A 227,855-nucleotide genomic window follows, 5' to 3' on the forward strand; every position below is an offset into this window, starting at 1 on the left:
CAAATAGTTGCAATCGCAGCAGTTAAAGTTGTTTTACCATGGTCAACGTGACCAATTGTACCCACGTTTACGTGTGGTTTATTACGTTCAAACTTGGCTTTAGCCATGATGATCTTCCTTTATAAACTGCTCATGAGGGTCGCCCATGAGCACTTGGTTTTTTAACTAAATTTAGTTGGGTAATATAGTAATCGAAAGATTACTCGTCGTCACCTTTTTTACCGCCAGTCTGGAACTTAGCGATGATGCCTTCAGCCACGTTACGTGGTGTTTCAGCGTATTTAGCGAATTCCATAGAATAAGTCGCACGACCTTGAGACATAGAACGCATTTGAGTCGCGTAACCAAACATCTCAGCCAATGGAACTTCTGCTTTAATTGCTTTAGTTCCACCAGGAAGATCATCCATACCTTGAACCATACCACGACGACGGTTTAAGTCACCCATGATATCGCCCATGTAGTCTTCTGGAGTTTCTACTTCAACTTTCATGATTGGTTCAAGAAGGATAGGATCCGCTTTCATGAAACCGTCACGGAAAGCGTATGAACCTGCCATTTTGAACGACAATTCATCAGAGTCGACATCGTGGTAAGAACCATCGAATAATGTCGCTTTGATACCCACAACAGGGTAACCAGCCAATACACCATTCTTCATACGTTCTTGAATACCTTTGTCAACCGCACCAAAGAATTCTTTAGGTACAGTACCGCCGACAACTTCTTCAGCGAATAGGTATTCTTTACCAGCTTCTTCAACATCCATAGGTTCTAAACGAACATATACATGACCGAATTTACCTTTACCACCTGTTTGACGAACAAACTTACCTTCTTGTTCAACAGACTTTTTGATCGTTTCACGGTAAGCAACCATTGGTTTACCAATGTTCGCTTCAACACCGAATTCACGCTTCATACGGTCAACGATGATGTCAAGGTGAAGCTCACCCATACCAGCAATAATTGTTTGACCAGATTCTTCATCTGTACGAACGCGGAACGATGGATCTTCTTTCGCCAAACGGCCTAAAGCAATTGACATTTTTTCTTGGTCAGCTTTAGTTTTTGGTTCAACAGCCAATGAAATTACTGGCTCTGGGAATTCCATACGCTCAAGTGTAATGATGTTTTTCTCATCACATAATGTATCACCCGTAGTAACGTCTTTAAGACCTACACACGCTGCGATATCACCTGCACGGATTTCATCAAGATCTTGACGTTCGTTCGCATGCATTTGCACGATACGACCAATACGTTCACGCTTAGATTTAACTGGGTTATAAACCGGATCACCTTGTTTAAGAACACCAGAGTAAACACGTACGAATGTTAAGTTACCTACGAACTTATCGTTCATGATTTTGAACGCAAGTGCAGAGAACGGAGCTTCGTCAGATGCTTCACGAGATGCTTTAGTTTCATCTTTGTCGTCAAGAATACCTTCAATTGCTTTAACTTCTGTTGGAGAAGGCAAGAATTGAATTACAGCATCCAACATACGTTGAACACCTTTGTTCTTGAACGCTGAACCACAAAGCATAACTTGGATTTCAGACGCCAAAGTACGAGTACGTAAACCAGCGATGATTTCTTCTTTAGAAAGATCGCCTTCTTCTAGGTACTTGTCCATTAACTCTTCAGATGCTTCAGCCGCAGCTTCAACCATCTTAGTACGCCATTCGTTAGCTGTATCAACGAGGTCAGCAGGAATATCACCGTATTCGAACTTCATACCTTGAGATGCTTCATCCCAGATAATCGCTTTCATTTCGATGAGGTCAACAACACCTGCAAACGTATCTTCTGCACCAATTGGCACAACGATAGGAACAGGATTACCGCCTAGACGAGTTTTAACTTGCTCAACAGCACGGAAGAAGTTTGCACCAGTACGGTCCATCTTGTTCACGAATGCTAAACGAGGCACTTTATATTTGTTCGCTTGACGCCATACAGTTTCAGACTGAGGTTGTACGCCACCAACTGCACAGTAAACCATGCACGCACCATCAAGAACACGCATAGAACGTTCAACTTCGATTGTGAAGTCTACGTGTCCCGGTGTATCGATTACGTTGATACGGTGTTGTGGGAATTGGCTACTCATACCTGACCAGAAACAAGTTGTTGCAGCAGAGGTAATTGTAATACCACGCTCTTGCTCTTGTTCCATCCAGTCCATTGTTGCTGCACCATCGTGTACTTCACCAATTTTGTGAGATACACCTGTGTAGAACAAAATACGTTCTGTTGTAGTTGTTTTACCTGCGTCGATGTGCGCAGAAATACCGATGTTACGGTAATTACTAATCGGGGTTTGGCGAGCCATGATGTCTACATTCCTAAATGTTATTTTTAAAACAGGACGCATCAATTAAATTGATGCGCACGAATATCCAAGCAGGCAACTTAAATACCCGCAAAGCCCCCACTTTGATAGAGAGCGATGTTGAATCGAGCTGCGGTACGCATGAATATTCTCCTGATTAGGGACTGTTTTATCCGCTTAGAAACGGTAGTGAGAGAAGGCTTTGTTGGCTTCAGCCATACGATGCACGTCTTCACGTTTTTTGATCGCAGAACCTTTACCTTCAGCTGCATCAAGCAACTCACCAGCAAGACGTAAAGCCATCGTTTTTTCAGAACGCTTAGCAGCAGCATCTACTAACCAACGCATAGCTAAAGCAGTACGACGGGATGGGCGTACTTCCATAGGTACTTGATAAGTAGCACCACCAACACGGCGTGCTTTTACTTCAACCATAGGACGAACTTTTTCAAGAGTAGTCTCGAAAAATTCAACTGGGTCTACTTTATTTTTTTCTTGAACACGTTCTAAAGCACCGTAAACGATACCTTCAGCAACAGATTTTTTACCATCTTGCATTACGTGGTTCATGAATTTAGCGATTGTTTGGCTGCTAAATTTTGGATCTGGAAGGATCTCACGAGCAGCGACTACGCGACGTCTTGGCATTTTAATACACCTAATAATATGACACTTCAGGATAATCCAGCAGTTTGTACGAGTGTCATGTACTTTCGCTGGCCTTACTATACGTCGCTTGAATTACAAAACTATGAAGAATTCAAACAAGCGAAACGCTAAAGGGTTTTTTGGACTAGTTTCCTAGAATTACTTCTTAGGACGCTTAGTACCATATTTAGAACGTGACTGGTTACGATCTTTAACGCCAGCACAGTCTAAAGAACCACGAACGGTATGGTAACGTACACCTGGTAAGTCTTTAACACGACCACCACGGATAAGAACAACACTGTGCTCTTGTAGGTTATGACCTTCACCACCGATATAGCTAGAAACTTCAAAACCTGAAGTTAAGCGAACACGGCAAACCTTACGCATTGCTGAGTTAGGTTTTTTAGGTGTAGTAGTATAAACACGTGTACATACACCACGACGTTGTGGACAAGCCTTCAACGCAGGAACTTTAGATTTTTCAATCAAAGTTGTACGACCCTTACGGATCAACTGATTTGTTGTTGCCATTTGGCAATTCTCCCGTTATTAAACAACCTTAAAAAAAGAAAAGAACCTCTTTTTAAGGGCACATAATTGTAAGCTAAGAAGTAAAAATGGTCAACATTTCAAGTGTCGACCATTTCTGAAGTTTGTTGTGTTTTTAATACCTAAAACACCACACCCACATTTAGCTATGTTTTGTTGAGGCTGGCTCTATATCAATTGATTTTTGCTCAGCAGTGATTTCTGTTTCAGCATCCTCAAAATTTTCATCTTGCTGCACCTTTAATGCAGGCTGTTGCTCTGCATAAGGATGCTCAACCACATGCTGTTCAGCAAGTTGTTGAATTCCAGCTTCAACCTTGTCATCTACAGCGACTGTTGGTGTTGTGTTGTCTTTGGTTTTAACGGTTACATTGGTAATCACATCATTGGGTTCATCTAATGAGGTCTTATTATTTTCAACTGCTGTAGAACTTAATAACCGTGGACTCGCCTTCTTCAATAATGCTTCTGCTTTAAAATATGCTTCTAGCGGCGAAATCTCTTCATTCGGATATTCATTCATATAAAAGCGTGCTGCACCAAAAATCGATTGCGATTTATGTCCAACATCTTCTAACAGTCTCCAACTATAGAAACCACCCAGTGCTGCACCTGCAATTGGCGTCAATTTACCAATCACTGAAGCTTGAGGAATACGATTGAGCCAGTTCCATTTAAACTGACCACTTTCATCCACCAGCCATTTTTTTACCAACTCAATATCATTATTCGAACCTAACAATTGCTGAAACTGTTGCAAATCATGCGTTTCCAACATAGCTTTCAAAGCTTTTAACGCGACCAACAAAGTTTGTTTTTCAGCAACCAGACTCAAATCAATTTCTTTAAAGATAAATGCAACGATTTCTTGGTCAGCATTTTCAGATAAATCAAACCCATGTGAACGGCCCGTTTGATAAATTGTTCTCAAGGTCAAAACAATAGATGCTGGGATATCGATTGCAGCACCCCAAACACCCGTTGCACCTGTAATTGCACCTTGCGCAGCAGCTAATAATTTGTTTTGTTCGATCAAAGCCTGACTCAAGCGCTGTGAACGCCCTGTATCTGTGGTCAGTTCCATAATATCTTTCACCCCTGCTTCCTCAAGGATTTTTTCAGTCAGGGAACTATTCGAACTAAATTCATTTAACCACTGAAATAAATAGTCTGAGACCTTATCACCTAAATCTGGCGATACAAAAGAGGCCACACTATTCACTCGATTATAATGACGACCTAATAATTGATGCGATAGTTTTGGAAATTGTTGACGCAGCATTTGTTGAGGATTTTCATATTTTTCCACCTCAAATGGACTTTTGAAACGTGCTTTTCCTTCAACCATATTGGATGAATTTGCAAGTTCTGCACCCGATGTAGTTGGGGCAACTTGAAATTTCTGTAATTCTGAACTGAGCTTTTTAGCCACTCCAAAGGCTTGTGCAAATAAACCTGAAGATTGCTTGTTTTTAGATTTTGTCATCAAGTACCTCTGTTGTGTAATCTGTGCATTTCTAGGTAAATACTAGGTTGAATGCAGATTTATCTCAACTTTTATCTGTGTTCTTTCTTTACGTTTCGTCACAACATCGCGAATATTTACGAATATTTACACAACTGGAAATAGGCATAAGATTTGCCATAAGAAATAAAAAACCTTTCTGCTATCATGGTGTCATTCACTCATAAGCCATTTTAATCGTTATTTTTCTCCTGATTTGTATTCATAGCGAGATGCACAGGGCTTAAGTATTACCATAAAAGGGATCTGTAAATGAAACGTGTTGTAATCACTGGTATGGGCATTAACTCATGTATCGGTAACTCTTTAGAAGAGGTCACTCATTCTTTAAAAAATGGAATCTCAGGAACACGTTTTAATCCGACTTATGCCGAACTGAATTTTAAAAGCCATGTCAGCGCAGCAGCTGCACAAGATTTTGACGGGATTGACCGCAAAGTTAAACGCTTTATGGGCGTATGTGCCATGTATGCCTACAACACCGCAATTGCAGCCGTAGAACATGCAGGGCTGAAACAAGAAGATTTAGCAAATAATCCTCGTTATGGGATTGCGGGTGGTTCAGGTGGTAACTCAACTGCATCAGTTGTCGAAATGGTTAAACTTTTAGAAGAAAAAGGCGCACGTAAAGTCGGTCCATTTTTTGTTCCTCGTAATATGAGTAACACGATTACAGCCAATGTCGGGGTTGCGTTAAAACTTCAAGGCGTTGCACACTCGATTACCAGCGCATGTGCAACTTCTGCCGATGCCATTGGTTATGCCTATAACCTGATTCAATTGGGTAAACAAGATTTAATGCTTGCTGGCGGTGGCGAAGAAGATCACTGGTCTCAAAGCTTGTTGTTTGATGCCATGGGTGCATTGTGTTCAAAATATAATGACAGCCCAGAAACTGCATCACGTCCATATTCAAAAGACCGTGACGGTTTCGTTATTGCAGGCGGTGGTGGTTTCGTGGTGCTTGAGTCACTTGAACATGCGCAAGCACGTGGTGCGAATATTTTAGCTGAAGTGATTGGCTATGCTGCAAACAGTGATGGTGCAGACATGGTTGCCCCAAGTGGTGAAGGCGCGACACGCTGTATCATCATGGCACTGGATGAGGCAAAACAGCACGGCGTAGAAAGTATTGACTATGTCAACACACATGGTACATCAACACCAGCAGGTGACGTGACCGAACTTAAAGCAATGGAACGTGCATTTGGTGAAGGACAAGTTCCGCCACTCAGTTCAACCAAATCAATGACGGGTCACAGCTTAGGTGCTGCGGGTGTTCAGGAAGCGATTTATTCTGTGTTAATGATGCAAAATGACTTTATTGCACCAAACATCAACGTGACTGAGCTGGATGAAGGCGCGCAAGGTTTCGATATTGTACTTGAAAAACGTGATGCAAAACTGAATACTGTCATGAGTAACAGTTTTGGCTTTGGCGGTGTAAACGCCTGCCTTATTTTCAAGAAGTGGGATGCATAATCCTGCGTAGGATTATCGATGGATGCACCTTCTGATGCTTTCTTGTGGGTAAAAGCATTACATATTATTGCCGTGGTTTGTTGGTTCGCTGCATTGTTCTACTTGCCACGCCTTTATGTCTACCATGCCATGAGTGATGATGCGGTAAGTCATCAACGCTTTGAAGTCATGGAACGTAAGTTGTATCGAGGTATCATGTGGCCGTCTATGATTGCCACACTCATTACGGCTCACTTTCTCGTTGATTGGGGTGATGCAACCCGACATTATCATGAAGCCTTATGGTTCTACCTTAAAGTCGGTTTGGTTGGCCTATTGGTGATTTACCATTTTGTTTGCGGTTATTACCGTAAAAAGCTGATTGGCAATGCCCACTATAAATCACATAAGTTCTGGCGTTTTTTTAATGAAATGCCGACCCTGATCTTATTTGCCGTAGTCATCTTAGTGGTGGTAAAACCTCAGTTTTAACTGAGGTTTTTTTATTCTAAAATAAAAATAACTTATGTTTTTTTCACGCTTGAATTTCAGATGATCAAATCATTTATATACCAATTAAAAGCGCGATTGATTTCTAGCTTAATTTTTTATCTCAAAATGAATCAATTTCAATATCGGGGATTGACGTCTGGCGAAATCAAAATTGCTCGCTCGGTCTTTGGCGAACTCATCGATTATGCACAAATAAAGATTTTTAATATCCCCTATCTACCTTGGCAACCTGCCAATATTTTTATGGCACCGAACGGCAACTTATTTGTACATCAGAAATATTTCCGTCCTGACTATTCAATATGCTCAATGTCCCTACAAGGAATCTTTATTCATGAGTTGGCGCATATTCTACAGTATCAGCAAGGAACCAATGTCATTGTTAAAGGCGCAATACTTCAAGCGGGCTATTACCTCAGCTTTAAGCAATACAATCCATATCGATATCAATTTATCAAAAACAAAGCCTTTTCGAGTTATAACATCGAACAACAAGGTGATATTGCACGAGATGTGTTTTTCCACAAAATCCCCAACATTATTCTAGAAAAATAAAAAGCCCTGTAAGTTTCAACTACAGGGCTTTTTAAGTAAGCATTTTGCAAGAAAAATTATGCAGTCGTGCCTTTTTGAGTTTCAGTTTTAAGCTCATGACTATCATCCATATCAGTCGTAAAATCTACACGCATCGCATCCTTAACAATGGTACCAATACGCCCGACACCAATAGCTAAAGCTAAGGCGATTACAGGCAATAAAATCGTTGAAGTCATAATTTCGCACCTCTTTATTTAAAATGACTATTTAATAAATCAGCTTAAGCTTGTTGATCTTGTTCACGGAACATTACTGTTCCAATACGACCAACAACGACAGCTAAACCAAAAGCAATAACTGGAAATAATAAAACTGACATCATTCGTTACCTCATCAAAAATGAATCAAAATTTAATGATCAATTACACTTATTGATCTTTTTCTTGGAACATCACTGTACCCACACGACCAACCACTACAGCTAAACCAAATGCAATTACAGGAAATAATAAAACTGACATTGTTGTTACCTCTTCATTTTACGTGCTTGGGTACACTTGATGAGTATCAAAGTGCACATCCGTTCACATTAATTGGGATAATAGCAGTGCACAAATGTACACTCAAGTGTCGCAAAGATATTCCCGATGAACGGTATAAAAAACACACAACAACCGATCAAGCTATTGAAAATAATTGCTTTATAAAAAAGCACAACTGTTCTATTTTTTCAGATAGTATGCGCAACAAACCAAAAGTGATTCTTTTTACTCAAATTTTTTATTGTTTTTGCATGCTGTAATTGATGTGTCACAGCAAGATGCGAAAATGACATGAAAAAAACTTTATGTGACTCTATTCAATTTATTCACAATCATGCACCATAATCACGCAAACATTGAGAAATGTTGCTGTTTTATACAGAAAAACTTGTTATTTTTACGCAGAAAAATGTGCATTTAGTATATATTAGTAAACTTGTAATTTTTGTTTAAGATATAAAATGTTTGGCGCCATGATATACACTTGTTTTTAATAACTATACTTATATAAATCAAAAACTTGTATATCATAACTTGTTAAGACTTAGGATTAGGTTTGAATGAAAAATTTTAAAATTGCCCTTGCTCAATTCTCTCCGCATATTGGCAATATTGATGCAAATACTCAAAAGATGGTTGAGCAAGCAAATTTAGCGAAACAACAACAGGCTGATTTGATCATCTTCCCTGAACTTTCTACATTAGGTTACCCTGCTGAAGACTTAATACTTCGCCCAAACCTACAAAAACGTACTCAAAAAGCGTTTGCTCAGTTAAGTGAAGTAAAAGATATCCTCATGGTGTTTGGTTTTGTGCACCAAACTGAAGACGGCCATCGTTATAATTCCGCTGCTGTGATGAAAGATGGACAAGTTTTAGGTGTTTATAACAAACACAACTTGCCAAATTATGGTGTATTTGATGAAAAACGCTACTTCCAAGAAGGCCATCAACATCTGGTTTTTGAATATTTAGGGCACAAGTTTGGTGTCTTGATTTGCGAAGATGTGTGGTCACTGAATACTGTGAAGCAACTCAGCCAACTGAATGTTGAAACGGTTCTGGTCTTAAATGCTTCTCCTTATGAAGTAGGTAAACCACAGCACCGTATTCAAACCTTAAATGAGCTTGCTAAACAATTAAGTCTAAATATCGTTTATGTGAACCAAGTCGGTGGGCAAGACGATCTTATTTTTGATGGTTCAAGTTTTGTCAGCAGCAATAATGGACAACTGGTATTACAAGTGCCAAGTTTCCAAGAGTCGATTGCGATTGCTGAATTTGATGCTGAACAAAAACAATTTAAAACCGCAGATGCAACACCTGCTTTAGAAACCTTTGCTGAAATTTATCAAGCTTTGGTAATGGCAACACGTGACTATGTACAGCGTTCAGGCTTCCCAGGAGTAATTTTAGGATTATCAGGCGGGATCGATTCTGCGTTAACAATGGCGATTGCAGTTGATGCCATTGGGGCCGATAAAGTCCAAGCCGTGATGATGCCATACACCTACACCTCACAAATGAGTGTAGAAGATGCAACTGAACAAGCACGTCGTATGGGTGTTACCTTCGGTATTGCCGAGATTCACCCAATTGTAAATAGCTTCATGCAGACCTTGTTCCCATTCTTTGGCAACACACCAGCGGATGCAACGGAAGAAAACTTACAAGCGCGTACTCGTGGTACCCTGCTCATGGGCTTATCCAATAAGTTTGGTAACCTCGTACTCTCTACTGGTAACAAGTCTGAGATTTCAGTTGGTTATTGTACCCTTTATGGCGACATGGTTGGTGGCTTCTCAGTTCTCAAAGATGTCTATAAAACCATTGTGTTTGAGTTAGCGAAATACCGTAACACGCTAGATGAAACACCTGTGATTCCTGAGCGTGTCATTACTCGTCCACCATCAGCAGAACTCCGTCCTGATCAAAAAGATCAAGACTCACTCCCTGCTTATGATGTACTTGATGCTATCTTATATGCTTATATTGAAGAAGATCTCAGCCAAGCAGACATCATCGGCAAAGGCTATGAAGCCGCTGTCGTAGAAAAAGTGATTCGTTTGGTTGATCGCAATGAATACAAGCGTCGTCAGGGCGCGATTGGACCACGTATTAGTTCACGTGCCTTCAGTCGTGAGCGACGCTACCCGATCGTCAACGGATGGACCGCGAATGACTGAAAAAATTGTTTCTGAAAAGTCACAATTACTTGCTCAAGCACTTATGCTTGAGCAAGTTGCATTTTATAAACACCAACTCACCACTCAACTTTCTGCTGATTTTTTCCAGCAATTTATTCAGCTTTTCCTCCAACATGCACCCAATATCCAACTCAAAGAAGTGGTGGAATTAGAGCAAATCCAAGCTGTGGTAAAGCGCTATGCTTTTGAAATGCAGCTTGGTGCAGGTTTATTAGAGTTTATTGGGGAAATTGCACAAAGACTGCATGTATTCTCGCTGCAATCATCAGCTCAGTTACAAGATATATTTTCAGACCACCAATTTGAAATGTGGTTATCCAAATTTTTGGAACTTGAAAATATTCGCCATTATTTGAATCAATTTTTAAAAGAAAGCCCTTCTATTCAACAGTTGTGCCAATACATTGCGACCACAACTTTGCAAAACAAACTGCCAAAACTATTTACTCAGTCCGATGAAGAGCGAATTTCTGAGAGTAAATATGAGTGGCAACACAAATTAAAAAGCTTTTCTCATCGCCAGCAGCAACGCATTGAGCAGAAAATTGAAGAGAGTATCGCCCGCTTCATACAAGAACAATTGGTCGATCTCAGTTTGCTTTCAAATGACGATTTAGAGAGCCTTGCACGCAATGTTTGGGACGATAACAAAGCCAAACCGTTATCTGAATATACCAAACAAGTCACACCACTGGATGTGGAAGAATTCTTTGTGATGATTTATGAGTATTGGAAAGAATTGCGTCAATCCTCTTTCATACAAGATTTGATCTTATACGGTGTAAAAGTCTTTTATGACTTCTATAAAGATGAAAGTCTGGAAGATGTTTTTGCTGCAATCGGTATAGAAGAAACAGATTTACTCAATGAAGCGGTGCGTTTTTATCCAAAAGCCGTCGTTGCATTAGATGAGCATGATGTACTGGAACCGATCATCACTTTAATTTTAAAACCTTTCTATGAAAGCGCCCAGACGCTCGCCACAATCGAAAAACATCTATAAACAATAAAGCCTGTAAATAAATGACTTATTTACAGGCTTTTGCACATCTGATCTATTATTTTTACATATCACGCAGATAAAAAGAAACCACGCAGGAGCGTGGTTTTTAAAATGGTGGCTATGACGAGACTTGAACTTGTGACCCCCGCATTATGAGTGCGGTGCTCTAACCAACTGAGCTACATAGCCGTAAACTGTGCGCGCATTATCTAGTGTTCAGCATTACGGGTCAAGTCTATGATCTTGAAAATATAGAACATATGAACAGTTTTTATGCTATTAACCATCAATTGATCACTTTTCAGCAAATCTACTCACAAAATTAAAAATTGAATCAAGATAAACGCTGTCATTGTTCAGAACTGAATGATGTAAAGAGGCACAAAGCTTTTTTGAAGATGATAAAAACTGCAGATAAAAAGAGACCACGCAGGAGCGTGGTCTATAAAATGGTGGCTATGACGAGACTTGAACTTGTGACCCCCGCATTATGAGTGCGGTGCTCTAACCAACTGAGCTACATAGCCGAAAACTGTGGGCGCATTATCTTAACTTTCGCTACACACGTCAAGCACAATTTTCAAAAAATCTTTGAAGTGGGCCTGTAAGCCGGGTTCTGTCGAGGACGATCATTCCTCTAGGCGTACAATCACTCATACGCTCAAGCGACCTACCCGAATCCAGCACGGGCCGTGCCTCAGGATTCCTATTTGGTCTTGCTTCTGGTGGGGTTTACCTTGCCGTGAACTGTTACCAGACACGCGGTGCGCTCTTACCGCACCCTTTCACCCTTACCTCACGAATGAGGCGGTCTACTCTCTGCTGCACTTGCCGTCGGCTTTCGCCGCCCAGGCGTTACCTGGCACCTTGCCCTATGAAGCCCGGACTTTCCTCCCCTGTTTCAGTCACGGAGACCTCCACAGCAGCGACCGTCCGGCCCACTTCGTGGCGCATCTTATCAAACTTAAGCGTTAATTGCTCGCATTTTTTTGCCCAGTTAATTTTTTGTATTTCGCCATCAGGTCATCATGCGATTCGACATGTTGAGGATCGAGCGGAATACAATCAACCGGACAAAACAACTGACACTGTGGCTGATCATGATGACCAATGCATTCTGTACAGAGTGCAGGATCAATCTCATAAATCAGCTCACCCATATAAATGGCTTCATTCGGACATACAGGTTCACAGACATCACAGTTAATGCATTCATCTGTAATATATAAAGACACGCTACCAACCTTGTTGATGTTTACGTTCAAAGGCCTCAACCACAACGGCAGGCACAAATTTAGTCACATCACCTTGTAAACGAGCAATTTCTCTTACCAATGTCGATGAGATAAATGAATATTGCTCAGAGGGAGTTAAAAATACCGATTCAAAATGTGGGTCAAGTTGACGGTTCATATTCGCCAATTGAAACTCATATTCAAAATCTGAAATTGCTCTTAAACCACGTAGTACTGCTGTTGCACGCTGTTCACGGAAGAAATTGACCAACAAACCATCAAAGCCAACAAATTCAACATTGGTCAAATGACTGAGTGATGCTTTAGCTAATTCAACACGCTCTTCTAAACTAAACACAGGATTTTTATGATGACCAATCGCAATTGCAACCACAACTTCATCAAACATTTTTGATGCTCTTGCAACCAAATCAACATGTCCATTGGTAATTGGATCGAAAGTCCCCGGATAAATCACACGTGTTTTAGACATGCGTTGTACTCTAGTTAATGAGATAAGACGCGTATTTTAACAAATCTTCGGCCTAAACGCGAAATTCCTAAACATTGGAAAAAGGTTGCGTTTTACGGCACAATAGCTGTAATTGTGGAAGTTTAGATTATGGCGCAAGCAACAGTTGTAAAAAAACATAATGGTGGCACGATTGCTCAAAACAAAAGAGCGCGTCACGATTACTTTATCGAAGAAAAATTTGAAGCAGGCATGTCCTTACAAGGTTGGGAAGTAAAGTCTCTACGTGCGGGACGTATGACGCTCACAGAAAGCTATGTAATTTTTAAAAATGGCGAAGCTTTTTTATTGGGCTCACAAATTCAGCCTTTGTTGTCTGCATCAACCCATGTGGTTCCAGAAGCAACACGTACGCGTAAGTTACTGCTCTCTCGTCGTGAGTTAGAAAAGCTTTTGGGTGCAGTCAATCAAAAAGGTTATTCATGTGTGCCGTTGGCTTGTTACTGGAAAGGCCGTTTGGTTAAGTTGGAAATTGCACTGGTGAAAGGTAAGCAATTACATGACAAGCGTGCTACAGAAAAAGACCGTGACTGGCAACGTGATAAATCTCGCCTGCTGCACAAATAAAAAAAACCTCCAATGATTGGAGGTTTTTTTTATTCAAGATTAAACAGAGACATGCGTTAATCTTAATTCTGCTAAATATTTCCCGAACTTACGTGCTGTTTCCAAATCACCTTCTGGTGGGGTAATTTCAACGCTGGCATTATCTGACTGAGTCATTAAGCCTAGAAAGCTCGACATACGGTTAATATCTAACGAACTTCTTCCCGTCGGCATAAATGGTAAACCAGCCCACAACATGCCATGTTGCATCGCAAATAAGTTAATTTGCTGCAATACCGCCAATTTGTCTCCACTGAGACCGCCGCCATTGGTAAAACCTGCCGCCAATTTGCCTTGCCATGTCCGCGCTAACCAACGTTTAGACGAGTCTTCCATGAACTGTTTCAATGCGGCTGTCAGACTGCCCATATAGGTTGGGCAACCGATAACAATCACATCTGCTTGGTCCAATAGATCCCATTGTGGCGCAGCCACAGAAATGAGATGCACTTCTGCGCCTGCCTGCTCGGCACCTTGAGTAATATATTGTGCAACTTTGGCGGTATGCCCATAAGGACTATGATAAACCACACAAACTTTAACTTGAGGAGTAATTTGCTCAATAACAGACATGGAGAATTTTAAAACCAATGAATTAGATCAAGTTTAACATTTTCACTACGACATGGCGAATCAACAACGCAACGAATGCAATTTATTGCATAAATACAAAAGTTGCCATTCGCCCTGTTTTTGCATCACGGCGATAAGAGAAATAGTCTTCGGCTTGTTGATATGAGCATTGATCTCCACCTAAAACAGTTTCGACACCCAAATGTTTTAAAATAAAGCGAGCAATCGCATAAAGATCAGCTTGATATTTACCCTCAACCTGACCAGCAATAAAAGCAGTGTCGAGCTCAGGATATTTTTCACAAAATGCTGTTTTGACTTCTGCTCCAACCTCAAAACACGGCTGACTAATCGCAGCACCCAACCATGCCCAAGTTGGTTTAGATTTCATTTCAGCAACTGTATTTTCAATGATTCCATTGGCCAAGCCACGCCAACCTGCATGTAGATTAGCGACCTCAGTTCCCTCATGATTACCCAATACCACGGGCAGACAGTCTGCTGTCATCATCATTAAGGCATGGCCAGCACGTTGCGTCACTAAACCATCGCCTTCAAGGGCAATAAATGGAATCTGTTCATTCACAGTATGACAAATCGTGCTATGGGTTTGTGTCATCCAGGTCATTTTATCTACACCAAATGCAGCAAACTGATTCAACAAGACCATCCGATGCTGCTGAACACGCTGCGCATCATCATTCACATGCAAAGCCAAATTAAACCCAGACAGGTTTTGATTCAGTGTTGCAATGCTTTGAGGATGTTCAATCCGTGTTTGACCGACATAAATACCCTGAGGTAGACCTTGTACAAATTGCATAAAATTCCTTCCAACCTCCCGTTTCAAAGGGAGGAGCTGAGTATGTCACCCTTTATTAAAAAAGGAACTTTACTTAATAGGCTTCATTTTCGCTGCGTAACACCTCAAGCAACTGAGTAAAATCTTCAGGCCAAGGTGCTTCAAACATCATCTCTTCACCCGTACGTGGATGCACCAACCCAAGTTTGGCGGCATGTAATGCTTGACGTTTAAAGCTGCGCAGCATATCAGTTAATGTTTCTGATGCACCTGCTGGGAAACGAACACGATTGACATAGACTGGATCACCAACCAAGCCATGCCCAAGATAGCTAAAATGCACACGGATTTGATGCGTACGGCCAGTTTCTAGCTGAGCCTGAATACGGGTAAAGTCACGGAAGCGTTCTTTCACATTATAGTGCGTTACTGCATCACGCCCGCCCGGTAAGATCGCCATTTTGATACGATCTACAGGATGACGCTTAATCGGTTCGTCAATAGTGCCGCCTGCAATGACATTGCCATAAACAACCAGATCATAAACACGATAAACAGTTTTCTTGGCCAATTGCTTGCTCAGAGAAAATTGTGCTTCCAAGTTTTTTGCAACCACCAATAAACCACTGGTGTCTTTATCAATACGATGCACCAAACCTGCACGAGACAGCTCTGCCAATTTTGGGGCGTGATAAAGTAAGGCATTAACCAAGGTTCCAGTTGGATTTCCCGCGCCTGGATGAACCACCATCCCCACTTCTTTATTGATCACAATAATATCGTCATCTTCATAGACAATATTTAAAGGAATATTTTCTGGCTGGCTCGAGGTTTGTGCTTCAAGTTCAACTTCAAGCGTGAGCAGCTCATTACCTTCACAACGGTACTTGGGTTTAACAATGTTACCATTTACCAACAGATGCCCGTCTTTCATCCATTGCTTGAGTTTCTCGCGTGAAAAGTCGCTCCAGACCAATGCGGCAACCTGATCTATGCGTTGGCCTAAATAGTCTTCATCAAGTTGAATTTGCAACGATAAACGTGTTGCAGTTGAGTCAGAATTATGATTATCTGCATCGACAGAATCTTCGAGTAAGAAATCTGTTTCAGAGATGTTTGAATTGGAAGATTGTGCTGAAGTCATTTGATGATCGGTACAAAAATGGTTTAATAGCACCATTGTAGCTCATTGCCCAGAATAACAGAGGAGTTTTTATGTCGCTACCACGTTATAAAATTACGGTGCTTGCACTTTCTTTAGGTGTAGCATCTGCATTTGTGGGCTGTAGCAGCAATCCAAGTAAGAAAGAAGTGGTGGATAAAGGACCACAATCAAGTGAACAAGTTTATTTCGAAAAAGCACAAAAATCGCTTGATCGTAATCAATATACTGATGCAGTAAAGTCACTTGAAGCTTTAGATACCTACTATCCGACTGGGCAATATACACAACAAGCTCAACTTGAGCTTCTCTACGCGAAATTCAAACAAAAAGATTATGAAGGCACAATTGCACTTGCAGATCGTTTCATTCGTTTAAATCCGCAGCATCCAAATGTCGATTACGCTTACTATGTTCGTGGCGTAGCCAACATGGAACAAAATTACGACAGCTTGATTCGTTATACCTCTTTACAGCAATCACACCGTGATGTCAGCTATGTGAAAGTGGCATATCAAAATTTTGTTGAGCTGATTCGTCGTTTCCCAAGTAGCCAATATTCAGTAGATGCGGCACAACGCATGAAGTTTATTGGTCAAGAACTTGCAGAAAGTGAGATGAATGCAGCACGTTTCAACATTCAGCGTAAAGCATGGCTTGCTGCTGCAGAACGTGCACAATGGGTGATTGAACATTATCCACAGACGCCGCAAACACCTGAGGCATTAGCGACTTTGGCCTATAGCTATCAACAGCTTGGTGACAAAGCGACCTCGCAACAATATATTGATATTTTAAAACTGAACTATCCGAACTTGGTCAAATCGAATGGCGAAGTGAATTTACGTGCAGCACGTAAAGAAGGAAGTTGGGTTAACCGTGCAACACTAGGCTTACTTGGTCGTGAATCAAAAACCAATCAAGTTAAAGATGAAGCGAAAAGCGATACCGAACAACGTAGCTTAACCAATCGTTTAAGTCTTGGTTTGTTGGATAAACCTGTAACTGAACAAGCAGCACCTGCGCCTGTCGCAGCGCCCGAAGCACCTGCAGCGACAACGGAAAATAAACCAAGTTGGAAAAACCGTTTAAGCTTTGGTCTGTTAGATAAGCCTGAAGCTGAAAAAACAGCTGAGGATGATGCTGCAAAATAATCTGCAATCTTCTGATACACCAAACAGGCAAGTATTCCCTTGCCTGTTTTTCATTTTATGCAACAATGATTTCTGACATTTTTGCCGAGCAAGGATGTTCTCCCCCTGTTTGAGATGGTTAAACGCGCATGGCAATTCCACAACATACGATTGATCAAATTTTAGATCGAACCGACATTGTCGATTTGATCGGTCAACGTGTGAAGTTAAAAAAGACTGGGCGAACCTATTCTGGCTGCTGCCCTTTCCATCAGGAAAAGTCACCCTCATTCCATGTTTATCGAGATAAACAGTACTATCATTGTTTCGGCTGCCAAGCCAACGGTAATGCCATTCGTTTTTTGATGGACATTGATAGTCGTAACTTTGTCGACGTGATGAAAGATTTGTCTAATCAGACAGGCGTCGAATTACCAAAAGATAATCACGACAATAAAAAACTTTCTTATAAGCGCAGCCCACAACAAGCCGCAGCTCCACAAACAACACCGCCAAAACAAGAACAACCAACCGCACCTGCCCAATCGATCCATGAAGCACTGGACGATCATTTTGTCGATATGGATCGCTTTATGGATGATCCTTTTGCACAATTTGATCCTTCATTTAACATTGAAGAACAAGTACAAGAAGGCAACCTTTATGACCTGTTGGAAAATGTTGCCCAGTTTTATGAACGTCAATTGCCCAATAGCCAGAAAGCACAACACTATTTCAAACAGCGTGGTTTATCTGCACAAACCATTCAATTTTGGCGTTTAGGTTACGCGCCTGAAGATTGGCAACATTTAGAAAAAGCCTTTCCACAAGATATTGAAGGTTTAAAACAAATCGGTCTTATTCGTTCCAGTGATAGCGGTCGAGATTTTGACTTATTGCGCGAGCGCGTGATCTTTCCAATCCGTGATCATAAAGGTCGTGTCGTTGGCTTTGGCGGTCGTGCCTTAAACGATGAAATCAAACCCAAATACATCAACTCCCCTGATTCCGAAGTCTTCCATAAAAATCAATTGCTCTATGGCCTATATGAAGGCCGTAAACTTAAGGCCAATGACTGGTTCATGGTTGAAGGTTATATGGACGTGATTGCCTTACAGCAATATGGCATCAATGGTGCAGTCGCGACACTCGGAACAGCCAGTAACGCAGATCATTTAACCACGCTATTTAAACAAAATTCTCGGATCACAATTGCATTTGATGGTGATGCCGCGGGGCAAAAAGCAGCACGACGTACTTTAGAAATTGCGCTGCCGCTGCTCAATGATGGTCGTGAATTAAAATTCTTTGTGCTACCCAATGAACACGATCCTGACTCGCTGATCCGTCGTGAAGGCTTAGAAAATTTCCAAAAACTATTACAGCAAGCGCCACTATTATCAGACTTTGTGTTCGCACATTTGACAGGACAGCATGATATTAGCTCTCCTGAAGGCAAAAGCTTGGTGATGGGTGAACTACGTGAATTGACGGAATTGTTACCGAAGCATGGTTCATTTCGTTATTTGCTCACGCAATCTTTCCGCGAAAAACTCGGTCTCGGCAAACGCTTTACCCCTCAGATCAGTCATGATGCGTCTTTATCTTTTAACATTCATACCAAAGATGAAGATTTTGCGGTGGCAATTTTGATGCATCACCCGTTCCTGTATATTCATTTTGAAGAATTACGTGCAGTGATTGATCAAAATGAATTATTGGCGAAAATTTTAGCTGCACTGAATATTGTGTTTGATGATTTACCTGATGATCAGGAACTAGCGACCTATTATGTACTTGGTGCATGTAGCAGTTTTAGCCATGAGTTGGCTGATATTATGCAACGTACCAACATCCAATCTTTAACACAAGCACCTGAAATTGCAGACAAACTTGCCAAGGAATATGCTTTAGGATTACAAGAAAAATATTTACGCTTAAAGCTGAAATCGCCCATTTCTTTAATCGAGTCGCGCAATTTACGCCAACAGCTGAATGAACTCACTAAGCAGATTAGCTTGCGCTTATTGTCTTAAAAATTACTGTCTCGGCTTACGCTCATGCTCAAACACATCTTGAAGATGTTGTTGCAGCCATTCAAAGTAATCTGGATTTTCAGCTTTTGCCGCTTCTCTTAATAAAATAGAAGTTGGATGCATCAGCTTTTGCGTCAAACGATGTGCAAACTCTTGCAGTACTTGTTCAGCAGAATTTCCGTGCTGCAAAGACTCAAGCGCATGCGACAACTCTTTTTGGCTCACTTCTTCACTATGCTGGCGATAAGCCTGAATCGTACCGCTCGCCTCTTTTACTTTTTGTTGCGTCATCAATTGGGTTGCCAATTGATTGACCATGATTTCAGCTTCAACCGCAGCCTGACGACGTTGTGCTAAATTTTCATCAATCACGCTTTGCAAATCGTCAACGCCATACAAATAGACGTTATCCAACGATTCAACTTTTGGGTCAATATCACGTGGAACCGCTAAATCGACCAATAACATTTGTTGGTAACGGCGTTTCTTTAAAGCGACTTTAACGTCAGCATATCCGATCACTTGATGCAAACTACCTGTACAACTGGAAACAACATCAGCTCTATGCAAATTTTGTGCAAGCTCTGCAAATGGAATAATTTCTACATCGACTTGATGTGCAATTTCATGTGCAAGAAGATCTGCCCGCTCACGACTACGGTTACAAATCATGATTTTGGCAACACCCATTTCTGCTAAATGCTTGGCAACAAGACTATTCATCTCACCTGCTGCAACCACCATGACGGTTAACTTTTCAGGGCGACTAAAAACTTGCAATGCCAACTGTGCAACGGCATAACCCATTGAAACGGCATGACTTCCAACAGACGTCTCAGAGCGAACCCGTTTTGCCGCATAAAATGCATATTCAAAAACACTATTCAATTCGGGCGAAACAGTTTCTGCATCTTTAGAGAGCGCTAATGCACTTTTAACTTGCCCTAAAATCTGTGGCTCACCCAACATCAATGAGTCTAAACCACTGGCAACACGCATTAAATGTGTAACAGCTTGGGCGTTCTCGTAACGATAAACATGATGAATTAACTGTTTTACATCAATATTATTCACTTGGGCCAGCCAATTCAGAACGCTATCTGCATCCTCTGTCATGGCATACACTTCGGTGCGATTGCAGGTCGACACAACCACCATATCATTCAATGATGAACGTTGGTTTTGTTCAAGCAATAGCGCAGCTAATCGCTCTGCATTGAAAGCGATTTGTTCACGAAGTTCAACAGAAGCTGTTTGATGGTTGACGCCCAATGCAAAGAAAGACATATCAGATCATCATTTCGCTAAATTTATGTTATTGTGCAACATCGGTGTCATAAAAAGCATTACTTTGGATCAATAAAAATTGCGTCAGCTATATCGCCGTACCCTTTTTAGCGGCAAGACGATTCGACGGTATTCTACCACAATCTTGTTGTTAGGTAGCATGAGCTCTTATGTCTCTGCACAAGCAATACACGACATGTATGCAGATAACAGCTTTGAACATGCGCTTCAACAAAGCATGATTGCCGAATTTTCTCTTGCTTATGATGATATTGCAACCGCGCTACACAACTATACTGTACTTGCGATTCGAAGCAACTCGACCACCATTAAGCAACGTGCTTTAGATATCGCTTTAGAATATAACGACTTACAGTCCGCTTTGGACATTGCAACCCATTGGGTTGAACAAGAACCTAAAGATGTTCCCGCTTTATTTTATTTGTCGCATATTGCACTAAAAACACATGAGTATGAACTCGCAGCCAAGACGCTAGATAAGATTTTAAATATTGATCCGACTGCCGATCTTGAAGAAATTTTAGCAGGGATTGCACCTGAACAAGCACAAGATCGTGAGATTCTACTCAATGCACTTCGAGCAAGTGCAGAAAGGAACAATCCTTCCATTTTAGCCCTGATTGCTGGTTTAGAAGCACAAGATGGCTTGTACGAACAAGCACTGAATAATATTAATCGTGCATTACGAAAACGCTCAAAATCGACCAGCTTTATTTTAATGAAAGCCAATCTGCTAATGGCTTTACGTGATGATGAAGAAACTAAAAAGTGGTTTGAAAAAGCCAGTCTGAAAAATAAAAATAATATTGATATTCGTATGGCTGAAGCGCGTTATTACATTCAAATCAATCAGCAACAAGAAGCTTTGGATAAACTTGAAGATATCATTAAAGATCACCCAAAAGCCGAAGAAGCCCTGTTTATTGCAGGTCTGACCAGTATCGATTTAAAGCAGTATGAAAAAGCTGAACAATATCTGGTTGAATTACGTTCATCTGCAAAATACCAAAATGAGGCTTACTATTACCTTGCGATCAATGCACAACGTAAACAGCATTATGAAACCGCAAAAGCCTATTATCGTTTGGTTGATGGCAGCTTATATATTGTTTCCCGCCGTAATATGATTGCGATTTTTGAGAAACAGGGGCAGTTGAATGATGGCTTACGTTTTTTAACGCAAGAACGGGTCAACTATCCGCAACATGCAAGTTTTTTATATCAAGCGCAGGCTGACATTTTAAAGAAAATGGACAACAAAAAGGCAGCTTTGGCCTTGCTGGATGAAGCCATTAAGAGTTTACCTGATGACCCTGAACTGATTTATGCAGAAGTATTATTGCTTGATCCGTATACAGATAGAGATAAATTAGACAAAACCTTAAAACAACTTTTAACGATTGAGCCAAATAGTCCGACCTATCTGAATGCTTATGCCTACACTTTGGCACTGCAAAATCGCCGTCTCAAAGAAGCGCGTAAATACGCAGAATTGGCACTGGATTTCGCACCTGAACAAGCATCGATTTTAGATACATTGGGCTATATCGCCTTTTTACAAAATGACTTTGATACTGCGTCTAAAGTTTTAGGTCAAGCTTATTCCATTAGTGGCAATGTCAATATCGGTATCCGTTATGCCAAAGCATTGTATATGCAAGGGGCACTCACGCAATTTAGCGAGGTGTTACAGCAATTGAAACAAAAACATGCCAATGCCCCACAATTACAACAACTTGATAGCTTAATCTTACCCATCACTGTAAAAAAGAGTTAAAAGAACATGCGCTTGTTTTCAAAATTATGCGTCGCGGTATGTAGCAGTAGCGTTCTATTGTTAACTGGCTGCCAACATTTAAGCCAGCCCAATAAAGTGATTGCTTCACCCCAAATCCAAGATGAAAATAATTTTAGCTTACAGGGCAAAATTGGTGTCCGTACTCCGCAGCAATCTGGTAGTGCTTTTTTTACATGGGTACAGCAACAAGAGCAGTTTGATATTGAACTAACTGGAATTTTGGGTGTCGGAAAAACCCAGATTGAAGGTAAACCTGGTCAAGTCACCTTAAACAGTGCGAAAACAGGTCTGATTACGGCAGCTACGCCTGAAGAATTACTGGAAAAAGCGACAGGTTGGCAGGCACCGATTATGCACCTTGCCTACTGGGTACAAGCCAAGCCTGCGACTCAAAATGCACAAGCGAGCAAAGACGAACAAAATCGCTTGAAACAACTGATTGAAGATGGCTGGACTGTTGATTTCAGCTATAACGATGGCCAAACCTTGCCCAATAAACTTTTGTTGAAGCAAGCACTTGCTGATGACAAAGAAAACCGTATTACAATGGTAATTCAAAACCGATAATTTAGATTGTTTTTATGATTAGAGTGCCTTCCCCTGCCAAATTGAACTTGTTTCTGCATATCACAGGTCGTCGTGAAAATGGTTATCATGAACTACAGACCATATTTCAACTCATTGATTTATATGACTGGATGACTTTTGAGCCGCATACAGAAGAAACCATTCAAATTGTGGGCTTAAGCGAAGTCAAACTCGAACAGAATTTAATCTATCGTGCGGCACAATTATTGCGCCCACATGCAAAAAAACCATGTGGGCTCAGCATAAATATCGAAAAAAATATTCCAATGGGTGCGGGTCTTGGTGGTGGTTCATCCAATGCAGCAACCACGCTGATTGTACTCAATCAACTCTGGCAATGTGACTTAAATGAACAGCAATTGGCCGATTATGGCGTACAGCTTGGTGCAGACGTTCCGATCTTTGTTTTAGGTCGTAATGCATGGGCCGAAGGCATCGGTGAACATTTATCATTCATAGACTTAGCTCAAAAAGAATTCATAATTTTAAAACCTGACTGTTTTATCAGCACTCAACAGCTTTTTTCGCAAAAAACATTGACAAGAGATTCTAAGATCACTACATTTTGCGCCTATCAGTTAGAACCTTCTAATTTTGGAAATAACTTTGAACCTCTGGCTCGACAGTTATACCCTGAAGTAGAAGAAGCGATGCAATATTTAGATCAGTTTGGTCTAGCAAAGCTTACAGGTACAGGTGCTTGTGTTTTTATTGAAGTAACCGATGAAATGAATATAGAGCAAATTTTGCAAAACTCGCCTTGTAAATCTTACTTGGTTAATAGTCTAGCAGAATCACCTTTACGACATTTTTCAGTTACATGTTAGGGGCGTCGCCAAGTGGTAAGGCACCGGGTTTTGATCTCGGCATCCGTTGGTTCGAATCCAGCCGCCCCTGCCATATATTAAGACAGACTTGTTTTATATTGATATTTGATCAAATATATTGACATTATCATCTAAAACCTTTAAAGTTCTGCCGCATTAGGGGCGTCGCCAAGTGGTAAGGCACCGGGTTTTGATCTCGGCATCCGTTGGTTCGAATCCAGCCGCCCCTGCCATCCAAATTCATTATAAGCCAACCGCCAAGGGTGCTTCATGCCCAATCTTGTCGTTTTTAGTGGAAGTGCTCATCCACATTTCGCTCAAAAAGTCGTAAGCCATTTACATATTCCATTAGGTGCTGCTTCTGTTAGCAAGTTCTCTGATGGTGAAATTTCAGTTGAAATTACTGAGAATGTTCGTGGTAAAGACGTTTTTATCGTCCAGTCTACCTGTGCGCCTACCAATGATAACCTGATGGAAATCTTGGTTATGGCTGATGCTTTGCGTCGTGCAAGTGCTGGTCGTATCACTGCTGTCATTCCTTATTTCGGTTATGCACGCCAAGATCGTCGTCCACGTTCTGCTCGTGTACCAATTACAGCGAAAGTTGTTGCAGACATGCTCACAACCGTTGGAATTGACCGTGTGGTAATGATTGACTTACACGCAGACCAAATTCAAGGTTTCTTCGATATCCCTGTTGACAATATTTACGGTACGCCAGCGTTACTCGCTGACTTACGTCAACAACAACATCACAACCTCGTGGTGGTTTCACCTGACGTAGGTGGTGTTGTTCGTGCCCGTGCTGTTGCGAAACAAATGGGTGATATCGACTTAGCTATCATCGATAAACGTCGCCAAAAAGCAAATGAATCACAAGTGATGCATTTGATTGGTGATGTAAATGATCGTGACTGTGTCATCGTTGATGACATGGTAGATACAGCAGGTACGCTTTGCAAAGCTGCGGATGCACTGAAACAGTTTGGTGCACGCCGTGTTGTTGCTTATGCAACTCACCCTGTTCTATCTGGCAAAGCCATTGATAACCTTCGTAATTCTGTGATTGATGAATTGGTTGTTACAGATACCATTCCTCTTTCAGATGAAGCATTAAGCTTAGGCAAAATTCGCCAAGTTTCTGTTGCTAGCATGGTTGCTGAAACAATTCGTCGTATCAATAACGAAGAATCTATTAGCGCAATGTTCGATAGTTATCTATAATAGCCCAGCTTTTTTTCTTAAACCCTAGCTCGCTAGGGTTTTTCTATCACTAAACTGGTCGCAAGTTTAGTTACTCAAACTCAATGAGGATATGCCCATGGCAAACTTCGTATTAAACGCTCAAGCACGTGAAGTAGCACAACAAGGGAAAGGTTCGAGCCGCCGCCTTCGTCACGCTGCTCAAATTCCAGCAATCATCTATGGTGGTAGCGCTGAGCCTGTAACAATTACTTTAGAGCTTCGTGAAATCGTTAAAGCTTTAGAAAACAACGCTTTCTTCGAAGAAGTTATCGAAATCAAAATCGGTGACAAAGTTGAAAACGTTAAAATCCAAGCGTTACAACGTCACCCTGCTAAAAACACACCTATGCACGCTGACTTCAAACGCGCGTAAGTGTTAAAGGCGTAAATTAGTGTCAAATATTTCGCTAATTGTTGGTTTGGGCAACCCTGGAAAGGAATATGCCCAAACCCGCCATAATGCAGGTTTCTGGTTCGTAGAACAGCTTGCAGATCTTTATGGCATTTCTCTAAAAGCTGATCCAAAATTTCATGGATACAGTGGTCGTGGCCAAGTTGAAGGTCATGATGTACGCTTATTACTCCCTACCACTTTCATGAACCGTTCTGGTCAAAGTGTTGTTCCTTTCTCTAAATTCTATCAAGTTGCACCTGAAGCAATCCTGATTGCACATGATGAACTGGATATGGATCCTGGTGTTATTCGTTTGAAAACAGGTGGCGGACACGGTGGACATAATGGTCTTCGTGATATCGTTCCTCATATCGGCGCTAACTTTCACCGTTTAAGAATTGGAATTGGGCACCCTGGTGCTAAAGAGCGCGTTTCTGGTCATGTGCTCGGCAAAGCGCCTAGCAGTGAACAAGCTTTAATGGACGCAGCAATTGATCATGCCCTCTCTAAAGTGAAAATGCTTGTTGATGGACAAGTCTCACAGGCTATGAATCAAATTAACGCTTACAAGCCCGCTTAACTTAAACTGAATTGTTGATCAATCCCGCTTGCCATATTGCATTTTTAAGCGCAAAATGCGCATCAAACCGCCTATAGCCCGCGGAAATCGTGACAAGTCACCCATAAGATATTCATCTTAGGTCTTACTCAGGAGACGCTAGCCATGCTATCTCGTTTATTAAAATGTAAAATTCACCGTGCAGTTGTGACTCATGCAGAACTTCATTATGAAGGCTCTTGTGCAATTGATGGCGTATTAATGGACTTAGCAGGGATTCGTGAATACGAAGAAATCCACGTATGGAACGTAACTAACGGCAAACGCTTCACAACTTATGCAATTCGTGGTGAAGACGATTCAGGTATTATTTCAGTCAATGGTGGCGCTGCGCATCAAGCTGATGTAGGCGATTTAGTGATTATTGCGACTTTCGGTGACTTTACTGAAGTAGAAGCAAATCTTCACAAACCACGCCTTGTGTATGCAAATCCAGACAATACAGTCAATCACACCGCAAACTGTATTCCTGTGCAAATTGCATAAGCAATAAAATAGATTCTGAAAAAAGCCACTCAATATGAACTGGCTTTTTTTTATTGTGAAAAACTCCCAAATCTGCCATTTCTTAAAAATACAAAAACACTGAAAAATAAGGTCGAGTTTTACCGAACCCAACTTGTAAAACAGTGCTAGGCCTTATTCAATAAATAGACAATAACGATAATTTGAAAAATATGGATATTCTGAATATTCTCAGCAAAGTCAGCCTCTTTGCAGAATTAGATCACGCGACGCTGGAAAGCTTGGTTCCCTATTGTCATATTCGCCATCTGCAAACAGGACAACAGCTGTATTGTGCGCATGATATTGCTGATCATGTCTATATTGTTGCCTATGGCCGAGTAAAACTCACCAGCTCAGCAGGCTTACTCAGCTATTACGGTCGAAACGAAATTGTCGGTGAAATAGGTGTCATTTCCAACCAACCGCATCACTGTACAGTCAATGCCATTCGAGATACTGCTTTATTGGGTATTCCACAGCAACAGTTTTTAGATTTCATCCACGAATATCCCAAAGTTTTGTTTGCACTGTCTCGTTTAATTATTCATCGCTCTCAACCTGAGCAGCAACTTACCCATGCTATGGGACATAGTCGTACCCTTTCGGTCATTCCTGTCTCGACACATATTCCAGCCACCCATCTGGCAGAGAAACTGACAGAACATTTACAACGCTGGCCTCATGCTCGTTTAGTCACCGCAGCCCATGTAGATGCGCTGTTTGGTTCTGGGTTTAGCCAAACCCCTTTGGATTACAGTAGCGAGGATTTACAACTGCGCCAATGGCTGGCCAGCCTAGAAGAAAAGCATTGCTATGTGCTTTATGCCGCCAATAGTAGTGACGATGAATGGTCAAAACGCTGTCTCCATCAAGCAGATCGAATCCTCATATTGGCTGAAGCAAATCAAACACCGACACAGACCCCTTTATCGCATGTGCTTAATCAACATGAATGGCAAAGTCCGATTGAATTGGTCCTGTTACGCTCCGAAGGTGACCCTTCCCCACATACGCTGATTTGGAAGCAGTTGTACCATGCCCGCGCGCATTACTTTATTCATCCTTGGGCCCAAGCTGATATCTGTGCGGTTGCTCGCCAAATTTCCAGTCAGGGTGTTGGTTTGGTGCTGGGCGGTGGTGGTGCACGTGGTTTTGCCCATATCGGTTTGATTCGGGCGCTAGAACAATTACATATCCCGATTGATATTGTCGGTGGTACCAGTATGGGGGCTTTTGTCGCTGCCTTGGTTGCCTGCGGTTTTGATAGTGTTGAAATGACCCATATCGCCTATGAAACTTTTGTGGCGCGAAACTATCTCAATGACTACACCATGCCTCGCGTTTCCCTGATTCGGGGACAACGTTTCCATACCCGCCTGCATGCCATTTTTGGACATCGTCGAATTGAGGAACTCCGGCAAACCTATTACTGTATTTCAACCAACCTTACTACAGGTCAGGCAGTAATTCATGATCAAGGTGAACTGGCCACTTGGGTCGGAACCAGTATGAGCGTGCCTGGTGTTGCGCCTCCCGTGGCTTGGCATGAAAACCTGCTCTGTGATGGCGGCGTAATTAACAACCTCCCTACCGACGTAATGCAGAATCTGGAAAGAGGGACCATTATTGCCAGTAATGTCAGTCTGCATGACGATATCCGAGTCCCTGGCATCGGTTTGGACGAACCTGATCAAAGCGCCTTACTGAATTGGAATAAAATCATTAAGGATAAATTGCTACACGCACCACGACTGGCAGAAATCTTAATGCGGACAGCAACTCTAGCCAGCGACACCATGATTCAAACCGCTGCAATTGAACGTGCCAATTTACATATTCGCATGCCCATCGAAGGCATTGGCATGTTTGACTGGCATAAATTAGATACATTGGTAGAGCGAGGTTATGAGCATGCTTTAGAAACACTGCTCCCGATTCGTGAGACTTTACCAAACGCTTAATCTAGCCATGTGATGGCGTCAACGAGGATTGAATGTGATAGCGATCTAATAAACCATCCAAATATTGATAAGTTTCAGGGTCTAATTGCTGCATATAACCATCAAGAATACGATGGCATTGTTGCTGCTTTTCAACAGGCATGCGCCGCATAATGTCAAAGGTGACTTCCCATTGTGAACGTAGCAATGAGGCATAGGCAATATGATGCAATACCTCCTCATCGATCTGCGCAATTGCGGTTGCCACCGTTTGCCGTGCTTCGTCTTGCATATAATTGACAATCACCAGCATATCTGCCCATAAATCACAGCGATCTGCTGCCTCCACAATACTTTGAATAATTTCGACTTGTCTCAATGCAGGCAGATTTGCGACAAAATTTTGTGCTTGTGGTGATAAACACGCCACTACAGGCAACATATCCTCCCAAAGCTGGTCTTCCTGTGTCGCTTGAATAATCGCATTCACCACAGATTCCCCCTGCTGAACTGCCAGATCACCCAACTCCTGTTTCAAGCCATAACTGATATAACTCATTAAAGCCAAAACTTTGGGCCATACCAACCGTTGTGTCGGATCACCTACAATCAATAACGCTTGCTCGATACGCTCTTTTGGCAATACATGCACCAAATGATCAATCTGCTCACGAGATTCAATATAAAAGGCAATTTCCAGTAAATCACTTTCACTTTCGACAATCTGTGCAACATCTAATAAAACCGTGTCAGATAGCATACTGACAAAGCGCCCGATGGTCACAAAATCACGCTGCGCTAACAGAACTTGGGTAATATCGGTAATTTGATGTGTGGTCAGATAACCCAATAACTCTCTTGCTAATCTTGGATCTAAATACACCGAGATTGCAGCCACAGTTTTAGCAGGCAAATGCTTGGCGATTCGATAAGAACTTTCAGTAGGCAAATACACTGCTATTTGCGCCACGATAAACGGGTCCAAAAAGTGCTTGACCATAAAAACACTGATCCAATGCGGTAGCCAATTGACCCATGTCGCCAAATAACGGAAACGCTTTTTTTGCTGCTTTTGTAAACGCTCCAAGATCGCAAAACGAAATTGTCTTAAGCTCTCAGGTGCCAAAGGCTGCATAAAGGCCAATTGCTGCTCTGTGACCTTTAAGATGCGAGAGAGCTTGATAATTTCTGCCTGTACTGCAAGTCGAGTCATGGTGTCCCATCCTTTTATTTATCTCGAAATAGCCAACGCAGGAAAAAAGGCGTTTGATACAAACTTTGATTCAGTTTCTTGTCTTCATTTTCTATCGTTTGTTGTAATTGTTGATTAAGCCAAATCAAATCTTGATTGGATAACTGTGAAAATGTTTGAAGACTCATCACCGGCCGATGTAACTGTTGTGCCAATTGCTCTAGCTCTGTTTTATCTGCTTTCTCCATTGGAGTGATCCTTCCGCTTTATTGTTGTTTTATCTTTTGAGTCTATGCTTAATTTAAATGGATTACCAGTTTCACGGAGTAGTTAAAAAAGTTGATCCAATTCTCAGCAATTTTTTGAATTTTTATAGAACGATTCATTCTATAAAAAGTTCCCTTTTCACTTAAAAATCTGGCTATAATCAAAGCACATCGCTTCAGGGCGGGGTGAAATTCCCCACCGGTGGTAAGTTAGGCATTGTACTCAAATGACCTAATCAGCCCACGAGCCTGTATATATTTTATATACTCGCAGATTTGGTGAGATTCCAAAGCCGACGGTATAGTCCGGATGAAAGAAGACGAAACCTCCAAAACAACTTTTGGTTTGTTTTGGTGTCCGCTTATTTTTACATCAGTCCTGAAATGTTCAACCGTATCCAATTTACGAGAGCGTTTCATTATGTCTAGTTTAATCCAACCCGAACTTTTCTTTTCAGCCCTTTCCCCTGCTGAACAACGTATTCAACAAGCTTTAGAAGATATCCGCCAAGGCAAACCTGTATTGGTGATGGATGATTTTGATCGTGAAAATGAAGCTGACCTGATTATTGCTGCTGAAACCTTAACTGTCGAAACCATGGCACAAATGATTCGTGATGGTTCAGGTATTGTGTGCTTATGCTTAACTGAAACATTAGCTGATCACTTAGAGCTGCCGCCAATGGTAGTCGATAACTCTAGCCAGTTTAAAACTGCATTTACCGTGACCATTGAAGCTGCGCAAGGTGTAACGACTGGCGTATCAGCAAAAGATCGTGTGACCACTGTTCTTGCTGCAACCCAAGATGGCGCCGTTGCCAGTGATCTTAGTCGACCTGGTCATGTATTTCCATTACGCGCACGTGAAGGCGGTGTCTTAAGCCGTCGCGGTCATACCGAAGGTACGATTGATTTAGCGCGTCTGGCGGGTTTAAAGCCATCTGGGGTCCTATGCGAATTAACCAATCCAGATGGTTCTATGGCTTCAGGCATTCAAGTTTTGGCGTATGCGCAAACACATGGCTTGACCGTGATTAGTATTGAAGAACTGGTGCAATACCGTTTAAAGCACAATGTCTGATTAGACATAAAAAAGCCTCGAATCATCGAGGCTTTTTTAACAATTCATTTTATGAAACTTTACGTTCTGCATTGAGTTCATTAATACATGCAATTAATGCGCTAAATTGCGAAATTTGAGTCACTGGTTGTGCTTGAGCCAACTCTTCTGCCGTGCCATAACCATAATTCACCGCAATAGTTTCAATCGCATTGGCGCGCGCACCAATAATGTCATATTGACGATCGCCTACCATAATACACTGCTGTGCATCTAACTGTTCTTGCTCAAGAATATAGGCGATTAAATCTGCTTTGTTGGTTCGCTCGCCTGTCAGTTCACTGCCGTACATTTCGGTAAAATACTGGTCTAGATTAAAATGAACCAAGATTTGTTTCGCATAAATTGTTGGCTTTGCTGTTGCCAAAAACAAAGCATAGCCTTGTGATTGTAAGTGTTGCAAAGTCTCTGCGACCGATGGATACACTTCATTTTCAAATAAGCCGGTCACCGAGAAACGCTCACGATAAGCAAGCAAGGCCAGCTCAGCCAGATCATCATCTTGGGTATTCAGTAATTTTGCCAGAGAAGCTTTCAATGGCGGACCAATGGTCCAGTCCAGATTAACCTCACCAGCCAAAGGCTGGCCTAACTTTTCTAAAGCAAAACGAATTGAACCATGAATCCCTGTTTTAGGATCGGTTAAAGTCCCATCTAAATCGATTAGAATATTTTTGATCGTCATTCGCTCAATCTCTTACAGCCTTACACAACGCAGTCGAGAGTTTCTCGAAACTTCCTTATACTACCGTAGATTGCAGAATAAAAGGAAATTGCAGTGCGTCCTACCGTACTTTGTTTTTCAGGGCTAGATCCATCTGGGGGTGCTGGCTTACAAGCAGATATTGAAGCGATTGGGCAAAGTGGTGCACATGCTGCAATTGCATGTACCGCTTTGACGATTCAAAACTCACAACAAGTATTTGGTTTTGAAGCAACTTCAAAAGCGTTACTACTCGCGCAAGCAAATGCGGTGGTGGATGATTTACCAATTAAATGTGTAAAGTCAGGCATGTTAGGCACGACAGACAATATTGCTGCGCTGGCTGAATTTTTACGTGAACATCCCGATTATCTCTATGTGCTCGATCCAGTTTTAGTGGCAAATAGCGGTGGTTCACTGGGTGATCAAGCCACATTAGTCAAAGCCTTTGTCGAACTAATTCCCTTGGCAACGGTGATCACACCGAATACAGTTGAGTTAAGAGCCCTAACAGGTGTGGATGATATTGAACAAGCCACACAAAAACTTTTTGAAATGGGCGCTAAAGCGGTATTGGTCAAAGGTGGTCATGAAGATACCCCTGATCATATCCGTAATGTACTCTATGCCGATGGTAAAATGATTGCAGAAAGCCGTTGCACTCGTTTAGAAGGTCAATACCATGGTTCAGGCTGCTCTTTGGCAAGCTTTATCGCGGGTCGTTTGGCGCTTGGTGATTCATTAAAAATTGCAGTTCAACATGCGGAAACGTGGCTATTTGGCGTGTTAAAACATGCCGAAACACCTGTACCGAATGGGCAAAAGATTCCAAAACGTTTTTAGGCTACGTTGAAAGTGATCGATTTTCTGGAAATGATCAAATAAAAAAAGGCGCATTCAGCGCCTTTTTTAGTGTCCACACATTATTGTGGAATACGCAACACTTGACCTGGGAAAATATCATCTGCATTTTTGAGTAATGGACGATTCGCCTCAAAAATTTTATTGTACTGGTTTGGATCACCATAATATTCTTTTGAAATCTTAGACAAATTGTCACCTGATTTCACGGTATAGAATTTACTTTCTGGCTCAGGGGTCTCCACACTAAGCTGATCATCAACTTGTGCTACATGATCAATATTTCCGACAGCAAGCACAATCTTTTCTTTATCTGCTTGAGTTTTAACCTGCCCTTTAATCGTTGCTGTATCGGTATTACCATTATATGTGACCGATAAGCCATCAACTGGAAGACCTAAACTTTTAATCAAACCTAATAATTTATTCGCAATCTCTTGAGCTGATGGTTCAGCTGGCGTTGCTGGTGCAGCTTGTGGCTCTGCAGGCGCTGTATTCTTCTTACCAATACCTTTAACAAAATCAAAAAGACCCATTGTTATTTCCTCTGTAATTATTAATTGCATATAGTCAAAATAGACCTACATCTAGTTATACAGAAAAAATAAATGGCTCAAGTTTCAATTTAACGCGGTCTTGTAAATATATGTATATTAAATTAGAACTCGATGAAAAACATTCTGTTGCAAAACATATTGGGACAAAAAAGCCACCTTTCGGTGGCTTTTGATCATGCAAGATGATTAACCAAGTTTCTTAGTTACGTAATCGATTGCAGATTGAACAGTTGTGATTTCATTTGAATCTTCATCTGGAATCGTGATGTCAAAATCATTTTCAAAAGACATTACAAGTTCAACCAAATCTAAAGAGTCAGCACCTAAGTCATCCATGAAAGATGCTTCGTTTTTAATCTCTTCAGCACGCATACCTAATTGTTCAGCTACTGCTTGTTTGATGCGTTGTTCGATATCGCTCACAGGAATTCTCCTCATTGCTTGTGGCGTTTTAATTTGCCACTAGTTTAATTGAATATAAGATTTTTTTAAAGTTTATACATCGCCACTTAGGCCATGTATAGACCACCATTTACGTGTAAAACTGTACCAGTAATGTAACTAGCCTTATCGCTCGCCAAGAAACTCACTGCATTTGCAATATCTTGAGGTTCACCTAGACGATTTAAAGCTACTTGATCAGTCATTTTTTTACGAATATCTTCGCTTAACTGATCAGTCATTTCAGTGGCAATGAAACCAGGTGCAACACTGTTCACTGTAATCTGACGGCTACCCATCTCTTTGGCTAAGCTACGACTGAATGCTTCAATCCCTGCTTTTGCTGCTGAGTAGTTCGCTTGCCCAGGGTTCGCAAAATGTGCAACCACTGAACTAATATTAATAATGCGGCCAAAACGTGCTTTGGTCATGCCTTTCAATACACGCTTAGACAAACGGTAAACCGCTTTCAGATGAATATTGAGAATGTCATCCCAATCATCTTCAGACATACGCAGCAGCAAATTGTCTTTGGTAATACCTGCATTGTTGACCAATACCAGCACCGAACCATATGTTTGCTCGATGTCTGAAACCAGTGCATCAATCGCTTCGCCATTGCGGACATCAAGTACAGCACCTGTCCCATGTTCAGCAAAGCTTTCTGTCAGCTTTTGCGCGCCTGCTTCAGAAGTTGCGGTACCAACCACAAAAAAACCGTCTTGAATGAGTTGCTGTGCAATCGCTGCGCCAATGCCTCGGCTTGCTCCTGTCACTAACGCAACTTTTCGTTGTTGTGTCATGCAATTTTTCCTTCTGCCACTAACACTGCGTTTAGGGCATCTTCCATACGTGCTTTGCTATCTAGGGCAAATGCTTTTTCTATGTTCGGTAATCGCTTAGCAAGATTACTCAGCACCGTACCTGGTCCACATTCAACCATGTACTGGATACCTTGATCTTGCAGATATTGCATCGTACGCGTCCATTGTACTGATTGGTACAATTGAGCCGTTAACGCCTGACGTAATTGAGCAACATCTGTCGCGATTTCCGCGTTGACATTTTGTATTACAGGAAGGCATGGTAGCTCAATGGCAGTTTGTTCCAAAGCTTCAGCAAACTTTTCTGCCGCTGGTTTCATTAAAGTGCAATGAGATGGTACAGAAACAGGCAATGCAATTGCTTTACCTGATTGTTCTTTTGCTTCCGCCATCACCTGGTGAACCAATGCAGCACTACCAGCAATTACGACTTGGCCTTGTGCATTATAATTTGCAGCTTCAACTGAACCTTGACCCGCAGCAGATGCATTTTGACAAAGCTCAACCACTTTCTCATCAGCCAAACCCAGAATTGCAGCCATTGCACCCTCACCAGAAGGAACAGCACTCTGCATCAGCTTGCCACGCAAATGAACCAGTTTAACGGCATCAGCCAAGCTCATTGCTTCCGCAGCAACAAGCGCACTGTATTCTCCCAAAGAGTGACCCGCCAAGTATTTCGGCACAATACCACCCAGCTCTAACCATACACGCCATAGCGCAATACTTGCGGTCAGTAACACAGGTTGTGTATTTTCAGTTTGGTCCAAGCCTTCACCCGTTTGGGCAATCTGCCAAAGGTCAAAACCTAGCGCAGCCGATGCCTCAGCAAATGTATCTTGAACGACACCAAACTGCTCTGCAAGTTCAGCCAGCATACCTGCTTTTTGAGAACCCTGACCCGGAAAAACAAATGCTGTTTTTGTTGCTTGAGCAGCCTGCTCAAGTCGTTTAGTCGACATATAAAAATCCTTAAATTAGTCTACCGCCAATTTTATCAACACTCATAATTCTACATGAGAATGACAATAGACTCTTTAGCGATGCGGCAATTTAACATTGATTAATTCTTTTTATAATTGCGAAAAACAACAAAAAAGGGAGCTTTCGCTCCCATTTTTTCTATACTTTAAGCTAACGCTTAATGCATATAGTTCAATTATTCAGCATCAGCTGCTTTAGCGAATAATTGACGACCACGGTAAATACCGTCTTTAGTCACGTGGTGACGACGATGAGTTTCACCAGTAGTTTGGTCTACAGATAATGCATTCTCGGTTAAAGCGTCATGTGAACGGCGCATGTCACGGCGAGAGCGACTTTTACGGTTTTGCTGAACGGCCATGATGGCTCCTTACAAAGATCGAAAAAATGGATCAGAACAAATTCAGTTGTCTTAACTCAACATTATAACATAAATTATGAGTTAAGTTTACCCTTCAGACCTGCCAAAACATCAAACGGGTTATCCCGTTTCTCTTCGACAACATCTGGAGTGGCAGGTTGATGCTTATGCTCACAAGCATCATGCTTAGGAGATAAAGGCACCAACAATAACAGCTCATCTTCTAGTAGTGCGAGCAAATCTATCACTGCAGGTGCATCATAATCACCTTTTTTTGAAGATTCACTTTCACCTAGAACGATGAAATCAGCATCCTCATCCAATCGCTCTATCAGTGACTCATCATCAATCAAAGCTAAATGAAAGTCTGAAACCAATTCAATTTCAACGGCTTCCAAACAACGTTGGCAGACCATTGGAACTTTGGCTTCAGTGTGTCCATCTAACCATACAATACGATGATAGATATCCATTGATAGCTTACAGTCTATGTTGATCAATTGATCATCAATTGAACCAACAGCTTCTCGAGCAATACGAGCAAAGCGAGACAATGGCAGTGTTCCTGACCATGTAAAGCCCTGTTCAGCCCATTTAAATGGCTCGATTTGGCTTGGAAAAGTATTTGCTGACATAATTAAGGCGGCAATTCTACAAATTCATCGGTACTCTGTCAAAGATTAAGATACAATTTTGTACTTCTTTAGACAGAACTCGGGGTAAATTAAGCAATGTACCTGTTGCAGCCGCAACTTGAAGTAACATCTTCATTACTTGTAAGCACCCATTCAACCTCTGTTCCTGTGTTAGCGCTAGATCAAGTGCAACGTTCATCTTGGCAAAAGGTAACAACAGAACCAGAACAGGTCGATTGGCTTATTTTACACTTTAATCACTGGTTTTCCCACCATAATGTCACACTAGTTAAAGGTGATTTTGAACCAGAGTATTTCCCAGCTACTTCTGAGCACCCTGCAAAGATCCAATTTGCCCATGGTTTCTTCAATAGTGCCCTACATGAAATCAGCCATTGGAGCATTGCTGGCGAGCAACGCCGCCTACTTTCCGACCTGGGTTATTGGTATGCGCCTGATGGACGAAGTTCAGAACAACAGACACTGTTCGAACAAGTTGAAATAAAACCTCAGGCTATAGAATGGCTATTTGCGACTGCTTTTGGTCGAAAATTCCGCGTGTCACTGGATAACTTAACCGGCGATGGCGGTAATGGCGATCAATTTAAAGATCATGTTTTTGCGCAAGTACAACGTTATTTTTCTGGCGAAGCAAAATTACCGCGTGATGCAGCACATTTCATTCATTACATCTGCGTGTCTACCCGCTATGGAACACCATTACAACTCGATGAATTTAAACGTGAACACCTTGATTAAATGACAAAATTATCACATCTAAGACTTGCAACATGCCCCTAACAAGTTTCATACTGAATTTAGCCGTATAAATCAGGGAGTTAAAATAATGTTGCATTTACATATTCATCCTGAAAATCCACAGGCGCGCTTAATCACACAAGCAGTAGACCGTATCCGTGCAGGTGATGTTGTGGTCTATCCAACAGATGCTGCATACGCAATCGGCTGCCAAATCGGAAATAAAAATGCGATGGAACGCATTGCACAAATTCGTGGTTTGGGACCCAAGCACCAGTATGCCATCATGTGTTGTGATTTATCCGATATTGCCACGTATGCCAAAGTCGATAACGCGATGTATCGGTTGTTAAAAAATAATACGCCAGCAGTCACTACTTTTATTTTGCCCGCGACCAGTGAAGTACCTAAACGTTTAATGCACCCAAAGAAAAAAACCATTGGTTTACGTATTCCAAGTAATCCCGTGGCTCAGGCGCTATTAAAAGAACTCGGTGAACCACTCTTAACCAGTACCCTCATTTTACCTGATCAAAAAGATCCGCTGGATGATCCCTTTGATATTGAAAATCAGCTTGGTAAACGTATTGATGTGTTTATTGATAGTGGCTTCGGTACGTTATCCACCACTAGTATCGTGGATTTATCTGGAGAAAACCCTGAAGTTATCCGTCGTGGTGTCGGTGATGTCAGTGCTTTTGAGTAATTCAATTGCTATTGCTTACTGAACAGATGCAGCCTGTTCGCTAGGAGCACTTTGTGCTGCTGGGGCAGCACTTGGGATAAAGGTGACTTCTTTCGCTTCTTCAATCACTTCACCTTGTTTAGCATCCCGTATTTTATGGAAGTTTGGGCATTCTGAAACTCTTTGTTGAAAGGAAAATAATTCTTTCCCAAACTTATCTTTAATCGTCAAATAAAAAGTTACTCTGTCCTGTTCAAAAATATTCAACATAGCCAAACGTGGTGTAGCTTCCATCGCAGTCAACCCATTTAATTGACTACACCAAGCCTTTTGAAATGCTTGTTTATCTAACAGTTCAGGAATCGGAACAGCATCAACCAAAAAGTTTTGATAAATACGAATGTTGGGATATTGATTTAAAAAATCAATTTGTAAACCTTGTGGTTGTCTAGATGAAATTTCCTTTTTTGTCTCATCTGCCCAAGTCGTTTTTAAATATTCTCTCGCTTCTTTTTCATATTTATATGATTGATATTTGGGATAAATCACTTGCCAAAATATCGCCAATATCCCAAATACAATAAGGATGTTTTTCATTCAAAGTTAGCCCTAATAACAATGGATTTAAAAAAGTTCTAATCTAAAAACCTACAAACTGGAGATTAAATTAAATCTAGGCAATACTCAGTTTTAACACTTGAAATTCAGGACATTGTGAAAGTACTTGCTTGTGTTCCATCAAAACATTCCCTAAACGATTTTTAACAATATAGGTCATCACGACATTATCCTGCTCGATCACACTTACAACAGCTTTCGCCTTGTCTTTATATTTATTATCTTGCTGAGGTAATTGAGAAAAATATCCACAGGCTAGCTTCTGACTATTTTCTAGTAATTTGGGTTTAATAAAAGCTTCAGCCTCTTGAGGAAGATCCTGTGTAAAATTCATATAAAAGAAAATATTAGGATACTGATTTAAAATATCACTTTTGATCGGTAAACCTTTAGAAGCAGTTTGCATCTCAGGAGTAATGGCAAGATTTTTTAAACTATTTCTTTCTTGTTCCTCAAATTCATATTGCCAATATTTTTCAGTACCAAAATATAATGCCGCAATAATTGCTACCCCACCAACAACGAACTTAAAATTCATTTTGTATTTCTCTCTTAATATTTAATTTTATAATTCATGAGTTCACACTCACTTAATGATCGAGTTATTATTTATAAATATTTATTAAATTCAAGAAAATAAGCTAAAAATAAATCAAAAAAACTTACTTTTCCGATGACTAGATAATCAACCTCAATTTTATGATGAATGCTTTAAAAATAGGATAAGTGAATTTTAACAATCGCACATTATTCTTCAAAAAAATCTGACAATCGCTGTTTCTGAAAACCTTGCGCATCAAAATTATCAGGGCTTAACCACTGCTGATAGATTTTTTCCAATGCGAGCCATTCTTCATCAATAATCGAAAACCATGCCGTATTGCGGTTATACCCTTTTGTAATTCGATCTTGACGAAATAATCCTTCATACTGAAAACCAAAACGTAAAGCAGCCGCTTTAGACGGTGCATTACAATCATCACATTTCCATTCCACTCGTCGAAAACCATGGGCAAAACATTGTTGTAACAGTAAGAAGATCACTTCGGTTGAAGCCTTGGACTTTTTCATTTTATGGGAAAAATAGACATTGCCAATTTCGATCACACCTTGTTCAAGTCTTGGATTTAACAAGGCAATCCAACCTTGTATCTCACCATCTACATCAATCAAAAAATGAGTTGAACCTTTAAAACCAAATAGATTTTGTAATTTGTCTTTTAATGTTTCTCTGTTCTGTGGTGCGGAATAAGGTAAATAGGTCCAACATGCTGCATTCGGCTCTGTGGATACTGCTTCCCAAATCTGACTTGCTGCTTGATCAGAAATTTCATCGGCAATATGAATCAGTTTGACGTATTGACCCACCAAATTTTCATTGATTGCTTGGCTAGGCATATCGCTTTCGACGGAGAAACCAATACTTTGTCCAAACTGGTTCTGTTGTGTTTTTAAATATTTTTTCATCGCAATTTATAATTTAATAAAAATAATGATTTCGTTGCTAATTTAAGCATAAGTTTTTTATATGCCCTAGCTCATCGTATATAAATAAAGAAAATACCCTGAGAAGTTTAAGGTTTTTGTAAGCTAGTAATTTATTAAATTGGGGATTTCGATTAGAATAGGCGTGCTCTCGGTAGCATGTGCCCTTTTTGCACACAAAATTATATCTTTCATGCTTTTGAAAATTCGCGTGGCTCATAACGGTAATGAATCAAATTCTCCCTTCAACAGCTTTGGAGTTAACACCTTCCATTCGTGTCCTTGACGAGTGGCAAGAAGTCATACCCGAAGATTTGTATATACCGCCCGCTGCGTTTGAAATTTTACTCGAACAATTTGAAGGTCCTTTAGACTTTCTGATCTATCTGATTCAAAAAAACGGCTTTAACTTATTACAGCTCGATATTTCACCGATTGCCACGCAATACTTATCCTATATGGATAGTATGAAATCGCTCAATATCGAACTAACGGCTGATTATATGGTGATGGCAGCATTACTCGCAGATTTGAAATCGCGTTTACTGCTCCCAAAACCTGCGGCTGTTGATCAATTTGAAAAAGATCCAAAGCAAGAACTGATTGATCGTTTAGAAACCTATTTACGTATTAAGCAAGCAGCTGAAAGATTAGGACAAATGCCAATCTTTGAGCGCGATACCTTTAGCACCAACGTGAGTATTGGACACATTGCCCCCATTTATGAAGGTTATGATGTCGATGCATTACGTGATGCTTTATTCTGCGTATTCAATCGCCCTGAACCGATCACCCATGTCGTGGCTCAGGAACCCGTATTGTTAGAAGAACGGATTGCTTTTATTGAAAGCCAACTGGCATCAGGCGAGGCTTTAAGTTTTATTGAATTATTAAATCCCCAACAAGGTCGTATGGGTATGGTGGTGACCTTTATGGCGGTACTTGAGTTAACACGTCAGCAAAAGATTCAGATTATTCATAGTGGAATTGAAGCTCCTTTGACCATTCAAGGAGTTGCAGCATGAGTTTAGAGCAACTTGATCAAAATGAAGGCATGTCACTCGAAGACATTCATCATGATGTTTTATTGCAAATTGAAGCAATCTTGTTTGCCAGTGACTCACCAGTTTCACTTGCCCGACTAAAAGAAGCCTTTCAAAACCAATATAATAAACAGCAATTACGCTTTTTTTTACAGCAGTTGGCGATGTTACAACATGGTCGCTCAATTGAACTAATTGAAACTGCACAAGGTTTTCGTTTTCAGGTGCGTGCAAAGTATAGAAATATCATTGCACAAGTTTGGCCAGAGCGTCCGACTAAATTGTCACCTTCATTACTCGAAACAGTCGCAGTAATTGCATATCATCAGCCCGTAACTCGTGCTGATATCGAACAAATCCGTGGTGTATCCAACAATAGCCAAATCTTGAGAAATCTTTTTGACTGGAACTGGATTAAAGAAGCTGGTTTCAGAGATTTGCCTGGAAGACCTGCGTTGTTAGTTACAACGCCCCAATTTTTAAATGCATTTGGTTTAGCATCGCTAGGTCAATTGCCTCCCCTGCAGAACGCCAAGGAAGCATTCATGACACTCGACGCACATGCGCCGAAGTCCTGAGAAAGGTGAACTGTTGATCATTATGTCTAAGGTTGTGCTGTCATGAGTGAAAAATTACAAAAGGTTTTAGCGAGAGTCGGGTTAGGCTCGCGTCGCTATATGGAAGAAGTCATTGCTGCTGGTCGTGTCAGCATCAATGGTCGTATTGCCCAAGTCGGTGAGCGTATCGAACCCACTGATGAACTCCGTATCGATGGTCGTAAAGTACAATTCCAAATTGAAGACGAAATTCGTCGTCGCGTTTTAATTTACTATAAGCCAGAAGGTGAAATTTGCTCGCGCAATGACCCTGAAAAACGTCCAACTGTATTTGATCATTTACCACAAATTGCCAATGACCGTTGGGTAATGGTAGGTCGTCTAGATATTAACAGTACCGGTTTATTGTTATTCACAAATGATGGTGAACTTGCCAACCGCTTGATGCATCCATCGAATGAAGTTGAACGTGAGTATGCTGTACGTGTCATGGGTGAAGTAACACCACAAATTCGCAACACCATGCTCAAAGGTGTTGAACTTGAAGATGGTCCAGCCAAGTTTGAATCATTCTCTGAAATTGGTGGTGATGGTATCAACCGTTGGTATCAAGTTGTGGTTAAAGAAGGTCGTAATCGCGAAGTACGTCGTATCTTTGAATCACAAAGTTTGAAAGTGAGCCGCTTATTACGTACCCGTTATGGCACGGTGATTCTTCCACGTGAGCTACGTACAGGCCGTTGGATGGAATTAGATAAAACAGATATCGACAATTTAGCGAAATCAGTTGAGTTAAAACCACGTCAAGGTACTGGCTTGTTTGGTATGGCAAAACGTCGTACTGAAAAAATGGCAGAAAAACCATTGGCTGCACGTCGTGGTGGTTATTTACGTCAACAACGTCGTGATGATGAACAAGATCAATCACAACAACAACGTCCAAGCGGTAATGGCAACAATAACAATGGTCGTAAAACCATTGGTTTTAATAAAGGCTTTAAGAAGTTCTAATTCTTGGCTTTAAAATAAAAAAACGCTCTGATTAGAGCGTTTTTTTATGCTTGAATTTTAATGATGATGGCTTACACCCTGAGGAATGGCATTCAGCAGTTTCTTGGTATATTCATGTTGTGGATGTAAATACAACTCATCCGAATTGGCAATTTCAACCAATTCACCATGATTCATCACCATCACTTGGTCAGAAATATATTTCACTACGGATAAATCATGCGAAATAAAGATATAACTCAAACCAAATTCATCCTGTAGATCCTGCAATAAATTCAATACTTGTGCCTGCACCGAAACATCCAAGGCAGAAACAGATTCATCACAGATTAGAATCTCAGGTTTTAAAGTCAGACAGCGTGCGATGGCAATCCGTTGTCGCTGACCACCTGAAAATTCATGCGGATAACGATCATAAGCTTGTATTGGTAAGCTCACCCTTTCCAATAGCTCAAGTGCAATTTTCTTGCGTTCAGCATCACTCTGTCCAATGCCATGAATTCGCATCGGCTCCAATAAAATCTGCCCGATGGTAAAGCGTGGATTGAGTGAAGCGTATGGATTCTGGAAAATAATTTGAATTTTACGCTGATACTGTGAAAATTCTTTCTCAGTCATGGCAAGAATATCTTTGCCACCAATCAAAGCCTGCCCACCTGTCGCCTCATGCAAACGCATTAACAATAGGCCAATGGTGGTTTTCCCAGAACCAGACTCTCCAACTAAACCTAAAGTCTTGCCTTTAGCCAGTTGGAAGGACACGCCTTTTACGGCCTGAAATTCATCACGGCCCCATAGTCCTTTACGGCTATAAAACGATTTTTTCAAATCTTTGACTTCTAAAACAATGGCTTCTTCACCAGTGAGTCCTCGCGACCGTTGTTTCAGATTCAATTCGGACAAATTGGTTGCTTCAATCAGTTGTCCATTTTCGTCCTGCTTCATAAAATCACTGGTCACAGGTAAACGGTATGGACGTGTTGAAAGCTGCGGACGACAATGCAGCAAGGCACGGGTGTACACATCTTTCGGTTGTTCCAACACTTGCTCAACAGCGCCAGATTCACGGATTTCACCATGGCGCATTACGATCACTTCATCAGCAATTTCGCCAACCAGTGCTAAATCATGGGTAATGAACAGCATCGACATTTCATGGCGTTGTCGTAGTGATTCCAACAAATCAATGATTTGCTTTTGAATGGTGACATCTAAAGCCGTGGTTGGTTCATCCGCAATCAATAATTTTGGTTCACAGGCGATTGCCATCGCAATCATGACCCGTTGTTGCTGACCACCAGAAAGCTGACTTGGATACGCATCTATTTTTGTTTCAGGTGCAGGGATACCGACTTCTCGAAGTAACTCAAGCACTCGTACTTTAGCCTGCTTGCGTCCCATGCCTAAATGAATGCACAGCACTTCGGCAATCTGATCACCCACGGTAAATACAGGATTCAATGAAGACATCGGCTCTTGGAAAATCATGGCAATTTCCTTACCACAGATTTTCCGAATCTCTTTTGCAGATAAATTCAGTAAATCCTTACCCTCAAAAGTAATACGACTTTGCGTTGCAATTTGACTTTGCCCTTTCGGCAATAAACCCATCACCGCCAAAGAAGTGACAGATTTACCACTGCCTGACTCACCGACCAAAGCCACAGTTTTATTTTTAGGAATTGAAAATGAAATTCCTTTAACCGTTTCGATCCATTGTTTATTTTCGCCTTTAAAGCTGACCCGAAGATCGTCTACCTGTAATAGCGGTGTTTCATTTTGAGGTTGCATAATTTTTCTCCGCTATTTCAACTTAGGATCTAAAGCATCACGCAATGCATCGGTAAACATGGAGAATGCTGTGACCAGAATAGCCATTGCAATCGATGCCGCTGCCAATTGCCACCATTTGCCCAAAATCAATTCACTTTGTGCCTCATTCAGCATACTGCCCCATGACACCACCCCCACAGGAACACCAAAACCAAGGAAACTCAGAATCACCTCCGATTTGATAAATGACACCACCAGAATCGAAATTTGAACTAACGCGATATGACTGACATTCGGAAAAATATGCACAAACATACGGCGTAAATGGCTGACACCAATGGCTTTTGCGGCAAGCACATATTCACGCGATTTATGCTTCATATATTCGGCACGAATCAGACGGAATACTCCGGTCCAACCCGTTAGACCTAAAATCAGCACAATCGATAGAATGCCCTTTTGTTGGAGTACCGCAGCAATGGCCAACACCAATAATAAATAAGGAATCGAAGTAAAAATGTTGTAGAACCAGTTCAGAACATCATCGACCCAACCACCGAAATAACCTGCAATCGCACCCAAGAAAGTACCGATGACCACAGCCAATAAAGCGGATAACAAACCGACCAGAATTGAGGTTTCAGCACCTTTAATGGTTTTGAGCAGGACATCTTGCCCCCACTTATCTGCCCCAAAAGGCAACGTGGTTTTTAACTCTTGTTTTTGATCAAGTAGATGCCCACCAAGCTGTTGATCAATTTGCTGCATATCCTCTGCTAAAGGATCAACCACACCATAATTATCAATGACTGAGCTACCTTGTTGTTCAGCCTGAATTTCGGCATTGAGCTGTTGAATCACATCTTTTAATGGATCAACTGGATTTTCAGGTAATGCCTCTATCTTCTGACTACTGTCTTTAATTTGATCGGACTCAGTATCCGCCCCTAAAAATGTCGGTGGCGCGTAGCTGACTGCGACTTCTTTATTCCAGTTGGAAGCAATCACGCCTGTCATTGATAACGCGAGCAGGATGAAATAAAACAGCACCACCAAGAAAGAAACCACGGCGATTCGATCTGATTTCAATCGATTCAAAGCCAGTTGCCATAATCCTGTTGAAGCAGATGATTCATTTGAGGAGGTTTTATCTTTAAAAATTGTACTTAGCATCGTCATCCCCCCCTACTTCAACTGTACGCGAGGATCGAGGAGCTTATAAATCAGATCGGCGATCAAGTTAAAAATCATGGTCACAGCAGCGATATATACCGTGATGGCCTTAATTACAGGGAAATCACTACGCTCAACCGCAATAATAATTTCACGCCCGATGCCTGGGATACCAAAGAATCGCTCAATCAAAAATGCCCCAATCAATAAAGCAGGTAAGCTGGCCATCACTTCGGTCACAATTGGAATCGAGGCATTACGCAACACATGCACCCCGAGTACCCGAGACTCACCTACACCTTTGGCGCGGGCAGTTCTGATATAATCCTGATTAATTTCATCCAGTACAAAACTACGATACAAACGTAAAGTTGGGGCAATACTCACCACCAACATGATTAAGATCGGCAGCAATGCATAATGGAATAAATTTTGGCTAAAACTATCACTCCAGCCCTGTACGGGGAACCAACTGAGTTGGTATGCCAACACATACTGGAACACGATGATATAAACTAAAATACTGATCGACATGCCAATGGTACATAACATCATCACCATACGATCTGTCAGTGATCCACGAACTGAAGCAACCGCTAAAGCGAGGATAATTGAAATCACCGTTTGTAAAATCGTGAGCGGAATCAATAAAGTCAGTGAAGGCCCTAAACGGGTCAGGATAATCTGTGATACAGGCTCTCCCGTACTCCAACTTGCGCCATAATCAAAAGTCAGAATCTGCTTGATAAAAATCCACAACTGCACATAGTAGGGCTGATCAACACCCAACTGCTTGCGGATGTTATCAATTTGCTCTGGGTTCGACATTTTGCCTGCCAAAATATATGCAGGATCTCCCCCCACCCAGTTAAAAAGAAAGAAAATGAGCAAAATGACACCCAACATGGTCGGGATCATTTGCCATAGTCTGCGTACGACATAAGCGAGCATAATGGCAAATCCTTATTTGACCCGTTGACCTGTGATTTCATTGAAGAATGCTTTGTTATCAGGCTCTCGACCTAAAAAGTCTTTCACCAGTTGAGCTGCATCTTTTTGACTGCCTTGTGAAAGAATGGCCTGACGATAACGCTGCCCTACAGCTGGATTATTCAAGTTATCGCCAAAAGCAGACAACATATCAAGCGCCAAAACTTCAGACCACATATAGCCATAATAGCCTGCTTGATAACCCATCAAATGCCCAAACTGACCAGGGAATTCGGTATTCGGTACATAGCCAAGAGCGGTTGCCGATTCCATTTTTTTCCAAACATCCAGCGGCTGTACTTTGAGTGCGTCTGCTCCATGTAATGCCATGTCGTATTGTGCATAAAGGGTTTGACGTGCATAACGCATACCACGTCCATAATTGTGTACCGATTTCAAACGAGCAATCAGCGCATCATCTACCCGAGGACAAGCTGGATCACAATAATCAGCAACTTTAGATAATGTTTCTTTACGGCGTGCCCATTCTTCATACATTTGTGATGGTGCTTCAACAAAGTCACGTTCTACAGATGTACCCGACTGACCTGAATAACGGGTTTTCGATAAAATGCCATGTAGCGCATGACCAAACTCATGCACAAATGTTTCTAACTCATCGCTATTTAAACCTTTACGGTTAAAGTTGGTGACCAAGACTGAAATTGGCTTACGCTTGCTTAAAGTGCTGCCGCCATAGACGCCCCACACGGCTGCATGGCCATATTTACCTTCACGTGGAAATTTATCCATATACAGGCCACCTAGTACTTCACCTGTTTTCTTGTCGGTTACATCGTAATATTCAACTTCGTCTTGCCATGTATCCACTTTGGCAGGCTTGAATTCAATGCCATATAAGTCTGAGGAAATTGCAAATAACCACTTTTGTGCAGCAAGGGTCGGGAAATAATCACGTAGTTTTTCTTGGTCAATCTGATATTTGTCTTTCCGTAGTTTTTCGCTCCAATACCCCACATTCCAGCGATTAATTTCAGCTTTATCCAAAGAGGTATTTAAAGTTTTTGCTTTAAATGCACGTAACTCATCCACTTCTTTTTGCTCTAACGGTGCCACGACTTTATGCACATCAGCCAAAAAGTTATTGACTGTTTTTGGCGTTTTCGCCATACGTTTCTTTAATGCCCAATCGGCATAACTTGGCTGACCAAATAACTGTGCCAGTTCATAACGTAAATCGATGATTTGCTTGAGTAAGACAAGATTCTTTTCAGTACCCCGACGTGTAAATGCGGTCTGATAACGTTTTCGAGCATCATCACTGTCCGCCAACTCCATGAATGGTTGGTATTCAGGGTACTCAAACCCTAATAAATAATTGCCTTTGTCATTTTTCTTTAAACCTGAAATATAACTGTCAGGTAAGCCCTTCAGCTCAGCAGGTGTAAACTCTAACTTTTCTGGATTATCACGAATGTTGCGAGAGAACTCTTGCGAGAGTTTGGTCAACTCATCAAAAATATTTTTAACACGTGCTCTTTTTTCCGGTGGAAGTTGTACCCCTGTATCTTCAAAGGCATCGAGAATATCCTTACGATATTTACGATCAATCGGATCAGTTGCTTTGGTATTTTTAAATCGTTGGTACAGCTTCGGATTTTGATAAATTTCAGTTTGTAATTGATTCAATTTTACTTCGCAGTCTTCAGCTGCCTTACGTAAGCTGGCATCAGGATCAACATTGCTATATAAGCTGATCGGGCCAGCAAAGTCCTCAACTGTTGCCATCAACCGATCCCACTCAGCCAATACAGGTGCAGCATCGGACTGCGGTTTAATACTTTGCTTTTCCAGCTGAGCAATACTTTGTTTTAATGTCTGTATATTGGCATCACACCACTGGGCACTGGCGCTGGTTTTTAAAATGGGTAAGGTGGTTCGTGTATTTTCTTCAGCCCATATACCTTGACTGATCCCTGTTACAGCCATCGATAACAAGCCAAGGGTTGATAATTTCAACATTTTTTTCGCCATGCTTTTTCTCCAATTTAATGTGTTTGTTATTTCTTATCTTGAATATCAATGTACATCCACTCTGCAGGCAGCACAGGATGCTTTTTATAGCCAATAACACGTGGTTGTACGACGACAGTACGGTAACGGGTCGACATGAATTGTACTGGCGAATAGAACTCTAACAGACGTGACATTTTGCGATACAGCACATCGCGTTCAGGTCCATCATCAAGTTTTTGTGATTGCTCATATAAGCGATCATATTCAGGCAATTTAAAACAGGTATGGTTGGTTGCATGAATATTATTGCCATAGAACAACTGTACAAAGTTATCTGCATCTGGATAGTCTGCAATCCAAGCTGAGGCCTTAAACATGGTCTTACATTGCTTTTCTGCCTTTAAGCCTTCAGCAAATGGAACCGGTTTCGACACCATATTGATCTTGATATTGGTGAGATCTTTTTTCAGCAATTCTGCCATTTGCATACTGCGGGCACTGCTGGTTGAAGGCATAAACTCAATCACCAACGGCTTGCCATCGGGTAAAGTCCGCCAACCATCCTTGCCGACTTTATAATTGTAACGATCCAATAAAAGATTGGCTGCCTTGACCGAATAAGGAATGCTGCTCTTATAATTTGGATCATGTCCAGCTACACCAAACGGGATTGGCGATTCTAATTTTTGGGCATTGCCTTTGGCCAAGATGGTAATAAATTTTTCTTTGGAAATCGCCATAGACATGGCACGACGTAGTGCAATTTTGTCTTTACTGAGACCACCGACCACTGGGTTCTGAATATTCCAATACAGATAATCAATCGATGGATCTAGAATTCGAGACAGTTGGATGCCCTTCTTGGCGAGTTCAGGTTTTAATGACCCATCCGCTTGCAATGCCTGTACCGGCAATTCGCCATCCAAGGTAAATAAATCTAAGCCATCTTTTTGAAAAGATAGCCAACCCGATTGAGATTCCTCGATTACCTGAATATCGACTACACCCACCTGTGGCATTTTTTTGCCTTGCATCTGCTGCACGATTTTTTGGTCTTCTGGATTGTTGGCCTTAAAGTCCCATGTGAAGCCACGATAGTCTGGATTGGCTTTTAGAATAATCCGTGAACCTGGTGTCCAATGCGCAAGGACATAAGGTCCCGTTCCGACTGGACGTCCCATCACATAACCCGCTTTATCTCGATAATGCTCAATCACCTCTCTTGCCACTGCACCTGTGGGTTGATGTGCCAAGAGCATCGGAAAATTATGATTCGGTTCTTTTAAGCGGATCACCAAGGTATAGCGGTCAGGTGTTTGTATCCCTGCCATCGGCTGATCGTAGCTAAATTTTCCAGTTTTACTGGCCTGCTGAATAAAAGGTTCAATCCCTGCAATTTTATCTTCAAATAACCAGCTATTCGGCGAGTGTAAATTGGGATCGATGAGACGCTTAAATGAATAAGCATAATCCGCTGCGGTGAGTTCTCTTGGCTTGCCCTTAAATACGGGATCAGGGGTGAAATAAATCCCTTTCTTGATCCGAATGGTATACGTTAAACCGTCTGCACTTACTTCCGGTAAAGCAACGGCTGTTTTCGGAACCAGTTTTGCAGGTGAGGCCAAATAGTCATAGGTGTAGAGGGTTTCAAAAATAGAATACAGCACATGTGCTGAATATAGATCTTGTGTGGCAACAGGGTCAAAACCCGTTTCTGCCACAGGAAAAGCATAACGCAGCACTTTTTTCGGATCTGCTGGGCTTTTCGCCTCTGCAACAGAGATTCCAAAACTTGTGGCTGCCCCCAGTAACAATGCCAAACCGTAAGGTGATATCGAAAATTTAAAATTTTGTTTCATCATACATGTATCACTTATTTTTCACTTGGTGAAACAATATCTAAATATTGCCAATTGGTATTCATAATCGGATGTGCTTTAAAGCCCTGAACTTCAGGTTGGATCAACCAGTTACGAATCCGTGTATCTTGTAAAATCCAAGTCCCATCTGCTTCAATTTGGCGGCTCATTTTTTCATAGAAAGGCATACGTTTTTCAGGCGGTTGCTGCATCGCTTGTTTATATAAATTGTCATAGGCTGCTGACTTATAGCAAGATTGATTACCACGTCCAATATTCGGGCCATAGAGTAATTGCGTGAAGTTCTCACCCTCTGGATAATCCGCATGCCACGCGCCACTCCACATCATGTATTTACATTGCGTCGCTGCTTTTAAGTTATCAGCAAAATTACTGATTTTAAAATCAGCCCGAACGCCTATCGCATCCAAGCTTTTTTTCCAAAGCTCCGAAGATATCACCTTCGCAGAGCCTGTTTCTGTATTGATTTTTAAAGTTAGAGGCTTGCCATTTGGTAGATTGCGATAGCCATCCGCTCCTTTTTTATAACCAAAATGATCGAGTAATTTGTTGGCTAAAACTGGATTGTAACCAACACTGCTACGATAATTCGGATTATGTCCACTGATCCCTTCTGGTACCAGCATTTCAGCTTTAACAGCCTGTCCTTTTCTTAAAATACGGATATATTCATTCACATTAAAAGACATTGCGATTGCGCGTCTTAACGCAATTTTATCCAGACTATTACCACCAACGACAGGATCACGCATATTCAACATGGAATAGGTAATTTCAGCTTCTTTATTTGCATAAAGACGTATGCCCTGCTTTTGCATTGCTGCTTTTAGCTGGTTATTTGGGTCGAGCACTTTAGGAATTGCATTATCTGTGACTTTATCAAAATCAAGTTGTTTAGACTGAAAAGCGAGCCAACGTGATTGTTCTTCTTCAATAATGCTGATGTTGACCTTGCCAATTTGTGGCATTTGCTTGCCACTCATTTCTTTGACAAGTTGATTATCCCAGGCAGTGCCTGTCGATTTAAAATTCCAGACAAAACCACGATAATCTGGATTGGCAACCAGTTCGATCTTACTGCGGGGTACATATTTACTCAGCATGTATGGCCCTGTACCAACAGGATGCATCGCTAAACGGTCTTTATAGTACTCAACCACTTCTCGCGCTGTCGCGCCAAAGGTGCTATAAGCCAAAATATAGGAAAAATTGTAATCAGGTTGTGTCAACGTAAATTGAATTGTATATTTATCCAGTGCCTTGATTCCTGCAATCTGGGCATCGTAGTTAAAGGTGCCTGTTTTTTTGGCCTGATCAACCAGCGCATTTGCACCGACAATTTTATTATCAATAAAAGAAAATGATGGCGCATGATTTTTAGGGTCTAATATTCGCTTAATGGCATAAACATAATCCTCTGCAACCAGTTCTCTGCGCTTGCCTTTAAAAGCAGGATCATCGGTAAAATAAATACCTGGCTTTATTTTAAATATATAAACCTGCCCATTTTTCTCGATCACAGGAAGGCTTTCTGCTGTTGATGGAACTAACTTTACTGGGTTAGCTAGATAATCGTATTGAAGCAATCTTTCAAAAATTACATCGGCGACATTCCCACTGTAAAAATTAAAAGTTTTAACCATATCAAAACCATCATCTGGTGCTTCAAAAGCCACGCGAAGGACTTTATCCGCCTGTGCTGGTGTTTTGGCATACCCCATTGGCATAAATGCAATAACGGTTGATAACAAAGTGACCGTAAAAAAAGTTGACTTCAAATCAGTGCTCACATCATCGTTTTTTAATAAATACTAGACTTTCGCATAGCATTCAACATTACTACAGTTTCTCTCCTCACGATTTTCATTCCATTTTTTTATTAAAAAATCATTCAGTTAATGATTTTTACCAGCTGGAAAAATTAAACCAAAAGAGAAACGCCTTAAAGCTTGGAAATTATCTAGCGAATTTCATGCCACTTTTCAATTAAAAAAAACATGCACAAAATTTCACCAGCAAGAATTTAAATTGAAGTTAATTTTCAGGCATCTTAAATAAAAGTAACTTTATGCCAAATCATATTTTTATATATTATTTCCTGTTTCAATGAAATAAAAATTATAAAATACAGGTTTTATTGAAATAAAAAAGCATTTGCACCACAAAAATGCACAAATAAAACTTTATGATTCATTTTAATGCATTGCTTAATCTCACGTTATTTGAAACTTTATGACAATAAAATCACAGCTACAATTTATCTTTGGTTTTTAATATTTAGTAAAAATATGAAAAGCTTATATATAAAAACTAAAACACTTTTACATAATTTATTCTACATTAAGCGAAATCTAAAAATAGGGTTTGGCACAGGTCTTGCTAAAACGGATTTATTGAATTTTTAGAGTGGCAAACCATTTAGGGGTTAAATAATCAATGAAAAAAGCCAACTTCGCTCCACCTAGCACTTCGCCAAAAGCGAGCAAAACCATACTTAAACTCAGTACACTCAGTTTAAGTATGTTGTGTTTAACCATGGCTCACGCTGCCGAGGCTGAGTCACCATCCGAGGAAAAAGCAGCCAAAGTCGTAAAAGTTGCGGTCACAGGTTCGTCAATTAAAGGTGTTGCAGCACAGAGTGCCTCACCCATTACCATTGTCAAAGTTGATGAGATTCTGAAACAAGGGGTCACGACAACAGAAGAAGCTCTCACTAAAATTACGGCCAACCAAGCAGGTTTTGTTACGTCACAAAACGTCGGACGCTCTGGCACTGCGGGAGCAACAGCCAATTTACGAGGAGTTGGCGAAAATAAAACATTGATTTTACTCAATGGCCGCCGTTTGGCTGCAAGTGCGTTTGATAGTGGTGTAACCAATTTAAATGTGATTCCACTTGCTATGCTTGAGCGTATCGAGATCGTCCGTGATGGTGCTTCTGCAATTTATGGTACCGATGCGATTGGTGGAGTCATCAACTTTATCACCAAGAAACAATTTACTGGATTAAATATCAGCGGTGGTCTTACCCAACCTGAACACAAAGGTGGTGATACTCAAGACTTCAGTATTTTTGGTGGTTATGGCGACCTTGAAGACAATGGTTTTAATGTCTTTGGTGTGGTTGATTATCGCCATGGCAATGACATCATGGCTAAAGACAGAAAGGTTAGCGCCAAAGGCAGCCTGATTCCCGAGCTTGGTCTTGATGCAAGAAGTTCAGCCTCTTTTCCTGCCAATTTCGTTGATTCTAAAAATGGAATCAGCGGAAATCCTTATGCAGCAACGGGCTGTGGCGGTTATGCAGGTAGTGAAGCGCTTGATAATATTTGCCTACTAAACACCCAAAACTTGATTGGAATCGTGCCGAAAACAGAAGATATTTCCGCAATGGGTCGTTTAACTCTGAAGCTAAATGATAGCTTCAACGCTATTGGTGAATATGTTTATGCCAATAACAAGGTCTCCACCTCAGTCGCACCTGATGTCTATAACGGCAATAATAAAGTGAGCCTTGGCAAAAATAGTAAGTATTATCCAGGCAATGGTTTCGTACCAGCTGTTGCGGGCCTCAGTGGTGAACCACTTCTACTCTCACTACGTTCGCAAGCTGGTAACCGTATTAGCGATACAGAGAATGAATCTCACCGAGTTTTTGCAGGTCTTGAAGGTGAAGCATATGGTTGGGATATCAATACAGGTGTCAGCTATGCACGTAGTGCCGTCACTGAGACAGCAAGCAGTGGATATTTAGATAAAGCTGCAGTGCAATCCGCTTTAGATGCCGGCCAACTTAATCCATTTGGACCACAGGCGGCTGGAGATGACCCGAATCTTTGGAACAAACTCTCACTTTCAGGAGACTATAACAAAGCAAAATTAGAATCTAGTACAGTCGATTTTACTGCTAGCCGACCAATTTATACCTTACCTGCTGGTGAGGTTGGTTTCGCATTTGGTGGTAGTTTCCGCCATGACAAGTGGGATTCGACTGTAAACTCAGATCTCGCTGCTCGTTTACCAAGCCTTGGAACTGATCCAAACAATCCACATCAAGAAGGCAAACGTGATATCTCATCAGTATTTACCGAATTCCAAATCCCACTACATAAAACATTAGAAGCACAAATTGCAGCGCGCTACGACAACTATAGTGATGTCGGTGATACCTTTAATCCAAAAATTGCTTTACGTTGGGAACCACTTAAACAATTAATGTTCCGTACATCGTATAGCACAGGCTTCCGTGCACCAACCTTATATGAAATCAATAAAACCAACAGTCGAACGTTATCACCAAGTAACAGTGACCCAATTTTATGTCCAGGTGGTGAGGTTGCTGCTGGAGGGAGTAAAGCACGCGATTGTAATCAGCAGTTTGATCGTATGCAGGGCGGTAACAAAGAGTTAGAGCCTGAAAAATCGACGTCAATCACAGCGGGTTTTGTACTTGAACCCATCAAAAACCTTGTGTTTTCTCTAGATTACTACAATGTCGAAGTTAAGAACCAAATCTCGGCACTTGAAGCATCGACCATCTTTGAAAGCCCAGATAAATATAAAGACAAATTTGTTCGTAAAGCAGATGGTTCAATCGACTATATCATTACCACGATGCAAAACATGGGTAATTTAAAAACCCAAGGTTTTGATGTCAGCCTGAACTATTTAACTCCTGTCACATCAACTGGTCGTTTTGGCTTTGGTATTGATGGAACCTATGTCACCAAATACGAATATCAAAATGAAAAAGATGGTGAGTGGATCAGCAGTCTAGGTGTTTACAAGGACGATGGACCAACCATCCGCTGGAAACATGTCGCGAATCTTAACTGGAGCTATGAAGACTGGTCACTCAACTTCCAACAGCAATTTACACGCGGCTATAAAGATCAAAACTCAGAAAATCTTGATGATGGTTATAAAAATCATCGTGTCAGTGATTACACCCTTTATAACGTTTCGGGCACATACCGTGGTTTCAAAAATCTGGATTTAACACTTGGTATTAAAAATATCTTTGATGAAGAACCAGCAGCATCCAACACCTTGGAGAATTTCCAGTATGGCTATGACCCACGTTTTGGTGATGTAACAGGTCGAACTTACTTCGCCCGCGGTACTTATAAATTTTAATGTGCTTCACCACTACGACATGATGTTCCTTCTGTCGTAGTGGTTCACCGTAATCCTCTGATTCATCAAAAATTAACGCGGTCCGTATCAATTTTTTAATTGATCCCCTCCTCCAAACGACGATGAATCCATGATTACAATTTCAGGAGTAATTATGGGCATACCCTTTTCTGAGAATGAAAATCAACCTGCCAAACGCCTTGTCGGTATTGGTCTGGTATTATTTCTACATCTCATTATCGCCTATATTCTGATGACAAGTTTAGCGACCGACTTTACCAAGCCTGTCGATAAGCCTGTAGAACTACAGATTATTCAGGACATCAAACCACCACCACCTCCAAAACCAGAGGAACCCAAAGAAAAGCCACCTGAACCTCCGAAGATGGTAGAGAAAGTGGCAAAAATGCCAGACCCACCAAAACAGGTGGAGAAAGCCGTGCCTGTGCAAAAACCAGCACCAGCACAGCCAACCAAAACAGCAGTTGCGACCCCAACACCTGCAACACCAAGCCCGAGTCCAGTTGCCGCACCCGTAGCCTCGACTGCACCTGCAGCTCCTGCCAAACCAGCAGGGATTTCACGCGGTGTTTCTGAAGGCGAAGCGGGATGTCAAAAACCTGAATATCCACGCGAAGCCTTGATGAATGAAGAAGAAGGCACTGTGCGTATTCGTGTATTGGTGGATGGTTCAGGCAAAGTCATTGACTCAAAAGTTAAAAAATCGAGTGGCAGTAAAAGCTTGGATAAAGCAGCGATTAAAGCTTATAGCCTGTGTACTTTTAAAGCAGCGATGAAAGACGGTGTACCACAACAAGAATGGTACGAAATCGAATATCCATTCACGATTTCCTAAATAAATGCATTGAACAAACAAATTTTTGGAGAATTTAAAGATGAAAAACACAGCAAAACGTATTTCACGAATCGCGGCAATTGGCCTCATTGCAGGTACGACCTTACTTCCTGTTGCAACAGTGTGGGCCGATGAAACCGCGCAAACTACAGCCGTCACAAGTGTGAGTAAAGATGCCACCACATCAGCGACTCCAACACCACCACCATTACCAGCAACAGCTGAAAAAGTACACAACCCTTATGGTTTAGAAGCACTCTGGCGTGAAGGTGATTTAGTTGCAAAATCGACTTTATTTATCTTAGTACTGATGTCGATTGGCACATGGTACATCATTCTGTCTAAAGTCTTTCAGCAAAGTAAAATCAAACGTCATGCCACTGAAGCTGAACGTAACTTCTGGGAAGCGGAATCTTTAGATAGTGCAGCCGATAGCTTAAATGCAAACAGTAGCTATCGTTATATTGCAGAAAAAGGCATTCGCTCGACCAAACACCATGATGGCACTTTATTAGAACGTATTGATTTCAATACATGGGTGACCATTTCAATTCAGCGTGCCATTGAAAAGGTGCAAAGTCATCTCAGTAATGGCCTAGCCTTCCTTGCAACGGTTGGTTCAACCGCACCATTTGTCGGCTTATTCGGAACGGTTTGGGGAATTTATCATGCCCTTACTGCAATTGGTATTTCAGGCCAAGCATCCATTGATAAAGTGGCTGGCCCTGTGGGCGAAGCATTGATTATGACTGCGATTGGTCTTGCGGTCGCAGTGCCTGCTGTACTGGGCTATAACTGGTTAACCCGCCGTAATAAAGCCGTGATGGACAATGTCCGTTCATTTGGTTCAGATCTACACGCTGTCTTACTCAGTGGTGACTTAAACGGCAATCACCCAAACCGTGATTCTAAATAAGGAATAACACTATGGGCATGATGATTAATTCAGATCAAAGTGATGATGATGTGATCGGAACGATTAACACGACGCCGCTGGTCGACATCATGCTGGTGCTGCTGATTATCTTTTTAATCACAGTTCCAGTGGTCACACACACGGTTCCCGTAAAACTACCAGAAGAAAAAAATACACCTTATGCCACGACACCACAAAATATTCAGCTCTCAGTGAATAAAACAGGCGATATTTTCTGGAATGAACAACATGTGGCGAATAAAGAAACTTTACTTGCTCGTTTGCAGGCTGAAGCGCAAAAACGTCCGCAGCCTGAAGTTCATATTCGTGGCGATCAACTAACCCATTACGAAGCGATTGATCAGGTGATTAGTACAACTCAGCAAGCGGGTATTGGCAAAATTGCATTTGTCACCACTCCACCTGCGACTTCGCCATAACAGGAGCAATCACACATGGGTATGAATGTGGGTTCAAAAAATGATGAAGAAGATGTGATGCTCGACGTCAACATGACACCATTGATTGACGTCATGTTGGTGTTGTTGATTATGTTCATTATCACCATCCCAATTCCGAATAATGCCATTAACATCAACTTACCGAATGGTGCGCCACCGCCATCCACTGATCAAAAGCCACCAGAAACGATCAACCTGCGTGTCGATGCACAAGGGCATATTTTCTGGAATGATCAGGTCGTTGCAGACCGTCAGGCACTCAAGGTTTTATTCGAATCTGTGGCTCAAAAAGCTGAGCAGGATCAAATTAAATTTAAGCCTGATGCACAAGCGGAGTATAAGAATATCGCGATGGTCATGGCGCTGGCTCAACAAACCAATGTCACTAAAATCGGCATCGTCAGCAATAACTAAATAATAAAAACAAGAAATTATTCCAATAATGAGAAGTTTACTCCTGCGCTAACAAGTTCACTTGTTAGCTTTTTTTATTTTATTTCACTGATCACAATAGGAATCAACTTACTGCTGACTTTATAGCCTTGCGGTTTGTTATTACAGGCATTGCCTGTGACTGTAGTCTGAATCACATAAGGTGAATAAGGCATCACATTTAAATAGCCTGAATTATCTCGACCAGTTCGGCAATCCTCTGCACCCAATTTGTCATCAAAGCGTCCTTCATAAGAAGATTCTTCGACCTCTGCAATCAGCTTACTCGTCCATTGATTTAAATAAACTAGACTTTTACTCGATTCAACTGTCCCCTGACCTGAACCTGCACTTTCAATTTCCACCAACTGAATCTGTTTACCTTTATAAACGGTGGAATGTACTGTGAAGCTATTCGATTGACCGCCAAACTCTTTTAGGATTCTCGGCTGCTTTAATTTTGGACGGGTGAGCACATAGCCTGCCCAAAAATTACGTCCCGCATTTTCGAAACTCACACCTGATAGATAAGCTTCTTCTCCCGAGATCAATTTCACTGCTTCGGTGGAAGCGATCTGAATGGCTTGAGGCGGGTTGGCATTTGAATCCTGAAAATTAGTAATCCAACTAATAATGGTTTTATCTGTTGGTACGGCAGCATGAGTTGTCGAGATTAGGCCTGATAGGCATAGAGCCATACAGATAAAATTATTTTTATTCATTATGATTTTCCTTTAGAAATTAAACCTGAAAGTAATCTTAGCGGAGTCTTCTCGAGCTCTCATCTAATCACAGGAATATCATCTTACTTTTCAAAGATGAAAAGTAACAAAAATCTTTTGTTAGACTGACGGTACATCCATGATACCGCAGTCTAACTTGGCGGCATCCTTGCCGCCCATCACGATTACAGAGATTTACTCGACCAGCAATACCTAGAATGAGTTAAAACTTTTCCAATTCAATCCATTGAGCATCAGGAAAATGCTTTGCTAAATAAGTCTTTAAATAATCTGCGGTATCTTTTGAAATAATCGGATCTTTCGACTCATCCTTTAAGTTATACACCAAAGCATGCAAACTCAAACCACTCTGCTTTAAAGCCTCTAAACTCAACAAAGTATGATTAATACTGCCTAAACGCCCAGAAGTCACCAAAATCACAGGAAATTGATGCTGCACAATATAATCAATGGTCAGTAATTCTGTGGTTAAAGGTACCATTAAACCACCGGCCCCTTCCAAAAGTACCACATCAAAACGCTGGGCAAGTTGTTTAGTCGCAGCTTCAATCTTGGCAAAATCTAAATCTCGCCCATCCAAACGCGTCGCTAAATGGGGTGAGGCTGGATAGGTAAAAATTTCAGGCATGGTCAGTTTGTCATGGTCTTCCTGAAACCAGCCACTGCCCATAATTTCACGATGTTTTTCGATATCTTCCGAGATATCGACATTACCTGTTTGTACCAACTTTTGGGTAATGACACGTTGCCCCTGTTCTGTCCAGAGCTTAGCGAGATAGCCTGTGGCATAAGTTTTACCAATCTCAGTATCAATACCACTGACAAAATAAATTGCTGGACTCATGCTGTTCTCCGCGCGATCACATAAATCGGATGATAAGTCAGACTAAAACCCTGCTCATCATGAAACTGTTCATAATCTAAATAAAATTTCTGCAAGGATTGCTTGGTCCAGCGATGTGACCTTGCTGTTGCGGTCACGCCTGTTGCTTTTAAATGCTGCAATATCGATTTCGGATGATCAAAATAACGCTGCTTATGCTGTTCTTTTATTAACAGGATTTCAAAATCTTGTTGCTTAAGTTGCTGTTGCAAAGTATCCAAATCGACATAATTTAAACCTTGTCCTGTTAACTGCTTAATTTCGGTCAGATTGTCAGGGCCAAAGGTAGAAAAACAAAAATAGGTATTCGGTTTTAACGCAGAATGAATCCGCTGCAATAAAGCAGGTAAATCAATCATCCACTGTAATGCTGAACTGGAAATTACAGCATCCAAGGACTGAGGTAAAACCAATTGCTCAATATCACCAATCAACCAATTAATATTTTCGACGCTTAAAAAATGCTGCTCTACATCGTCATACAAGTCATTTAAAAACAGTTGTTCAACTTGAAAATGAGACTGAAACAAATGGGTTAAATTGCCTGAACCGCAGCCAATCTCAAGTACAGAGGCTAAGGATTGTGGACAATAGGCTTTGAGATATTCAAATAGCTGTGCACTAATCTGCTTTTGTATAACCGCATGCTCAACATAGCTTTGTCCTGCTTTGGCAAAACGCTGTGCAACCAGTGCTTTATTGATACTCACAAACACTCCACCAATTGTTCCAATTCATTTTTTTGTAGCATAGACGTTAACGAGATACGTAAACGAGAACTATTCTGCGGTACGGTCGGTGGTCGTACAGGCATAGCATAAAAACCCTGTTGCTGGACAAAGCGAGCTTTTTCAATTGCAGCTTGGCTTTCTCCAAGAATAATCGGAATGATATGACTGCTGGATGGACTTGAGAAACCTTTTGCAATCACTGCCTGCTGTAAATACTGACTGATTTCAGCCAAGTGCTGACGCTGTTGTTGCATGTTCAAAACTTTGTTAAAGATAAAATCAGACCATGCCATCGAAATTGGAGGCAATGCGGTACTAAAAATCAATGGACGCATTTTATTGATGAGATAGTCACGGATGATTGGATCACAAATGATATAGCCACCCACCGACGCAATCGCCTTACCAAAGGTTCCAACCAAGAAATCAATCTGATCCAGCACCCCATATTGCTCGGCACACCCCAGACCTTGCTCGCCTCTTACGCCAATGGCATGAGCCTCGTCAACATATAACATGGTTTTGTTAAAACGCTGCTTTAACTGAGCCAACGCAGCTAAATCAGTTTCATCACCATCCATACTAAATATGCTTTCTGTCACCACAATAATCCGTTCAACTTGCTCATCTTGATGATACTTTTGCAATAATTGTTCCAGATGTTGCAAATCATTATGTCGATAACGCACATATTGAGCGGTCGATAATCGAATCCCATCAATCATACTGGCATGCACCAATTTATCAGCCAGAATCACAGTTTTACTATCCGCCAAAGCAGGTAAGATGCCGATATTCATGTGATAGCCACTATTAAAGAGTAAAGCAGCGCGACCAAATGCTTTGCTTAGGCTATTTTCAAATTGTTCATATTCGGCAAAATTACCAGTCAGTAAGCGCGAGGACGATGAACTAAACAATGCACGTTCGATTTTCACTGTATCGAGAAATTCTTCTCTTAAACTTAAATCAGCGGCTAAGCCCAAATAATCATTGGATGCCAAATTCAACATGGTCCGATCTTGGATCGTAATCCATTTTCCCTGCTGTTGATTTGAAGTAAATTGACGGAAATTCCCTTGTTGTTTGAGCTGGTCAAGGTGCTCGGCATAATAATCAAGCAAGGACATTGGCATTGACTCCCTGCATGCTTTTCACTACTTCAATCAGCTGTGCTAATAAATAGTGTAGTTCATCATCGCTAATCACATACGGCGGCATCACATAGACCAATTTTCCAAATGGTCGTACCCAAATGCCACGCTCTACAAACTGTTGCTGTAAGGTTTTCATATCAACATTGGCGGTTAACTCCACCACCCCAATCGCACCTAAAACCCGTACATCTGCAACATGGTCAAGCTGAGCTAAATCCGTTAATTGTTCAGCCAGAATCTTTTCAATCCGTTGAATATTCGCTTGCCAATCTTGCTCAACCAATAATTGGGTACTTCTCAAGGCAACAGCACAAGCCAATGGATTTGCCATAAAGGTGGGGCCGTGCATAAATACACCCGCTTCACCACGACTGATGGTTTCAGCTACCTGCTTGGTGGTTAAGGTTGCGGATAATGTCATATAGCCACCAGTCAAACCTTTACCGATACACATAATATCGGGTTCAACTTGTGCATGTTCCCAAGCAAACATTTTGCCTGTACGCCCAAAACCTGTTGCGATCTCATCAAAGATCAACAATAAATTATATTGCTCACATAAAGCTTTGGCTTGACGTAAATATTCAGGATGATAAAAACGCATGCCGCCTGCACCTTGTACAATCGGCTCAATAATCAGTGCAGCAATACTGTGATGATGCTGTTCAATCTGTTGCTTCAGTTCCTGAATATCTTGAGGATTCCACTTTCCATCAAATCGACTTTGTGGCGCAGGGACAAAAATTCGATTCGGTAAACTGCTACCAAATATCTGATGCATCCCCGTGACCGGATCACACACGGACATCGCATTCCAGGTATCGCCATGATAACCAGAACGGGTGGTAATAAAGTTGGTTTTGGCTGGTTGATTTAGTGCAGCCCAATACTGCACTGCCATTTTCAAGGCCACTTCTACTGCAACCGAGCCTGAATCTGCGTAAAAAATCTTATCTAAACTTGGTGGCGTAATCTTTAATAATAATTTGCCTAACTCAATCGCTGGTTCATGAGTCAGACCACCGAACATGATATGCGCCATTTTCTGTAATTGATCTGAAACCGCTTGGTTAAGTTCAGGATGGTTATAGCCATGAATCGCACACCACCATGACGACATGCCATCAACTAAAGTTCGCCCATCTTCTAGTTCGATAGTCGCACCATAGGCACGTTTGACTTTAAAGGTTGGTAGTGGATTTAACATCGAAGTATAAGGATGCCATATATGTTCTAAATCAAATAAATCGGTCACCCTTTACTTACTCCTCATCCTAAGCCAACTAAATTCATGGCAATGTCTACGATTATGGAGGCGGCATGGATGCCGCCCGTTAAGCTGTGGTACAAGGATGTACCATCAGCTTAACAAATGCCTTTGCTTACTTTGGGCGAAACCAAAGTAAGTCTAGCTGAAAGCTTATCCAGAAATTAAATTAAAACTCAGCACGACTTCACCCTAACAACTATAAAGTCTGTATGTGCAATCTTAAACTTGTCAAAATCTAAAATAAATTGCGAGAACTTTCAATTCAAGCAAGATTAAACCCTCTCATTCAGAAAATCCTCAATTATTTGCACAGTCTGCTCAACCATAAAGCATGGAAAACCGTGTGAAGCACCTTCAACAGAAATAGTAGATAAATTCTTTGCAGATAAATCCTGAATATTCTGCATAACTTGGTAAGGAACTAAAGCATCATGCTCTGAAAAGACATGCAACTGTCTACCTTGATAATTTTCATACAACTCAACCAGATTTAATTGCTCTAGCAACTGCAACCCTTGCCTAAGCAATGCAATCGGTTGTGGACGAATCAATTTCTGCATGACTACGAAGTCTTTTTTTGCCGAACTTGCACCTTGACAGACCAATAAGCCAAATCGTTTTAGCGTGGTAATCGCATCCTGTTCAAATGACTGCTTGAACTGCATAAAGGTTTCTACAGGCATGGCTGCTGACCAATCTGATTGACCAACAAAACAGGGATTTGAAGCTAAAGTGATTAAAACTTTCTGTTGAGCATATTGTTGTTGTATTTGATTGACCAAGATGGTTGCCAATTGTCCACCAAGCGACCATCCGATAATCACATCAAACTTCACGGCAAGTTCGACATGCTGGTGTAAAACGTCATCATTCAAGGCATTAAAAATATCAATCCGCTCAACGACATGCCCTTGTTGTTCTAAAGCCTCATGTAACGGTTTTAATAATTCAGCACCACCGCCCCATCCCGTAATCAGTAAAATCTTATGTTCCACGCTTTTACCTAATTATTCACACTTGCTCCGAAGTATAACCTGTTTCTTTCTCATCATTATTTTCCAAATCGATCAATAATTTTGCAGGAATTACTTGCTCCCAATGCTGCTTAAACTGTTGATGAACTTTATCAATTTGAAAGGAACTATTTCTTGCCACCTGTTGTGCCTGGGCAATATCTTTAGCACGCATATAAGCAAGCAAATAATTTTCACCATTTAATTCAAGTTGAAACCACGATTCCACTTTCACACCTTCAGCTTGAAGCGTTTCAATTGCTTCTGCTTTACGTCGCTCAATTTCTTGCTGCCAAGCCTCGACCTCAGCCTGCCTATTTGTTTTTAATTTAATGAGAACCGCGCCAACATCCATTGATTTACCTTTTCTTTTTTTAAATCACTATTCAATTTAAATATATAAAGCAGATCAAAATTCTGTAAAGAATTTTCTAACACATTCAATTTCTAAATTTGCTAAAGTATGTACTATTACACTTTGAGAATAGAATGATGAATACGATAAAGTCCAAAGTTCTAGTGCTATGCAGTTCACTTTTTTTACTCAGCGCACCCAGCCTAAGTACAGCACAAAGCACCTTATTTTCTAAGCAAGATAACGCACAAAAAGAATGGGTTGGACAATCAGCGCCAGATTTTAAACTGCAAGATCAAAGTGGCAAATGGCATACCTTAAATCAATATAAAGGTAAATGGGTCGTCTTGTATTTTTATCCTAAAGATAACACCGCAGGCTGTACCCAAGAAGCCAATCAGTTTAAATCGCTGTATCCACAGTTCTTAAAATCGAATGCGGTTGTACTCGGTGTGAGTCTGGATGATGTCGCATCACATCAAAAATTCTCAGAAAAACTTGGTTTACCGTTCCCAATTCTTGCAGATGATAAAGGCGAACTTGCAACTAAATTTGGCATTGTCCGAAACTTGGGCATTGCTAAAATTGCCAAGCGGGAAAGCTTTTTAATCAATCCTCAAGGCGCAGTGATGTATCACTATACCAGTGTGAATACACAGACTCATGCGGATCAAGTGTTGAAAGATTTAAAAACATTGCAAACCAAATAATCTTTTCAAATACGGTTAAATCAACCTCTTGATCAATAGCCTAGTTCACATTTCTGACACTAGGCTTTTTTATGGACATATTTTAAAAATCAATCCCAACCGAATCATCAATCGGGTTTTGATCCAGTGTAAATACAGTCCGTTGATATGGAATACCTTCCAGATCATAGACCTGATAAACACAATCAAATAACAGCTGTAAGTCTTCGCTACGATCCATTGCCCGTGCAGTCAGAAAAATTGGGCTAACCGCGCCATTATCCAAAATAGGAATATAATTCAAATGGGGAAAGCGAATGGTATCGGCGCTAGCAGGAATCACACACAAGCCTTCACCTGCTGCAACCAAACCTAAGGCCAATTGGATTTCTCGCACTTCATGCATATTTTTCGGCACTAAACTATGCTCAGCAAAGATATTCAGAAGCTGAGTCGAAAAATTAGGCTTTGGAGAGGTAGGATACATAAACATCTTTTCATCAATCAAATCAGCCAAATATACCCCTTCCGTCCGCTGCGCAATCGGATGGCTGGTATGTGCCGCCACAACCAATCGCTCTTTACGCAACAGAATCCGTCTAACCGCAGGATCACTAATCCGCAAACGTCCAAAGCCCACATCAATTCGACCTTCTTTTAAAGCTTGCAACTGCTCCGTGGTGCTCATTTCCACCAGTTGAATATTTAAATGAGGTTGCTGCTGCCGAAACAAATAGATGATCCGAGGTAACAATCCATACAGTAACGATCCCACAAAACCAATCGTCACACTGCGTTCAATCAATCCAATGCGTTTGGCCATACTCTTAATTTCTTCCGCATTAGACAAAAGTTTAATCGCATGCTGATAAAAGAAATGCCCAGCAGGTGTCGTCTGTAAGGGGCGGCTTCCTCGCTCAAACAGTTGAATTCCAAGCTCTCCTTCCAAGTTTTGAATCTGCCGACTCAAAGGTGGTTGAGCAATAAATAGTTTTTCTGCAGCCTTGGTAAAGCTTTGTTCTTCAACAACCGCTACAAAATACCGCAAATGACGTAGTTCCATGAGGTTTCCATACCTTTAAGATATATAAAAATATAAATTCAGTCTTAGACACAGTTTACTCATTCTTTTAAGGTATAGACAAGGGATAAACCGATGAAATATGAATCGCCCCGCTGAGATTGCTGCCTGTATTCATCATTATCGGTTCGAGCCAAAAGCCCCACACAGAATTTAACCCATTAGGATATCGAGATACTTTCGAGAGCATCTCGGTGACTTCCACAGATTTGGAAAGTCGGAGAACGGACATGCCACGTATTCCTGTAATCAATACCAGCCACCTTGACCGTATTGATGAGTTACTTGTAGACAATATCGACACGGGTGAATTCAAACTTCATCGCTCAGTGTTTACCGATCAAGCCTTATTTGATCTCGAAATGAAATACATTTTCGAAGGCAATTGGGTTTATCTTGCACACGAAAGCCAAATTCCCAATAACAACGATTTCTACACCACACATATTGGTCGTCAACCGATCATTATTGCCCGTAATCGTAATGGCGAACTGAATGCCATGATCAATGCCTGTTCCCATCGCGGTGCACAACTCTGTCGTCATAAGCGTGGTAACAAGGCAACCTATACCTGCCCTTTCCACGGCTGGACCTTCAATAACTCAGGTAAATTGCTCAAAGTCAAAGACCCAAGCGAGGCAGGTTATTCGGATTGCTTCAACCAAGATGGTTCACATGACCTGAAAAAAGTTGCGCGTTTCGAGAATTACAAAGGCTTTTTATTTGGCAGCCTCAATCCAGATGTGCCATCACTTGAAGAGTTCTTAGGTGAAACCAGCAAAATTATCGACATGATTGTTGATCAATCTGAACATGGTCTAGAAGTTCTGCGTGGTACATCCTCTTATACCTATGAAGGTAACTGGAAACTGACCGCTGAAAATGGTGCTGACGGTTACCACGTTTCAGCAGTGCACTGGAACTATGCCGCAACCACACAACACCGCAAAGAGACTCAAGCTGCCGATAATATTCGTGCCATGAGTGCTGGGTCTTGGGGTAAGCAAGGCGGCGGTTCTTATGGTTTTGAAAATGGTCATATGCTGCTTTGGACACAATGGGCCAATCCTGAAGATCGTCCAAACTTTCCAAAGGCAGAAGAATATACCGAGAAATACGGCGCTTCCATGTCGAAATGGATGATCGAACGCTCGCGCAACTTATGCCTCTATCCAAACGTGTATTTGATGGATCAGTTCGGTTCGCAAATTCGTGTATTGCGTCCTATTTCAGTCGATCGCACTGAAGTCACGATTTACTGTATCGCACCGAAAGATGAAGCCCCAGAAGCACGTGCACGTCGTATTCGCCAATACGAAGATTTCTTTAATGCTTCTGGCATGGCCACGCCTGATGATCTGGAAGAATTCCGTGCCTGTCAGGCAGGTTATGCAGGCATCGCGCTGGAATGGAATGACATGTGCCGCGGTTCAAAACACTGGATTTATGGTCCAGATGATGCGGCCAATGAAATTGGTCTCAAACCGATGTTAAGCGGGATTAAAACCGAAGATGAAGGTTTATATCTGGCGCAACATCAATACTGGTTACATACCATGAAACACGCCATTGTCGCAGAGAAGGAAATCGCAACTCAAGGAGAAAACGCATGAGCAATCAAGACAAAACCAGCTTGGAAAATATTGCCCAGTTTCTCTACCGCGAAGCACGTTTTTTAGATGATGAACAATGGGATGACTGGCTCAGTTGCTATGCGCCAGAAGCGAGTTTCTGGATGCCAGCGTGGGATGACAATGATCAACTCACTGAGGATCCACAATCAGAAATTTCACTGATTTATTACCCAGATCGTCAAGGTTTGGAAGACCGCGTATTCCGTATCAAAACTGAACGCTCCTCTGCCACCATGCCTGATACCCGTACTTGCCACAATATTGCCAACGTTGAAATCGTAGCGCGCGACGGAGATAAACTCACGGTTCGCTTCAATTGGAACACCTTGAGCTTCCGCTATAAAACCACCTATAGCTACTTTGGCATGTCACGTTATGTGATTGATTGTTCGGGTGAGGAAGCAAAAATCCTGAGCAAATATGTGGTGCTTAAAAATGACTATATCAATCAAGTGATTGATATCTATCACCTCTAAAAGAATAGGTCTCCTCAGTCAAACGGACTCTTGGCTGAGGTGCCAAATTTAAATTATTTTTGTAGGATCTCTCATGTCAAACCACAATGTAGCACTTCAATTTGAAGATGGTGTGACACGTTTTATTAGTGTCGCGCAAGGTGAAACCCTATCCGATGCAGCTTATCGCCAAAAAATTAATATTCCTCTGGACTGTCGTGACGGTGCCTGTGGTACCTGTCGTGCCTTCTGCGAATCTGGCAGTTATGACATGCCAGAAGAAACGTATATTGAAGATGCCTTGACGCCTGAAGAAGCTGAACAAGGTTATATTCTGGCGTGCCAATGTCGCCCAAGCTCAGATGCAGTATTCCAGATTCAAGCATCATCTGATGTTTGTAAAACTGAAATTCATAGTTTTCAAGGGACTTTAGCCCGCGTTGAAAATCTATCTGATTCCACCATTACTTTCGATATTCAACTGGATGAAGGCCAGCCCGATATCCATTTCCTTGCAGGACAATATGTCAATGTTGGTATTCCAGCAACAGGTGAAACCCGTTCATATTCATTTAGCTCCAAGCCAGGTAACCGTTTAACAGGCTTTGTGGTTCGTAATGTCCCAAATGGCAAAATGAGTGACTTCTTGAGTAAAACCGCTCAAGCGGGCGACAAGATGACCTTTACCGGACCATTCGGTAGCTTTTATCTGCGTAATGTGACGCGTCCTGTACTGATGCTCGCAGGCGGTACGGGTATTGCTCCCTTTATGTCGATGTTGCAGGTACTGGAAGAAAAAGGCTCGACCCAACCGATCCGTTTAGTGTTTGGCGTGACCAACGATTGTGATCTGGTGGCTTTGGAAAAACTAGCAGAATTACAAGCGAAATTCCCTTGGTTTGAATATCGAACTGTCGTTGCACATCCTGATAGTCAACATGCGCGTAAAGGCTATGTCACAGGACATATTGAGACTGAATGGCTGAACAAGGGCGATGTCGATATTTATCTGTGTGGTCCTGTGCCAATGGTCGAAGCAGTCCGTGGCTGGTTAGATGCGGAACACATCAAACCTGCCAATTTCCTGTTCGAAAAGTTCTCTGCGAATTGATGATTACTGGAGAATTAACTTATGTCTCAAGCACAAAGATTTAAGCATAAAGTGGTGATTGTGACTGGCAGTGCTCAAGGCATTGGCCGTGGAGTTGCACTACAACTGGCTGCCGAAGGTGCGCAACTGATTCTGGCAGATCGTTCTGATTATGTCGAAGAAGTATTGGCTGAAGTAAAAGCATTGGGTGCTGATGCCATGACCATCCAAGCTGATCTTGAAAGCTTTACGGGTGCACAAAACGTCGTTGCAAAAGCGCTTCAACATTTTGGTCGAGTCGATGTATTGATCAACAATGTCGGTGGCGCGATCTGGATGAAACCTTTTCAGGAATTTTCTGAAGAAGAAATTATCAAAGAGGTCAATCGTTCGCTATTTCCAACGCTTTGGTGTTGTCGAGCAGTGTTGCCCGAAATGATCAAGCAACAAGCCGGTGTGATTGTGAATGTTTCCTCGATTGCCACTCGCGGGATTAATCGTATTCCCTACTCCGCTGCCAAAGGTGGCGTCAATGCACTAACGGCATCGCTGGCCTTTGAACATGCCAAAGATGGAATTCGCGTCAATGCCATTGCCACAGGTGGAACTGAAGCTCCACCTCGCAAAGTGCCTCGCAATAGCAATCCACTGAGCCAAAATGAAAAAGACTGGATGCAACAGGTCGTCGATCAAACCATAGACCGTACATTTATGGGCCGTTATGGCAGTATTGAAGAACAGGTCAAAGCCATTGTCTTTCTTGCATCCGATGATGCATCTTATATCACAGGCAGCGTCATCCCCGTCGGAGGTGGAGATCAGGGTTAGTCCTGATCTTTTTCGTTTCGGATGAGCAAGGAGGCCATCATCCCATGACAACTTTACTCAAAACATTAAAACAGGATTGGTCTATTTCAGCCACGGTTGCAGGCTTTCTTGCTGTGCTGATTTCCTATTCTGGCCCACTAATCATTTTCTTTCAGGCAGCGCAACGTGCCAATGTCTCCACCGAAATGATGGTGTCATGGATTTGGGGCATTTCTATCGGTGCAGCGGTTGCGGGGATTTATCTCTCAATAAAATATAAAACACCCGTTATTACCGCATGGTCTGCACCAGGTACTGCGTTATTGGTGACACTATTTCCTGACATTTCGCTGAATGAAGCAGTCGCGGCCTATATCACTTCTGCGATTGTGATTTTCCTCATTGGGATAACAGGCTATTTCGACAAACTCCTAAAGTGGATCCCTCAAGATGTTGCTGCGGGGATGATGGCTGGAATTCTGTTTCAGTTTGGAATCAATCTATTTACGGCATCAGATAGCATGCCTTTGATTGTATTCAGCATGCTGATTGTATTTCTGATTGCAAAACGGCTGATGCCTCGCTATACCATGATCTGGGTATTGGCAGCAGGCATATCACTTAGTTTATTCTTGGGAAAAATGAATCCTGTAGAAGTCAGTTTTCATCTGGCAATTCCACAATGGATCAGCCCCGAATGGACGTGGAACTCCACCTTAAATCTGGCGCTGCCTTTGATTCTAGTCAGTCTGTCAGGTCAGTTTTTGCCGGGTATGGCAATCATGAAACTGAGTGGTTATGACACGCCAGCCAAACCCATTATCAGTGCAACCAGTATTGCCTCTTTAGCGGTTGCCTGTGTTGGCGGTATTACCATCGTCCTCGCCTCGATTACCGCGGCATTATGCATGGGTAAAGATGCACATGAACTGAAAGAAAAGCGTTATATCGCTGGGATCGCCAATGGGATTTTTTATATTCTCGGCGGACTGTTTGCTGGCAGTATTGTTATGCTGTTTAGTTTATTGCCCAAAGAACTGGTTGCGGCTTTGGCAGGCTTAGCCTTACTTGGAGCGATTGCAACCAATATCACTGCTGCCATGCAAAATCCTCAACACCGCGATGCTGCACTGATTACCTTTCTTGCTACCGCTTCTGGTATGCATTTTCTAGGCTTAAGTTCGGTGTTTTGGGGGATCTGTATTGGCGTTATTGCTCATCTTATTCTCTCTCAATCCTCTCCAGTACAATCAACCAAAAGCAACTCATAAATACACGATCTTGCTGCTTGCTGGCGAATAAAAGAGACTTTGATCATGAAGTTAAACTTTTAAGCGTCAGCAAATCATCTCAAAAATTCCCCTCCAAATATAAAATCTTTTCCCTAAATAAAATTTTCTGTATTTTTATCTCAACAACTCAAATAAAAATATGTTCTTATTTAAAAACAGAGGGTTTATTTACCTCATGATTTCCCAATTTAAAAATCAGCTAAAAAGCCATAAAAAAATCATCAAAATTCTCACTATTTAATATTTAACTCAATTTTAACAACCAATCAAAAAATTAAATTTAAATAATAACTATCAATACCTTAGATTGATAAAATCACAATACTTTAATGACATAAAGATATATCAATTAGGTTTTTGACTCCGATCCAATAACAAAATAGCTTAATAAAAAATAACCTGTACTTCACAAATCGGAGGTGAAGCAATGGATACAAACAAGGTCAATATTAATGACATTATTGATAAAGCTCGTTTTGCAGCTTTTCATTGGAAAGTCTTAATTTGGTGTTTAATCATTATTATTTTTGATGGATACGATCTGGTGATTTATGGTGTGGCGCTGCCATTACTGATGCAGCAATGGTCACTGACTGCCGTGCAAGCTGGATTGCTTGCCAGTGCAGCACTCTTTGGCATGATGTTTGGCGCCATGATTTTTGGCACGCTCTCAGACAAACTGGGCCGTAAGAAAACCATTCTGATCTGTGTCACTTTATTCAGCGGATTTACCTTTCTCGGTGCTTTTGCCAATAATCCAATTGAATTTGCAATTTTACGTTTTATTGCAGGCTTAGGCATTGGTGGTGTAATGCCCAATGTCGTGGCCCTGATGACTGAATATGCGCCTAAAAAAATTCGTAGTACCTTAGTTGCATTAATGTTTAGCGGTTATGCGATTGGCGGTATGAGCTCTGCCTTACTGGGTGCATGGCTGGTCAAAGACATGGGTTGGCAAATCATGTTTTTAATTGCAGGCATTCCCCTGTTACTGTTGCCTGTGATCTGGAAATTCCTGCCTGAATCTCTGGCATTTTTAGTGAAATCCAATCATCACGATCAAGCCAAAATGATCGTCACTAAAATTGCACCTAAAACTGAATTAACCAGCAATACACAACTGATTCTCAATGAAAGTACCACCACCGAGGCACCTGTCCGTGCACTGTTCCAACAAGGTCGTACCTTTAGTACTTTCATGTTTTGGATTGCCTTCTTTATGTGTTTATTGATGGTTTATGCATTGGGAAGCTGGTTACCTAAACTAATGTTACAGGCAGGCTATTCTTTAGGTGCCAGCATGTTATTCCTATTCGCACTGAATATTGGAGGCATGGTGGGCGCAATTGGCGGCGGTGCACTGGCAGATAAATTCCATTTAAAACCTGTGATTACCAGTATGTTCGTGATTGGCGCGGCAGCCCTGATCCTGCTTGGTTTTAATAGTCCACAATTTATTTTATATAGCTTGATTGCGGTCGCAGGTGCAGCAACCATTGGCTCACAAATTCTACTCTATACTTTTGTCGCTCAATTCTACCCGACTGCATTACGCTCAACAGGCATGGGCTGGGCTTCAGGCATTGGACGAATTGGCGCGATCATTGGTCCTGTCTTAACGGGTGCTTTGCTCACCTTTGAACTGCCTCACCAAATGAACTTTCTCGCGATTGCCATCCCGGGCATTATCGCAGCCTTTGCCATCTTTATGGTCAATTTAAAAGCCTCAGTGGCAGCACAATCTGCACCTAACTTTAACACACAAGCTTCACTTACTCAGCAATAACACGAGGTGCACCGAGGACTGGCGCATCACATTTGGATATGGATTATGACATCATTACAACGCCTTAGCCCACATGGCTTAACGCTCTCTACATTGCTTTTAATGGGGAGCTTTTACAGCCCGCTACTCGCTGCCGCAGAATCGACTCAAACTGTTCAAGATGAATGGAAATTTACCCTGAAGAATGCCTATATCAACCGAGACTTTGACAATCCAAATCTCAAAGATACTGGCAGTTGGTCCCAAGCGGCATCCTTATTTTATAAATCCAAAATGCAGGAGACGCCACTGCAGATCGCAGATAAGCCGATCACCATTGGTGCAGATGCTTCGGTGCAATATGCAGTGCGTTTGAGCCAAGATAAACATGTCGCTGATACGGTCCTGCCCTTTGACACCCAAACACAGTCACAAGCATCTGACTATTTAAAATATGGTGCCACTTTAAAATTAGGCTATGACAAAACGTTATTGAGTGTGGGTGAACTCTGGTTGGATTTACCTGTGACAGCGGTGGATAGCAGCCGTCAGTTACTCACCTCTTATTGGGGGACAAATTTAAAGTCACAAATTTCTGATCAGCTATATGCCGAAATAGGAAGAATCGACAAAGTCTCTCCACGCAATGAAGAAGATTTTAAAAAGTTTTCCTTTACCGCAAATGGAAAAACCATTTACTCAGATGGCTTAAATTATCTGGATCTGCGCTATCAGCTCACGCCATCATTGAAGGCAGAATACTATTTTGGCAATTTAGAAGACTTATACAACAAGCATTATCTGGGAGTAGACCATCAGTGGAAACAGCCTAATTTTAGTCTTAATTCCAGATTTAAATATTTTAATGCCAAGAATGATGGTGCTAACTTCGATATCGATGCTCAAAATATTGGTTTGCTTGAAATGCTGAAAGTGAACAATCAGTCATTTGGTTTGGGTTATCAGCAAATTATCGGTGAATCGGCTTATCCCTTGCCTGATGGCTTCTTGCCTGAGACCTATTTTATTAACTGGAATGCGACGGGCTTCTTCAAAAAGAACGAAAAGTCTTATCACATGATGTATGGCTATGATTTCAAGAACTATGTTCCTGGTTTCAATGCTATGGTGAAATATGTCTATGGTCATGATTTTAAAGCCGCCAATGGTAAAAAAAATCATGAATCTGAATCCAATGTTATTCTCAACTACGCATTCCAACAGCCTTCTCTCAAAGGTTTTTCGCTACAGTACATCCGGATTGACTATAACGTGAAACATGGCAATGACTTTGGTGAAGATCGCCTATTTGTGAACTACAGTAAAAAATTCTAAACCGTCCTTTCAACTTTCTATTCTTTCATCATTTTCAATACAAAATAAAAAGGAACTTCATTTGAAGTTCCTTTTTATTCATCACGCTAATCGCTTAGATTTGTGATTGAATATAATTTTGCAGACCAATTAATTCAATTAAACGTAATTGTTTTTCTAACCAATACGTATGATCTTCTTCTGTATCAGAAAGCTGCTGACGCAACATGTCACGACTAATAAAATCGCCTTTTTCTTCACACAGTTTAATACCAACTGCAAGTTTTTCACGGACATGATATTCAAGTGCTAAATCTGCTTTTAAGCAGCTCACAACATCCGAACCCACATTGATATCTTCGCGGTTCATATTTGGTTGAGCACCGAGGAACAACACACGGCGAATGATTGAATCGGCATGAGACGCTTCTTCCTGCATTTCATGATCAATACGCTCATAAATTTTGCTCAAGCCCCAATCTTCGTACATTCTTGAATGAATTAAATATTGATCACGAGCAGCCAATTCACCGCCAATGAGCATATTTAAATAGTCGATGACTTCTGGATTGCCACGCATAATACTTACTCCTATCGAATGACAACATTATGGTCAACTTAAACCGAAATTGCAAAAACAAAAGTGTGTAAGTTTATGATTTTTATAAAATTAAAATGAGAAACATACGCATTTACAATTCGAATTGGCTAAATTTATCTAAATAAAATAAGCCTTTGCATATCATTTATGGCTTTAAAAAGTGATAATCCCATTGAAAATCATTTGTTTGATTTTTTGTAACCATTAGCAATGCTTCTTATTCCGCTGATGTTTTGATCAAAAAATCGTAAAAAATGACTGCTCAGCTGTTGTTTGTTTGAGCGAAATTCGGTAAATAACAGCAATCACAAAAACATAATGTGGAAACCACAATGGATAAAAGCAAACCAATTTTGGTCACTGGCGCGACGGGTTATATTGCAGGCTGGATTATTGAACGTCTGTTGAATCAAGGCTATACGGTTCATGCGACGGTGCGTGACCCATCCAAGAAAAATAAAATCCAGCATTTGTATGATCTTGCCGATCAATCATCAGGACAGATCCAGTTCTTCAAAGCAGATTTGCTTGAAGCAGGTTCATTCGATGAAGCCATGAAAGGTTGCGAAATCGTGATTCATACCGCATCGCCTTTCGTTGTCACCAATTATAAAGATGCTGTGAAGGACATCATTGAGCCTGCAGTGAAAGGCACAGAAAATGTTTTGAACAGTGTTAATCGTACTGAATCGGTAAAACGTGTCGTACTGACCTCAAGTATTGCATCGACCTATGGTGATGCGGTTGAGATTCAAAATACCGCCAATAATGAATTTGATGAAAGTCACTGGAACAATACCAGTAGCGAAACACATCAGCCTTATCCTTATTCAAAAGTCGCGGCAGAACGTAAAGCATGGGAAATGGCCGAGCAACAAAATCGTTGGGATCTGGTATGCATTAACCCAGCTTTAGTGATGGGGCCATCTCTGACCGATGCGAGTCAGTCAGGGAGTATTGAAGTATTACAACAATTTGGTAATGGCACGACCTTGTTCGGTGTTCCGCCAATGTGGAATGGAATTGTCGATGTTCGCGACGTTGCGGATGCACATGTCGCTGCGGCATTAAATCCACAAGCACAGGGCCGCTATATCATTTGTGGTGGCACACTCAGCTTATTGGACATGGGCAAGGCACTTACGCAGAAGTTTGGCTATAAGTTTCCATTCCCGCACTTTACTGTGCCAAAAACAGCCTTTTCTTTTGTTGCACCGATTCTCGGCCATTCACGTGAATTTGTAAAATTGAATATGGGTTATCCAATCTATTTTAATGCGCAGCGTAGTGAGAAAGATTTAGGGATTCAATATCGCGATATTCGTGAAAGTGTCTGTGAACATTTCCAGCAATTGCTGGATGACGGTATTGTGAAAAAATATATTTGATACAACATCATATAGGTATTCGACTCAAGTTATAAAATTGGATACTCGGAAACGTCATCCACAACCTGCGTGATACAAAAAAGAGACTTTTTCTGCGATAGATTAATCAATTGTAGGAAATGAACAGGTTTTGTGGATGACAATGCCTTTGCTTACTTTGGGCAAAACCAAAGTAAGTCCAGCTGAAAGCTTATCCTGAAATTGAGTGTAAACTCGGCAAGACTCTGTCAAGATAATTATTTCCCAGTCTCAGGATTTAATTAAATAGTCCCATTCAACTCACATTCATTGAATGGGCTTTTCTTGGTAGATTAAGCCTCGTATTGCGCCAAAAATTCCAAGAACTCTTGCTCATTCAAGACGCGAATATCTAACTTCTGCGCTTTATCCAGTTTACTGCCTGCTTTCTCACCTGCAACCACACATTTGGTTTTACTGGACACACTGCCACTGACACGTGCACCTAAAGCTTGAAGCTTCTGCGTCGCTTCATCACGCCCCATAGTTTCCAGTGTTCCTGTCACCACCCAACTCTCACCATTCAACGGTTGTCGTGTTGGTGCGGTTGGTGCATCCCAATGAATGCCTGCCGCCAATAAACGATCGAGTACCTCAAGGTTATGTGGTGCTTGGAAGAAATCAGCAATCCATTCAGCAGTTATATCACCGACATCAGGGGTTTTTTTCAGTGCTTCAATATCCGCAGCTTTCAGTGCCTCCAGCGTCTGGAAAGTATTGGCCAACATACGTGCTGTCGTCTCCCCTACGCCACGAATTCCCAGAGCATAAATAAAACGTGCCAAAGTGGTTTTCTTGCTCGCTTCAATCGCATCAATCAGATTTTGGACTGATTTCTCGCCCATTTTTTCGATGGTCAATAAAGTGTCACGATGCTCATGCAAATGATAAATATCAGCCACATCTTTGAGTAAGTTGAGATGCAGAAGTGATTCCACCCAACGATCACCTAAGCCTTCAATATCCAAGGCTTTACGCGAAACAAAATGACGAATTGCCTCAATACGCTGTGCCGCACAATATAAACCACCTGAGCAACGTGCCAATGCCTCACCTTCTGGCATGACCACAGGCGAATCACAGATTGGACAATTTTCAGGAAGATGCACCATTTCGGCATCCACAGGACGAAACTCCGCCCAGACTTTCTCAACTTTTGGAATCACATCACCCGTGCGGTAGACACTAACGGTATCCCCGACACGCACATCTAAACGATGAATTTCACCGATGTTATGCAAGGTCACATTGGACACTGTCACCCCACCAACAAAAACTGGTGCCAAACGCGCAACAGGCGTCAGTGTTCCAGTACGCCCCACTTGCCAGTCAATATTTTCCACTTTGGTGAGTGCAGCCTGTGCTGGGAATTTATAGGCCGTTGCCCAACGCGGTTCGCGACTCAAGAAACCCAATTGTTGTTGCTGTTTAAGGCTGTCGACCTTAATCACCATGCCATCAATTTCAACCTTGAGGTCTGGGCGTTCTTGTTGAATCTGTTCATAACGTTGTTGGACTTCTTCAATCGAAGCACAGAGGAACTGACGCTCTGCAATTTCAAAACCGAACTTGGTCAGCCAATGCAAACTATCGTGCATGGTCTCAAGTCCATGATTCGGTACACACTGCGCAATTCCATAGGCATAGAACGCCAATGGACGTGAGGCTGCAATGTTTGGGTCAAGCTGTCTTAAACTACCTGCTGCCGCATTCCGTGGATTGGCAAAGGTCTTATCGCCTTTAGCTTCCTGATCCGCATTGAGTTTTTCAAAGCCTTGCTTCGGCATCAACACTTCGCCACGCACTTCCAAGAAATCTGGAATCGCTTGATGCTGACTCGATAAAACTTTTGGCAAGTTGCGTATGGTTTTGACATTCTGGGTAATATCTTCGCCTGTCTCACCATCTCCACGGGTGACACCACGCACCAATACACCATGTTCATACCACAATGAAATCGCTAAACCATCCAGTTTCAGTTCAACATCATATTGGACCTTCTGGTTCGGTAAACGCTCGTCAATACGACGCGCAAAGGCAAACAAGTCTTCCTGATTAAAAACATTGCCCAATGACAACATGGGTACCGCATGGGTGACACTTTCAAATTTGGATAAGGCTTGCCCGCCTACTTTATTGGTCGGCGTATCTGCCTGAATACAGTCTGGATATTGTTGTTCTAAGGCTTTCAGTTGATGAAATAAATGGTCATATTCACTATCAGAAATGGAGGGTTGATCCATCACATAGTAAGCATGATTATGTTTTGCAATCAGTTGAATCAACTGACGCATTTGCTCAATAACTGAGTTGTGTTCCATTTAAATTTCACCATATAAAAGGGCGGAAAAACCGCCCTATAACTTTTTACTAAATTTAGTATATCGAACCTGAGGTAGACATGAAATATGATACTCAGAAATGTCATCTGCAACCTGCGTAATTTAAACAAGATAATGTTTTTGCAATAAAATCACTTTGATAAAAGTAGTGAACAGGTTTTGCAGATGACAATGGTTTTGCTTACTTTTGACGAAACAAAAGTAAGTCGAACCGAAGGTTTAATCCAAAATAGGATGAGAGCCTAACACGACTCCATTAAGCTCTTTATTTTTAAAAATTTAAAAACGGGTTAATCATACTAGAAAAAAGCTAATTAAACCGTTGCTTGATTTGGACGATAATCAATCACATGATGACGCCAATGTTCTTTCAACTGTGGGGTAAATTCCAGATTATTTTCATCATAAACCTTACCATCGACTTCACGCGCAATTAAGCCAGCAATACTGGTCATCATGTCATAACCCGTAACGGCCTTGCTGTTTGGTAATGCCAAGAAGAATGCAAGACCTTGTACTTGTTCGCCCGATAAAGTTTCTAAATCAAAACCTGCAGGACCATTATCAGTCATACGCAATACCGAGAACATCAAGGCACTTGGTTCATCGGTATTTTCATAACGATGGAAACACGACATTTCACCGAAACGTAAACCGTATTTCAATAATACTTTGAGTGCCTTATCACCAGACAAGGCACGACGTGGATTCGGATAAACATTCAGGGCAATAATTTGTTCTGCGGTTGCTAAGGCACTTTCGTCGTCGTAGCGCTGCTGTTCATGTAAATGTACATCCAGAATATTGCTTTCACCGTCGAATTCCTCAATTGCAACCGTTTCAATATTTGGATTCAAGCTCAGCTCTGCTTCAGCTTTACTTTCCTCAGCCTTGTCTGCTGCTACATCTTCAGAAACAACTTCAGTTTCAGACTCAGCGATTATTACTTGCTCTTTCTGTACAGCGTCAACCTCTACCACAGGTTCAGCTGTTGGTATTGTTGTTTGTTCTGTTTCTGCTGCAATGCTTGACGTATCAGCAGCTTTTTCAGCTTGAGGCACTGCTGGAATCGATTCAGTATTTAAACTTGGCTCAACACGCTCAGTTGTGGTCAGCACTTCATTTTGTAAAAGTTGATCGCGCACATGACGAGGAATGACAGGTTGCTGACTATCAGGATTAATATGTAAATCTGCTTCTAAAGACGGCTCAACTGGTTTTGGTTTTCTTAAAATCATGATTAAACCAACGAGCATAATCGCAACGGCGGCAACAATGCCTATTATTGTATTCATTTCCATACTAAGACTCCGCAACTAACCCGTATTCTTTTGCCTGTTCTAAATCGACAGTCACTAATTTTGATGTACCTGGTTCTGGCATGGTTACTCCAAGTAAATCAGTTGCCATGGTCATCGCCAGTTTATTATGTGTAATGTAAATGAATTGCACTTGTTCAGAAAGCTCTTTTACCAAATTACAATACCGTTGTACATTGGCATCATCAAGTGGCGCATCAACTTCGTCCAATACGCAAAATGGCGCAGGGTTCAATCTAAAGATGGCAAAGACCAGTGCCAAGGCCGTTAAGGTCTTTTCCCCCCCTGAAAGCAAGGCTAAAGAGCTATTGCGCTTTCCTGGTGGTCGTGCCATCAATTTCACACCTGACTGCCAATCATCTTCAAGGCTTAACGTCGCCTCACCGCCGCTAAACACCTTTGGAAACAGCACTTGTAGCTCTTGATTGACCTGATCAAAAGTCGTCATAAACAGTTTACGCGTTTCCTGATCAATGCTTTTCATCGCATCTTTGAGCTGATCGACGGTATTTTGCAGATCCTGCATCTGATGGCTGAGTTCATCAAAACGTTGCGACACTTCTTCATATTCTTGTGAGGCTGCCAGATTGACCGCACCAATTTTTTCAAATTGCTGCTGTGCCTTTTCCAGTTTTTGTTGATGGTCTTTAATTCCAATCGACAGATCAGCTAAAACTTCTGCATTCAACTCCTTGAGTTGTTCCAGATAATGCTCACGATCTGATTTTGCAGCCTGCCACGCTAAACGCTTTTGTTCCAACTGCTCACGCACCTGCTCGTCTTTCTGCTGAGCCTGATGACGCTGTTCAGTGAGTTGCTGTTGCTTCTCTTGGACTTGATTGAGTTCAAGCTGCCATTCATTCCACGTTTTTTGCAGCTTTTCTGTTTGCTGAAATTGCTCGTGGAATTGCGACTCTAAATTTGGCAGTTCAAGCTGAATCGGGTCAACAAATTTCTTGGCCTGCTCAATTTGTTCAATGATTTGACGATATTGTGTTTTCAGGAACGAGATATCTTTCTCTAACAATTCAATTTGCTGATTGGCCTGAGATGTTTGACGACGCAAACTTTCACGTTGTTGTAATTGTTGACTAAGCTGTTGCTGTTGTTCATCTAACTGTTCATTGAGATGTTCAACCTGAAACTGCAAGGTCTTGTAATTGGGTAATACCGTTTCCAGCTTGATTGCCAATGCATGTAGATCAATTTCCAGATCATCCCGTTGCATCGCATCTTCTTCAAGTTGCACATCCAACTGCTTGAGTTGGTCAGCAAGTTGCTGTTGCTGTATGACAAATGCCTGCGCTGTACTTTGTAATTTGGCAATCTGTACATCCAACTGTTGCAGCTCTTTTTGCTTTAGTTTCAGGCTTTGCTGCTGTTGCTGCAAGCTGTGCTGATGCTGTTGTAAAGTTTGCTGCTGTTGGGAGAATTGAGTTTCCAGTTCATGTAACTGTGGTTGTTTCTGCGCAAGTTGCTGTTCAATTTCCTCTAAACGCACTTGATGACTGAGCATGCCCTGCGCAGTTTGACTGTCTTCATCATAATGCAACGCAATAACCCAATCGGCACCGACATGATAACCATCCAGTGTTAGAATCGACTGTGCTTGATTGAGATCCGCTTGATGTTCCAATGCAGCCGCTAAGGTGTCAGTTACAGCAACATTTGCCCATAATGATGATTGGGGTGCTTCAATCCAGTCTGATAGATATTTTAAATCTCCCCTAACCCCTCTTTGAAAAAGAGGAGAACTCCCCCCTTTATCAAAGGGATGAGGAACGGTTGTAGTTCCGCAAGAGGGATTTCTTAACTGTCTCGCCACACCTTCTTGAAATGGTTGTTCGCCTTCCAATAAATGCGCTTGCAACCACTTGGCTAGGAATTTTTCAATAATCGTCGCATGGCTTTTACCTTGAACTGTCAAACGCAAACCCTGCATCAGACGAGTCACATTTTGATTCTGTTTCGGACTTTGCTTTGCAACGAGTTGATTCAAATTCTTTTGTTCAGCCAGTAAAACTTGAATCTCTGTTTTCAAGCTCTGTACATCAGTCTTTTGCAACTGTTGCTGATCTTGCTGGATCTGTAGATTTTGCTGTAACTGTTCAATCTCAGTTTCTAATACAGCAATCTCTTGTTGAAGATGTTGCTGTAATTGTTCGAGTTGAGCTTGTTCATCATCTTGAACTTGTGCACGAATTTGGCTGCTTTGTGCTTGCAATGTCTGCTTTTGCTGTTCAATTCGCAGCACATTTTTACCTAGCTGTTCAATTTGCGCAGCCATCTGCAACTTTTGCTGTTGTTGCTGATCGACCTGTGTTTTAAGTTGCTCAAATTGCTGCTGTGCTTGCTTTTGTTGTGTCTGAATATCAGTAAAATTCTGTTCTGCTGTTTGTGTGTGCTGTTCTAACGCCAGCAATGTTTCATTCTGCTCATCAAATTGGGTCGTTAAAGTTTCGACTTGTAACTCTGATAGTTGCAAACGCTCTTTGGTTTGGACTTTCTGCTGTTCAAGCTGAACCAGACTCGTGCTATTTTGTTGAAACAGACTCTGTTTCTGCTCCAACGTCATTTTCAACTCAGCTAGCTTTTTTTCTGCCTTTTGCCATTCTTGCTGCAAAGGTGAAGATTGCTGAATCAGGCGTTGAAATAAAGCACTGGTCGCTTCCAGATCATGTTCAATGGTCTGTGACTCAGAACGAACCAGTTTAAAGTTTTCACCCAGTGCCGTCATTTCAACGGTATATTCTTGCTGTAATTTCTGACTTTGATTGGCTTGGAAGGACAAAATCTCGATTTTTAAAGTACGGATCTGACCTTCTAAAGTTTTATATTGAATCGCAGCTTCAGATTGACGTTTCAAACTTCTCAGCTGTGATTTCAGCTCCGCGGCGATGTCATCCAATCGCGCCAGATTTTGTTCAGTGTGTTCTAAGTGCTGTAAAGTCTCTCGACGGCGTGCTTGATAACGCGATACCCCTGCTGCTTCTTCGATAAACACGCGCATTTCTTCTGGCTTGGCATCAACCAGACGGTTAATCATACCCTGCTCAATGACAGCGTAGGAACGTGGCCCCAAACCGGTTCCCAAGAAAATATCGGTAATATCACGACGACGGCAACGGGTGCCATTCAAGAAATATTCAGACTTACCTTCACGCGTAACTTGGCGACGCACGGCCAGCTCATTATAGGCATTATAGGCCCCACCTAATTTGCCATAGGTATTGTCAAAACGAAGTTCTACACTGGCAACACCAACAGGTTTACGCTTGGCCGTGCCGGTAAAAATGACATCCTGCATACTGCCGCCACGCAATTGACGTGCGTTGGACTCGCCCATAACCCAGCGAATCGCATCAATGACATTCGATTTACCGCAACCGTTCGGCCCAACCACCGCAGTACGGTTTGCCTTAAAATGTAATGTTGTACTATCGGCAAAAGATTTAAAGCCTGAAAGTTTTAAACTGCTTAAACGCATACTGCCCTAACTAGCGGCGTGAGCGTCTAGCCCAAGCCAATTCAATCTGTTTCATACGTGTCAGAGATTCCAACACAAGGTTGCGCAAGTGTCGACAAAAATCTTCCATAAATAAAGCAGCTTGTTGTGATTTTCGGATCAAAATAGCATCAATCACAAGTTTAAATAGGGTAAATGACTCTTGTAGCTCACGACGTGAGGTATTCAAGGTTAAAAAATAACTACGACGTAATGAAGGCAATAGTTCTTTATAGAACTGCATCAAGTAGGGATTTGCCACCATATCGTGTTGTTCAGCCAGATATTTAAAAATCGCATCGTAAAATTTTTCAATATCCCCCGCACGAACAAACTCGACCAGTTGATCCAATAACGCTTGTAGTTGCTCCGCTTCATTCACACGCCAAGTTTCGCTAATGCGTTGCACAATATGTCCCAACACCATCACATTGGTGTCAAATAATGCTTTGACTTGTTGTGCTGACATCTCAGAGACAATCGCCCCACGACGCGGAAAAATTTCAATTAAATAGGTACGTTCTAGTAACAACAATGCCTCACGAACTGAGCCACGACTGACATCCAATTCTTTCGCAATGCGCAGCTCTTGAATACGTTCGCCTTCAACCAGCTCACCGCTAATAATTTGTTCACTAATATATTTTGCAATCTGTTCAGAAAGACTATCAGCCTCTTCGAGATTCATGAGCCCCTCGCTATCATTGTTATACGCATTGTCCAATGCTCTTTGCGCTTTTTTGTTTTAACTGATCTGGCCCCATAAATTCTATATCATTGTCTGACAATTTTATTGCTTTTTAAGCCAATCGTTATAAAAATTTAGGAAAAATTCTCAATCCTTGTAAAAGAATAAAGATTTTATCTTTAAAATATCAATACATTATCTAATTGAGTCTCCCTTCAACCATATATCTGAAACATCTTCTTTTATCGCTTTTTAATTGATGTAAATCACAAAAAATAATATTTTCATAAAAAATATCACAGTTTAAATTCGCTGCTGAATGACTCAGTGGGCATATAGATGAGTAAAAGCATGGGTGTTCATCAAGCCATTAATATTGCAATTTTTGGGCTCAGTCTCAGAACATTAAATGAGTTAAAACAGCAAGTTCAAACGGCTGTTCCTCATCATGTGCAAATTAATTGGAGTAATATTGCCGAACCGCAACTTGATATCTTAATGATCAATCATGTGTTTTTTGACTCTCCTAATATCAAAAGCCTGCTGCAAAATAACAGGATCAATGTCCTCAAAATCGCCAATGATGCAGATAAAAATAGTGCTATAGAAAATGACACCTTGTTTCTGCCGCTGAATCACCTTCACTCCTTACACCACTGGCTTAGCCTTCGGCTGAATACGGGTTTAGACCAAGATCAGGTCATGCTTGAAGAAGATGCATCTCCTCTATTCCACCGCAAACAAATTAAACAGGTACTGCAAGAAATCCAAAACCCTAAAAATGGCAAGATACAGCTTTTTGATAGTCAGGGTTTACTTGCGATTGCAGATCCACGCAATGAATGGCTTTGGCAAAATCCTGAATATCAGTCTTTTCAAACTGATCCAAGTTTAAATTACACCTACGCCACTCAAAATGATCAGCATTGGATTGCCGATGCACCACAACAAGATTTAAAACAATGGCTATGGCATCTCTTGTGGACATCTATGGACTTTGAAGAATTGTGTCCCCCTTCTGCTTCCAGTTTTTATCTGGATGTCTGGCCACAACCAAAGCATAAAATGGATCGTCAAGATATCCTGCGCATGTCAGCGTGCTTTGCCCAAGGTGCACAAATCAGCATCGTTGCCAGTCAATTGAATCTACCTGAACAAAAAGTACGGCATTTCGTTGCTGCTTGTTTAGGTGCAAACTGTGGAAAACTGATTAAAGACCCAGAAGCGAAATATCGTCCCCAAAATCAGCAGAACGAGACAGAACAGCATTTTATGAAAAAACTGTTTGGTCGACTCCGTCATCGCTTAGGCTTTTAATCAAGGTTACAGATATGATCTTACACCAATATAAAATTGTCTTCGGTGGCACGATGGGCTCGGGTAAGTCCACAGCAATCAAAGCTTTATCTGAAATTGAGGTGCTGAGTACGGAGGCACTGAATACAGATACCGAATCACATGAAAAACGGCTCACCACTGTTGGCATTGATTATGGTGAGCTGACCTTGGATGATGGGGTCAAAGTCGGTTTATATGGCACACCAGGTCAAGACCGCTTTGATTTTATCTGGTCGGTGATTTGCAAAGGCGCAATGGGTACGATTGTAATGATAGATCATGCTGCTGAAAATCCGCTGCTTGATTTAGCGCAATATATTCAAGCATTCCAACCCTTTGGCAATAATATCGTAGTTGCAGTGACTCATATTGATCGTATGCCTGAACGCACACGATCAATTTATCGAGAATGGCAAGCAGCACAAGGATTAAATTATCCCTTGTTTTTTATCGATGCACGCCAGCAAGATGATGTACTTCTTCTGGTCGAAACCTTGATCGCAACTATTGAAGTAAATTATGGACTAACCCACTAAACGAACTTAGACCAAGCCTTTATAGATAAAATAACTACCGACCACTACCAACAGGCCTGCAAAACATTTTTTCAGCATGGCTGGCGATAAACGATGTGCAACTTTGGCACCGAATTTTGCAGTGATAAAGCTCATTACACTAATGCCCAAGAACGCATAGATATGGATATAGCCAATGGTATTCGGTACGTCAATCTGCTCTTTCGCGCCAAACCACATAAAACCGAGTGCACCCGCAACCGCGATCGGTAAACCACACGCTGCTGAGGTTGCGACTGCCTTTTGCATCACCACACCATGACGATTGAGATAAGGCACGGTTAAGCTGCCACCACCAATCCCAAAAATCGCTGATGCCACGCCAATGCCCCCACCCGCAGCAAGCTGTAAAGGCGCTGACGGTAAATGACGATTTGGGTTAACAATAGCATTCGCGCCCCTAAACATCTTATACGCCATCCAGACTGCGAAGACACCAATCACCAACTGTAAATGCTGTCCCGACATCAAATCAGCGATCCCTGCGCCAAGGAATGAACCGAGTACCAAACCTGGTGCTAAATTACGGAATACCGACCAAAGTACCGCTCCTTTTTTATGATGCGCCATCACCGAACTGATCGACGTCACTATAATGGTTGCTAATGATGTTCCAACTGCAATATGCATAATGACATTGGGGTCATAATTCATTTGAGTAAAGACAATATATAAAATTGGCACAATAATTAGGCCACCACCCACACCAAATAGCCCCGCAGTAAATCCAGCAATTGCGCCAATCAGCAAATATATGATTAACTCCATAAACACATGACCACTCTACTTGTAAAAATGATGGATGATTTCGCAACCCGCCAGCTTCAACAATTATTGAACGCAAAAAATCAGTTTCCAGAAGTGGTGCTACTCAAAACAACCACAACCTCGACCAATGATGATATACGTGAAATTGCACAAAAAGGCATTACAACAGGATTGGTATGCAGTGCACAACAAACACAAGGTCGCGGTCAACACCAACGACAATGGGCCTCTCCTGAGGGCAATATTTATTTAAGCACACTGATTCAAACCAAGACAGCACTGGATGGTCGTCTTGCGCTTGAAGTTGCGTTGAATATTCTACAGATGCCGAGCTTGCGTGGTTTGACCTTACAAGTCAAATGGCCAAATGATTTATACAGCCTCCAAGGTAAATGGGGCGGGATTTTGGTTGAACCTATTTCCCCTCATCAAGCCATTGTTGGAGTTGGGATTAATTTAAATACCCCACCCGTTGAAAATGCAGATCAACCGATTACTTCATTAGCGATGCTAGGTTTAGCTCAAATTGATCGTTTAACGCTAATTGCTGAACTCTACACAGCAATTCAACAAGCAGCACAATGGTTTGAACATGGCAGCTATAATTTAGCGGAACGCTTTAACCATCACGCGATTTGGCTCAATCAACAAGTTGAATTTGAATATACGCAAGGCAAAATTCAGGGACTGTTTCAAGGGATCAATAATGACGGTGCGGTACTGATCAAAACTGATCAGACTCAACAATTCTATCAAGGCCGTTTGCGTCTCGCTTCGATTTGAGGAAATGATGATTCTATGAAAAGTTTATGGCTGGACATTGGTAATACCCGCTTAAAATACTGGATCACGGCACACGATCAAGTGATCGAACATGCTGCCGAGCTCCATCTACAATCGCCTGCTGACCTATTGCTGGGATTGATTCAACACTTTCGCCATCAAAATTTAAGTCGTGTCGGAATCTCTTCCGTTCTAGATTCGGAGAATAATCAACGTATTCAGATGATTCTCGACATTCTGGATATTCCGATTATTTTTGCCAAAGTCCATGCGGAGTATGCTGGGCTGCACTGTGGCTATGATGTCCCAAGCCAGCTCGGGATTGACCGTTGGTTGCAAGTTTTGGCGATGGCGAAGCCTGACGAAAACTTTTGTGTAATTGGTTGTGGTACGGCACTGACCATTGATCTGGTCGAAGGATTACAGCATTTAGGTGGTTATATTCTGCCAAATTTATATTTGCAGCGAGATTCACTGATCCAGAATACCAAAGGCATCAAGATTCCTGATTCAGCTTTTGATAATTTAAAACCTGGGCATAATACTGTCGATGCAGTCCATCACGGTATTTTGCTTGGCCTAATCAGTAGCATCGATCAAATTATGCAACAATCGCCTAAAAAGTTGATCTTAACAGGTGGCGATGCGAGCTTATTTTCTAAATTCCTCAGTCATTATCAGCCTCAAGTTGAATCCGACTTGTTGCTTAAAGGCTTAAGATATTATGTTCAACTCAATTCTGCTTTCACTAAAGTTTGAATCGCCTGCAATAACTGTGGAAACTCATTAACACCATCTTCACGACGGAAATGCCCAGCTTGAGCCACCTCAATCAACTGGGCATTCAGTAAGTTGGAAAATTTAAACGTTAAAGGAACAGGTACAATTGGATTATTGCTGGAAAAGAAAACCAGTCGTCGTTTGATATTGGCACGCAAGATCCCGCTCTCAAAAGGTGAATGCTCAATTAAAGCATTGAATTCTGGATGGTTGGATATTGCATCATTAAACCCTGCAATAAAAATCCCTGCTTTCAATGTCGTTTGCTGTAATTTTTTTGCTAAAAATCGGGCGACAGCCACACAAGATGAACCATGTGCGACCACGATACTGTGCTCATTCAAGCCTTTTAACTGCGCTTCCAAACACGTTTGCCAAATCTCAGCTTCAGGATGGCTTGCATCAGCAAGAAAAATACGTTCAACCCCAACCGTTTCACTTTTCAATTGCTGTTCTAACCAGAGATACCAGTGCTGTTCTGGATCGGCATTCTCACAATGCAGAATAAATACATTATTTTTTGAATTATGTGACATATTTAACACTACTTTTCAATATAAAACATAGGCTTACTTTTAATTTTCTTATTTTTAAATTCAATTTAATGTTGATATTTTGTATTAAATTTATACAGCAGACCTCATTTCAATAGATTAAAAAAGGCGCATTAAGCGCCTTTTTAGGAAATCAACAGAACTTACTTTTTCTGGTCATTGCTGCCAAATAAAGGGCCCATATTACCGCCGCCGCCGCCGAATTGTTTTTGCATATTGCCTAATGATTTCAGCATTTTGCTCATCCCTGATGGATTGGCAAATTTCTTCATCATCTTCGCCATTTGCGCTTGTTGCTTGATCAGCTTATTGACTTCAGCCACATCCATACCACAACCTGCAGCAATACGCTTTTTACGGCTTGGATTCATCAGATCAGGATTACGACGTTCTTTGATCGTCATCGACTGAATAATGGCTTCCATACGCTTGACTTGCTTTTCAGGATTAGCTTTTTCAATCGCGTCTTGAATACCTGCATTACTCATACCAGGTAACTTATCCAAGAAACCCATCATGCCGCCCATTTTGCTCATTTGCTCAAACTGCATCAGCATATCTTCAAAGTTGAAGGTTCCGCCTTTCTGCAATTTTTTCGCCATTTTTTCGGCTTTTTCTTTGTCGATCTTGCGTTCAACTTCTTCGACCAAAGAAAGGACGTCACCCATGCCCAAGATACGTTGTGCAACACGATCTGGATGGAATGGCTCAAGTGCATCTAGTTTTTCACCAATACCCAAGAACTTGATTGGCTTGCCTGTGATGGCACGAACAGAAAGTGCTGCACCACCGCGTGCATCACCATCCGTCTTAGTCAGAATTACACCTGTCAAAGCCAAAGCATCATTAAACGCTTTTGCTGTATTGGCAGCATCCTGACCTGTCATCGCATCAACGACGAATAAAGTCTCGGTTGGTTTCACCGCAGCATGTAATTCTTTAATCTCATCCATCATGTCTTCATCGACATGTAGACGACCCGCAGTATCGACAATCAAGACATCCGCAAACTGGATTTTCGCTTGCTCGATAGCACGATTAACAATATCAATTGGCTTTTCAGATGCTTCTGATGGAATGAAACCAACGCCAACTTCATTCGATACTGTTTCTAACTGCTTGATTGCTGCTGGACGATACACGTCAGCAGAAACGGTCATGACTTTTTTCTTTTGGCGTTCTTTCAAGAAACGCGCTAATTTTGCTGCAGTTGTGGTTTTACCCGCCCCTTGTAAACCAGCGAGTAATACCACTACAGGCGGTTTTGCGCTTAGATCTAAACTCTCATTTGCCTCACCCATCATCTTGGTGAGTTCATCATAGACAATCTTTACAAATGCCTGACCTGGAGAAAGCTGAGTCATCACTTCCTGCCCAAGCGCTTCGTCCTTCACCTTCGCGATAAATTCACGAGTTACAGGTAACGCCACATCGGCTTCAAGAAGTGCCATACGTACTTCACGTAGGGTATCTTTAATATTGTCTTCGGTCAGCTGCCCTGAGCCAGTAACATTTCTTAAACTCTGTGTGAGTCGTTCTGTTAAGGTATCAAACATTGCGAAATCCGCTTAAAATGGCTAGTTGCAAAAAAATCTTTCTTAAAATAGAAAATTTATGCGTAAGATGCTATAGGATACTGTAGTTCGAAGTGAATTTATATCTTATATGGTGAATATTATTCATCCTCCTACAAAAGGTTTGACATGATCAGTCTCCCCTTGGTTTACACAATTTTGGCACTTATCGCCTATACCAGTTCTTTTTGGTATTTGTTTATACGATTGATGTCAAAACGTAGTCCAAATCTTTGGTGTTATGGTCTTATGGTTGGATTAGGGCTGGTACTGCATAGTAGCGTGCTCTATCAAGACATGATGACACCGATTGGGGTGAACTATGATGTCTTTAACCTGATGTCATTTACTTCAGGGCTTATGTTGGCACTCAGTTTAATATTGAGTCTGATTCGCCCCATTCTTCCATTGAACCTCATCGGAACCCCTGTTGCCGCCTTTGGTCTAATTCTAGGCTTTGCCTTTAGCCAACCCAATCAAATTATTGAGCAACATAGCTTAGGCTTAGATTTACATATTATTCTGTCATTATCTGCTTATGCAGTTTTGCTCATGGCAACCATTCATGCTGTGTTGCTCTGGTTTCAAGATCGAGAACTGAAAAAAAAGCAAAAACGACGGATCTGGGTCAATTTATTACCTCCCTTTCAAGTAATGGAATCACTATTATTTGACCTGATTATCACAGGCTTTGGTTTATTGACCGCAGCATTGTTATTTGGTTTCTTTACCATTGATAACTTCTTTGCACAGCATCTGGCACATAAAACCGCGTTTAGTATCATTTCGTGGTTCTTATACGGCGCATTATTGATTGGACATTACAAATTTGGCTGGCGTGGTCGTAAAGCAATTCATTTTACCATTACCGGTTTTGTCCTACTTGCCATTGGTTTTATGGGCAGTAAATTTGTTTTAGAAATGATTTTAGGCCGTTAGATTTTTAGCATCCTAATAAAAACTAGACAGCCTTTCTGAAAATGCGTATAACGCTGTTTTCGCTTAGCTAGGTAAAAATCGTGAAACTTGTACTCGCTCCGATGGAAGGTCTAACTGATCCAATCATGCGTGATGTGCTCACTCATGTTGGCAGTTTTGATTGGTGCGTGACCGAGTTTATCCGTATTACCGATAGCATTCTGCCAGATCATATCTACTATAGTTTCTGTCCTGAACTTAAAAATGAAGGTAAAACAGCGGCAGGCACGCCTGTACATGTTCAATTTCTTGGCAATAATCCAGAGATGTTAGCCGCCAATGCCGCCAAAGTGGTTGGGCTAGGTGCACCTGCGATTGATCTTAATTTTGGTTGTCCAGCGAAAACTGTTAACCGTCATCGTGGTGGCTCGGTTCTGCTGGATGAGCCTGAAACCGTACATCAATTGGTCAAGGCCGTTCGTGATGCAGTCCCTGCACACATCCCTGTTTCAGCAAAAATGCGTCTTGGTTATCTTGATGAAAATCATACCTTAGATAATGCCCATGCCATTGAAGATGCAGGTGCAAGCTGGCTTACAGTGCATGCACGTACTAAAGCAGATGGTTATACTCCACCTGCTTATTGGGAAAAGATCCAACCGATTACCGAAGCCCTAAACATCAATGTGATTGCCAATGGCGAAATCTGGAATAATGCAGATGCAAAAGCCTGCTTAGAACAATCGCATTGCCAAGATTTGATGATTGGCCGTGGTGCAGTGACGACACCAGATTTAACCCTATGTATCCGTCAAGATATGGATCATGCGCTACTGTCTTGGCAAGATTTGGTTGTACTCCAACAACGTTTTTTAAGCGGTCAATACAAGACAGAAATTGGAATGATTGGACGTTATAAACAATGGTTAGGCATGATGACCAAAGCTTATCCAGAAGCACAAGCATTGTGGGGTCATGTGAAAAAGATCAAACAATTAGATGAAATCATTCAATATTTAGAGAAAAGTTAAATTTACAACTATCTCTCTTCAAATAAAAAGCGGCCTTTAAGCCGCTTTTTATAACCAAGACCAATGATGTCGTTGCTACATTCCACTGATTTTCATTTTTAGATTCGTCACAGAGGCACCAGTCATACCAATATTACCAATTGAAGCATTTGGCAAGTTATTAAATGTCCCAGTCTGCTGATAACCATTTGTACCAAGTAATACATTATTTAGCTGTAAATCAAATTTATCCGTTGTTCCTGAATTTCCAAAAATAACCCCGCCTTTATCCGTCGCCCCTGCTGGACCATAAATCCCTGCATAAAAACCTTTTAAACCAAAGGGATTACCGTTATTTCCTTTCAACTTAAAGTCAAAACTCGCACCGACAGGTGCCGTGGTTGAGTTTCCAGACGCGACATAATCCGAAACCAACATAATATTACAACCAGTGCCTGTACCACAGATCGACTCAATTGCGCCATCAAACATCACCATATGCCCCTGTGGAGCCGCGCCCATCTGGATATTCATACTCGGTTTATTCGATGCAAAAACAATATCAATCCCACCAACACGAAGTAGTTCTTTTACATCACTTTTTAGCAAGGTACCCGAACTGAAAATAGAATTACGTGTATAGGTACTTCCACTTAAATTAGAAAGTGAACCTGCCGCAGCAGTATAAATAGAAAATGGAGAAATCCGAATGCCCGTTACATTGCTATTAAAAGCCAATGCGATATTGGCAAAAGCTCCACCTGTAGCAGCGGTTCCTTTATCAGTATCTACAACGGCTTTAAAACCTAATGTCGTTTCAGCAGTACCATTTAAAGCAGTTACCTTGACAGGTACTGCCGTTGCTTGTCCTGCCACGCCAGCAATGACTAAACCAGCTCGATTGGTATATGATGGAGCTGTATAGCCACCATAAGACAAGCCATCATTGTCAATGATCGCCATTTGGTTGAATTGTACGTTTGCTTGGACACCAATTGTTAAACCATCCTGTCCTGTCATGGCAGAAAGGCTTTGGTCATCCATCGGTTGCATTGCCATTGAGACCGGGCTCAACAACAATAGTGACAACCATCCTAATTTCTTGTTTTTATTCATTGTCCTCATCCGTAGACAAATGTTTAAAATATGTACTATAGCTTAGCATACTCTGGATAAACCACAACATAAAATCCCTAAAGCATAGACATTTCTCTTTCTTTAAAAGAGATCTTATGTTGAAGCTATTTAAAAATCAAAGAACTGCTCCACATATGTCTTTTGTGCCCACAGGATATTTAAACTGTAACTGGCTTTTATCCAAAATTAACTCTTGTGAAATTTCTTGCCCAATCACAGAATTCCCTACAGGAATTGCGTACTGTCCTAAATTCATTGCAAAGTAATAATTCACAGGTTTGGTTGAGGCTATTCCGATATAACCTGCATTTACTCCATTAAAAATAACACCAACTTGTTTGGTGTCCTGATTAATATAAACACCTAAACGTTGATAACCAGTTGGAGTTACTGTTACATCAAAAGCTTGCCCCATCATTCCACCTGATACATTACTATTATAAACGCCTACTCCAATTTGATTTTGGCCCTTTGTAGTGTCAAAATTATTTGCATAAGTCACCATAACTACAAAAGGAGCCTGATTTTCACCATCGCCAGCACCTGTTGTTGGCAAAAATACTATATTACCATTTCCAGAAATGACTGAGGTTGGTACTTTAAATTGATATTCATAGGCAATAATGCCAGTCTGGGGCAGAGTGAATTTATATCCATCCCCATTCATAGCATAATAATTAATTTTGGTTCCCATATCTGGATTTGCTGCAACGGTATAAGAAGCTTTCATCCCATTGACACTTGGAAATTTCAAAATTGTAGAAGTCGTATCTTCTTGATTAGCCTGCTTTATCTGTGCTTGCGTTGCATTAAAACTAAAACTACATTGCGCAAAAACAGGATGATAAATCACTGCTGTAAATAACACCGTTCCTAATAATATTTTTCTCCAACAGCAACATAAAAGACAACACTTAAATATTTATTATAAAGCCCTCTTTATTTTGCTAGAGGGCTGACTTTCATTCTTATATAAAATTCTGTTTAGATTAACAGAACTTTAAACCACCAAAACAGTTAGACACTGGTTTTTGGTTACTATCAAGTAAAAGGTTTTGTAAAACCATTACGGCACGAGCATCTGCGGCTAAACGAATATCACCTAAACCTTTATAGACTGGTGCACCAAAAGCAGCAGCCAAAGCTTCTCCTTCTGTTACTGTAATAGTTTGCTTTGATAAATAATCAGTAATAAAAGTTGCTATTTGTGGCAATACATCCTGCATTGGAATACCAGTCGTTGGGTTTAAGGCACCAAAGTCCAGTGGATCTTTAAAAGACAACCACCAACCAGGTTGGGCTACATCTGCTGTATCACTTCCAGGCCATTGTAGCGCAGTATTTTGTAAAGCAAGATAACCACCGCTGGTAATCGGTAGGTTATGAATTAAATTAAAATTCTGCTTAACTTGAACATTAGCTTTAAGATCAGTTATGTAAGAACATGTACCTGGACTATAATTAGCTGCACAATAAGCATAAGTCCCCTGGTTATTATTAGCCCCCATAAAAAAAGTTGCTCTTTCTACCCACAAAACATCATCATCAAGTGTCAAACTAATTCCTCCACTATCCCTGCCTATAGGAATACGCGGGATAGGGACATCTTTCACCACTAGATTTAATTGTTTCATTCGACTTCCTGTTACAATTGTTTCAGGAAATTTAAAGGCAACTTCTTGACGTGGAACGTTAATTCCCCAAACACTCTGTCCATTGTATTTAAAAATATTTGCGTTATCATCTGGCGCTGTATAACCTGGACGCCCCTGCGTCATTCTATTAATATTACTTGTAGCTGTACGATTAATACAAAATAATAGGCGCAAACACACACTAGCCGAAATTGCTTGATCATCACTTGTACCAAATATCGCAGGATCAGTAAAGGCATTTACAGGAGTTTCACCTACCTTAATAAAACCACTAAATGAATTAATCCCCCCCCCTGTAGATATCCCACTACTATTGATATCATTAGCAGTACCCGCTGATAAATAACCTAAGATCTCTTCAGCACTAAGACGAAAACCAGCTACTTCTCTTGTGGAAGCACTGGTCGGGTTCTTAATTGCAAATTCAATAAAAGGGTTGGTCAATGAGGCACTGGTATTGGCACGACCTTTAGACCAAGTTGGTGTACCATCAGCCAATTTTCCATCTGGTGGGCCACTGAGCGATACATTATCCATATCGATATCACACCCATCCGCTCCATTACGACCACCACATCCAAGTTGTAAAGCACGAATATTGGCATTTAACTCTAACTTCGCTTCCAAGCCTAATTTATAATAACCAAAATTTTTCAGTGGGTTCGTTGTCTCAGGTGCCGTATAACCCAATGAGAGTAAGGCTTGCCCTCTTGCTGCCGATAACTCATTATCAGTCATTTCAACAAGCCCATCACCGCTTGCCCATGTATGAGTTGCAAACAAGGACATGAGCAGACAAGAGGTCAATATTGATTTTTGTATTCCTTTTTTCATCATTTTCTTCCTGTTACCCAAATTAATTACGTGGTCTAATCGCAAATTCTGAACGAAGCTGCCCACCTGTCATCACCATCTCACCAAGGCGTTGTGCCCTGTTATTGGTCGCATCTACTCGTGGATAAAAATTAATGTCTTGTACTCGGAAGACATCGTTCGGTGTACGGTCTGGGTTAAAGTTAAAACCTAAATTAAAACCAACATTGTCTTTGTTTACCACAATCGCATTATTAAACTGAACCAAGCCTGTCATATTGTCAAAACCAATACTAGCATCATCAATTGGATCGCTAATTTGTAATGAACCATCTCTAAGACGATAACGCCCAATAAAGGACAATCTGTTTCCACTGGTGGCTGTGATTTCATTATTTGGTACGAGACTCAAGTTCATGTCGCCTAAGAATTTAAGTTTAAGACCGAATAACACATCATCTTTGGTGTTAAATGGATTTACCATTACAGGGGTTGCACTGTTTGGATTACTATATGTTGGTAAATATCCCGCAGCAATTTCAGCAGCCATCACCATGAGTAAGTCTTTCAACTCAACATTAACATTACCGCCTTCAAAGCCCATACTGCCATAACCACGTAGCAACATATCAATATTACGTAGACCCATATAATAGTTTTTATCACCATCTACAATTAAAATTGACGTGGTTTTACTACCATCGGCATTACGTCCTTCTGTGCTCAATCCTAAAGCTAGACCCAAACGTTGTGAGTTAGTTACAGTCGAACGAGTGATACTATTATTCACATTATTTAAGCCAAAAACTTCACCCGTATAATTGGTTGCATAGGTTGCCAGATTGGCATTGACATTATAAAAAGGCAGACCCAAACCCCATTTATTATTTAAGCCATCATTCGCTGCGATCGCATTGGCCGCAGAGACGCCACTACTTGATGTAAAACGCCCCCGTCTTGAAAGCGCTTGGAAGTCTGCACCACGTACAGCGACTACTAAACTATATGGGTTAACCGTATTGTTGTGAATTTGCTGGGTATAATCTGCAGCATTGGTTAGCGTTCCGCCATTCCCACCTAACCGTGCATTACGGAGTACCGAGTTTTCGGGCATTCTTAAATTACGTGTATTGGCAAGGTTGATATAGACATTACCACTGTCAAAATATGCACGTTGATTTGAATTGATCACGAGAGGGCTAAGATCACCAAACTCGAAACCAAAGGTATTTGAACCTGCTCCGCCAATTTCTAAAGTGGTTGCTTTACTATCATCTCCACCCAACATTGCATCGCCTTTTTGAGTAAACTCACCTCGGAGACGCATTGCCAAACCACTAGAACCAATCACAGTACCATTGGCACCACTTGCTGTTGTATTGGTATCACTGGCGAAACCCAATACATTATTGAGTGTATGGGTATTGGTTGTATTATTATCCACAGGCGCAGCAATGCCATTTGCACTGGTACCTCTCACCTGAAGCATTCCATTAACTATACGACCACTCATTCCAACACGGATTAGCCCTTTACTATTATCCAAATTATAAATTGGATTGGTTGGATTAATGGTTACATTATTTTTAGTCATTAATTCGATATTTAAACCCGAACTGGTACCTGCATAAGTCCCTGTTGCAGCACCGAGCTGATTAGGATCCGTGACACGTGTAAAATCAACATAGCCATAAGTTCCATCAGGAGCAGTTGTTTTCGTTGCAGAAGCCAAACCAAGATTGGTTTGTAAAATCAACCCCTTTGTTGCGTCTACATACATTGCACCTTTACCTAAAAAATTAAAGTTAAAATTCTTTAAAATTAACTGGTTATATTGATTTATTGTTCCAGTTCCCAAACCCGCATATAAATTAATATTCTGTAAACCTAGCTGCAATGAGGATTGTGAATTTGCACTAAATAAACCATCTTTGGTATTAAAAGCAATAATTTGTGGGGAACCCGTCTGAATGGCAAAATTCCCAATACTGGCATTACAACTCACGGTTGGGGTTTGAGCACAGATCTGAAAACTTCCAACTGAAATAGTCGATGGCATACTTTTGATTTGTAGGTCCAAACCTGTTTTAGAGCCATTAGAACCTGTATTGATTTTATAATCTGTACCTAAGTTATAATTGCCTGCTCCCGCTCCTGCATCATAAGTTAGGTTTTTACGAACTCTGACATCATTGGCAACTGCACGCAGGGTTTGTTCGGCATTGTTCGCCATACCAGCACGGTCTTCCCAATACAGTTGATCAACCTTAATTTCATCATAAGTGGTTTGTAAAGAAACCCCATCCTGACCATTGATCTGTCTAAGGTCAGTATCTTGAAGCTCTTGCAGTGCATAAGCAGTTTGGGTCAGACATAACATGCTGCTTGCCAATGTTGTTAGAACAAAATGGCTGGTTTTATTTTTATTGACTGTCCTTTTCATAACCATTTCCTTTTTATTTTAACAACGCGGATGTGATGTGCCACAAGAAAATATTTTAACTTGCCCTGTCATCGACAGATTTCCATTCATATTCACACCAATAAAGCCTTTTTCCTTGTTTGCATCAAAACCCGTACCACCATAAGTCGTAGCAGGAGTTAAATAACCAGGCAAATTAGTAGAACCTGATGAACAGTTTTGATTACTTTCAGTACAGGTATCAGTTTCAATTGATAAAGACTGAAATCCGACATTACGAAATTGAATCGGTTTGGTCGGATCGAAACCTAATTTGATTGCCGCATGATTTAGACCGCCATAAATCACATCTTCACCATCTAACTTAATTTGCTGAATATTAACAGTGCCTTGAATTCCCTTCATTACTAACCATTGCTTACGTCCTGTTGCTGATGGCACACGATTACCTTGAGCATCATAAGTGTCTTGCGTACCATCGTGATAACGGTTGTTTAAAGACAAAGCCAAACGGCAGTAAAGTAAATCTGCGCATAAAAAGTTTGCGTTGTCATCCTGATTTAAAATCATTTTTAAGGAAAGATCTGCACCAGCCTGTCCAGTCACATTTTCTAGGCTGGAATCATCCAAACTTTCCATCGCGTACAGCGAACTTGAAAGTAGCAATAATCCACAGCCCTTAAGTAAACTCACCATCAAACCACAATAACCATACTTTTTATGATTCATAAACTTCATCGCCCTATATCCTTATAAGCCTGTTGTAGTTAGCTTTAGATGCTGAATCAGTAAACCATCAATCGCCGCTGAACCAAAGTTATTGCTGACCGTTGCACCTGGTGGCTGCATATTATTTATACGCCCAGCAATATCAGTTGGCATGGTGGTTTGAATCCCTAATATCTGGTTATTATAGTTTTGACGCCATGTGGTCTCATACGGGTCAGGGCGATTTAAAGAAGGATGTAATTGACCGCTAATCGGTGTCTTAGGTGCAACAGCTCCCCATGATCCCCACGCTCCCCAATTACTCCCACTAGCAGTTCGTGAACGCTGCCATACTTGAGTGAAATCCTCTTGGGCTGAACTTACTAATCCTGTTCCAGATTTCAACTCACCAAACGAGATACCGTATGCACCAACACCTTTGTGTGCTGTTAACTGATTTGTTACAGGATTATAGTCAGTCGCACCAATGGTAATACTGCTATGCGTCGCACTACTACCCTGATAGCCAGCCACAGTCGAAGTGCCACACTGGTAAATATTACAAGTTGAACCCAAGTAGGTAACACTTGGATCAACTGTTGCTACTGGATCAATATTTGTATAACGGGTATAAATACGTCGATACACTTCCTGTACATTTGGGATACGTGCCAACTCCATCGAGAAGTTATTACCATCGGTACTGAGCATTAGCGGTTGGTATAAATTACCCAATACCAGATTCACATTCATATCATAGAGAAAAATACCATCTGCACTAGCATTGGGCTGAAAGTTTGGAACGGCTCCACCCAATGCTGGGGTACTGTTATCATAAGTACCACCTGCGATTTCCTGGGTACTAATCCTAAACACACTGGTTGCGGTTGGTGCTGTCCAATCATTGGTGCCCTTCGCCCTTAAACGGCGGGTGGTAAAACCATTTTGGTTTAAACATTGTCCAAACTGTCCATTACCACTGCTAGTATTCCCAGCAGGCGTTGTACACACTCCTGCATTCAGGAAGCTTCCCGAATAAAATTTATTATACGGATCAAGACCACCATTGGTCATTGGTGTATAAGATATTTGAATTCCATTGGTATTATTAGTTGCACTCGCTGCAGTATTCGTCATTGTTCCATTTGTCGTCGCTAACACAGCACCTTCAGAAAAAGCTTTCGTTGCTGGATCATAATTCATCTGTACAATTTCTCGAGTCACAGTTTGGTTACTGACTATGCCGCGTTTGGTATCGGTTGCACCACTATTAAGGCGAATTAGCCCTGCTACGCCAAACGTATTGTTATAATTAGTATTCATCCCATAATTAAAGGTTTTTAGGGTGGGTACATTATTAATTTTCAATGTTGCATTATAAGTTCCACCCATAGATGGTGTTACACCACCAAGCGTCTGGAATACTTTTAAGTTTGAACCATTAATACTAAAACCATCCCACACTGCGGCAAGACGTAAACGATTACTTAATCCATTTAGACCACTTTCAGGGATAGCAGCATCTCTTTGAAAGATGTCTGTCCACAAACCTAGTTTTAAGTTATATGCAGAAGATTCTGCTGTACCAGCAGCAGGAAGCACCATTTTACGTAACGGCGCTTCTAAAGCCAGATAAGTGACATTGCTAATTGTTCCTGCGAAATTAGGAACGTTTTGATCGTTTAATGTGGTAACGACCCAAGGGTTATCGGCAGTACCCCACGAATCAATTGGACGACCATATTGTGTTCCCCAATCACTCCCATTGATTGCAGCACCTAAATTCTTATTAGATTGAGATAAAGATAAACCATATAGCCATGCATCTGCTTTTTTATAACCTTTAGCGGTCGCAGTTGCACTTAAAGGACCTACAGGAATCAAGCGAATCGAGCCTGCACCATAGGTTCCTGCACCACTATTGGCCGTATCTGCGCCGTTAAAACGGAAAGAAAAGTTTTCAGGCAAAAGTGCAATCCCTTCACCTGTCGCTTCACTTAAAGCATCATCGGAAATTTCTTGTAGTGCAAAAACAGATTGACTTATGCATAAGCTAATAAAACTTGCTAAAACAGTTCTTTTAAACAAAACCGTAGAAGTTAATCTAGTCATCTTGACCTTCCTATTACCTGATGCTCCGCATCATCATTCTTTTTCTAACATCCATCTTTTGAGTGATGCCCTACAAACTGTAGGAAAACCGTATTTATGCATCACTCAAATGTAGACAATCTGCCTACATAATCTCATTCTTCATTATGCTGATAATTTACACAAAAGCAAAATAATTTAGGTAAATGGTCTATTTTCCGATGAGTGAAATAAAATATGGGATATTTAAAATTTAGCTAGGTAAATGATTTTTATCTTGTTCTTATTTTCTATAAAATAAACCTGCAACAATCACTTTAAATAAACGATTGTTGCAAAATGTAAGTTAATAATTAAGTCTTCGACAATGCCATGCCTGTTTGATCTGGGTATTTACCACCACGGTCTTTATCGTCTGTAAGAGATTTAACAGATTTCATAAGTCTACATTTACAACAGGTTCTCTATTTCGTTCCCAAGATTCAACCATCGTCCAATCATAATAGCTATTTAATTCAATAGCTTGAGATAAAAAATTAAAATCTCCACCCCATACTAAACTCCAACCGTGGTTGCTGATCCTTATCGCTTTTTGCAGCCGATGTATTTCGCCAGGCGAGTGTCGCATTATAATCAAAATCTTGATATCCACCACCAAAACCAATCCCTGTACTTGCTAAAGAGCGACTGTTTTTATCGAGAAGATATGAATTTTTATTTTGCTGTATTTCACCAACATCTTGGAATAAATACGTATTTAAAAATGGTGTCAACTGGTAATACACATTGATTGACGCACCCCAACCTTGGTCACCAAGTCCTTCTGCAGCTGGATAAGCACGCATCGAGTTTAAAGAAAACTTTTCAGCTGAATCAAGATTCTTAGATGCAAGTTGTCCATATAACTCACTGATCAACCATGAATATGCTGTTAATCTTTGCTGCCTAGAAAGCTTAAGTTCATATTTATCGAAATTGCCTTGGGTCTTTGCAGATAAGCGATCTATATTCAAGGCCGATGGACTTTGTATATCCAGATTCCCAATAGTAGTGATCAATTCGAGCTGATTGAAGCCACCTCTTGAGTCTCCAATGCCCCAATCATCCATTCGACTATAATTCAATGCAATTCGACTCGCCTCTATTTGTTTGGATGTCTCTGTATTCGTAACTGAAATTTCATCAAATAATTTTCTTTTCTCGGCCAGCAATTTCAAATTCAGATTAGTTTTTTGGCTCCGAATCAATGGATAGGTCAGATTTAAATTATAGTTTTCAGAAGTTCCTGTTGCATCTAATTGCTTAAATTGTTCACCAAGCTCATATTCAGTTCTGCTATAACCACCTCCTAACCATAAACCTGTTCCAGTTACAGGAAATCGAGCATTTAAACTTCCAGAAACCAAATCTTGATTACTTCCTAACAGTTGTGCAGATAATTTCTCCCCATATCCCAACAAGCTATTACTTTCGAGATAGCTTGAAAGTCGATATTTTCCTGTATAGCTACTTCCAGAGTTATCAACACCAATTCGTCCGAGCCAAGTTGGTTGTCCTAGAATATCCAAAACAAGATCCGTTTGCCCAGTCTGTTCGCCAGCTTGTAGGTTTGCTTGGATTTGCCCAACGCCCGATAAATCTGAAATAAGTAACAAAGTCTTATTACTTTGCTGCTGTTGTAACGCTTGATGTCGATGAATTTGATCTGTATAGCGTTGAATCACAGTATCTTTAATTTTAGATTGGTTATTTAAAATAACCTGACCTAGTTGACCTTCAAGTATTCGGATAATTAATGTTCCATTCTCTATTTTTTGCTTGGGCAAATATGCTTTCGCTAAAAAATATCCCTGCTTCTTATAATATCGAGTGATTTGTTCTGCCCCAAGCTGTAAATCAGCGAGTACATTATTTTTATTTTCCAGTGCTTTGACTAAATCATGCAAAATCTCAGTGGCAATTTGCTGATTTCCTTCTACTTGGATTTTTGTGACCCAAATGGGGGTTTGATCCTGACTATAATTTGGCTGAGAAGAATCCATACCAAAGTATTGTTGATCCACTTTGGGTATTTCTTTGAATTGTTCAGGGTTCAGTTGTTGGGTAATGGTACCACTGTCAGGAATCACAACGTCTGCATGAACAATAGAAGAACCAGCAACAAAAATGCTAATCCCCCTCATTACTTGAAGGAGTGTTCTATTATACATCCCTGCTTGTTTATATAAATAAAATTTCATTATTTCTCTAAATTTAATCAATATCTTATTATTTAAGACCAGAGGCTTAAACCTCTGGTCTTATATCTTAATAATCTCTTTTAATCTTAATGATTATAACGGAGCCATGGGGCCTTATTATCTTCATCAATCACCCATGTCGAGCTTGAATTTGGGTCAGAAGCATCTGCAATATCCCAACCTGAAAATGTCAGAATTTTTTGCAGTTCTGCGGTGGTTTTTCCAATACCACCCGCACTGCTAGATTGACCAGAGGTTTCAGTATTCCAGTAGCTATTCGCAACTACACCTACAGAAGGACTATTTTCCCCAATAAGTCCTCCGACATTATTTACGCCTGTTACCGCACCATTCGAATAACTATTTTCAACTGTTCCAACATTATAACCAATCAGCCCTCCAATAGATGCCCCTCCCTCCACCGCACTGGTTGAATATGAATTTGTAACAGTACCATCATTTCGACCAACAAGCCCACCAACATAGGTATCACCTTTAACTCGCCCTGTCGCATAACTACCATTAATAATATCTTTAGTAGCATTCACACCAACAAGACCACCAATATTCTCACTTTTAATACCACCTGTCGCTGTTACATCACCTGTGGCGTAACTATTGTTGATATATAAACGAGGAGCTAAATCATAACCTCTAAAAGCAGTACCACCTACCAATCCCCCAAGACCAGTTAGACCACTCACATTACCCGTAGCATAACTTTGATCAATATAATGAGTATTATTTTCTTGAGACCCAAAGAACCCGACTAAACCACCTGCTCCAGCAAAACCAAGCTCTGAATACCAGTTTCCATTTACATATGTGCCAGATAAGATATTTCCCGTAGCATGACTATTATAGATGCCTTGTCCACTTCCCACTAAACCACCTGCAATTAACCCCCCTGTATAATTAGGATCCAGATTTTGCTCTTGCTCAACAGTCATTGTAAAATCAGGCAAAGAAATATTACCTGTAGCATAACTATCATAAATCGGCATCGTACTTCCTGCTGCTAATCCACCTACACCAAGAACACCTTTAACATTCGCGCTAGAATAACTGCCACTAATTCGTTGCGAACTAGACTCAGTACCTACACTATGGCCTGCGAGTCCAATTAAACCACCTACATATAACAAACCATTAACGTGGCCAGTGCTGTAAGCATTTTTAATATTACCACTAAGGTGTAAGCCTGAGAGTGCCCCCATATAAGCGTACCCATAAAGAGATACATTAGTAAGACCCACATCTCTTAATTCACTACCATAGGTAATACTAAACAGACCTTGCGGGGCTGTCTCTGGAACAGATACTAAATTTCCCCATTCAGGTCGAGCTTGATTAATCGTTAGCGCATCAATCTGATGTCCTAGGCCATGAAAATTTCCTTGAAAGAATGGTAGTTCTAATTCGGGTGGAATCCCCCCTTCAGGTAACTGTATACCACCATCAATCTTAACTTGAAGCTGTCCAATCGCATCAAAGCCTTTCCCATTATTCCAGTTGGCCGTATCAGAGGCATCAATATTGCTGCCCAAGGCATAATTCCCAGTCAGGTTATTATTCATTCCTTGCAAAGTATTGATATTGGCATCACCTTCTTCGCCTAAATCATTGATCACAATGTAGGAGGTCCCATTGACCAATAAGGTCGGGGATGCACCACCGATATTAATCTTGGCACCATTGTTTAAGTTGTAATCCGAGCCTGCACCATAGTTCATGGCGAGTTTGGCCTTATCTCCACTTAAATCCAAATCACTATTAAAATTAATATCTTTGTTTGCAGTCAATGTCAGGGCAGTATTGGCATTCCAACTAGTGGCATCATTAACATTAATATTGCCTTGGCCTTCTGCTGTACCGATTGCATTCAAACTGACATTGCCTTTGTTTAAGGCATCCCCTAATGTACTGCTGCTCACACTGCCGCCAAAGAAATCGACATCGATATTTTTGGCTTTCAGCTCCCAGCCACTGGTGGTCGGTGGTAAACTGGTCGTGCTATTACGCTGTGTTGTGATATTGCTACCCGAACTAACATGTACCTCTGCCGCAGAAGTTTTAATCTGCCCACCATTGCCGCCATTTGGGGCTGATGCATCTAAGGTGCCACTAACATTTACCGTACCACTGCTTAAATCGCTGCCGAGCTCAATCACACCGCGAACATTATTCACCGTTTGCGCTTGGATCACTCCAACACTATTCACCACAGCATTGCTTAAATCATCAATCCCTTTGGCTGTAAGTACCACCTTACCACCATCAGCTTGAATCATTCCGCCTGAGTTAATCAAGGCTTGTGCCTTACCCTGATTAATGGTGTATCCCAGCAAGCTACCATTATTTAAATTCAGGGTAATATCACCACCTGCTGCCAATAATACATTTCCTTGTGGTGCTTTAATGGTGCCTGTATGTTTGACTGTTGGTGCAATTAAAGCCACTGTACCTCCAGTGGGTACAGTAATTTTGCCTCGATTCTCAACCGTTTTATTATTACCAGTATTGTTAAAATTGAATAAATTATTATTAAAATCATTATTGCTCAGGTTGAGGGTTGATGCGACTAAACCCGCAGTATTCACCTGTGATGTGCTGCCAAATAACACCCCATTCGGGTTAATAATAAACACCTGCCCATTGGCATTTAACTGGCCATTTAAGTTTGATGCACTGGTACCTGTAACTCGGTTTAAAGTAATCGAACTGCTGCTTGGCTGAACGAAATTCACAATTTCATTGCTATTGGTTGAAAAACTACTCCAATCAATCGCGGCTTTTGCCGTTGATTGATTAATGGTTATTGTGGTTCCTGCGGTTGAAATACTTGCTGTGCCTGAACTCACCACGCCACCTGTTGGCCCTGCAAATGCAATACTTGCACTCAATACATTCACAGCAAAGAATGCTGCTCGTTTTGCTGTGTCACCCACTGCTATTTTAGATTTGATTTTTGTTGTTGATTTCGATACAACAATGCCACCTTTCGCCATTTCACTCACGACTTGCCAGCAAAGATGCGTCGCATTCCATACCACTTGATAGATCTTATTCACAATTATTCCCACCCTTTCTTAATATTTTTTTAAATTGCGGTTTATTTTTAGCATATCTTTTTTATTATTTGATTAATTTATATATTTTCCTGACCAATGGTTAAAAGATCATCAAGTAATAGAATAAATCACATATCAGTACTTATTTTCATTTTCTTTTATTAAATTAAAAATAAGCAAAAAAATCGAGCAATAAAAAGTCTTATTTAGAATGATAAAAATCTATTCCATTCAAAACGAGAAAATATTAGAAATAATAAAGTAAGAGAGGAATTCGTATTCATCAAAACCGATAAGCTTTGTGATCGTATAAAAGTTCTTATTTGAGTGATTTTTAACCATCAACCCTATAGTTAATGGTTAAAAGAATTGAAACAATGAGCAATTAAGTCTTCGGCAATGTCACACCTGTTTGACCTTGGTATTTACCACCACGATCTTTGTATGAAGTTTCACACACTTCATCACTTTCAAAGAACAACATTTGTGCAACACCCTCACCTGCATAAATACGCGCAGGCAAATTGGTTGTATTTGAGAATTCGAGGGTAACATGACCTTCCCATTCAGGTTCTAACGGCGTGACGTTAACAATGATTCCACAACGTGCATAAGTCGATTTACCTAAGCAAACTGTCAAAACATTGCGCGGGATACGGAAATATTCAATGGTACGCGCTAAAGCAAATGAGTTTGGTGGAATGATACAAACATCAGATTCGATATCGATAAAGCTTTTATCATCGAAATTCTTTGGATCAACAATCGCTGAATGAACATTGGTAAAAACTTTAAACTCACGTGCACAACGGACATCGTAGCCATAGCTCGATACCCCATAAGAAATCAACTTTTCTCCGTTCTCATCGAAACGAACTTGATTCTCTGCATAAGGTTCAATCATGCCGTGTTTTTCGCTCATTTCACGAATCCAACGATCAGATTTTATTGCCATGACTTTTTATCCATAGACGAAGTTAATAATTGGCGAGTACTTTAACGTAAAATGATATCAATGAAAACAACAGCTCTATCCTGTTATGTGGATAACGCTATCAAAGTTATAAATTGATTAATGCTGAATAGCTAATCGGAATGGCGAACGCCATCAGAACGACAGATGCAGTACGCTGTAATTTTGATTGAGACAACCATGCAACTTTATTGGTTGCAAGCATTGCACCAACAGAAATCCAAAATAATGCGATTGGAAGAATTAATCCCACAAAGCTGCTCATATGAGCAATATAAATCTCTTGGTTCGTCCAGGCAGCCGCAGGAAAAATCGCTGAAGCGAATAACAGCGCTTTAGGATTTAATAACGTTGCACATAACAACTCTCTAGGCCGAATGGTCGGCTGATTTAAGGCTACTTCTTGGTTCGCAGTGCGCCATAATTTAATCGCAAGAAATACGATATAAGCAGCACTCAATAATTTAAGAAAAATCGGCAGTGCAGGTACAGTGGCAGACACTTTTCCAATCAGCATGCCCCAAGCGCTAATGGCAAGAATATAGCCAACCGCTTCTGCTGGAATCAGAAGTAAAGACTTGCGTAATCCAACCTGAATACCAGAAGATGCCAATAAGGTATTGGTCGGACCAGGCGTCAATAAAATGGTGATGACTAAACCAATAAAGAACCATGAAATCATTGAATGACCTCATTAGAAGATAGTTTCAGATTAATCCAATTCACAAGCCATAGCAAAAAATTAACTGTAAACAGTTATGACCAAATGCAACTTAAACAACTGTTTTATATTTATTTTATTAAATTCAAGCCTACTCTACTCCACAGTCACTGCATAAAGAGCGTCTATTTTAAATACAATAAATGTAAACTATTCATCTTGGGCTTATTTTTAGAGCAATAATGTCTGACGCGATTTTAAGTTTTCACTAAGTAAATCGTGTTATTTTATATACAATCACAAACTTCTTTGTCCTATCGAGTCTATTTTCGCATTTATGCCTAAGCAATTCTTTCACAAGTGGCTGCCTTCATCAGAAAAAGTCGCTGGCTTAAAGCTGATGAAAATTTTTGGCGATCGTGCCTTAAATCCATTGCTTTGGTATGTGAATCGTCGGTCAATTGCAAAAGCCATGTTTATAGGCACGTTCTGGGGGATTTTACCTGTCCCTTTTCATAGTCTGTTTATTATTCTGACTGTGTTATTTTTTGAAGTAAATTTACCTATTGGCTTATGTATGGCTTGGCTGACCAATCCTTTTACCGTGGTGCCGATTCTTTATTTGGGCTTTTGGTTTGGTACAAAGATATATCACGTCAATATGATCAGCAAAGAGATGCTGCTTGGTGTATTACATCAAGTCCTAAACTGGATTAAAAATTTTGGTCATGGTCATATTGATTTTAGTTTAGCCAAGATCTTGGTTTCGGGTCTGGTCATTGAAGCTATTTTATTTGCTGTTTTATTTTATCTGACCACGCACCTACTTTGGCGTTGGATCGTCATTAGAAGCTGGAAAAATCGTTATAAACACAGAAAAGAAGAAACCACCTAAACGGTTTCTTCTTGATAAAACAGATTATTTTACTTCTGCTTTGGCCTTCATATATTGCTCAGCAACATCAAGTGCATAGTCCTGACAAGCTTCGCCAGTTGCAGGGTTATATGCCCCATTATTGGTAATATTATTTGATAATATACGAACTCCGAGAAATGGCACTTCAAATTGATGTGCAATTTGAGCAACCGATGCTGCTTCCATTTCCTCTACCGAGGTGCCATAAGTTGTATGAAACTGTTTGATACGATCAAGCTCATTATTCCAAGTATCAGCTGAACCAATTGTCCCCTCTACCACTTGCCCTTTGGTATAATTCACTTTGGCTTTGTAAGCCGCGACTAAAAGTTCCTTATCCCCCTCAAATTTACGAATTGCAATCGGTTCAGGATTAGACTCATCATCGGGTAATACATCAAATGCTTCATTCCACTCAAGCGCATTTGAACCACCGCCAATCGGTTTGTTTGGTGTTTTAAATGCACCAATATTGGTGGTGTATTTTCCTAAAACGATATCAAATACATGCAAGTCTGGATCATGACCACCCGATGTGCCCTGATTGATAATCGCAATCGGTTTATAATGCTGAATGGCAATGGCTGTCGCTGCGGCTGAATTACTCATGCCCATACGGGTTTTAGAGATCACCATTGGATAACCTTTATAGGTGCCTTTCCAAAATTCCCAGCCACCAATAGTTTCTTCACTGACATTGTCTAATTTTGAGGCCATTCTTTTTGATTCAACAGGCAATGCGCCTTGGATCACAATCGGTTGTAACTTGGGTTTTTCTTGTACCTGATTATTACTATTTGAAGAACTATCTCCATTACAAGCACTCAAAACTAAAGCCGCACAAACACTGACAATACCCATCAGGCTTTTAAATTGCATCATTGATCTATACTCAAAAATCAAAACAAGTGATAAGCAAGCAACATACCATTTTTTATTTTTTTAATTTATTTTTAAAGCGTAAAAATAAAAGTTTATTTTAATCAAACAGTAAAAACCCAGCAGGATGTGCTGGGTTTTTAAGCATTTTAGAAGATACGCTTATCGTCTTTCTGACGTTTTGGTAACTTCTCCATTTGTTGCAACACAGCTTGTGCAATATTGAGATAACTGTCTGCGGCTGCATCTTTTGCGATCACACTTGGTGTACCTTTATCTGCATGTTCACGGATTTTAGCATCCAAAGGTAAATGACCCAGCAGTGGAATATGATATTGCTCAGACAATTGATCACCACCGCCTGTACCAAAGATTTGCTCTTCATGACCGCAATTGGAGCAAATATGCGTCGACATATTTTCAATGACACCGAGTACTGGAATATTCACTTTATTAAATAGCTCAATCCCTTTGGTCGCATCCATCAACGCAACATTCTGTGGTGTCGTTACAATCACTGCACCAGTTACTGGAATACGTTGCGCCAAGGTTAGCTGAATATCACCTGTACCTGGTGGCATATCAATCACCAATACATCTAAATCAGGCCATAAGGTTTGATTAAACAGTTGCATAAGTGCACCAGTTGCCTTTGGACCACGCCATGCCACAGGCGTATTGTGCGCACCAATTAAATGCCCAATCGACAGCACTGCCATACCATAAGCATCTAAAGGTACGAAATGTTCATTTTCAATCTGCGGCGTTCTACCCGCATTACCCAACATGGTTGGGATACTTGGGCCATAAATATCGGCATCTAACACACCCACTTTTAAACCCAATTGCTGTAGCGCGAGTGCAAGGTTGACGGTTGTGGTTGATTTACCCACTCCCCCTTTACCTGACGATACCAAAATCACATTTTGAATCCGTGGATGTGCGGCCACATCACGTTGTTGTGGTGCCGCCTTTTGAATCGGTGGATTATTCGGATCAGCTTCTGCTTTAGGAGAGGCATCCATCACAGGGGGTAAATTGCTATTTTCTGCTTTTGGCTTGGATGAGCAGCTATGACCTGCTTCACCATGCGCTGCATGTTTCTGTTGAATAATATGTAAGTTTAATTCTTGAATACCACACTTTTCCAAAGCTTCTGCCAACTCATCGTGGATCTGCTGTAAATGATCTTTTTCTTCAGGAAAAGTATTCACCGTAAGTTGCAGAATTCGACCTTGTACATTCACTTGGCTGATTCGATCTTTCAGACTGTTTTCAGAATGCGGCAATACATAATTTTGTAGAACTGTTTGAATCTCGTCTTCCTTCACTTCTTGCGATGGTGAAAAAACAGATTTTAAGGAAGAAAGCCACGACATTTTGTTTACTCCAAAAACAGTTCAACATATCACTGAGTTTGGCTAGTTTAGCAGTATTGAAGAATAGACGCTCATATCAAAGAAGATAATTGCTCATTTTTATAGCCGATTTTCTTCTCTCGATATAAGCGTCAATTATTTAGAGGCAACTCAATGATTAACCTTTAAATTTATTAATGGTATCGGTTGCTGCTTTCTTTAAATCATCCAGTTTATGGCTAGCTTGAGCTTTCAGATCATCAAACTTTGCCGCAGCTTCATCTTTTAACTCAGAAGCTTTTGCCTTTGCATCATCCAGTTTATGACCAGCCTCTTCTTTAAAGTGGTCAAATTTGTCTTGAACCGCATGTTGGGTATCTTCAAGCTTGGCTTTGATATCATCGACTTTACTCGAAACCGCTTCTTTACCTTCAGCATTTTGCTCAGAGACATCTTTCTTTAGATCATCCAGCGCTTTCTCGCCTTTTAACTTCAATTCCTCTGCGGAATGTTTTAAGTCATCGACTGCTTTTTCACCTTGTAGCTGAGCTTCTTTTGCTTTGTATTTTAAGTCATTACCCAGTTCTGCCGCTTGGTTTTTTAAGTCATCAATTTTTTCATTTGTCATGGTATTTCCTCACTATATAGGTAAAAAACATATTGTTTGGAGCAATCTTAGTTATACCGTGTTTAGCGTAATTTTTTGTGCAACGCTGCAAATTGAAACAAATGGGATACAGGAAGATTCAAATATTTTAACTTTTAAATCACATAAGAATATTAGCCTCATAATTGCTAATAATAATCATTTACAATTAAGCTTTGAAAAGTATTTCCTTGGATCAAAAAATAAATATGATTTCATCAATTATTTAAATAAATATTTATGGTGATCTAAGTTGTTAAGAAAAAATAAACAATTCATTTTAAAAAAAACTGCTCTCAGTACTCATTTTTCACTGTTCATGCAGAGCAGCATCATCGTCTCATCCGCATGTGTTAGTCACCATGTTTTTGCCGAAGAGCAATCCAGTGTTAATGTCTTGGCCCCTATAAAGGTCACAGCATCAAAAGATAGCCAAGGTACTGCTGAACAAGGCTATAAAGAAGATACGGTATCTCAAGTGGGTCTTTGGCAAGGCCGTTCCTTACAGCAGCTACCCTATTCCATACAGGTCTTTTCGAATGATTTGCTCAAAAATATTCAGGCAACCTCCAATCCAGATGAAATTTATCGTCTGAATCCAACCAGCCAATTAAGTCGTTCCCAATATGAGAATGATCAACCTGTTACCTATACACGTGGCTTTAGGGTCGCAAATGCCTATCGAGATGGCATGGAAGGAGATCAATATGGACACGGCACCACCACTGAAGATGCACAAAAAATAGAGGTATTCAATGGATTATCTGGGTTCTTATATGGCCCTGGTAATGTTGGCGGATTGATTAACTATGTCACCAAACGCTCAACAGATACTAGATTAAATGAAATTAATCTGGCGAATTTGGGAGGTAAAAGCTGGTATACCCATGCTGACTTTGGTGGAAAGTTTGATGACGCTGGAAAATTTGGCTATCGACTCAATCTGGCAAAACAAGGAGGTGATACAGCCATTAAACAACAAGAAATTAAAAAAGATTTTGTAAGTCTTGCGCTGGATTGGCAAGCTTTGGATAATTTGCTCATTCAAGTTGATGCCATGCAACGAGATTATGATATTAATGGTGGAGTTGCCAACTGGAACTTTGCAAAAGGAATCGACCGACTTTCAGCAGATCGACTCAAAAACAACATTTCTTGGAGCGTTCCTTGGACCAATAATTTTTATCATTCCGAGCGTTATGGTGCTCATTTAAAGTGGACCCCAAATCAGAATATTACAATAAGAAGTTCATACCTAGATAGTTATAGCCGTAGAGGCACGCAATTAACCACCAATACTGTTACATCAGACCATACTTATGATCAAACTGTTTCACGTGTTTATGCTGCGGGTGTAGACCGAATGAGTAGTCAACAGTACGATAAGCGCTGGGCCACTTATGTTGATTTTGCTTTTGATACTGGTCAGATCAGCCATAAACTTACCACTGGTTTGCAGATGAGTGACACTCAACAAAAGCGTTATCAAAAAGAAGCAAAGGAGGTGGTATTTAAAGATTTAAGCCTCGACTTCCCTGTATCTATGCCGAAGCCTGCGGGACAACAGCTTGATCGAGGTGATATTCAAACCCGATCTCATACACAAAGTAAAAGCTGGTTAATTGGCGATGACATCACTCTAAATGATCAATGGTCGTTACTCTTGGGTGCAGCCTATGTCAACATTATCAATAAAATGGGAGCAGGTTATGACGAATCAAAAATATCACCCAACCTCTCTATCTCATATCGTCCACATCCCGCCCTCACTACTTATCTGACGTATATCGAGTCTTTAGAGGCTGGAGGAATAGCTGCTGAGGAATATCGTGGCGCTCGAGTAAGCAACGCAGGTGATATTTTCGCTCCATTGAAAAGTCAGCAAATAGAATTAGGTGCAAAACTCAGTTTAGGTGATCTGTTGCTCACCACAGCCCTATTTAAAATTGATAAAGGCTTACAATATTATGATGTGAGCATGCCGACTGCACCTAAATTTGTTCAGGATGGCAGACAAGAGCATCAAGGCATTGAATTTACAGCAATAGGAAAAGCAACTGATCATTTAAGCATTCTTGGAGGGTTTACTTGGCTAGATCCTGAAATAAAAAAACAGAAACAAAATCCACTGCTTGAAGGTAAACGGCCACCTCTAGTTGCACAAAAAATGTTTAAACTCTATACAGAATATACAGTTCCGAACTACGAAGCTCTTAGTCTTTCCGCAGGTTTTAACCATACTGCCAAAAGTTATGCCGATGCTGAAAATACAGATAAACTTCCGGCCTACACTCTTTTTAATGTAGGTGCTCGTTATCAGTTTGATTTAAAAGACCACCCTATGACGCTTCGATTAAATATTAATAATCTATTCAACAAACATTACTGGGCCAATGAGTCTATTTTAGGCGAACCTAGAACTCTGGTTTTCTCTAGCAGCATTAAATTCTAGATAAAATACGCTGCCTTTAATTTAGATTTTAGCGTCAGCCTTTAGAATTTCATACAGCACATGCCAGCTTAAAGGATGATCTACGTTCAAAGCTGGATGCTGAAATTCAGAAACTTTCTTCATCTGTAATTTTTGCATCACGGCTTGAGACTTCATATTGTCCAAGGTGGTAAATGCCACCACTTTTTCTAGCTTTAATTGATCAAAAGCAAATGTTAGAGCAGCTTGAGCAGCCTCGGGTGCATAGCCCTGCCCCCAATACGCTTGATCGAGCCGCCAACCGATTTCTACACATGGCGAAAAGGAAAACTGTGTCGGTTGATCATGCAATCCAACAAAACCAATAAACTGTTGATTGTGCTTTAGCTCAACCGCCCATAAGCCCCAACCTTGTGCGTCGATAATCGATTTCATTTTATCGATCATGGCATCGCTTTCTGCTCTAGTCAGGAGTTTAGGGAAATATTCCATCACTTGAGGATGACTCCCCATCGCAGCAAAAGGTGCATAATCCTCTGTTCGCCACTGTCTTAAGCGTAGCCGTGCGGTTTCGATCATTTTTAGAACCAATAAATATGTATTAAAAACTATTAACAATATAAGGAGATAGTTCGGATATACTTCCGAGATATCTCAATCATAGACCTTGTCGTCGCAATTACCTAATATGAATGAAAATGAACTTTTAGAAATTCAGCATGAACTTCAAGCCCAAGAAAAACGTTTGAAGTACATTCTTTCAAGTAAAAGAAGAATCCAAAATATGATTCTTTCTTTTGAAAAAGATCTGGCTGAACAATTAATTCCTGTGATTCATCAACAAAGTGATGATAAAGCACCTGTTGAAAGTAGTCTGGCCCTCACCATTTGCTGGAAATTTTCTAAAGCTGAATTTCCTAAAACCGAACATTGGTGCAGCGAACTCAATATCACTGAGCTTGAATTCAAAGATGAATTTACTGTGGCATTAAAAGCACAGGCATGGTTAGGTACTTTGGGCAGCGATGAACTTTGGCAAACACCAATGTTTGCTGAAATTACGCTTGATCCCAAAACGGACGGCTTAAAGAGCTATCACATCCATTTCCTGTCTAAAGGAAAAGTTATTTCGTTAAGAAAGAACTCTAAGCACAGTGTAACTGTCAAACAAATGCAGAGTATGTAATCCTTCGGGATGCATACTCTTCCCTCTAAATTTGTCTAAGTTTACCTAAGCCTCTGTCATTCTTTTTACACATCAAAAAATAACAAATATTGGCACTGACACAACCCAGTGCAAGCACAGGCAAAACGGCAAGAAAAATGAAAAAACTCATGACTAATGTTTCAAAATCAAAGATATTGACCTGATCTTCAAACAAAATCATCAGCACTAAGCACATCCACCCCACAAAAAATACCAGACTGATTTTTAGAAACTGTCGCACATCAAAAATTTTTCTGGGTAATTTCAGTACCGATAAAACAATGGCATAGAAAAGAAAAGCAAGCACAATCAAAAATGGAATCAAATACAGCATCACTTGCATCGCATTGCTGACCACATGAAATAAATGGTTCTGCTGAAAATTTAAAAACAAACAATATGGAATAATAAAACTAAAAACCGACCCTAAACTTGCGCTCAGAGATGCGCCCAGTAAATACCAAGACCTCATTGTTATTTCCTTTATCTATCTAGCATGCGGCCATTATCAGTAAAGGAAATGGGTTTTGATTGAAGTGTAAGTGAAGCTTTGATGAAGTCCGAGATTTGATAAAAATATGGGTTGAAAAGATTTCACTGAATCCCTTGTGCAAGTCAGGGCCAAGTCATGTAAAATCATCTGCCTTGCAAATACGAATGAGAGAACAATATCCGTGCGTAAAATTTTAGTCACCAATGCCCTACCTTATGCCAATGGTCCTATCCATATGGGTCACTTACTCGGTTATATCCAAGCAGATATTTGGGTTCGTGCGATGCGTGCAATGGGCCATGACGTGACTTATGTATGTGCGGATGATGCTCACGGTACAGCGATCATGCTACGTGCTGAAGCAAATGGCATCAGTCCAGAACAGCAAATTGCCAATGTTCAGAAAGAACATATTCGTGACTTTGATGGTTTTGGCGTGCATTTCGATCACTATGATTCAACTAATAGTGATGAAAATAAAGCACGTTCAGAAGAAATCTATATCAAAAACCGTGAAGCAGGTAATATTGCGATTCGCCCTGTTACCCAGTTATTTGATCCTGAAAAAGGCATGTTCTTATCTGACCGCTTCATTAAAGGTACATGCCCAAAATGTAAGTCAGAAGATCAATACGGCGACGCCTGCGAAGTCTGCGGTACGACCTATAATGCAACCGAATTAGAAAATCCTCGCTCAACCTTGAGCGGCGCAACGCCTATCGAAAAATCATCGGATCATTATTTCTTTAAACTTCCGAATTTCTCTGAATACTTACAGAAATGGACGCGTGACCAAGGTCGTCTGCCAGTTTCGATTGCCAACAAGCTAGATGAATGGTTTGAAGCAGGTTTATCGGATTGGGATATTTCCCGTGATGCGCCTTATTTTGGTTTTGAAATTCCAGATGCGCCAAACAAATATTTCTATGTTTGGGTCGATGCACCAATTGGTTATATGTCGAGTTTTGAAAACTACATCAAAGCCAAACGTCCAGATTTAAGTTTTGATGATTTCTGGAAAAAAGACAGTGATAAAGAAGTTTATCACTTCATCGGTAAAGACATTGTTTACTTCCACGCACTGTTCTGGCCTGCAATGCTTGAAGGTGCCAACTACCGTACCCCATCAGGCTTATTCGTGAATGGTTTCTTGACCGTGAATGGTCAGAAGATGTCGAAATCTCGCGGTACATTCATCAAAGCTGAAACCTATTTAGAACATTTAAATCCTGAATATTTACGTTATTACTTTGCATCTAAACTTTCCGACAAAGTTGAAGATTCAGATTTGAATCTAGATGACTTCGTTCAGAAAGTGAATTCTGACCTTGTCGGTAAAGTGGTGAATATTGCCAGCCGCTGTGCAAAATTCATTAACACCAACTTCAACAATACTTTGTCGGATACATGTGCAGAGTCAGAACTGGTTCAAAGCTTTATTGATGCAGGTGATTCAATCGCACAAGCTTATGAAGCACGTGAATTCTCAGCAGCAATTCGTGAAATCATGGCTTTGGCTGACCGTGCAAATCAATACATCGATGAGAAAAAACCATGGGCACTTGCGAAGCAAGAAGGTCAAGAACAACAAGTTCATGATGTGTGTTCGGTGGGTATTAACTTATTCCGTCAACTTGCAATTTACTTGGCTCCAGTCTTACCAACGCTTGCGGCACAGGTTCAAGCCTTCTTACAACTTGAAAGCTTTGACTTTGCATCACGTCAGCAAATTTTAGTTGGACATGCAATTGCGCAATTCCAGCCTTTAATGCAACGTGTTGATGCCAAGGCTGTAGCTGCAATGGTGGATGCATCTAAAGATTCTTTAGCTGCAACGGCAGAAGCACCAAAAGCAGAGAAGAAAAAAGAAAAGAAAGCCGAGAAAAAGCCTGAGCCAAAAGTAGGTGAAGCTGAAATTATTGGTATTGAAGATTTCATGAAAATTGATCTTCGTGTAGCAAAAGTATTAGAAGCTGCAACTGTTGAAGGTTCTGATAAATTGTTGCAATTGACTTTAGATGTAGGCGAAGCTGAACCACGTAATGTGTTTAGTGGTATTCGTGAGTTCTATCAACCAGAAGATTTAAAAGACAAATTGGTGGTGATGGTGGCTAACCTTGCGCCTCGTAAAATGCGTTTTGGTATTTCTAACGGTATGGTACTTGCCGCAGGTAATGGCGAAGGTGTTTGGGTGATTTCTCCTGAATCTGGTGCGAAACCAGGTGATAAAGTGTCTTAAGCTTTAGACACTTATAAAAAGCCCTGCTATATTCTAGTAGGGCTTTTTTATTTTTATAACTTATGAAATTAAAGAAAAAACATCATTATGTAAGTCAGTTTTACTTAAAAGCATGGAGTATACATAAAGATCAAATTTTTGCTTATGATGAGAAATCCCCACCGTTTTTAGTAAAAACAAATGCAACAGCATATAGTAAGTTCTTTTATCGAGTGAACCCATTGAGCATTAATGGAATATCTGCTTTAGATAATATTGCAAAGGTACTAAATGCTCATAATACTGTAATCTATGAAAAAATTATTCAATCTATAAATCGAGTAATTTTAAAATCAAAAAAACATCAGGATTCACGTCCTACTGAACAATCAAATTCATATCAAGAATTAGATGAAATGATTAAAGAGCTTCAAACAAATTGTCTTGAAGATTATTTTGCTTTTTTTGAAGATAAAGCATCAACAGTTCTAAAAAAAATTCTAAAAGATAAAGAGATTTATATAGATTGGAAGGATTATCAGAATTTAATATTCTTCATAACCTTACAATTCCTTAGGACTAGAAAAGTTCTGGATCAAGCTAATACAGAATTTCATAAGTATTATCCAACTTTAACAAAAGAAGAAATGTATACGATATCAATTTATACATCTTTAATAATGAATACTAAATTAAGTCAATCCCTTACCTCTGACTTATACACAGTTCATATCGTAAAAAATAGTACTAATGTAAATCTTATTACCTCTGATAATCCTTGTATAAATTATAAATTCAACGAAACAAATAATACTGAGTTTGAATGTGTTTTTCCTATTTCTCCACATATATACCTAATACTTAAAGAAAACTCTTACTGTAAAAACTCTAAAAAAATTATTCTTGCGGATATCGAAAGTCAACCTAATAAAAATTTAATAAATACTTTAATTTTTTTAGAGGATACATCTGATCTTAATAAAATTATTTGGGTAAATTCATTAATAAAAAAGCATAAAAATCGTTATATTTACGCTCAAAACAATAAAGATCTAATGTAATTCAACCTCAAAACATGCTAAAAAGTAGACAATTCAACTAAACTTGAGAATATCTATAAATGAAAAAAACAGCCTTACTCCTTTCTATCTCAATCTTGAGCAGCATCCCTTTACTGAGCCATGCAGAAACAAGCAAGACCCTGCCGATCATTGAACAACAAAAACAAGTCGCTGGTTACTACCAGCACCAAGTGGGTGATGTGCAAATCACTGCATTATTGGATGGCACCAACTTTATGTCGCCAAGCCTGTTTAAAGATATTTCACCGCAACAAGTTCAACATATCCTGAAAAAGTACTACGCTGATCAAGAGAAAGGCGTGCAGACATCCATCAATGCTTTCCTCGTCAATACAGGAAAATCACTGGTACTCGTCGATAGCGGTGCAGCCAGTTGTTTTGGTGCCCATTTAGGTTCAATCCTAAAAAATCTGGTCGCTTCTGGCTACAAACCTGAACAGGTCGATACCATTTTACTTACGCATTTACATCCCGATCATGTCTGTGGCATCAGCAAAGATGGCGTTGCCAATTTCCCCAACGCAACCGTGTATGTCTCTAGTGATGAAGCCAATTACTGGCTAGATCCCAAACAAGCAGCCAAGCTACCAAAAGACAAACAAGCGGGTTATGAAGGAACGGTGAAGCACATTAAACAAGCGATTGCGCCTTACCAAGCCAAACAACGCTTTAAAACTTATAAACTGGGTGATGAAATTAAAGGGTTTAAAGTCATTAACACGGCGGGACATACGCCTGGTCACTTTAGCTATGAATTAAAAACCAAAGGTGAAAGTGTGGTCTTTATTGGGGATATTGTACATTCACATACCGTACAGTTTGATCAGCCCAAAACTGCGATTGAATATGATATTGATCCGAAAAAAGCAGTGGCAACGCGTTTAAAACAGTTCGCTGATTTCGCGAAGAATGGACAAACCATTGCCGCACCACATTTACCATTCCCGGGGATTGGACATATTTATTCAGCAGACGGTAAGAGCTATCAATGGATACCTGTACATTTTAAAGATTAAGACCAAAGAGCTGATTCTAGGCAATAAAAAAGCGACCAATACGGTCGCTTTTTTCTACTGCATCATTTCATACCAAAGATCAGCTTTAATCCGAGTAGTGTCATCACGCCACCCGCGATACGATCAAACAGTGATTTGGATTTTAAATAAACTTTGCGTGGCCCTTCTGCTGATAATGCAACAGCCACAAGCGAATACCAACCTGCATCAATAAAGAAGCACAGCATTGGCAACACCACATAGTAATAACTTGGGATTTCTTTCGGTAATAATGCAGTAAAAATACTGGCAAGAATAATGGCAATTTTCGGGTTACTGAGCTGAGTAATGAGCCCTAGGCGAAAAGCCTGTGCATAACTCATCGCCTGAACAGTACCGTCCCCTGCTTCCATTGGCTCTTTGGCATGCTTGATAATTTTATACGCCAGCCAAAGTAAGTACAAACCACCAAATATTTTTAAAGCGATATATGCAGAAGGCACGGCCAATAAAATTGCCTGTAAGCCCATGACAGCAAGCAAACCAAATAAGGCTGCGCCCGTACCTGTACCTAAGGCTGTAAATAAACCATGTTTACGTGAAATCGCAATTGAGTTTTTAGCCACATAAATAAATGTAGGACCTGGGCTAATTGCACCCAACATCAGTGCCAAAGCAATGGAGCCTAAAATCAATAACGATTCCAAGATAGACCTCTAGATTAGAATAATTTTCAAATATTAATTTTACTTAAATAGGGATTGAGGAGATACATAAATTTTGAGTTACCACCGCATTTTTTTGTATCTCTATCCCATCATGTACTTTTGTCACACTTGGTTTGAACGATAATTTAAGGTCGCGTGAACACCAAATAAGCGACTTCACTTCGAAATGAACCATCTGTTTGGATTTGATAATATTGGCGTGTCTGATCAGAGGCTTTGCGCTGTAAATCACGTATGGTCTGAACTGCATATTCAGGTGTTTGCATTCGTTCAGTCCAACTTTGAAACTCTAAATCCAAATGCTGTTTTTCAATAGTCTCAACAGTAAAACCTGCATATTCAGCAAAACCTGCCCATTCCCTCAAACTATAATTACGCACATGGCTCGGATCACGAATCGTCTCAATGGTTTGGAAAAAAGTATCCATCACAGGATTTGAATTTCCTAAAATATCAACAATAATCACTTTGCCCTGCTGCGCCACAACTCGATATATCTCATCCATGGCTTGTGCAACATTATGCCAATGATGCGCTGAATAGCGGCTAATAATGCAATCAAAACTTTGATCTGCAAAAGGCAAAAGCTCGGCTGCGCCTTGCTGAGCAGTGATATTACCCAAACCTTTTTGTTTGGTTTGTTCAGCAACCAGTTCTACCATAGACGGTGTTAAGTCGTAGGCCGTTACCTGATCTACAAACGGCGCAACTTGGTAGCTGACATGCCCGCCGCCACAGCCTAAATCCAACACTGTTTTAATTTGATGTGACTGAATTAATTGCTGCATTTTCTGAAACTCAATGCCCTGCGCATGTACGGTACTGGTTAAATAAGCCTGAGATTTATCTTGGTATTGCTGCTGATTGACCTGATGCTGGGTGCTCATATTCTTATCCTTGCTGTGCCTGTCTCTATTTAAAATAGCCAAGCTTAACCAAAAATAAAAATGATCAATTTTAATTAAATTAATAAAAAATATTTATCAGTTAAATCCAATCAAACTGGCCGCGACATTGATTGCAACCGCCAAAATGACGGTATTAAAGATAAATGCCAGTACGCAATGAAAGATATTCAAATGTCGGAGCGAAGAACTGGTAATCGAAACATCTGCTGTTTGGGCAGAGGTGCCAATGATATAGCTGAAATAAATAAAATCGAGATAATCGGGTTGATCAGTTTTTGGAAATTCTAAACCCGCTTCTTGGTGCCGACTTTTGGCGAGATAAAAATCGTGGGCATAATGAATGGCAAATAAGGTGTGCAATAACAGCCACGTTGAAAAAATCGTACCCATGGTCAGCAGGATCAGCGCACCTTTTAAGATCGGTAGATCTTTCGGCACATGACTCAACTGCACCACAATCGAAATAAAACACACCACGATTGCAATCAACACCACAGTCAGGATCATCCACTTCCCTTCATCCTGTTGCTGGGCACGTTTTAAAATATGCGTTGCATCCAAATGCCACATCATTTTCAAGGTCAGAAATAAATACAACCAGATGGCAATATTCCAGCCAAGCTGTAAGCACGTCGCCCATTGCCATTGGGTAAATATATGCAATAACCCATAGATCACTAGCCCTAAGGCAAAAGTTGCAGATAAATATGGACGGTGTTTTATCCCTCTGGCCAACCGTTGTAAAAATCCCTGCATTGTTCACCTGTTTATATTTTTATTCATGACTAATTTACGCTTATTTTTTAGCATTGTATTGTCTTTGCCACATCGCTGATTGCAGCTATTTTACTTAAATTAAACAAAATAAAGATTCGGAGGATATTTACTTCGGACAAAAATGTCCGTTTAATTCACCTTAGCACTTCTTCGAACTTTTCGCCATGATCAAACGCCAACAATTAGCAGCCCATAATCGGGATGAACTTCTCAATGCTGCGGAGGAAATCTTTCGTAAGCAAGGCGTTCATGTGCCTTTGCAAGCGATAATTGATCATGCGGGTGTTGGTCGCGCCACCTTCTATCGTAATTTTGCGGATCGCAAAGCGCTGATTGCTGCCCTATTAGAACGGGCAATCAGCCGTTTGGAACAACGTGCTCTCGCACTACAAAGCTTCAACGATGGCTTTATTCGTCTGATAGAAGGTCATATTGAACAACTTCCACATCTGGTTGTATTGATTGATTACTGGCGCATTATTGATCGGCAAGACCCAATCATGCTAAACATTTATGAAAGACGCGATAAAGCATTGCAACCGCTGATTGATCAAGCCATACAACACAAATTATGCCGTGCAGATTTAACACCACAAGATTTCGGCATGATTACTGCGATCTTGGGCTCTTCGTTTCAAGGGCATCAGGCTTCAGATCAGGTTCGGTTAGCTCAACGTGCAATAGAATTATTATTAAACGGCATTAAAGTTTAGTTCGAGGAATAACATGGATAAAAGCCCTCGCTATCTTGAGACTCCTCCAGATTGGTCTGCTGATGAGCGCCCAACACTCCCCGGCTCGCCCGCCGCAATTGCACATGCCAGACCAAAACGCTTTGCCTACTTTTTTATTGGATTGTTCATTTGTATTGCAGCCAGCTTAAGTAATGGCTTTATCGTTGCCAATTTACCGATTTTCCAAGGGGAATATGGCTTAACCCCCTCTCAAGCGGCATGGCTTCCCGCTGCTTATGTAATGGCGAATGTCAGCTCAAACCTGATCTTGTTCAAAGCACGTCAACAGTATGGCTTACGCCTGTTTTCAGAAATAGGCCTGCTGGTCTTTATTGGTGTCTTGATCCTACATACCTTTGTCAAAACCTATGAAATGGCGCTATTTGTCCGTTTCATTGCAGGTCTGGCCGCCGCCCCACTCAGTTCGTTGGGAATGTATTACACCATGCAGGCGTTTGGCAAAGCAGACATGGCCAAAGGGATTTATCTGGCTTTTGGATTTCAGCAACTGGGATTGCCATTGGCTTGGATTATTTCGCCTTTTCTGCTCAGTGCCAATCAATGGGATGTGATTTATACCTTTGAATTGGGTCTGGCCATTTGTTGTTTCGCGATGGTGGTGTCATTAAAACTACCACGCAGCTTACGTATGGAAGTATTTGAGAAGCAAGATTTCTTTACCTTTGCCTTACTGGCTCCCGGCTTTGCCTGCCTGTGTATTGTGCTGACCCAAGGGCCTATTCTGTGGTGGTTTGATAGCCCGTGGCTGGCTTATACCTTGATCGTAGGCTTCTGTTTGATTGTGTTGGGTTTAACCTACGAACACTATCGAACCAATCCGTTGATTATGACCCGTTGGCTGGCAGCTGGTGATTTACTCAGTTTCGTGGTCAGTGCTTTTGCACTACGTCTGCTCATGTCGGAACAAAGTTATGCTGCGGTGAATTTTCTGAAAACCATGGGTATGGGACCCGATCAATTTGTTCCGCTGTATGTGGTGATTTTCTGTGGAACGATTGCAGGTTCGGTATTTAGTGCATTGACCTTCCATCGTGAACGTTTAATTTTAAATTTATTTCTGGCTGAGATCTTAATTTTAATTGCCTGTGCATTGGACTATCACCTCACCAGTGATGTTCGCCCTGCCAACTTCTATCGCAGTCAATTCTTAGTGAGTTTTGCAGGTGGTGTCTTTATAGGACCGTTGCTGTTGATGGGCTTTATGCGAACCTTGCAACGTGGGCCACAATACGTCGTGACCTTTATTGTATTGTTTTCTGCTACTCAGAATTTTGGTGGTCTGGTCGGTTCATCATTTTTTAATACCTATCAACAACGCCATACCTATGACTACAAAGTTGAGATCAACAGTAATCTTGATCCAACCGATCCCTTGGTCGCACAGCGTCTGCAAACCTATCAACATAGTGCCGTACTCAGCAGTAATGATCCTGTTTTACAAAATAATCAGGCCTTGCAGAATCTGAATAAAGTGGTGACCCGTGAAGCTCAGGTACGTGCCTATAACGATGTCATCGTATTGAACGGCATTTTTGCAGTGGTGTTGCTGCTATGGGGACTATTTAAATATATACGGGATAAATACAAGACCCGAAAAAATCTGCAAGCAGCCAGTTAGCCTTTAATGTATGTGATTGAGAAAACATTATGTCTGAACAAGATAAACCCGAAAATACAGCTCCTGATACCGAGCAAAAACAAACACCTGAAGCAGTAAAGGCACCAGAGACTGTCGTGCAAATGCCACCACCGCCTCCACCGCCAACCACTAAGTTGATCAAGACCAAGCGCTCAACTTTGTGGTGGATGCTGCTGGTTTTAATTGTCGGGATCACCATTATTTTATGGGCATGGCGTATTGGCCCCTTTCATACTGCCGTTGAGCAGACGGACAATAGTTATGTGAAAGGTAAAACCACGATCCTGTCATCACAGATCAATGGCTATATCAAAGATGTATTGGTCAAAGACTTTGATCAGGTCAAACAAGGTCAAGTACTGATGCATATCGATGCAACCACTTATGATCAAAAAGTGACGCAAGCCGTTTCTGGTGTCGAGCAGGCCGAAAATAGCCTTGCCAATCAAACCCAAGCGATTGCGCAACGTCAGGCAGATGTCACAGCAGCCCAAGCCAAACTGGATCAAGTCAAAGCACAATATGATTTATCTGTGGCACAGTTAAAACGCTATCAGCAACTTGGCGACAGTGGTGCAGCTTCAAAATCCGAACAGGACAAAGCTGCAGCTGATGCGCATAATAATCACGCGTTACTGAAACAAGCTGAAGCCAATATTTTGGTCGCACAAGAAGCTTTAAAAACTGCTCAGGTGGCGCAATCAGGTTTAAAAGCGCAAGTGAATAGTGCACAGGCACAACTTGATCAGGCCAATACCACCAAGGATTACAGTACCATTGTTGCTCCGCTGGATGGCCAGTTGGGTGAAGTCAATCCACGGGTGGGTCAATACGTTGCTGCGGGTACGCAGTTGCTTTACTTGATCCCGAAACAAACGTGGGTCATTGCCAACTTTAAAGAAACCCAGATCGCCAATATGAAAATTGGGCAAAAAGCCTATTTCACGGTTGATGCCATGAATCATCAAAAATTTACAGGGCATGTTGAGCAGATTTCCCCAGCCGCAGGTTCAGAGTTTAGTGTACTCAAACCTGACAATGCGACAGGCAACTTCACCAAAGTGGTACAGCGTATTTCAGTCCGTATTGCGATAGATCCAAACCAAAAAGGCATCGAGAACTTACGCCCAGGCATGTCTGTGGTCACATCTGTAAACACGGACTCTTAAGGCAATACTGACATTCTCAATCAAATACATTTACAATGTGATCAAATTCATTTCTCGTTTTCTAAAATGTTTGATCACATTGCTTTTTCTCCCCCTTATCAAACATTGGAACTGTCCACTTCGGTTCAATTGACGATCAAACGACTTGACCTGATTCATCCACAAATTTCAGGCAATAAATTTTTTAAGCTGAAATACAACCTGCTTGCCGCTCAACAGCAAGGCTTTACGCAAGTTCTGACCTTTGGTGGAGCTTTCTCAAATCATATTGCCGCGACGGCATATGCAGCTCAGCGATTTGGTTTTCAAAGCCTTGGCATTATTCGTGGCGAAGAACTTCATTCGCAACCGCTAAATCCCACCCTACAAACTGCACAAGATTTTGGCATGCAACTGCATTTTGTCAGCCGAGCCGAATATCGACTACGCCATGAAACTGCGTATTTGCAGCAATTACAACAGCGATATCCACAAGCCTTTATTATTCCTGAAGGTGGCAGCAATGCGCTTGCACTACAAGGCACTCAGGAAATTTTGAGCGAACATGATCGAGAAAATTATGATGTAATTTGCTGTGCCGTCGGTACAGGCGGAACCATTGCAGGGCTGATTGAAAGCAGCACAGATCAGCAACATATACTCGGCTTTTCAGCACTAAAAGGCGACTTCCTACAAAAAGATATTCAGCAGTGGACTGATAAAAAAAATTGGTCTTTAACCGATACATATTGCTGTGGTGGCTACGCTAAAACCCATCCAGAATTGCTGCAATTTATGCAGCAATTTGAACAGCAATACGCAATTCCGTTAGAACAGGTCTATACCGCCAAAATGATGCTGGGCCTATTCGATTTAATTCAAGAGAATCACTTTCCTGCAAATACACGTATTTTGGCGATCCATACGGGTGGGCTACAAGGTCGCTTGAAATAGAAAAAGCCACCTTAAAGTGACTTTTTTCATTAAACAGGATGATTAAAACCATCCATCACTAATTGGTTTATTGTCCATAAACACCACCAATCCTTTTACGATGCGGTAAATAAACCAAATTGACACCGCAAACAGAATAGGAATACCAATCAGCACAAACGACAGCACCAAACCAATTACAGCAATGATTAAAGTGACCCAAAAGGTTTTGATTTGCCATTCAAAATGACTGGCTAGCCATGTACCCTGTACTTCTTCACGCTTCATATAATTCATAATAATTGCGGCAATACTGGTTAGTCCCACAATAATACTCAGCGCATACAGTCCATAGATGATCAAGGTATATTGTCGCAATTGATCTTGCTTTTCTGACGGCGTATTTTCTAAAAATATCTTATCGTTCATTATTCTAATCCCCTCTATCGAGATCAATTTTATAACATGCTTTGATTTTGGAAGTATATTTTTTAATCAAACAATCTACATACTCAAAATGCTTTAAATCTTTTATAATTGCCCGCTTTTCCTCTTTCGAGTATTTCTCCCATGGTTCATCAAGTTGATGTTGTTGTTTTAGGTGCTGGTGCATCAGGCTTGATGTTGGCTGCGGAAGCAGCTAAACGTGGGCGCTCAGTCGTGGTATTAGAAAAGGCCAATAAAGTTGGTAAAAAGATTTTGATGTCAGGTGGTGGTAAATGTAACTTTACCAATCTCGATGTTGAACCTTCTAATTATCTTTCTGAAAATCCACATTTTGTGATTTCTGCCCTCACCCGCTACACCAACTGGGACTTTATCAGCTTAGTCTGTGAATACGGAATCGAATATGAAGAACGTAAGCATGGGCAATTGTTTACCTTAAAGGGTTCCAAAGAAATTCTTGAACTGTTGCTCTCCGAATGCAGCAAGGCCAAACGGGTTGAGATTCAAACGAGTTGCGAAGTACAGCAAGTCAACGCCCAAGCTGATTCAAGTTTTATCGTCGAAACTAGCCAAGGAACTTATCACTGTGAATCGCTCGTCGTGGCAACAGGTGGCTTGTCTATTCCGACATTAGGAGGTTCAGGCTTTGGTTATGAACTTGCACAGCAATTCGGGCATCATGTCTATCCAACACGCGCAGGTCTGGTTCCATTTACTTTCTCAGATCATTTTAAAGAAGTCACGACACGTCTAAGTGGCAATGCTTTAGATGCAACCCTAGTCAATGAACGCCATCAATTTACTGAGGCATTGTTGTTTACCCATCGTGGTTTGAGTGGTCCAAGTTCATTACAGCTTTCCAACTACTGGCATGTCGGAGAAAGCTTTAAAATTGATTTCTTTCCAGCTCAGGAGCTGAATCAATTTTTTAAAGAAAAGAAAAAATCACAGCCTAAAGTGCTGCTTCGCACGCTACTGAGTGAATTTACGGCGAAAAGTATTGTACTGGAGCTACAACAATTAATTTGGGCTGAACAAAGCGAAATAGCAATTGGTAATCTCAGTGACATACAGCTTGAGCATATTGCAACACAACTGCACGCATTCACGGTTAAACCTTCAGGAACCGAAGGTTATCGCACCGCAGAAGTCACCCTTGGCGGTGTCGATACCAGTGAAGTATCTTCCAAGACCATGGAAAGCAAAAAGCAGAAAGGCTTATATTTTATTGGTGAAGTGCTCGATGTCACAGGACATTTAGGCGGCTATAACTTCCAATGGGCATGGTCTTCTGCGCAAGCCGCAGCTCAATTTGTTTAATGCGATCTGATCCATCACAACATTCACACTTCAGACGATATACGATGATGTCTGCTTTAGTTGTGTTCATCGGAAGAATTGGCTGCTTCTGAGGTCGAGATTTGCTGACTACTTTCAAGCGGTTTCTCTTTAGAAGAGTTTGATTTCGTAATCACAAACTTATAAGCACTCGCTAAAAATCCGACAGTAATGCCTGCAATAATAATAGGTGCGAATACTCGATTTGGCCTCTTCATTTCATTCTCCTATAGACTTTTTATTTAGAGACTAGTGATACTTTATCGATAAATGAATTGCTTTTTAGGTCAAATTTTTGATTTCAGCCGTATAAGCCTGCTCAAAATGCCGATTACAATCCCAGATAAAGCTCAATAGCGCTTATACAAACAAAACGACCACCCTGCTTAGAGTGGTCGAATTGATTAAAAAAATCAAAGATTATTTTTACTATTCATCCGAATACGGTGGTGTTGGTGGAACTGGATTCACCGGATCAGTTGAAGTTGGTGCAGTTGGGCTGACAGGGTTTGTCGGCGCCACCTCCTCCTTGTGCAAAGGATTCGGCTGTTTTGCTTCAGTTTTTGCTTTATCTAAAAGATCGGTCAGCAAACGTTCCGCAGGTTGACGTCCTCCCAAACCAAAGGCCAATGCAAATGCCACAGCAACTGAGCCCAAGGTCAGACCAAATGCCAAATTCACAATCGAATCAGCAATACCCATGGCTTTTAAGCCCATCGCAATCACCAAGCCCATAATTAAAACACGGACCAGATTACCTAACCAACGTGAACTGTTATATTCACCACGCTGTACGATATTCGCAACGATATTGGCCAACCAGAAGCCAATAACGAGAATCACCGCACCAAGCAAGATGCTTGCACCAAACTGGATAAACATCGCAATCAATACACTGACTTGCTCCAATCCAAGTCGATTGGCTGCTTCTGAAACTGCAAACAGCATGGTAAAGAAAACGATTAAATAACCAATAACATCCGAAACACGGGTTTGTCCAAGGAAGCGCTGTAAATCAAGCTTCATTGGAATTTCATCAACGCCGGCTCCTGAGATCAGCTCAGCCACTAACCGCCCCACAAAACGAGAGACGATATAAGCCACAATTAAAATCAAACCTGCTGCAATAATTTGTGGAATTGCATACATGATTTCATTCAGCATTGCGGTTGCTGGTTGAGAAATCGCTTGGATCCCGAGCGCTTCAAAGGCCACAATTAAGGTGGTGATAATAATGATGGCAAACACAAATGAGCCTAGGAATTTAGACACATTGGAGTTTTTAAATAGACCAACTTTCTCCGCTTGTGCTTGTAAACCCAGGCTATTACTCAAGCCTTCTACGATGCCACGCACAATTTTCGCAAGAATATAGCCCACGAAAATGATCACGCCTGTAATAAACAGATTCGGTAGATAAGCAATCGCTTCATTCACCATATTCTGTACAGGAATTAACAGACCTGTTAAGCCTAAAATTGATAGCACAATCGGTAGGAACAGTAGTAGAACCAGCCAGTAAAAAATCTCGCCGATATTGGTACTGAGGGAACTCACCCCCACTTCGCCACTTAATTTTTCATCTAGCTCAGTTCTGGAAAGTACATTGGTCAGGCCTGCACGAACCAAACGTGCAACAATCCAGCCAATAAAACCCACGGCAACAGCAGCCAGCAAGTTCGGTATATACGCCAACACGCGACCTACCATATTGCTAAATGGATCGCTCACACCACTAATATTTAAAACATTTAATGCGCCGACCACCGCAAGAATCAACACAAACCAAAACACCAGTTTGGACACCAGATTCTCAATATTTGGCGTACGACCCGTTGCTGTAGACAACTTTTGATTGGTATCAAGCTTTTGCAATAATTTCTTTACACCTGCTGCAATGACTAAAGCAACAATCCAACCAACAAGCAGGATGACAACAGCAGCAAAGATAGGATGAAACTGATCCCAATAATACATTGCATCAAATCCTCCACGATTGGCGGGGTCACTAAAAAATTCATTCATGTTGTTATCCTTATATTGTGTTTGTAAATCTTGCTATAAATCCATTGATAAACGCTCTACCATTAAGAACATGATTTATGGATGCTTCCACCATAGTTTTTGTCTATTTTCCAATCAATCAATGGCAGCACTAATACAACAAAAAAGTCTCATAATTTTGCAAAAAAGCTCATTGATTCACACCAATGAGCTTTATGAGGAATTAGTTTGGTCTAAAGATATGCCTGCTTAAGCATTCAGAATGGCCGACTGCATATGTGACATGATCACTTGAGCAGTTGGATTGGCTGAATGGTCAGCAACCATATATACAAGTAATGCAATCAGGAAGATTCCCACTAAAATCAAAATATAAACAGGTAATCTTCTCTTTTTGGTAATTTCTTCTTTGCTCGCCACATGAGGTTGTGGCTTACTAAAATCATGCATGATAGCAGCCCTCATCCTTATTACTTTTCAAGTTTTATATTAGCAATACCCTATGTAGCGTTGTGTGAAGAAGCTTCGGACTATCGTTGCGCTAGTTGCAGAACTCTACTTTTTTTTATTTTATTTTTTGTTTAAAATATAGTCGGTTTAAGAATACGTTAAAATAAGCTATAATACGCGCCTCATTTCTCAGCCGTTCTGCTTTATGTCCTATAGCCAACAAAGTGTTTCTCTTGATTTAGACACTGATGTCACACATCAATGTTTTTTACATCACACACGCGATGAACATTTGATTGGAATTATTGAGTTTAATAAGCCAAGCTATATCTTGAAATGGGGTGATTTAGAATACTTCCGTCGTCGTACAGAAGAGTTTTCTGTGATGCCATTACCCGATTGCATCAATGCGATGATTGTAGACATTCGAAATGTACAACCATTTTTAGACAATGAAGTTCCGATCCTACCTTGGCGTTTACTTGAAGAAGATTGCCCAGTGCGTCTGGTGGTGCCTCAAGATCGGTTGGAACATTATATCGGGCTGTTTGAACCAACGTGGTTAACCACAGATGTGGATACTGCGATTCAAGAAATTCGTGAATTTATGGATATGTTTGTTCATTAAAACATATCCTTCCACCCTCTACTTTAAGCTATCCTCGCAAAGGCAAAGCTGCTCATTACCAATAATTTTCTACCGCAATATTGCCTTCACCACGACGATTCATAATTAAACCACGTCGCTTCAACGCTTCTTTGGTATCTTCCACCATTTGCGGATTTCCACATAACATCACATGACTGCTGTCTCGGTTAAAAGAAAGTCCAACTGCTTTTTCTAATTCACCATTGGCAATTAAAACAGGTAAACGGTCATGTAAAGCCGCATTTGGATCGCGTGTGATAATGGGTACAAATTTAAAGCCTGAATGGCCTTCGCCAAACAGCGCCGCAATTTCCTGAATCCGATCCACATAGGCCAGTTCAGATTCGGTACGTACGCTATAGACCAGATTGATCTGCTGATATTTGTTCCATGTTTCAAAGTCTTGCAACATCGACAAAAATGGCGCTAATCCTGTGCCTGTACCCAATAACCATAAATCCTGCGGCAAAGGCTGCTGATAACGTGCTAAGGTCAGATAACCGTAAGAGATTTTTTCAAGATAAAGCTCATCGCCTACTTTCAGATGTTGCAGATTAGAGGTAAATGCCCCATCTGGAACGACAATTGAAAAGAATTCTAAAGTTTCATCGAAAGGTGAAGAGACAACTGAATAAGCACGAACAACCAACTCCCCTTCAACCATTAGACCAATACGCGCGAACTGACCTGCGGTAAATTTAAAATGAGCTGGTCGGGTCATCGTAAAACTAAACAAATTGTGAGTCCAACGGTGTACAGACAAAACCTTTTCTAAGCTAAATTTTTCAATTGACATGATTTGAACGTGGCACGAAACAGTAGGCTCATGTTAGCATGATCGAATAATTGATGGATACTCAAAACATTAAGGCTATTTAACATGCGCATGACATTACGCCAGTTGGCTGTTTTCGTGGCGGTCGCTCAAGAAGGAACTGTTACCAAAGCGAGCGATGCTGTCCGACTTACACAAAGTGCGGCAAGTATGGCTTTAGCAGATTTAGAAGATGGTCTGGGTGCACCACTTTTTGATCGTTTGGGTAAACGATTACAACTCAATGATTTGGGACGTTTTTTACTCCCACAAGCTTTAGAAATTTTAGGTCGTTGTGATTCTTTTGAACAAGCGGCTAAGGGCGAATTACAAAGTATTGATCTACGTTTAGGCGCAACCCTCACCATCAGTGATTATTTAATGCCTGATCTGATGGCTGACTTCTTACAACGTCATCCCAAGGCCCATTTACAATTACAAGTCGGTAATACCCGTCAAATGATTGAAGCCGTCAATCAATTTCAACTTGATTTGGCTTTGATTGAAGGTTCTTGCCACTTACCCCAATTACAATGCATCCATTGGCGTGATGATGAGTTAGCTGTTTGTTGCGCACCTGATCATCCCTTAGCGCAGTTAAACCGTCCAATCAGCGCGACTGATTTCAATGATGTCGAGTGGATTTTACGTGAAGAAGGCTCTGGTACACGTGAAGTGTTTGACAATGCAATTTTGCAAGACCTTCCCGATGCCAATATCCGTTTGACCCTAGGTCATAATGAAGCAATTTTAAAAATTGTCGCTGGTGGTTTAGGCATGTCTTGTGTTTCCAGACTGGCGATTGAACCATTACAAGAAAAAGGTCAATTGGTGATTATCGATACCCCTTTCTGGGAATTAACTCGCCCACTGTATATGCTCGTTCATCGTCAGAAGTATCAAGGACCAGGGCTGAAAGCCTTTTTACAATTCTGCGAAGATCAGGTTTAATCTGTTTGAAAATAAAAAAACGCTTCCGATTGGAAGCGTTTTTTTATTTATTAAAATTTAGAAATCGAAACTCACCCCAAGCTTATAAGTACGACCTGCACCGACAGTAGTAAAGCCACTGGTGAAAACACCATCCCAATACTTTTTGTCAGCAACGTTATCGACATTGGCACGGAAAGTTGTATTTACACCGCCAAGTTTGGTCGCATATTTTGCACCTAAATCAACCAAAGTATAATCAGGTAACTTAAGCGTATTGTCCGCAGTTAAATATTGTTCATCGACATAGGTAGCAAACGCATTTACGCTTAACCCTTCAACAAATGGGATTTGATAATCCACACCCACACCTGCGGTAAATTCAGGTGTACCTTCAATGGTTTTACCTGAAAGATTCACACCACTTGAAATCGCTTTTGTATATTCGGTATCAATGTATGCCAAATTACCGTAAACAATCAGGTCTTCAGTGACTTTACCAGAAAAACCGTATTCAACCCCTTTTGATTCAGTCTTCGCACCATCGGTTGTGATTTGGGTAATCTTTGCATCATTTGGATCACGATAGGTTAGATCCGTCAGCGTACTTGGCTTTTTAATTTGATATAGCGCTAAAGTGTGTAACCAACGATCGCCTTGATATTTAGCACCAATTTCATATTGCTTACTTTCAAACGGTGCAAATGTTTTATTGTAATTCGCATCAGTCGCCACGCTGACAGTTGCGCCTCTCACTAGGCCTTCAACATAGCTGACATAGAATGAGGTTTCTTCACCAAAAGGTTTCACAACAATCGCAGCACTTGGAGATACTTTATCAGCATTCAATGGTGGCGCATTTGTCGCGAGTGCCTTTAAATTCATGTCTTGATAACGTACACCTAAAATAAACTGTAGCTTATCGTCCAACATGGAAATTTGATCGCTCAAGCTATAGCTGACATACACATCATCCGCAGTTGGAATAATCTCTGGCCATGTATTTGGCATATGTCCTTCACTGCTTGGATCATAAATATTGGTTGGGAAGTAAACTTCTGCTGCACCTCGCCCTTTATGCTGACTGTATTTGCGTTTTAGATAATCAGCACGGAATGCCAAAGTATGGGAAATATCACCCGTGAAAATTTGACCTTCTAGGCCCGCATTAAACGTGGTGTTATGTTCTTTTGAACCGACTCGATAATATTGCGCCAAGGCATCTCCATTCGCACCAACCAAAGCAGAATTATTCATACCCATCGAGTTGGCTGGCATATCCCGTACAATCATACGTGTCCCAAATAAATGTCCACGGTATTCACGTTCATTGAACCCAGCACCAGCAAATGCTTTTAAATTAGGTAGAAGCTTATATTCACCCGATAAACCCACATAGTTGGCACTTTGCATGCCTTCTAAATGTGGGAAATAATTTAGCTTACCATCTGGCGCGGGTAAAACACGCTTCAAGGTTGAAAAAGAGATCATCGCAGGTGAGCCACCATCACGACTGTCGCGTGTAGTGTAGGCATCGAAGTTGATTTTGGCTTGATCGGTCGTATAGTCCAGTGCCAATACAGCCGCGGTATTTTTATCTTCTAAACCATCAACAATATGTTCGCCTTGTCCATAGGTCGCACTGACACGTGCACCAAACTCCTGATTTTCACCAAAACGACGAGCTACATCAAAACCTGATTTGTAATAACCACCATCCTCATACATGGCTGAGACTTGGGTCAAATCTCGATCGGCCCGTTTGGTAGTTGCCATCACTACACCACCAATACTACCACCTGGGGCCATACCAGCAATCAATGCATTCGGTCCTTTTAGTACACTGGCAGAGCTCAAAATATCAGTTGGAGTCCGACCACTTGGTGACATCCCATAAGAACCATTGATGTTGGCATCTTCCCACGTCACAGCAAAACCACGGATCATAAAGTTTTCGTTTAAATGACCACTGTTGGTGGTGGTACGAATACTTGGATCATTTTTAAGAATGCCTGCGATCGAATCTGCCTGCTTATCTTTAATTGCTTGTTCTGTATAAGACTGAATACTAAAAGGGGTATCCAATACTGCTTTCTCGCCAAGGATACCTAAGCTCGCATCTTTTTTAAGTTTGCCCGTCGCATCTGTTGCTTGAGAGTCTGCTTTTACCGTAATCGTTGGTAAAACGGTATTGTCTTCAGCAACAGCAAACATTGGCAAAGCAATAAGAGATAAAAATAATATATTCTTTTTCAAGTGATCAAACCCCGATAAAAATTTGACCACAGTATATAAGATAAACTAACAAATGATAATAAAAATCATTAATAAAACAATAATTACTCAAATAAATTCAATTATGTCACATCACGATAATGCGAATAAGTTATTTTAAATCTGTTAGTTATATAAGTATATTTATCTAAAGCTAGCATTTAACCCTCTTCGCGCTGTATTAAACATAAGGTCTTTACCAACGAGAATCATTTTCACAAGGGATACCATCTTGGTCCCCATCCATTTTAGTATTTGGACAATTTCGACTAAAGAACTCTGCTTCCGCACGAGAATTCATTTGAGAACAATGTTCACGCCCATCACAACTAAACTGAGTACTTGCAGCAGCTGGTGACGACACCGTTTGAACAGGCTGAGCCGGATCAGATTTTAATGCTTGTTCTGTTCTTTCTGATAATGTGACTTTGGGCAGTTCACCAATTGCTTTACGCTGTTGTTCAACAATGTGTTTTTGTTCTTTAATCAGTTGTGCCGTTTTTAACTCTTTCGACTGTTGATAGGACTGATATTTTTGAAAAACCAGACCAACTAAGATCACGATAATAATTAACCCAACAACCGTAAAGATCTTTCCAGATTTAGCACTTGATTGAGTAGGATTCAACTCAACTGATTTTTCTAATATGTCATTGGATGAGGATGCATAGATTGCCTTTGATTGCTTTAAATCCAAACGAACAATATTTGCTGCCTTAAATTTTCCTTTATCCTCAACGAGAAGAAATTTGAGTCTTTCTCCAAGTTTTGGTTCTCCTGCAGATTTTGGAAAGTCACTAATATGGAAAAAATATCTGCTTGATTATGTCCTACCTCAATAAAACCAAAGCCCCGTTCAGAATTATATTTTTTAATTTTCCCTCAAGAAACATAACAAATACTCTATTTTTATCTAGTTACTATTCTAATAAAAAAAGAGGCTAAAAGCCTCTTTTCTCTAAAAATTTCAACCCAGTTCAGGTCAAACCATCGCAAAGAAATCAGCGTCTGAAATTTGATAACAACTCTGATGTGATCGAATTATTGTGCGTTGCTATTTTAGTTTTTCTGGTTTTCGCTGGATTAGGATCAACAAGCTCAATTTTTGTGGCTTTGTACTTCCCGTCATTTTCAACGACCACAAATTTCACTTTTTCATTTCTTTTCGGCTCACCACCAGCTGGATACTCTGAAATATGAAAAAACACATCCCCTTCAGAGGTCCCAATAAAGCCAAAGCCTTTGTCTGGATTATATTGTTTAATTTTTCCCTGATAGAACTCTTGCTTCATGACATTTATCCTACTTCGTAAATCTGATCATCACAGTATATAAAAATAAAAAAGAGACTTTCAATCTATCCTCAAAACTGCTTCAGGATGAGATCAAGTCTCTTTTTATGAATGTTTCAAAAATCAGTCTTTTTGAACACTACCAAAAATCTTGTCGCCAGCATCACCCAGACCAGGAACGATGTAACCTTCCTCATTCAGACCTTGGTCAATCGATGCGGTATAGATCAAAACGTCAGGATGTGCCGCTTCTACTTTCGCAACACCTTCTGGTGCAGCAACCAATACCATAACACGAATATCTTTACAGCCACTTGCTTTCAATACATCAATTGCAGCAATTAAAGAATTACCTGTCGCAAGCATCGGATCAATAATCATGGCCAAGCGGTTTGCAACATCAGGGACTAACTTTTTATAGTAAGTCCGCACTTCTAAAGTTGCTTCATCACGCTCTAAACCTAAGACACTCACTTTCGCGCTTGGGATCAGACTGAGAACACCCTCAAGCATCCCAATACCAGCACGCAAGATCGGAACAATGGTGATTTTCTTCCCTGCGATACGCTGAGTTGAGACTTTCCCTGCCCACCCATCAATTTCATGATCAACAACAGGAAGATCCTTTGTTGCTTCATAAGTCAGTAACATCGTGACTTCTTGCGCTAATTCACGAAAGTTCTTGGTACTAATATCTGAACGACGTAATAAACCAAGTTTATGGCGAATAAGCGGATGACGGATTTCTTGAATCGACACGAATGAGTACCTAGGTAATATTAATCTCGTTCTATTATAAAGTGTTTTTTTACTCATCAATAAAAAAGCCTCCAACTTTGGAGGCTTTTTTGTACAAATCCGACGATTACTGTTGTTGAGACAACATAAAGTGCAATGGAGAAAGGATCTCTGCCTTCAATGCCAAGTTAATCATTGGATCTGGATAAACACCCATCACCAACACTAATAACGCAGCAGCAAGCACCATAAGACCACCGACTTTACTGCCCCAATGCGCATCTGCATCAATACGTGGTACATCTGGTGGAGTCATGTACATCACCACCATCACACGTAAATAGTAGTACAAACCGATACCACTACCCACAACGATCATTGCCGCCAAGAACCAGTGTTGCGTTGTCACCGCAGCCATAACCACAAGGAACTTACCAATGAAGCCTGCGGTTAATGGAATACCTGCTAAAGACAACATCATCACGGTCAATGTTGCAGTCAAGATCGGACGACGCCAGAACAAACCACGGTAGTCTGCAAGACTTTGTGCTTCATCGACGTTGTTATAAGGACTCGACATTAATGCAACTGCACCGAAGGCACCGATTGTTGTCAATACATAAGTAATCACATAAACAGTGACGCTACCAAGACTTGCATAAGTCATGCTGATTAAAGCAATCAACAAATAACCGAAGTGTGCAATCGATGAGTAACCCAAGATACGCTTCAAGTTAACTTGTCGAACTGCAAGTAAGTTACCCACCACGATCGACAATACCGCAATGATGGTAATCACTGTCACTAATGATTCAACCAAGATTGCACCAGAAGTCAGTAAGTAACGTACAAATAAACCAATCGTTGCAACTTTTGCAGCCGTTGCCAAGAAGGTCGCCATAGGTGCTGGTGCACCTGCATACACATCTGGCGTCCATTTATGGAACGGCGCAAGTGAAAGCTTGAATGCAACAGCAAAGGTAATTAAACCTAAGCCCAATAACACCATTGGTTGCTTGATCGCAGCGAACAATGCCTGAACAGAGTCATAGAATGACAATGAACCTGTGTATGCATAGATATAAGCCATACCCATGAGCAACATTGCAGAAGCAGTCGCTGAAAGTACAAGGTATTTAATCCCCGCTTCCAAAGACTGACTACGTTGATAGGTATAAGCCAACATGCCGTATACAGGAATCGACATCAACTCTAAGCTGATGAAGAATGCTGCATAGTGTGAGCTTGAAACCAATAACATTGCGCCAGTGACTGAGCACAGTAGCAAGATATATAGCTCTTCGCGGTTGTCTTTATAGGTCTCAATATAGGCATGAGATAAAGTACAGCACGCTAAGGCAGCAATCAAAATCAAGAATTGATAGAGCATGGTAAATGGATCAACCATAAACATGCCCATCACATTTACTGGTGCAAAGTGCCCAGTAAACATGGTGTATCCAATATAAATTGCAGCAAGGTTTAAACCGATAACTGACGTTGTCGCAATCAGATTGTGATTACGTTTAATCGCAGTCAGTAACATCACGACGATTGCGGTCAAAGCCACAATCATCACGGGAGCAAGTGGCATTAGCTCAGAAAAAGAAATTGTGAAGTTCATGATTTATTGCATCTCCACATGTTCAAGTTGAGTTGCTGCCTGTTGAACAGTTTCGACAACTTCTTGTACTGGCATATAACTATTTACTAACCATTGCATGCTTGAATGAGACATATCCAAGAATGTTTGCGGGTAAATACCTAACCAAACCAAACCGATCGCACAGATCATCAAAATGCTAACTTCACGTGCAGATAGATCTTTAAGCGGACTGGTATAGTGCTGCTTTTGCTCTGGATTTGGTTCACCAAACAATGCTTTGTGAATCAAGATCAGACCATATAGACCAGCAAATACCAAACTCACTGCTGCGATGATGGTGAACGCTGGATAAGATTTGAATGAACCCATCAAGATCAGGAATTCACCAATAAAGTTACCTAGACCTGGTACACCAACCAATGCTGCAACGAAGAACATTAAGAAGAATGGCAAGTATTGCAGCTGACCACGAAGACCGCCCATCAAACGTAAATCACGTGTATGTAAACGCTCATACACTTGACCAGACATAATGAACAATGCAGCAGATGACAAGCCATGCGCCAACATCATGATCATGAGGCCTTGGAAAGTCAGGATGTTACCTGCATAAATTGCAAGTAAGATGAAACCCATGTGCGAAATAGAGGTATACGCAAGCAGGCGTTTCATATCTGTTTGTTGATACGCTAAGAATGCACCGTAGAAAATACCAATCAGACCCAAAATAATCGCGATATCAGCAAATTGTGCTGACGCTGCTGGGAAGAATGGAATTACGAAACGAAGCAAACCGTATGCCGCTGTTTTAATCAAAATACCAGCCAAGTCCACAGAACCCGCTGTTGGTGCCTGAGCATGTGCATCAGGTAACCAACCGTGTAATGGGAATACAGGTAATTTCACCGCAAAACCAATGAAGAAACACAGCATAAATGCATAAGCAACTTCAGGTGGTAAGTGGTTCGCAACAGCCAATAAATAGTTGTAATCAAAACCGATCATACCTGTCATCATGTATCCATAGACTACAAGGCCCAAGATACCGATCAACATGATCAAACCAGCGATTTGAGTATATAAGAAGAATTTGGTTGCAGCATAAACACGCGAACGACCATTCGACCCTGAGTGACCCCATAACGCAATCAAGAAGTAGATTGGTACGAGCATCATCTCCCAGAAGAAGAAGAACAAAAATAAGTCAATCGCCAAGAATACACCGATAACCCCACCTAAACTCCAAAGTAAGTTTAAATGGAAGAAACCAACGTTCTTTTGAATCTCGCCCCATGAACAGCCCACTGCAAGTACACCGAGTAATGCAGTCAACAACACCATGAGTAAAGACAAACCATCCACTGCTAAGTGAATGCTAATGCCTAAAGTCTGAATCCAAGGAAGATGGAATTCAGCAGCCCAAGTCGGAACTTTGCCCCCCAACTCATAGCTAAATGTACCGCTTTGCCACAGTGCAATGCCCAAACCAAAGGTAATGAGCATACCAATCAAGGCAATCCAGCGTGGCAAATGTTGGTCGTATTTATCAACTAACCAACAAATAAAACCAGCAATGAAAGGAACTAAAATCAGTGCGGGTAAAATTAAATTGTTTTCCATTTTATTTCCCCACAACCTGAATCACGATCAAGATCATCAATAACACCACTACACCGAGTGACATGCTTGAAGCGTATTCACGTAATGAACCTGTTTGACGCGAACTGGTAAAGCTATTACCACCTTTCACAATCGCAGGAAGAACCAGCCATAAACTATCCACTGGATCACGACCTAAGATTTTCGCAATCAATAAATAAGGTTTTACAAATACGATGTCATACAAAGCATCGAAACCAAATGCTGTACGGCAAATGTGCGCTAAACCAGAACCCAAAGACGTTTGAGCAAAAGCTTTTACTGCACCATATGCAAAAGCAAACAAGAAGATACCCACAGCTAAACCAGCGAGGGCAACGCCACTTGCTAAATGTTCAGCATGCGAAACTGCAGCTTCTAATGTTTCTGGAATCACAAAACTTGGAATATTTGCAGTCGTCAATAACTTGGCAACTGGTGCCTGCAAGAAGTAACCAATACCTGTTGATAACGTAGCAAGAATCGCAAGTGGGCCCCAATACGTCACGCCATGAATGGCATGTGCATGGGTTTTCTCTTCGCCGAAGAATACTACCCAGATTAAACGGAAGGTATAAATAGACGTTAAGAATGCGCCCGCAACACCGACCCAGTACAAGGTATGATAAAGCGGAAGGTTGGCAATGGTCGATTGAGCATATACCGCGCCCAAGATCGCATCTTTAGAGAAGAAGCCGACTGTCACGATTGGAAGTGCTGCCAATGCGCCACCACCAATCACGAAACACCAGAATACAAATGGAATCTTGTGACGTAAGCCACCCATTTTGAAGATGTTTTGTTCGTGATGACACGCAAGAATCACTGCACCTGAAGAAAGGAACAATAACGCTTTGAAGAATGCGTGAGCAAGCATGTGGAATAAACCAGCTTGATACGCCTCAGCACCCACCGCCATAAACATATAACCGAGCTGACTCATGGTTGAGTAAGCCAAAATACGTTTGATATCGGTTTGCACCAATGCGGCAAAACCAGCGACAAGTAAGGTTACTGCACCTGTAATCGAGATGAACTGCATCACTTCTGGTGCCATTTCCATCACAGAGAACATACGGCAGCATAAGTACACACCCGCTGTCACCATCGTTGCGGCATGGATCAATGCAGATACTGGTGTAGGACCAGCCATCGCATCTGCTAACCATGTTTGTAATGGAATTTGCGCAGATTTACCTGCTGCACCCAAGAACAACATCAATGCTGTCCAAATTGACAATGATGAGCTTTGCGTCATTACAGTTGCTGCATTTTCAACAATGTACTGAATATTCAAAGTACCAAACTGTTGATAAAGCAGGAACAATGCGATGAGTAAGAATACGTCACCCACACGTGTTACTGTGAATGCCTTGATTGCCGCCCAACCATTTGCAGGGTTTGAGTAGTAGAAACCAATCAGTAAGTATGAGCACAGACCTACGCCTTCCCAACCCAAGAACAATAACGCTAAGTTATCGCCCAATACCAACAACAACATGCTGGCAACGAATAGGTTGAAATAAGAGAAGAAACGCGCATAACCTTCTTCACCACGCATATACCATGATGCAAAGATGTGAATCAGGAAACCAACACCTGTCACCATACCTGTCATCAATAATGACAAGCCATCTAACTGTAAGCTGATACCTGGCTCAAAACCACCAACACTGAACCACGTCCATAAGTGTTGAACAAAAACGGTTTGACCACTGCTAGTAAATGCAAGACCAGCAATTAAAGCAAATAACGCAGATAAACCAACTGAACCGACACCAATAATGGCAGCGACATTTTCAGAAAGTTTGTCACGCCCTGCCGCTAACAGGATAAAACCAATGAGCGGGAATAAAACGGTTAAATATAATGTACTCATCCGCGCATCTCACTAGCAGCATCCACATCCAAGTGATGGAAGCGATGATAAAACTGAAGGACGATCGCAAGACCAATACATGCCTCTGCTGCAGCAAGCGTCAGAATCAAAATGAACATGATTTGTCCATCTGGCTGAGCCCAAACACTACCTGCCAAGACGAATGCCAACGCAGCAGCATTCATCATCACCTCAAGGCTCATTAGCATAAATAAAAGGTTGCGTCGCACCATTACACCGTAAAAACCCAGTGCAAAAAGGATGGTTGCAACGATCAAACCATGTTCTAAAGGGATGTGTCCCATTATTCTTTATCCTCTTCTGCACCTGGTTCACGTTTGCCTAAGTGGAATGCTGCAACAAGTGCTGCAAGCAATAACATCGCGGCAACTTCTACCAATAATAGATAGTGAGTAAATAGTGCTTGACCGACTGCTTTAGGGCCAACAACTTCTGTGCCCATTGGCGCAGAAATCGTGGTGTATTCACCACCCAGCATCCACACCAAGATTAAGCCCAATAAAAAGCTCATCAGTGCAGGAAAAGCCCAAGCGTCAGAGGTCAACCATTTGCTTTCCTGTTCAATCGTATCTTGTCCAAGATTCAACATCATGACAACGAAGACGAACAAAACCATGATCGCCCCTGCATAAACGATGATCTCAAGGGCAGCCGCAAACGGCGCGCCCACGATCATGAAAATACCAGCAACCGCAAGAAGAGAAATGATCAAGCTAAGTAATGCATGCACAGGATTGGTGTTGGTCACCACACGTACTGTCGAAACAATGGCCACAAGTGCCATCAAATAAAATGGCCACATCATGGTAATAAGCTCCGTACATCTACTGGTGCACTTTCTTTTTGTGCTTGACCTTTTTCTTTACCGCTCACAGCCATACCTGTTACACGATAGAAGTTGTAGTCAGGATATTTACCTGGTCCAGAGATGAGTAAGTTTTCTTTCTCATACACCAAGTCTTGACGTACATATTCGCCCAGTTCGAAATCTGGTGTCATCTGAATCGCTGTAGTTGGGCATGCTTCTTCACACATACCGCAGAAAATGCAGCGTGAGAAGTTGATGCGGAAAAATTCTGGATACCAACGCCCATCTTCTTTTTCCGCTTTTTGCAATGAAATACAGCCCACAGGACATGCTACCGCACACAGGTTACATGCCACACAACGCTCTTCACCATCTGGGTCACGCGTTAACACAATACGACCACGATAACGTGGAGGTGCAATTTGTTCACCTGGTACTTCTGGATACAAGATTGTGTCGCGTTTACGCGTTACGTGGCTGAACACCATCCATAACGAACGTACAATCGATCCAAATCCAGCTAGAATTTTATACATTTTGTACTCCTTGCTGTCCTAGGCCTGATTCATCAGAATCACAGCACCAGTCACTAACAAGTTGACCAACGCCAATGGCAAACAAACTTTCCAACCAAAATTCATAACTTGGTCATAACGAGGACGCATTAACGAACCACGTGCCAAGACAAACATCATCACAAAGAATGCTGTTTTGATAATGAACCAGAATACTGGTGGAACAAATGGAATTTCTAAGTTAAATGGTGCAAGCCATCCGCCGAAGAATAAAGTCACGATCAATGCAGAGATTAAAACCACGTTGACGTATTCCGCAACGAAGAACATCCCCCACTTCATACCACCATATTCAACATGGTAGCCTTCCGCCAATTCTTGTTCAGCTTCTGGTTGGTCAAATGGATGACGATGCGTTACTGCAACACCTGCAACCACAAAGATCAAGAAACCTAAGAACTGCGGAATGATGAACCACATATCACGTTGTGCTTCAACGATTTCGCGCATGTTGAATGAACCTGCAATCGCAACTACACCCATCAACGAGATACCCAAGAACACTTCATAAGAAATGGTTTGAGCAGCAGAACGCAGACCACCGAGTAATGAGTATTTGTTGTTAGACGCCCAACCACCAAATAACACGGCATAAACTGCAATACCCGCCATTGCCATAAAGAACAATAGACCGATACTCATATCCGCAACGCCCAGTGTAGGGCTTATTGGGATCACCATAAACGAAAGTACCGCAGTTGCCATCGCAACTGCTGGTGCTAAACGGAAAGTCAGCTTGTCGGCAAACTTTGGTGTCCAGTCTTCTTTGAACATGATCTTGAGCATGTCGGCAACGATCTGGAACATACCACCCGGACCAACACGGTTTGGACCGTAACGGTCTTGCCATAATGCCAAGAGACGACGCTCAATAAATGACATTAATGCGGCAACCAAAACCACCACCAGCAAGATCACAACAGCCTGAATCACTGAATAAGCGATTGGCCAGTTCTCAGCCCAAAGTGGCGTTTGACGTATAATTTCTTGATTCATGAATTACACTCCTACCGCCACAGAAACAGGCTCTGCCAACGAAACTGTTGGTGCTAAACCAATTGGGTAACCAATATAACCTGTTGGTAAATATTCGATCACTTGTACTGGCAAGCTAATGCTAGTCTCACCCGCTTTCACTGTAATACGTTGACCATCTTGAACATTCAAGCGAGTCGCATCTTGCTCACCCACAGCAAACATGGCTTCAGGAATACGAGATTCCATTGCAGGTGTTTTAATGGTGAATTCGCCAGAACCAAAGATATGGTGCATTGGCACAAGACGGAAGCTTTCAGGGTTCACAGCAACAGCTGACGGTGCCACATAGCTACGTGCAGGACGTTTTGCTAAACGATCGAATAAACGAACACCTGAATCACCACCTTTTAAGTGACCACCCACTTCATCTTGGTATTTGTTCCAAGCTTGTGGTGAGTTCCAACCCGCAGACCATGCGAAAGGTACCAATGACGATGCTGTCTGGTTACCCACATAACCTTCCATCGAGAAGGTTAATGCTGAATCGATGTCAGTCGGTTGCTTAGGTTCGTGAATCGATAACGGTGCACGCATTGCAGTACGACCTGAATAACGACGTGGTTCACGTGCAATTTTCAAACCGTGGATACGATAACCCGCATCAGGTGCAACATCTTCAATTGCTGCAAGCACAGGAACATTCTTCACAATGTCATCAATTACATCATCAAGAAGTGTCCAATCCACTGCTTTGCCTTTAAGACCAGTCTCAATGGCATGTAACCAGCGCCAAGATTCTTTAATCGCATATTCAGGTTTGTAGTAGCTTGGGTCATACACTTGATAGAAACGTTGTGCACGGCCTTCTTGGCTTACGACAGTACCATCACCTTCAGCGAAACTTGCTGCTGAAAGTACGATATCCGCAAGTTTCAAGGTTTCAGTTTCACTATGATCGAGTACGATCACAGTCTCAGCCTTGTCAAATGCAGCTTTCACTTGTGCAACTGGTAAACGACGAGTTAAGTCATTTTCAATCACAACCACTGCATCATAATCTTGTGCAAATGCTTGTTCTAAGCTTAAGCCACCAAACAATGCCAAGCCCATTGAGTTCACTTCTGGAACAGTCAATGACAAGCCTGCATGTTCACCTAGATTTTGCGCTACTTGAGCTGCAGCTTCCATGATGGCAGGATCTTGTAAGCTGGTACCCGAGATAATCAATGGCTTTTTCGCAGCTTTCAAGGTATCTGCAATGGTTTGAGCAAATGCTTTTGCATCATCAGCTAAACCAGAGAGCGCTTCGCCTTTAACAGCAGCAGCAACCGCAAAACCTAAACGTGCGATATCATTTGGCGATGCCACCACTTCACCTGTCGCAACATCCGCTAAACGTGTTTGAGTTGCAGCAAAGATATAGATTGGTGATTTTGCATCTTGACCGATACGTTGTACAGGTTCTGCCAACCAGTCTGGTGTACGAGTTGCAGCAGCCATTTCTTTGGCTTTATTTTTCGCAGCTTGGCGAACAGATAAAGCCATACGTGGCGCAGTTTGAGTTAAGTCTTCACCCAAGATCAGCACCGCATCATAGCTTTCAATTTCACGCATGTTCGGGTTATAAATACCCTGTGTTTGCATGATTGATGCAGCTAACTCAACCAAGTTTTGATCTTTTTGAGACATACCTGTTGAGTAGTTGTCTTGTCCAACCAATTCACGCAGTGCGTAGTTTGATTCCAAGCTTGCGCGTGGTGAACCAATACCTAACACTTTCTTGCCGTGAAGTTGAGTAATCACTTGATCAAGTGCCTGATCAACACTCACGGTCGCAACAGTTTCACCATTACGGAACTGCGGTTGACGTGGACGATCTTCACGATTCACATAACCTGTACCGAAACGACCTTTGTCGCAAAGGAAGTACTGGTTGACTGAACCATTAAAACGGTTTTCAACACGACGGATTTCGCCATAGCGCTCACCCGGAGAAATGTTACAACCTGAAGAGCAGCCATGACATACGCTTGGCGCATACTGCATGTCCCATTTACGGTTATAACGTGCCGAATGTGTCTTGTCGGTGAATACACCTGTTGGACAGACTTCAGTCAAGTTACCAGAGAATTCAGATTCTAAAGTCCCTGATTCTGGACGACCGAAATACACACGTGATGCATTGGCATACACACCAAAGTCGGTACCGCCAGCATAATCTTTGTAGTAACGCACACAACGATAACATGCGATACAACGGTTCATCTCATGCGCAATAAACGAACCCAACTCTTGGTTATGATGAGTACGTTTCGTAAAGCGATAGCGACGACGATCATGTTGCGTCATGACTGTCATATCTTGTAAATGACAGTGACCACCCTCTTCACAGACTGGACAGTCGTGTGGGTGGTTGGTCATCAAGAATTCAACAATCGATGCACGGAAATCCGTTGCTTCTTTGTCTTCAATCGAAATATAGGTATTGTCGGTCGCAGGTGTCATACATGACATCACCAGACGCCCACGTGTGTCCTCAGGATTTGCGTACTGAGTCACCGCACATTGACGACAAGAACCAACAGAACCTAAGGATGGGTGCCAACAAAAATACGGGATGTCGATGCCAAGGCTTAAACATGCTTGTAGCAAGTTTTCTGTGCCGTTGACTTCATACGATTTTCCATCGACATGAATTGTAGCCATAGTCGAATTCCTTAAGCTTGTTCTACGTCTAGAGCAGGAGCATGGGTTTTAACCTTTGCTTCAAACTCGCCACGGAAATATTTAAGTGCGCCCATAAGCGGCTCCATCGCACCTGGTGCGTGAGCACAGAAAGTTTTACCAATCCATAATTTACGAGTAAGTTCTTGTAAATGATCGATATCTTCTTTCTTACCTTCGCCCGCTTCGAGTGCTTTCAGCGCTTTAACTGCCCAAGGTAAACCATCACGGCATGGTGTACAGAAACCACATGATTCACGTGCAAAGAATTCTTCTAAATTACGTGTCGCAGAAACCATACATTGGGTTTCATCCACCACCATCAACAAACAGGTTCCTAAACGTGAACCCGCTTTCATGATTGTTTCAGAATCCATTGGAAGATCAATGTGCTCAGCTGCTAAAAAGTCAGTCGATGCACCACCTGGTAACCATGCTTTCAAGGTTAAGCCATCACGCATACCGCCAGCATGTTCTTCAATCACTTCACGCGCGGTTGTACCGAATGGAAGTTCCCAAAGACCTGGGAATTTAACCTTACCTGATGCGCCATAGATCTTGGTGCCTGGGTCTTTCGACTTACCAGCAGAAAGATTGATGTACCACTCAGGACCACGAAGCATAATCGCAGGCAAGTTATTATAGGTTTCAACGTTATTGACAATCGTTGGACGACCCCATGCCCCTGCAACTTGCGGGAACGGTGGCTTAGTACGCGGATTGGCACGACGACCTTCAAGCGAGTTAATCAATGCGGTTTCTTCACCACAGATATAACGCCCTGCACCTGTATGCACATACAACTCGAAGTTCCAACCTGTACCCAAGATATTTTCACCGAGGTAACCTTTGGCACGAACTTGCTCTAACGCTTCATTTAAGTATTGAGCAGCTTCGATATATTCACCACGAATAAAGATATAACCATGAGTTGCTTCAAGGGTATAACCAGCGATCAGCATGCCTTCGATCAATTGATGAGGAAGTTTTTCCATCAACAAACGGTCTTTAAAGGTACCTGGTTCCATTTCATCGGCATTACAGATCAAATAACGTGGACCACCATCATTTGGTGCCATCAATGACCATTTGATCCCTGCTGGGAAGCCTGCACCACCACGACCTTTAACCGTCGCAGCTTTAATCACTTCAAGCACATCTTTTGGCGGCATGCCAAGCGCTTTTTTGAAGCCAGCATAACCTTCAAGTGCTTCGTAATCGTCAGCCACACGTACGTGTTCTTGCTTACTCAAACGCCAAGTGAGTGGATGCGTTTCTGGGTTACCGTCGCCATAAATTGGTTTTGGTTCAGTATTCATACATACTTCTCCAATAACTGTTTGACTGATGACACTTCCACTAAACCGTGAGTATCTTCATCAATCATTAAAGTTGGACCTTTATCACAGTTGCCTAAACAGCAAATTGGGAGCAAGGTAAAACGACCATCTGCTGTGGTTTGTCCGTACTGGATACCCAACTCGCGCTGAAATGCTTCGGCTAAAGTTTCTGAACCCATCAAGAAGCACGCAATTGAGTCACATAATAAAATCACGTGACGACCCACAGGTTGGCGATAGATTCGGTTATAGAACGTCGCTACGCCTTCTAAATCCGCCACACTAATCGTCAGCAATTGTGCAATTGCATTCATTTGCGCATCATCTACCCAGCCATTACGGCCTTGTACACACTTCAATGCATCCAACGATGCTGCACGTGGGTACGGATAGTGACCAATGTGATGTTCAATGTCATGGATTTCTTCAGCAGTCAAAATCCCTTCAACATTCACACGAGGTTTTTTATCAGTCAAAATCATCATAATCGTTTACCCCTAGCGATCCACGTCAGCCATAACCACGTCAATGGTCGCCAAATAAATGATCAAGTCAGAAACCAAACTGCCGTTAATCACTGATGGCATTTGCTGTAAGTGAGTGAATGTCGGAGTACGGATACGCGTACGATAACTCATGGTTGACTTATCAGAAGTCAAATAATAAGTACTCGCACCTTTCACCACTTCCGTCATAAATGATGACTCACCCGCAGGCATTACTGGACCCCAAGAAACGCTCAAGAAGTGCGTAATCAAGGTTTCAATATCTTGTAATGTCTTATCTTTCGGTGGTGGAACAGCCAATGGATGATCCGCTTTATATGGACCAGATGGCATGTTGTCCAAGCACTGTTGAATGATTTTCAACGACTCAGTAATTTCACGGAAGTGAACCAAGACACGTGCATATGCATCGCCTTCATATTCCACTGGAATATCAAAGTCGAAGTTTTCATAACCACTGTATGGACGATATTTACGAACATCAAAATCAATACCTGTCGCACGTAGACCCGTACCAGTCACACCCCAAGCCAACGCAGATTTAGCATCGTATTGCGCAACATTGCGGGTACGACCAATAAATACTGAGTTTTTAAGCGCCGCTGTGTAGTACTCGTTCAAACGTTTCGGCATCCATTCCAGCAACTCTTTCACCAGCTTTTGCCAGTTATTTGGAAGGTCATGTGCCGTACCGCCGATACGGAACCATGCTGGGTGCATACGGTAACCAGTAATCGCCTCAACGATGTCATAGACTTTTTGACGGTCTGCGAACATATAGAATACTGGGGTCATACCGCCCGCATCCTGAATCGCTGTACCACAAAACAACAAATGGTTATTAATACGGAATAATTCGTTCAGCATCACACGAATGACTTGTGCACGCTCAGGCACTTTAATACCAGCAAGCTGCTCAACTGCCATCACGTATGGCATGTTTTGCGCACAACCACCGAGGTAGTCAACACGATCCGTATAAGGAATGAAAGAATGCCATGTTTGACGTTCAGCCATCTTTTCCACACCACGGTGGTGATAACCAATATCAGGTACACAGTCTTTCACTTCTTCACCGTCCAACTGTAGCACCACACGGAAAGCACCGTGCGCAGATGGATGGTTAGGACCCAAGTTCAGGAACATGAAGTCTTCGTCGTCATTGCCGCGTTTTAGACCCCAGTCTTCTGGCACAAAGCGTAAGTGTTCTTGTTCGAAATCTTGCTTCGCTTGGTCTTGCATGTACGGCGTATATTCTGTCGCACGCGCTGAATATTCTTTACGTAACGGATGACCTTCCCAATAGGTTGGCAACAAGATACGACGGAGCATTGGATGCCCTGCGAAATCGATACCAAACATATCGTAAGCTTCACGCTCGTACCAGTTGGCATTTGGCCAAATATTGGTTGCGGTTGGAAGGCTTAAGTCATTTTCATTCAAGGCAACTTTAATACGAATATCACTATTACGCTCAAGCGATAACAAGTGATAGAACACAGTAAAGTCTGATGCTGGTAAACCATCACGGTGAACACGTAAACGCTCATCTACCGCTGATAAGTCAAACAACATCACATAAGGACGTTCCACTTTACGGAGGAACATGAGGACTTCTTGCACGCGTGCGCGCTCAACCCAGACTGTTGGAAACTCTTCAAAAGTCGTCTGCACGTAGAAGTTCTCACCAAATTTGGTTTTGAGCTCTTCTACGATTGCAAATGCAGGGCGGGAATCAACTGGTGTTGATTCTGGCATAGCAATGTCAGTTTCAGCCATTGGCTTGGCTTCCTATTTAATACAAATTCTGGCAATTTTTCCGATGACCATATCCATCACGGGATACGTCAAAAACTCATCGTCAAAATTATTTAATATCATCCATAGAGCGTAAGTTTTTCACCGCAATACGTTCAGCATTTTTACGGTCACGTTCTGGCATCATCTTTGGCTTATACACAGGCTGAAGATCATCACCAATAACCGCTGAAAGTGGACGGCGCTCTAGTTGAATTTGGTCTTGAAGTAACATCAATGCTTGAATCAATGCTTCTGGACGAGGTGGGCAACCTGGGATGTACACATCAACAGGAATAATTTTATCGACACCTTGAACGACAGAATAAATGTCGTACATACCGCCAGAGTTCGCACAGGCACCCATTGAGATCACCCATTTAGGCTCAAGCATTTGTTCATACAAACGTTGAATTACAGGTGCCATTTTGACAAAGCAGGTCCCTGCAACAATCATCAAGTCTGCTTGACGTGGTGAAGCACGAATAACTTCAGCACCAAAACGCGACAAGTCATGTACGCCAGTTAAGGTCGTTGCATATTCAACGTAGCAGCATGACGTACCAAAGTTAAATGGCCACAAAGAGTTTTTACGCCCCCAGTTCACCGCTGTATGCAATACATCTTCAAGACGCGTCATCATTACGCTTTTATTCACTTCTTCTTCAAGTGGATCAGTAACGATTTGACGATCTTGTAATGGATATTGATCTGCATCCGGATTCGCACGGGTTAAAGTATATTTCATCCCGACTTACTCCTGTTCAAATGATGATGTAGTCGGTGTTTTTGATTTAACACGACCAGAAGACTGTGCTGGAATATGACCAGTAGGATCGACAACTAATTCTTCAATGTTATTGAAGCGAGTAATGTCAGCAATGTTCATATTTGGCGAACCGATTTTGGTTTTAATCCCAGCCGCTTTACGACGATCCGAAGGTGCCCAGTTCAGCGCGCCTGTAGAAAGTTCATAAATTAAACCGATCAATAAAACTAAAATAAAGACTGCAGCCGTTGCAAAGCCAACCCAACCAACTTCACGGACTGAAGTTGCCCAAGCGTAGAGATAGAGGGCTTCTAAATCGAAAACCACAAAGAAGATTGCAACTAAATAGAACTTGGCTGACAAGCGGATACGAGCACCGCCCGCACCAACTACACCTGATTCAAACTGCTCTTGCTTTGCACGTCCCCATGCTTTACCCCCTAGGAGTAAGGGAACAGTGAGCATAAAAACGCAAAGAAATGTAACGCCGATCACGAAGGCGATAATCGCCCATTCGTATGGAGTAATGGCACTCATGCGGGGATAACTCCTGGCAGGCCTATTTTTAACAAAGAATGTATGTATTGGCCTTCAAATACACCAAACACAAAATTAATCCCGCCAATTGTACCTGATTTCTAATTTCTCATGCTAGTTGAAGCGCTTTAGTCTTTCGGATGATTTTGTCCTTAAATTTACAGATATATCCAAGATCATGGTTAATTCACCCCTAAAAATCGAATTATCTAATCAAGAAAACAATATTGATCATTTTTTTCTTTATTTATGCATTAAAAACATTCGCATTTTAAGCACCCTGCGCCAAAAGATTGCAGCACGAACTAAATCATTGCATTGATACAAATTTATGATGAAAATTTAAACAGAATTTATATAATAGCGCGACCTTACCCCCCATAGAACCGCGTCAGAATGCCCCAAGCCAATGCAGCATTAAAACCACGCTCACTTTTGCAATTATTTTTACTCTTTACTGGGGTGATTTTACTGTGCTGTCTACTCGGTATTGCGACGAGACATTTAACTTTTCTCGCCTCATTTTGGCCAGCCAATTCGGTTCTGCTTGGTTTACTGATTCGCTTTCCACAAACCCGCCATCCCATCAGTTTTATTGGCGCAATTGTCGGGTATTTGCTTGCAGATACCTTACAAGAGACACCTTTTCTGTTAAATATTTGCCTGACCTCGGCAAACCTGTTGTATGTCATCACTACATTGGCCCTATATATAAAATTTAATGCATATATTCGTTCATTGCATCATGGTTACTTCTACTTATTTTTATTCAGTTTTTGCTGTGTAGGTGGACTGGCTAGTTCTTCCTTTGCCGCAGTAACCCTCCCTTTATTTAATACTAAATTTGCTTTAGGTTCGTTTTGGATCGACTTTGGGTACTGGTTCACCGCAGAAATTCAAAATGCACTCCTGCTGTTACCTGCCATCATTAGTGCGCACTATTGGAGTGAATTTAAACAACAACTTAAAGCATTTAAAACTCAGACTGTTCAACAAAGCCTCCCTTTATTTGCCGTTATTTTTTCCATTGCCATTGGCTACTACGATGCTGGTCCTGGCTCACTGCTCTATCCGATTGCAGCACTCATCTGGTGTGCACTGAGCTACCGCCATTTTTCCGTGGCAATTATTACTTCGATTAGCTGTGCCTTTGTCATCTATCACGTCTCACAGAACTATCTACTGCTCTATCCTGACCAATTCTTAAATAACGCGATTTCCATCCGTCTTGGGCTGATTATGATGACCATTGCCCCCCTCACGGTTTCCAGCATCAACATGGTGAGATCAAAACTGATTCAGGAGCTACAGCACACCATTGCTCATGATGAACTGACGTCAAGCTTAACCCGACGCCAGTTTCTACAGTCGGTGCAACTGCTACAGCAGCAAGCAACCCACACAGGACAAACCACGGCTTTCCTGATGCTCGACATTGATCATTTTAAACAAGTGAATGATAACTATGGACATCAAATGGGAGATCGAGCCTTACAAAGTTGCGTACAAACCATTCAAAGCATACTTCGTCCACAAGATCTACTCGGGCGTTTAGGTGGAGAAGAATTCGCAATTTTTATGACAGATACCCATGCGGATGCAGCTTATCTTTGTGCGGAAAAAATCCGCCTACAGATCAGCCAAATGCCAATTGAGTATGAACCCTACCGCAGTTTCTTTATTCAAATCAGCATCGGAATTTGCATTTGCGTACCTGAAAATCAACACAGCATTGAGCAATTATTTAAACAAGCCGATGACGCCCTGTACCAAGCCAAAAGACAAGGTCGAAACCAAGTTATCATTTCGACATAATATGTTGCAATTCAGCTAAATACTTTAATTATCTTTATACACAGCCGACCCAATAGATGAGTATTCTAGAATAAGCACAAAAGGAGAAAAATATGCATCTAGAATACACACACGCTTCGGATTATTTCTTTTTTTCACAACTACTTATGCGTCACATAGAAAGTTATGTTCGAAAACATCCAGATGCTGATAATGCGATTTTTGATTTAAGAGACATTTACCAAGTATTTAGAGAGGATTTTGCAGCAACCACAACCAATCTAGAAAGTATTCTCAATATTGCTGACGCTTATAAAGTTGAAACATTGAATGGAGATCAAGCACTGATCAAAGGCTATAAAATCGATATTAAAAATAATGCGCTATTGGTTGACTTCAATGCAGATGCATTGCAAAGCCTGCGCTCGGGCAAACCGTTAATTGAGCCCGACCCATCGATTCATGAATAAAGCACGGTCCATCAAGATCACTAAAGATCTGACTTAGCCAAAGCGACTTGCTTTGGCTTTTTTATTGCTACAAATAAAAAAGGAATGATTCATATCATTCCTTTTTCTGTATTCACTTTTTAATCACTTGTTTATAACGCTTTGCTGGCCAAGTCATAATAAAGCGTGCACCACCCAAGTTTGGACTCTGATCCACCTGAATCGTGCCGCCAAACCAATAGGCAATACGACTCACAATCGACAAACCAAGACCATAACCACCCGAAGCTCGGGTACGACTATCATCTAGCCGGGCAAAAGCCTCAAAGATGCGTGCACGTTCTTGCTCTGGAATCCCGGGACCGTCATCTTCCACACAGACATAGGCATTACCATCTGCACGAATACCACCACTGATACGGACTTTGTTATCACAATAACGCACAGCATTACCAACAAGGTTCTGTACCACACGGTGTAGATAGCGACGCTCAGCATCCACTTTTAACGCCAAAGGTGGTGCGATCAGTTCGATTTCTTTTTGCGTCTTCAGCGCCTCAGTTTCCATTGCCACCTGATCTAATACTTCAACCAGTACAATGTCTTCAAAATCTAAAGATGGCGTACCCTGCTCCAGCTTGGCATAGGTCATGATCTCATCAATCAAGGTATTAAGTGCCTCAATATCCTTATCAATCATGTCGACTTGCTGAATACGATAATTATAATCATCTTCTTCAGCCAGCATCTCCATCCCAAAACGAATCCGCGCTACGGGAGTTCTTAACTCATGCGACACCGCACGCATTAACTCACGCTGTGCTTCAATCAAACGCTGAATATGATCTGACATGTTGTTATAACTTGACGCCAAGTTTGCCATTTCATCCGTCCCTTCAATCGGTACACGTAATGACAAATCACCCGACTTCATCTTGTTCAACGCATAACGAACCTGACGGATTTTACGTTCAAGCGGCAAAATCAAGCCATAAACACCCAAGCTCAACAAGAACAAGCTGAATAAGGTAATCCCTGCTGAAAGCTGGAATGGCATCCAATTAAACATTGGCACAGGCCCAAGGATCAGTACTTGTGCAGGATGATTTGGCATTGGTGAAACAATCGAAATCGTCGTGCCGCGCATGGTTGCGCTGTCTTTATACAGCAACACGCTTTGGTCTTGGCGCAAGCGACCGATCTGCTCAGAATCCAGATTGATGTCTTTAATATCTTTAATTTCAATTGAATAATAGAAATGTTTTTTAATTTTATCTAAATACTCACGCTCCTGCCCTGGATAGAAAATCAAATAATCCAGTACAAATATCGGAAGCGCTTTCATTTGGCGTTCGCCAATTTTATCGACTTTGATATAAAGGAAATGCTTAGGATCATCTTTCAGGCCAATAATAATATAGCCGATCCCATTATTTGCATCATAACGAACTACTGACTTTTGCTCAGCGACTCTTTTCTTCTCGGTACGGGATAATTCTACCCGTTCAGCATCGACATAATAGATTGGCAGTTCCAGCAAATCAGATGCATCGGAAATCCAATCTAACTTCTGTTGTTTTTCTGGCTGACGAGATACCCCTTCACTAATGACATAAGAGATGCCATCTGTAAGAGACTCGCGATATTCTTGCGCGCGTTGATAGTTAATAATTTGGACCAGCAAATAACAAAATGCGGCAACCACAACAACTAAAACCACCAACCCAGCATAAATACGCAAGAATATGCTGTTTTTCAGTACTCGACTCACCATAAGGTAAATAATTCCAAGCTATTAAAATCCCGCTTATGCAGCCACGCTACATAAATCCTTTGCAGAAAGGAAAGAATCCCCCTTTTTCAAGGAGGATTCGAGGGATTTAGATCCCGTTGGTTTCTTTAACGAATAGATAACCTTTACTACGCACAGTTTTGATGCGTTTCGGGTTTTCTGGGTCATCACCGATTTTTGGACGGATACGCGAAATACGCACATCGATCGAACGATCCTGACCGTCGTATTCAATACCGCGTAGACGCTCAAAGATATCTTCACGAGACAAGATGCGACCAGCGTTTGAAGCCAACAACCATAACAAGTCATATTCAGCACTAGTGAAATCAACCAACTCACCATTTAACGTTACTGAACGGCCACCGTTATCAATCACAAGGTCATCAAACTCAATACGTTGTGCCACTTCATCTTCAACTGTCTTATCCGTACGGCGTAATAAGGCACGGATACGAGCCAGCAATACGCGCGGCTGAACAGGTTTTGCAACGTAATCGTCTGCGCCCATTTCCAAGCCAAGTACCTGATCCATATCTTCTGTACGTGCAGTCAGCATCAGAATCGGTTGGTGGTAATGTGGACGTACTTCGCGACAAACGGTTAAACCATCTGCACCTGGTAACATCACATCGAGAACCACTAAATCTGGCTGCTCGCTGATAATGCGACGGATTGCACGATTACCATCAGTTTCGACTCCAACTTCTAAACCGTTACGAATCAAATACTCTTGTGTTAAACGTGCTAAGCGTTCGTCATCTTCTACGATCAAAATCTTCGGTAACTTTTCTTCTTGGCTCATTTGTTTGCCCCTAAAATCTGAGTGAATCTGTCTATGAAATCTGACAGATACATTGGTTTATGTTTTGCAATATACACACGTTTACATTGTAAACAAGTAGCCGTTCACCAAACTGATACACGCCTACCCAGTTTTGTTATCTTTTTATTAAAATTATGAATTTTAATATCTTTTTCAGAAATATATGCATTTTCCGACAGGATGAATATTTAGTATAGATTTTGTGCCAATGTTAAACAATTTGTTTCTTTCTTGGCCCAAAATAATTTAAGTGTTTGTTTTTTGAGTTATCCACAGAGTTATCTATAAGCCTTTTTCAATGGCTTTGATATGCTATGTGACTGTGATTTCAGCAGTTAAGACATGAAAAAAAAATTAGTAAAATGTCAAGGATTGATCTACTCCAAAAAATCCCGTATCTTGTGTTGAAAATAAACTTTAACCACTAAGTATTGTGTTTATCCCTCAAACATCGTGGCATACTTTTTGCTCGATTCAAACGGTCCATGAACATAAAAATAGATGATAATGGAGCTATGCTGACATGAGCATCATCACTTCTACTCCTGGCCAACTTCAGGTCATTAAGCGCACCGGTGAGATTGCGACATTTAATGCCGAGAAAATTTCTGTTGCGATTGGGAAAGCATTTTTAGCTGTTGAAGGTCAACAAGGTACTGACTCAAGTCGTATCCATGACCGTATCACTCAACTGACTGAAATGGTAATGAACACATTTAATCGTCGTTTACCTTCTGGCGGTACGATTCATATCGAAGAAATTCAAGACCAAGTTGAATTGGCATTGATGCGTACAGGCGAGCAAAAAGTTGCACGTGCCTATGTCATTTATCGTGACCAACGTGCGAGTGCTCGTCAGCAAACTGGTGCAAACCATCACCCTACCCTTCAAATTACAGATGCTAATGGTCAGCTCCAACCATTAGATTTGGATGCGCTTACCGCAACCATTCAAACTGCAAGCGAAGGCTTAGAAGGGATTGATGTTCAAGCTATTCTTGATGAAACGGTTAAGAACTTATATAACGGCGTAAAAGAAAGCGATATCGCGACCACCATGACAATGGCAACGCGTACCCGTATCGAACAAGAGCCAAACTATACTTATGTCACTGCGCGTTTACTCAGTAGCGAATTGGTCAGCACAGGTTTAGAGTTCTTAGGTCTACCGACAGATACCCCTGAAGGTGATGCTTTAGAAACCTTCTTGAAGAAAGGTATCGAGCTTGATCTTCTTTCTAAAGACTTGCTTGAATTTGACCTTGCAAAATTGGCTGCTGCGATCAAACCAGAACGCTCAAACCAATTCACGTATTTAGGTCTACAAACTTTATTTGACCGTTACTTCATCCATTCAAATGGCGTGCGTTTTGAATTACCACAATTATTCTTTATGCGTGTATCGATGGGTCTTTCGCTCAATGAAGAAAACAGAGAAGACCGTGCTATCGAGTTCTATGACTTATTGTCTAGCTTCGATTATATGGCTTCTACACCAACGCTATTTAACTCAGGTACATTGCGTCCACAATTATCGAGCTGTTACTTAACTACGATTGGTGATGATCTGTACGACATTTATGGTGCAATGCGTGACAACGCAATGCTGTCAAAATGGGCGGGTGGTTTAGGTAATGACTGGACACCTGTACGTGCATTGAACTCTTATATCAAAGGCACTAACGGTAAATCTCAAGGTGTTGTACCGTTCCTTAAAGTGGCGAATGATACAGCGGTTGCGGTAAACCAAGGTGGTAAGCGTAAAGGTGCAGTTTGTGCATACCTCGAAACTTGGCATTTGGATGTTGAAGAATTCCTAGAGCTACGTAAGAACACAGGTGATGACCGTCGTCGTACCCACGACATGAACACAGCAAACTGGGTTCCTGACTTGTTCATGCAACGTGTATTTGAAGATGCTGAATGGACATTATTCACACCTTCTGAAACACCAGACCTGCATGATTTAACTGGTGCTGAATTTGCTGAGCGTTATGCACACTATGAAGCGGTAGCAAAAGAACAAAACATGCTACACAAAAAAGTACGTGCAAAAGATTTATGGCGCAAAATGCTTTCAATGTTGTTCGAAACAGGTCATCCATGGATCACATTCAAAGACGTATGTAACTTACGTTCACCACAACAACATGTGGGCGTGGTTCACTCATCGAACTTGTGTACAGAAATCACCTTAAACACAAACCAAGATGAAATCGCGGTCTGTAACTTAGGTTCGATCAACCTTGTACAACACGTTCAAGGTGGCGTATTAGATCGTGAAAAGCTTGCGCGTACAGTGAAAACTGCCGTGCGTATGCTCGATAACGTGATCGACATTAACTACTATGCGGTTCCACAAGCGAAAACGTCGAACTTGAGACACCGCCCTGTGGGTATGGGTATCATGGGCTTCCAAGATGCATTGTATGAAATGAATCTTGCCTATGGTTCTGATGAAGCGGTTGATTTTGCTGATGAATCAATGGAAGTGATCAGCTACTACGCAATCGAAACATCAAGTGATCTTGCGCTTGAACGTGGTGCTTATTCAACATTCAAAGGTTCATTGTGGGATCAAGGTATCTTGCCAATCGACTCTTTAGAAATCGTTGCAAAATCTCGTCCAGAGCGTATGTTCGAAGTGGATCGTACACAACGTTTAGACTGGGATACATTACGTACTAAAGTTCAAAAAGACGGTATGCGTAACTCAAATGTGATGGCGATTGCACCGACTGCAACCATCTCTAACATTTGTGGCGTGTCTCAATCGATTGAGCCAACTTTCCAGAACTTGTATGTGAAATCGAATCTTTCTGGTGAGTTCACAGTCATCAACCCTTACCTTGTTCGTGCATTAAAAGAACGTGGTCTTTGGGATACTGTGATGGTGAATGACCTGAAACACTTCGAAGGTTCGGTTCAAAAAATTGCGCGTATTCCTGAAGAATTAAAAGCAATCTTCGCGACTGCATTTGAAGTGGATACTCGCTGGATCGTTGATGCTGCATCACGTCGTCAAAAGTGGATCGACCAAGCACAGTCATTGAACCTTTACATCGCTGGCGCGAATGGTAAGAAACTTGACATCACGTATAAGATGGCATGGTTACGTGGTCTTAAAACTACGTATTACCTCCGAGCTTTAGGTGCAACATCGGCTGAAAAATCAACCATCAATACTGGTGCATTGAATGCAGTGAAACCAGCATCGGTTGAAGCGCCTGTTGTTGCAGCACAAGCAGCGGTTGTTGCAGAAAAAGCTGAAGTGCAAACTGAAGATGATGGTTTCTCAACCGCAGCTCCAGTGCCATTGGCGTGTTCAATCGATAACCCAGACTGCGAAGCTTGTCAGTAATTTCACACCTCTCTCCATAAATTCCCTCTCCTTTGGAGGGGGGGCGAGAAAGGTTTCTATAGAGGCATAGCGCATGTTCCATCTCAGTCATAATTATCAATTTGGTGTGATAGTCCTGATCTGTGCCTTTTTAGTGTTTTATATTCCAATGGTTTACGCGTTTTTTAAAATACGTAAGCAACAGCGTAAGCAAAATAAGTTTTAGGGATTGTCAGTGTCCATTGGTCACTTTTTAAAATTTCAGTCAATAAAACTTAATTTTGCTTACACAAATTGAGCGTATAGTAGGACATCTCCTTGCTTGAGGTGTCTAAATAAAAGATATAAAGCAACGAAGAGAGAATGAATATGTCTATCCTTAGTTGGGACGATTTTGAAGATGATTCGCAAAAACCGACTGCACCTGAACACAAGTCTGCGCCCATCGACACGCAAAAAACGGTTAATACGCAAGTGGTATCTGATTCAGAGCAATCATCGCCGCGCGTGGCAGCTGCACAACCCGCTGGAACCAATTCCGTGCGATCAACAAATCCCACCGATTCGTTGGCACGAGCATCTGCTGCCTTAGAGCACTTAGATGCTGCACCTGGCTTGGAAGAGCTTGAGATGGGTGCACAGCGTGTACAGGTTGATGATAAAGCGATGATCAACTGTCGCGCAGATTTAAACCAGCTTGTTCCATTCAAATACGAATGGGCTTGGCAAAAGTATCTTGACGGGTGTGCAAACCACTGGATGCCGCAAGAAGTGAACATGAACCATGATATCGCGCTTTGGAAGTCTGAAAATGGCTTAACTGAAGATGAGCGTACCATCATCATGCGTTCTTTAGGTTTCTTCTCGACTGCAGACTCATTGGTTGCAAACAACTTGGTATTGGCGATCTACCGTCACATTACCAACCCTGAATGCCGTCAATACATCTTGCGTCAAGCGTTTGAAGAAGCGATTCACACCCATGCTTATCAATACTGTATCGAATCTTTGGGTATGGACGAAGGCGAAGTCTTCAACATGTACCGTGAGATTCCAAGTGTTGCGCGTAAAGCATCGTGGGGCTTGAAGTACACTCAATCTTTGAGTGATCCGACGTTCAATACAGGTACACCTGAAAACGACCAACGTTTATTGCGTAACTTGATCGCATTCTATTGCGTACTTGAAGGGATCTTCTTCTACTGTGGCTTTACTCAAATCTTGAGTATGGGTCGTCGTAACAAGATGAACGGTGTTGCTGAGCAGTTCCAGTACATCTTGCGTGATGAGTCGATGCATTTGAACTTCGGTATCGATATGATCAACCAGATCAAGATCGAAAACCCGCACTTGTGGACGGCTGAGTTCCAAGAAGAAGTGATTCAAATGATTCTTGAAGGCACCATGCTTGAGATCGAATATGCGCGTGACACGATGCCTCGTGGTGTATTGGGTATGAATGCAAGCATGATGGAAGAATACTTGAAGTTCATCTGTAACCGTCGTTTAGCGCAACTTGGTTTACCTGAGCAGTTTGCTGGTGTAACCAACCCGTTTGCGTGGATGTCTGAGATGATGGACTTGCGTAAAGAGAAGAACTTCTTTGAAACGCGTGTAACTGACTACCAAACTGGTGGTGCGTTAAGCTGGTAAGTTGAATTATCTGCTATAAAAAACCGCCGCGATGGCGGTTTTTTTATTTACTGATGTCTAATTAACAAATCTTTAAACGACGCAAAATCTGATATGGAATCAAATAATAGAGTTAATTTTATCAAAGATATTAAAAAACCATTATCTGAATGATCAAATCATGGCTATTAAAGATTCAGGTTAATGTTGAACAGGAACAACTGAATTTTGCTTCATCCACTTATAACCATTAAGAACCTCATCCTTACTAAACCTCTTCTTCTCTTCCGACCAAGCATAAAAGTCCTTCAACAGCTGCTCTTCGGAAACAGATCGATTTTTCTCTAACAAACGCAACCAACAAGCAAAGAGCGTTGCAACAATTTCTATATGGTCAGACTTACTTGTTCTAAAAAGTCCTATTAAGTCATAAATCTCAGATACATCTTTAGCAAAATACCTATTAAATGCTGATCTATGATCATTACATCTACTGAGAGGTTTGTACTTTAAGTCTCGCTTAGGATCGTAATTAAACCACTCACGATCTTTAAACTCTTTATCTAAATAACGTGCCATAACTGGATCGTACGGACCAGCGGCATGTTGTTTAAAATCAGCAGCTAAATCCATATGTTTTAATTGTTGGCATAGGTAGATCAATTTTTGTAGCTTTAAATGACCAAATGTTGATTCTGTATGCAACTGAAATGTGATTTCAGCAGCTAGAGACAAAAGTTTCACATCATCAACACTTTCATCTGTAAATAAATCAATTTGGTCAGCAACTTTTTGATTCGATTGCTTAATAGCCTCAATTGGCTTTTCAAACTGAATAATATTATCTGTGCCTTCAGACTCACTTTTATCAGTCGAATCATTCAAGGCACTAGCAATCAGACTATCCGCTAAATGAAGTTTAGTTCTTTGTAACTTACTTCGTAGCTCCTGAAGTTTTTCAATTAAAGAAAATAGTTGAACAACCTTTTCAACAATACGTTTCTGTTCACTGATTGAGCACAAAGGAACCAAAAGATTTCCTAGTGCAAGCATTCCAACATTAGCTTGATTAGCTGTACCAGTTGCACTATCGAATAAGGGTTCTAAAATTTGGTCCACTTTAAAAACGATATTTAAGTACCGTGCATCAATCAACTGCTGATTAACTCTTATTGTAGTCAATCGCTGATTCAAAAATAATTTTTTATCCCGTAAATGGTCCGCTTTAACTAACGTGGTATAGAGGTAATCTTTTTTTCCACGAGTCCCAGTCATGGTAATAATTATATCATTTTCAATTAGTTCACTATCAACAGTTTCTGCCGCTAAACTGTCCGTTATAAAGACCGCTTTTTCATCCAAACGTAATAGATCTGGCCTTACATTTCCCATCCGAACAACTTGGTTTTTACTATTTTCAATGAATAGCTCACTTTTATAAGCAAACCCACCTTTAAGATCAACAAATCCTAATAATCTAGAATACTCCCATCCACTTGGCAATTCAAAAGGCTTTTCATCGTCAGTTATTTCAGGCAAAGGCTTAGACTTCTTAATCTTACCTTCTTTTACTAATTTCGATTTCTCTTTAGTAATTTGTTTTAGCAATTGACTTGCTGGTTCATCTTTAGGGTCTTGTTTTACCAACCTACCCATCACAGCCAACTGCAAAATCGTTTGTTTTAGCTGTCCAATACTATATTCAGTAGTAAATAACAGATCAAAGTTTTCTGAGATATATTGCCAATTCTGTTGGAACTCATCGACATCAGATGAGTTAATCAAAACATTTAATAATGTATCAACTAATTGATCATGTGCTTCTGAGCTTAGATTTTGCTGTTGTTCAAGTTGATCACATAGTTGCATCAATTCATCAACTTTAGCTACGATGCGTTGTTGTTCTTCTAAAGGTGGTATGTTTATGACTAATTTTTCCATCTTTTCTTTAGTAAGATGTACCAACATCACACCATGACCTGCATTTTTTATACTTTTAGTTTGTTGTAATAAATAAAGATACAAATATTGTTTATGAATTGCAGTTTCACTAAAAAAATTCAATTTCCAAATATGGTAATGATATATGACTTTTGGACCTTGCCAGATAACTGGTCCAAAAGATGCAGACCATGCAAATAATAGATCACCATTATCACAATATTTATCATCTTCTAACTGAAGATCAGAGTAATACCAATGATCTGAAGTGAATAAGTTGCCTACACGTAATACGGGTGTACCCGCTTCTAGCAATTCATTTTTTTTATATGCTCTTCCATTTAAAACTTCTACTAAATTTTCTAAATAAGTCTGTCTCCAGTTTAATGGAATATTATTATTTGAAAGATCTAGATTAATATTTTTTTTATTCTTTGTTTTTTTTGAACTTAGTTTAAGTGATTTAATGTTTAATGTATCTTTTAAGGCACTTTCTACATTAGAATCATTAAAATTTTGCTTGGTTAGTTTTCCAACAACAGCTAAATCAAGAATTAATTCACGAAGTTTTTGAATCCCATAAATTGAATCATTAGAACCTGAACTACGTCCACGCCCCGACTTCTTCTCATTTTTTGCTGTTAACCAAATATCTAAATGCTCAGTAATGAGTTTTTTTACATCTGTCATTTTACTCATCCTGACTTATTGACCCAAAGCTTCATCTAAAATAGCTTTTAATTGCTGACGAATTTTAGCCACCTCAGCTTCAAGGCTCTCATATTTAGCCAAAAGCTGTTCAGGGTCTTTTACATCCTCTTCAACTTGATGCGGATTTTTTATATCAATGTTATAGCCGCGACCAATAATATCTTGAAGTGATACTGTCCATGCCTGTTTATTTTCTATACGACTTGCAAAACCATCACTTTCTTTACCCCACCATGCTTTTAAAATATCAAATTCTTTAAGTTGTAAAGGTTTGGTTTTGTTATACGCTTTCACACCTTGTGGCAATTGATGCTCATAAAACCATATATGTTCTGTTTTCTTACCTTTAGTAAAGAACAATATATTGGTACTAATAGATGTATAAGGTGCGAATACAGACTTAGGTAAACGAATAATCGTATGAAGATTACAGTCTGCCATTAATTTTTCTTTAATCGCAGTTTTGATGCCCTCTCCAAACATAAAGCCATCTGGTAATACTACTGCTGCACGACCATGAGCTTTTAAAAGCTGAATGATCAACACCATAAATAAATCGGCAGTTTCACGAGTCTGGAATTTTGAAGGAAAATTCTTCTCAATACCTTGTTCTTCAGTACCACCAAATGGAGGATTAGTCAGAACTACATCTACACGTTTATCTGTTCCCCATGAAATCAAAGGATACGATAAAGTGTTGTCTCTACGGATTTGTACAGGTACATCAATACCATGCAGAATCATATTGGTTGTACATAGCAAATGCGGCAAAGGCTTCTTTTCTATTCCGTAAATACTATTTTGTAATATCTTCTCATCATCAGCAGTTCGAACATAATTTTCACGTTTATGTTCGATTGCAGAAGTCAAGAATCCACCTGTACCACATGCAGGATCAAGCACAGATTCACCTAATTGAGGATCAATCATCTGCGCCATAAAAGTTGTGACTGCACGTGGAGTATAAAACTCACCAGAATTCTTCGCTGCTTGTAAATCACGTAATAATTGTTCGTAAATATCACCAAAAGCATGACGTTCTTTAGATTTATTAAAATCAAAGCCCTTTTGAATCTGGTTAATAATTTTCCGAATCAAACCGCCAGATTTCATATAGTTATATGCGTCAGCAAATACATTTTGTACTACACGAGCACGTGGATCATCATTTTCAACAGCTAAATTTTGTAATGCAGGAAACAATTCATTGTCGATGAAATCTTTAAGCTCATCTCCTGTCATACCTTCATCATCCGCAGCCCAATTGCGCCAACGAAATTCTTCAGGAATTGGAGATTTAAAAGTTTTCCCTTCCAATAAGGCTAAAGTTGCAAGTTCATTCTCTCGATCATCAACAACCTTAAGGAACAACATCCAAACCAACTGCCCAAGACGCTGTACATCACCATCAACACCTACATCTTCACGCATAGTGTCTTGGATGGATTTAATTGTTCCTGAGATGCTCATATGACAACTGCATTAAATTTAAAAAATTTGGCGGCAATTGTACCAATCAGGCTGTTAAGATGCATCATCATATAAGTGATCTCCCAATTCTTTTAAAGCATTTGTATATGCTTCAACCGAACCAAATGACTGAATAATTTCAATGATTGATCCCATTTGATTAAATGGAGGAATTTGTAAAATCTTTACATCTTCAATTGGCTCAATCCCTTGATCAGCATATTTATCGAGTAATGCATCTAAAACTTGACGAGCTTGCTCATTATATTTTGTGAAATAGTTACGTTTGCGAACATTGTTAGCACGTTCTTTTTTAGTTAATGCAGGCTGATCAAAAGCAATGTGGCAAATCATATCGAAAGGATCAAAGTCTTTACCCACCTCATCCTCTAAGGCTTCAAAAATTACGCCCTGCTTTTTGAACTCATCAATAATGAGTGACTTCTTATCAGCACCTTTCCATTTTCTTAAAAATGAATCTAAAGATTCATAGTCTTTTAAAATATGCTGACGAGTATAATCTTTCAGAGATTCAGTCACTAATTTTCCATCGTTATCATAAAACTGAACTCGCTCTCCAATCACATTAACAGCAACATCATTTACATAGAATTTTCTTGGTGGTTCGCCATCACCCCCACCAGTATCGTCACCACCAGAAGTACCACCTATTGTTGAATCATCATCAGGATAATCTGTCTCATCACCTTCATCTTCAATATCTAGCTCATCGGGTGGTACTACAGGTTCATCAGGTTTAGGTTCATAAATGACAACAGGTTCACCATCAAAAGCTGGATCACTAAAAAGCTCTGTCGCCTTTTTGAAATCCATAATTGTAAACCAAGTTTTTCCAAACTCTTCATTAATACGCGTACCACGACCAATCATCTGTTTAAACTCAGTCATGGATTTAATATGCTGATCAAGCACAATCAATTTACATGTTTGTGAATCCACGCCTGTAGTCATCAGTTTAGACGTTGTTGCTATGACAGGATAACGTTCCTCAGGATTAATAAAGTTATCTAGTTCAGCCTTACCCTCTTTATCATCTCCAGTGATACGCATGACAAATTTACGATTTTCTTTGATTCGTTCAGGGTTCAAATTAGCTAAAGCTTGTCGCATACGCTCTGCATGATCAATATCATCACAGAACACAATTGTCTTGGCATAAGGATCAGTATTCACCAAAAACTCGGTAATTTTTTGAGCAACAAGTTCTGTACGCTTCTTTAAAACAAGCCCTTTATCCATATCTTTAAGGTTATAGATGCGATCAGTAATTTCATTGCCATGCTGATCCTTTTTGCCTTTTTCTGGTCGCCATCCTTGTAGGTCTTTATCTATATCGATACGCACAACTTTATAAGGTGCAAGGAAACCATCTTGAATCCCTTGTTTCAACGTATAGGTATAAACTGGATCACCAAAATAAGTAATGTTTGAAGTATCTTTGGTTTCTTTTGGAGTCGCTGTTAAACCAACATGGGTAGCTGAACTAAAGTATTCTAAAATTTCACGCCATGATGAATCTTCTTTAGCACTTCCACGATGACATTCATCAATCACAATTAAGTCAAAGAATTCAGGACTAAACTGCTTGTAGATGTTCTTTTCTTCTTGTGAACCAGTTACTGCTTGATAAAGCGATAAATAAATTTCAGGACTTTTATCAATCTTACGATTTGAAATTTTAGCCATCTTATCCCCAAAAGGTTTAAAGTCCTTATTCATCGCCTGATTAACTAAAATATTCCGATCCGCTAAAAATAAAATCCTCTTTTTGGCTTTAACTTTCCATAGACGCCAGATAATTTGAAAAGCTGTATAAGTTTTTCCTGTGCCTGTTGCCATAACAAGTAAAATACGATTTTGTCCCCGAGCAATCGCTTCTATCGTTTTATTGATTGCATTAACTTGGTAATAACGAGGAAGTTTCCCTGAGCCATCATCATAATATGGATATTCAACGATTTTCTTAGATTCAGGTGTAGTCAAACCCTTATACTGTTCATACAGTTTCCATAACCGTTCAGGAGACGGAAACTCATCCAATCCTAGTTCTTGCTCAACTTTTCCAAATAATCCAGTTTGGTCATGGAATAAGAAGCCATCACCATTACTTGAAAAAACAAAAGGCACTTGTAAGCAATCAGCATAGGCTAAAGCCTGCTGCATACCAGCTCCCAGACTATGATTATTATCTTTCGCTTCAATAATCGCCAAAGGAATATTTTTTTTATAGTAAAGAATATAATCGGCACGTTTCCGCTCACCACGAGTGTGTAGCTTCCCACGCACCATGATTTGACCATTGGTAAAAGTCACCTCTTCACGGATTTGATGTGCAGTCCATCCTGCTTGTTCTAATGCAGGATTAATAAATTTACTGCATATATCTCGTTCTGATAGTTTCTTCTTATCCATTTCAAAGCCATGTATCTGATCTTTATAGCAAGAATAATAGAATGAGATCTCTATTTATACAAATCATTCCATCAAATAATCGAGTATTTTTTAAATCAATATGTTGGAATTAAGCCAATAATTTAAAAAAAATTAGAAAAATCCAAACACATGAAAAATATAATTTATTTTTAACTTCATTATATTTTAGCTCATTTAAAGTTTATAAATATTTTTCCTTATAAAATATTACGAGATCTAAAAAAGTCCCAAAGAAAAGAGTTTCCTACTACAGATATCCTTATTCATTTAGTTTCTTTCTAATCAACTCACCCCCACCAAAAACCCTTCAATCAACAGCTCTGGGTCATCCACACCACTTCCACCCAATAGCAGAACCATTGCCCCATCCATCACAAATAAGAACATATGCGCATCCTTTTTAGAGGCGTTTGCAGAGTTGGTTAAAAGCAATTTATAAATTTGATTCAGCAACCATTTTCGATAGTTCACAACAATCTTATACGCTTTGGGATAACGCTTTTCAATTTCAAAAATCGCTTTAAATGGCAAATGGTACAAACCTTCTAAATTGACATGAAGAACATAAATACGCTTAAGCTTTTCATGCACGGTGAGACCCTTGTTTCGATGAATAATCGAAAATACTTCTTCTTTAAGCGCGTCTGTTTGAAATCCCAGACTCATTTCAATCAATTGTTCTTTAGACTGAAAGTATTTATAAAAACTGGCTTTGGCGATTTGAGAAGACTCAATAATGCGATCTACCCCGACACTATGAAAACCATGGCTGTTAAATAAACTTCGGGCAGTGTCGAGCACCCTTAAAGCACGAAATGAAACCTCTAAATTCGACATATATTTTCCCTATAAATAATTTTCCATCTCAATGAGATAAAACGATGCTCGGCTTCGTTCTAAAAAAAAGGCATGCAAAAGCCTCTAAAGACGGCTTTAGCGCATCTCAAGTTTTATTGTTGATTTGATTTTTTAGTCGTGACAAAGCACTGTCTGAATTGCGAAATACATTCAAACCCTATCAAAGACTAATAAAGAAGTATGAAAATACAGTGCATGGCCAACTCCTACAAAATTCGGAAAGCTGCCAAGACATAAAGATTTATGGTGGCAGAACGAAAGAGGGTTAGCAGACTGAACCTAAGAATCAGCACACCCGAAGGTGTCCCCCTTTCGTCCTACCGCAACAAAAAAGGGGGACGAACGAGTCTACATTAAAAAAACAAGGTTTTTCAATGCACTTAGGAAACGGTCTGCTAAAACCGACTGGCGATGTAGGCCAGCGTTTAAAGAATAATCGGGGCAAGGGTGAGTGTCAATTTACACTTTAGGCCAAATAAATTTTATTATTATTTTTCAATATCTTATATTTTTATTATTTTTAAACTAATTTATAAGAATATTTTCACAATGAGCAGAGTGCTTAAAGCTCAGTACTTTAAACAAGCTCAGTCTGCCCCACTTGGTGATAAGCACGGTTAAAATATACCAAGCTTTGATCATGTCCACTTTGTTGAACTGCAACAATACGACAAATAAAAATTGTATGCGTTCCAACTTCTTGAATTTGATCAATCTCACAATCGAAATTTACCAAAGCATCATCCAAAACAGGCGCACCCGTTTCCAGCTCTGACCAAGCACCGTGTTTAAAACGCTCTTCGGGACTCAATTTAGACGAAAAGGCTTTAGAAATATGTTGATGATCTGCGCTTAGCACATTCACGCTTAAGATTTTATTGTCGACAAAATGCACATGCGAACTCGATGCCCGATTCATGCAGACCAATAAAGTCGGAGGCGTATCTGTGACGCTACATACAGCAGATGCAGTAAAGCCATAACGACCAGACATGCCTGTGGTGGTAATCACACTGACTGCACTGGTGAGTAAAGACATTGCATCTCTAAAATCTGTTGCTTCAACCATCACTTTATTCCTAAATTAAACTCGATCTATTTTAAATATGCTCAGGGCTACTCTGTGTAACCCTGAAGCCATCAAGAGATCGGTAAATTAAGCCAGTTCTTTACGAACAATTTCTGCACCTGCACTTAATGCATTCAACTTGCCACGTGCAACATCACGCGCCAAAGGTGCCATACCACAGTTGGTTGATGGATAGAGCTTATCGGCATCGACAAACTGAAGTGCTTTGCGTAGCGTGTTTGCAACTTCTTCTGGCGTTTCAACTGTGTTGCTTGCCACGTCAATCGCACCTACCATCACCTTCTTACCGCGAATCAATTCAATCAGATCCATCGGCACACGTGAGTTGTGACATTCGAGTGAGATAATATCAATTTTTGATTGCTGTAACTTTGGAAAAGCCTCTTCATATTGACGCCATTCTGATCCGAGGGTCTTTTTCCAGTCCGTATTGGCTTTGATGCCGTAACCATAGCAAATATGCACCGCGGTTTCACACTTCAACCCTTCAAGCGCACGCTCTAAGGTCGCAACACCCCAATCATTCACTTCATCAAAGAACACATTAAAGGCAGGCTCATCGAACTGGATAATATCCACACCCGCAGCTTCTAATTCTCTCGCTTCTTCATTCAGGATTTTGGCAAATTCCCACGCCAATTTTTCACGGCTTTTATAATGCGCATCATATAGCGTATCAATCATGGTCATTGGACCAGGCAAAGCCCATTTGATTGGTTGATTGGTTTGCTGGCGTAAAAACTTGGCATCTTCAACAAAAACAGGCTTTTGACGCGATACAGCCCCCACAACTGTTGGAACACTGGCATCATAACGATTACGGATACGAACCGTCTCACGTTTCTCAAAATCCACACCCGTAAGGTGTTCAATAAAGGTTGTGACAAAATGCTGACGGGTTTGTTCACCATCGCTGACAATATCAATGCCTGCTACTTGCTGTTCATGCAAAGACAAACGCAAAGCATCCTGTTTACCTTCAATCAAACCCTGCTCTTGCAGTTTCCACGGCGACCAAAGTGTTTCAGGCTCTGCCAGCCAAGATGGTTTTGGTAAGCTACCCGCAGTCGACGTTGGTAATAATCTTTTCATCATCAATAACCTTATATTTTCAATAAATTAGTGCGCGTAACTTTTTTGCGAGTTGCTTTGTGCTGCATAACTGGCAGACCACTGTTCAAGTGTCTCGCGGTATGGTTTGATGAATTGTTCTTCAACAAATTTCCCTTGTTCAATCGCCAAACGACTACGTTCTTCTCGGTCATATACAATGCGAGTCAGTGAATAATCTTGGTTATTCAAACTTGGTTGATAAGACTTTCCTGCTGAAGAGTTCGCATTGTAAATTTCAGGTCGGTAAATCTTTTGGAACGTTTCCATGGTGCTGATGGTACTGATCAACTCAAGATTGGTGTAATCCGCCAGCAAATCACCAGAGAAATAGAAAGCCAACGGCGCAACACTGTTTGGCGGCATGAAATAACGCACCTTTAAACCCATTTTTTGGAAATACTCATCTGTTAATGAATATTCATCTTGCAGGTATTCGACACCCAACACAGGATGCTGATTTTCAGTACGTTGATACACCTTGCTGCTTGAAACACTGAGACAGATTACAGGTGGCTTTTTAAAGTTTGCCTTGTAGGTCTCTGACTCAATAAAGCTTTTAAACAAGTTGCCATGTAAATCGCCAAAGTTCTCTGGCGTGCTAAATCCAGACTGATTTTTATTATGGTCAAGCAATAGCACACTGAAATCATAGTCACGGACATAAGAAGAGAAATTGTTCCCCACAATACCTTCAATACGCTCATTGGTTTTTTGATCAACAATATTGGTTTTCAAGATTTCAATTAAAGGAAGTGCATTGGCATTGCTTGCAGCATCAACCTTCATTTCAACCGAAATGATTTCCAGCTCAACTTTATAACGATCAGCCAAAGGATTATCCCAATGCGCCAAAGCATTAAAGCGATTGTCGATCATCTTTAAGGTGTTGTGCAGATTCTGTTGACGACTTTCGCCTCTTGCCAAATTCGCAAAGTTGGTTGTGATACGTGTATTTTCTGATGGAGTGTAGTTCTCATCAAAACCAATACGCTTAATCGTAAATGCAAACTCTTTACTCATTTTAATCTGCCACCCTAATTTCCGAGATAAATCTAAACTTCTTTATAGAGTGATTTATACCGCAATCATTAGCTGAATAAAAATGATTTAATCTAACCTCAAAATGAATGAAATTCATGTTAACAAATTTGCTTAGATGAAAATGGCTCAACAAGGTCTGTGCAATCAGGCGAACATTAGAGCTCAGCGCGATCACATTAGGGAAAATCTGGCGCTTTTCGTTCAAGTGAAATCATCAAATGAAGTCGCAAAAAGTTTTATGATCAGTTTATTGGTCACAACATAACCGATGAACTATAAAAAAACCGCATTTTCTAGCGGTTTAAAAACAGAACGCAATCTACACACTTGGCTAACAGAGCGAAATTAATGAAAATTTTTTCGATATTGGATAAATCCAGCATTCACCGCCATGCTGTCATAAAGCATTCGGGCCTGGTAATTGGTTTCATGGGTTAACCAATAAACACGTGAGCATTCTCTTTCAGCCGCCTTTTGGTAAACAGCTTCAATTAATTTACGCCCCAAGCCTTTTATCCGTGAATGTTGATCAACAAATAAATCCTGTAAATAACAGTAATCGCCTGTAGTCCACGTACTTCGATGAAAAATAAAATGCACAAAAGCAATGAGTCGATCTTGATCAACAACGACCAAACATTGCATCTGTTCGTCTGGGTCAAGCAACCGTGTAAATGTTTTTTCCGTCACCTGATGATCAATTTCAACCTTATAGAAAGCCTGATAGCCTTGCCATAACCACAACCAGTTTTGATAATCTTGCTGCTCGAGTGCTCTAAGCTGCATGCCAGCGCCTCCATGTTAGAATGATGCCCAAACATCATAGTTTTATCTTTTTATAGAGCCGAGTGCCAATTTATTGCTTTTATCTAAACCAATTTTTTGATGAATCAATCTGTTCATCTGGTTAAAATGTGACTCATCTCTCTAAACTATAAGCTATGGATTTACTAGAACTTTCTACAACTTTCACACAATAAATCATCAAAGTTGGCTTGATTTGTACATTTTGAAACATTAGTTCAACCAAAATACCGTCTAATTTAAAGTAAAATTCATGAACTAACTTCTTCAACATCAGTGTTAAGGCAATCCCTTACTGTACTGATGTGCCTTTATTGCGCCTGTATCATCATTTAAATTCTTTCTCTCTATATCGCTTGTCATATAGAGCGTCATTTAATTTTTAAGGTAAATTGAATGAAAAAATTTTGGAAATATTTATTAGTACTACTCGTCGTACTCATTATTATTGCAATTGCCTTTCTTTTTAGACCAGTTGCGTCTAAGGCAATTAAAACCACCAATAACGAACCAACTGTCGATGTTGTACTCATCGGCGGCGGGATCATGAGTGCCACTTTAGGTACTTATCTCAACGAATTACAGCCTGACTGGAATATCCGTATGTACGAACGTCTTGATGCGGTTGCACAAGAAAGTTCAAACGGTTTTAACAACGCAGGTACAGGCCACTCAGGCTTTATGGAAATGAACTATACCGAAGAAAAAGACGGTAAAATGGACATTTCTAAAGCTGTAAATGTGGCTGGTCAGTTTGAAATTGCCAAGCAGTTCTGGGCATACCAAGTGAAACAAGGTGTTTTAGAAACACCAAATACTTTCATTAATCCAGTACCACATATTGCTTTCGTCTGGGGCGATAACGTCAACTTCATGGAAAAGCGTTATGCTGCCATGGTCCAAAATCCGTTATTCGCTGGCATGAAATTGAGTGAAGACAAAGCTGAAATTCAACAATGGGCACCATTGGTGATGGACGGTCGTGATCCTCAACAGAAAGTGGCTGCAACTCGTATGGACGTAGGTTCTGACGTCAACTACGGTGCAATCACCAAACAGTTGATTGGCAACCTTGAAAAGAGTCCAAACTTCAAACTCAGCACTTCAACTGAAGTGACGGGTATCAGCAAAAACGATGACAACACTTGGTCTGTTGCTTTCAAAGATTTGAAATCTGGTAAAGTTGATCATGTGAAAACACGTTTTGTGTTTATTGGTGCGGGTGGTGCTGCAATTAAATTATTGCAAATGACGGGTTTACCAGAAGCTCAACAATACGCAGGCTTCCCTGTGGGCGGTGAGTTCCTTGTAACTGACAACCCAGCAGTAACAGCAAAACACACTGCTAAAGTGTATGGTCGTGCTGATCTTGGTGCGCCTCCAATGTCTGTACCACATATCGATACACGTTATATCGACGGTAAAAAATATGTGTTGTTTGGCCCATTCGCAACTTATTCAAACAAGTTCCTGAAAAATGGTTCACAGCTTGATTTGCTTGCATCAACCAACAAAAACAACGTGTTGCCTATGGCTGCGATTGGTCTACAAAATGCTGACCTTGTTCAGTATCTCGTAAGCCAAGTATTGATGTCTGATGCAGATCGTTTCAATGAGTTGAAAAAATACTACCCTGAAGCTGATCCAAAAGATTGGCATTTACAACAGGGTGGTCAACGCGTTCAGATCATCAAAAAAGAGCCTGGCAAACCTGCTAAATTGCAATTCGGTACAGAAATCTTTGCATCTAAAGACAAGTCTGTAACGGCATTGCTAGGTGCTTCTCCGGGTGCGTCTACATCACCTTACATCATGCTCAACTTGCTTGAAAAAGCATTCCCAGAGCAAACCAAAGGTGTATGGAATGACAAATTGCATGAGATCGTACGTTCTTATGGAAAAGACCTTTCAACAGATCCAGCGTTGTTAGATCAAATCCGTCAGTACTCAAGTTCAACTTTGGGCTTGAACTATACGACTCCTGCAAACTTAGTTCCTGCGAAGAAAGTGGTTAAAGCTGAAGCTGTTGCTCAATAAGCGACGCTAAGCAGATTAAAAAGGGAGGAGTTTCAACTCTTCCCTTTTTCTTTATTTGTATTTTATAAATCTAAGCCTTATGTCTTCTGCTGTACCTCATTCTGCTTTCGCTGCATTTGCCAGTCGTGACTTTAGGTTATTGACCGTCAATCAATGCTGCCTGACGTTTGCGGTGCTGATTCAAGAAGTGCTCATCGCGTTTTATTTGTATCAAATCACCAAGAATCCGCTTATCCTCGGCTTGGTCGGGATGATGGATTTTTTACCCTTTCTCGTCCTCTCTTTATGGGGCGGCTATATTGCCGACCGTTTTAATCGTCAGCGTATTTTGCAGATCAGTTTTAGTTTTGCCATTCCCTTATCGATCGCTTTGTGGATCAGTTTTGATCTTTTCCACAGCCAAACCATCAATGAAAATTTATTATTAATCTCATCATTTAGCATTCTATTTTTATTTGGCTGTATTCGCGGCATATATAGCCCCTGTTTTAATTCTTTACGCCCGTTTGTGGTACCCGAACATTTGTATACCAATGCAGCCACATGGACCAGTATGTGCTGGCAAGCCAGTGGTATTCTTGCACCGGTCATTGCGGGCTTCATGCTCGCTCATCTCGATTTAGACATTACCTTTGGTGTTATCGTGGCACTGTTTTTAGGCGGCAGTATCGCCCTGTGGTGTCTACAGAAACGAGATTTTCCTCAAATCCAAACCGAGTCGATAACTCAAAGCTTAAAAGAAGCACTGCAGTTTATTTTTAAAACTAAAATTATCTTTTGGGCCATGTTTCTCGATCTGAGCTCCGTTTTTTTTGGTGGCATCATCGCTCTTTTGCCAATTTTTGCCCAAGATGTTTTACATATCGGTGCAGATGGTTTTGGCCTATTACGTGCGGCACCTGCGTTTGGCGCATTGATTATGATGATAATTTTAATTCGCTATCCACCAAAATCCAGACCTTGGCAGATCATGTTGCTTGCCGTGACAGGTTTTGGTCTATGTACTTTATTGTTTGCTGTTACCAGACAACTGTATTTTTCTGTCGCAGTTCTCATTATTATGGGTGCATGTGACAGTATCAACATTGTCATTCGTCAAACGATTCTCCAGCTCATTCCACCCAAGGACATGCTTGGACGTGTAGCTGCCATTAATGGCATCTTTGTCACGTCGAGTAATGAGCTTGGTGCGTTGCAGTCGAGCGTGATGACGCGCTTTTTCAGCGTGATTCCTGCGATGTTGATTGGTGGTTCACTGTCTTTGCTCTGCGTTGTTTTAACAAAGATCAAGACCAAAGATTTATTTAATTTCCGTTTTTAATTTCCCTATTAAACAAACAGTTATTTTAAAATTCAATGTAATATGAAACATACTTTGCCCGCGTCTTCAGGCCTCTCTAAATTTATTATTTTTTCCGTTTTTGTATGGCTGGTGCTGTTGTGGCTGCAATCTACCTATTTTGTCATTATCGGTGGGCACGCCTATTTGTTCTGGACCTCATTCGGCCTTTTGATATTGAATGTGCTTAGCTTGCGACCGACGATTTTAAAAAATCGGATCGCCTTCGTGATTACTGCTGCCTTGCTGATTTATCTGGTGTTTAACTCGTTGTTTTGCACTTATTTGATGATCGCTTTTTATTGTATTTTCTATTTATATTCAGACGAATATAAGAATAAACGCGCAATTAAATTGATCAGCCTATTTTTGATCATGATTATTTTTGCGATCTACCAAACCCAATCTTTGCATGAACTTAAAAGCCATTATGAACCCTATGAAACGGGTGAAACATGGCAAAAATACGGTGCTTTATAATCAGGCCAATAAAAAACCTCACATGACGTGAGGTTTTTTATTACTTAGCAGACTAATCTTGAGAATCTGGATACAAAGGACGATTTCCGGGACTAATACGATTGATATGCAAGAAGGTCATATGACGCTCGTACTTATCAAGAATGTCATTAATCACCTGTTCTTTAGTATATCCAACCAGATCATTGTCCTGCGAACCCTCATACAAGAAGGTTTCTAAGCGATAGTAGAACTGCTTACCACGTTTACCACGCTCACTAAAGTTTGGCGCGATATAACGTACAGGCCAGATTTGATAAACGAAGTTATGCTCTTCTTCCAAATAGATGGTCAAATCTAGATGATAGAGTGCATCATTGTCTTCCAATGCCGTTTGGGTGACATCAACATGCATCCCACGTTTAATCAGCTCATCGGCAACTGTACGCACTGCTGGTTCACAGACACTATCAAGCATCCGTTGGGTTTCACTGGTACCAGGGTGATGCATCACACGGGCTAAACGCTTCTTCCAGTTCAGGATATCCACATTCCCAACCACTGGCGCGGCATTCATACTACGACTCGCCTTACGATAATCTTCCAGACGCAAAGATTTGTAGAGACCAGCCATGACCAACAGCATCACAAAACTAAAGGGTAAGCCCATGATCACAGTCGCACTTTGCAGTGCGGTAATGCCATTTGCCATCAGCATTGCCAACGTGAGCAAACCAATTGCTGTTGCCCAAAATACTCGCAACCAACGTGGTGCATCATTATCGACATTGGAAAACTTAGTGGTGAAATTACCTAAAACCAATGCACCTGAATCTGCAGAAGTGACATAGAACAGCAGACCTGTAATCGTTGCCACGCCTGCAATAAATGCAAACCACGGATATTGCGCCAATAAGTCATAGAAACCATGTGCAGGATCTGTCAGAACGGTTTGTGCCAGTGCAGTATTACCTTCAAAAATAACGTTATATAAGGCACTGTTTCCGAAAATGGACAACCACGTGATGGTAAACAACAAAGGAATAATTAAGGTGCCACAAACAAATTCACGAATGGTACGACCACGGGAAATCCGCGCTAGGAACAGACCGACAAAAGGTGACCAAGCCACCCACCATGCCCAAAAGAACAAGGTCCAACTGTTCATCCATTCTTTCGGCTGATCAAAGGCAAAACTTTCTAAAGCCAAACTTGGGAATCGACTGATATAGTCACCAAAATTTTGCACCAACGCATTGAGCAAAAATCCTGTATTGCCCAAAAACAGTACAAACAACATTAAGCCTATCGCGGCAAAAATATTGATTTCGGATAAAACCTTAATCCCCTTATTGACACCCGCAGTCACCGAAATAATGGTCACAATCACGGCCACTAAAATCAGCGCCGACTGAATCCACAGGTTTTCAGGTAAATCAAACAGGACATGCAGACCATAGTTGATCTGAACGACTGCAATACCACAAGTGGTGGCAATACCAAAAATCGTCCCGATGACAGCGGCAATATCCACAGTATGTCCAATTGGACCATCAATTTTTTTACCAAAAATTGGATAGAGCGCCGAGCGAATGGTGAGAGGTAAGTTATAGCGATAACTAAAATAGCCCAAGGCCATCCCGACCAAGGCATACATGCCCCAACCTGTTAAGCCATAGTGGAACAGTGTCCAGACCATGCCCTGACGCGCAGCTTCATAGGTTTGGCCTTCGCCCACAGGCGGGTTCATATAATGAGATAAAGGCTCTGCAACGGAGAAGAACATTAAATCTGTTCCGATCCCGGCGGCAAACAACATCGCCGACCAACTCAGTAAGCTGAACTCAGGTTTCGAGTGCTTCGGACCAAGTTTGATATCGCCATAACGTGAGCAAGCAATAAAAACCACAAAGATTAAATACAATGTCGCAGCTAGTAAGTAGTACCAGCTGAATTTATCACTGACCCAAGCCAGTACCACATTGAGTAAATGATTGGCAAAGTCGTTAAATAAAATCGTAACAAGTGCAAATGTTAAAATAAGTAGAGCTGAAACATAAAAGACCACACGATTTAAATGGTCTTTATTCGCTAATGTAGCATCATCAACCGCTCTTGGATTATCTGTCGCCATACAATCCTCAGGGAGTTAGAGAAGAAAAAGAAAATATTCATCCACGTCTTTCCATCGCTAAATCAATGAAAAGACATATCTGAATAGAAAATGAAAAACAAAAGTTATTTACCCGAATTACAATGTTTCTGATTTTTCAGTTGTGTGATGTGATGACTGAGTGTCCTGCGTTATCACTTGCGGTGGTGTAGGACTAAAAAATTGATCCTGTTTAACTGCTTTGGCAAGGCCAAACATATACAGCAAAATAATAACGGAGAATGGCAAACCACACAGTACTACGGCGCTTTGCATGGAGTGGAAACTCCCTGCCAACAACAGCCCGATACTGACAATGGTAATCACCACAGACCAGAAAATTCGCAACCAAATTGGTGAATCACTTTCATTGCTACCCCCTTTCGAGGACAGATTTGCGATCATGAGTGTACCAGAACCCACAGGGGTCAAAAACAATACGAAACAAATCACAACAACAATCCCAGCAACATAAGGATTGAAAGGTAGAAATTCGAGCAGCTTAAATAGGGACAAAGCAGGATCGGTTAACACCAAATCACCCAAGATTTTTTGCTTTTGCTCCAAGATAAAATAAATTGCAGTATTGCCAAAAATCGAGATCCAGGCCAAGGTAAAACCCAGTGGAATCAGGCATACGCCGAGCACAACTTCACGAATGGTGCGGCCTTTGGAAATACGTGCAATAAACATCCCTACAAATGGCGCCCATGCAATCCACCATGCCCAATAGAACACCGTCCATGAACCTAACCATTCGCCTGCTTTGCTGTTGTAGAGATACATATCAAAGCTTTTTGCCAGAAAATGATCAAGATAATCACCCACGTTCTGCACCAAACCATTGAGCAGATGGTTGGTTGGCCCTGTGAGGAACACGAATAGTAATAAGGCATAGAGTAAACGTAAATTAATACGGGATAACCAAGCCAAGCCCTTTTCGATCCCAACCACGGTGGTAATGGTTGCGACAGACATCATCAGCAAGACCACGGCAATCAACGTCGTATTATTATTGGGAATCTCAGGAAGTAGATAATGAACGCCAGACACCAGTACCAAAGCACCGATGCCGAGATTGGTCACCAAAGAAATGACTGTAGCTAAAATCCCAAAGCCATCGACAAAATCACCGACCAAGCCATAGATTCGCTCACCAAAGATTGGATACAGCGCTGAACGTAATGCTAATGGCAAATCTCGACGGAAGGCGAAATAGCCCAAAGTCACACCCAGTAAGGCATACAACACCCAACCATGAATGCCCCAATGCAGAAAGCTATACATCATGGCATCACGCGCAGCTTGAATCGTTCCACCCTGACCTTCTGGTGGTCGAAGGAAATGATCAACGGGTTCAGCAACACCGTAATATAACAGTGCGATCCCGATGCCTGCAGAAAACAGCATTGACACCCAAGCAAGATAGCCAAACTCAGGTTTATCGTCATCTTTGCCTAATGGAATCTGCCCAATCCGAGAAAAAGCTAACCACGCTACAAAACCTAAACAAACCACAATGACCAGCATGTAGTACCAGCCAAACAATTGGTTCGCCTGCCCTTGTATATAAGTCAACCAGAACTGACTACGCTCTGGAAACAACACAAACAGTAGGCCAAAAATGCCGATACTGATTGCGGAGCTCCAAAAAACAAACAAATTTAAACGTATAGGTTCAGATGGGGACCCTTCATTACTTTCTGACACCATGATCTTGCTCCTTGCAATAGGTGTATTTTTCTTAAAAAATAATGTGATAAGTGTTCATTTATGCTTATCGCCTTATCCATAAGAATCTTTGATTTATTACGTGACTTCTATTCTTGCCAATCAAAAATTCATTGATTTTTACAGATTATACTTTTTATTGATTGAACGTTCAATCAATAAAAAGTATGATAAAAAAATGTTATGATGCTCTACATCGAGAAATGTTGAATAAAAAGCACCTTGGCAGGGCTTTAAATGGATAAGCATGACAAAGCGTAGAGTAAAACCAGAGCATGTGCGACGTGAAGAGATTATTAGCGCCGCATTTTATGTAATTTCTGAAGTGGGGTTATCTAATACCACCATTGCACAAATTGCAAAAAAGGCCGAACTATCGACCGGTATTGTGAGTCACTATTTCGGTGACAAACAGGGATTAATCAATACCTGTATGCAAGAAATGCTCAACGTTTTGCGTCAAAAGACTGACCAATACAAAGCTGAAGCAGATGCGCATCCAGAAAGCCAAATTAAGGCCATTATTGATTCCAACTTCGATATCAGTCAGGTCAACAAACAAGCCATGCGGGTCTGGTTAGACTTTTGGTCTGCCAGTATGCACCTGCCCGAACTTGGACGTTTACAACGAATTAATGATCAACGCCTGTATTCCAACCTGAAACATTATTTTCTGATGTTGGTCGATGATAAACAACAGGCAAGCATTGCCGCTCGCGGATTAGCGGCTTTGATTGACGGATTATGGTTACGCGGCAGTTTAAGCAGTCACGATGAGTTTGACAGCCAGCTGGCACGTTCCATTGCTTATGATTATGTAAAAACGCAAATCCAATTTGCGAACAAGCCTTTGCAGGAGAAACAGAATGAGTGATGCACAAGTTCATCAATTGTATATCCACGGACGTTATGTCGCAGCGACCAGTGGCAAAACATTTAACAGTATCAATCCTGCCAACGGTGAAGTGATCGCAACACTTCAACAAGCCTCACAACAAGACATTGAAGCGGCTGTTCAAAGCGCACAACAAGGCCAGAAAATCTGGGCAGCCATGACCGCAATGGAGCGTTCACGCATTTTACGTCGTGCAGTTGATATCTTACGCGAACGTAACGATGAACTTGCCCAACTCGAAACACTCGATACAGGTAAAGCCTATAGCGAAACATCGACCGTTGATATCGTGACAGGCGCAGATGTACTCGAATACTATGCAGGTCTTGCCACCGCAATTCAAGGCGAGCAAGTACCGCTACGCGAATCAAGCTTCTTCTATACCCGTCGTGAACCCCTCGGTGTGGTCGCTGGTATCGGTGCTTGGAACTATCCAATTCAAATTGCGATGTGGAAATCAGCGCCTGCCCTAGCAGCAGGAAATGCCATGATTTTCAAACCAAGTGAAACTACGCCACTGACCGCATTTAAACTTGCTGAAATCTATACTGAAGCGGGTCTGCCAGACGGCGTATTTAACGTGGTACAAGGTGCGGGTCGTGACATCGGTCAATGGCTCACTGAGCATCCAGTGATTGAAAAAATCTCGTTCACTGGTGGCGTAGAAACAGGCAAAAAAGTAATGGCCAGTGCTGCGGGTTCAACTTTGAAAGAAGTGACCATGGAGCTTGGTGGTAAATCCCCTCTCGTCATTTGTGATGACGCCAACCTTGACCGTGCTGCAGATATTGCAGTCATGGCAAACTTTTTTAGCTCTGGTCAGGTTTGTACCAACGGTACGCGCGTGTTTGTACCTAAGGCAATGCTTGCTGATTTTGAAGCAGCCGTTGTAGAACGTGTGAAACGTATCCGTATCGGTGATCCAATGGCTGAGCAAACCAATTTTGGTCCACTCACCAGCTTCCCGCATATGGAAAAAGTATTGTCATTCATTGAGTCTGGCAAACAGCAAGGTGCAAAAGTACTGATCGGTGGTGGCCGTGCCACTGAAGGTGATCTTGCCAAAGGTGCTTATGTTCTACCAACCGTTTTCAGTGATTGCCAAGATGACATGACCATTGTGCAAGAAGAAATCTTCGGTCCTGTAATGAGCATTCTCAGCTATGAAACAGAAGAAGAAGTGATCCGTCGTGCCAATGATACCGACTTCGGCTTGGCTGCGGGTGTTGTCACCCAAGACATCACCAAAGCACATCGTATTATCCACCAACTTGAAGCAGGTATTTGCTGGATTAATACTTGGGGCGAATCTCCTGCCGAAATGCCAGTGGGTGGCTATAAACAATCAGGTGTAGGTCGTGAAAATGGCTTAACCACGTTGGGTCATTACACCCGCATTAAATCTATTCAAGTTGAGTTAGGCGAGTATCAAAGCATTTTCTAATGCCCTCACCTTTCACCCTCAAAATTAATCCGATGTGCCATGCCATCTCCTGATTGCACTGGCACTCTCTAGAATACAAAAGGGATAACAATGAATACTCAAGCATATGACTACATTATCATTGGCGCAGGATCAGCCGGAAATGTACTCGCAACACGTCTGACTGAAGACAAAGACGTGACTGTTTTATTATTGGAAGCTGGTGGTCCCGACTACCGTTTAGATTTCCGCACCCAAATGCCAGCCGCGTTAGCATTCCCGTTACAAGGTCGTCGCTACAACTGGGCTTATGAAACCGATCCTGAGCCGCACATGAACAATCGCCGTATGGAATGTGGTCGTGGTAAAGGCTTAGGCGGTTCTTCACTGATTAATGGGATGTGTTACATCCGTGGTAATGCTATGGATCTGGACCAATGGGCAACCATGAAAGGTCTGGAAGACTGGACTTATGCAGACTGTTTACCTTATTACAAAAAAGCCGAAACGCGTGATATTGGTGGCAATGACTATCATGGCGATAAAGGCCCTGTTTCAGTGGCAACGCCTAAAAATGGCAATAATGTGCTGTTCCACGCCATGGTTGAAGCAGGCGTACAGGCAGGTTACCCACGTACAGATGACTTAAACGGTTATCAACAGGAAGGTTTCGGCCCAATGGACCGTACCGTAACACCAAAAGGCCGTCGCTCAAGTACTGCCCGTGGTTATCTCGATCTGGCTAAAGGTCGCCCAAACCTCACCATCGTGACGCATGCCACCACTAACCGAATTCTGTTTAATCAAAAACAGGCCGTCGGTGTGGAATATATTATTGGTGCAGACAAAGCCAATATGAAACAAGCGCAAGCCAAACGTGAAGTTTTGCTTTGTGCAGGTGCGATTGCATCACCACAAATCCTGCAACGCTCAGGTGTGGGTGAAAGCAATTTCCTGAAATCGATGGACATTGATGTAGTACATGACTTACCAGGTGTGGGCGAAAATCTGCAAGACCACTTGGAAATGTACTTGCAATATCAATGTAAACAACCTGTTTCACTTTACCCTGCATTGCAATGGTATAACCAACCTGCCATTGGCGCAGAGTGGTTATTCAACGGCACAGGTGTGGGTGCAAGTAACCAGTTCGAAGCAGGCGGTTTTATCCGTAGTTCAGAAGAGTTTGACTGGCCAAATATCCAATATCACTTCTTGCCTGTCGCGATTAACTATAACGGCAGTAATGCAGTGAAAGAACATGGTTTCCAAGCCCATGTTGGTTCAATGCGTTCGCCTTCGCGTGGTCGTATCCAGCTGAAATCAAAAGATCCGTTTGAGCATCCAAGCATCCTGTTCAACTACATGTCAACCGAACAGGACTGGCGTGAGTTCCGTGATGCCATCCGTATCACCCGTGAGATCATGGCGCAGCCTGCACTTGATCCGTATCGTGGTGAAGAAATCAGCCCAGGTAAACATATTCAGACCGATGCTGAACTGGATGAATTCGTCCGTACGCATGCAGAAACAGCCTTCCACCCATCATGTAGCTGTAAGATGGGTGAAGATGATATGGCAGTAGTGGATGGTCAAGGTCGAGTCCATGGCGTACAAGGCTTACGTGTGGTCGACGCCTCAATCATGCCCCTAATCATTACAGGCAACTTGAATGCTACGACGATTATGATCGCAGAAAAAATTGCCGATAAAATCCGTGGACAAAAGCTGCCACGTTCTGAAGCAGGTTATTACAAAGCGGGTACAGCACCTGTACGACAAGCTCCCCTTCGTCCAATACTGTAAAGCGCACGATGTACATGTGACAGCTGAAGTTTAGCTTCGGCTGTCACTTCGCTCAGGGAATATAGAATGAAAAAATTATTATTGATTGCACCTTTGGCTTTTTATTTTCAAAGCACTCACGCGACCGAAACCACCTCCCCCTACTCGGCCAATGTTACCGCTGCCAGCCAATACGTTTCACGTGGTTTTCAACAAACCTGGGGCAAACCTGCCTTGCAAGGTGGAATGGATTATAACCACAGCAGCGGTTTTTATGCAGGCACATGGGCATCGACGGTGAGTGATCATTTTATTCGTGACGCGTCTGTGGAATGGGATGTGTATACAGGCTATAGCCGTAGTTTTGGTGATTGGACTGTCGGTACCAAAGTGGCTTATTACTTTTATCCAGGTGCAAAAACCACCGCCGACACAGACAATACCCGTTTTGATTATGGTGAAATTATCCCAGAAATCAGCTATGGGCCACTCAGCGTGAAGTATGCGATTACCTATACCCAAGATTATTTTGGTAATAACGCCGATACTCTAGGTACAGGCAATAATAAACACTCGCGTGGTTCAGGTTATCTTGATGTCAATTGGCTTCAGCCCATCACTCAAGGTTGGTCTGTGAATGCACATTATGGCAATCAGCGCATTAAAAACTTTTCAGCAGCCAGTTTTCAAGACGCCAGTTTTTCAGTCAATAAAGAGCTGCCATATAACTTATCGAGTAGCTTAACCTATAGCAAAGCATGGGATAAAGACGGTTTTTATCAACAATACAGCAATGGCAATCCCAATGCCAAAGTCTCTAATCCAATTGATTCAACCCTCACTTTTTCACTCACCAAAACCTTTTAATCAGATGAATCTAAATCAAACCCAATAAAAAAGCCGCTCTCGATAGAAGCGGCTTTTTAATATTTTAGAATTTAGGACTTAATCAGTTCAATGCCAGAGCCCGCACGTTTTGGATCAATCAAAATTTTGGCATGTTGCTCTGGGTCACGTAAGGCATCAAAGGCATTACTCACGCCTTCCAAACCGACCACACCCGTGATCAATGGTGAACAATCGACTTTACCTTCTGCAATCATATGCAGCGTGTCACGGAATTCAAGCGGTGTATAACCCAATACATATTGGATTTCCAATTCCTTATTAATCGCCAATGCAGGTTCAATCTTGTCACTTTGCATACAGACACCAACCCCCACAATACGTGAGAACAGTGGTGCACCTTCCAAAATCTGCTGCATGATCCCTGCCACACCCACGCACTCAAAAATCACTGGACGTTTTGGCAATAACCCGAGTTTATCCCCGACACGCATGGCATTCACCCAAGGTAATGAGTAAGTCTGAACCTTGTCAAAAATCCCCATCCCCATATTAATCGCTTCAGAGACATTGCCTAATAATCCAAGCTCTTTCCAACTACTAAACGGAGACTGCTGTTTAGGATCAATCAATATATCTGCACCACATTGTTCAGCTAAGCGACGGCGGTTCGGTGAAAAATCACTGGCAACCACGGTTTTAACCCCCGCTGCTTTGAGCATAATAATCACACCCAAACCCACGGGACCACAGCCAATCACGATTGCAGGCTCATTTTTCTTGATTCTACTACGACGTACCGCATGTAAAGCAACAGCCATTGGCTCAGTCAACGCTGCACTGTCTGCGTCTAAACCATTCGGCACTTCAAACATTAGGCTAGATTGCACCAAGACTTGTTCTGCATACCCCCCTGAAGCACTGGGTGACAGTCCTGTTGGTGCATAGCCTTGAGATTCAACATTTAATAATGGCATGGCACAAACCAAAGTATCCGCTTTCAATTTACGGCGTGTTTTTGGACCATAATCCAAGACTTTGCCACAGAACTCATGGCCGAAAACTAATTTATCAGAGGATTTGGCAACCCCATTAAACCCGACTCTTGCTGCCAGATCATGCATATGATCACAGTGATGCTGCATATGTAAATCTGAACCACAAATCCCGCAACGTACCACTTCAAGTAATACTTGTCCTTTTGCAGGAATCAATTGAAGACTATCTTCCAGTTTCAACTCAGCGTTCTGACAAACCAGTGATTTCATAGGATGGATTCCTTTTTTGTTTTATTCAAATTGTTCACCTTCAGCACTTTTATCAGCTGGAATATCAAGTAAACAACACATGACTCAATCCTGACAAGGATAATTGTCAAAAACTATGACCTAAAGATCAATATATCGAAGCAATAAAGTCAGCACTGCAAATTTATTTGTCATCATTAGACTTAAACTATTTTTTATTATCGAACAACAATCACAACACGCTAACCAACTATTCCGCTATGCCCTCGATTATAATTTCACCTTCCCTCGCATGCTCGAAACACCACGCAATATAGCTAAAAATAAAAAGAGCTAAGGCAAATACCTTAGCTCTAATTTGTCACTTCCAAGTTTGGCGAATCATATCCACGGCTTTTTCAGCAATCATAATCGCAGGTGCATTGGTATTACCATTGACGACGGTTGGCATAATCGACGCATCAATGACTCTCAGCCCTTCAACACCATACACTTTCAGTTCAGGATCGACCACTGCCATCTCATCAACACCCATTTTACAACTCCCCACTGGATGATAAACCGTATCGACACGTTGACGTAAAATCTCACGAATTTCATCGTCAGATTGAACATTGGCAGTAAACATGTCTTCTTTAATCTTTTCACTTAAAGCAGGCGCTTGCATCAATTTTTGTGTGACTTTATAGCCATCAACCATATCTTGAAGATCCTGCTCATCTTCAAGGAATTTAAAGTCGATTAATAATGGGTCCGTCGGATTTTTACCACTTAACTTCACTGAACCACGTGCACGCGGATTCAACAGACAAACATGACATGAAATGCCATGACCGACATGCATGGTTCGAGCATGGTTATCCACCACAGCGATCACAAAGTGTAACTGTAGGTTAGGTTTATCCAGCTCTGGGCGACTTTTTAAGAAACCACCACATTCTGCATAATTGGTCGTAATCAAACCACGGCGTTCTTTACGATAACGTCCAATCTGCTTCACTAAATCGAAGCTCCCCCCTACTGAAACCCCAAACGTTCCATCCATCTGCTTGGTCTTGTACGCAAAAATAAAGTCAGGATGGTCATGCAGATTTTCACCAACACCCGCTAAATCCTTAACGACAGGAATGCCATGTTTTTCTAGCTCTTGGCGAGGTCCGATCCCTGATAACATCAACACTTGTGGAGACTGGAACGCACCAGCAGATAAAAGCACTTCTTTATTGGCACGAATAATCGTTGTCTGACCTTTATGTTTATATTCGACACCCACAGCACGGCCATTTTCAATCACAATACGAGAAACCATTGCCTGCGTGATGACATGTAGATTCGGACGCGTGCCTAAATATGGGAATAAATAACCTCGTGCAGCACTCCAGCGCTCACCATTTTTTTGAGTAACCTGATAAACCCCAAGTCCCTCTTGTTCAGCCCCATTAAAATCATCATTCAATGGATAACCGACCTGCTTTGCCGCCTCAATAAAGGTCTTTTGATAAGGATTATCCGAACGTAGCTCTCCAACATTTAATGGTCCATGCTGACCATGATATTCATTGCGAATACGTTCGTTATGCTCTGATTTTATGAAATAGGGTAATACATCATGATAAGACCAGCCTGTATTTCCTAAAGCTGCCCAATGATCATAGTCACTATGGTGACCACGAATATAGACCATCGCATTGACAGCAGAGCTTCCCCCTAAACATTTACCACGCGGTTGATAACCCTTACGGCCATTCAAGCCTTTTTGTGGAATGGTTTCTAAAGCCCAGTTATTAATTTTAGTCGGGATACTGATCACTGCCGCAGCTGGTGTGTTGACCAACCAACTGTTCCCATCGCCACCAGCTTCTAATAAACATACGGAAATATTTGGATTTTCAGATAATCGCCCAGCCAATACCGAACCTGCCGAACCACCACCAATAATTACAAAATCAAAAGCTGTTTCTGTCATCTCTATACTCTGTTTTTTCTTTTTAAAAAGTGGAAGCATTATGCCGAACACCACGTTTAGATACTGTTGTAATTGTCTAACCAATTCATATCAATAAAAGCAACTTAACTGGATCACAATCAAAGCGCAATAGCCAAATCAAGCAAGCTAATTGCGATAAATCATCAATTTCATTGAAACTTAACACCTTGCTTTTTCTTCTATTTTTTTAGTTTTAGATATTTGATACATATTTAAGCAGTTTTTGTACCAAGAAAATAATTTTAAATAGATGAAAATCATAAATATAATCGTGATAAACATACAATAGAAAAAATATTGCCTCCATCATTTATAATTTTTGAAATAATAAATCTAATGCTTTATAAATATCATATTGATTGAATATGAAAAATCCAGACGTAAAAAAAACCGCTCACTAAGCGGTTTCTTATCTCATCTTTAAGATGATGGTCGGAACAGTAGGATTCGAACCTACGACCCCCTGGTCCCAAACCAGGTGCGCTACCAGACTGCGCCATGCTCCGAAATTGGGGTGAATGACGGGATTCGAACCCGCGACAACTGGAATCACAATCCAGGGCTCTACCAACTGAGCTACATCCACCATCAAACTTTGATTCTATATACCAAGCTGCCAAATGGCGCGCCTGACAGGATTCGAACCTGTGACCATCCGCTTAGAAGGCGGATGCTCTATCCAACTGAGCTACAGGCGCATAACGATGATAATACTATCACGATACTTCGCCGATATTTAAAACTATGTTTTTCAACACATTTTAAATGGTCGGAGCAGTAGGATTCGAACCTACGACCCCCTGGTCCCAAACCAGGTGCACTACCAGGCTGTGCTATGCTCCGATTTCTTTTCAGCTTTTAGTGTATCGCACATCGTGCGGTACGGTGTGCATTCTAGGCTTGACCTTGCATCACGTCAACACCTAGTTTTAAAAAAAATGACTTTTCCTTATCAAATGTATATTTAACAAGCACTTTAGCGTTTTAGCGAGGCACTAAAGTTCAACATTCGATCTAAAGGTAATTTCGCTCGTTCAGCCAGTGCAGGGTCAACGTGTATTTCTTGATCGGCATGTTGCAATACATGCAAAATTCCATCAAGTTCGTTCATTGCCATCCACGGACAATGTGCACATGAACGACATGTAGCCCCCTCACCTGCAGTAGGAGCTTCAAATAATTCTTTATCTGGGGCTGCTTGCTGCATTTTATAGAAAATGCCACGATCCGTTGCCACGATCATTTGCTTATGCGGTAAAGTTTGTGCTGCTTTAATCAATTGTGAAGTACTACCAACAGCATCTGCAATATCCACCACCGACTCAGGTGACTCAGGATGCACTAATACAGCTGCATCTGGATAAAGTGCTTTCATCTGTGCGATACCGCGAGCACGGAACTCTTCATGAACGATACATGCTCCGTCCCACAACAACATTTCAGCGCCTGTCTTCTTTTGAATATAACGGCCTAAATGCTGATCTGGTGCCCAAATAATTTTTTCACCCAAGCTATCTAAGTGCTCAATGATCTCCACCGCACAGCTTGACGTTACCACCCAATCAGCACGTGCTTTCACCGCTGCAGAAGTATTGGCATACACCACTACGGTATGATCTGGATGTTGATCGCAGAATGCACTGAACTCATCCACTGGGCAACCCAAGTCAAGCGAACAGGTTGCTTCCAATGTTGGCATCAATACTGTTTTTTCAGGTGATAAGATTTTTGAGGTCTCCCCCATAAACTTCACACCAGCCACCACCAATGTCGTTGCAGGATGATCTCGACCAAAACGCGCCATTTCCAATGAATCAGAAACACAACCGCCTGTCAGTTCAGCAAGCTCTTGCACTTCAGGATCACAGTAATAATGCGCCACAAGCACAGCATTACGTTTTTTAAGCTCTGCTGCAATTTGGGCGAACTTCTCTTGTTTCACTTCTGGGCTAAGACTGTTGTCCTTAGGCTCACCCAAACGATCTAAATGCGTCTGCACAATATTTTTGGCTTCGTTCGCAATTAAATTCGCATTATTCATAAAACGTCTTCTCTATCCTGCGTGCTTGCATCACTGCAAACTTTTAACGTGGGTAATGGGGTGATCATTTGAGATAAATCACCTCGTCCACAAACCAGCTTATAAAAAAAGCCCCACTGTGGAGGCTTTATTATAACGCAAATTTATGAGCGATAATCGGCATTAATTTTCACATAGTCGTAAGAAAAATCACAGGTATAAACCGTGTCTTTTGCTGTACCGCGACCAAGGTCAATACGAATGGTAATTTCTTTTTCAGCCATCACCGCAGCACCCGCTTCTTCGGTATAGTCTGGGTTTGCACCACCATCCAAGCAAATTTGTACATCACCCAACCAAACTTGAACTTTGCTACTGTCTAGCTTTGGTACACCCGCCTTACCAATCGCCATGACAATACGCCCCCAATTTGGATCAGAAGCAAATAATGCCGTTTTAATTAACGGTGACTCAGCAACACTATAGGCAACATCACAACATTCTTGCGTATTTGCTCCACCCTCAACCTGTACAGTAATGAATTTAGTAGCACCTTCACCATCACGCACGATCAATTGCGCCAGACGATTCATAATGCGAGCAAGGACATCAAGCACCTGCTGATAACGTATATCATCTTGGCTCTGGATTTCAACGCCGCCCGCTAAGCCTGTTGCCACCAAGATACAAGAATCGTTGGTTGATGTATCACCATCAATCGTAATGCGGTTAAACGAATGCTCAACCGTGGTTTTCAATAGCTGTTGTACCATTTCACGGCTAATCGGTGCATCGGTGGCCACAAAACTGAGCATGGTCGCCATATTCGGGCGAATCATACCTGCGCCTTTACTGATGCCTGTCATGGTATAGGTCACACCATCAAACTCAAACTGTTCAGAAGCGCCTTTCGGTGTTGTGTCAGTGGTCATGATTCCTGATGCTGCATCCGCCCAACGATCTGCATTTAAATCATTTAATGCGGGTTGAATGCCTTGCAATAAACGTTCAATCGGCAATTGTTCACCAATCACACCGGTTGAAAAAGGTAAAATCTGATTGGCTTGCACACCCGCTAATTCTGCTAATTTGGCACAGGTACTTTCTGCATTTTTATAACCCACGGTGCCCGTTGCAGCATTGGCATTACCGGTGTTGATAATCAAATAACGTGGTGTGTTCTCTGCCAAATGCTTTTTACTCAATTGAACTGGTGCAGCAGCAAAAGCACTTTGTGTAAAGACCCCTGCAACATTTGAGCCTTCTGCAAATTCAAAAATGACTAGATCTCGTCGATTTGGATAACGTACATACGCCTCAGTTGAGCCAATTTTTACACCCTGCACCACATGCATAAGTGGCATTGTTACGTCACCAACAGCCATTTTTAAACTTCCATTAATTAAGCTTTAAAGATATTAGTTTGATATTTAATTAAGAGATTTATCTCATCGGAGTCTTATTGGACTTTCATCCCATTTCTGGGTAAGCCTTCGGCTCGACCTACTTTTCTTTCGGGAAAAGTAGGCAAAACCATTTGTCCCCCGCAAAACCTGTTCATTTCTTGCATCTATCTAATTTCAATCATCAATACAATATTTGCATCTTCTTTAAATCGGGCAGGTTGCGGGTGACGTTTCCGCGTATCAAAAATCTACTAAGGTTTATATACCAAACCTTGCCTTAAAAGCTTATGCTAAATAATCAGAAAAATCGAGTTTTTATCCATGAACTAAGTAGATTTACTTTGTTCCAAACTCAGTAAAATCTGCTTCTTATCCAAACCACCTGCAAAGCCGACTAATGCCCCACTCGAACCAATCACCCGATGACACGGTGCAATAATCGAAATCGGATTTTTACCATTGGCAGCTCCAACTGCACGCACGGCTTTTTCATTGCCCAACTGAACGGCTATCTCTTTATAACTGCGCGTTTCCCCATAAGGAATGGTCAATAATGCTTGCCAGACTTGTTGCTGAAATGCAGTGCCTTGAAAATCAAATGGTAAATCGAATTGCTGACGTTGTCCTGCAAAATATTGTTCAAGTTGTTGTTTAACTTGATGCAGCATCGGATGCTGGCGATCTTCAACTAATTCAGAGAGTCGTACCCGTTTATGGTCTTCATTGTCCCACATCACGGCGACAAGTGCCTGATCATGAGCAACCAGTTTTAATGCACCCACTGGGGAGTCCATGTACATATATACCAGTTGCATCACGCTCTCCTAAACCATTAATTTGATGATAGTTTCATCAATACAAGACCTGAAACAATCAATACGGCTGCAATCATTCGCATCGCCGTCATCGGTTCATTTAAGATCAAAATGCCAACAACAAATGATCCAATTGCCCCAATCCCAGTCCAAATGGTATATGCCGTTCCAAGTGGTAAAGTCCGCATCGATATCGAAAGTAATACCACACTTAAAATCATGAAAACAATGGTCACGATACTTGGCGTTAACTTGGTAAATCCGTCAGACAACTTCATTGAGTATGCCCAAATAACTTCAAAAATACCTGCCAAAATTAAAATTGCCCATGCCATTTTATTACGCTCAACTTTATCGAATGTCGGGTCGTCCCAACGTGATTCTTTCGAGGGAGGTCGTCCTCCTAAGTGCAGTAGTGTACTGTGGAATTTTAAAAAATGTGATGTGTTCTGTATCTAAATTGACTCGGCTTTAAAAAAAGAAATTGTTTATTTGAGTCTACTGCTGCCAAATAATCTGATCCACTCGCATCAACTCACAGGCTCCATTGCCTGTATCTTCTCGAGATAAAGAACTTTTCCAACGCCAACCATCTTTGGCCTGAATCTCAATCAAAGTGCCTTTTAAATAGACGAGATCATCTGTTTTAATTTTCTTCATTTGCGCTGCAATTGTTGTGTTTGCAGGAACGAGATGCATATTGGCACTCTGCGTTGCAATCTGTCGAAGCAGGATCGGTGGCTCATGGTCGATAGACCAATGATACCATCGGTTACTTTGAGAAATATCAATCTGCTTGTAAATCTGAGGGTTGGCCATTTCTCCCCAACCGACCGCAATATCCATAGGCGAAAATTCAGCTTCACGCCCTAAGTTATAGTCTTCTCTCGAAAGCACTCGAAATGAGCCTTCATAGTTTTCCAGTGCCACCACCTGCACTCCCTGCTGCGTGGTTAGCTGGGCAATGTCTGGTGCTGGCTTAATCATTTTAGTCCACAGCAACCACCCTACTGCAATCACCAGCAAGCCATACATCCATCTTGGCATGTTACTTATCCTGTTTATTTTGTACGGCTTTTATCCATTGCCTAAATCGCGCTAAAGCAGCTGAAAAAAACTGTTGAATCAAGCTGAATATATTTTCATTCTGCTGCTGATATTTATTTTGAGATGCTTCTTGTTTCGCTGTTGCAAGTTCCAAAGGTTCATAATGCAGCATGGTTTGCTGTAATTCCGCACCAAGATTCAAACGCTGTAATGCTGCCGTAACCTCGGAAACTGGATCTTGATGATAGAGCGCCAAATGTCGCGCCTCTAAATCAATACAGTGTTCAATCAATAAGTCTGAGAAAGGGAGTAAGGCTTTTCTAACACGCTGCGCTTCTACAGGGCTGCTCATATGTGGAATATAATAAAAACTTACATGCATGCTGCCATCAGCAGGAATCAGTTCAAGTTGCGATAATGATGATCTCTGCATTTTTTCTTTCAGATGGGCGTGCGAATTTGTTTTATCTGTTATTGGGTTGTGTTGTTGTTCTAAAGCCATTTATGCACCATGAATGACTCAAAAAAGATACTGTTAGTATAAACCAACAGTATCTCGAAAAAATGACATTTTAAACAAAATATCAGAACTTTAGCGAAAGACCTGCACCATAGACCCACCCCGTTTTGGAGTCACTGGCAGTTTGCCAATTGGTCTCTTTGCGTCCTTTACTATAGCCATAACCAACATCTATAAAAGGCATGACTCGATTCTTGACGATTTCATAGCGCGTTTTAATCCCCACTTCTGCATCGGCAAGACCTGTTTTGGCGGCATACTTCGATTCATCTCGAATGACCCACTCCATTTCCAGATAAGGCTGCATGATCAACTTTTGTGTGAGTAATAAATCCCTTTCAGTTTCCAAAACAAAACGCCATTGCTGATCTTGCCCGAAATAAACATGTGCATCTGTTTCAAAGAAATAAGGTGCCATGCCATGTAAACCGACAACCCCTTCAAATTGTTCCTTATCTAACTCACGCTCAGCGTTATAACGGTAATTTACACCTGCCTGTACATCCCAGAAGTCAGCAATATTACGGCTATAAAGTGCCGCAAGACTCTGTTCAGATTTTTCCGATTCGGCCTTGGCATAATCTGCGATGATAAATAACTTGTTCTCATCGGTTCCAACCCAAGTTTTCAATTTGGATTTGAGTGTGCCTTGTCCATCTTCGTCCAACAACCATTGTGTATCTAGCTGCGTCGCCTGATAGATCTGTCCACCATGCTCTTTGTAATGGTCAGCATGTTCATCTTTATTTTGCATCTGCGATGAAACAGTTGGACTTTGATGTTGCGAATGGTCCATAGCGGCATTCATCGACATACTGGACTGAGCTGGCATATTCATTGGCATGGTCTGATCATGCCCTTCGTGTGCATAAGTGAATGCACTTAAAGAAGAAACCATGCCACCAATCGCCAATAATTGTGTATAGCGTTTCATCTTAGAAGATTGCTTAGTGATGTGCATGGCTCGCTCCTTGAGATGATTGAACAGGTGTTTGTTTGGGTGCTTTTGAATCATCTACATTTGCGACAATCAGCTTACTCATCATGCCCGCGCTCATGTGATACAACAAATGGCAATGTATCGCCCATTCGCCAATTTCATCGGCAGTCAATAATGCAGTGACCGTCTTGCCAGGTGGAACGATCAAAGTATGTTTATTTGGCATGTCCTGTGGTGCCTGACCATTTTCCAGCTGCATAAACATGCCATGTAAATGCATTGGATGCGCCATCATACTGTCATTGACGAATTTGAGACGGATACGTTCACCATAACGCACGGTTAAAGGCTTAAAGTCTGGATCACTAAATTTCTTACCATCAATCGTCCAAATATAACGCTCCATGGTTCCACCCAAACGAATCACCACTTCACGCTCTGCTGGGCGAGTATAGCGCTCAGGTTGTGGCTGTAAGGATTGCAAATCGGCATAACTTAAAGCTTTTTTGCCTGCTGGCGTTGCTGCGTTGGCCCATCCCTGAACGGTATCTGAAGTTGCTTTTTCAGAAGATGCCGCCATCTGGTGTTGGCTATGATCTGACGGCGTTGCTGAAGCTGACATATCCATCTGACCGTGTGCACTATGGTCCATACCCGACATGTTCATCTGCCCATCCGAACTATGATCCATTTTCGACATGTCCATTTTTCCATGTGAACTATGATCCATCGCTGCTTTTTGCATCGGTGCAACTGGTGCTTTACCTTGAGGCATCTGATGCTGACTATGATCCATATTGGCCATATTCATTGACTGATCTGAACCATGATCCATCTTGCTCATATCCATCTGACCATGCGAACTATGATCCATGCCCATATCTTCCATCGTCAATAATGCACGTGGGCGTGCTTTAGGAATCTGAACCTTTTGCGTATTCGGTGTCATGCTATTGTGCAATGAAGCAATTGCAAAACCAGAACGGTCGATTGATTCAGCTTCAATTTGATAATGTGCCTGCTTAGGTTCCACCAACACATCATAAGTTTCTGCTGTGCCAATACGAAACTCATCCACAGGAACAGGTTTCACTGGCTGACCATCTGCACTGACGACAGTCATTTTTAAGTTTGGAATGCGTACATCAAAGAAAGACATTGCTGACGCATTGATAAAACGCAAACGAACCTTCTCACCTGCATTAAAAGCGCCCGTCCAATTCTGCTGTGGTGTCTGGCCATTGACTAAATAGGTGTAACCCGTGACATCAGCTAAATCGGTTTTTGCCATTCGCATCTGATTCCACATCGAACGGTCTTGCCAGGTTGCTTTTAAGCCTTGCTGCTTCACCTGTCTCCACACATCGCCAACTGTTTCACGTTGATCCTGATAATGCTCAGCAGACTTCTTCAGATTAGCCATGATCTTGTCACTTTCCGTTTCATGGAAATCTGACAACATCACCACATAATCACGCTCAGCCTTTTCATGTGCCGCGACAGGTTGTTTGCCTTTCGGATAAATCACCAAGGGACCATATAAACCGTCTTGTTCTTGTCCTTTGCTATGTGCGTGATACCAATAGGTGCCGTTTTGACGAACTTTGAAACGATATTCAAAACTACCATTCGGTTTAATGCCTTTAAAACCATTAAAACCAGGCACGCCATCCATCAAACCAGGTAGCAGCAAGCCATGCCAATGCAGAGAGGTATCTTGATCTTTCAACTGGTTATGCACATGAATAACCGCTTCATCACCTTCTTCAAACTCTAACAGTGGGGCAATAAATTTGCCGTTGACCGTGATGCGTTTAACTGGCTTTCCTGTCACATTCACCGTGCCTTGGTTAATATTCAGGTGATATTCTTTAATTGCAGCCAAACTATAGGGTGCAAACAATAGGCTTAAGCTAGCAATGACACCAGCATATATTTTTGAGGACATGATATTTTTCCTAATCTGTTAACTTTTCAAAGTGCGCATTTCTCTGAGATGTAGAAAAACGGCTTGTAAAGACAGATCAGGTTCTAGGAGGGCGTAGAATCTCTTGCCAATAGCCAGCAAGATGTCGAGCCTGATAGTCCGTATTAATATGCGTACTGAGCTCTAGAAATGGCGAAGAAGATAAACTTGGTGTCTGTTGGTCTAACGCAAAATTTACTGTTTGGCAATGCGAAGAACTATTGCAGTCCTGACAATGCACATTATCTTGCATCATTCCTTCATGACATTTCACAAAATTACCCGAATGGGCATGTGGCATTTGATGATGTTGATCCATCATTTGCTGGTCATGACAAGACATCGCTTGAATTGTTGTAGAAGTCGTTTGATCAGATTGAAGGGTTTGAACTGCTGCAACGGCCACACTGCTTCCCCCGATGAAAAATATCATCAGGAATACAAACCACAGATGTTTGTATTGCTTGCGGAGTTGCACTTATGTTCCTTGTTTCAATAATCAAAAATGAATTGAGTGTGCTTAGCATAATTTCTTTTATGCTTATGCACAATCCTCTTTGCATTTGAATTTCGATAATTTCATCTTAACCTCACTCGAAACTGTTGTTTTATCAAGCAAATCGACTCTTCAACAATCACGAGCAAAAATAAAGCAAAATGAATAAGTTAATGCACAAAAAAAGGACAAAAATTTGTCCTTTTTTCACCAATTTGTTGTGAATATAAACAACTGAAATCATTTTGTTTATTTTAACAACATCTTATCCACCTGCTTATCAACACGGTTATCCACCCAGTTATAAACAAAGTTATCCACAGACTTATGTGAAAAATAGGATGAAAGCACTAAACTTCTGTTGCACCAACTTTTGCCAACTCTGCACGCATTTGGTCAATCACCGTTTTATAGTCAGGTTGACCAAAAATTGCTGAGCCGGCAACAAACATATCGGCACCAGCTTCCGCAATTTCACGAATATTGGCTGGACCTACCCCACCATCAACTTCTAAACGGATGTCACGGCTACTCGCATCAATAATTTTACGTGCCTGACGAAGCTTTTCCAAAGTCATAGGAATAAATTTCTGCCCACCAAAACCAGGGTTAACGCTCATCAATAAAATTTGATCCACTTTATCTAAAACATAGTCAAGATGATGCAACGGTGTTGCTGGATTGAAAACCAAACCTGCTTTCGCACCGCCAGACTTGATTAACTGCAAAGAACGATCAATATGATCTGTTGCTTCAGGATGGAAGGTAATAATGTCTGCACCGGCTTCCAAGAAATCACCAATCATACGATCGACTGGTGAAACCATGAGATGCACATCAATCGGGGCTTTGATGCCATAGTTTTTCAGCGCCTTACAGATACCAGCACCAAAGGTTAGATTCGGTACATAGTGGTTATCCATTACATCAAAATGCACAACGTCTGCACCCGCAGCTAAAACTTTTTCTACATCTTCACCTAAACGTGCAAAATCAGCAGATAAAATCGAAGGCGCAATTAAATAAGGCTTGGACATGGACGACCTGGCAAACTCTGAGAAAATAATGTGTTGATTATAACAAACTTAGACCATCTAAGTCTGTTACAAAGTCATTATTACGGCATTGCAAACTTGCAACACCACGTTGCATCTAGACTATTTTTATCTATTGCAGGCTTTGCTATGTTAAATGCTGGAACAAGAGGATGACCTTGAATGACGAATAGCACTACTCAAATCACAACAAATGAAGGAAAACGTATTAGTAAACGTTTAGTTAATCACTGGAAGCATAAATTTGAAGTATCAGAGACTGAGCAGCATTCAAAAATTTTCATGCCAACTGCAACGGTGACTCTTACTCCGTATGAACAGCATTTAGATGTACTTATTGAAAATCAGCAAGAAAATACCACTCATTTAGAACAAGTGGTGATTGACCATTTAAATCGTATGGCACAACAAGAATTTATTGTTGAATGGCAGCACCATTAAAAAGAAGCTCATATGAGCTTCTTTTTTATCCTGCAACTTTTTCCAGTTGAATGGCATGGAATTGTAAGTGATCATCAATAAAACTTTGAATAAAGTAATAACCGTGATCATAGCCCTTATGTAAACGCAAGGTCAGATGTTGACCTGCATCCAAACAGGCTTGCTTAAATTTTTCAGGATTTAATTGATCATAAAACTGATCATCAACACCTTGATCAATCAAAATTTCATCGAAAATTCGACCCTTTTGTTGAACCAATACTGTGGCATCATGCGCTAACCATTGTTGCTGCTCAGTACCTAAATATTGGCTGAATGCCTTTTCTCCCCAAGGACAGATACTCGGTGCACAAATCGGAGCAAAAGCAGAAACCGACTTAAATTGTTCAGGATATTTAAATGCCAAGGTCAAAGCACCATGCCCACCCATCGAATGCCCAAAGATACCGACTTGGCTTTCGATGATCGGGAACTCTTGTAAAACATGCGCATACAGTTCATCGACCAAATAAGATTCCATTTGGTAATGTTCAGCCCAAGGCTGCTGGGTCGCATTGATATAAAAACCTGCGCCTTGCCCAATATCCCAATGATCTCCCTGCGCTACACCCTCACCACGTGGAGAAGTATCTGGCGTAATCAGAATCAGACTTAACCGAGCTGCCATTCGTTGTGCATGTGCTTTAATGGCGAAGGTATCTTCAGTACACGTTAATCCTGCAAGATAGAACAACGCTGAACATGCTTTTCCTTCCAAGGCCGCAGGTGGCAGGTATACGCCAACTTTACTATTCCCTTTCAGATGTTGAGATTCAAGCTGATAAATCCGTTGCTCACCCTCAAAACAACGATTTTTTTGCAGTAGCTGCATGTTCATCATCCTGTGTTTTTGTAATGTCTGTGGTTGCCATATTCTGTGCTGGGAACAGATACGGCTCAAGTTGCGGCAGCATGAGTTCCATATTGCGCCCCATTGACCATTGTGGTTCAGAAGGCTCAACACCTTGCGCCACTTCCCACTTAGTCACGGTTTGTTTGGCCTGCTCAAACGCTTTTTTCATTGAATATTGTTCGCGCATTGCCAAATCAAAGAATGCTCGACCAAAATAAGTATAGTCCGCTTCATTGTTACAGCCAAACGATGTTTTATCCGCCGCAGATGCAGTAATAATTAAGGTATCAGGTGATTGTAATGCTGGAATAAAACTACCTGAATAACAGGCTGAAATCACGATTACACGCCAACGAATCCCCGATTTATCCAGTGTTTCTCTTAACCATTTTGGATCAACTTGATCTAAATTCAAGGGCGCATTTTCAATTTCAAAATGATTACGTTCACCATGTGAAGTCATATACAGAAACAGCACATCACTGTCACGATTCATTTGCTGACCAATACGGCGTAAAGCCAACTCCATGCTGGTCTTTGAAGCAATTGGTACTTCTAAACGCGTCGCTGGATTATTAATCAGCATAATAGAACGACCAAAGGTTCCAAACCGCGTATCAAACTGTTCTCTTATACGTTCAATTTCGGATTTAAATACGTCCACATAGCTATCGCCTGCCACGCCCATAAAATACCAATGGCTTTTGGCAATATCGCCGTATTGAATTTGATCGAGTGCTTTATCCAACAAATGACTTTGTGCATAGAATGCATCTTCGGCAAAACTTGGCGGGGTTTGTTCCACTTTCCAGATCGGCTGATCTTTAACTGAAAGTTGCCAAACCACCATGGTGGCAATGGTTGCTACAAAAACCAAGGCACGTTCCCACCACGGCCAGTTCAAAGCGCGAGAAAATACCCAAATCACAGCCAGACTTTGCCAAACAAATAACCCAACAAATAATGGTGGTAAAAAACCGTTATAGATACTGTCTGGAATAAAATTGAGATAGCCGTTTGAGCCAAGATATTGAATGATGCATTGCAAAAGCAAAATATTGGTATCAAGTACAAGCCACAGCAATGCAGGCACCAACATCAAACGCGGCTGGTTCATGCGTTGCGACAGGAAAATACCCACAATTAGAGCAATAAAAGGCCAGAGTGCGTAACCAATCAAGCCTTGGGAATTAAATTCTCCCACTTGCCCTGAAACTAACCAACTATACAGCGAGTTGGTACAACCTCCGAGAATTCCCCAAATAATGAGCTGGGTAATTGAAGGGTGCACAACCTGTAAGGAACGACGCGACCCCAGGAACAACCACATTCCAGCAATTTGGTTACTTTTAAAATCATGCCAGATATTAATGGAAGGTTTAAGGTCTATCATAAAATTCTTCGGGAGTTTCTCTTTTCAAGCCTAAACTGAAAATATGCCATTCTAATAGTTGAATGTGCAGTACTTTTCCTAAAAGACGCGATGCGTGACTGTAGTGTAAGCTCGACAAGAATTTTTTAGCAATCATGCTTTTGCACTATATCACAAATCTTTACTGAGCATTGACGCAAGCCAAACAATCAATGCATTCTGATTTAAATTTTACCTTTTGGAAAATATGCATCAAAACGGCATGCATCACCTAACCATTGATGATCAGGCGTTTGATCTGCCAGATAAACTGCATGTCTAGGCCGTTTTACGATCACACGCTTGGCAATCTGTTGAGCCAAATGCAGTAACTGATCACCTAAATCCATTTCCCCATCTTCAGGTAACAGCATATGTAATAACTGCATTTGCTTTTTGACTTGCGCCTGTTTCTTTATCGCCTGCTGATTCTGATCACGCTGTGGGAACATTGGATCCAAATACACCACATCGATCTGCTCACCATGTTGACTCAATTGCTGTAAATACGCATTTGAATCGGCAAAGATCAACTGAATCCGCTGCATAAATGCTTGTAGGAAAGGATCTTGCTCAGCTTGGGCTTTGCTGTATTCCAATAATACAAACAGAATGGGATGACGTTCTACAAGACGCACATCAGCCCCAAGGTAGGCCATGAGTAAACTGTCATGGCCCAAACCCGCAGTCGCATCAATCAGGCTCGGTTTCTCACCTAGTTGGCAGGCTCTGGCAATCATTTCAGATTTTAAACTGGCTCTTTTTAAACGAGGAATTTCAGCGCGCCAATCTGGCTGCATTTTCATTCCATTGGCAGCGAGACTAAGACCATCTTCATCCAAAACCAATGCCATTTCTGGATTTAAACGCAGAAAACGGGCATTGATCTTTTCTACCAATTGCCCTGTAAGCTGTACATTCAATTCAGCCAAACGTGTTTGCAAGCGCTGAAACTGCTGTTCACATTCCGCTGGATACCAACATCGCATTTGCATTACCAATGCACCCAACCTGTCCACCAGGTTGCCAAGATAAATAAGCCAAATACAATACGATAGTACGCAAATGCAGTGAAATCATGCTTCGACACATAACGAATCAAGGCACGAATCACAACCAAAGCTGAAACAAATGCAACAATAATTCCCACAGCCAACACAGCCATATCATTGCTATGCAACTCATGGCGCATCTTGTACATATCCAGTAAACCTGCCCCCATCAGCACAGGAATACCTAAAAAGAAGGAAAACTCCGCCGCAGCTTTACGTGATACGCCTAAAAACAAAGATCCAATAATGGTAGAGCCTGAACGAGATGTTCCAGGGATTAACGCCAAACACTGAATCAGGCCAATTAAAGTAGCTTGCTTAAAACTCAGATCATCAACATCTTGAGTCACAATCTGATGGGGCCGACGCTCTGCCCATAAAATAATAAAACCACCTACAATTAAAGCGATCGCGACGGTAATAGCATTAAATAGATAAGCTTTAACCACATCACCAAAGGTCAAACCAATAATCACAATGGGAATAGAAGCGATAATCAGGTTCAGACTGAGACGGCGGCCTTGTTCCTGCCCTGTCAGCGCACCAATCAGTGCCCCCCACAGTTTGCCCCAATATTCATAAATGACCGCTGCAATCGCACCAATTTGTACGGCTACGGCAAACATATCTCTTTTTTCAACAGTCCAAAAATCCAATAATTGACCCGTTAAAATAAGATGCCCTGTACTTGAGATTGGTAGAAACTCGGTAATCCCCTCTACCAAGCCCATGATCGCTGCTTTAAATAGCAATAAAAGATCCATAATTAACCTTAATTCGCCTTACCTTGTTCTGGAATTTTTTTCCATGCATCGTCACGTAAGTACACAGGTAAAGCCTGTTCCGCATCCACCCATTTTTGCTGTGCCGCATATACTCTGGCAATTATCGCAATATCCTGCGCAGTTGCCATAATCGTTGCACTGGAAGCCTCGGCTGAGTCTATTTGACTAGGCTTAATTAATTCTGAACCCGAACCAATTGCGGTAAATTTACAATATGCAGCTGCTTGCTCATAATTTAATAATTTTTCGTCATCCATCGCCTGCATAATGCCCTGCTCATCCAAACTAAAATTGGCAATATAAACCTCTTGCATACGTGCATCGAGTACTGCCGAAACTTGCGGCAAGCCAGTTAAACGATAAGCAGCTTGTGCCAATGCCTGTAAACTGGAAACTGGAATCACGGGTAAGTCTTGAGACCATGCAAGTGCCTGTGCAACCGCCGCATTGATACGAACACCGCTAAATGAACCCGGTCCACGACTAAATGCAATTGCAGTTAAATCTGCCAATTGAGTTTTTGTTTGCGATAAAGCTTGTTCAGTTAAAGGCAGAATCGTTTGAGTTTGTGCTTTAGGCCGCTCATCCAACTGAAAATACAACTCTTGAGTATCATCAATTAATGAAACCGAACACTGCTCATTTGCAGTTTCCAATGCAAGCAACTTCATGCAAAAACCTTAACGAAAAAGAGATAAAAAACGTGGGCTATCATACTCCACTCAAACACTATAGGCGAGTTATTGGCTTTTTATTGATCTAAAAACTTGCTAAAGCTGATCATTCGACTTAAAGACAATTCATTAAAAGCTAAATTCTTTCAGCTCCAAAAAGTTTTTATAATGTTCTGCATAATGTAAGGCACTTAAACGCAACCGCGCAGCACCCTGCTCATCTAGTGTTTTGACCACTTTACCGGGTGATCCCATCACCACAGAATTGTCAGGAATAACTTTTCCTTCAGGAATCAATGCATTTGCACCAATAATGCAATTCTTGCCAATCACCGCATTGTTCAAAATAACGGCATTCATTCCAATTAATGAGTTATCGCCAATGCTACAACCATGCAGCATCACTTTATGTCCAATCGTGACATATTCACCAATATTCAATTCAATCCCAGCATCGGTATGCAGTACTGCATTTTCCTGAATATTCGAAAAATTACCAATTCGTATCACGCAATTATCCGCACGAACCACAGCGCCAAACCAAATACTGACCTGACGACCCAATTCTGCTTGACCAATCACGGTTGCTGTTGGAGCAACCCAGCCATCCCAAGGTTCATGTAAAGCTTTTGGGCTCAATCCCTGATAGGTATACATCATGATAAATAACTCTTAAAAAAGATTAGAACTTAGATAAACCAAAATGAGGTGGATTGACCAAGAATGGCCAATTTTTTTGATAGCCCAAACCGTATTGAAATAAAGAAATCAGCATACGAGCCGTAAGACCCCACACAATTTCACTTTCCACCTGCATACTTGGAAAATAAAGCGACTGTCGGGCCAAGCGAACCTCATAAGGCAAAGGTGGTGCATCCATCAGTTCTTGTAATGGGGCAAAAAAAATTCGATCAATTTCGGTAGGTTGGGCAATTAAATCAACTTGGGCGGGGATTAGTCCAACAATCGGTTTGACAGATAAACCACTCCGTGCACGTTGTATCGGTAAGTCCCCCAGAAGTTTGACATCAAATGGATTGAGTGCTGTTTCTTCCTGGGCTTCACGCAAAGCGACTACAATATTACTAGTATCACTTGGATCGCGTTTTCCACCAGGAAAAGACACTTCTCCAGCATGTTGGGACAATTGCATCGAACGGCGTGTCAGTAACACTTTTGGTTGGATCTCTTCGGTAATTGCAATCAATACAGCAGCATCCGCCTGCTGGATTCGTTTGGAAAAACGCAACCGTTGTTGTAAAAGCTCTATTAACGATGGTTCTTCCATATGACTCATCTCTTTTTTTCTCTTGTTCCTTAATCAACATCATAGCTGAAATTTTCAGTGCAATCATAGATCATGATGCGAAGTCATCAAAATTCAGTTATGCTGAGCTATCTCTACGGCTGATGATAATTATGAGCTTTTGCGTTGCGTGTGGACATCAAACTGAAGCAAAAATTCCAATAGGTGATCACAAATCACGACTTGTCTGCACTCACTGTGGCAACATTCACTATGAAAACCCCAAGGTCATTTGTGGTGCATTGGCACTGTGGGACGATAAAGTTTTGCTGTGTCGTCGCGCAATCGAACCTCGTTATGGTTTGTGGACGTTACCTGCTGGCTACATGGAGTTGTTTGAAACCATGGAGCAAGGTGCCGCAAGAGAAACCCGCGAAGAAGCCGAAGCTGAAGTTGAGATTGAACAACTCTACTGTATGTACAATATCCCACGTATTGGACAAATTTATGTCTTATTCAAAGCACAATTAAAACAAGGTTTATTTGGTGCTGGCGAAGAAAGTATTGAATGCCGTTTGTTTGAAGAACATGAAATTCCTTGGACAGAACTGGCTTTTCCAAGTGTAGAACAAACGCTGAGACATTATTTTGCTGATCGTAAAAGTGGATTATTCCCAACACATTTAGAAACTTTGGGCACCCGACTTGACCACACGGGTTAAATAAAAAAGACCGCAGAAGCGGTCTTTTTATACTTACTTAAGATTTTATCTTAATGGCATTACAAGCAGGTATTTTTTGGTCTGCAATGCGAATACTCGCTGTTCCTTGATTACCTTTCGCAATTGCACGTTCTTGAGCTGTTGGTTCAACATACTTACTTTTATCAGTACCTTCTTTATCATAAACATTAATATAAGTAGTCAGATATAAACCATAATTATTCAACCAAGAAACTGTATTATTTGAAAAATTGGTAAGATTAATTCCCGTTGCTTGACCATTTAATAAATTATGTACATTAATTTTCGCACCGCTGATATTATTCTGCCCGTTTATTGAAGTAAAGTTCAAGCCAAGCAGTACCCCGTCAATAGCACCAAACTTTGGATTTGCGAAAATCATACGTACCGTAATCGATTTGTCATTTGCTGAATAGAGTGCACCACCAGTAGTACCCACTCGGTATTGAGTTACGCCGTATTCATCAATAAATGTACCATTTGTCTGTGACTCTGCTTTAGCACAATTACCCGACATATCTGTTGCAGTTGCATCTTTTTTAATATCGGTACGAATATCACCATGCTCATCGATCACAATCCCTAAATCGACTGGCGCAATACTTGTATCCTGGAATTTAAAAGTCAAAGTTGCATATAATGGAAATGCATAACGCTGCCCAGATCGAACGTTTGCTTCCGTTGTAAAAACATCTTTTGGTAAATAACTTGCTGGATTAACCTTAAAGACATCCGTTACACCTTTATAGTTGATACCAGCTACGCTTTGCTGCCATAAACCTAGATCTTTTGCGTTGTTAAACGGGTCTGTAGATTTAGCTTTGGTTAATTGTCGATAGACTGCCTCTGTACTTGCAATATTTGTTCCATTGATCAATTTACCCTGTGTCATTAACACATCTTCGACTGAATTATTATTTAATATGAAACGTAGCGGTTGGTTTGGATTAACCTCTTGATTAACTAGATTAAACCAATCCTTTTGCGCATTAACTTGCAACTTATCTGGTTTAGTCGTTCCAAGTAATGCAATAGGTGGTGATACAACATCATTGGTAATGATTGGACTTCCTCTCCACTGTTGGCCATAACCAATGATATATCCCTGACGATCTGTCAATAATTCAAACCGTCCCATCGAGTGTGTCAAGTTAGCGCCATTACCATTCTTAGTATTGAGACAATCCGCATAAAGCTCTCTATTACATCCAAACAGGCCATCGGGAAATACACCACTTCCCTCATTTGGCACTTCAACAACCGCACCATTACTTCCAGCTTTGAAAAGAGGTAATTCTGCATACCATACCCCCATATTACTTAGATTAAGTAATTGCGTGACGACAGCGAATGCCTGCTCATCATTGATTTTACTCACATCTAACCACGGTTTTAGAATCTCGGCATATGCGCCACTACTTAATTCAGTGACTCCAATATCTCTGCTTAGATTCACAAGCGTATTTTTCTTTTCAAGCGTAAACTCAATCGGTTGTATATCACCAATAATATTAAGGTCATCTACAATACTCTGGCTTTGAAAAATCTTAACCAAAGCCATTGCTACCCTGATCGTATCATCACTCATACTCAAATTTGCTGGAGTATTGCCAGTCAACCCCATTGCCAGATCAACAATTCTAATCCGAGCTGGCGTACCCATTTTCATTTTCGTTATTTTATCTAACTGAATCGTTCCTAGATTAATTTTTCGAGGACTCCCCTCTCCCTGTAAATAAAAAGTAATCGTATCTCCTAATTTACAAGCACCAGTAACCACGTTGCTATCTAACTTCGTTGCAAAATGATTGACTTTATCACTACTACAATCAAAGTTTAGACCAGCCACAGGATAGTCTAATACAAACTGTAAACAATCTGTTGCCGTAATATCACAACTGGTATTTGAGGTAACTCCTGTTACACCTTTTGTTGGATCCTCATTGATTTTGGCACTTTCACCACCACAACCATGTAGAAAAATAGCCAATGTTGAAAGAGCAAATGGCAATAATATTTTTTTGTTCATCATTGGTTAATCCTATCCATGCTTACTGTAAAACAGAAATTTTTATCTGTCCTTGATTCGTGAGTTCTTGTTCAGAAACATCGACTGCCGATGCTAATGGCGTCATCATGATATAACGAACATCTTGAGGTATTTTTATCACACCTTGAAGTGCAGAATGTTGCAACACTGTTCCAACAGTTTTACTATTTTTGAAGCCACTAACACCCTCTTCTATACAACCTTTTTCATCCAAAAATACAATGAGAGGCCAATAATAGACAGGTTTTTCATTACTCGACGCATATGAGTCAATTTGCATATATTGAATTGGGGTATCTAACTTTATCAATTCATATTCAAATTTTTCTTTAAGTGGCTTGCGTGGCCATAAACCAACATCCTTATTCAGTGACAGAGTTTTTATGGATTTTTTATAATCCTCTAAAAAACAACGATCATTTTCAAATGCTGATTTCAAATCTTCACTAGATAAACGAACATAAGTACTAGATAACGCAATAGGTGCTGTGGATTGCTGAGAGCGATTTAAAAGCTTGTCGAGGACTGAACGACTAACACCTTTTTTTCGTTCAATCGTCTCCAAACGTCCTGTACCATCAGGCATAGTGTAAAAGCGTTTTTTACCGTCTAGATTAAATTCTTGATTTTCTAAATATTCATTATTCACATAATCAACACCATCAACTTGACTAAATCCAGTCGAAACATCAGTTTCTTTAGGTGTAGCTATATTTGTTTGTGATATCTGGGATTTATTTACAACTATTGCTTTACTCTCAAGAATCGGTTTGTCTATCACCGAAGTATTTGTTGCTCCTTGAGTTACAGCTGGCTTTTCAACTTTCGCAGGAAGGGACTTTTCTAAAACAGTAGGAACAACCGTCTTGTTTTTAGATGAGATAGTAGATTGCTCAATAACTTTGGGCACTACAATCTGTTGTGAATGGACAGGTTCTACAACTTCAACCTTCTGAATTATATTGAGTTGCTTTTGTTTAGATTCTAATTGCTGAACATCATCTGCTTTTTGCTGATTAAGTGTCGGTGGAATCTTCTTCTCAGTATTATTATTTTGAATAATAGGTGGAGGAAGCTTTTCACTATTCACTGGTTGCGTATGCTTATTAGGCTCTGGTTCTTTTTTTGCAACTTTCATAGGCACAACCATTGGACGACCATCTGGCCCAATAATTGTATAAAAACCATCTGCATAAACAGTCGAAGCACTTGATACCATCAAAAATAGCAATGAAATAGCAAGTGTCGATTGTTGAGTCTTTTTCTTTTGCATTACCATCTTGTTCTGTAGTTAATCCCAAGTAAAGTTACTTTTGTATTTGTTTTTACATTCAAGCCAGCATAAGGGTTTAATAAAAGATTATTCACGCCAGTTTGGTTTGAAAGGCTACTTGTGTTTGCAGGAATATCATCACGACTGCGTAAAAAACCAAGTGATAAATCTAAATCCGTATCCTGATCAAAACGATAACCTATTCCTAAACCGAATAATTGCGCATTGTTAATCGGCACCATCGTATTTCGCTTATCATCGGGGATAGAACTAGTCCGCGGTTCATACCCCATACGTAACTTCAGTCGATCAGTTGCAGAATACTCTAAACCAATCCCCCAACGCCACGAAGATTGGAATTTAAGCGGTAAGGCAAGAGATCTGTCTGTGACATCATTTGATAGAAGCTTCGCAACTTTCAACAGCGAAATCTGCCGATCAAACTCAAATTTAAACTTATCCCAAGCAGAGAAATCAGTCCACCCCAAATCAAAATTCACTTGTAAATCTGGAAATATTTTATATTTAATCCCGGCTTTAAAGTGTTGTGGATACTTAAAATCCATTGCAAGTAAACCAGACTCCACTGGAGGTGCATAGCCTGGGAATCCTAAAATTGCAGCAAGAATTTGACCTGTAGCGGATGAGTTCAATCCAGCAATTAATTGTTGTGGTGCTTCGGCAACATTAATTAAATATTTGCCCTTTAAACGCATCTTTGCTTCACTTTGGTACACCATCCCGAAACTAAAATCGTCGGTAGGTTCCCAAAGTAATCCCAAGTTATAACTTGGACTCAATGATTGCTCTAAAGAAACATCCAAAGAACCCACTTTACTAAAAGGATCCATTCCTTCCTGGGCATTACATATCCCAAAAAGTAAAAGGTCGGTAATGATGTCCCCATTCTGTTTAAATGGTCCACAAACAACTTCATCGACCATACGCAATACCCCAATGAGTTCATTCGGGAAACGTAAATCAGTTTTCATTGCAATGGCTTGATATGACATGCCAAATGAAGCACCTAAATATAAGTGATCATTCACCTGATAACCAAATGAAGGAGATAAATAGGTTATACGTTCTAATGCAACCTGTTGTCCCATATAGTTACTGGGATTACCATCTTCTGCCCCAAAACCAGCAACTAGCGGCGCATATACGGCCGTCGCATAAGTCACTTTTGAGCCTGGTGGTTTATATGAAATACCTGCTGTAGGAGCAACCAATGGTGAGTTAGGCCCCAAATCTACAATTTTCTTTAAAACAGGAACATAAATACTGGCATATTCAACATCACCACTCACAGTCCCTTTGAAATCGGTACAAATATTTGCATCGATTTCTGGACCATCATTACAGACTAATGGATCATCCGAATAACCAAAAACGTTATAACCTGCTGGCGCTGCATAATCTCTTTTAATCGCAAAATTAGCCAGAATCCCCTGTACATCTGTTTGCAGTCCATCCAGCTTAGCCAATGCTGCTGGGTTAAAGTGAACTGCACTAATGCCTGGTGGATCAGCGGTTACAGCATTCCCTAATGCTAAAGAACGTAAATCTACTGATAAGTCTTGTCCGAGTTGTGCATGGGTAGCACTCGATAGCCCAGCAAAAAGAATTGCTATCGTTAATGGACATAATTTAAGGTTTTTCACCATTATTACATCTCCTTAACGAACTTTTTTACCAAAACCTATGATATCAAGCGGGAAAGACAGGCCAAGTGATACATCTGGCGCATCTTCAGTTAAACCAATTCCCACAGTACCATTTACAATTGTTTCAGGAGATACGCGCACCCCTAAAGCAAATGACAACATCGCACTACTCTGGTCAGCAGATTTATAACTCTCATCATTTTCGAAATAGAATTTTGCGCCAGTGTTAAAGCTTTGTTGATATGACATGGTCAAAGACACGTCATAGTTAAAGGAATAAGCAAAACCAAAAGAGAAACCACCGCTCAAACCTGGGTCAAAACTCTCTAAAACTCGACTGCCACGCAATTGGTTGAGTCCAGACTCTTTTAAACCATAACTGGTTGAAACAGAAGCAAATAGAACAACAGGGTCGATATACTTACGGGTACTTGCCCCAGCGCCTACAGAATAATAACCTTTACCGGTTGATAGCTCATCCACCCCTACTTCATAAGGACTATCGCCGGTTTTAGTCGATAAGCTACCAAACAGAACTAAAGGTAATCGGCCCTGTTTTAATGGAAAAGGTTCCCAACGTGCACCAAAGTTAATATCCCCTAACCCAGCAGTAGTTTGGTCTTTCAATAATTCTTTTTTCGCAACAAAAGGTAATGAAGCAGATAGTGTTACATTGTCCAATAAACCGTACTGAACTGTAAAAGTGTTGGTTAAAGTATGGTTTGCATCTTCTTCAACACGCAATCTAGATAATGAACTATTGCTATCATTCAATGCTAGATCAAGACGGCTATCTCGATAATAGGTGTAGTCTAAATCATAATAAGATGAAAAAATGCCTTTCTTAATTAAAGAGTACTGACGCTCATTTGAAGTAAATACTTCCTGTAAATTTGTTTCCTGCGTAGCATCACTTTCTTTTTTCTGTAAAGCACTTGCAGCTTGATCAGCCTGACTACTTTCACTCACGGGGCTAGCTTCAACCACTGGACTCACTGGATTTTCAGCAGCGACTGTATTTGCCTGTGCCCCATCTACCGATGCCTTATCTGCTTCTGCTATCACAGGCTCGACAGGTGATTGTTGTTCTTCTGCGTAAAGTGTTGAAGTGATTGCGCTTAAACTTAACGCTAACACACTCATATTCATCCATGTACGATTCATTTTACTTTGCATCCTATTACATTAATTTTACTGATTTTTTCTAAACTTACTTCCGCTTGTAATATAAGCGCATATAGGTCGTAATTGGTTGGTTATAAGTTTCTGAAGTAGGATCAGCATCCAACACTCTACGCATTGTTGAGGCTTTATCAGCAAGGTGTTCAAACTTTTGCGTTGGAAATTGAATTTCAGCAAGGGCATACCGATTTACTGTTGCATCCTCAACATGACGCATATCGGCATCTTGTAATGCTAATAAGCTCTTTTGATATTGCTGCGGAATATCCACAATAAATAATGTATTGTTATCCCATATTTCCTTAAATCGAGTTTCATCAAAACTAATATTGCCTAACGCTGGATCAGCAACATAAACTCTTCCATCTTTATATGCTTTATATACAACAAAATGTTTAAAGCCCGCATAAGTAATAGGAACAATCGCTGGTTGCTTTAATGAAATAAGATCTGAAAACTCCCCACGATAACCTCCACTATTAATCCCTAAAGCGGAGACAAAACGTTTCATATCTAATAAAGAAAAGCTACGGCGCTCAATAATCCGTTGATACTCGCCATACTGAAGTAAACCGCTCATTGTTTGTTGTTCAGTTAAACGCAGTCCCCCATAACCATTTAATAGTGTCGTTAACGCGGCCGAACCACAACTATAATCATAAGCTTGGCGTACAATCCCTCTAAACTGATTTTCCACTGCGGGCTTAATAACAACAGCTTCACGGTGGTTTCGAGTAAAGGAAGGGTAACGAGAATCCAAGGTTTCTGTGTAATAAACAGACCCCTCTGGTTTTTTTTCTATTTCAAAGGCTTGCGTTGTAAAGTAATACATCAATGCCGAGCCTAAAGCGATCTCTAACATAAGTCTCTTTTTCTAACAATGGCAGCACTTGCCTTATTCATTTTATTTTTAGTGTCGATGACACTACATCCCTGCAAGATGAAGATACCTTCTTTTATAAGAAAATACATCTTTTTTTTGGTTTTTTTTGACAGAATGTTATTTTTTTTATTATTACAGCTACAATTTGACAAATATTGCGTTTAAGCAAACATTTTTATAACAATAATTTATATGGTGCTTATAAATTTTATAAATTATAGCTGTTAATTTGAGTTAAAAGCTTAGAAAATTATATGCATAAAATAACAAAAAATGGTTCAAACTCTTAAAATTAAATTATAAAGAAGCAAATGTTTTTTCTTTTAGTGAACAGAACCTAGTTTTGATAAACCTCATTTTAAAAACAAAAAAAGCGCAAAATGCGCTTTTTTTGTTTGATAACTGATTAGTGACCAGAAATCGTGATTGCTGCACCGCTACCACCAGCATATGTAGTTTTTAAACCTTGGATCTCTACATCGCCAATTGAACCAGCAGTTTTGCTACCTAAGTGAACACCTTTGATATAAATATCAGTACCTGTCGCAGGTGCTTTGCTGATAATTTTCAGGTAACCATCATTCGCTGCTGCTGCACTTTCACCAACTACGCTAATGTCAGTATTAATGCTTAAGCTGTTCACACCGTGATCAGCCACTTTAATGCTATCAAGGTGAATTTCACCAGCAACAGTACTTGCAACACCAGTTAAAGTCGTTTGACCAATTGTTGATTTATCCAAAATACCAAGGTTTGTAATTTCCAAACCACTCGCTAATGTAGTGTTTAATTTGATCATTGCACCTTGAGGAGCAGCACCTAACTGAATGTTCGCATCCATTTTACCTGTTTTAATACTTAAACCAGATAAGATTGCATTGTAGTTAGCGGCATCGTTACCACGTTGAATATTTGTTGTTCCTGCAGTACCAGAAGCAGAAACACCAATTTCACCAAGAGTAATATTCAAACCAGATACTTTTGCTGCAACGTTAAGGAACGCACCGCCATTTGCAGCAGTACCAGCATCTGTATCAATCGTTAAATCAGCCAAGTTATGAGAAGCTAATAATTCAGCACCTGAGTTATCAGTATTTGGTGTAATAGAAATATTGTTAACTACGATTGCACCAGCAGTTGCGGTACCACCTGCACCAATTACACCTGCAGCACCAGTCGCACCACCATTGTCAGCATAACCATCATTATCATGAATTAATAATTTGTCGATCGTAACAGATGTAATACCAAGACCAATATTGATACCATCTTGACCTGTTGCAGCGCTTAGTGCAGCATCATCCATTGACTGCATAGCCATTGCATTTGCGCTAATCGCCATTGAAGAAACTAAAGCTAGTTTAGTAAACATTTTCATTGAGCACTCTCCCAAGAGCATTTATTTTTTGACTTACACTACTCTAAACTGTCCACGGTCGTTTTATTCTTAAATGACAACTTGAACTTCCAATCCTTGAGTAGTTCGCTTAGCAATTACTAAATTACCTGTTTGTTATTTTATGTTCAACTCCTGTTAACTGCTTTTTAGCTACAAACCGACAAACGGCATATAAAACACTCAACTCCATTTTTTATAAAAAAGCAGTACAATAAATTGTAATCATTGAGTATTTTTCAAAGACTTTTTTTTACACTAAATTCAAATCTGAATAGTTTTACCATTCATCACGTCAAAATTCTGATAAGAAGCGTTAACAAAAACACTTTTTTATTTTTTATTTGATAAACACATCATTTATTTTATCTAAGCAATCTAACCCAAATTCTATCTACGTTCAGCATAAGCTTTGATAAAAAACAGCCCGAACTTTTTGGATGTAGTACAATTCCTTTCTCCAAATGTAGATATCAGTCTTTCCGTTTATATGTCCTATTTTGAGCTAAAACTTAACACACAACTTACTTCTGCATTTGACCTTCTTTCTCGCCTTTATGATTTAACAGGATTGGTCTATTTATACGACCAAAATACGCCAACCATCGCCTTTTTACCCCAAGAACTGTTAATTTCTCAAAATTCTAAACTGCAACAAGTTCAACAAATACACTTCAATCAATATCAAATAAAATCAGATCCAGCTTCACTTTTAGAGTTCTGCAAATTCCATCAATCCTCTAATACCACCAATACTAAGGGCTTTCATGGGGGTTATATTGGCTTCTTTAGTTATGACTACAGTGCCAACCAATTTATTGAAATTGATGCTCATCCACAGCCAAATTTTTTCTTAGGACGATACTCAAGCTTTTTAAAATTTAAAGAAGATGCTTGGTATTTTTATAGTAATGAAGAGCAAGCTGAGTATATTTATCAAGAAATTTTGGATCGGATCAATCAACCCAAACAAATTCCAGCACTTTCTTTAGACCAGCAATGCCGCCCGCGTTGGTCCAAACCAGAATATTTAAGTGCTTTTGATCAGGTACAGGAATACATCAAAGCGGGTGATTGTTATCAAATTAACTTGACTCAAGAATTTACCGCACAAGCACAAGGTTCACTTTTGAGCCGTGCCGATGAATTATGGAAACTGACCCACGCACCTTATGCAGGTTATCTTAAATTAGCTGATTTTGAACTGTTAAGTTGTTCACCTGAACTATTTATTGAATTTCAGGCCAATCGACAAATAAAAACACGCCCAATCAAAGGCACGATGCCGCGCTTTGATGACCCACAACAAGATCAGATTTCAAAAGACAAACTCCGTAATTCTGAAAAAGATCAGGCTGAGAATGTTATGATTGTAGATCTGCTCCGCAATGACTTGAGTGTCTATGCTGAAACAGGGTCTGTCAAAACCACCAAACTATTTGAAATAGAAAGTTTCAATCAAGTTCATCACATGGTCAGTGAAATCACGGCAAGCTTAAAATCTGAAATCAATCCAATGCAGATGCTCTTATCTGCCCTACCAGGTGGTTCAATCACAGGTGCACCGAAGATTCGTGCCATACAAATTATTGAAGAGTTAGAAGGTGCACCGCGTGGTGCTTATTGTGGCAGCTTAGGTTATTTTAATTTCGATGGCACAGGCAGTTGGAATATCTTGATTCGCAGTATTCAAAAATATCAGGATCAAATATCCATGTGGGCGGGTGGCGGCATCACCATCGCTTCTGATGCGGAAGCCGAATATCAGGAATGCTTTGATAAAATTTCTGCCATGCTTGATTTGCTCAATACATGGCAGGCTTCTAAACAGTAAACTTCAATACAGATTTATAAAATTTGCGTTTTCAGTATATCCACTAGACGCTGATTTTGTTCATCTGTACCAATCGTGATACGCAAAAATTGATTAATTCGCGGTTTATTGAAATAACGCACAATAACCCCCTGCTCACGCAATTGTTGAGCCAGTTGAGCAGCATCATATTCTGAATGTGTGGCAAAAATAAAATTGGCTTTCGATGGCAATACATCAAAACCTAAAGCAGTGAGATCACCCACCAATTTTTCTCGGCTCTCAATCACTTTGGCACATTGCGCTTCAAAATAAGCTTGATCTTCAAATGAAGCTACGGCTGCTGCAATGGCAAAGCGATCGATTGGATAGGAGTTAAAACTATTTTTCACTGCCTCGAGTGCTGCAATCAAATGTGCTTGTGCAATCGCAAAACCAACACGTAACCCTGCAAGTGAACGTGATTTCGAAGTGGTCTGACAAACAACTAAATTTTCATAACGATTGACCAATTGCACCGCTGACTCAGCACCAAAATCGACATAAGCCTCATCAATCACAACCACACGATCTGGATTCGCCTTAAGCACATGTTCAATCTCATCTAAACCAAGCGCAATACTGGTTGGTGCATTTGGATTGGTGATGATAATGCCGCCATTTTCCTGTTCATAATCCGATACATCAATTTCGAATTTTTCATTCAAAGGAATCTGCTTGGTTTGTGTTGCAAAAAACTGACTATAAACAGGATAAAAACTATAGGTAATATCTGGATAGAGAATCGGTTCTTTCTGGATAAAAAAAGCTTTAAAAATATGTGCCAATACTTCATCCGAACCATTGCCTACAAACACTTGAGCTACATCAACATGTTGTTGATTGGCAATCGCTTGTTTTAAAGCGTTTGCATCTGGATCTGGATATAGACGTAAGGCATCGGCTTGTTCAACTAAAACTGCCTGTACAGCCTCCACCACTTTTGGTGATGGTGGATATGGATTTTCATTGGTATTGAGTTTGAGTAAGTTCTGAATCTTAGGTTGCTCACCTGGTACATAAGGCTCTAATTCACGAACCTCTGGACTCCAAAAACGCATTTGTTCTGCTGTAAACGTCATTGTTCTACTCTCATGTATCCTAAAAAGGGGCTAACCAGCCCCTATCAATCTTTGAATCGGTTATTGGTAACGATAACGGGCTGAGCGCGCATGGGCATCAAGATTTTCTTGCACTGCCAACACATCCGCGGCTTTTGCCAAGCTCTTCACACCCTCTTCAGAGCACATGATCAAGCTAGAACGCTTCTGGAAATCATACACACCAAGTGGTGAAGAAAAACGTGCCGTCCCCGATGTCGGTAAGACATGGTTTGGACCTGCACAATAATCACCAATGGCTTCTGGTGTATAACGCCCCATAAAGATCGCCCCTGCATGACGAATCTCCTGACTCATCAATTCAGCCTCATCAAGACAGAGTTCTAAATGCTCTGGTGCAACCTGATTAATCAGTTCAATCGCTTCTGCACGATTTTTTACCAGCACCAACGCACCACGATTTTGAATCGACGTTTTGGCAATTTCTGCTTTTGGCAATTCCGTTAAATGTTTTTCAATCGCGGTTTCAACTGCATTTAACAGCGTTTCATCTGGCGTAATGAAAATGGCTTGCGCAACGGTGTCATGCTCTGCTTGAGACAATACATCCATGGCTAGCCATTCAGCATTATTTTCACCTTCGGCATACACTAAAATTTCCGAAGGTCCTGCAATCATGTCAATACCAACTTGGCCAAACACCGCACGTTTTGCCGCTGCGACAAATCGATTGCCAGGTCCCGTAATTTTATCTACCGCTGGAATGGTTTGTGTTCCATACGCCAATGCGGCAACGGCCTGCGCACCACCGATAGTAAACACTCGACTCACGCCTGCCAAATAGGCAGCGGCCAACACCAATGGATTCAACTCACCATTTGGCGCAGGAACCACCATAATAATTTCAGGAACACCTGCTACATGTGCAGGCAAAGCATTCATGAGTACCGACGATGGATAAGAGGCTAATCCACCTGGCACATAAATTCCAACACGATCCAGTGGTGTAACTTTCTGACCTAAGGTATTTCCCAGATCATCGACATAAGTCCAACCTTCCTGCTTTTGTGCCTGATGGAAAGAACGAATGCGTTTTGCGGCAAGTTCTAATGCTTCACGAATTTCAACACTTAAACCATCAAATGCAGTTTTAAGCTGTGTTTGAGTCAGTTCTAGGTCAGAGAATTGATGCGCTGGATGTCGATCGAACTGCTGCGTTAATTTAAGCACATGATCATCACCATGCTGACGTACATCAGCAATAATTTGATCTACAGTTTGTATTAATTGAGGATCATTAACCGTTTCAAATGCTAGAAGTTCAGCAAATGTCTGTTTAAAATTTTGATCCTGAGTCGATAAACGTCGCATCAATTTACCCACAAGGCGAAAAAGAGAACGCTAAGTTTACTCTTTTTCAGTAAGCTTGTGGGCACAATGTAGGCTAAAAAAATCAATGGGAAAGAATGAGTTCTTCGATCACCCCATCATTCTACTTTTATTTGCTTAATCAAAATATTTAAGCAACAAGAACAAAAAGTTAAAAATTATTTTACGTCCCGTGTCACAAAGCAAAAGGCTGACTCGTCAAATAAGTACCTATTTTGATTTTAATCAGGAACACGACAATGACGACGCTCAACATTCATCCTAAAAAACATTTACCAGAATCAATTCACCACCTCTATCAGGTTCATCAAAATATTCTCGACTTGGACCTGCTTGCTCGCTCGCTTTATCATCTTGTTCTATTACGTGCCTCGCAAATCAATGGCTGTGCTTTTTGTGTGAAGATGCATATTGCAGAAGCCTTGGCAGATGGTGAAGTACAATCACGCTTGGATCGTTTGGTGGTATGGCGACATTGCAATGATTACACTGATCAGGAAAAAGCAGCCCTTGCCTGGGTTGAAGCATTGACCACTTTACATACGCTCACCGATTATGAACCGTTACGCTTGACCCTGTTGAAACATTTCAATGAAGCACAAATTTCAGCTTTAACTTTACTGATTGGCATGATTAATTTATGGAACCGCATTGCAATTTCACAGCATTAACGTCAATGAAAGCGCCAGACATGATAAGCCAACATGATTTAAATCTTTTTGAGGCAAGCCGAACGTTTCTGTTCGGCCTTGCTTACCGACTGTTAGGCACAACCAGTGATGCTGAAGATGTCTTGCAGGATATCTTTATAAAATGGCAACAACAATCTAAACAAGATATTATCAATCCTCAAGCGTGGCTGACGACAGTATGCACACGTCACTGCATCGATTTACTTCGTGCTCACCATCGAGCTAGAACTGAATATACCGGAACATGGTTACCTGAACCCTATCATCATATAGAAACGCTCTCGATCGAATCCGACTATTCGCTCTCTACGGCCTTCCTTTTGGTTCTTGAAAAGCTCTCAGTCAAAGAACGGGCAGCTTATTTATTACATGACATCTTTAATCTTGACTATGTTGAAATTTCGGAAATCCTTCGGGAGCAACAAAGTAATTGTCGGCAACTGGTCGCCCGTAGCAGAAAACGTATCTCAGATGAACCTAATGTTCTCTCAAATCATCCTACTCAGCAGCAAATCAACTTACTCAATGCATTCAAAGTCGCCATTCATTCACATGATCTAGATCAATTAACACAATTACTCAGTGAAGATATCCAATTTGCAGCAGATGGCGGTGGTAAGGTCTCAGCGATTCGTCAGCCTTTCATCGGCCAACCTGCTATATTGCGTTTCTTTGAACGCTTGCTTTTTAAGGCGTGGAGTGAACTCTCTTGGGAAATGTGCCACCTTAATGGTGGTGTTGGTTTCAAACTCTATGACTCAACCCATTGTTGTGTCATGGTACTGACTTTCGCTTTCAATGATCAGCAACAACTGCAAAGCATCTATTCTTTACGTAATCCAGAAAAACTCAAATAAAAAGGCCAACCGAAGCTGACCTTTTTATTCAATTCCATCTAAAACTTAGTTTTGACGTGCTTTAATGGCTTGTTCAAGTTGCGTCAAAATTGGATTTAAAACGGCTTGCTTACGTTTAAAACTGGCCTTATTGACGATTAAACGTGAAGAAACTTTGCAAATTTCTTCTAATGGCTCCAAGCCATTGGCACGTAAAGTATTGCCCGTATCCACTACATCGACAATGTAATCACCTAACCCAACCAAAGGTGCAAGCTCCATTGATCCGTATAGCTTAATTACATCAACTTGCTCACCGAGGCTTGCATAATATTGACGAGTTAAGTTGACATACTTGGTCGCGATCTTTAAACGGCCTTTTGGACGTTCCATGCCGATTTTACCCGCCGTCATCAACTTACAATTGGCAATTTTCAGGTCAAGCAACTCATAAACATGTTGTGCGCCATGTTCCATCAATACGTCTTTACCCGCTACACCAAAGTCTGCCGCACCATTCTCAACATAGGTCGGAACATCAGAAGCACGTAAAATCAAAATACGAACTTTTTTGTGTGTCGTTGGAAAAATCAATTTGCGTGATTTATCTGGATCTTCAAGTAAATTGATACCTGCCTTTTCAAGCAAGGGTAATGTTTCCTTTAAGATACGACCTTTACTGAGTGCTAAAGTTAAACCATGATCAAAATTGCCCATTACGTCAAAATTTGGATCATCGTTTCTTAAGTCATTCATCCTTTTACTCGCTTAATCTGAGCACCTAAACTTTGCAATTTTTCTTCCACATGTTCGTAGCCACGATCAATGTGATAGATGCGGTCAACCAGAGTTTCACCTTCAGCCACCAAGGCAGCTAAAACAAGTGAAAATGAAGCACGTAAATCAGTTGCCATGACAGGTGCAGCCTGAAGTGTTTCCACACCTGTAACCACCGCATCATGCCCTTCAACTTGGATGTTAGCACCCATACGTGAAAGTTCTGGGACATGCATAAAACGGTTTTCGAAAATGGTTTCAGAAATCGTTGCAAAACCACGACCAATCACATTGACTGCCATAATTTGCGCTTGCATATCGGTTGGGAATTCTGGATGCGGTAATGTTCTAAAGCTCACTGCTTTAGGACGTTTGCCCTGCATATCCAACTCAATCCAGTCATCACCACGAGTGACTTCCGCACCCATTTCTTCGAACTTATCCAATACTGCTTCTAACAATGCAGGATCGGTATGCGTCGTTTTAACTCGTCCACCAGTAATAGCCGCCGCAGCCAGATATGAACCCGTTTCGATACGGTCAGCAACAACAGCATATTCGCAGCCATGTAAGCTTTCAACACCCGTAACAACAAGCGTATCAGTATCTAAACCTTCAATTTTAGCACCCATCTTAATCAGCATTTGCGCAAGATCGGTGATTTCTGGTTCACGAGCAGCATTACGAATTGTGGTCACGCCATCAGCTAACGCAGCAGCCATCAAGATATTTTCGGTACCACCAACGGTCACCATATCAAAAACAACTTCACCACCTTTTAAACGACCATCAACCGAAGCATGGACATAACCATTTTCAACTTCAATCTGTGCTCCTAAAGCTTCTAAAGCTTTTAAGTGTTGATCCACTGGACGTGAACCAATCGCACAGCCACCTGGTAATGATACTTTGGCATTACCATAACGCGCCAACAATGGACCAAGCACTAGAATAGATGCACGCATGGTTCGTACAAGTTCATACGGTGCAAACTGGTTATCTAATGTTGATGCATCAGCACAAACCGTTTCACCTTCATAACTCATGGTCACACCAAGACCAGCAATCAACTTAACCAATGTATTTACATCTTTTAAATTGGGTACATTGGTGAGCGTAATCGGAGAGTCAGCAAGGATCATTGCTGCAAGTAAAGGTAAAGCTGCATTTTTAGCACCAGAAATGCGTACTTCACCTTCGAGCTTAACACCGCCCGTAATTAAAAATTTATCCATTAATATTTAAGCTCCGAAAAGGCTTGCTTTGCGCCATTCGTCTTTTGTCATTGCGCGAATCGTCACAGCGTGAACTGCACCACTCGCAATATAAGAATTTAGAGGTGCATAAACGGCTTGTTGACGAGCAACGGTACGCTTACCTTCAAACTGATCATCCACAATACGAAGGTCAAATTTCCCAGCTTGACCGCTCACTGCTACTTCTGCTTCAGGGAAAGCTTCTTTTAAAATTTGCGTGAGCTGCTCACTATTCATTACAAGGCCTCTTATACAACCATTGGTGTAAAACCAGCTATTTTACTATAACTTTTTCACATAATTCAGTAAGCAGTTTCTTTTTTTATCAATAAAAAAAGAGGCTTCACAAAAAGCCTCTTATATAAAAATAAAAATTAACTCAAAAGTGCCAATTCATGCTGATACGAACATTGAATTTTTCGATGTTTCGCCAGCTGGCGTTTTAATTTATCTGTCAGTTTTCGAATCGAAGTATACATATCATCGGCTGTCGCCTGTGCAAACAGTTCTACCCCCGGCAAACGTATAATCGCTTCAGCGATATGATTTGCACTACCTTTGTGTGAACGTTTGTCAATTTGATGATCTTTAGCCAGCTTGATTTGCATACTATTGACCTGATCTAGATGTTTGGTCATTTGACTAAACTTTTCTTTTATATTTTCTTCAATGGCTGGTGTAATGGTTAAATGGTGCCCACGAATCGTTATTTGCATAATTCTATCCCTCACCTTTTTCTCAGGATACAAGAAAATCGCTTAAGCAAACTTAATGCACATTATTAGTGGTTCAACATCCATTAAATCATTTCAGCGATTCCTCTAGTGATCATTAAAAAAATTCATTATTCCGTAATAATGAACACCTAGAATAGTCACACCTTCAAATTTAGATCAAGACTTTTCTTTCAGAAGATGAGGCAATATGTAACGATTCACGATATTTTGCTACCGTGCGTCGAGCGACCTCAATCCCTTCATTCTTCAACATTTCAGCAATTGCATTATCCGACAAAGGCTTACGCGGATTTTCACTCGAAACGAGTTTTTTAATCATTGCACGAATGGCAGTCGATGAAGCTTCACCACCTGTTGTTGTTCCCACATGACTCGAAAAGAAGTATTTCAATTCAAATAAACCACGTGGTGTCAGCATATATTTATTGGTTGTCACACGAGAAACCGTTGATTCATGTAATTCAACTTCCTCTGCCACATCACGAAGCACCAAAGGTTTCATTGCTTCTGGACCTTGCTCCAAAAAAGCTCTTTGATGTTCTACAATACAGGTCGCCACTTTCAACAAAGTCTTATGACGTTCATCAATACTCTTGATAAAATTCTTCGCTTCCAGCATTTGATTGCGCAAATAAACGTTATCATCACTTTGGTCAGCTCGACGAATCATCCCTGAATAAAAAGAATTGATCCGTAATTTAGGTAATACATCCGGATTCAGCTGAACTTGCCAATGTTGATCTTTCTTCGACACCACTACATCAGGGACTTGGTATTCAGATTCTTGTTGATTGAACTCCAGTCCAGGATATGGCTTTAAAGTTTTTAACAAATCAACGGCACTTTTTAATTGCTCTTTAGATAACCCCGTTTGCTTTAACAACTTATTCAGGTCATTCGAAATCAGTAACTCGTAATATTTCAATAAATTTCTAGCTTCAGCTAGATAGGGAACTTTGTCATTAAAAGTTTCTAGTTGAATTTTCAAACATTCTGCTAAATTTCTTGAGCCCACACCAATAGGATCGAGGCGTTGAATATGTTTTAAAACAACGATGATCTCATCTTGCTCAACCTCTTCTTCACTCTCCATTTCCTGTAATAAACGAGAGACAGCGAGTAAAATATCGTCTAATTCTGCGTCTAAAAAACCCTTATCATCCAAAGAATCTACGATGCAATATGCAATCAGCTTGTCTACAGTGGAAAAATGCAAAAGATTGACTTGGTCTAAAATATGTTCTTTCAGGCTTAGTTGTACCTGACGATTATCTTCTCTTTCTTCATATTCTGGTGATGCCAAAGCAGTCGATTGATGGGTATAAATATCATCCCATTCAGTATCAACAGGTAAATCATTCGGCAGATGATCGGCATTCAGTTCAGTGGTTAAGTCCCCATTCTCTTTTTCCTCTAGCGAGGAAAGACTCTCCGTTGTTCCCATATCTTCTATTTTTTCAAGTAAGGGATTACTATCTAACTGGATTTGAATTTCTTGTTCGAGTTCTAAACTTGAGAGTTGTAAAAGACGTATCGCCTGCTGTAATTGAGGAGTCAACGATAAACTGTTCGCAACTTTCAATCCAACAGATAATTTCATAGTCTTTCCTTTTATAAGATAAGCAAAAAACATGCCTATAAAAATATTTATAACATAAAGCAATGTTTACGCATATAAGGAAAAAGCTTTTCAACTGACTTGTTTGTTCAAAAAAATAGCAAAAATATAAATATTTATTCGAATTGAGTTCTTGTCACCGCCTATTTAGCAAACATGTGAACAACATAGAATTATTTTAGATTTTGCTGCTTAAGACATTCTATCATTTCATCCAATACTTTCTGCCCCATCGTTGTTCGCACAAGCTCATTTAAATCCCCTGCTAAAAAGCCAGACCAAGTTGTGCTCGTTGAACCGGAAGACATTGCATATCGCCCACAAGCAGACCACACCTTTTGGTCTGATGTAATAGAAGCTAAATACAGCTCCCCTTCAGGATCATCCAATATCCATTCGCGAATAACTCTAGGTGCTTGATATTGTTGCTTAGGTTTTTCCAACCACGTCCATACTAAAAAACCTAAATAGACAATTCCAATAGCTGATAAAAGTGTATGGAAAATCATGTCAGTCCTAATATTATTTCTTATTTACATTTAATCAGGATAAAATAGCACAACTCTTTAAATATTGACTTATATTTCCTTTTCTTCCGCGCATAAAAAACACCCCTCAACGTTAGTTGAGGGGTGTTAGTATTTAAAAGCTGGCGATGACTTACTCTCACATGGCAAGTGCCACACTACCATCAGC

At 41.0% G+C, this 227,855-nt stretch carries 203 protein-coding genes, 8 tRNA genes, 1 other RNA gene, 2 pseudogenes and 1 riboswitch; of the genes and pseudogenes, 76 read left to right on the plus strand and 138 right to left on the minus strand.

All coding sequences use genetic code 11. The annotated features are described in order from the left end of the window. The 5 genes from MMO42_RS11990 to MMO42_RS12010 all read right to left on the minus strand — a co-directional run. On the minus strand, positions 1–107 hold a 107-nt coding region (locus MMO42_RS11990), incomplete at its 3' end, for a GTP-binding protein (protein WP_017396788.1). A gap of 92 nt (positions 108–199) precedes the next feature. Next, entirely contained in the window at positions 200–2,338 is a 2,139-nt protein-coding gene (gene fusA, locus MMO42_RS11995) for an elongation factor G (protein ID WP_241320688.1), read from the minus strand. Positions 2,339–2,515: 177 nt separating this feature from the next. Further along, a complete protein-coding gene (rpsG, locus tag MMO42_RS12000) occupies positions 2,516–2,986 on the minus strand; it encodes a 30S ribosomal protein S7 (RefSeq protein WP_003653285.1) in 471 nt (156 codons plus the stop codon). A gap of 159 nt (positions 2,987–3,145) precedes the next feature. Continuing rightward, positions 3,146–3,520: a 30S ribosomal protein S12 gene (gene rpsL, locus MMO42_RS12005; protein ID WP_004648013.1), complete on the minus strand. Its 375-nt coding sequence runs from the start codon at positions 3,518–3,520 to the stop codon at positions 3,146–3,148. Between the two features lie 160 nt (positions 3,521–3,680). Continuing rightward, a complete protein-coding gene (locus tag MMO42_RS12010; RefSeq protein ID WP_241320689.1) occupies positions 3,681–5,024 on the minus strand; it encodes an EcsC family protein in 1,344 nt (447 codons plus the stop codon). 291 nt (positions 5,025–5,315) lie between these two features. Here MMO42_RS12010 and MMO42_RS12015 point away from each other — a divergent pair, with 291 nt between their 5' ends. From MMO42_RS12015 to MMO42_RS12025, 3 genes are read left to right on the plus strand one after another with little or no spacing between them, the layout of a single operon-like run. After that, on the plus strand, positions 5,316–6,545 hold the full coding sequence (locus MMO42_RS12015; RefSeq protein WP_005292245.1) for a beta-ketoacyl synthase N-terminal-like domain-containing protein: 1,230 nt from the start codon (positions 5,316–5,318) through the stop codon (positions 6,543–6,545). 18 nt (positions 6,546–6,563) lie between these two features. Next, entirely contained in the window at positions 6,564–7,016 is a 453-nt protein-coding gene (gene hemJ / locus MMO42_RS12020) for a protoporphyrinogen oxidase HemJ (protein ID WP_241320690.1), read from the plus strand. Positions 7,017–7,076: 60 nt separating this feature from the next. Beyond that, on the plus strand, positions 7,077–7,592 hold the full coding sequence (locus MMO42_RS12025; protein WP_241320691.1) for a hypothetical protein: 516 nt from the start codon (positions 7,077–7,079) through the stop codon (positions 7,590–7,592). A gap of 56 nt (positions 7,593–7,648) precedes the next feature. Here the strand turns inward: MMO42_RS12025 and MMO42_RS12030 are convergent, their stop codons facing one another. After that, positions 7,649–7,810, minus strand: a complete 162-nt coding sequence (locus MMO42_RS12030; protein WP_005292241.1) for a hypothetical protein — start codon at positions 7,808–7,810, stop codon at positions 7,649–7,651. 866 nt (positions 7,811–8,676) lie between these two features. Here MMO42_RS12030 and MMO42_RS12035 point away from each other — a divergent pair. Both MMO42_RS12035 and MMO42_RS12040 read left to right on the plus strand, forming a co-directional pair. Continuing rightward, positions 8,677–10,302, plus strand: coding sequence for an NAD+ synthase (locus MMO42_RS12035; RefSeq protein ID WP_241320692.1), 1,626 nt, complete (start codon positions 8,677–8,679; stop codon positions 10,300–10,302). Continuing rightward, complete coding sequence (locus MMO42_RS12040) at positions 10,295–11,326, plus strand: hypothetical protein (protein ID WP_005292237.1); 1,032 nt, start codon at positions 10,295–10,297, stop codon at positions 11,324–11,326. The genes MMO42_RS12035 and MMO42_RS12040 overlap by 8 nt, the downstream gene beginning before the upstream one ends. 112 nt (positions 11,327–11,438) lie before the next feature. Here MMO42_RS12040 and MMO42_RS12045 read toward each other — a convergent pair. From MMO42_RS12045 to coaD, 5 genes are all read right to left on the minus strand, one after another. Further along, positions 11,439–11,515, minus strand: a tRNA-Met gene (locus MMO42_RS12045). 261 nt (positions 11,516–11,776) lie between these two features. Then, positions 11,777–11,853 (minus strand) — tRNA-Met (locus MMO42_RS12050). 62 nt (positions 11,854–11,915) lie between these two features. After that, positions 11,916–12,271, minus strand: an RNA gene (gene rnpB / locus MMO42_RS12055) — RNase P RNA component class A. A 26-nt stretch (positions 12,272–12,297) separates the two neighbouring features. Next, the gene (locus MMO42_RS12060) at positions 12,298–12,561 is read right to left on the minus strand and encodes a YfhL family 4Fe-4S dicluster ferredoxin (protein ID WP_004805118.1); all 264 of its coding nucleotides are present in this window, start codon (positions 12,559–12,561) and stop codon (positions 12,298–12,300) included. A gap of 1 nt (position 12,562) precedes the next feature. After that, positions 12,563–13,054 (minus strand): pantetheine-phosphate adenylyltransferase, encoded by a 492-nt coding sequence (gene coaD / locus MMO42_RS12065; RefSeq protein WP_005292235.1) that lies wholly within the window; start codon positions 13,052–13,054, stop codon positions 12,563–12,565. A gap of 129 nt (positions 13,055–13,183) precedes the next feature. On the opposite strand from coaD, the gene smpB reads away from it, so the two are divergent. After that, the gene (smpB, locus tag MMO42_RS12070; RefSeq protein WP_005292233.1) at positions 13,184–13,660 is read left to right on the plus strand and encodes an SsrA-binding protein SmpB; all 477 of its coding nucleotides are present in this window, start codon (positions 13,184–13,186) and stop codon (positions 13,658–13,660) included. A 39-nt stretch (positions 13,661–13,699) separates the two neighbouring features. Here the strand turns inward: smpB and MMO42_RS12075 are convergent, their stop codons facing one another. The 3 genes from MMO42_RS12075 to rluD form a co-directional block, all read right to left on the minus strand. Next, the gene (locus MMO42_RS12075) at positions 13,700–14,272 is read right to left on the minus strand and encodes a flavodoxin family protein (RefSeq protein ID WP_241320693.1); all 573 of its coding nucleotides are present in this window, start codon (positions 14,270–14,272) and stop codon (positions 13,700–13,702) included. Between the two features lie 82 nt (positions 14,273–14,354). After that, positions 14,355–15,095 (minus strand): peptidoglycan editing factor PgeF, encoded by a 741-nt coding sequence (pgeF, locus tag MMO42_RS12080; protein ID WP_241320694.1) that lies wholly within the window; start codon positions 15,093–15,095, stop codon positions 14,355–14,357. Between the two features lie 73 nt (positions 15,096–15,168). Beyond that, the gene (rluD, locus tag MMO42_RS12085; RefSeq protein WP_032863082.1) at positions 15,169–16,218 is read right to left on the minus strand and encodes a 23S rRNA pseudouridine(1911/1915/1917) synthase RluD; all 1,050 of its coding nucleotides are present in this window, start codon (positions 16,216–16,218) and stop codon (positions 15,169–15,171) included. A gap of 71 nt (positions 16,219–16,289) precedes the next feature. Between rluD and MMO42_RS12090 the strand changes: the two genes are divergently transcribed. Continuing rightward, a complete protein-coding gene (locus MMO42_RS12090; protein WP_241320695.1) occupies positions 16,290–17,390 on the plus strand; it encodes an outer membrane protein assembly factor BamD in 1,101 nt (366 codons plus the stop codon). Positions 17,391–17,518: 128 nt separating this feature from the next. After that, positions 17,519–19,405, plus strand: a complete 1,887-nt coding sequence (locus MMO42_RS12095; RefSeq protein ID WP_241320696.1) for a CHC2 zinc finger domain-containing protein — start codon at positions 17,519–17,521, stop codon at positions 19,403–19,405. 3 nt (positions 19,406–19,408) lie between these two features. Here the strand turns inward: MMO42_RS12095 and hemA are convergent, their stop codons facing one another. Beyond that, complete coding sequence (hemA, locus tag MMO42_RS12100; protein ID WP_241320697.1) at positions 19,409–20,692, minus strand: glutamyl-tRNA reductase; 1,284 nt, start codon at positions 20,690–20,692, stop codon at positions 19,409–19,411. 79 nt (positions 20,693–20,771) lie between these two features. Between hemA and MMO42_RS12105 the strand changes: the two genes are divergently transcribed. The 10 genes from MMO42_RS12105 to MMO42_RS12150 all read left to right on the plus strand — a co-directional run bounded on the left by MMO42_RS12105 (position 20,772) and on the right by MMO42_RS12150 (position 28,652). Then, positions 20,772–22,490, plus strand: a complete 1,719-nt coding sequence (locus tag MMO42_RS12105; RefSeq protein ID WP_241320698.1) for a tetratricopeptide repeat protein — start codon at positions 20,772–20,774, stop codon at positions 22,488–22,490. Between the two features lie 6 nt (positions 22,491–22,496). Then, positions 22,497–23,078, plus strand: a complete 582-nt coding sequence (lolB, locus tag MMO42_RS12110; RefSeq protein ID WP_241320699.1) for a lipoprotein insertase outer membrane protein LolB — start codon at positions 22,497–22,499, stop codon at positions 23,076–23,078. A 14-nt stretch (positions 23,079–23,092) separates the two neighbouring features. After that, complete coding sequence (ispE, locus tag MMO42_RS12115; protein WP_241320700.1) at positions 23,093–23,926, plus strand: 4-(cytidine 5'-diphospho)-2-C-methyl-D-erythritol kinase; 834 nt, start codon at positions 23,093–23,095, stop codon at positions 23,924–23,926. Then, a tRNA-Gln gene (locus tag MMO42_RS12120) sits at positions 23,925–23,999 on the plus strand. Before ispE ends, MMO42_RS12120 begins: the two co-directional genes overlap by 2 nt. Before the next feature lie 85 nt (positions 24,000–24,084). Then, positions 24,085–24,159, plus strand: a tRNA-Gln gene (locus MMO42_RS12125). A gap of 37 nt (positions 24,160–24,196) precedes the next feature. Continuing rightward, positions 24,197–25,150, plus strand: coding sequence for a ribose-phosphate pyrophosphokinase (locus MMO42_RS12130; protein WP_005210915.1), 954 nt, complete (start codon positions 24,197–24,199; stop codon positions 25,148–25,150). A gap of 97 nt (positions 25,151–25,247) precedes the next feature. After that, the gene (gene rplY / locus MMO42_RS12135; RefSeq protein ID WP_004655250.1) at positions 25,248–25,544 is read left to right on the plus strand and encodes a 50S ribosomal protein L25; all 297 of its coding nucleotides are present in this window, start codon (positions 25,248–25,250) and stop codon (positions 25,542–25,544) included. 19 nt (positions 25,545–25,563) lie between these two features. Further along, a complete protein-coding gene (pth, locus tag MMO42_RS12140; RefSeq protein ID WP_241320701.1) occupies positions 25,564–26,145 on the plus strand; it encodes an aminoacyl-tRNA hydrolase in 582 nt (193 codons plus the stop codon). Between the two features lie 144 nt (positions 26,146–26,289). Further along, complete coding sequence (gene panD, locus MMO42_RS12145) at positions 26,290–26,670, plus strand: aspartate 1-decarboxylase (RefSeq protein WP_004655255.1); 381 nt, start codon at positions 26,290–26,292, stop codon at positions 26,668–26,670. A gap of 191 nt (positions 26,671–26,861) precedes the next feature. Then, positions 26,862–28,652 (plus strand): patatin-like phospholipase family protein, encoded by a 1,791-nt coding sequence (locus MMO42_RS12150; RefSeq protein WP_241320702.1) that lies wholly within the window; start codon positions 26,862–26,864, stop codon positions 28,650–28,652. Between the two features lies 1 nt (position 28,653). On the opposite strand, the gene MMO42_RS12155 is transcribed toward MMO42_RS12150, so the two are convergent. Next, positions 28,654–29,844: a hypothetical protein gene (locus tag MMO42_RS12155; RefSeq protein ID WP_241320703.1), complete on the minus strand. Its 1,191-nt coding sequence runs from the start codon at positions 29,842–29,844 to the stop codon at positions 28,654–28,656. A gap of 14 nt (positions 29,845–29,858) precedes the next feature. After that, positions 29,859–30,071 carry a hypothetical protein gene (locus MMO42_RS12160; protein ID WP_241320704.1) on the minus strand — a complete coding sequence of 71 codons (213 nt, stop codon included), beginning with the start codon at positions 30,069–30,071 and terminating at the stop codon, positions 29,859–29,861. A gap of 187 nt (positions 30,072–30,258) precedes the next feature. After that, positions 30,259–30,415, plus strand: a riboswitch (FMN riboswitch). A 95-nt stretch (positions 30,416–30,510) separates the two neighbouring features. On the opposite strand from MMO42_RS12160, the gene ribB reads away from it, so the two are divergent. Next, positions 30,511–31,170, plus strand: coding sequence for a 3,4-dihydroxy-2-butanone-4-phosphate synthase (ribB, locus tag MMO42_RS12165; protein WP_241320705.1), 660 nt, complete (start codon positions 30,511–30,513; stop codon positions 31,168–31,170). A 49-nt stretch (positions 31,171–31,219) separates the two neighbouring features. On the opposite strand, the gene MMO42_RS12170 is transcribed toward ribB, so the two are convergent. Then, entirely contained in the window at positions 31,220–31,894 is a 675-nt protein-coding gene (locus MMO42_RS12170; protein ID WP_241320706.1) for an HAD-IA family hydrolase, read from the minus strand. Positions 31,895–31,987: 93 nt separating this feature from the next. On the opposite strand from MMO42_RS12170, the gene MMO42_RS12175 reads away from it, so the two are divergent. Beyond that, on the plus strand, positions 31,988–32,755 hold the full coding sequence (locus MMO42_RS12175) for a hydroxymethylpyrimidine/phosphomethylpyrimidine kinase (RefSeq protein ID WP_241320707.1): 768 nt from the start codon (positions 31,988–31,990) through the stop codon (positions 32,753–32,755). Between the two features lie 80 nt (positions 32,756–32,835). Here MMO42_RS12175 and lysM read toward each other — a convergent pair whose 3' ends face one another. The 6 genes from lysM to MMO42_RS12205 all read right to left on the minus strand — a co-directional run bounded on the left by lysM (position 32,836) and on the right by MMO42_RS12205 (position 36,575). Next, entirely contained in the window at positions 32,836–33,309 is a 474-nt protein-coding gene (lysM, locus tag MMO42_RS12180; protein WP_005151042.1) for a peptidoglycan-binding protein LysM, read from the minus strand. Positions 33,310–33,516: 207 nt separating this feature from the next. Beyond that, a complete protein-coding gene (gene acpP / locus MMO42_RS12185) occupies positions 33,517–33,753 on the minus strand; it encodes an acyl carrier protein (RefSeq protein ID WP_004655272.1) in 237 nt (78 codons plus the stop codon). 86 nt (positions 33,754–33,839) lie between these two features. Continuing rightward, positions 33,840–34,574: a 3-oxoacyl-ACP reductase FabG gene (gene fabG / locus MMO42_RS12190; RefSeq protein ID WP_241320708.1), complete on the minus strand. Its 735-nt coding sequence runs from the start codon at positions 34,572–34,574 to the stop codon at positions 33,840–33,842. Then, positions 34,571–35,557: an ACP S-malonyltransferase gene (gene fabD, locus MMO42_RS12195; RefSeq protein WP_241320709.1), complete on the minus strand. Its 987-nt coding sequence runs from the start codon at positions 35,555–35,557 to the stop codon at positions 34,571–34,573. The genes fabG and fabD overlap by 4 nt, the downstream gene beginning before the upstream one ends. A gap of 197 nt (positions 35,558–35,754) precedes the next feature. Further along, entirely contained in the window at positions 35,755–35,940 is a 186-nt protein-coding gene (rpmF, locus tag MMO42_RS12200; protein ID WP_004638135.1) for a 50S ribosomal protein L32, read from the minus strand. Positions 35,941–36,014: 74 nt separating this feature from the next. Then, positions 36,015–36,575, minus strand: a complete 561-nt coding sequence (locus MMO42_RS12205) for a YceD family protein (RefSeq protein WP_005151051.1) — start codon at positions 36,573–36,575, stop codon at positions 36,015–36,017. Between the two features lie 96 nt (positions 36,576–36,671). Here MMO42_RS12205 and MMO42_RS12210 point away from each other — a divergent pair, with 96 nt between their 5' ends. Then, positions 36,672–37,334 (plus strand): elongation factor P hydroxylase, encoded by a 663-nt coding sequence (locus tag MMO42_RS12210; protein WP_241320710.1) that lies wholly within the window; start codon positions 36,672–36,674, stop codon positions 37,332–37,334. 88 nt (positions 37,335–37,422) lie between these two features. Next, the gene (locus MMO42_RS12215) at positions 37,423–38,040 is read left to right on the plus strand and encodes an L-threonylcarbamoyladenylate synthase (RefSeq protein WP_005292189.1); all 618 of its coding nucleotides are present in this window, start codon (positions 37,423–37,425) and stop codon (positions 38,038–38,040) included. A gap of 15 nt (positions 38,041–38,055) precedes the next feature. Here the strand turns inward: MMO42_RS12215 and MMO42_RS12220 are convergent, their stop codons facing one another. The 3 genes from MMO42_RS12220 to MMO42_RS12230 form a co-directional block, all read right to left on the minus strand. Beyond that, a complete protein-coding gene (locus tag MMO42_RS12220; protein WP_241320711.1) occupies positions 38,056–38,616 on the minus strand; it encodes a hypothetical protein in 561 nt (186 codons plus the stop codon). A gap of 76 nt (positions 38,617–38,692) precedes the next feature. Next, positions 38,693–39,175, minus strand: a complete 483-nt coding sequence (locus MMO42_RS12225) for a hypothetical protein (RefSeq protein WP_241320712.1) — start codon at positions 39,173–39,175, stop codon at positions 38,693–38,695. Between the two features lie 209 nt (positions 39,176–39,384). Further along, the gene (locus MMO42_RS12230) at positions 39,385–40,104 is read right to left on the minus strand and encodes a GNAT family protein (RefSeq protein ID WP_241320713.1); all 720 of its coding nucleotides are present in this window, start codon (positions 40,102–40,104) and stop codon (positions 39,385–39,387) included. Between the two features lie 245 nt (positions 40,105–40,349). Between MMO42_RS12230 and MMO42_RS12235 the strand changes: the two genes are divergently transcribed. From MMO42_RS12235 to rluB, 3 genes are read left to right on the plus strand one after another with little or no spacing between them, the layout of a single operon-like run. Then, positions 40,350–41,147, plus strand: a complete 798-nt coding sequence (locus MMO42_RS12235; RefSeq protein ID WP_241320714.1) for a ScpA family protein — start codon at positions 40,350–40,352, stop codon at positions 41,145–41,147. Further along, the gene (scpB, locus tag MMO42_RS12240) at positions 41,144–41,743 is read left to right on the plus strand and encodes an SMC-Scp complex subunit ScpB (protein ID WP_241320715.1); all 600 of its coding nucleotides are present in this window, start codon (positions 41,144–41,146) and stop codon (positions 41,741–41,743) included. Before MMO42_RS12235 ends, scpB begins: the two co-directional genes overlap by 4 nt. Positions 41,744–41,785: 42 nt before the next feature. Continuing rightward, positions 41,786–42,733: a 23S rRNA pseudouridine(2605) synthase RluB gene (gene rluB / locus MMO42_RS12245; protein ID WP_005151069.1), complete on the plus strand. Its 948-nt coding sequence runs from the start codon at positions 41,786–41,788 to the stop codon at positions 42,731–42,733. Between the two features lie 57 nt (positions 42,734–42,790). Here rluB and MMO42_RS12250 read toward each other — a convergent pair whose 3' ends face one another. The 6 genes from MMO42_RS12250 to MMO42_RS12275 are packed head-to-tail and all read right to left on the minus strand — an operon-like array spanning position 42,791 to position 52,304. Beyond that, complete coding sequence (locus MMO42_RS12250; RefSeq protein WP_241320716.1) at positions 42,791–44,524, minus strand: ABC transporter ATP-binding protein; 1,734 nt, start codon at positions 44,522–44,524, stop codon at positions 42,791–42,793. A gap of 12 nt (positions 44,525–44,536) precedes the next feature. Then, positions 44,537–45,679, minus strand: coding sequence for an ABC transporter permease (locus MMO42_RS12255; RefSeq protein WP_241320717.1), 1,143 nt, complete (start codon positions 45,677–45,679; stop codon positions 44,537–44,539). A gap of 12 nt (positions 45,680–45,691) precedes the next feature. After that, positions 45,692–46,630 (minus strand): ABC transporter permease, encoded by a 939-nt coding sequence (locus MMO42_RS12260; RefSeq protein WP_241320718.1) that lies wholly within the window; start codon positions 46,628–46,630, stop codon positions 45,692–45,694. Positions 46,631–46,642: 12 nt separating this feature from the next. Next, entirely contained in the window at positions 46,643–48,664 is a 2,022-nt protein-coding gene (locus MMO42_RS12265) for a M3 family metallopeptidase (protein ID WP_241320719.1), read from the minus strand. A gap of 26 nt (positions 48,665–48,690) precedes the next feature. Then, the gene (locus MMO42_RS12270) at positions 48,691–50,505 is read right to left on the minus strand and encodes an ABC transporter substrate-binding protein (RefSeq protein WP_241320820.1); all 1,815 of its coding nucleotides are present in this window, start codon (positions 50,503–50,505) and stop codon (positions 48,691–48,693) included. A 14-nt stretch (positions 50,506–50,519) separates the two neighbouring features. Next, entirely contained in the window at positions 50,520–52,304 is a 1,785-nt protein-coding gene (locus MMO42_RS12275; protein WP_241320720.1) for an ABC transporter substrate-binding protein, read from the minus strand. A 658-nt stretch (positions 52,305–52,962) separates the two neighbouring features. Between MMO42_RS12275 and MMO42_RS12280 the strand changes: the two genes are divergently transcribed. The 5 genes from MMO42_RS12280 (at position 52,963) to MMO42_RS12300 (ending at position 58,309) form a co-directional block, all read left to right on the plus strand. Continuing rightward, positions 52,963–55,662: a TonB-dependent receptor gene (locus tag MMO42_RS12280; protein WP_241320721.1), complete on the plus strand. Its 2,700-nt coding sequence runs from the start codon at positions 52,963–52,965 to the stop codon at positions 55,660–55,662. Between the two features lie 154 nt (positions 55,663–55,816). Next, positions 55,817–56,518 (plus strand): TonB family protein, encoded by a 702-nt coding sequence (locus MMO42_RS12285; protein WP_241320722.1) that lies wholly within the window; start codon positions 55,817–55,819, stop codon positions 56,516–56,518. Positions 56,519–56,558: 40 nt separating this feature from the next. Next, entirely contained in the window at positions 56,559–57,434 is an 876-nt protein-coding gene (locus MMO42_RS12290; RefSeq protein WP_241320723.1) for a MotA/TolQ/ExbB proton channel family protein, read from the plus strand. An 11-nt stretch (positions 57,435–57,445) separates the two neighbouring features. Then, positions 57,446–57,874, plus strand: a complete 429-nt coding sequence (locus tag MMO42_RS12295; RefSeq protein WP_005151095.1) for a biopolymer transporter ExbD — start codon at positions 57,446–57,448, stop codon at positions 57,872–57,874. Between the two features lie 15 nt (positions 57,875–57,889). Further along, positions 57,890–58,309 carry a biopolymer transporter ExbD gene (locus MMO42_RS12300; protein ID WP_241320724.1) on the plus strand — a complete coding sequence of 140 codons (420 nt, stop codon included), beginning with the start codon at positions 57,890–57,892 and terminating at the stop codon, positions 58,307–58,309. A 74-nt stretch (positions 58,310–58,383) separates the two neighbouring features. Here the strand turns inward: MMO42_RS12300 and MMO42_RS12305 are convergent, their stop codons facing one another. The 7 genes from MMO42_RS12305 to MMO42_RS12335 form a co-directional block, all read right to left on the minus strand. After that, the gene (locus tag MMO42_RS12305; protein ID WP_241320725.1) at positions 58,384–59,049 is read right to left on the minus strand and encodes a hypothetical protein; all 666 of its coding nucleotides are present in this window, start codon (positions 59,047–59,049) and stop codon (positions 58,384–58,386) included. Between the two features lie 223 nt (positions 59,050–59,272). After that, complete coding sequence (gene bioD, locus MMO42_RS12310; RefSeq protein ID WP_241320726.1) at positions 59,273–59,914, minus strand: dethiobiotin synthase; 642 nt, start codon at positions 59,912–59,914, stop codon at positions 59,273–59,275. Beyond that, entirely contained in the window at positions 59,911–60,663 is a 753-nt protein-coding gene (gene bioC / locus MMO42_RS12315; RefSeq protein ID WP_241320727.1) for a malonyl-ACP O-methyltransferase BioC, read from the minus strand. Before bioC ends, bioD begins: the two co-directional genes overlap by 4 nt. Next, the gene (locus tag MMO42_RS12320) at positions 60,660–61,814 is read right to left on the minus strand and encodes an 8-amino-7-oxononanoate synthase (RefSeq protein WP_241320728.1); all 1,155 of its coding nucleotides are present in this window, start codon (positions 61,812–61,814) and stop codon (positions 60,660–60,662) included. The genes bioC and MMO42_RS12320 overlap by 4 nt, the downstream gene beginning before the upstream one ends. Continuing rightward, the gene (gene bioA, locus MMO42_RS12325) at positions 61,801–63,096 is read right to left on the minus strand and encodes an adenosylmethionine--8-amino-7-oxononanoate transaminase (RefSeq protein ID WP_241320729.1); all 1,296 of its coding nucleotides are present in this window, start codon (positions 63,094–63,096) and stop codon (positions 61,801–61,803) included. The genes MMO42_RS12320 and bioA overlap by 14 nt, the downstream gene beginning before the upstream one ends. A gap of 287 nt (positions 63,097–63,383) precedes the next feature. Next, positions 63,384–64,106 (minus strand): hydrolase, encoded by a 723-nt coding sequence (locus MMO42_RS12330; RefSeq protein WP_241320730.1) that lies wholly within the window; start codon positions 64,104–64,106, stop codon positions 63,384–63,386. 16 nt (positions 64,107–64,122) lie between these two features. Then, positions 64,123–64,479, minus strand: coding sequence for a DUF6176 family protein (locus MMO42_RS12335; protein WP_241320731.1), 357 nt, complete (start codon positions 64,477–64,479; stop codon positions 64,123–64,125). Between the two features lie 134 nt (positions 64,480–64,613). On the opposite strand from MMO42_RS12335, the gene MMO42_RS12340 reads away from it, so the two are divergent. Beyond that, the gene (locus MMO42_RS12340) at positions 64,614–65,189 is read left to right on the plus strand and encodes a peroxiredoxin (protein WP_005292148.1); all 576 of its coding nucleotides are present in this window, start codon (positions 64,614–64,616) and stop codon (positions 65,187–65,189) included. A gap of 82 nt (positions 65,190–65,271) precedes the next feature. Here MMO42_RS12340 and MMO42_RS12345 read toward each other — a convergent pair whose 3' ends face one another. Continuing rightward, entirely contained in the window at positions 65,272–66,231 is a 960-nt protein-coding gene (locus tag MMO42_RS12345) for a LysR family transcriptional regulator (protein ID WP_005151112.1), read from the minus strand. Positions 66,232–66,479: 248 nt separating this feature from the next. Between MMO42_RS12345 and benA the strand changes: the two genes are divergently transcribed. From benA to MMO42_RS12380, 7 genes are all read left to right on the plus strand, one after another. Next, complete coding sequence (gene benA / locus MMO42_RS12350) at positions 66,480–67,862, plus strand: benzoate 1,2-dioxygenase large subunit (RefSeq protein WP_241320732.1); 1,383 nt, start codon at positions 66,480–66,482, stop codon at positions 67,860–67,862. Beyond that, entirely contained in the window at positions 67,859–68,359 is a 501-nt protein-coding gene (gene benB / locus MMO42_RS12355; protein WP_004770851.1) for a benzoate 1,2-dioxygenase small subunit, read from the plus strand. Before benA ends, benB begins: the two co-directional genes overlap by 4 nt. Before the next feature lie 73 nt (positions 68,360–68,432). After that, a complete protein-coding gene (gene benC, locus MMO42_RS12360) occupies positions 68,433–69,449 on the plus strand; it encodes a benzoate 1,2-dioxygenase electron transfer component BenC (protein ID WP_241320733.1) in 1,017 nt (338 codons plus the stop codon). A 21-nt stretch (positions 69,450–69,470) separates the two neighbouring features. After that, entirely contained in the window at positions 69,471–70,256 is a 786-nt protein-coding gene (benD, locus tag MMO42_RS12365; RefSeq protein WP_241320734.1) for a benzoate diol dehydrogenase BenD, read from the plus strand. Between the two features lie 44 nt (positions 70,257–70,300). Then, entirely contained in the window at positions 70,301–71,506 is a 1,206-nt protein-coding gene (benE, locus tag MMO42_RS12370) for a benzoate/H(+) symporter BenE (protein WP_241320735.1), read from the plus strand. 448 nt (positions 71,507–71,954) lie between these two features. Further along, the gene (locus tag MMO42_RS12375; protein WP_241320736.1) at positions 71,955–73,313 is read left to right on the plus strand and encodes an aromatic acid/H+ symport family MFS transporter; all 1,359 of its coding nucleotides are present in this window, start codon (positions 71,955–71,957) and stop codon (positions 73,311–73,313) included. 102 nt (positions 73,314–73,415) lie between these two features. Then, complete coding sequence (locus MMO42_RS12380; RefSeq protein WP_241320821.1) at positions 73,416–74,627, plus strand: OprD family outer membrane porin; 1,212 nt, start codon at positions 73,416–73,418, stop codon at positions 74,625–74,627. 94 nt (positions 74,628–74,721) lie between these two features. Here MMO42_RS12380 and bfr read toward each other — a convergent pair whose 3' ends face one another. Then, entirely contained in the window at positions 74,722–75,186 is a 465-nt protein-coding gene (gene bfr / locus MMO42_RS12385) for a bacterioferritin (protein WP_005292124.1), read from the minus strand. Positions 75,187–75,539: 353 nt separating this feature from the next. Between bfr and MMO42_RS12390 the strand changes: the two genes are divergently transcribed. Further along, positions 75,540–76,595: an aldehyde reductase gene (locus MMO42_RS12390; RefSeq protein WP_241320737.1), complete on the plus strand. Its 1,056-nt coding sequence runs from the start codon at positions 75,540–75,542 to the stop codon at positions 76,593–76,595. Positions 76,596–76,906: 311 nt separating this feature from the next. On the opposite strand, the gene ligA is transcribed toward MMO42_RS12390, so the two are convergent. The 4 genes from ligA to MMO42_RS12410 all read right to left on the minus strand — a co-directional run bounded on the left by ligA (position 76,907) and on the right by MMO42_RS12410 (position 84,467). After that, complete coding sequence (ligA, locus tag MMO42_RS12395) at positions 76,907–78,934, minus strand: NAD-dependent DNA ligase LigA (protein ID WP_241320738.1); 2,028 nt, start codon at positions 78,932–78,934, stop codon at positions 76,907–76,909. 335 nt (positions 78,935–79,269) lie between these two features. Continuing rightward, positions 79,270–80,256, minus strand: a complete 987-nt coding sequence (locus MMO42_RS12400) for a cell division protein ZipA C-terminal FtsZ-binding domain-containing protein (protein WP_241320739.1) — start codon at positions 80,254–80,256, stop codon at positions 79,270–79,272. Between the two features lies 1 nt (position 80,257). Then, positions 80,258–83,761, minus strand: coding sequence for a chromosome segregation protein SMC (smc, locus tag MMO42_RS12405; protein ID WP_241320740.1), 3,504 nt, complete (start codon positions 83,759–83,761; stop codon positions 80,258–80,260). A gap of 10 nt (positions 83,762–83,771) precedes the next feature. Beyond that, a complete protein-coding gene (locus MMO42_RS12410; RefSeq protein ID WP_005151133.1) occupies positions 83,772–84,467 on the minus strand; it encodes a GntR family transcriptional regulator in 696 nt (231 codons plus the stop codon). Between the two features lie 351 nt (positions 84,468–84,818). Between MMO42_RS12410 and MMO42_RS12415 the strand changes: the two genes are divergently transcribed. Continuing rightward, entirely contained in the window at positions 84,819–85,784 is a 966-nt protein-coding gene (locus tag MMO42_RS12415; RefSeq protein ID WP_241320822.1) for a hypothetical protein, read from the plus strand. 14 nt (positions 85,785–85,798) lie between these two features. Further along, positions 85,799–86,341 (plus strand): ATP/GTP-binding protein, encoded by a 543-nt coding sequence (locus tag MMO42_RS12420; RefSeq protein ID WP_241320741.1) that lies wholly within the window; start codon positions 85,799–85,801, stop codon positions 86,339–86,341. Positions 86,342–86,347: 6 nt separating this feature from the next. On the opposite strand, the gene MMO42_RS12425 is transcribed toward MMO42_RS12420, so the two are convergent. Then, positions 86,348–87,148: a sulfite exporter TauE/SafE family protein gene (locus MMO42_RS12425; protein WP_241320742.1), complete on the minus strand. Its 801-nt coding sequence runs from the start codon at positions 87,146–87,148 to the stop codon at positions 86,348–86,350. A gap of 6 nt (positions 87,149–87,154) precedes the next feature. Between MMO42_RS12425 and MMO42_RS12430 the strand changes: the two genes are divergently transcribed. After that, positions 87,155–87,931: a biotin--[acetyl-CoA-carboxylase] ligase gene (locus MMO42_RS12430; RefSeq protein ID WP_241320743.1), complete on the plus strand. Its 777-nt coding sequence runs from the start codon at positions 87,155–87,157 to the stop codon at positions 87,929–87,931. 15 nt (positions 87,932–87,946) lie between these two features. Beyond that, on the plus strand, positions 87,947–88,690 hold the full coding sequence (locus tag MMO42_RS12435; protein ID WP_005292105.1) for a pantothenate kinase: 744 nt from the start codon (positions 87,947–87,949) through the stop codon (positions 88,688–88,690). On the opposite strand, the gene MMO42_RS12440 is transcribed toward MMO42_RS12435, so the two are convergent. Further along, the gene (locus tag MMO42_RS12440) at positions 88,660–89,247 is read right to left on the minus strand and encodes an alpha/beta hydrolase (RefSeq protein WP_005292102.1); all 588 of its coding nucleotides are present in this window, start codon (positions 89,245–89,247) and stop codon (positions 88,660–88,662) included. The genes MMO42_RS12435 and MMO42_RS12440 overlap by 31 nt on opposite strands. A 161-nt stretch (positions 89,248–89,408) precedes the next feature. Further along, positions 89,409–90,821, minus strand: coding sequence for a signal recognition particle protein (gene ffh, locus MMO42_RS12445; RefSeq protein WP_241320744.1), 1,413 nt, complete (start codon positions 90,819–90,821; stop codon positions 89,409–89,411). Between the two features lie 147 nt (positions 90,822–90,968). Between ffh and ccsA the strand changes: the two genes are divergently transcribed. Together ccsA and MMO42_RS12455 are read left to right on the plus strand one after the other, a co-directional pair. Continuing rightward, positions 90,969–91,778: a cytochrome c biogenesis protein CcsA gene (ccsA, locus tag MMO42_RS12450; protein ID WP_241320745.1), complete on the plus strand. Its 810-nt coding sequence runs from the start codon at positions 90,969–90,971 to the stop codon at positions 91,776–91,778. An 80-nt stretch (positions 91,779–91,858) separates the two neighbouring features. Continuing rightward, positions 91,859–92,788 carry a tRNA-dihydrouridine synthase gene (locus MMO42_RS12455; protein ID WP_241320746.1) on the plus strand — a complete coding sequence of 310 codons (930 nt, stop codon included), beginning with the start codon at positions 91,859–91,861 and terminating at the stop codon, positions 92,786–92,788. A gap of 75 nt (positions 92,789–92,863) precedes the next feature. On the opposite strand, the gene MMO42_RS12460 is transcribed toward MMO42_RS12455, so the two are convergent. From MMO42_RS12460 to MMO42_RS12505, 10 genes are all read right to left on the minus strand, one after another. Then, positions 92,864–93,883 carry a DUF6160 family protein gene (locus MMO42_RS12460; protein WP_241320747.1) on the minus strand — a complete coding sequence of 340 codons (1,020 nt, stop codon included), beginning with the start codon at positions 93,881–93,883 and terminating at the stop codon, positions 92,864–92,866. A 136-nt stretch (positions 93,884–94,019) separates the two neighbouring features. After that, the gene (locus MMO42_RS12465; protein WP_241320748.1) at positions 94,020–94,772 is read right to left on the minus strand and encodes a DUF4882 family protein; all 753 of its coding nucleotides are present in this window, start codon (positions 94,770–94,772) and stop codon (positions 94,020–94,022) included. Between the two features lie 121 nt (positions 94,773–94,893). After that, positions 94,894–96,396 carry a hypothetical protein gene (locus MMO42_RS12470; protein WP_241320749.1) on the minus strand — a complete coding sequence of 501 codons (1,503 nt, stop codon included), beginning with the start codon at positions 96,394–96,396 and terminating at the stop codon, positions 94,894–94,896. 19 nt (positions 96,397–96,415) lie between these two features. Continuing rightward, positions 96,416–98,815, minus strand: coding sequence for a DUF6160 family protein (locus tag MMO42_RS12475; protein WP_241320750.1), 2,400 nt, complete (start codon positions 98,813–98,815; stop codon positions 96,416–96,418). An 18-nt stretch (positions 98,816–98,833) separates the two neighbouring features. Then, a complete protein-coding gene (locus MMO42_RS12480) occupies positions 98,834–99,532 on the minus strand; it encodes a hypothetical protein (protein WP_241320751.1) in 699 nt (232 codons plus the stop codon). Positions 99,533–99,544: 12 nt separating this feature from the next. Next, positions 99,545–101,614 carry a hypothetical protein gene (locus MMO42_RS12485; RefSeq protein WP_241320752.1) on the minus strand — a complete coding sequence of 690 codons (2,070 nt, stop codon included), beginning with the start codon at positions 101,612–101,614 and terminating at the stop codon, positions 99,545–99,547. 515 nt (positions 101,615–102,129) lie between these two features. Then, positions 102,130–103,833, minus strand: a complete 1,704-nt coding sequence (locus MMO42_RS12490; protein ID WP_241320753.1) for a POTRA domain-containing protein — start codon at positions 103,831–103,833, stop codon at positions 102,130–102,132. An 86-nt stretch (positions 103,834–103,919) separates the two neighbouring features. After that, a complete protein-coding gene (locus MMO42_RS12495; protein ID WP_241320754.1) occupies positions 103,920–106,904 on the minus strand; it encodes a filamentous hemagglutinin N-terminal domain-containing protein in 2,985 nt (994 codons plus the stop codon). A 385-nt stretch (positions 106,905–107,289) separates the two neighbouring features. Beyond that, positions 107,290–107,859: a dCTP deaminase gene (gene dcd / locus MMO42_RS12500; RefSeq protein WP_003653416.1), complete on the minus strand. Its 570-nt coding sequence runs from the start codon at positions 107,857–107,859 to the stop codon at positions 107,290–107,292. 106 nt (positions 107,860–107,965) lie between these two features. Then, on the minus strand, positions 107,966–108,559 hold the full coding sequence (locus MMO42_RS12505) for a LysE family transporter (RefSeq protein ID WP_241320755.1): 594 nt from the start codon (positions 108,557–108,559) through the stop codon (positions 107,966–107,968). Positions 108,560–108,875: 316 nt separating this feature from the next. Between MMO42_RS12505 and MMO42_RS12510 the strand changes: the two genes are divergently transcribed. Beyond that, positions 108,876–109,433, plus strand: coding sequence for a DUF2062 domain-containing protein (locus tag MMO42_RS12510; protein WP_005292079.1), 558 nt, complete (start codon positions 108,876–108,878; stop codon positions 109,431–109,433). Between the two features lie 24 nt (positions 109,434–109,457). On the opposite strand, the gene MMO42_RS12515 is transcribed toward MMO42_RS12510, so the two are convergent. The 3 genes from MMO42_RS12515 to MMO42_RS12525 form a co-directional block, all read right to left on the minus strand. After that, on the minus strand, positions 109,458–110,336 hold the full coding sequence (locus MMO42_RS12515) for a 5'-methylthioadenosine/S-adenosylhomocysteine nucleosidase (RefSeq protein ID WP_241320756.1): 879 nt from the start codon (positions 110,334–110,336) through the stop codon (positions 109,458–109,460). A gap of 146 nt (positions 110,337–110,482) precedes the next feature. Then, on the minus strand, positions 110,483–111,712 hold the full coding sequence (apbC, locus tag MMO42_RS12520; protein ID WP_005292073.1) for an iron-sulfur cluster carrier protein ApbC: 1,230 nt from the start codon (positions 111,710–111,712) through the stop codon (positions 110,483–110,485). A gap of 157 nt (positions 111,713–111,869) precedes the next feature. Next, positions 111,870–112,319 carry a hypothetical protein gene (locus MMO42_RS12525; RefSeq protein WP_005292071.1) on the minus strand — a complete coding sequence of 150 codons (450 nt, stop codon included), beginning with the start codon at positions 112,317–112,319 and terminating at the stop codon, positions 111,870–111,872. A gap of 337 nt (positions 112,320–112,656) precedes the next feature. On the opposite strand from MMO42_RS12525, the gene MMO42_RS12530 reads away from it, so the two are divergent. Further along, the gene (locus MMO42_RS12530) at positions 112,657–114,789 is read left to right on the plus strand and encodes a TonB-dependent siderophore receptor (protein WP_241320757.1); all 2,133 of its coding nucleotides are present in this window, start codon (positions 112,657–112,659) and stop codon (positions 114,787–114,789) included. 21 nt (positions 114,790–114,810) lie between these two features. Here MMO42_RS12530 and MMO42_RS12535 read toward each other — a convergent pair whose 3' ends face one another. Continuing rightward, positions 114,811–115,347 carry a GNAT family N-acetyltransferase gene (locus tag MMO42_RS12535; protein WP_241320758.1) on the minus strand — a complete coding sequence of 179 codons (537 nt, stop codon included), beginning with the start codon at positions 115,345–115,347 and terminating at the stop codon, positions 114,811–114,813. A gap of 109 nt (positions 115,348–115,456) precedes the next feature. On the opposite strand from MMO42_RS12535, the gene MMO42_RS12540 reads away from it, so the two are divergent. After that, positions 115,457–115,954: a hypothetical protein gene (locus tag MMO42_RS12540; protein WP_241320759.1), complete on the plus strand. Its 498-nt coding sequence runs from the start codon at positions 115,457–115,459 to the stop codon at positions 115,952–115,954. Between the two features lie 25 nt (positions 115,955–115,979). Here the strand turns inward: MMO42_RS12540 and MMO42_RS12545 are convergent, their stop codons facing one another. Continuing rightward, complete coding sequence (locus tag MMO42_RS12545) at positions 115,980–116,447, minus strand: hypothetical protein (protein WP_241320760.1); 468 nt, start codon at positions 116,445–116,447, stop codon at positions 115,980–115,982. 202 nt (positions 116,448–116,649) lie between these two features. On the opposite strand from MMO42_RS12545, the gene metG reads away from it, so the two are divergent. From metG to MMO42_RS12560, 3 genes are all read left to right on the plus strand, one after another. Next, complete coding sequence (gene metG / locus MMO42_RS12550; protein ID WP_241320761.1) at positions 116,650–118,707, plus strand: methionine--tRNA ligase; 2,058 nt, start codon at positions 116,650–116,652, stop codon at positions 118,705–118,707. Between the two features lie 62 nt (positions 118,708–118,769). Continuing rightward, on the plus strand, positions 118,770–119,747 hold the full coding sequence (locus tag MMO42_RS12555) for a DUF4238 domain-containing protein (protein WP_241320762.1): 978 nt from the start codon (positions 118,770–118,772) through the stop codon (positions 119,745–119,747). A 59-nt stretch (positions 119,748–119,806) separates the two neighbouring features. Continuing rightward, complete coding sequence (locus MMO42_RS12560; RefSeq protein ID WP_241320763.1) at positions 119,807–120,784, plus strand: MBL fold metallo-hydrolase; 978 nt, start codon at positions 119,807–119,809, stop codon at positions 120,782–120,784. A gap of 62 nt (positions 120,785–120,846) precedes the next feature. Here MMO42_RS12560 and MMO42_RS12565 read toward each other — a convergent pair whose 3' ends face one another. From MMO42_RS12565 to MMO42_RS12575, 3 genes are all read right to left on the minus strand, one after another. Further along, complete coding sequence (locus MMO42_RS12565; protein ID WP_241320764.1) at positions 120,847–121,470, minus strand: LysE family translocator; 624 nt, start codon at positions 121,468–121,470, stop codon at positions 120,847–120,849. 146 nt (positions 121,471–121,616) lie between these two features. Beyond that, the gene (locus MMO42_RS12570; RefSeq protein ID WP_241320765.1) at positions 121,617–122,378 is read right to left on the minus strand and encodes a class I SAM-dependent methyltransferase; all 762 of its coding nucleotides are present in this window, start codon (positions 122,376–122,378) and stop codon (positions 121,617–121,619) included. A 96-nt stretch (positions 122,379–122,474) separates the two neighbouring features. Beyond that, a complete protein-coding gene (locus MMO42_RS12575; RefSeq protein ID WP_241320766.1) occupies positions 122,475–123,155 on the minus strand; it encodes a DUF1345 domain-containing protein in 681 nt (226 codons plus the stop codon). Between the two features lie 185 nt (positions 123,156–123,340). Here MMO42_RS12575 and MMO42_RS12580 point away from each other — a divergent pair, with 185 nt between their 5' ends. The 4 genes from MMO42_RS12580 to MMO42_RS12595 all read left to right on the plus strand — a co-directional run bounded on the left by MMO42_RS12580 (position 123,341) and on the right by MMO42_RS12595 (position 127,672). Next, a complete protein-coding gene (locus MMO42_RS12580; protein WP_005151198.1) occupies positions 123,341–123,889 on the plus strand; it encodes a TetR/AcrR family transcriptional regulator in 549 nt (182 codons plus the stop codon). A gap of 13 nt (positions 123,890–123,902) precedes the next feature. After that, entirely contained in the window at positions 123,903–125,549 is a 1,647-nt protein-coding gene (locus MMO42_RS12585; protein ID WP_241320767.1) for an MFS transporter, read from the plus strand. A 122-nt stretch (positions 125,550–125,671) separates the two neighbouring features. After that, positions 125,672–126,739, plus strand: coding sequence for an HlyD family secretion protein (locus MMO42_RS12590; protein ID WP_241320823.1), 1,068 nt, complete (start codon positions 125,672–125,674; stop codon positions 126,737–126,739). Positions 126,740–126,805: 66 nt separating this feature from the next. Further along, on the plus strand, positions 126,806–127,672 hold the full coding sequence (locus tag MMO42_RS12595; protein WP_241320768.1) for a pyridoxal-phosphate dependent enzyme: 867 nt from the start codon (positions 126,806–126,808) through the stop codon (positions 127,670–127,672). A 42-nt stretch (positions 127,673–127,714) separates the two neighbouring features. Here the strand turns inward: MMO42_RS12595 and MMO42_RS12600 are convergent, their stop codons facing one another. Then, positions 127,715–128,080 (minus strand): hypothetical protein, encoded by a 366-nt coding sequence (locus tag MMO42_RS12600; protein ID WP_005292037.1) that lies wholly within the window; start codon positions 128,078–128,080, stop codon positions 127,715–127,717. Between the two features lie 141 nt (positions 128,081–128,221). Here MMO42_RS12600 and MMO42_RS12605 point away from each other — a divergent pair, with 141 nt between their 5' ends. Further along, positions 128,222–129,418: an NAD(P)/FAD-dependent oxidoreductase gene (locus MMO42_RS12605; protein WP_241320769.1), complete on the plus strand. Its 1,197-nt coding sequence runs from the start codon at positions 128,222–128,224 to the stop codon at positions 129,416–129,418. A 56-nt stretch (positions 129,419–129,474) separates the two neighbouring features. On the opposite strand, the gene MMO42_RS12610 is transcribed toward MMO42_RS12605, so the two are convergent. From MMO42_RS12610 to MMO42_RS12620, 3 genes are all read right to left on the minus strand, one after another. After that, a complete protein-coding gene (locus MMO42_RS12610) occupies positions 129,475–129,654 on the minus strand; it encodes a hypothetical protein (protein WP_005151217.1) in 180 nt (59 codons plus the stop codon). Positions 129,655–129,865: 211 nt separating this feature from the next. Beyond that, the gene (locus tag MMO42_RS12615; protein WP_241320770.1) at positions 129,866–131,461 is read right to left on the minus strand and encodes a mechanosensitive ion channel; all 1,596 of its coding nucleotides are present in this window, start codon (positions 131,459–131,461) and stop codon (positions 129,866–129,868) included. 228 nt (positions 131,462–131,689) lie between these two features. Next, positions 131,690–131,890 carry a hypothetical protein gene (locus MMO42_RS12620; protein ID WP_005191248.1) on the minus strand — a complete coding sequence of 67 codons (201 nt, stop codon included), beginning with the start codon at positions 131,888–131,890 and terminating at the stop codon, positions 131,690–131,692. A 205-nt stretch (positions 131,891–132,095) separates the two neighbouring features. Between MMO42_RS12620 and MMO42_RS12625 the strand changes: the two genes are divergently transcribed. Further along, positions 132,096–132,518 (plus strand): hypothetical protein, encoded by a 423-nt coding sequence (locus MMO42_RS12625; protein WP_005191251.1) that lies wholly within the window; start codon positions 132,096–132,098, stop codon positions 132,516–132,518. Between the two features lie 55 nt (positions 132,519–132,573). Here the strand turns inward: MMO42_RS12625 and MMO42_RS12630 are convergent, their stop codons facing one another. Further along, positions 132,574–133,335, minus strand: coding sequence for a ferredoxin--NADP reductase (locus MMO42_RS12630; RefSeq protein ID WP_241320771.1), 762 nt, complete (start codon positions 133,333–133,335; stop codon positions 132,574–132,576). Between the two features lie 84 nt (positions 133,336–133,419). Between MMO42_RS12630 and gigC the strand changes: the two genes are divergently transcribed. Continuing rightward, a complete protein-coding gene (gene gigC / locus MMO42_RS12635; protein ID WP_005292028.1) occupies positions 133,420–134,304 on the plus strand; it encodes a LysR family transcriptional regulator GigC in 885 nt (294 codons plus the stop codon). Positions 134,305–134,361: 57 nt separating this feature from the next. Here the strand turns inward: gigC and MMO42_RS12640 are convergent, their stop codons facing one another. The 17 genes and pseudogenes from MMO42_RS12640 to ndhC all read right to left on the minus strand — a co-directional run bounded on the left by MMO42_RS12640 (position 134,362) and on the right by ndhC (position 153,765). Beyond that, positions 134,362–136,497, minus strand: coding sequence for a TonB-dependent receptor (locus tag MMO42_RS12640; protein ID WP_241320824.1), 2,136 nt, complete (start codon positions 136,495–136,497; stop codon positions 134,362–134,364). 256 nt (positions 136,498–136,753) lie between these two features. Then, positions 136,754–137,433: pseudogene (locus tag MMO42_RS12645) on the minus strand (excalibur calcium-binding domain-containing protein). Between the two features lie 125 nt (positions 137,434–137,558). Then, on the minus strand, positions 137,559–137,849 hold the full coding sequence (locus MMO42_RS12650) for a cold shock domain-containing protein (RefSeq protein ID WP_004804787.1): 291 nt from the start codon (positions 137,847–137,849) through the stop codon (positions 137,559–137,561). Between the two features lie 123 nt (positions 137,850–137,972). After that, positions 137,973–138,608 (minus strand): uracil phosphoribosyltransferase, encoded by a 636-nt coding sequence (upp, locus tag MMO42_RS12655; RefSeq protein ID WP_017402053.1) that lies wholly within the window; start codon positions 138,606–138,608, stop codon positions 137,973–137,975. Between the two features lie 106 nt (positions 138,609–138,714). Further along, on the minus strand, positions 138,715–140,211 hold the full coding sequence (gene nuoN, locus MMO42_RS12660; RefSeq protein ID WP_241320772.1) for an NADH-quinone oxidoreductase subunit NuoN: 1,497 nt from the start codon (positions 140,209–140,211) through the stop codon (positions 138,715–138,717). A gap of 3 nt (positions 140,212–140,214) precedes the next feature. After that, positions 140,215–141,813, minus strand: a complete 1,599-nt coding sequence (gene nuoM / locus MMO42_RS12665) for an NADH-quinone oxidoreductase subunit M (RefSeq protein WP_005151238.1) — start codon at positions 141,811–141,813, stop codon at positions 140,215–140,217. A 1-nt stretch (position 141,814) separates the two neighbouring features. Beyond that, positions 141,815–143,710: an NADH-quinone oxidoreductase subunit L gene (gene nuoL / locus MMO42_RS12670; RefSeq protein WP_005292019.1), complete on the minus strand. Its 1,896-nt coding sequence runs from the start codon at positions 143,708–143,710 to the stop codon at positions 141,815–141,817. Then, positions 143,707–144,015 carry an NADH-quinone oxidoreductase subunit NuoK gene (nuoK, locus tag MMO42_RS12675; RefSeq protein ID WP_004655436.1) on the minus strand — a complete coding sequence of 103 codons (309 nt, stop codon included), beginning with the start codon at positions 144,013–144,015 and terminating at the stop codon, positions 143,707–143,709. The genes nuoL and nuoK overlap by 4 nt, the downstream gene beginning before the upstream one ends. Next, a complete protein-coding gene (nuoJ, locus tag MMO42_RS12680) occupies positions 144,015–144,533 on the minus strand; it encodes an NADH-quinone oxidoreductase subunit J (protein WP_241320825.1) in 519 nt (172 codons plus the stop codon). Before nuoJ ends, nuoK begins: the two co-directional genes overlap by 1 nt. Beyond that, entirely contained in the window at positions 144,533–145,075 is a 543-nt protein-coding gene (nuoI, locus tag MMO42_RS12685; RefSeq protein WP_004655439.1) for an NADH-quinone oxidoreductase subunit NuoI, read from the minus strand. The genes nuoJ and nuoI overlap by 1 nt, the downstream gene beginning before the upstream one ends. A gap of 18 nt (positions 145,076–145,093) precedes the next feature. Further along, the gene (nuoH, locus tag MMO42_RS12690; protein WP_241320773.1) at positions 145,094–146,110 is read right to left on the minus strand and encodes an NADH-quinone oxidoreductase subunit NuoH; all 1,017 of its coding nucleotides are present in this window, start codon (positions 146,108–146,110) and stop codon (positions 145,094–145,096) included. 3 nt (positions 146,111–146,113) lie between these two features. Continuing rightward, positions 146,114–148,798, minus strand: coding sequence for an NADH-quinone oxidoreductase subunit NuoG (gene nuoG, locus MMO42_RS12695; RefSeq protein WP_241320774.1), 2,685 nt, complete (start codon positions 148,796–148,798; stop codon positions 146,114–146,116). Between the two features lie 11 nt (positions 148,799–148,809). Further along, on the minus strand, positions 148,810–150,135 hold the full coding sequence (gene nuoF, locus MMO42_RS12700) for an NADH-quinone oxidoreductase subunit NuoF (protein WP_241320775.1): 1,326 nt from the start codon (positions 150,133–150,135) through the stop codon (positions 148,810–148,812). Next, complete coding sequence (gene nuoE / locus MMO42_RS12705) at positions 150,132–150,641, minus strand: NADH-quinone oxidoreductase subunit NuoE (RefSeq protein ID WP_241320776.1); 510 nt, start codon at positions 150,639–150,641, stop codon at positions 150,132–150,134. Before nuoE ends, nuoF begins: the two co-directional genes overlap by 4 nt. A 12-nt stretch (positions 150,642–150,653) precedes the next feature. Beyond that, positions 150,654–152,441 carry an NADH-quinone oxidoreductase subunit C/D gene (gene nuoC / locus MMO42_RS12710; RefSeq protein ID WP_005292013.1) on the minus strand — a complete coding sequence of 596 codons (1,788 nt, stop codon included), beginning with the start codon at positions 152,439–152,441 and terminating at the stop codon, positions 150,654–150,656. 88 nt (positions 152,442–152,529) lie between these two features. Further along, complete coding sequence (locus MMO42_RS12715; protein ID WP_004655450.1) at positions 152,530–153,207, minus strand: NADH-quinone oxidoreductase subunit B; 678 nt, start codon at positions 153,205–153,207, stop codon at positions 152,530–152,532. Positions 153,208–153,213: 6 nt separating this feature from the next. Beyond that, a complete protein-coding gene (gene ndhC / locus MMO42_RS12720; protein ID WP_005292010.1) occupies positions 153,214–153,765 on the minus strand; it encodes an NADH-quinone oxidoreductase subunit A in 552 nt (183 codons plus the stop codon). A gap of 396 nt (positions 153,766–154,161) precedes the next feature. Between ndhC and MMO42_RS12725 the strand changes: the two genes are divergently transcribed. Further along, positions 154,162–155,580: a diguanylate cyclase gene (locus MMO42_RS12725; RefSeq protein WP_241320777.1), complete on the plus strand. Its 1,419-nt coding sequence runs from the start codon at positions 154,162–154,164 to the stop codon at positions 155,578–155,580. A gap of 92 nt (positions 155,581–155,672) precedes the next feature. Beyond that, entirely contained in the window at positions 155,673–156,029 is a 357-nt protein-coding gene (locus MMO42_RS12730; RefSeq protein ID WP_241320778.1) for a hypothetical protein, read from the plus strand. Between the two features lie 112 nt (positions 156,030–156,141). On the opposite strand, the gene bfmS is transcribed toward MMO42_RS12730, so the two are convergent. Together bfmS and bfmR are read right to left on the minus strand one after the other, a co-directional pair. After that, a complete protein-coding gene (gene bfmS, locus MMO42_RS12735) occupies positions 156,142–157,782 on the minus strand; it encodes a sensor histidine kinase BfmS (RefSeq protein ID WP_005151261.1) in 1,641 nt (546 codons plus the stop codon). A gap of 106 nt (positions 157,783–157,888) precedes the next feature. Next, positions 157,889–158,605: a response regulator transcription factor BfmR gene (bfmR, locus tag MMO42_RS12740; protein WP_004655457.1), complete on the minus strand. Its 717-nt coding sequence runs from the start codon at positions 158,603–158,605 to the stop codon at positions 157,889–157,891. Positions 158,606–159,149: 544 nt separating this feature from the next. Here bfmR and MMO42_RS12745 point away from each other — a divergent pair. The 3 genes from MMO42_RS12745 (at position 159,150) to MMO42_RS12755 (ending at position 163,619) form a co-directional block, all read left to right on the plus strand. Next, entirely contained in the window at positions 159,150–161,987 is a 2,838-nt protein-coding gene (locus MMO42_RS12745) for a ribonucleoside-diphosphate reductase subunit alpha (protein ID WP_241320779.1), read from the plus strand. 73 nt (positions 161,988–162,060) lie between these two features. After that, positions 162,061–162,192 carry a hypothetical protein gene (locus MMO42_RS12750; RefSeq protein WP_004804753.1) on the plus strand — a complete coding sequence of 44 codons (132 nt, stop codon included), beginning with the start codon at positions 162,061–162,063 and terminating at the stop codon, positions 162,190–162,192. Between the two features lie 143 nt (positions 162,193–162,335). Then, positions 162,336–163,619, plus strand: a complete 1,284-nt coding sequence (locus tag MMO42_RS12755) for a ribonucleotide-diphosphate reductase subunit beta (protein ID WP_005151266.1) — start codon at positions 162,336–162,338, stop codon at positions 163,617–163,619. 180 nt (positions 163,620–163,799) lie between these two features. On the opposite strand, the gene MMO42_RS12760 is transcribed toward MMO42_RS12755, so the two are convergent. The 8 genes from MMO42_RS12760 to MMO42_RS12795 all read right to left on the minus strand — a co-directional run bounded on the left by MMO42_RS12760 (position 163,800) and on the right by MMO42_RS12795 (position 175,062). Further along, positions 163,800–166,229, minus strand: coding sequence for a restriction endonuclease subunit S (locus MMO42_RS12760; protein WP_241320780.1), 2,430 nt, complete (start codon positions 166,227–166,229; stop codon positions 163,800–163,802). Between the two features lie 15 nt (positions 166,230–166,244). Then, the gene (locus tag MMO42_RS12765) at positions 166,245–167,720 is read right to left on the minus strand and encodes a class I SAM-dependent DNA methyltransferase (protein WP_241320781.1); all 1,476 of its coding nucleotides are present in this window, start codon (positions 167,718–167,720) and stop codon (positions 166,245–166,247) included. 54 nt (positions 167,721–167,774) lie between these two features. Continuing rightward, a complete protein-coding gene (locus MMO42_RS12770) occupies positions 167,775–170,153 on the minus strand; it encodes a DEAD/DEAH box helicase family protein (RefSeq protein ID WP_241320782.1) in 2,379 nt (792 codons plus the stop codon). 303 nt (positions 170,154–170,456) lie between these two features. Then, complete coding sequence (locus MMO42_RS12775) at positions 170,457–171,011, minus strand: TetR/AcrR family transcriptional regulator (RefSeq protein ID WP_241320783.1); 555 nt, start codon at positions 171,009–171,011, stop codon at positions 170,457–170,459. A 598-nt stretch (positions 171,012–171,609) separates the two neighbouring features. Next, a complete protein-coding gene (locus MMO42_RS12780; protein WP_241320784.1) occupies positions 171,610–172,101 on the minus strand; it encodes a flavin reductase in 492 nt (163 codons plus the stop codon). Positions 172,102–172,188: 87 nt separating this feature from the next. Then, the gene (locus tag MMO42_RS12785) at positions 172,189–173,214 is read right to left on the minus strand and encodes a methionine synthase (protein WP_032862764.1); all 1,026 of its coding nucleotides are present in this window, start codon (positions 173,212–173,214) and stop codon (positions 172,189–172,191) included. A gap of 27 nt (positions 173,215–173,241) precedes the next feature. Beyond that, entirely contained in the window at positions 173,242–174,255 is a 1,014-nt protein-coding gene (locus MMO42_RS12790) for a DUF1852 domain-containing protein (protein WP_241320785.1), read from the minus strand. A gap of 366 nt (positions 174,256–174,621) precedes the next feature. Beyond that, positions 174,622–175,062 carry a GNAT family N-acetyltransferase gene (locus tag MMO42_RS12795; protein WP_241320786.1) on the minus strand — a complete coding sequence of 147 codons (441 nt, stop codon included), beginning with the start codon at positions 175,060–175,062 and terminating at the stop codon, positions 174,622–174,624. Between the two features lie 414 nt (positions 175,063–175,476). Between MMO42_RS12795 and mqo the strand changes: the two genes are divergently transcribed. From mqo to MMO42_RS12810, 3 genes are all read left to right on the plus strand, one after another. After that, the gene (mqo, locus tag MMO42_RS12800) at positions 175,477–177,117 is read left to right on the plus strand and encodes a malate dehydrogenase (quinone) (protein ID WP_241320787.1); all 1,641 of its coding nucleotides are present in this window, start codon (positions 175,477–175,479) and stop codon (positions 177,115–177,117) included. A gap of 79 nt (positions 177,118–177,196) precedes the next feature. Then, positions 177,197–178,438: an MFS transporter gene (locus MMO42_RS12805; protein WP_241320788.1), complete on the plus strand. Its 1,242-nt coding sequence runs from the start codon at positions 177,197–177,199 to the stop codon at positions 178,436–178,438. Positions 178,439–178,480: 42 nt separating this feature from the next. After that, the gene (locus MMO42_RS12810) at positions 178,481–178,936 is read left to right on the plus strand and encodes a hypothetical protein (RefSeq protein WP_241320789.1); all 456 of its coding nucleotides are present in this window, start codon (positions 178,481–178,483) and stop codon (positions 178,934–178,936) included. Positions 178,937–178,988: 52 nt separating this feature from the next. Here the strand turns inward: MMO42_RS12810 and MMO42_RS12815 are convergent, their stop codons facing one another. Beyond that, positions 178,989–181,049 carry a choline transporter gene (locus MMO42_RS12815; protein ID WP_241320790.1) on the minus strand — a complete coding sequence of 687 codons (2,061 nt, stop codon included), beginning with the start codon at positions 181,047–181,049 and terminating at the stop codon, positions 178,989–178,991. A 117-nt stretch (positions 181,050–181,166) separates the two neighbouring features. Then, entirely contained in the window at positions 181,167–182,780 is a 1,614-nt protein-coding gene (locus MMO42_RS12820; protein ID WP_005291977.1) for a BCCT family transporter, read from the minus strand. A 265-nt stretch (positions 182,781–183,045) separates the two neighbouring features. Here MMO42_RS12820 and betI point away from each other — a divergent pair, with 265 nt between their 5' ends. From betI to MMO42_RS12840, 4 genes are all read left to right on the plus strand, one after another. Then, a complete protein-coding gene (gene betI, locus MMO42_RS12825) occupies positions 183,046–183,672 on the plus strand; it encodes a transcriptional regulator BetI (RefSeq protein ID WP_005291976.1) in 627 nt (208 codons plus the stop codon). Continuing rightward, positions 183,665–185,137 carry a betaine-aldehyde dehydrogenase gene (gene betB / locus MMO42_RS12830; protein WP_241320791.1) on the plus strand — a complete coding sequence of 491 codons (1,473 nt, stop codon included), beginning with the start codon at positions 183,665–183,667 and terminating at the stop codon, positions 185,135–185,137. The genes betI and betB overlap by 8 nt, the downstream gene beginning before the upstream one ends. A gap of 90 nt (positions 185,138–185,227) precedes the next feature. Then, positions 185,228–186,922 carry a choline dehydrogenase gene (gene betA, locus MMO42_RS12835; RefSeq protein WP_005291974.1) on the plus strand — a complete coding sequence of 565 codons (1,695 nt, stop codon included), beginning with the start codon at positions 185,228–185,230 and terminating at the stop codon, positions 186,920–186,922. A gap of 66 nt (positions 186,923–186,988) precedes the next feature. After that, positions 186,989–187,768: a TorF family putative porin gene (locus MMO42_RS12840; RefSeq protein ID WP_241320792.1), complete on the plus strand. Its 780-nt coding sequence runs from the start codon at positions 186,989–186,991 to the stop codon at positions 187,766–187,768. Positions 187,769–187,839: 71 nt separating this feature from the next. Here the strand turns inward: MMO42_RS12840 and MMO42_RS12845 are convergent, their stop codons facing one another. Then, complete coding sequence (locus MMO42_RS12845) at positions 187,840–189,015, minus strand: zinc-binding dehydrogenase (RefSeq protein ID WP_241320793.1); 1,176 nt, start codon at positions 189,013–189,015, stop codon at positions 187,840–187,842. A gap of 226 nt (positions 189,016–189,241) precedes the next feature. On the opposite strand from MMO42_RS12845, the pseudogene MMO42_RS12850 reads away from it, so the two are divergent. Continuing rightward, positions 189,242–189,331 (plus strand): annotated as a pseudogene (locus MMO42_RS12850) (NUDIX hydrolase); the annotation flags it as partial. A gap of 24 nt (positions 189,332–189,355) precedes the next feature. Here MMO42_RS12850 and MMO42_RS12855 read toward each other — a convergent pair. From MMO42_RS12855 to rpe, 15 genes are all read right to left on the minus strand, one after another. Further along, a complete protein-coding gene (locus MMO42_RS12855) occupies positions 189,356–190,960 on the minus strand; it encodes a choline dehydrogenase (protein WP_241320794.1) in 1,605 nt (534 codons plus the stop codon). A 450-nt stretch (positions 190,961–191,410) separates the two neighbouring features. Further along, positions 191,411–191,487, minus strand: a tRNA-Pro gene (locus tag MMO42_RS12860). A gap of 4 nt (positions 191,488–191,491) precedes the next feature. Further along, positions 191,492–191,567: transfer RNA gene (locus MMO42_RS12865), tRNA-His, on the minus strand. Between the two features lie 35 nt (positions 191,568–191,602). After that, positions 191,603–191,679, minus strand: a tRNA-Arg gene (locus MMO42_RS12870). A 68-nt stretch (positions 191,680–191,747) separates the two neighbouring features. Then, positions 191,748–191,824, minus strand: a tRNA-Pro gene (locus MMO42_RS12875). A gap of 133 nt (positions 191,825–191,957) precedes the next feature. After that, the gene (nadA, locus tag MMO42_RS12880; RefSeq protein ID WP_005291967.1) at positions 191,958–193,022 is read right to left on the minus strand and encodes a quinolinate synthase NadA; all 1,065 of its coding nucleotides are present in this window, start codon (positions 193,020–193,022) and stop codon (positions 191,958–191,960) included. Positions 193,023–193,165: 143 nt separating this feature from the next. Continuing rightward, positions 193,166–194,386, minus strand: coding sequence for a bifunctional glutamate N-acetyltransferase/amino-acid acetyltransferase ArgJ (argJ, locus tag MMO42_RS12885; protein ID WP_241320795.1), 1,221 nt, complete (start codon positions 194,384–194,386; stop codon positions 193,166–193,168). A 347-nt stretch (positions 194,387–194,733) separates the two neighbouring features. Beyond that, entirely contained in the window at positions 194,734–195,222 is a 489-nt protein-coding gene (locus MMO42_RS12890) for a methylated-DNA--[protein]-cysteine S-methyltransferase (RefSeq protein WP_241320796.1), read from the minus strand. A 17-nt stretch (positions 195,223–195,239) separates the two neighbouring features. Further along, positions 195,240–195,557 (minus strand): multidrug efflux SMR transporter, encoded by a 318-nt coding sequence (locus MMO42_RS12895; protein WP_005291962.1) that lies wholly within the window; start codon positions 195,555–195,557, stop codon positions 195,240–195,242. A 163-nt stretch (positions 195,558–195,720) separates the two neighbouring features. Further along, positions 195,721–196,269 carry a hypothetical protein gene (locus MMO42_RS12900; protein WP_241320797.1) on the minus strand — a complete coding sequence of 183 codons (549 nt, stop codon included), beginning with the start codon at positions 196,267–196,269 and terminating at the stop codon, positions 195,721–195,723. A gap of 1 nt (position 196,270) precedes the next feature. Then, entirely contained in the window at positions 196,271–196,771 is a 501-nt protein-coding gene (locus tag MMO42_RS12905; RefSeq protein WP_241320798.1) for a cobalt transporter, read from the minus strand. Positions 196,772–196,853: 82 nt separating this feature from the next. Next, on the minus strand, positions 196,854–197,750 hold the full coding sequence (locus MMO42_RS12910) for a copper resistance protein B (protein WP_005291955.1): 897 nt from the start codon (positions 197,748–197,750) through the stop codon (positions 196,854–196,856). Further along, the gene (locus MMO42_RS12915) at positions 197,737–199,677 is read right to left on the minus strand and encodes a multicopper oxidase domain-containing protein (RefSeq protein ID WP_241320799.1); all 1,941 of its coding nucleotides are present in this window, start codon (positions 199,675–199,677) and stop codon (positions 197,737–197,739) included. The genes MMO42_RS12910 and MMO42_RS12915 overlap by 14 nt, the downstream gene beginning before the upstream one ends. Before the next feature lie 76 nt (positions 199,678–199,753). Next, complete coding sequence (locus MMO42_RS12920; protein WP_005291945.1) at positions 199,754–200,173, minus strand: hypothetical protein; 420 nt, start codon at positions 200,171–200,173, stop codon at positions 199,754–199,756. A 368-nt stretch (positions 200,174–200,541) separates the two neighbouring features. Beyond that, a complete protein-coding gene (rpe, locus tag MMO42_RS12925) occupies positions 200,542–201,228 on the minus strand; it encodes a ribulose-phosphate 3-epimerase (protein WP_241320800.1) in 687 nt (228 codons plus the stop codon). 180 nt (positions 201,229–201,408) lie between these two features. Between rpe and MMO42_RS12930 the strand changes: the two genes are divergently transcribed. After that, a complete protein-coding gene (locus MMO42_RS12930; protein ID WP_005291941.1) occupies positions 201,409–201,687 on the plus strand; it encodes a DUF2218 domain-containing protein in 279 nt (92 codons plus the stop codon). 25 nt (positions 201,688–201,712) lie between these two features. On the opposite strand, the gene fghA is transcribed toward MMO42_RS12930, so the two are convergent. The 7 genes from fghA to MMO42_RS12965 all read right to left on the minus strand — a co-directional run bounded on the left by fghA (position 201,713) and on the right by MMO42_RS12965 (position 207,798). After that, positions 201,713–202,558 carry an S-formylglutathione hydrolase gene (gene fghA, locus MMO42_RS12935; protein ID WP_241320801.1) on the minus strand — a complete coding sequence of 282 codons (846 nt, stop codon included), beginning with the start codon at positions 202,556–202,558 and terminating at the stop codon, positions 201,713–201,715. Beyond that, complete coding sequence (locus tag MMO42_RS12940) at positions 202,527–203,972, minus strand: C13 family peptidase (protein ID WP_241320802.1); 1,446 nt, start codon at positions 203,970–203,972, stop codon at positions 202,527–202,529. Before MMO42_RS12940 ends, fghA begins: the two co-directional genes overlap by 32 nt. Positions 203,973–204,175: 203 nt before the next feature. Next, positions 204,176–204,985, minus strand: coding sequence for a class I SAM-dependent methyltransferase (locus MMO42_RS12945; RefSeq protein ID WP_241320803.1), 810 nt, complete (start codon positions 204,983–204,985; stop codon positions 204,176–204,178). Then, complete coding sequence (locus tag MMO42_RS12950) at positions 204,985–205,806, minus strand: undecaprenyl-diphosphate phosphatase (protein WP_241320804.1); 822 nt, start codon at positions 205,804–205,806, stop codon at positions 204,985–204,987. The genes MMO42_RS12945 and MMO42_RS12950 overlap by 1 nt, the downstream gene beginning before the upstream one ends. 8 nt (positions 205,807–205,814) lie before the next feature. Beyond that, positions 205,815–206,498 carry a tRNA (adenosine(37)-N6)-threonylcarbamoyltransferase complex dimerization subunit type 1 TsaB gene (gene tsaB / locus MMO42_RS12955; RefSeq protein ID WP_241320805.1) on the minus strand — a complete coding sequence of 228 codons (684 nt, stop codon included), beginning with the start codon at positions 206,496–206,498 and terminating at the stop codon, positions 205,815–205,817. Positions 206,499–206,630: 132 nt separating this feature from the next. Beyond that, complete coding sequence (locus MMO42_RS12960) at positions 206,631–207,158, minus strand: gamma carbonic anhydrase family protein (protein ID WP_241320826.1); 528 nt, start codon at positions 207,156–207,158, stop codon at positions 206,631–206,633. A gap of 25 nt (positions 207,159–207,183) precedes the next feature. After that, on the minus strand, positions 207,184–207,798 hold the full coding sequence (locus MMO42_RS12965; protein WP_241320806.1) for a CoA pyrophosphatase: 615 nt from the start codon (positions 207,796–207,798) through the stop codon (positions 207,184–207,186). A 122-nt stretch (positions 207,799–207,920) separates the two neighbouring features. Between MMO42_RS12965 and MMO42_RS12970 the strand changes: the two genes are divergently transcribed. After that, positions 207,921–208,469, plus strand: a complete 549-nt coding sequence (locus MMO42_RS12970) for an NUDIX hydrolase (RefSeq protein ID WP_005291927.1) — start codon at positions 207,921–207,923, stop codon at positions 208,467–208,469. A gap of 37 nt (positions 208,470–208,506) precedes the next feature. On the opposite strand, the gene MMO42_RS12975 is transcribed toward MMO42_RS12970, so the two are convergent. From MMO42_RS12975 to MMO42_RS13000, 6 genes are all read right to left on the minus strand, one after another. Further along, positions 208,507–210,522, minus strand: coding sequence for a hypothetical protein (locus tag MMO42_RS12975; protein WP_241320807.1), 2,016 nt, complete (start codon positions 210,520–210,522; stop codon positions 208,507–208,509). Positions 210,523–210,541: 19 nt separating this feature from the next. Next, a complete protein-coding gene (filE, locus tag MMO42_RS12980) occupies positions 210,542–211,813 on the minus strand; it encodes a putative pilus assembly protein FilE (RefSeq protein WP_241320808.1) in 1,272 nt (423 codons plus the stop codon). Then, positions 211,813–213,477 (minus strand): outer membrane protein transport protein, encoded by a 1,665-nt coding sequence (locus MMO42_RS12985; protein WP_241320827.1) that lies wholly within the window; start codon positions 213,475–213,477, stop codon positions 211,813–211,815. Before MMO42_RS12985 ends, filE begins: the two co-directional genes overlap by 1 nt. A gap of 15 nt (positions 213,478–213,492) precedes the next feature. Beyond that, positions 213,493–214,644, minus strand: coding sequence for a hypothetical protein (locus MMO42_RS12990; protein ID WP_241320809.1), 1,152 nt, complete (start codon positions 214,642–214,644; stop codon positions 213,493–213,495). Positions 214,645–214,690: 46 nt separating this feature from the next. After that, entirely contained in the window at positions 214,691–215,524 is an 834-nt protein-coding gene (locus MMO42_RS12995) for a C39 family peptidase (protein WP_241320810.1), read from the minus strand. A gap of 427 nt (positions 215,525–215,951) precedes the next feature. Further along, on the minus strand, positions 215,952–216,923 hold the full coding sequence (locus MMO42_RS13000; RefSeq protein WP_241320811.1) for a DUF6160 family protein: 972 nt from the start codon (positions 216,921–216,923) through the stop codon (positions 215,952–215,954). 508 nt (positions 216,924–217,431) lie between these two features. On the opposite strand from MMO42_RS13000, the gene MMO42_RS13005 reads away from it, so the two are divergent. Continuing rightward, on the plus strand, positions 217,432–218,775 hold the full coding sequence (locus MMO42_RS13005) for a chorismate-binding protein (RefSeq protein ID WP_241320812.1): 1,344 nt from the start codon (positions 217,432–217,434) through the stop codon (positions 218,773–218,775). Between the two features lie 14 nt (positions 218,776–218,789). On the opposite strand, the gene hisC is transcribed toward MMO42_RS13005, so the two are convergent. Continuing rightward, positions 218,790–219,875: a histidinol-phosphate transaminase gene (hisC, locus tag MMO42_RS13010; protein ID WP_241320813.1), complete on the minus strand. Its 1,086-nt coding sequence runs from the start codon at positions 219,873–219,875 to the stop codon at positions 218,790–218,792. Between the two features lie 60 nt (positions 219,876–219,935). After that, on the minus strand, positions 219,936–221,225 hold the full coding sequence (hisD, locus tag MMO42_RS13015) for a histidinol dehydrogenase (RefSeq protein ID WP_241320814.1): 1,290 nt from the start codon (positions 221,223–221,225) through the stop codon (positions 219,936–219,938). A 257-nt stretch (positions 221,226–221,482) separates the two neighbouring features. Here hisD and MMO42_RS13020 point away from each other — a divergent pair, with 257 nt between their 5' ends. Both MMO42_RS13020 and MMO42_RS13025 read left to right on the plus strand, forming a co-directional pair. Next, positions 221,483–221,914, plus strand: a complete 432-nt coding sequence (locus MMO42_RS13020; protein ID WP_241320815.1) for a carboxymuconolactone decarboxylase family protein — start codon at positions 221,483–221,485, stop codon at positions 221,912–221,914. Between the two features lie 5 nt (positions 221,915–221,919). Then, positions 221,920–222,792, plus strand: coding sequence for a sigma-70 family RNA polymerase sigma factor (locus MMO42_RS13025; RefSeq protein WP_241320816.1), 873 nt, complete (start codon positions 221,920–221,922; stop codon positions 222,790–222,792). 45 nt (positions 222,793–222,837) lie between these two features. On the opposite strand, the gene hisG is transcribed toward MMO42_RS13025, so the two are convergent. From hisG to MMO42_RS13055, 6 genes are all read right to left on the minus strand, one after another. Continuing rightward, positions 222,838–223,527 carry an ATP phosphoribosyltransferase gene (gene hisG / locus MMO42_RS13030; RefSeq protein ID WP_241320817.1) on the minus strand — a complete coding sequence of 230 codons (690 nt, stop codon included), beginning with the start codon at positions 223,525–223,527 and terminating at the stop codon, positions 222,838–222,840. Beyond that, the gene (murA, locus tag MMO42_RS13035; RefSeq protein ID WP_241320818.1) at positions 223,524–224,783 is read right to left on the minus strand and encodes a UDP-N-acetylglucosamine 1-carboxyvinyltransferase; all 1,260 of its coding nucleotides are present in this window, start codon (positions 224,781–224,783) and stop codon (positions 223,524–223,526) included. Before murA ends, hisG begins: the two co-directional genes overlap by 4 nt. A 6-nt stretch (positions 224,784–224,789) precedes the next feature. Next, complete coding sequence (gene ibaG, locus MMO42_RS13040) at positions 224,790–225,041, minus strand: BolA family iron metabolism protein IbaG (RefSeq protein WP_005151378.1); 252 nt, start codon at positions 225,039–225,041, stop codon at positions 224,790–224,792. 137 nt (positions 225,042–225,178) lie between these two features. After that, complete coding sequence (gene raiA, locus MMO42_RS13045; protein ID WP_004655596.1) at positions 225,179–225,520, minus strand: ribosome-associated translation inhibitor RaiA; 342 nt, start codon at positions 225,518–225,520, stop codon at positions 225,179–225,181. 172 nt (positions 225,521–225,692) lie between these two features. After that, positions 225,693–227,141 carry an RNA polymerase factor sigma-54 gene (locus MMO42_RS13050; RefSeq protein WP_005191413.1) on the minus strand — a complete coding sequence of 483 codons (1,449 nt, stop codon included), beginning with the start codon at positions 227,139–227,141 and terminating at the stop codon, positions 225,693–225,695. Between the two features lie 191 nt (positions 227,142–227,332). Then, entirely contained in the window at positions 227,333–227,668 is a 336-nt protein-coding gene (locus MMO42_RS13055) for a hypothetical protein (protein ID WP_241320819.1), read from the minus strand. Between the last annotated feature and the right edge of the window lie 187 nt (positions 227,669–227,855).

The organism is Acinetobacter sp. ANC 3882 (assembly GCF_022549545.1).
Taxonomy (GTDB): domain Bacteria; phylum Pseudomonadota; class Gammaproteobacteria; order Pseudomonadales; family Moraxellaceae; genus Acinetobacter.

Excerpts from the sequence above, each read along its gene's own strand:
- fusA (WP_241320688.1), bottom strand. The coding sequence starts at position 2,338 with ATGGCTCGCCAAACCCCGATTAGTAATTACCGTAACATCGGTATTTCT.
- rpsG (WP_003653285.1), bottom strand. The coding sequence starts at position 2,986 with ATGCCAAGACGTCGCGTAGTCGCTGCTCGTGAGATCCTTCCAGATCCA.
- rpsL (WP_004648013.1), bottom strand. The coding sequence starts at position 3,520 with ATGGCAACAACAAATCAGTTGATCCGTAAGGGTCGTACAACTTTGATT.
- MMO42_RS12010 (WP_241320689.1), bottom strand. The coding sequence starts at position 5,024 with ATGACAAAATCTAAAAACAAGCAATCTTCAGGTTTATTTGCACAAGCC.
- MMO42_RS12015 (WP_005292245.1), top strand. The coding sequence starts at position 5,316 with ATGAAACGTGTTGTAATCACTGGTATGGGCATTAACTCATGTATCGGT.
- hemJ (WP_241320690.1), top strand. The coding sequence starts at position 6,564 with ATGGATGCACCTTCTGATGCTTTCTTGTGGGTAAAAGCATTACATATT.
- MMO42_RS12025 (WP_241320691.1), top strand. The coding sequence starts at position 7,077 with ATGATCAAATCATTTATATACCAATTAAAAGCGCGATTGATTTCTAGC.
- MMO42_RS12030 (WP_005292241.1), bottom strand. The coding sequence starts at position 7,810 with ATGACTTCAACGATTTTATTGCCTGTAATCGCCTTAGCTTTAGCTATT.
- MMO42_RS12035 (WP_241320692.1), top strand. The coding sequence starts at position 8,677 with ATGAAAAATTTTAAAATTGCCCTTGCTCAATTCTCTCCGCATATTGGC.
- MMO42_RS12040 (WP_005292237.1), top strand. The coding sequence starts at position 10,295 with ATGACTGAAAAAATTGTTTCTGAAAAGTCACAATTACTTGCTCAAGCA.
- coaD (WP_005292235.1), bottom strand. The coding sequence starts at position 13,054 with ATGTCTAAAACACGTGTGATTTATCCGGGGACTTTCGATCCAATTACC.
- smpB (WP_005292233.1), top strand. The coding sequence starts at position 13,184 with ATGGCGCAAGCAACAGTTGTAAAAAAACATAATGGTGGCACGATTGCT.
- MMO42_RS12075 (WP_241320693.1), bottom strand. The coding sequence starts at position 14,272 with ATGTCTGTTATTGAGCAAATTACTCCTCAAGTTAAAGTTTGTGTGGTT.
- pgeF (WP_241320694.1), bottom strand. The coding sequence starts at position 15,095 with ATGCAATTTGTACAAGGTCTACCTCAGGGTATTTATGTCGGTCAAACA.
- rluD (WP_032863082.1), bottom strand. The coding sequence starts at position 16,218 with ATGACTTCAGCACAATCTTCCAATTCAAACATCTCTGAAACAGATTTC.
- MMO42_RS12090 (WP_241320695.1), top strand. The coding sequence starts at position 16,290 with ATGTCGCTACCACGTTATAAAATTACGGTGCTTGCACTTTCTTTAGGT.
- MMO42_RS12095 (WP_241320696.1), top strand. The coding sequence starts at position 17,519 with ATGGCAATTCCACAACATACGATTGATCAAATTTTAGATCGAACCGAC.
- hemA (WP_241320697.1), bottom strand. The coding sequence starts at position 20,692 with ATGTCTTTCTTTGCATTGGGCGTCAACCATCAAACAGCTTCTGTTGAA.
- lolB (WP_241320699.1), top strand. The coding sequence starts at position 22,497 with ATGCGCTTGTTTTCAAAATTATGCGTCGCGGTATGTAGCAGTAGCGTT.
- ispE (WP_241320700.1), top strand. The coding sequence starts at position 23,093 with ATGATTAGAGTGCCTTCCCCTGCCAAATTGAACTTGTTTCTGCATATC.
- MMO42_RS12130 (WP_005210915.1), top strand. The coding sequence starts at position 24,197 with ATGCCCAATCTTGTCGTTTTTAGTGGAAGTGCTCATCCACATTTCGCT.
- rplY (WP_004655250.1), top strand. The coding sequence starts at position 25,248 with ATGGCAAACTTCGTATTAAACGCTCAAGCACGTGAAGTAGCACAACAA.
- panD (WP_004655255.1), top strand. The coding sequence starts at position 26,290 with ATGCTATCTCGTTTATTAAAATGTAAAATTCACCGTGCAGTTGTGACT.
- MMO42_RS12150 (WP_241320702.1), top strand. The coding sequence starts at position 26,862 with ATGGATATTCTGAATATTCTCAGCAAAGTCAGCCTCTTTGCAGAATTA.
- MMO42_RS12155 (WP_241320703.1), bottom strand. The coding sequence starts at position 29,844 with ATGACTCGACTTGCAGTACAGGCAGAAATTATCAAGCTCTCTCGCATC.
- MMO42_RS12160 (WP_241320704.1), bottom strand. The coding sequence starts at position 30,071 with ATGGAGAAAGCAGATAAAACAGAGCTAGAGCAATTGGCACAACAGTTA.
- ribB (WP_241320705.1), top strand. The coding sequence starts at position 30,511 with ATGTCTAGTTTAATCCAACCCGAACTTTTCTTTTCAGCCCTTTCCCCT.
- MMO42_RS12170 (WP_241320706.1), bottom strand. The coding sequence starts at position 31,894 with ATGACGATCAAAAATATTCTAATCGATTTAGATGGGACTTTAACCGAT.
- lysM (WP_005151042.1), bottom strand. The coding sequence starts at position 33,309 with ATGGGTCTTTTTGATTTTGTTAAAGGTATTGGTAAGAAGAATACAGCG.
- fabG (WP_241320708.1), bottom strand. The coding sequence starts at position 34,574 with ATGACACAACAACGAAAAGTTGCGTTAGTGACAGGAGCAAGCCGAGGC.
- fabD (WP_241320709.1), bottom strand. The coding sequence starts at position 35,557 with ATGTCGACTAAACGACTTGAGCAGGCTGCTCAAGCAACAAAAACAGCA.
- rpmF (WP_004638135.1), bottom strand. The coding sequence starts at position 35,940 with ATGGCCGTTCAGCAAAACCGTAAAAGTCGCTCTCGCCGTGACATGCGC.
- MMO42_RS12205 (WP_005151051.1), bottom strand. The coding sequence starts at position 36,575 with ATGTCAGCAAATACTTTTCCAAGCCAAATCGAGCCATTTAAATGGGCT.
- MMO42_RS12210 (WP_241320710.1), top strand. The coding sequence starts at position 36,672 with ATGTACCTGTTGCAGCCGCAACTTGAAGTAACATCTTCATTACTTGTA.
- MMO42_RS12215 (WP_005292189.1), top strand. The coding sequence starts at position 37,423 with ATGTTGCATTTACATATTCATCCTGAAAATCCACAGGCGCGCTTAATC.
- MMO42_RS12220 (WP_241320711.1), bottom strand. The coding sequence starts at position 38,616 with ATGAAAAACATCCTTATTGTATTTGGGATATTGGCGATATTTTGGCAA.
- MMO42_RS12225 (WP_241320712.1), bottom strand. The coding sequence starts at position 39,175 with ATGAATTTTAAGTTCGTTGTTGGTGGGGTAGCAATTATTGCGGCATTA.
- MMO42_RS12230 (WP_241320713.1), bottom strand. The coding sequence starts at position 40,104 with ATGAAAAAATATTTAAAAACACAACAGAACCAGTTTGGACAAAGTATT.
- MMO42_RS12235 (WP_241320714.1), top strand. The coding sequence starts at position 40,350 with ATGAATCAAATTCTCCCTTCAACAGCTTTGGAGTTAACACCTTCCATT.
- scpB (WP_241320715.1), top strand. The coding sequence starts at position 41,144 with ATGAGTTTAGAGCAACTTGATCAAAATGAAGGCATGTCACTCGAAGAC.
- rluB (WP_005151069.1), top strand. The coding sequence starts at position 41,786 with ATGAGTGAAAAATTACAAAAGGTTTTAGCGAGAGTCGGGTTAGGCTCG.
- MMO42_RS12250 (WP_241320716.1), bottom strand. The coding sequence starts at position 44,524 with ATGCAACCTCAAAATGAAACACCGCTATTACAGGTAGACGATCTTCGG.
- MMO42_RS12255 (WP_241320717.1), bottom strand. The coding sequence starts at position 45,679 with ATGCTAAGTACAATTTTTAAAGATAAAACCTCCTCAAATGAATCATCT.
- MMO42_RS12260 (WP_241320718.1), bottom strand. The coding sequence starts at position 46,630 with ATGCTCGCTTATGTCGTACGCAGACTATGGCAAATGATCCCGACCATG.
- MMO42_RS12265 (WP_241320719.1), bottom strand. The coding sequence starts at position 48,664 with ATGGCGAAAAAAATGTTGAAATTATCAACCCTTGGCTTGTTATCGATG.
- MMO42_RS12270 (WP_241320820.1), bottom strand. The coding sequence starts at position 50,505 with ATGAAACAAAATTTTAAATTTTCGATATCACCTTACGGTTTGGCATTG.
- MMO42_RS12280 (WP_241320721.1), top strand. The coding sequence starts at position 52,963 with ATGAAAAAAGCCAACTTCGCTCCACCTAGCACTTCGCCAAAAGCGAGC.
- MMO42_RS12285 (WP_241320722.1), top strand. The coding sequence starts at position 55,817 with ATGGGCATACCCTTTTCTGAGAATGAAAATCAACCTGCCAAACGCCTT.
- MMO42_RS12290 (WP_241320723.1), top strand. The coding sequence starts at position 56,559 with ATGAAAAACACAGCAAAACGTATTTCACGAATCGCGGCAATTGGCCTC.
- MMO42_RS12295 (WP_005151095.1), top strand. The coding sequence starts at position 57,446 with ATGGGCATGATGATTAATTCAGATCAAAGTGATGATGATGTGATCGGA.
- MMO42_RS12300 (WP_241320724.1), top strand. The coding sequence starts at position 57,890 with ATGGGTATGAATGTGGGTTCAAAAAATGATGAAGAAGATGTGATGCTC.
- MMO42_RS12305 (WP_241320725.1), bottom strand. The coding sequence starts at position 59,049 with ATGAATAAAAATAATTTTATCTGTATGGCTCTATGCCTATCAGGCCTA.
- bioD (WP_241320726.1), bottom strand. The coding sequence starts at position 59,914 with ATGAGTCCAGCAATTTATTTTGTCAGTGGTATTGATACTGAGATTGGT.
- MMO42_RS12320 (WP_241320728.1), bottom strand. The coding sequence starts at position 61,814 with ATGTCCTTGCTTGATTATTATGCCGAGCACCTTGACCAGCTCAAACAA.
- MMO42_RS12335 (WP_241320731.1), bottom strand. The coding sequence starts at position 64,479 with ATGGATGTTGGCGCGGTTCTCATTAAATTAAAAACAAATAGGCAGGCT.
- MMO42_RS12340 (WP_005292148.1), top strand. The coding sequence starts at position 64,614 with ATGATGAATACGATAAAGTCCAAAGTTCTAGTGCTATGCAGTTCACTT.
- MMO42_RS12345 (WP_005151112.1), bottom strand. The coding sequence starts at position 66,231 with ATGGAACTACGTCATTTGCGGTATTTTGTAGCGGTTGTTGAAGAACAA.
- benA (WP_241320732.1), top strand. The coding sequence starts at position 66,480 with ATGCCACGTATTCCTGTAATCAATACCAGCCACCTTGACCGTATTGAT.
- benB (WP_004770851.1), top strand. The coding sequence starts at position 67,859 with ATGAGCAATCAAGACAAAACCAGCTTGGAAAATATTGCCCAGTTTCTC.
- benC (WP_241320733.1), top strand. The coding sequence starts at position 68,433 with ATGTCAAACCACAATGTAGCACTTCAATTTGAAGATGGTGTGACACGT.
- benD (WP_241320734.1), top strand. The coding sequence starts at position 69,471 with ATGTCTCAAGCACAAAGATTTAAGCATAAAGTGGTGATTGTGACTGGC.
- benE (WP_241320735.1), top strand. The coding sequence starts at position 70,301 with ATGACAACTTTACTCAAAACATTAAAACAGGATTGGTCTATTTCAGCC.
- MMO42_RS12375 (WP_241320736.1), top strand. The coding sequence starts at position 71,955 with ATGGATACAAACAAGGTCAATATTAATGACATTATTGATAAAGCTCGT.
- MMO42_RS12380 (WP_241320821.1), top strand. The coding sequence starts at position 73,416 with ATGGGGAGCTTTTACAGCCCGCTACTCGCTGCCGCAGAATCGACTCAA.
- bfr (WP_005292124.1), bottom strand. The coding sequence starts at position 75,186 with ATGCGTGGCAATCCAGAAGTCATCGACTATTTAAATATGCTCATTGGC.
- MMO42_RS12390 (WP_241320737.1), top strand. The coding sequence starts at position 75,540 with ATGGATAAAAGCAAACCAATTTTGGTCACTGGCGCGACGGGTTATATT.
- ligA (WP_241320738.1), bottom strand. The coding sequence starts at position 78,934 with ATGGAACACAACTCAGTTATTGAGCAAATGCGTCAGTTGATTCAACTG.
- MMO42_RS12400 (WP_241320739.1), bottom strand. The coding sequence starts at position 80,256 with ATGGAAATGAATACAATAATAGGCATTGTTGCCGCCGTTGCGATTATG.
- smc (WP_241320740.1), bottom strand. The coding sequence starts at position 83,761 with ATGCGTTTAAGCAGTTTAAAACTTTCAGGCTTTAAATCTTTTGCCGAT.
- MMO42_RS12410 (WP_005151133.1), bottom strand. The coding sequence starts at position 84,467 with ATGAATCTCGAAGAGGCTGATAGTCTTTCTGAACAGATTGCAAAATAT.
- MMO42_RS12415 (WP_241320822.1), top strand. The coding sequence starts at position 84,819 with ATGGGTGTTCATCAAGCCATTAATATTGCAATTTTTGGGCTCAGTCTC.
- MMO42_RS12420 (WP_241320741.1), top strand. The coding sequence starts at position 85,799 with ATGATCTTACACCAATATAAAATTGTCTTCGGTGGCACGATGGGCTCG.
- MMO42_RS12425 (WP_241320742.1), bottom strand. The coding sequence starts at position 87,148 with ATGGAGTTAATCATATATTTGCTGATTGGCGCAATTGCTGGATTTACT.
- MMO42_RS12430 (WP_241320743.1), top strand. The coding sequence starts at position 87,155 with ATGACCACTCTACTTGTAAAAATGATGGATGATTTCGCAACCCGCCAG.
- MMO42_RS12435 (WP_005292105.1), top strand. The coding sequence starts at position 87,947 with ATGAAAAGTTTATGGCTGGACATTGGTAATACCCGCTTAAAATACTGG.
- MMO42_RS12440 (WP_005292102.1), bottom strand. The coding sequence starts at position 89,247 with ATGTCACATAATTCAAAAAATAATGTATTTATTCTGCATTGTGAGAAT.
- ffh (WP_241320744.1), bottom strand. The coding sequence starts at position 90,821 with ATGTTTGATACCTTAACAGAACGACTCACACAGAGTTTAAGAAATGTT.
- ccsA (WP_241320745.1), top strand. The coding sequence starts at position 90,969 with ATGATCAGTCTCCCCTTGGTTTACACAATTTTGGCACTTATCGCCTAT.
- MMO42_RS12460 (WP_241320747.1), bottom strand. The coding sequence starts at position 93,883 with ATGAATAAAAACAAGAAATTAGGATGGTTGTCACTATTGTTGTTGAGC.
- MMO42_RS12470 (WP_241320749.1), bottom strand. The coding sequence starts at position 96,396 with ATGATGAAAAAAGGAATACAAAAATCAATATTGACCTCTTGTCTGCTC.
- MMO42_RS12475 (WP_241320750.1), bottom strand. The coding sequence starts at position 98,815 with ATGAAAAGGACAGTCAATAAAAATAAAACCAGCCATTTTGTTCTAACA.
- MMO42_RS12480 (WP_241320751.1), bottom strand. The coding sequence starts at position 99,532 with ATGAAGTTTATGAATCATAAAAAGTATGGTTATTGTGGTTTGATGGTG.
- MMO42_RS12485 (WP_241320752.1), bottom strand. The coding sequence starts at position 101,614 with ATGACTAGATTAACTTCTACGGTTTTGTTTAAAAGAACTGTTTTAGCA.
- MMO42_RS12490 (WP_241320753.1), bottom strand. The coding sequence starts at position 103,833 with ATGAAATTTTATTTATATAAACAAGCAGGGATGTATAATAGAACACTC.
- dcd (WP_003653416.1), bottom strand. The coding sequence starts at position 107,859 with ATGGCAATAAAATCTGATCGTTGGATTCGTGAAATGAGCGAAAAACAC.
- MMO42_RS12505 (WP_241320755.1), bottom strand. The coding sequence starts at position 108,559 with ATGATTTCATGGTTCTTTATTGGTTTAGTCATCACCATTTTATTGACG.
- MMO42_RS12510 (WP_005292079.1), top strand. The coding sequence starts at position 108,876 with ATGCCTAAGCAATTCTTTCACAAGTGGCTGCCTTCATCAGAAAAAGTC.
- MMO42_RS12515 (WP_241320756.1), bottom strand. The coding sequence starts at position 110,336 with ATGATGCAATTTAAAAGCCTGATGGGTATTGTCAGTGTTTGTGCGGCT.
- apbC (WP_005292073.1), bottom strand. The coding sequence starts at position 111,712 with ATGTCGTGGCTTTCTTCCTTAAAATCTGTTTTTTCACCATCGCAAGAA.
- MMO42_RS12525 (WP_005292071.1), bottom strand. The coding sequence starts at position 112,319 with ATGACAAATGAAAAAATTGATGACTTAAAAAACCAAGCGGCAGAACTG.
- MMO42_RS12530 (WP_241320757.1), top strand. The coding sequence starts at position 112,657 with ATGCAGAGCAGCATCATCGTCTCATCCGCATGTGTTAGTCACCATGTT.
- MMO42_RS12535 (WP_241320758.1), bottom strand. The coding sequence starts at position 115,347 with ATGATCGAAACCGCACGGCTACGCTTAAGACAGTGGCGAACAGAGGAT.
- MMO42_RS12540 (WP_241320759.1), top strand. The coding sequence starts at position 115,457 with ATGAATGAAAATGAACTTTTAGAAATTCAGCATGAACTTCAAGCCCAA.
- MMO42_RS12545 (WP_241320760.1), bottom strand. The coding sequence starts at position 116,447 with ATGAGGTCTTGGTATTTACTGGGCGCATCTCTGAGCGCAAGTTTAGGG.
- MMO42_RS12555 (WP_241320762.1), top strand. The coding sequence starts at position 118,770 with ATGAAATTAAAGAAAAAACATCATTATGTAAGTCAGTTTTACTTAAAA.
- MMO42_RS12560 (WP_241320763.1), top strand. The coding sequence starts at position 119,807 with ATGAAAAAAACAGCCTTACTCCTTTCTATCTCAATCTTGAGCAGCATC.
- MMO42_RS12570 (WP_241320765.1), bottom strand. The coding sequence starts at position 122,378 with ATGAGCACCCAGCATCAGGTCAATCAGCAGCAATACCAAGATAAATCT.
- MMO42_RS12575 (WP_241320766.1), bottom strand. The coding sequence starts at position 123,155 with ATGCAGGGATTTTTACAACGGTTGGCCAGAGGGATAAAACACCGTCCA.
- MMO42_RS12580 (WP_005151198.1), top strand. The coding sequence starts at position 123,341 with ATGATCAAACGCCAACAATTAGCAGCCCATAATCGGGATGAACTTCTC.
- MMO42_RS12585 (WP_241320767.1), top strand. The coding sequence starts at position 123,903 with ATGGATAAAAGCCCTCGCTATCTTGAGACTCCTCCAGATTGGTCTGCT.
- MMO42_RS12590 (WP_241320823.1), top strand. The coding sequence starts at position 125,672 with ATGCCACCACCGCCTCCACCGCCAACCACTAAGTTGATCAAGACCAAG.
- MMO42_RS12595 (WP_241320768.1), top strand. The coding sequence starts at position 126,806 with ATGTTTGATCACATTGCTTTTTCTCCCCCTTATCAAACATTGGAACTG.
- MMO42_RS12600 (WP_005292037.1), bottom strand. The coding sequence starts at position 128,080 with ATGAACGATAAGATATTTTTAGAAAATACGCCGTCAGAAAAGCAAGAT.
- MMO42_RS12605 (WP_241320769.1), top strand. The coding sequence starts at position 128,222 with ATGGTTCATCAAGTTGATGTTGTTGTTTTAGGTGCTGGTGCATCAGGC.
- MMO42_RS12610 (WP_005151217.1), bottom strand. The coding sequence starts at position 129,654 with ATGAAGAGGCCAAATCGAGTATTCGCACCTATTATTATTGCAGGCATT.
- MMO42_RS12615 (WP_241320770.1), bottom strand. The coding sequence starts at position 131,461 with ATGAATGAATTTTTTAGTGACCCCGCCAATCGTGGAGGATTTGATGCA.
- MMO42_RS12620 (WP_005191248.1), bottom strand. The coding sequence starts at position 131,890 with ATGCATGATTTTAGTAAGCCACAACCTCATGTGGCGAGCAAAGAAGAA.
- MMO42_RS12625 (WP_005191251.1), top strand. The coding sequence starts at position 132,096 with ATGTCCTATAGCCAACAAAGTGTTTCTCTTGATTTAGACACTGATGTC.
- MMO42_RS12630 (WP_241320771.1), bottom strand. The coding sequence starts at position 133,335 with ATGTCAATTGAAAAATTTAGCTTAGAAAAGGTTTTGTCTGTACACCGT.
- gigC (WP_005292028.1), top strand. The coding sequence starts at position 133,420 with ATGCGCATGACATTACGCCAGTTGGCTGTTTTCGTGGCGGTCGCTCAA.
- MMO42_RS12640 (WP_241320824.1), bottom strand. The coding sequence starts at position 136,497 with ATGTTTGCTGTTGCTGAAGACAATACCGTTTTACCAACGATTACGGTA.
- MMO42_RS12650 (WP_004804787.1), bottom strand. The coding sequence starts at position 137,849 with ATGAAGCAAGAGTTCTATCAGGGAAAAATTAAACAATATAATCCAGAC.
- nuoN (WP_241320772.1), bottom strand. The coding sequence starts at position 140,211 with ATGAACTTCACAATTTCTTTTTCTGAGCTAATGCCACTTGCTCCCGTG.
- nuoM (WP_005151238.1), bottom strand. The coding sequence starts at position 141,813 with ATGGAAAACAATTTAATTTTACCCGCACTGATTTTAGTTCCTTTCATT.
- nuoL (WP_005292019.1), bottom strand. The coding sequence starts at position 143,710 with ATGAGTACATTATATTTAACCGTTTTATTCCCGCTCATTGGTTTTATC.
- nuoK (WP_004655436.1), bottom strand. The coding sequence starts at position 144,015 with ATGGGACACATCCCTTTAGAACATGGTTTGATCGTTGCAACCATCCTT.
- nuoJ (WP_241320825.1), bottom strand. The coding sequence starts at position 144,533 with ATGTGGCCATTTTATTTGATGGCACTTGTGGCCATTGTTTCGACAGTA.
- nuoI (WP_004655439.1), bottom strand. The coding sequence starts at position 145,075 with ATGTATAAAATTCTAGCTGGATTTGGATCGATTGTACGTTCGTTATGG.
- nuoH (WP_241320773.1), bottom strand. The coding sequence starts at position 146,110 with ATGAATCAAGAAATTATACGTCAAACGCCACTTTGGGCTGAGAACTGG.
- nuoG (WP_241320774.1), bottom strand. The coding sequence starts at position 148,798 with ATGGCTACAATTCATGTCGATGGAAAATCGTATGAAGTCAACGGCACA.
- nuoF (WP_241320775.1), bottom strand. The coding sequence starts at position 150,135 with ATGAATACTGAACCAAAACCAATTTATGGCGACGGTAACCCAGAAACG.
- nuoE (WP_241320776.1), bottom strand. The coding sequence starts at position 150,641 with ATGATGATTTTGACTGATAAAAAACCTCGTGTGAATGTTGAAGGGATT.
- nuoC (WP_005292013.1), bottom strand. The coding sequence starts at position 152,441 with ATGGCTGAAACTGACATTGCTATGCCAGAATCAACACCAGTTGATTCC.
- MMO42_RS12715 (WP_004655450.1), bottom strand. The coding sequence starts at position 153,207 with ATGAAATATACTTTAACCCGTGCGAATCCGGATGCAGATCAATATCCA.
- ndhC (WP_005292010.1), bottom strand. The coding sequence starts at position 153,765 with ATGAGTGCCATTACTCCATACGAATGGGCGATTATCGCCTTCGTGATC.
- MMO42_RS12725 (WP_241320777.1), top strand. The coding sequence starts at position 154,162 with ATGCCCCAAGCCAATGCAGCATTAAAACCACGCTCACTTTTGCAATTA.
- MMO42_RS12730 (WP_241320778.1), top strand. The coding sequence starts at position 155,673 with ATGCATCTAGAATACACACACGCTTCGGATTATTTCTTTTTTTCACAA.
- bfmS (WP_005151261.1), bottom strand. The coding sequence starts at position 157,782 with ATGGTGAGTCGAGTACTGAAAAACAGCATATTCTTGCGTATTTATGCT.
- bfmR (WP_004655457.1), bottom strand. The coding sequence starts at position 158,605 with ATGAGCCAAGAAGAAAAGTTACCGAAGATTTTGATCGTAGAAGATGAC.
- MMO42_RS12745 (WP_241320779.1), top strand. The coding sequence starts at position 159,150 with ATGAGCATCATCACTTCTACTCCTGGCCAACTTCAGGTCATTAAGCGC.
- MMO42_RS12750 (WP_004804753.1), top strand. The coding sequence starts at position 162,061 with ATGTTCCATCTCAGTCATAATTATCAATTTGGTGTGATAGTCCTGATC.
- MMO42_RS12755 (WP_005151266.1), top strand. The coding sequence starts at position 162,336 with ATGTCTATCCTTAGTTGGGACGATTTTGAAGATGATTCGCAAAAACCG.
- MMO42_RS12760 (WP_241320780.1), bottom strand. The coding sequence starts at position 166,229 with ATGACAGATGTAAAAAAACTCATTACTGAGCATTTAGATATTTGGTTA.
- MMO42_RS12765 (WP_241320781.1), bottom strand. The coding sequence starts at position 167,720 with ATGAGCATCTCAGGAACAATTAAATCCATCCAAGACACTATGCGTGAA.
- MMO42_RS12770 (WP_241320782.1), bottom strand. The coding sequence starts at position 170,153 with ATGGATAAGAAGAAACTATCAGAACGAGATATATGCAGTAAATTTATT.
- MMO42_RS12775 (WP_241320783.1), bottom strand. The coding sequence starts at position 171,011 with ATGTCGAATTTAGAGGTTTCATTTCGTGCTTTAAGGGTGCTCGACACT.
- MMO42_RS12780 (WP_241320784.1), bottom strand. The coding sequence starts at position 172,101 with ATGGTTGAAGCAACAGATTTTAGAGATGCAATGTCTTTACTCACCAGT.
- MMO42_RS12785 (WP_032862764.1), bottom strand. The coding sequence starts at position 173,214 with ATGAAAAGATTATTACCAACGTCGACTGCGGGTAGCTTACCAAAACCA.
- MMO42_RS12790 (WP_241320785.1), bottom strand. The coding sequence starts at position 174,255 with ATGAGTAAAGAGTTTGCATTTACGATTAAGCGTATTGGTTTTGATGAG.
- MMO42_RS12795 (WP_241320786.1), bottom strand. The coding sequence starts at position 175,062 with ATGCAGCTTAGAGCACTCGAGCAGCAAGATTATCAAAACTGGTTGTGG.
- mqo (WP_241320787.1), top strand. The coding sequence starts at position 175,477 with ATGAAAAAATTTTGGAAATATTTATTAGTACTACTCGTCGTACTCATT.
- MMO42_RS12805 (WP_241320788.1), top strand. The coding sequence starts at position 177,197 with ATGTCTTCTGCTGTACCTCATTCTGCTTTCGCTGCATTTGCCAGTCGT.
- MMO42_RS12810 (WP_241320789.1), top strand. The coding sequence starts at position 178,481 with ATGAAACATACTTTGCCCGCGTCTTCAGGCCTCTCTAAATTTATTATT.
- MMO42_RS12815 (WP_241320790.1), bottom strand. The coding sequence starts at position 181,049 with ATGGCGACAGATAATCCAAGAGCGGTTGATGATGCTACATTAGCGAAT.
- MMO42_RS12820 (WP_005291977.1), bottom strand. The coding sequence starts at position 182,780 with ATGGTGTCAGAAAGTAATGAAGGGTCCCCATCTGAACCTATACGTTTA.
- betI (WP_005291976.1), top strand. The coding sequence starts at position 183,046 with ATGACAAAGCGTAGAGTAAAACCAGAGCATGTGCGACGTGAAGAGATT.
- betB (WP_241320791.1), top strand. The coding sequence starts at position 183,665 with ATGAGTGATGCACAAGTTCATCAATTGTATATCCACGGACGTTATGTC.
- betA (WP_005291974.1), top strand. The coding sequence starts at position 185,228 with ATGAATACTCAAGCATATGACTACATTATCATTGGCGCAGGATCAGCC.
- MMO42_RS12840 (WP_241320792.1), top strand. The coding sequence starts at position 186,989 with ATGAAAAAATTATTATTGATTGCACCTTTGGCTTTTTATTTTCAAAGC.
- MMO42_RS12845 (WP_241320793.1), bottom strand. The coding sequence starts at position 189,015 with ATGAAATCACTGGTTTGTCAGAACGCTGAGTTGAAACTGGAAGATAGT.
- MMO42_RS12855 (WP_241320794.1), bottom strand. The coding sequence starts at position 190,960 with ATGACAGAAACAGCTTTTGATTTTGTAATTATTGGTGGTGGTTCGGCA.
- nadA (WP_005291967.1), bottom strand. The coding sequence starts at position 193,022 with ATGAATAATGCGAATTTAATTGCGAACGAAGCCAAAAATATTGTGCAG.
- argJ (WP_241320795.1), bottom strand. The coding sequence starts at position 194,386 with ATGGCTGTTGGTGACGTAACAATGCCACTTATGCATGTGGTGCAGGGT.
- MMO42_RS12890 (WP_241320796.1), bottom strand. The coding sequence starts at position 195,222 with ATGCAACTGGTATATATGTACATGGACTCCCCAGTGGGTGCATTAAAA.
- MMO42_RS12895 (WP_005291962.1), bottom strand. The coding sequence starts at position 195,557 with ATGGCATGGGCAATTTTAATTTTGGCAGGTATTTTTGAAGTTATTTGG.
- MMO42_RS12900 (WP_241320797.1), bottom strand. The coding sequence starts at position 196,269 with ATGCCAAGATGGATGTATGGCTTGCTGGTGATTGCAGTAGGGTGGTTG.
- MMO42_RS12905 (WP_241320798.1), bottom strand. The coding sequence starts at position 196,771 with ATGGCTTTAGAACAACAACACAACCCAATAACAGATAAAACAAATTCG.
- MMO42_RS12910 (WP_005291955.1), bottom strand. The coding sequence starts at position 197,750 with ATGCACATCACTAAGCAATCTTCTAAGATGAAACGCTATACACAATTA.
- MMO42_RS12915 (WP_241320799.1), bottom strand. The coding sequence starts at position 199,677 with ATGTCCTCAAAAATATATGCTGGTGTCATTGCTAGCTTAAGCCTATTG.
- rpe (WP_241320800.1), bottom strand. The coding sequence starts at position 201,228 with ATGTCCAAGCCTTATTTAATTGCGCCTTCGATTTTATCTGCTGATTTT.
- MMO42_RS12930 (WP_005291941.1), top strand. The coding sequence starts at position 201,409 with ATGACGAATAGCACTACTCAAATCACAACAAATGAAGGAAAACGTATT.
- fghA (WP_241320801.1), bottom strand. The coding sequence starts at position 202,558 with ATGCAGCTACTGCAAAAAAATCGTTGTTTTGAGGGTGAGCAACGGATT.
- MMO42_RS12940 (WP_241320802.1), bottom strand. The coding sequence starts at position 203,972 with ATGATAGACCTTAAACCTTCCATTAATATCTGGCATGATTTTAAAAGT.
- MMO42_RS12945 (WP_241320803.1), bottom strand. The coding sequence starts at position 204,985 with ATGCAAATGCGATGTTGGTATCCAGCGGAATGTGAACAGCAGTTTCAG.
- MMO42_RS12950 (WP_241320804.1), bottom strand. The coding sequence starts at position 205,806 with ATGGATCTTTTATTGCTATTTAAAGCAGCGATCATGGGCTTGGTAGAG.
- tsaB (WP_241320805.1), bottom strand. The coding sequence starts at position 206,498 with ATGAAGTTGCTTGCATTGGAAACTGCAAATGAGCAGTGTTCGGTTTCA.
- MMO42_RS12960 (WP_241320826.1), bottom strand. The coding sequence starts at position 207,158 with ATGTATACCTATCAGGGATTGAGCCCAAAAGCTTTACATGAACCTTGG.
- MMO42_RS12965 (WP_241320806.1), bottom strand. The coding sequence starts at position 207,798 with ATGAGTCATATGGAAGAACCATCGTTAATAGAGCTTTTACAACAACGG.
- MMO42_RS12970 (WP_005291927.1), top strand. The coding sequence starts at position 207,921 with ATGAGCTTTTGCGTTGCGTGTGGACATCAAACTGAAGCAAAAATTCCA.
- MMO42_RS12975 (WP_241320807.1), bottom strand. The coding sequence starts at position 210,522 with ATGATGAACAAAAAAATATTATTGCCATTTGCTCTTTCAACATTGGCT.
- filE (WP_241320808.1), bottom strand. The coding sequence starts at position 211,813 with ATGCAAAAGAAAAAGACTCAACAATCGACACTTGCTATTTCATTGCTA.
- MMO42_RS12990 (WP_241320809.1), bottom strand. The coding sequence starts at position 214,644 with ATGAATCGTACATGGATGAATATGAGTGTGTTAGCGTTAAGTTTAAGC.
- MMO42_RS12995 (WP_241320810.1), bottom strand. The coding sequence starts at position 215,524 with ATGTTAGAGATCGCTTTAGGCTCGGCATTGATGTATTACTTTACAACG.
- MMO42_RS13000 (WP_241320811.1), bottom strand. The coding sequence starts at position 216,923 with ATGAAAATGTTTACTAAACTAGCTTTAGTTTCTTCAATGGCGATTAGC.
- MMO42_RS13005 (WP_241320812.1), top strand. The coding sequence starts at position 217,432 with ATGTCCTATTTTGAGCTAAAACTTAACACACAACTTACTTCTGCATTT.
- hisC (WP_241320813.1), bottom strand. The coding sequence starts at position 219,875 with ATGACGTTTACAGCAGAACAAATGCGTTTTTGGAGTCCAGAGGTTCGT.
- hisD (WP_241320814.1), bottom strand. The coding sequence starts at position 221,225 with ATGCGACGTTTATCGACTCAGGATCAAAATTTTAAACAGACATTTGCT.
- MMO42_RS13020 (WP_241320815.1), top strand. The coding sequence starts at position 221,483 with ATGACGACGCTCAACATTCATCCTAAAAAACATTTACCAGAATCAATT.
- MMO42_RS13025 (WP_241320816.1), top strand. The coding sequence starts at position 221,920 with ATGAAAGCGCCAGACATGATAAGCCAACATGATTTAAATCTTTTTGAG.
- hisG (WP_241320817.1), bottom strand. The coding sequence starts at position 223,527 with ATGAATGACTTAAGAAACGATGATCCAAATTTTGACGTAATGGGCAAT.
- murA (WP_241320818.1), bottom strand. The coding sequence starts at position 224,783 with ATGGATAAATTTTTAATTACGGGCGGTGTTAAGCTCGAAGGTGAAGTA.
- ibaG (WP_005151378.1), bottom strand. The coding sequence starts at position 225,041 with ATGAATAGTGAGCAGCTCACGCAAATTTTAAAAGAAGCTTTCCCTGAA.
- raiA (WP_004655596.1), bottom strand. The coding sequence starts at position 225,520 with ATGCAAATAACGATTCGTGGGCACCATTTAACCATTACACCAGCCATT.
- MMO42_RS13050 (WP_005191413.1), bottom strand. The coding sequence starts at position 227,141 with ATGAAATTATCTGTTGGATTGAAAGTTGCGAACAGTTTATCGTTGACT.
- MMO42_RS13055 (WP_241320819.1), bottom strand. The coding sequence starts at position 227,668 with ATGATTTTCCATACACTTTTATCAGCTATTGGAATTGTCTATTTAGGT.